The organism is Erysipelothrix anatis (assembly GCF_009828745.1).
In the GTDB taxonomy this organism is placed as follows: domain Bacteria; phylum Bacillota_I; class Bacilli_A; order Erysipelotrichales; family Erysipelotrichaceae; genus Erysipelothrix; species Erysipelothrix anatis.
On the sequence record NZ_WTSX01000004.1, the window covers coordinates 1 to 174,200 of the forward strand.

Annotated in this window: 200 protein-coding genes, 17 tRNA genes and 1 riboswitch; of the genes, 36 read left to right on the forward strand and 181 right to left on the reverse strand. The window is 38.3% G+C overall.

Annotated features, from left to right (window positions below; all coding sequences use genetic code 11):
- The first annotated feature begins 241 nt into the window (after nt 1-241).
- A complete protein-coding gene (locus tag GVV19_RS03580) occupies nt 242-991 on the forward strand; it encodes a hypothetical protein (RefSeq protein ID WP_159645631.1) in 750 nt (249 codons plus the stop codon).
- Nucleotides 992-1,072: 81 nt separating this feature from the next.
- On the opposite strand, the gene GVV19_RS03585 is transcribed toward GVV19_RS03580, so the two are convergent.
- The 6 genes from GVV19_RS03585 to GVV19_RS03610 are packed head-to-tail and all read right to left on the reverse strand — an operon-like array spanning nt 1,073 to nt 4,598.
- Nucleotides 1,073-2,455: a PcfJ domain-containing protein gene (locus GVV19_RS03585; RefSeq protein ID WP_159645634.1), complete on the reverse strand. Its 1,383-nt coding sequence runs from the start codon at nt 2,453-2,455 to the stop codon at nt 1,073-1,075.
- Complete coding sequence (locus tag GVV19_RS03590; protein WP_159645637.1) at nt 2,448-2,978, reverse strand: hypothetical protein; 531 nt, start codon at nt 2,976-2,978, stop codon at nt 2,448-2,450. The genes GVV19_RS03585 and GVV19_RS03590 overlap by 8 nt, the downstream gene beginning before the upstream one ends.
- Entirely contained in the window at nt 2,959-3,201 is a 243-nt protein-coding gene (locus GVV19_RS03595) for a hypothetical protein (protein WP_159638280.1), read from the reverse strand. Before GVV19_RS03595 ends, GVV19_RS03590 begins: the two co-directional genes overlap by 20 nt.
- Complete coding sequence (locus tag GVV19_RS03600; RefSeq protein WP_159645640.1) at nt 3,192-3,707, reverse strand: hypothetical protein; 516 nt, start codon at nt 3,705-3,707, stop codon at nt 3,192-3,194. The genes GVV19_RS03595 and GVV19_RS03600 overlap by 10 nt, the downstream gene beginning before the upstream one ends.
- On the reverse strand, nt 3,704-4,429 hold the full coding sequence (locus GVV19_RS03605; RefSeq protein WP_159638276.1) for a conserved phage C-terminal domain-containing protein: 726 nt from the start codon (nt 4,427-4,429) through the stop codon (nt 3,704-3,706). Before GVV19_RS03605 ends, GVV19_RS03600 begins: the two co-directional genes overlap by 4 nt.
- On the reverse strand, nt 4,413-4,598 hold the full coding sequence (locus GVV19_RS03610) for a hypothetical protein (RefSeq protein ID WP_159638274.1): 186 nt from the start codon (nt 4,596-4,598) through the stop codon (nt 4,413-4,415). Before GVV19_RS03610 ends, GVV19_RS03605 begins: the two co-directional genes overlap by 17 nt.
- A gap of 237 nt (nt 4,599-4,835) precedes the next feature.
- On the opposite strand from GVV19_RS03610, the gene GVV19_RS03615 reads away from it, so the two are divergent.
- Entirely contained in the window at nt 4,836-5,723 is an 888-nt protein-coding gene (locus GVV19_RS03615; protein WP_159645643.1) for an Abi family protein, read from the forward strand.
- Here GVV19_RS03615 and GVV19_RS03620 read toward each other — a convergent pair.
- Genes GVV19_RS03620 through GVV19_RS03630 form a run of 4 tightly spaced genes read right to left on the reverse strand, consistent with a single transcriptional unit; the run spans nt 5,716 to nt 8,019 of the window.
- Nucleotides 5,716-6,636, reverse strand: coding sequence for a tyrosine-type recombinase/integrase (locus tag GVV19_RS03620; RefSeq protein WP_159645645.1), 921 nt, complete (start codon nt 6,634-6,636; stop codon nt 5,716-5,718). The two genes, GVV19_RS03615 and GVV19_RS03620, sit on opposite strands and share 8 nt — an antisense overlap.
- 16 nt (nt 6,637-6,652) lie before the next feature.
- Nucleotides 6,653-7,162: a glucosaminidase domain-containing protein gene (locus tag GVV19_RS03625; RefSeq protein WP_159645648.1), complete on the reverse strand. Its 510-nt coding sequence runs from the start codon at nt 7,160-7,162 to the stop codon at nt 6,653-6,655.
- Nucleotides 7,152-7,274: a hypothetical protein gene (locus GVV19_RS10850; RefSeq protein WP_268891703.1), complete on the reverse strand. Its 123-nt coding sequence runs from the start codon at nt 7,272-7,274 to the stop codon at nt 7,152-7,154. Before GVV19_RS10850 ends, GVV19_RS03625 begins: the two co-directional genes overlap by 11 nt.
- Entirely contained in the window at nt 7,267-8,019 is a 753-nt protein-coding gene (locus GVV19_RS03630; RefSeq protein WP_159645651.1) for a phage antirepressor KilAC domain-containing protein, read from the reverse strand. The genes GVV19_RS10850 and GVV19_RS03630 overlap by 8 nt, the downstream gene beginning before the upstream one ends.
- A gap of 73 nt (nt 8,020-8,092) precedes the next feature.
- Here GVV19_RS03630 and GVV19_RS03635 point away from each other — a divergent pair, with 73 nt between their 5' ends.
- Nucleotides 8,093-8,320, forward strand: coding sequence for a hypothetical protein (locus GVV19_RS03635; RefSeq protein ID WP_159645654.1), 228 nt, complete (start codon nt 8,093-8,095; stop codon nt 8,318-8,320).
- On the opposite strand, the gene GVV19_RS03640 is transcribed toward GVV19_RS03635, so the two are convergent.
- The 3 genes from GVV19_RS03640 to GVV19_RS03650 are packed head-to-tail and all read right to left on the reverse strand — an operon-like array spanning nt 8,317 to nt 9,017.
- Nucleotides 8,317-8,505: a hypothetical protein gene (locus GVV19_RS03640; RefSeq protein ID WP_159645657.1), complete on the reverse strand. Its 189-nt coding sequence runs from the start codon at nt 8,503-8,505 to the stop codon at nt 8,317-8,319. The genes GVV19_RS03635 and GVV19_RS03640 overlap by 4 nt on opposite strands.
- Nucleotides 8,498-8,782 (reverse strand): hypothetical protein, encoded by a 285-nt coding sequence (locus tag GVV19_RS03645; RefSeq protein WP_159645660.1) that lies wholly within the window; start codon nt 8,780-8,782, stop codon nt 8,498-8,500. Before GVV19_RS03645 ends, GVV19_RS03640 begins: the two co-directional genes overlap by 8 nt.
- A complete protein-coding gene (locus GVV19_RS03650) occupies nt 8,772-9,017 on the reverse strand; it encodes a helix-turn-helix domain-containing protein (RefSeq protein ID WP_159645663.1) in 246 nt (81 codons plus the stop codon). The genes GVV19_RS03645 and GVV19_RS03650 overlap by 11 nt, the downstream gene beginning before the upstream one ends.
- A gap of 149 nt (nt 9,018-9,166) precedes the next feature.
- Between GVV19_RS03650 and GVV19_RS03655 the strand changes: the two genes are divergently transcribed.
- From GVV19_RS03655 to GVV19_RS03665, 3 genes are all read left to right on the forward strand, one after another.
- Nucleotides 9,167-9,619 carry a helix-turn-helix domain-containing protein gene (locus GVV19_RS03655; protein ID WP_159645666.1) on the forward strand — a complete coding sequence of 151 codons (453 nt, stop codon included), beginning with the start codon at nt 9,167-9,169 and terminating at the stop codon, nt 9,617-9,619.
- 302 nt (nt 9,620-9,921) lie between these two features.
- The gene (locus GVV19_RS03660) at nt 9,922-11,196 is read left to right on the forward strand and encodes an MFS transporter (RefSeq protein WP_159645669.1); all 1,275 of its coding nucleotides are present in this window, start codon (nt 9,922-9,924) and stop codon (nt 11,194-11,196) included.
- Nucleotides 11,197-11,294: 98 nt separating this feature from the next.
- Complete coding sequence (locus tag GVV19_RS03665) at nt 11,295-12,314, forward strand: tyrosine-type recombinase/integrase (protein ID WP_159645672.1); 1,020 nt, start codon at nt 11,295-11,297, stop codon at nt 12,312-12,314.
- A gap of 75 nt (nt 12,315-12,389) precedes the next feature.
- Here the strand turns inward: GVV19_RS03665 and GVV19_RS03670 are convergent.
- From GVV19_RS03670 to GVV19_RS03695, 6 genes are all read right to left on the reverse strand, one after another.
- Nucleotides 12,390-12,465 (reverse strand) — tRNA-Arg (locus GVV19_RS03670).
- 47 nt (nt 12,466-12,512) lie between these two features.
- Nucleotides 12,513-12,983 (reverse strand): metallophosphoesterase family protein, encoded by a 471-nt coding sequence (locus GVV19_RS03675; protein ID WP_159645675.1) that lies wholly within the window; start codon nt 12,981-12,983, stop codon nt 12,513-12,515.
- Nucleotides 12,980-13,720, reverse strand: coding sequence for a glutamate racemase (locus GVV19_RS03680; protein ID WP_159645678.1), 741 nt, complete (start codon nt 13,718-13,720; stop codon nt 12,980-12,982). Before GVV19_RS03680 ends, GVV19_RS03675 begins: the two co-directional genes overlap by 4 nt.
- A complete protein-coding gene (uvrC, locus tag GVV19_RS03685; RefSeq protein ID WP_159641031.1) occupies nt 13,707-15,476 on the reverse strand; it encodes an excinuclease ABC subunit UvrC in 1,770 nt (589 codons plus the stop codon). Before uvrC ends, GVV19_RS03680 begins: the two co-directional genes overlap by 14 nt.
- A complete protein-coding gene (locus GVV19_RS03690) occupies nt 15,473-17,761 on the reverse strand; it encodes an endonuclease MutS2 (RefSeq protein ID WP_159641034.1) in 2,289 nt (762 codons plus the stop codon). The genes uvrC and GVV19_RS03690 overlap by 4 nt, the downstream gene beginning before the upstream one ends.
- Nucleotides 17,754-18,419, reverse strand: a complete 666-nt coding sequence (locus tag GVV19_RS03695) for a CvpA family protein (RefSeq protein WP_159645681.1) — start codon at nt 18,417-18,419, stop codon at nt 17,754-17,756. Before GVV19_RS03695 ends, GVV19_RS03690 begins: the two co-directional genes overlap by 8 nt.
- A 72-nt stretch (nt 18,420-18,491) precedes the next feature.
- Here GVV19_RS03695 and rnhC point away from each other — a divergent pair, with 72 nt between their 5' ends.
- Nucleotides 18,492-19,394 (forward strand): ribonuclease HIII, encoded by a 903-nt coding sequence (gene rnhC, locus GVV19_RS03700; RefSeq protein WP_159645684.1) that lies wholly within the window; start codon nt 18,492-18,494, stop codon nt 19,392-19,394.
- On the opposite strand, the gene GVV19_RS03705 is transcribed toward rnhC, so the two are convergent.
- From GVV19_RS03705 to GVV19_RS03730, 6 genes are all read right to left on the reverse strand, one after another.
- Entirely contained in the window at nt 19,384-19,863 is a 480-nt protein-coding gene (locus GVV19_RS03705; protein ID WP_159645687.1) for a deoxycytidylate deaminase, read from the reverse strand. The genes rnhC and GVV19_RS03705 overlap by 11 nt on opposite strands.
- 8 nt (nt 19,864-19,871) lie before the next feature.
- Nucleotides 19,872-21,062 (reverse strand): rhomboid family intramembrane serine protease, encoded by a 1,191-nt coding sequence (locus tag GVV19_RS03710; protein ID WP_159641043.1) that lies wholly within the window; start codon nt 21,060-21,062, stop codon nt 19,872-19,874.
- Nucleotides 21,059-21,970: an RluA family pseudouridine synthase gene (locus tag GVV19_RS03715; protein WP_159645690.1), complete on the reverse strand. Its 912-nt coding sequence runs from the start codon at nt 21,968-21,970 to the stop codon at nt 21,059-21,061. Before GVV19_RS03715 ends, GVV19_RS03710 begins: the two co-directional genes overlap by 4 nt.
- On the reverse strand, nt 21,951-22,424 hold the full coding sequence (lspA, locus tag GVV19_RS03720) for a signal peptidase II (protein ID WP_159638228.1): 474 nt from the start codon (nt 22,422-22,424) through the stop codon (nt 21,951-21,953). The genes GVV19_RS03715 and lspA overlap by 20 nt, the downstream gene beginning before the upstream one ends.
- Before the next feature lie 63 nt (nt 22,425-22,487).
- Entirely contained in the window at nt 22,488-23,495 is a 1,008-nt protein-coding gene (locus tag GVV19_RS03725) for an alpha/beta hydrolase (protein ID WP_159645693.1), read from the reverse strand.
- Nucleotides 23,492-24,025, reverse strand: a complete 534-nt coding sequence (locus GVV19_RS03730) for a cysteine hydrolase family protein (protein WP_159645696.1) — start codon at nt 24,023-24,025, stop codon at nt 23,492-23,494. Before GVV19_RS03730 ends, GVV19_RS03725 begins: the two co-directional genes overlap by 4 nt.
- 138 nt (nt 24,026-24,163) lie before the next feature.
- Here GVV19_RS03730 and GVV19_RS03735 point away from each other — a divergent pair.
- Nucleotides 24,164-24,247, forward strand: a tRNA-Leu gene (locus GVV19_RS03735).
- 89 nt (nt 24,248-24,336) lie between these two features.
- On the opposite strand, the gene GVV19_RS03740 is transcribed toward GVV19_RS03735, so the two are convergent.
- From GVV19_RS03740 to GVV19_RS03825, 18 genes are all read right to left on the reverse strand, one after another.
- Nucleotides 24,337-25,164: a MurR/RpiR family transcriptional regulator gene (locus tag GVV19_RS03740; protein WP_159638222.1), complete on the reverse strand. Its 828-nt coding sequence runs from the start codon at nt 25,162-25,164 to the stop codon at nt 24,337-24,339.
- A gap of 515 nt (nt 25,165-25,679) precedes the next feature.
- Nucleotides 25,680-25,756 (reverse strand) — tRNA-Arg (locus GVV19_RS03745).
- A 23-nt stretch (nt 25,757-25,779) separates the two neighbouring features.
- Entirely contained in the window at nt 25,780-26,262 is a 483-nt protein-coding gene (gene coaD / locus GVV19_RS03750; RefSeq protein WP_159641052.1) for a pantetheine-phosphate adenylyltransferase, read from the reverse strand.
- 269 nt (nt 26,263-26,531) lie between these two features.
- Entirely contained in the window at nt 26,532-26,954 is a 423-nt protein-coding gene (locus tag GVV19_RS03755) for a flavodoxin domain-containing protein (protein ID WP_159641055.1), read from the reverse strand.
- Nucleotides 26,955-27,014: 60 nt separating this feature from the next.
- Nucleotides 27,015-27,317, reverse strand: coding sequence for a PTS sugar transporter subunit IIB (locus tag GVV19_RS03760; protein WP_159635155.1), 303 nt, complete (start codon nt 27,315-27,317; stop codon nt 27,015-27,017).
- Between the two features lie 90 nt (nt 27,318-27,407).
- Nucleotides 27,408-27,860: a hypothetical protein gene (locus GVV19_RS03765; RefSeq protein WP_159635158.1), complete on the reverse strand. Its 453-nt coding sequence runs from the start codon at nt 27,858-27,860 to the stop codon at nt 27,408-27,410.
- An 87-nt stretch (nt 27,861-27,947) separates the two neighbouring features.
- Nucleotides 27,948-28,256 (reverse strand): PTS lactose/cellobiose transporter subunit IIA, encoded by a 309-nt coding sequence (locus tag GVV19_RS03770; protein ID WP_159635161.1) that lies wholly within the window; start codon nt 28,254-28,256, stop codon nt 27,948-27,950.
- Nucleotides 28,257-28,391: 135 nt separating this feature from the next.
- Nucleotides 28,392-28,467 (reverse strand) — tRNA-Thr (locus tag GVV19_RS03775).
- Nucleotides 28,468-28,600: 133 nt separating this feature from the next.
- The gene (gene speD / locus GVV19_RS03780; RefSeq protein ID WP_159645699.1) at nt 28,601-29,911 is read right to left on the reverse strand and encodes an adenosylmethionine decarboxylase; all 1,311 of its coding nucleotides are present in this window, start codon (nt 29,909-29,911) and stop codon (nt 28,601-28,603) included.
- 16 nt (nt 29,912-29,927) lie between these two features.
- Nucleotides 29,928-30,416: a TetR/AcrR family transcriptional regulator gene (locus tag GVV19_RS03785; protein WP_159645702.1), complete on the reverse strand. Its 489-nt coding sequence runs from the start codon at nt 30,414-30,416 to the stop codon at nt 29,928-29,930.
- A 79-nt stretch (nt 30,417-30,495) separates the two neighbouring features.
- Nucleotides 30,496-30,987 carry a P-loop NTPase family protein gene (locus GVV19_RS03790; protein ID WP_159635165.1) on the reverse strand — a complete coding sequence of 164 codons (492 nt, stop codon included), beginning with the start codon at nt 30,985-30,987 and terminating at the stop codon, nt 30,496-30,498.
- 102 nt (nt 30,988-31,089) lie between these two features.
- Nucleotides 31,090-31,506, reverse strand: a complete 417-nt coding sequence (locus GVV19_RS03795; RefSeq protein ID WP_159635168.1) for a PPC domain-containing DNA-binding protein — start codon at nt 31,504-31,506, stop codon at nt 31,090-31,092.
- A gap of 23 nt (nt 31,507-31,529) precedes the next feature.
- Complete coding sequence (locus tag GVV19_RS03800) at nt 31,530-32,006, reverse strand: nucleoside 2-deoxyribosyltransferase (RefSeq protein ID WP_159635171.1); 477 nt, start codon at nt 32,004-32,006, stop codon at nt 31,530-31,532.
- A 59-nt stretch (nt 32,007-32,065) separates the two neighbouring features.
- On the reverse strand, nt 32,066-33,751 hold the full coding sequence (locus tag GVV19_RS03805; RefSeq protein ID WP_159645705.1) for a Na/Pi cotransporter family protein: 1,686 nt from the start codon (nt 33,749-33,751) through the stop codon (nt 32,066-32,068).
- Between the two features lie 110 nt (nt 33,752-33,861).
- Nucleotides 33,862-35,547 (reverse strand): Na/Pi cotransporter family protein, encoded by a 1,686-nt coding sequence (locus GVV19_RS03810; protein ID WP_159645708.1) that lies wholly within the window; start codon nt 35,545-35,547, stop codon nt 33,862-33,864.
- 77 nt (nt 35,548-35,624) lie between these two features.
- Nucleotides 35,625-36,065, reverse strand: a complete 441-nt coding sequence (locus GVV19_RS03815) for a GNAT family N-acetyltransferase (RefSeq protein ID WP_159641073.1) — start codon at nt 36,063-36,065, stop codon at nt 35,625-35,627.
- Nucleotides 36,066-36,171: 106 nt separating this feature from the next.
- A tRNA-Ala gene (locus GVV19_RS03820) sits at nt 36,172-36,247 on the reverse strand.
- A gap of 26 nt (nt 36,248-36,273) precedes the next feature.
- A tRNA-Ile gene (locus GVV19_RS03825) sits at nt 36,274-36,350 on the reverse strand.
- Nucleotides 36,351-36,656: 306 nt separating this feature from the next.
- Here GVV19_RS03825 and nox point away from each other — a divergent pair.
- The gene (gene nox, locus GVV19_RS03830) at nt 36,657-37,991 is read left to right on the forward strand and encodes a H2O-forming NADH oxidase (protein ID WP_159645711.1); all 1,335 of its coding nucleotides are present in this window, start codon (nt 36,657-36,659) and stop codon (nt 37,989-37,991) included.
- Nucleotides 37,992-38,141: 150 nt separating this feature from the next.
- Here nox and GVV19_RS03835 read toward each other — a convergent pair whose 3' ends face one another.
- The 12 genes from GVV19_RS03835 to GVV19_RS03890 form a co-directional block, all read right to left on the reverse strand.
- Nucleotides 38,142-39,053: a LysR family transcriptional regulator gene (locus tag GVV19_RS03835; RefSeq protein WP_159641079.1), complete on the reverse strand. Its 912-nt coding sequence runs from the start codon at nt 39,051-39,053 to the stop codon at nt 38,142-38,144.
- Nucleotides 39,054-39,061: 8 nt separating this feature from the next.
- Nucleotides 39,062-40,129 (reverse strand): butyrate kinase, encoded by a 1,068-nt coding sequence (gene buk / locus GVV19_RS03840; RefSeq protein WP_159645714.1) that lies wholly within the window; start codon nt 40,127-40,129, stop codon nt 39,062-39,064.
- A 1-nt stretch (nt 40,130) separates the two neighbouring features.
- On the reverse strand, nt 40,131-41,030 hold the full coding sequence (locus GVV19_RS03845; protein ID WP_236262320.1) for a phosphate acyltransferase: 900 nt from the start codon (nt 41,028-41,030) through the stop codon (nt 40,131-40,133).
- 1 nt (nt 41,031) lies between these two features.
- Nucleotides 41,032-42,087, reverse strand: a complete 1,056-nt coding sequence (locus tag GVV19_RS03850) for a PTS transporter subunit IIC (RefSeq protein WP_159635192.1) — start codon at nt 42,085-42,087, stop codon at nt 41,032-41,034.
- A gap of 9 nt (nt 42,088-42,096) precedes the next feature.
- The gene (gene lpdA / locus GVV19_RS03855) at nt 42,097-43,503 is read right to left on the reverse strand and encodes a dihydrolipoyl dehydrogenase (RefSeq protein ID WP_159645717.1); all 1,407 of its coding nucleotides are present in this window, start codon (nt 43,501-43,503) and stop codon (nt 42,097-42,099) included.
- A 6-nt stretch (nt 43,504-43,509) separates the two neighbouring features.
- Entirely contained in the window at nt 43,510-44,787 is a 1,278-nt protein-coding gene (locus tag GVV19_RS03860; protein WP_159645720.1) for a dihydrolipoamide acetyltransferase family protein, read from the reverse strand.
- A gap of 8 nt (nt 44,788-44,795) precedes the next feature.
- Nucleotides 44,796-45,776, reverse strand: coding sequence for an alpha-ketoacid dehydrogenase subunit beta (locus GVV19_RS03865; RefSeq protein ID WP_159641091.1), 981 nt, complete (start codon nt 45,774-45,776; stop codon nt 44,796-44,798).
- Nucleotides 45,776-46,885 (reverse strand): thiamine pyrophosphate-dependent dehydrogenase E1 component subunit alpha, encoded by a 1,110-nt coding sequence (locus GVV19_RS03870; protein WP_159645723.1) that lies wholly within the window; start codon nt 46,883-46,885, stop codon nt 45,776-45,778. The genes GVV19_RS03865 and GVV19_RS03870 overlap by 1 nt, the downstream gene beginning before the upstream one ends.
- Before the next feature lie 202 nt (nt 46,886-47,087).
- Complete coding sequence (locus GVV19_RS03875; RefSeq protein WP_159645726.1) at nt 47,088-47,924, reverse strand: alpha/beta fold hydrolase; 837 nt, start codon at nt 47,922-47,924, stop codon at nt 47,088-47,090.
- Nucleotides 47,925-48,149: 225 nt separating this feature from the next.
- Nucleotides 48,150-48,225, reverse strand: a tRNA-Ala gene (locus GVV19_RS03880).
- A gap of 41 nt (nt 48,226-48,266) precedes the next feature.
- A tRNA-Ala gene (locus GVV19_RS03885) sits at nt 48,267-48,342 on the reverse strand.
- Between the two features lie 23 nt (nt 48,343-48,365).
- Nucleotides 48,366-48,442: transfer RNA gene (locus tag GVV19_RS03890), tRNA-Ile, on the reverse strand.
- 295 nt (nt 48,443-48,737) lie between these two features.
- Here GVV19_RS03890 and GVV19_RS03895 point away from each other — a divergent pair.
- Nucleotides 48,738-49,007, forward strand: coding sequence for a rhodanese-like domain-containing protein (locus tag GVV19_RS03895; RefSeq protein ID WP_159635209.1), 270 nt, complete (start codon nt 48,738-48,740; stop codon nt 49,005-49,007).
- A gap of 9 nt (nt 49,008-49,016) precedes the next feature.
- Complete coding sequence (locus tag GVV19_RS03900) at nt 49,017-49,298, forward strand: rhodanese-like domain-containing protein (RefSeq protein WP_159641097.1); 282 nt, start codon at nt 49,017-49,019, stop codon at nt 49,296-49,298.
- 139 nt (nt 49,299-49,437) lie between these two features.
- On the opposite strand, the gene GVV19_RS03905 is transcribed toward GVV19_RS03900, so the two are convergent.
- The 54 genes from GVV19_RS03905 to ytvI form a co-directional block, all read right to left on the reverse strand.
- Nucleotides 49,438-49,513: transfer RNA gene (locus tag GVV19_RS03905), tRNA-Ala, on the reverse strand.
- 26 nt (nt 49,514-49,539) lie between these two features.
- Nucleotides 49,540-49,616, reverse strand: a tRNA-Ile gene (locus GVV19_RS03910).
- Between the two features lie 166 nt (nt 49,617-49,782).
- The gene (locus GVV19_RS10890) at nt 49,783-50,436 is read right to left on the reverse strand and encodes a CatB-related O-acetyltransferase (RefSeq protein WP_159635215.1); all 654 of its coding nucleotides are present in this window, start codon (nt 50,434-50,436) and stop codon (nt 49,783-49,785) included.
- Nucleotides 50,437-50,622: 186 nt separating this feature from the next.
- Entirely contained in the window at nt 50,623-51,024 is a 402-nt protein-coding gene (rpsI, locus tag GVV19_RS03920) for a 30S ribosomal protein S9 (RefSeq protein WP_159635218.1), read from the reverse strand.
- A 9-nt stretch (nt 51,025-51,033) separates the two neighbouring features.
- Nucleotides 51,034-51,471, reverse strand: coding sequence for a 50S ribosomal protein L13 (rplM, locus tag GVV19_RS03925; protein WP_159635221.1), 438 nt, complete (start codon nt 51,469-51,471; stop codon nt 51,034-51,036).
- A gap of 100 nt (nt 51,472-51,571) precedes the next feature.
- Nucleotides 51,572-52,309: a tRNA pseudouridine(38-40) synthase TruA gene (truA, locus tag GVV19_RS03930; protein WP_159645729.1), complete on the reverse strand. Its 738-nt coding sequence runs from the start codon at nt 52,307-52,309 to the stop codon at nt 51,572-51,574.
- A complete protein-coding gene (locus GVV19_RS03935) occupies nt 52,309-53,106 on the reverse strand; it encodes an energy-coupling factor transporter transmembrane component T family protein (protein WP_159645732.1) in 798 nt (265 codons plus the stop codon). Before GVV19_RS03935 ends, truA begins: the two co-directional genes overlap by 1 nt.
- Complete coding sequence (locus GVV19_RS03940; protein WP_159641106.1) at nt 53,099-53,950, reverse strand: energy-coupling factor transporter ATPase; 852 nt, start codon at nt 53,948-53,950, stop codon at nt 53,099-53,101. Before GVV19_RS03940 ends, GVV19_RS03935 begins: the two co-directional genes overlap by 8 nt.
- Nucleotides 53,941-54,753, reverse strand: coding sequence for an energy-coupling factor transporter ATPase (locus tag GVV19_RS03945; RefSeq protein ID WP_159635233.1), 813 nt, complete (start codon nt 54,751-54,753; stop codon nt 53,941-53,943). Before GVV19_RS03945 ends, GVV19_RS03940 begins: the two co-directional genes overlap by 10 nt.
- A 15-nt stretch (nt 54,754-54,768) precedes the next feature.
- Nucleotides 54,769-55,995 carry a peptidase T gene (gene pepT, locus GVV19_RS03950; RefSeq protein WP_159645735.1) on the reverse strand — a complete coding sequence of 409 codons (1,227 nt, stop codon included), beginning with the start codon at nt 55,993-55,995 and terminating at the stop codon, nt 54,769-54,771.
- A 114-nt stretch (nt 55,996-56,109) separates the two neighbouring features.
- Entirely contained in the window at nt 56,110-56,292 is a 183-nt protein-coding gene (locus tag GVV19_RS03955; RefSeq protein ID WP_159635239.1) for a hypothetical protein, read from the reverse strand.
- 82 nt (nt 56,293-56,374) lie between these two features.
- Complete coding sequence (locus tag GVV19_RS03960; RefSeq protein ID WP_159645738.1) at nt 56,375-57,193, reverse strand: Cof-type HAD-IIB family hydrolase; 819 nt, start codon at nt 57,191-57,193, stop codon at nt 56,375-56,377.
- A 54-nt stretch (nt 57,194-57,247) separates the two neighbouring features.
- Nucleotides 57,248-58,114, reverse strand: a complete 867-nt coding sequence (locus tag GVV19_RS03965; protein WP_159645741.1) for an N-acetylglucosamine kinase — start codon at nt 58,112-58,114, stop codon at nt 57,248-57,250.
- Nucleotides 58,111-59,199, reverse strand: a complete 1,089-nt coding sequence (locus GVV19_RS03970; protein ID WP_159645744.1) for a DUF871 domain-containing protein — start codon at nt 59,197-59,199, stop codon at nt 58,111-58,113. Before GVV19_RS03970 ends, GVV19_RS03965 begins: the two co-directional genes overlap by 4 nt.
- 91 nt (nt 59,200-59,290) lie before the next feature.
- Entirely contained in the window at nt 59,291-59,605 is a 315-nt protein-coding gene (locus GVV19_RS03975; protein WP_159635248.1) for a hypothetical protein, read from the reverse strand.
- Nucleotides 59,606-59,669: 64 nt separating this feature from the next.
- Nucleotides 59,670-60,950, reverse strand: coding sequence for a PTS sugar transporter subunit IIC (locus GVV19_RS03980; RefSeq protein ID WP_159645747.1), 1,281 nt, complete (start codon nt 60,948-60,950; stop codon nt 59,670-59,672).
- Nucleotides 60,951-61,146: 196 nt separating this feature from the next.
- Nucleotides 61,147-61,509, reverse strand: a complete 363-nt coding sequence (gene rplQ, locus GVV19_RS03985; RefSeq protein WP_159635254.1) for a 50S ribosomal protein L17 — start codon at nt 61,507-61,509, stop codon at nt 61,147-61,149.
- Nucleotides 61,510-61,520: 11 nt separating this feature from the next.
- Complete coding sequence (locus GVV19_RS03990; protein ID WP_159635257.1) at nt 61,521-62,480, reverse strand: DNA-directed RNA polymerase subunit alpha; 960 nt, start codon at nt 62,478-62,480, stop codon at nt 61,521-61,523.
- Between the two features lie 40 nt (nt 62,481-62,520).
- Nucleotides 62,521-62,910, reverse strand: coding sequence for a 30S ribosomal protein S11 (gene rpsK, locus GVV19_RS03995; protein WP_159635260.1), 390 nt, complete (start codon nt 62,908-62,910; stop codon nt 62,521-62,523).
- 20 nt (nt 62,911-62,930) lie between these two features.
- On the reverse strand, nt 62,931-63,296 hold the full coding sequence (rpsM, locus tag GVV19_RS04000; RefSeq protein WP_159635263.1) for a 30S ribosomal protein S13: 366 nt from the start codon (nt 63,294-63,296) through the stop codon (nt 62,931-62,933).
- A 15-nt stretch (nt 63,297-63,311) separates the two neighbouring features.
- Nucleotides 63,312-63,425, reverse strand: coding sequence for a 50S ribosomal protein L36 (rpmJ, locus tag GVV19_RS04005; RefSeq protein WP_016357297.1), 114 nt, complete (start codon nt 63,423-63,425; stop codon nt 63,312-63,314).
- 21 nt (nt 63,426-63,446) lie between these two features.
- Nucleotides 63,447-63,665 (reverse strand): translation initiation factor IF-1, encoded by a 219-nt coding sequence (gene infA / locus GVV19_RS04010; protein WP_003775226.1) that lies wholly within the window; start codon nt 63,663-63,665, stop codon nt 63,447-63,449.
- Nucleotides 63,662-64,432, reverse strand: a complete 771-nt coding sequence (gene map / locus GVV19_RS04015; protein WP_159635266.1) for a type I methionyl aminopeptidase — start codon at nt 64,430-64,432, stop codon at nt 63,662-63,664. Before map ends, infA begins: the two co-directional genes overlap by 4 nt.
- Nucleotides 64,429-65,079 (reverse strand): adenylate kinase, encoded by a 651-nt coding sequence (locus GVV19_RS04020; protein ID WP_159635269.1) that lies wholly within the window; start codon nt 65,077-65,079, stop codon nt 64,429-64,431. The genes map and GVV19_RS04020 overlap by 4 nt, the downstream gene beginning before the upstream one ends.
- Nucleotides 65,080-65,087: 8 nt before the next feature.
- A complete protein-coding gene (secY, locus tag GVV19_RS04025; protein ID WP_159635272.1) occupies nt 65,088-66,380 on the reverse strand; it encodes a preprotein translocase subunit SecY in 1,293 nt (430 codons plus the stop codon).
- A complete protein-coding gene (gene rplO, locus GVV19_RS04030) occupies nt 66,380-66,820 on the reverse strand; it encodes a 50S ribosomal protein L15 (protein WP_159635275.1) in 441 nt (146 codons plus the stop codon). Before rplO ends, secY begins: the two co-directional genes overlap by 1 nt.
- Before the next feature lie 13 nt (nt 66,821-66,833).
- Nucleotides 66,834-67,340, reverse strand: coding sequence for a 30S ribosomal protein S5 (gene rpsE, locus GVV19_RS04035; protein ID WP_159635278.1), 507 nt, complete (start codon nt 67,338-67,340; stop codon nt 66,834-66,836).
- Between the two features lie 14 nt (nt 67,341-67,354).
- A complete protein-coding gene (gene rplR / locus GVV19_RS04040; protein WP_159635281.1) occupies nt 67,355-67,711 on the reverse strand; it encodes a 50S ribosomal protein L18 in 357 nt (118 codons plus the stop codon).
- Between the two features lie 21 nt (nt 67,712-67,732).
- Complete coding sequence (gene rplF / locus GVV19_RS04045) at nt 67,733-68,278, reverse strand: 50S ribosomal protein L6 (RefSeq protein WP_159635284.1); 546 nt, start codon at nt 68,276-68,278, stop codon at nt 67,733-67,735.
- Between the two features lie 15 nt (nt 68,279-68,293).
- Nucleotides 68,294-68,692, reverse strand: coding sequence for a 30S ribosomal protein S8 (rpsH, locus tag GVV19_RS04050; protein WP_159635287.1), 399 nt, complete (start codon nt 68,690-68,692; stop codon nt 68,294-68,296).
- Nucleotides 68,693-68,708: 16 nt separating this feature from the next.
- Complete coding sequence (gene rpsN, locus GVV19_RS04055) at nt 68,709-68,978, reverse strand: 30S ribosomal protein S14 (RefSeq protein ID WP_159635290.1); 270 nt, start codon at nt 68,976-68,978, stop codon at nt 68,709-68,711.
- On the reverse strand, nt 68,978-69,523 hold the full coding sequence (rplE, locus tag GVV19_RS04060) for a 50S ribosomal protein L5 (RefSeq protein ID WP_159641124.1): 546 nt from the start codon (nt 69,521-69,523) through the stop codon (nt 68,978-68,980). The genes rpsN and rplE overlap by 1 nt, the downstream gene beginning before the upstream one ends.
- Before the next feature lie 14 nt (nt 69,524-69,537).
- On the reverse strand, nt 69,538-69,846 hold the full coding sequence (rplX, locus tag GVV19_RS04065) for a 50S ribosomal protein L24 (protein ID WP_159635296.1): 309 nt from the start codon (nt 69,844-69,846) through the stop codon (nt 69,538-69,540).
- Nucleotides 69,847-69,856: 10 nt separating this feature from the next.
- Entirely contained in the window at nt 69,857-70,225 is a 369-nt protein-coding gene (rplN, locus tag GVV19_RS04070) for a 50S ribosomal protein L14 (protein WP_159635299.1), read from the reverse strand.
- 12 nt (nt 70,226-70,237) lie between these two features.
- Nucleotides 70,238-70,498 (reverse strand): 30S ribosomal protein S17, encoded by a 261-nt coding sequence (gene rpsQ, locus GVV19_RS04075; protein WP_159635302.1) that lies wholly within the window; start codon nt 70,496-70,498, stop codon nt 70,238-70,240.
- Between the two features lie 14 nt (nt 70,499-70,512).
- On the reverse strand, nt 70,513-70,716 hold the full coding sequence (rpmC, locus tag GVV19_RS04080) for a 50S ribosomal protein L29 (protein WP_159635305.1): 204 nt from the start codon (nt 70,714-70,716) through the stop codon (nt 70,513-70,515).
- A complete protein-coding gene (gene rplP, locus GVV19_RS04085) occupies nt 70,713-71,135 on the reverse strand; it encodes a 50S ribosomal protein L16 (protein WP_159635308.1) in 423 nt (140 codons plus the stop codon). The genes rpmC and rplP overlap by 4 nt, the downstream gene beginning before the upstream one ends.
- A gap of 2 nt (nt 71,136-71,137) precedes the next feature.
- The gene (gene rpsC / locus GVV19_RS04090) at nt 71,138-71,917 is read right to left on the reverse strand and encodes a 30S ribosomal protein S3 (RefSeq protein ID WP_159635311.1); all 780 of its coding nucleotides are present in this window, start codon (nt 71,915-71,917) and stop codon (nt 71,138-71,140) included.
- A gap of 13 nt (nt 71,918-71,930) precedes the next feature.
- Nucleotides 71,931-72,266: a 50S ribosomal protein L22 gene (gene rplV / locus GVV19_RS04095; protein ID WP_159635314.1), complete on the reverse strand. Its 336-nt coding sequence runs from the start codon at nt 72,264-72,266 to the stop codon at nt 71,931-71,933.
- A complete protein-coding gene (rpsS, locus tag GVV19_RS04100) occupies nt 72,266-72,544 on the reverse strand; it encodes a 30S ribosomal protein S19 (protein WP_159635317.1) in 279 nt (92 codons plus the stop codon). Before rpsS ends, rplV begins: the two co-directional genes overlap by 1 nt.
- A 20-nt stretch (nt 72,545-72,564) precedes the next feature.
- Entirely contained in the window at nt 72,565-73,401 is an 837-nt protein-coding gene (gene rplB / locus GVV19_RS04105; RefSeq protein WP_159635320.1) for a 50S ribosomal protein L2, read from the reverse strand.
- A gap of 72 nt (nt 73,402-73,473) precedes the next feature.
- Nucleotides 73,474-73,758: a 50S ribosomal protein L23 gene (gene rplW, locus GVV19_RS04110; protein ID WP_159635323.1), complete on the reverse strand. Its 285-nt coding sequence runs from the start codon at nt 73,756-73,758 to the stop codon at nt 73,474-73,476.
- Nucleotides 73,758-74,387: a 50S ribosomal protein L4 gene (rplD, locus tag GVV19_RS04115; RefSeq protein ID WP_159635326.1), complete on the reverse strand. Its 630-nt coding sequence runs from the start codon at nt 74,385-74,387 to the stop codon at nt 73,758-73,760. Before rplD ends, rplW begins: the two co-directional genes overlap by 1 nt.
- Entirely contained in the window at nt 74,380-75,066 is a 687-nt protein-coding gene (gene rplC, locus GVV19_RS04120) for a 50S ribosomal protein L3 (protein WP_159635329.1), read from the reverse strand. Before rplC ends, rplD begins: the two co-directional genes overlap by 8 nt.
- A 15-nt stretch (nt 75,067-75,081) precedes the next feature.
- Nucleotides 75,082-75,393, reverse strand: a complete 312-nt coding sequence (gene rpsJ, locus GVV19_RS04125; protein ID WP_159635332.1) for a 30S ribosomal protein S10 — start codon at nt 75,391-75,393, stop codon at nt 75,082-75,084.
- A gap of 252 nt (nt 75,394-75,645) precedes the next feature.
- Nucleotides 75,646-76,527, reverse strand: coding sequence for a sugar phosphate nucleotidyltransferase (locus tag GVV19_RS04130; protein WP_159645750.1), 882 nt, complete (start codon nt 76,525-76,527; stop codon nt 75,646-75,648).
- Between the two features lie 2 nt (nt 76,528-76,529).
- Entirely contained in the window at nt 76,530-78,113 is a 1,584-nt protein-coding gene (locus GVV19_RS04135; protein WP_159645753.1) for an ABC transporter permease subunit, read from the reverse strand.
- The gene (locus GVV19_RS04140; RefSeq protein WP_236262321.1) at nt 78,106-78,819 is read right to left on the reverse strand and encodes an ABC transporter ATP-binding protein; all 714 of its coding nucleotides are present in this window, start codon (nt 78,817-78,819) and stop codon (nt 78,106-78,108) included. Before GVV19_RS04140 ends, GVV19_RS04135 begins: the two co-directional genes overlap by 8 nt.
- 59 nt (nt 78,820-78,878) lie before the next feature.
- Complete coding sequence (locus GVV19_RS04145; protein WP_159645756.1) at nt 78,879-79,859, reverse strand: extracellular solute-binding protein; 981 nt, start codon at nt 79,857-79,859, stop codon at nt 78,879-78,881.
- A gap of 157 nt (nt 79,860-80,016) precedes the next feature.
- Nucleotides 80,017-81,201 carry an elongation factor Tu gene (tuf, locus tag GVV19_RS04150; RefSeq protein WP_159635347.1) on the reverse strand — a complete coding sequence of 395 codons (1,185 nt, stop codon included), beginning with the start codon at nt 81,199-81,201 and terminating at the stop codon, nt 80,017-80,019.
- Nucleotides 81,202-81,306: 105 nt separating this feature from the next.
- Nucleotides 81,307-83,370 carry an elongation factor G gene (gene fusA / locus GVV19_RS04155; protein WP_159645759.1) on the reverse strand — a complete coding sequence of 688 codons (2,064 nt, stop codon included), beginning with the start codon at nt 83,368-83,370 and terminating at the stop codon, nt 81,307-81,309.
- A gap of 33 nt (nt 83,371-83,403) precedes the next feature.
- Nucleotides 83,404-83,874 (reverse strand): 30S ribosomal protein S7, encoded by a 471-nt coding sequence (rpsG, locus tag GVV19_RS04160; RefSeq protein WP_159635353.1) that lies wholly within the window; start codon nt 83,872-83,874, stop codon nt 83,404-83,406.
- A gap of 28 nt (nt 83,875-83,902) precedes the next feature.
- Nucleotides 83,903-84,322: a 30S ribosomal protein S12 gene (rpsL, locus tag GVV19_RS04165; protein ID WP_159641142.1), complete on the reverse strand. Its 420-nt coding sequence runs from the start codon at nt 84,320-84,322 to the stop codon at nt 83,903-83,905.
- Nucleotides 84,323-84,537: 215 nt separating this feature from the next.
- Nucleotides 84,538-85,647: a sporulation integral membrane protein YtvI gene (ytvI, locus tag GVV19_RS04170; RefSeq protein WP_159641145.1), complete on the reverse strand. Its 1,110-nt coding sequence runs from the start codon at nt 85,645-85,647 to the stop codon at nt 84,538-84,540.
- Between the two features lie 392 nt (nt 85,648-86,039).
- Here ytvI and GVV19_RS04175 point away from each other — a divergent pair.
- The 8 genes from GVV19_RS04175 (at nt 86,040) to GVV19_RS04210 (ending at nt 88,088) form a co-directional block, all read left to right on the forward strand.
- Nucleotides 86,040-86,130: transfer RNA gene (locus GVV19_RS04175), tRNA-Ser, on the forward strand.
- A gap of 5 nt (nt 86,131-86,135) precedes the next feature.
- Nucleotides 86,136-86,211: transfer RNA gene (locus GVV19_RS04180), tRNA-Asp, on the forward strand.
- Between the two features lie 8 nt (nt 86,212-86,219).
- A tRNA-Gly gene (locus GVV19_RS04185) sits at nt 86,220-86,293 on the forward strand.
- 132 nt (nt 86,294-86,425) lie between these two features.
- On the forward strand, nt 86,426-86,794 hold the full coding sequence (locus GVV19_RS04190; protein ID WP_159635362.1) for a hypothetical protein: 369 nt from the start codon (nt 86,426-86,428) through the stop codon (nt 86,792-86,794).
- An 84-nt stretch (nt 86,795-86,878) separates the two neighbouring features.
- Nucleotides 86,879-86,954, forward strand: a tRNA-Asp gene (locus tag GVV19_RS04195).
- Between the two features lie 176 nt (nt 86,955-87,130).
- A tRNA-Asp gene (locus GVV19_RS04200) sits at nt 87,131-87,206 on the forward strand.
- 7 nt (nt 87,207-87,213) lie between these two features.
- Nucleotides 87,214-87,287 (forward strand) — tRNA-Gly (locus GVV19_RS04205).
- A gap of 108 nt (nt 87,288-87,395) precedes the next feature.
- Complete coding sequence (locus GVV19_RS04210) at nt 87,396-88,088, forward strand: hypothetical protein (protein ID WP_159640673.1); 693 nt, start codon at nt 87,396-87,398, stop codon at nt 88,086-88,088.
- A 14-nt stretch (nt 88,089-88,102) separates the two neighbouring features.
- Here the strand turns inward: GVV19_RS04210 and GVV19_RS04215 are convergent, their stop codons facing one another.
- The 6 genes from GVV19_RS04215 to GVV19_RS04240 all read right to left on the reverse strand — a co-directional run bounded on the left by GVV19_RS04215 (nt 88,103) and on the right by GVV19_RS04240 (nt 95,075).
- Nucleotides 88,103-88,501, reverse strand: a complete 399-nt coding sequence (locus tag GVV19_RS04215) for a hypothetical protein (RefSeq protein ID WP_407926008.1) — start codon at nt 88,499-88,501, stop codon at nt 88,103-88,105.
- 49 nt (nt 88,502-88,550) lie between these two features.
- Nucleotides 88,551-90,593, reverse strand: a complete 2,043-nt coding sequence (locus GVV19_RS04220) for an ABC transporter permease (protein WP_159645765.1) — start codon at nt 90,591-90,593, stop codon at nt 88,551-88,553.
- Nucleotides 90,583-91,350: an ABC transporter ATP-binding protein gene (locus GVV19_RS04225; RefSeq protein WP_159635374.1), complete on the reverse strand. Its 768-nt coding sequence runs from the start codon at nt 91,348-91,350 to the stop codon at nt 90,583-90,585. The genes GVV19_RS04220 and GVV19_RS04225 overlap by 11 nt, the downstream gene beginning before the upstream one ends.
- Before the next feature lie 89 nt (nt 91,351-91,439).
- Nucleotides 91,440-93,395, reverse strand: coding sequence for an FtsX-like permease family protein (locus tag GVV19_RS04230; RefSeq protein ID WP_159645768.1), 1,956 nt, complete (start codon nt 93,393-93,395; stop codon nt 91,440-91,442).
- An 11-nt stretch (nt 93,396-93,406) separates the two neighbouring features.
- Nucleotides 93,407-94,411, reverse strand: coding sequence for a sensor histidine kinase (locus GVV19_RS04235; RefSeq protein WP_159640685.1), 1,005 nt, complete (start codon nt 94,409-94,411; stop codon nt 93,407-93,409).
- A complete protein-coding gene (locus GVV19_RS04240) occupies nt 94,401-95,075 on the reverse strand; it encodes a response regulator transcription factor (RefSeq protein WP_159635383.1) in 675 nt (224 codons plus the stop codon). The genes GVV19_RS04235 and GVV19_RS04240 overlap by 11 nt, the downstream gene beginning before the upstream one ends.
- An 81-nt stretch (nt 95,076-95,156) precedes the next feature.
- On the opposite strand from GVV19_RS04240, the gene GVV19_RS04245 reads away from it, so the two are divergent.
- Nucleotides 95,157-95,948 carry a CorA family divalent cation transporter gene (locus tag GVV19_RS04245; protein ID WP_159635386.1) on the forward strand — a complete coding sequence of 264 codons (792 nt, stop codon included), beginning with the start codon at nt 95,157-95,159 and terminating at the stop codon, nt 95,946-95,948.
- Nucleotides 95,949-95,977: 29 nt separating this feature from the next.
- Here GVV19_RS04245 and cysE read toward each other — a convergent pair whose 3' ends face one another.
- From cysE to GVV19_RS04305, 12 genes are all read right to left on the reverse strand, one after another.
- Nucleotides 95,978-96,508: a serine O-acetyltransferase gene (cysE, locus tag GVV19_RS04250; RefSeq protein WP_159640688.1), complete on the reverse strand. Its 531-nt coding sequence runs from the start codon at nt 96,506-96,508 to the stop codon at nt 95,978-95,980.
- 11 nt (nt 96,509-96,519) lie between these two features.
- Nucleotides 96,520-97,176, reverse strand: coding sequence for a deoxynucleoside kinase (locus tag GVV19_RS04255; RefSeq protein WP_159640691.1), 657 nt, complete (start codon nt 97,174-97,176; stop codon nt 96,520-96,522).
- 69 nt (nt 97,177-97,245) lie between these two features.
- Complete coding sequence (locus GVV19_RS04260) at nt 97,246-98,172, reverse strand: helix-turn-helix transcriptional regulator (protein ID WP_159640694.1); 927 nt, start codon at nt 98,170-98,172, stop codon at nt 97,246-97,248.
- The gene (locus GVV19_RS04265) at nt 98,172-98,717 is read right to left on the reverse strand and encodes a hypothetical protein (protein WP_159640697.1); all 546 of its coding nucleotides are present in this window, start codon (nt 98,715-98,717) and stop codon (nt 98,172-98,174) included. Before GVV19_RS04265 ends, GVV19_RS04260 begins: the two co-directional genes overlap by 1 nt.
- Nucleotides 98,718-98,810: 93 nt before the next feature.
- On the reverse strand, nt 98,811-99,734 hold the full coding sequence (locus tag GVV19_RS04270) for a polysaccharide deacetylase family protein (RefSeq protein WP_159645771.1): 924 nt from the start codon (nt 99,732-99,734) through the stop codon (nt 98,811-98,813).
- Nucleotides 99,735-99,924: 190 nt separating this feature from the next.
- Nucleotides 99,925-101,196, reverse strand: coding sequence for an extracellular solute-binding protein (locus GVV19_RS04275; protein WP_159635404.1), 1,272 nt, complete (start codon nt 101,194-101,196; stop codon nt 99,925-99,927).
- Nucleotides 101,197-101,207: 11 nt separating this feature from the next.
- Nucleotides 101,208-102,467 carry an MBL fold metallo-hydrolase gene (locus tag GVV19_RS04280; RefSeq protein ID WP_159645774.1) on the reverse strand — a complete coding sequence of 420 codons (1,260 nt, stop codon included), beginning with the start codon at nt 102,465-102,467 and terminating at the stop codon, nt 101,208-101,210.
- Complete coding sequence (locus tag GVV19_RS04285; RefSeq protein WP_159640706.1) at nt 102,451-103,269, reverse strand: carbohydrate ABC transporter permease; 819 nt, start codon at nt 103,267-103,269, stop codon at nt 102,451-102,453. Before GVV19_RS04285 ends, GVV19_RS04280 begins: the two co-directional genes overlap by 17 nt.
- A gap of 2 nt (nt 103,270-103,271) precedes the next feature.
- Nucleotides 103,272-104,156, reverse strand: coding sequence for a carbohydrate ABC transporter permease (locus tag GVV19_RS04290; RefSeq protein ID WP_159635412.1), 885 nt, complete (start codon nt 104,154-104,156; stop codon nt 103,272-103,274).
- Nucleotides 104,156-105,229 (reverse strand): ABC transporter ATP-binding protein, encoded by a 1,074-nt coding sequence (locus tag GVV19_RS04295; RefSeq protein WP_159640709.1) that lies wholly within the window; start codon nt 105,227-105,229, stop codon nt 104,156-104,158. The genes GVV19_RS04290 and GVV19_RS04295 overlap by 1 nt, the downstream gene beginning before the upstream one ends.
- A 362-nt stretch (nt 105,230-105,591) precedes the next feature.
- Complete coding sequence (locus GVV19_RS04300) at nt 105,592-106,914, reverse strand: sensor histidine kinase (protein ID WP_159640712.1); 1,323 nt, start codon at nt 106,912-106,914, stop codon at nt 105,592-105,594.
- Nucleotides 106,914-107,645, reverse strand: coding sequence for a LytR/AlgR family response regulator transcription factor (locus GVV19_RS04305; protein ID WP_159640715.1), 732 nt, complete (start codon nt 107,643-107,645; stop codon nt 106,914-106,916). The genes GVV19_RS04300 and GVV19_RS04305 overlap by 1 nt, the downstream gene beginning before the upstream one ends.
- A gap of 174 nt (nt 107,646-107,819) precedes the next feature.
- Here GVV19_RS04305 and GVV19_RS04310 point away from each other — a divergent pair, with 174 nt between their 5' ends.
- A complete protein-coding gene (locus GVV19_RS04310) occupies nt 107,820-108,134 on the forward strand; it encodes a hypothetical protein (RefSeq protein ID WP_159640718.1) in 315 nt (104 codons plus the stop codon).
- On the opposite strand, the gene GVV19_RS04315 is transcribed toward GVV19_RS04310, so the two are convergent.
- Nucleotides 108,124-109,173 carry an NAD(P)/FAD-dependent oxidoreductase gene (locus tag GVV19_RS04315; RefSeq protein ID WP_159645778.1) on the reverse strand — a complete coding sequence of 350 codons (1,050 nt, stop codon included), beginning with the start codon at nt 109,171-109,173 and terminating at the stop codon, nt 108,124-108,126. The two genes, GVV19_RS04310 and GVV19_RS04315, sit on opposite strands and share 11 nt — an antisense overlap.
- A gap of 62 nt (nt 109,174-109,235) precedes the next feature.
- Here GVV19_RS04315 and GVV19_RS04320 point away from each other — a divergent pair, with 62 nt between their 5' ends.
- Nucleotides 109,236-111,554, forward strand: coding sequence for an HAD-IC family P-type ATPase (locus tag GVV19_RS04320; RefSeq protein ID WP_159645781.1), 2,319 nt, complete (start codon nt 109,236-109,238; stop codon nt 111,552-111,554).
- 54 nt (nt 111,555-111,608) lie between these two features.
- Here GVV19_RS04320 and GVV19_RS04325 read toward each other — a convergent pair whose 3' ends face one another.
- On the reverse strand, nt 111,609-112,028 hold the full coding sequence (locus GVV19_RS04325; RefSeq protein ID WP_159645784.1) for a GNAT family N-acetyltransferase: 420 nt from the start codon (nt 112,026-112,028) through the stop codon (nt 111,609-111,611).
- Nucleotides 112,029-112,125: 97 nt separating this feature from the next.
- Nucleotides 112,126-113,280: an N-acetylglucosamine-6-phosphate deacetylase gene (gene nagA / locus GVV19_RS04330; RefSeq protein WP_159645787.1), complete on the reverse strand. Its 1,155-nt coding sequence runs from the start codon at nt 113,278-113,280 to the stop codon at nt 112,126-112,128.
- A gap of 240 nt (nt 113,281-113,520) precedes the next feature.
- On the opposite strand from nagA, the gene GVV19_RS04335 reads away from it, so the two are divergent.
- Nucleotides 113,521-114,243, forward strand: coding sequence for a glucosamine-6-phosphate deaminase (locus tag GVV19_RS04335; RefSeq protein ID WP_159635440.1), 723 nt, complete (start codon nt 113,521-113,523; stop codon nt 114,241-114,243).
- 26 nt (nt 114,244-114,269) lie between these two features.
- On the opposite strand, the gene GVV19_RS04340 is transcribed toward GVV19_RS04335, so the two are convergent.
- Nucleotides 114,270-114,596: a zinc ribbon domain-containing protein YjdM gene (locus tag GVV19_RS04340; RefSeq protein WP_159635443.1), complete on the reverse strand. Its 327-nt coding sequence runs from the start codon at nt 114,594-114,596 to the stop codon at nt 114,270-114,272.
- Between the two features lie 97 nt (nt 114,597-114,693).
- On the opposite strand from GVV19_RS04340, the gene GVV19_RS04345 reads away from it, so the two are divergent.
- Together GVV19_RS04345 and GVV19_RS04350 are read left to right on the forward strand one after the other, a co-directional pair.
- Nucleotides 114,694-115,257: a TetR/AcrR family transcriptional regulator gene (locus GVV19_RS04345; RefSeq protein ID WP_159640734.1), complete on the forward strand. Its 564-nt coding sequence runs from the start codon at nt 114,694-114,696 to the stop codon at nt 115,255-115,257.
- 99 nt (nt 115,258-115,356) lie between these two features.
- Nucleotides 115,357-117,228, forward strand: a complete 1,872-nt coding sequence (locus tag GVV19_RS04350; RefSeq protein ID WP_159645790.1) for an FtsX-like permease family protein — start codon at nt 115,357-115,359, stop codon at nt 117,226-117,228.
- Between the two features lie 17 nt (nt 117,229-117,245).
- Here GVV19_RS04350 and GVV19_RS04355 read toward each other — a convergent pair whose 3' ends face one another.
- On the reverse strand, nt 117,246-119,021 hold the full coding sequence (locus GVV19_RS04355) for a DUF885 domain-containing protein (protein ID WP_159645793.1): 1,776 nt from the start codon (nt 119,019-119,021) through the stop codon (nt 117,246-117,248).
- Nucleotides 119,022-119,177: 156 nt separating this feature from the next.
- Between GVV19_RS04355 and GVV19_RS04360 the strand changes: the two genes are divergently transcribed.
- Entirely contained in the window at nt 119,178-119,459 is a 282-nt protein-coding gene (locus tag GVV19_RS04360) for a hypothetical protein (protein ID WP_159635455.1), read from the forward strand.
- 30 nt (nt 119,460-119,489) lie between these two features.
- Here the strand turns inward: GVV19_RS04360 and GVV19_RS04365 are convergent, their stop codons facing one another.
- A complete protein-coding gene (locus GVV19_RS04365; RefSeq protein WP_159645796.1) occupies nt 119,490-120,059 on the reverse strand; it encodes a VanZ family protein in 570 nt (189 codons plus the stop codon).
- 70 nt (nt 120,060-120,129) lie between these two features.
- Nucleotides 120,130-121,308, reverse strand: coding sequence for a BaiN/RdsA family NAD(P)/FAD-dependent oxidoreductase (locus GVV19_RS04370; RefSeq protein ID WP_159645799.1), 1,179 nt, complete (start codon nt 121,306-121,308; stop codon nt 120,130-120,132).
- 295 nt (nt 121,309-121,603) lie between these two features.
- Here GVV19_RS04370 and GVV19_RS04375 point away from each other — a divergent pair, with 295 nt between their 5' ends.
- Nucleotides 121,604-122,902 carry a dicarboxylate/amino acid:cation symporter gene (locus tag GVV19_RS04375; protein ID WP_159645802.1) on the forward strand — a complete coding sequence of 433 codons (1,299 nt, stop codon included), beginning with the start codon at nt 121,604-121,606 and terminating at the stop codon, nt 122,900-122,902.
- A gap of 34 nt (nt 122,903-122,936) precedes the next feature.
- On the opposite strand, the gene GVV19_RS04380 is transcribed toward GVV19_RS04375, so the two are convergent.
- On the reverse strand, nt 122,937-123,992 hold the full coding sequence (locus GVV19_RS04380; RefSeq protein WP_159645805.1) for a zinc metalloprotease: 1,056 nt from the start codon (nt 123,990-123,992) through the stop codon (nt 122,937-122,939).
- A gap of 83 nt (nt 123,993-124,075) precedes the next feature.
- Nucleotides 124,076-125,302: a DUF349 domain-containing protein gene (locus GVV19_RS04385; RefSeq protein ID WP_159645808.1), complete on the reverse strand. Its 1,227-nt coding sequence runs from the start codon at nt 125,300-125,302 to the stop codon at nt 124,076-124,078.
- A gap of 289 nt (nt 125,303-125,591) precedes the next feature.
- Between GVV19_RS04385 and GVV19_RS04390 the strand changes: the two genes are divergently transcribed.
- From GVV19_RS04390 to GVV19_RS04410, 5 genes are all read left to right on the forward strand, one after another.
- Nucleotides 125,592-126,281 (forward strand): DUF969 domain-containing protein, encoded by a 690-nt coding sequence (locus GVV19_RS04390; protein ID WP_159635473.1) that lies wholly within the window; start codon nt 125,592-125,594, stop codon nt 126,279-126,281.
- Complete coding sequence (locus GVV19_RS04395) at nt 126,281-127,231, forward strand: DUF979 domain-containing protein (RefSeq protein WP_159645811.1); 951 nt, start codon at nt 126,281-126,283, stop codon at nt 127,229-127,231. The genes GVV19_RS04390 and GVV19_RS04395 overlap by 1 nt, the downstream gene beginning before the upstream one ends.
- Before the next feature lie 13 nt (nt 127,232-127,244).
- The gene (gene pcp / locus GVV19_RS04400) at nt 127,245-127,886 is read left to right on the forward strand and encodes a pyroglutamyl-peptidase I (protein ID WP_159635479.1); all 642 of its coding nucleotides are present in this window, start codon (nt 127,245-127,247) and stop codon (nt 127,884-127,886) included.
- Nucleotides 127,886-128,299 (forward strand): gamma-glutamylcyclotransferase family protein, encoded by a 414-nt coding sequence (locus GVV19_RS04405; protein WP_159635482.1) that lies wholly within the window; start codon nt 127,886-127,888, stop codon nt 128,297-128,299. Before pcp ends, GVV19_RS04405 begins: the two co-directional genes overlap by 1 nt.
- A 62-nt stretch (nt 128,300-128,361) precedes the next feature.
- Nucleotides 128,362-129,036: a hypothetical protein gene (locus GVV19_RS04410; protein ID WP_159635485.1), complete on the forward strand. Its 675-nt coding sequence runs from the start codon at nt 128,362-128,364 to the stop codon at nt 129,034-129,036.
- A gap of 35 nt (nt 129,037-129,071) precedes the next feature.
- Here GVV19_RS04410 and GVV19_RS04415 read toward each other — a convergent pair whose 3' ends face one another.
- From GVV19_RS04415 to GVV19_RS04520, 22 genes are all read right to left on the reverse strand, one after another.
- Entirely contained in the window at nt 129,072-129,311 is a 240-nt protein-coding gene (locus GVV19_RS04415) for a metal-sensing transcriptional repressor (RefSeq protein WP_159645814.1), read from the reverse strand.
- A gap of 5 nt (nt 129,312-129,316) precedes the next feature.
- Nucleotides 129,317-130,972 carry an FAD-dependent oxidoreductase gene (locus GVV19_RS04420; protein WP_159645817.1) on the reverse strand — a complete coding sequence of 552 codons (1,656 nt, stop codon included), beginning with the start codon at nt 130,970-130,972 and terminating at the stop codon, nt 129,317-129,319.
- A 2-nt stretch (nt 130,973-130,974) separates the two neighbouring features.
- On the reverse strand, nt 130,975-131,286 hold the full coding sequence (gene trxA / locus GVV19_RS04425) for a thioredoxin (RefSeq protein ID WP_159635494.1): 312 nt from the start codon (nt 131,284-131,286) through the stop codon (nt 130,975-130,977).
- Nucleotides 131,287-131,444: 158 nt separating this feature from the next.
- On the reverse strand, nt 131,445-131,918 hold the full coding sequence (locus GVV19_RS04430; protein WP_159645820.1) for a hypothetical protein: 474 nt from the start codon (nt 131,916-131,918) through the stop codon (nt 131,445-131,447).
- Between the two features lie 132 nt (nt 131,919-132,050).
- The gene (locus GVV19_RS04435) at nt 132,051-132,722 is read right to left on the reverse strand and encodes a potassium channel family protein (protein WP_159640764.1); all 672 of its coding nucleotides are present in this window, start codon (nt 132,720-132,722) and stop codon (nt 132,051-132,053) included.
- Between the two features lie 9 nt (nt 132,723-132,731).
- Nucleotides 132,732-134,084 (reverse strand): TrkH family potassium uptake protein, encoded by a 1,353-nt coding sequence (locus GVV19_RS04440; RefSeq protein ID WP_236262322.1) that lies wholly within the window; start codon nt 134,082-134,084, stop codon nt 132,732-132,734.
- Nucleotides 134,081-134,473, reverse strand: a complete 393-nt coding sequence (atpC, locus tag GVV19_RS04445) for an ATP synthase F1 subunit epsilon (RefSeq protein ID WP_159640767.1) — start codon at nt 134,471-134,473, stop codon at nt 134,081-134,083. Before atpC ends, GVV19_RS04440 begins: the two co-directional genes overlap by 4 nt.
- Nucleotides 134,474-134,477: 4 nt before the next feature.
- Nucleotides 134,478-135,866, reverse strand: coding sequence for a F0F1 ATP synthase subunit beta (gene atpD, locus GVV19_RS04450; RefSeq protein ID WP_159645823.1), 1,389 nt, complete (start codon nt 135,864-135,866; stop codon nt 134,478-134,480).
- 2 nt (nt 135,867-135,868) lie between these two features.
- Nucleotides 135,869-136,645 carry a F0F1 ATP synthase subunit gamma gene (locus GVV19_RS04455; RefSeq protein ID WP_159645826.1) on the reverse strand — a complete coding sequence of 259 codons (777 nt, stop codon included), beginning with the start codon at nt 136,643-136,645 and terminating at the stop codon, nt 135,869-135,871.
- Complete coding sequence (gene atpA / locus GVV19_RS04460; protein ID WP_159635512.1) at nt 136,638-138,158, reverse strand: F0F1 ATP synthase subunit alpha; 1,521 nt, start codon at nt 138,156-138,158, stop codon at nt 136,638-136,640. The genes GVV19_RS04455 and atpA overlap by 8 nt, the downstream gene beginning before the upstream one ends.
- Nucleotides 138,155-138,685 (reverse strand): ATP synthase F1 subunit delta, encoded by a 531-nt coding sequence (atpH, locus tag GVV19_RS04465; RefSeq protein ID WP_159645829.1) that lies wholly within the window; start codon nt 138,683-138,685, stop codon nt 138,155-138,157. The genes atpA and atpH overlap by 4 nt, the downstream gene beginning before the upstream one ends.
- Nucleotides 138,669-139,181, reverse strand: a complete 513-nt coding sequence (locus tag GVV19_RS04470) for a F0F1 ATP synthase subunit B family protein (RefSeq protein ID WP_159635518.1) — start codon at nt 139,179-139,181, stop codon at nt 138,669-138,671. The genes atpH and GVV19_RS04470 overlap by 17 nt, the downstream gene beginning before the upstream one ends.
- Before the next feature lie 18 nt (nt 139,182-139,199).
- On the reverse strand, nt 139,200-139,439 hold the full coding sequence (gene atpE / locus GVV19_RS04475) for an ATP synthase F0 subunit C (RefSeq protein ID WP_159635521.1): 240 nt from the start codon (nt 139,437-139,439) through the stop codon (nt 139,200-139,202).
- A 19-nt stretch (nt 139,440-139,458) separates the two neighbouring features.
- Complete coding sequence (locus GVV19_RS04480; RefSeq protein WP_159635524.1) at nt 139,459-140,133, reverse strand: F0F1 ATP synthase subunit A; 675 nt, start codon at nt 140,131-140,133, stop codon at nt 139,459-139,461.
- Nucleotides 140,120-140,470 carry a hypothetical protein gene (locus tag GVV19_RS04485; protein WP_159640779.1) on the reverse strand — a complete coding sequence of 117 codons (351 nt, stop codon included), beginning with the start codon at nt 140,468-140,470 and terminating at the stop codon, nt 140,120-140,122. Before GVV19_RS04485 ends, GVV19_RS04480 begins: the two co-directional genes overlap by 14 nt.
- Before the next feature lie 307 nt (nt 140,471-140,777).
- On the reverse strand, nt 140,778-141,701 hold the full coding sequence (locus GVV19_RS04490) for an ABC transporter substrate-binding protein (protein ID WP_159640782.1): 924 nt from the start codon (nt 141,699-141,701) through the stop codon (nt 140,778-140,780).
- A 1-nt stretch (nt 141,702) separates the two neighbouring features.
- Entirely contained in the window at nt 141,703-142,449 is a 747-nt protein-coding gene (locus tag GVV19_RS04495) for a polysaccharide deacetylase family protein (protein WP_159645832.1), read from the reverse strand.
- 87 nt (nt 142,450-142,536) lie between these two features.
- Entirely contained in the window at nt 142,537-143,085 is a 549-nt protein-coding gene (locus GVV19_RS04500) for a hypothetical protein (protein ID WP_159640787.1), read from the reverse strand.
- Nucleotides 143,082-143,645 carry a hypothetical protein gene (locus GVV19_RS04505; RefSeq protein ID WP_159645834.1) on the reverse strand — a complete coding sequence of 188 codons (564 nt, stop codon included), beginning with the start codon at nt 143,643-143,645 and terminating at the stop codon, nt 143,082-143,084. Before GVV19_RS04505 ends, GVV19_RS04500 begins: the two co-directional genes overlap by 4 nt.
- A gap of 36 nt (nt 143,646-143,681) precedes the next feature.
- Nucleotides 143,682-145,853 (reverse strand): Tex family protein, encoded by a 2,172-nt coding sequence (locus GVV19_RS04510; RefSeq protein ID WP_159645837.1) that lies wholly within the window; start codon nt 145,851-145,853, stop codon nt 143,682-143,684.
- Between the two features lie 101 nt (nt 145,854-145,954).
- Nucleotides 145,955-147,595: a formate--tetrahydrofolate ligase gene (locus tag GVV19_RS04515; RefSeq protein ID WP_159645840.1), complete on the reverse strand. Its 1,641-nt coding sequence runs from the start codon at nt 147,593-147,595 to the stop codon at nt 145,955-145,957.
- A gap of 49 nt (nt 147,596-147,644) precedes the next feature.
- A complete protein-coding gene (locus tag GVV19_RS04520) occupies nt 147,645-148,154 on the reverse strand; it encodes a folate family ECF transporter S component (protein WP_159635551.1) in 510 nt (169 codons plus the stop codon).
- Nucleotides 148,155-148,196: 42 nt separating this feature from the next.
- Nucleotides 148,197-148,287, reverse strand: a riboswitch (THF riboswitch).
- 172 nt (nt 148,288-148,459) lie between these two features.
- On the opposite strand from GVV19_RS04520, the gene ybaK reads away from it, so the two are divergent.
- Nucleotides 148,460-148,972, forward strand: a complete 513-nt coding sequence (ybaK, locus tag GVV19_RS04525) for a Cys-tRNA(Pro) deacylase (RefSeq protein ID WP_207948919.1) — start codon at nt 148,460-148,462, stop codon at nt 148,970-148,972.
- A 13-nt stretch (nt 148,973-148,985) separates the two neighbouring features.
- On the opposite strand, the gene GVV19_RS04530 is transcribed toward ybaK, so the two are convergent.
- The 12 genes from GVV19_RS04530 to accB form a co-directional block, all read right to left on the reverse strand.
- Nucleotides 148,986-149,657, reverse strand: a complete 672-nt coding sequence (locus GVV19_RS04530) for a lysophospholipid acyltransferase family protein (RefSeq protein WP_159640799.1) — start codon at nt 149,655-149,657, stop codon at nt 148,986-148,988.
- Nucleotides 149,650-150,003: a holo-ACP synthase gene (gene acpS, locus GVV19_RS04535; RefSeq protein ID WP_201288189.1), complete on the reverse strand. Its 354-nt coding sequence runs from the start codon at nt 150,001-150,003 to the stop codon at nt 149,650-149,652. Before acpS ends, GVV19_RS04530 begins: the two co-directional genes overlap by 8 nt.
- Nucleotides 149,972-150,397 carry a 3-hydroxyacyl-ACP dehydratase FabZ gene (fabZ, locus tag GVV19_RS04540; protein ID WP_159640805.1) on the reverse strand — a complete coding sequence of 142 codons (426 nt, stop codon included), beginning with the start codon at nt 150,395-150,397 and terminating at the stop codon, nt 149,972-149,974. Before fabZ ends, acpS begins: the two co-directional genes overlap by 32 nt.
- 4 nt (nt 150,398-150,401) lie before the next feature.
- On the reverse strand, nt 150,402-151,631 hold the full coding sequence (fabF, locus tag GVV19_RS04545; protein WP_159645843.1) for a beta-ketoacyl-ACP synthase II: 1,230 nt from the start codon (nt 151,629-151,631) through the stop codon (nt 150,402-150,404).
- An 8-nt stretch (nt 151,632-151,639) separates the two neighbouring features.
- Nucleotides 151,640-152,365, reverse strand: a complete 726-nt coding sequence (gene fabG, locus GVV19_RS04550; protein WP_159645846.1) for a 3-oxoacyl-[acyl-carrier-protein] reductase — start codon at nt 152,363-152,365, stop codon at nt 151,640-151,642.
- A complete protein-coding gene (locus GVV19_RS04555; protein ID WP_159640814.1) occupies nt 152,355-153,254 on the reverse strand; it encodes an ACP S-malonyltransferase in 900 nt (299 codons plus the stop codon). Before GVV19_RS04555 ends, fabG begins: the two co-directional genes overlap by 11 nt.
- Nucleotides 153,254-153,478 (reverse strand): acyl carrier protein, encoded by a 225-nt coding sequence (locus GVV19_RS04560; protein ID WP_159635569.1) that lies wholly within the window; start codon nt 153,476-153,478, stop codon nt 153,254-153,256. Before GVV19_RS04560 ends, GVV19_RS04555 begins: the two co-directional genes overlap by 1 nt.
- Nucleotides 153,479-153,545: 67 nt before the next feature.
- A complete protein-coding gene (locus tag GVV19_RS04565; RefSeq protein ID WP_159645849.1) occupies nt 153,546-154,511 on the reverse strand; it encodes a beta-ketoacyl-ACP synthase III in 966 nt (321 codons plus the stop codon).
- Complete coding sequence (locus tag GVV19_RS04570) at nt 154,498-155,289, reverse strand: acetyl-CoA carboxylase carboxyltransferase subunit alpha (protein WP_159635575.1); 792 nt, start codon at nt 155,287-155,289, stop codon at nt 154,498-154,500. Before GVV19_RS04570 ends, GVV19_RS04565 begins: the two co-directional genes overlap by 14 nt.
- Nucleotide 155,290: 1 nt before the next feature.
- Nucleotides 155,291-156,139 (reverse strand): acetyl-CoA carboxylase, carboxyltransferase subunit beta, encoded by an 849-nt coding sequence (accD, locus tag GVV19_RS04575; protein WP_159640820.1) that lies wholly within the window; start codon nt 156,137-156,139, stop codon nt 155,291-155,293.
- Entirely contained in the window at nt 156,132-157,487 is a 1,356-nt protein-coding gene (gene accC / locus GVV19_RS04580) for an acetyl-CoA carboxylase biotin carboxylase subunit (RefSeq protein ID WP_159645852.1), read from the reverse strand. The genes accD and accC overlap by 8 nt, the downstream gene beginning before the upstream one ends.
- Nucleotides 157,488-157,489: 2 nt before the next feature.
- Nucleotides 157,490-157,903, reverse strand: coding sequence for an acetyl-CoA carboxylase biotin carboxyl carrier protein (accB, locus tag GVV19_RS04585; RefSeq protein WP_159645855.1), 414 nt, complete (start codon nt 157,901-157,903; stop codon nt 157,490-157,492).
- Nucleotides 157,904-157,988: 85 nt separating this feature from the next.
- On the opposite strand from accB, the gene fabV reads away from it, so the two are divergent.
- On the forward strand, nt 157,989-159,146 hold the full coding sequence (gene fabV, locus GVV19_RS04590; protein ID WP_159645858.1) for an enoyl-ACP reductase FabV: 1,158 nt from the start codon (nt 157,989-157,991) through the stop codon (nt 159,144-159,146).
- A gap of 22 nt (nt 159,147-159,168) precedes the next feature.
- Here the strand turns inward: fabV and GVV19_RS04595 are convergent, their stop codons facing one another.
- From GVV19_RS04595 to GVV19_RS04640, 10 genes are all read right to left on the reverse strand, one after another.
- The gene (locus GVV19_RS04595; RefSeq protein WP_159645861.1) at nt 159,169-160,002 is read right to left on the reverse strand and encodes a mechanosensitive ion channel family protein; all 834 of its coding nucleotides are present in this window, start codon (nt 160,000-160,002) and stop codon (nt 159,169-159,171) included.
- A 9-nt stretch (nt 160,003-160,011) separates the two neighbouring features.
- Nucleotides 160,012-160,800 carry a YihY/virulence factor BrkB family protein gene (locus GVV19_RS04600; RefSeq protein ID WP_159635593.1) on the reverse strand — a complete coding sequence of 263 codons (789 nt, stop codon included), beginning with the start codon at nt 160,798-160,800 and terminating at the stop codon, nt 160,012-160,014.
- A gap of 147 nt (nt 160,801-160,947) precedes the next feature.
- Nucleotides 160,948-163,185, reverse strand: a complete 2,238-nt coding sequence (locus GVV19_RS04605; protein WP_159645864.1) for a Cna B-type domain-containing protein — start codon at nt 163,183-163,185, stop codon at nt 160,948-160,950.
- Nucleotides 163,186-163,291: 106 nt separating this feature from the next.
- Nucleotides 163,292-164,299 (reverse strand): RNA polymerase sigma factor, encoded by a 1,008-nt coding sequence (locus tag GVV19_RS04610; RefSeq protein ID WP_159645867.1) that lies wholly within the window; start codon nt 164,297-164,299, stop codon nt 163,292-163,294.
- A gap of 121 nt (nt 164,300-164,420) precedes the next feature.
- Nucleotides 164,421-165,797 (reverse strand): dicarboxylate/amino acid:cation symporter, encoded by a 1,377-nt coding sequence (locus GVV19_RS04615; protein WP_159645870.1) that lies wholly within the window; start codon nt 165,795-165,797, stop codon nt 164,421-164,423.
- A gap of 208 nt (nt 165,798-166,005) precedes the next feature.
- Entirely contained in the window at nt 166,006-168,084 is a 2,079-nt protein-coding gene (locus tag GVV19_RS04620; protein WP_159645873.1) for a glutamine synthetase III, read from the reverse strand.
- A gap of 121 nt (nt 168,085-168,205) precedes the next feature.
- Nucleotides 168,206-168,463 carry a thioredoxin domain-containing protein gene (locus GVV19_RS04625; protein WP_159635608.1) on the reverse strand — a complete coding sequence of 86 codons (258 nt, stop codon included), beginning with the start codon at nt 168,461-168,463 and terminating at the stop codon, nt 168,206-168,208.
- Nucleotides 168,460-169,536: a class 1b ribonucleoside-diphosphate reductase subunit beta gene (gene nrdF / locus GVV19_RS04630; RefSeq protein ID WP_159640850.1), complete on the reverse strand. Its 1,077-nt coding sequence runs from the start codon at nt 169,534-169,536 to the stop codon at nt 168,460-168,462. Before nrdF ends, GVV19_RS04625 begins: the two co-directional genes overlap by 4 nt.
- 21 nt (nt 169,537-169,557) lie before the next feature.
- Nucleotides 169,558-171,672 carry a class 1b ribonucleoside-diphosphate reductase subunit alpha gene (gene nrdE, locus GVV19_RS04635; RefSeq protein ID WP_159635611.1) on the reverse strand — a complete coding sequence of 705 codons (2,115 nt, stop codon included), beginning with the start codon at nt 171,670-171,672 and terminating at the stop codon, nt 169,558-169,560.
- Nucleotides 171,669-172,034: a ribonucleotide reductase stimulatory protein gene (locus GVV19_RS04640; protein WP_159635614.1), complete on the reverse strand. Its 366-nt coding sequence runs from the start codon at nt 172,032-172,034 to the stop codon at nt 171,669-171,671. The genes nrdE and GVV19_RS04640 overlap by 4 nt, the downstream gene beginning before the upstream one ends.
- 293 nt (nt 172,035-172,327) lie before the next feature.
- Here GVV19_RS04640 and GVV19_RS04645 point away from each other — a divergent pair, with 293 nt between their 5' ends.
- Complete coding sequence (locus GVV19_RS04645; protein WP_159645876.1) at nt 172,328-173,293, forward strand: ring-cleaving dioxygenase; 966 nt, start codon at nt 172,328-172,330, stop codon at nt 173,291-173,293.
- Between the two features lie 72 nt (nt 173,294-173,365).
- Nucleotides 173,366-173,761 carry a CoA-binding protein gene (locus GVV19_RS04650; protein WP_159635620.1) on the forward strand — a complete coding sequence of 132 codons (396 nt, stop codon included), beginning with the start codon at nt 173,366-173,368 and terminating at the stop codon, nt 173,759-173,761.
- A gap of 41 nt (nt 173,762-173,802) precedes the next feature.
- On the opposite strand, the gene GVV19_RS04655 is transcribed toward GVV19_RS04650, so the two are convergent.
- The coding region (locus GVV19_RS04655; protein WP_159645879.1) for an IS30 family transposase at nt 173,803-174,200 on the reverse strand (398 nt) is incomplete at its 5' end.

Consider the following 174,200-nt stretch of genomic DNA (forward strand, 5'->3'; position numbering starts at 1 on the left):
ACATGATAAAGCTAAGTACGAACATGTAGATTCTATTAAGTACAATTCATAATGAATTGACTCTATTTGCATACACTACTCTGCCTTATTCGTTAACTTATCCCATCAGATAACCTACATGTTATTTGAATTTTGTGAACTCCACTCAAAGCCTTTATAGAGTTGCTTAGAGTTATGTTTTTGATTTTGATAGTTTTTGTTATTAAATATGCTAATATACTTAGAGATAGGAGGATTATTTATGTATCGTATTTTCTCTTTATTCTTAACGTTAGACCTTTTAAATATCTTCGGATTTGTTTCATCCATAATTGTTCCAATTATTACGACTTTACTAACTATTTCGGCTTTTTACTTTTCACGTAGAAAACTTAAAATTACTTCAGCACTAGATGATGATAAGACATATCATAGCTTCTACGAAAATGATCTTTCCGTATTTAAATTTGGTGGCGATGATAGTCCCAAATTGAAAACACCTAAAGATTGGCCAAACTACTATAGGATACTCACAGTAATTATTACTAATGAATCTCCTAAACCAATTCGTATTCAAAATCTACTCATTCATGATCGGAATAAAATGATTCCAATTGTCGATCGCTTTAATTTTAATTTTGCAAACAACAGGACATTTACCAATGACGAAGTAACACTTATTTCTTCGGGTATACTCTCTGGTGAGAATAATATTTGGTTCCAAAAAGTCAACCTATTCAACCCTACTAATATTTTGGTTGAACCTTACGAATCTATGATCCTAAATTATGCAATTGATGCTAACGTAAACACACTAACCGTTGATGCATATACCACACTAGTTCAAAATTGGATATTTAAGTCGTTCTTTATAGTCCGAGAGCGTTGCAAATCTGATTTAAATAGATTATTCAAAGCTATCAAGATTAATTTCTTAATAAATCAGAAAACCACTGAGCACGACTATAAAACCTTTTCTTCGAAGGCGAAAGGAAGTAAAATTCCAATTTAAAAGTAACATTTAGATATACTTGCTTCTCCATCTTTTACAATCGTCATTTTATTTCCATTTACTGAACACTCTTTACAACCTTTATATGCTGGCTGCGAGAGTGTTTTTATTATTTGATAGTTTTTTGCGTTTCTTACCCTGTTTGCTATTTTTAATAACCCAAGGTAACCACTCATTATTTAAGAATTCTTTAACTGATTCATAATGTTCATTTGATGAATCTCTGTTTCCATACCCATGAACTGCACTAATTTTATGATTGTAGTGGTATGTGAATGTATAGAGCGAAGTTTCTTTACGATTTTTCAATCTAACAAACATAATTGCAATTTCTTTATTAGAGTGGCGCTTTAGATAGGATTCACCACCTACACAATGTGATAAGTTTTTACCTTCCTGAACAATGTCTGCCAATCCTGATGGAGCAACCACTGAATACAGATCACCATCATACTCTAGTGTTTTTAGTTTCTTGGTAACGTCTTTAACCTTAGAGTTTTCTTTCGCAACTTTAACAAGGTTCAACGCAGCAACTGCTTTATCGTGCGCAACTTCTAAGTCTTTCGGGTAATTGATTAAATCAATATCGTCATAAGCATTTAGTTCATTCATAGTGCCGATGTAATCGTCGTAGTAAGATAGGTTTTTATTTTGCTTGATAAGATAGTTTTGCACTTTAACCCAATTGGTACTCTTGCTACGTGTTTTAACTGCACTAATCGGTATAAGCTTTCTCGCTTCCTTTACTACATCTACTCCGGTTTCTACTTTTAATAAATGGAATCTGTAGTCCAGAAACGACATATCTTCAGTTGCAATAGTTTTCCAATCGCGAGTTATTCGCTTCTTGGTTAGTATTCGATAATCAATTCTATTGTTTAAAATATCGTCAAACATGTTAATCGAACCATTCTTGTATGTTAGAGCAAGATTTTTACGATGCTCATATACGTGCTCGTACGATTTACCATTAATCAAATCATGCGGGATCCGATACAGTGGTGAGTTTTCAACCAACTGCTTGTGATTGTGTTCGTAATGATAAAACATCGTATACATCCAACCACCTATCCCTGATGTTGCATTTGTACCTGATGCATACCATCCGTAATTCGTATGATGAATTTTTAAAATCTCGTCATTTTGCATAACGGTCATATTCCAAAGTGTATATTCAAAGCATTCTTTTAGTGTTTTTCGATTGATACGCTTTTCAACTCGCCACGTTTGATATTCAATCTTCGAACGATTACTCACATAAACTCCAAAATATCCATAGGCTTCTAATTTTATGAAGTTAGTGTTAGAACGTAGATGAAGTACTCGTTCGCGATCTGTTCTGCTTGTTGTAGCAATCAATTCCCCCTTACGTTTGAAGATTATCGATTCAAAGTGTGATTCAGCCCAACTTTTAAAATCTTCTGGAAGTGGTAATCGATTATCAAATAGTTCTTTTTCATTCATCAAACAGTGACTCCTGATGTTCTTTTTCCATCATTTTGGTAATTTTACGAGTTTTCTTCGTGCGTTCCAGTTTCTGTTCCGCAGTTTCGTTAGCGATGTATTCGCCGATTTGTTCCATTGTAGGAGTTACATACACTTCTTTGACGACCTCTTTGATTACTTCTTTAACGACTTCTTTAGTTTCAACTTTAAATTTTTCTTTTGGTGCAGTAGGCCACTCCATCAATTCTTTCGGATCAATAGTTTCGGACGTAAAGTACTTGGTTGCCATTTCATGTTCCCATTCCGGTGTTGCATCAAAAACACCATGACTACCAAATCTTTGCGCTTCCTTAGCACCCTGGGCGTAGCAATATTCAGTAGCACCTTTTATTGTTCTATCATCTTTCAAAATACCATTAATCAATAATTCATCATCTTGATTGCATAACCAGACATGTAATCGCTCCCCAACTGGTCCTAAATCATTCTTCATTTCTTCTAGCATTTTCTCATGTGCAAATTCAATTTTGCTTTTTTCCATGTAATGGTACCTCCTTGAACTTCTTCGCAAAGTCATTCGCTTTAAGTGTTATTAATTGAGAATTGTGAATGAACCCAATAATGTCGTTACCATCTTCATCCATCAACAATTGACGAACCTTTATTTCTGTGCCTTTTTCAAACCATGTTCCTTGAATATAGTCAGATTTTCGAGCCGTCCAGTATATATTTTTCTCTTCAATAAGTGCTGCCACTAATTCCATTCTCCTCTCATGTATGATTCAATACTTTCGTTTTTAATATCCGTATCACCATAAGCATTAATTAAGTCACTCATGATTAATGCGTAAATCATTTCAAACTCATTTAAATCTCCTGTGCCGTTGATTACATGTTCTTGAACTCGTTTATCGAACAAACTTCTTTCGTTGCTTGTGAGCGAAATTAGATATGATTCCAAACGTTTTACGCTAGCTAATGAATCATGGCCAATACTCACATTCTCGGATTGTTTGCTTGATTCTTCTAATCGCTCTAGAATGTCTGCAAGTTTTGGTATGTATTTAGATGATGCTGCAATTTCCAAAGTAGCTCTCTTCACATCATGTGCACTAAATTGTTTAAGACTGTAGTGCCATGCCTTAGCGAGACGTGCTTCATCACTAACATTCCAGTTAGGATGAAGGTCTTTTATCACGGCCAAGCACTCGACAATATCTCTTAATTGGACAAGATTATTTTGTTCTTGCAGGTTTTTTGAGATTGTCATTCCATTTCTCTCAACATGTCGGCAAATCCGTTCGAAGATTTTTGTTTATTCTTGGTAACTTCTTGATTCAAGTAATTTTGAAACTTTGTACCGAACAAAGTTGATGGTTGCAAGTATTTACTCATTTTTGAGTCATTGATCCACTCAAGGCATTTTTTATCGATAACATCTTTAAAGTCCTGGAGTGTAAAACCTTCATTGAATCTTGCATTTACATGAGATTTGACATCTGCAGTTACCTTAAATCTTTTTCCAGCTCTAAGATTCAAGTAATTTACAATTTCTTCGAAAGGCACATTATCTTTAATATCTTTATTATTTAGTAGTTGTTCTTCAGTAGTTATTAAATCAGTAGTTATTTGTGTCTGATTTCCCGACATCGGTTTAACCGTCGACGGTTCTTCCGTGTCGGTAAACCGGACACGGTGAGGTGTTTCGTAGAGAAAGTAATCATATCCACCAAATTTGCCATCCGTACGAGATTTTTTATCTCGAACTAAGTAGCCATAATCTTCCAATTCTTTTAATCCAGTGCGAATGCTTTCTCTACCTTCTTTTAGCACAGATACCAAGCCCATTTCTGTATAATCCCATGTATCTGGAAGTGACAACATAAATGACATTAGTCCTTTTGCTTTTAGTGTCAGATTTTTGTTTCTCAAATGATGATTAGACATCATCGTGTAGCCTTTATTTTTTTCAATTTTAAACTTCGTTGACATGATTCCCTCCATCACTTTTCAATACCTTGAATTGGCCATCAATTATTTTTTCATTCATTGCATATGACCAGTGCAATCGAGTTCTTGAAATTTTAGTTTCTTTTTCAATATGTGGAATTGATCCAGATGCTATGACTTTTCCAGTCGTAACATCGACTAATAGATACATATTTATCACTCCTTTTCTCTATTTATTTCGGTAGATAACCTGTATATTATTTGTAATTTCAAAAACTAGATAATTGGCACTCACCAAGCCTTCTAATAACCTTTTTAAAAATCTATACTTTTTTATATTTAAGTCATTGATTTTCATGCGTCCCCATGTTAAGATTCATATGTGAACGGGGTACCTTAGTACCAGCAAAGGGAGCTACAGCTTCCTTTGTTTTTTTTAGGAGAAAATATGGCTGACATTTTTTTGACTCATAATACTCAACTAAAGAAGTTGAGAAACAAAAATTTAGAAGTTCCTGCAAGAGCAAAACGAATACTAGAATCCGAAGGATACCATGCCGTAATAAATGGATATAGAGATCCCTTTAAGGCAACTACCAGTCCTGAGTTTATTTTTTTACCAGGAACACATTTTGATGAAATATATGCACTTTATGAGATGGATAGAGATTTAAGAAATGTATTCTTAAAAAAAATACTGAAGATTGAACAAGCACTGAGGTCCTCCATCGCATACCATTTTTCTAGTAATAATAAATCTAATAATCGAGCATACTTAGACTTTAGAAATTTTGATTATACTAGAACTCAAAAGAATATTATGAAGCACGGAAAACTAAGGACAAAATATATTGGCACCGATGTACACAATGTAATCGCTACTCTATCAAAAAAAATGTCAAGCTCTCATAATGAAGTAATTAAGCATTATATTACTGAGCATCAATCTGTTCCGCTATGGATACTTGTTAACACTCTAACGATGGGCGAATTGCTTTATCTATATACTTTTCTTATGCCAAATCAAAGAGCTGCTGTAGCCAAAGATTTTAACGTCACTGATGATGAGTTGCATTGGTTTATCGAACAGTTGAAAATTTATAGAAATAAATGTGCTCATGAAGAGAGATTCTATTGTTATAAGCAAAGTTGGGGAATGACAGATGTCTATCATTTACACAACCGTATGAAGTTCTTTTTCACAAAATCTGATGCAAATAAATTGGATAGAAATGTAATAAATACGTTTACAAAGTATTCATCAAGTTTTAAGACAATACCGTTCTCCAATCTTTTGACAGAAATGGGTTATCCTGCCAATTATCTAACTACCTAATATCCTCCATAGATTTTAAATAGTCTTCTAGTGTACCTCTTGTATATACTCTCGTTGTTTCAACGCTCGAGTGGCCAAGGATATCACTTAATTGTGCGAGCTTCAGCTCGCCTTTTTTATTTACAAAGTTGAAACCAAAGTAATGACGGAATGCGTGTGGTTTGACTTTCTTTTTATTGATTTTGCACATACCGGCAACTACTTTTAAACCATCATAGATTTGCCTGTATTCAAGATTAACAACCTTATCGACATCTTTATCCAATGCCTTGGTGAATGTTCTTATTTCACGCCCTAGAGGTCCTGGTAATGGAACTCTACGCACTTTACCCTTGTTATCAACCGATACAAAGTTATTCTTAACTGCAGCAACTGTAAAACTTGGAAGTTCATTGACACGTACTCCAGTTTCGCCCATTATCCGAATGGCAAAGTATAAGTTCATATTTTCTAATGCTTTTGCTTTCATCCACATTCTTTTGTATTCGTGTTCATAGATACGATGCGGAAGCGTGTTGTCGTTTTGACTTTTGACCTTAGAGATTTTCAAATCACCCAGATCACAATAAAATAGGAAACGATTAACCGAAGTTATGTATGAATTAATTGTTGATACTGCTTCATATTCTTCGAGCAAATCTTGCTTCAGTTGAATTAAGTCATCTTTACTCATAAAATCATCAAAACTCGAATATTCGTTGATTAGCTTCTTAGCGCCTCGCATGTAGACTTTTATGGTGCTATCTGCAAACTCGCTTTCATGCAATGATTTAGGATAACTCTCTAAGTATTCCAATAAATCTTCTTTAGTTAGTTCAGGCACTTCATCTAGTTCCTTTTGGATTGCTTCAAGTTGAGCCTGCAAGAACGCTCGTTTAGAGTTCTTGTTTAAGTTTTTGTTTTTCTTAGCCATTAAGGTTCCTCCATTCTCATGTCAAAGCCTCCAATTCTTTGTAATAAAGTTCAGTGAAAGTATTTAAATCACTCTCTCCGCAGTTCTCGCAATAACGATTTCGTATTGCTTTTAAGTCATATCCATAGGTATTGACATAATCTGTTAATAATTCTCGCAGCGCTAAGATGCTTTCATATTTCGCATCAAATATTCGGTAGTTATCCAGGGTACATTGCTCGTTTGGGGATCCGTTGCATTTATAACCACCTGCATTATTGTTGTAGACCCATAGGTCACTTGTTCCATATCCTGTCTCTAGGTTGAATGTAGCGTTCACTAGGGCTTCAAATTGATAATCAACAGTTGATACTTCTACTTCTTCTAATTCTTGTTGTGGCTGGATTAAAGTGGGGATTTTAGCGATTGAACTTGTGATTACCTGTTCTTCATGAGATAATTTAGAAGAACTACTAACACAAGCAGTAGATTCTAAGAACACTACCAGGACAGCAATCGTGATAAGTGTTCTTTTTTTATGCTTCATCGTCAGTCCACACCTCTTTGAGCCATTTGCTGACTGCGTATGTTAGTAAAATCGTTGCACCAGCTTGACTTGTTACCATTACAGTAGATACTGTTATCATTGCGTTAATCATGACCGTTCTCCTGTTCTATTGTTGGCAGTACATTGTTATCTTTTAATAAGTCATATAGGAATAAACGTCCTTTTTGTGTCCACTTAGTATTCATAACTGTTTTTTCTAAACCGATAGCATCTTCAATTACAACGGTTTCGGAGTGTGTATATCCTTTTGCCTGGTGTTTTTGATATAAGAGCCACTGATCAGATTGTTTAAACTGAACACCTAATTTATGCAATAACTTATTCAATGCTTGTCCACTCATTCCATAGTCTTTAGCAATCTGTGTTATGGTAACTAATGACTTTGATTTTAAAATACGGTCCATGTAGTCGACTTTAGGTTTGTATTCTCCAATTAATTGGTTTTGCATATCGATTAGTTTTTGTTGATTCGCTGCAAGCATTAACGCATCCGAATATGTTTGAGGAACCTCATATTTTCCGTATAGCCTAATATCTTTAAGTATTTTCTTAATCTGCTTTTTAAACTGTTTTGCAATAGGTTTTCGAGATTGCATCAATACTTCGTAGAGACCATCCTCAGTTAAGAACCACATTTCTCGATTTTGACCTGAGGTAAAGATTGTTTCCTTCAGCTTTTCGTCGTCATCGACAGTTTCTAACATCACACTTGCTTTAGAGTGTTCAATCCATTCCGCGACATCCTGCGCTAAAAATAGTGGGTTGTCTGTATTTCCATAAATCTTGAAATTTTTATTCAATACTTCAGTTTCTTTAATTATTTGTAAATCATTCATTAAATTTCCTCTCTTTCGTTTAGTGTATTAGCTTCACCTCGTGCTATCATTGATATGAAAGGAGGCTATGACTATGTATAATGCAGTTGTTAGGTACTCTAACGGTTTCACTCAAGAACTTATAAATGTTAGTAAAGTGATTACATTTGTTCAATACGAAGCAAAGATCACACACGATATTAAGACCTTTATTGCTGATGATGTAACCGATGCCGTTTACGCGATACTGTCCGAGGACGGTAAATATGTAATTTTCGATAAAAGTTTACTTTTAGATATTCAATTCTATAAGAGTAATTAACGTTCAATTGTAGTTAATGAAATAAAAATGCTAACTGCTTGTGCGAGATTCAGTACATCTTGCGACGTTCTGCAGTTTGTTGCTTCTATTTCTGACAAAAGTTTTGAGACTGTTCTTTCGTACAGAGCAGTTTCTTTTTTTATATAAATAGCACCATCAATTACGATTTCTTTTTCTTTATCCATTGCTAGTCTCCTTTCGTTCTTTTTCTGATAGGTATTGTTTAAGTGCAAAATTAAAATCAATACCTGTAACTTTAAACACTAATTTCTTCTGAACCTTAGTAGGCCTTGCATCAAACTCTTTCGGAGTTTTTAAACGTTCAATACGCTTACATTCATTAAAGATGTTGTCAATTACATCTTCTTTAGAAGATCCAATAAAATGCTTAATTGTCGTCTTAGACACAAAAGGAGTTGGATCCTCTAGCATGATTCTGTATGCTCGTTCTTTACTTGTCATAACACCCCGTTGTAGATTTAAAATCTACTTTCTTTCCAAAAAAAATCGCATCACTTTCTTCCCGAGATAAATCTAACATTTCCACTATTCTTGTTATCTCACTCCCCTTCCACTCATTTATACCATTTACTTTCCTGTAAACAGATTGTGGGGTAATGCTTAGAGTCTCAGCTATTTGTTTTTGCTTGATCCCTTTTTTTAACATTAAAATCTTAAGAAGTTGTGTATTAGTCATATAACTCCTTTCTAGTAGATTTTAAATCTACAAACAGATAATACCATTCAGTTGATTTTCAGTCAACTATTTTATTGATAACTAAACAAAAATGTTGATTTTAAATATACAAAGTGTTAGATTAAGTATGTAATACTTAGGAGGTGAATATGTCAAAACTAGGAGAACGAATAAAAAAACAAAGGCTAACCGTTCATTTAACTCAAGAAGAACTCGCAAATAAGCTTGGCTACAAATCTAAGTCATCCATTAATAAGATTGAGAATGGGGAAAATGATTTACCTCAATCAAAAATTAGTTCTTTTGCAGATGCACTCAATACTACGCCCGCTTATTTGATGGGTTGGACTGATAATAATTCAGTCGAACTATCATCGGATCCTTCAATTAGTGATGCCAATGACAATGACTATTATGGTGATCACCACGCTAATTTGAAACATTTATCTGATAAGCCTGACTTGTTACACCTTTATAACGAAATATATAACAATCATACTTTGCAGTTATTGTTTGATAAAACACAGGATTTAACACCAGAGGATTTAGAAATAGTGTTAAACCTGATTGATGGTTACAGAAAAGGCAAAGGGTTAGAATAAATTTATTGGAGGATGTGTGTGTGAGTTTTGAAGATTTTTGTAGTTTCAATAATATTGTTGTATGTTTAGATAAAAATATCGGGACACATGTAAGAGGATTTTGCTATCATGACGGGATCAATTACGTTATTTTTTTAAATAATAGGTTTGATAGACATCAGTTAGGCGATACTATGATTCATGAAATTATTCACATTATGGAAAATCATTTCGTCATAGATCGTTCAAATTACCTAGATGCAGAACAAGAAGTTGACTTATTAATAAACACAATGAAGATTTCATTCACATAGGAGAAAAAAATGACTTTTATAACAATTTTAATGGCTGCAGCCTCAATAGTTTTTGCCGTTTTAGGAATTAATCAAATTTATTCCGGAGAAATACTATTATCATTTATATCAATTTTAGGTTCTATTATCTGTCTCTTTAATATTTATTTAATTATGACTACAGATTCTGAACCAATTAAGAAAAGAAATACATCACAAAAAGGAGAATATTTGAATTCAAGAATAAATGAATACAAAGATAACAATGGAACAACCTTAAACGACCAAATTCTCGAACCCTTGTATGAATCCGGTAGGTCAACTAATGTTAAAAATACCACTAAATCAAATATTCTATTTATTAGCAGCTCAATTGGATTAATCTATTTTTTATATTTAATTACTTATATACTCACATCAATGTTTACAATTAGTGGTGACTCATTTTATGATTTAGGCACAGCAATTGGAGTTACTTTATTGATACCACATGCAATAGCAGTTCTTTCAGCTCTAATATTTTCATTTGTAGGATGGTACTTTAATAAAAAATGGGCTGCGCTAACAAGTGGTATTCTATACATTGTATCAATTCTTTTTATGCCTCTATATTTTCTATTTGTCGTTGTGCAAGCAGTTTTATCGTTCGTTGGAGCATTCAAAGTAGATTCAAGAAACTTAAATAGTGATCCTGAAATTTTAAACCATAGAAAAAATTCAATAGCCAATAATAAAATTGTAAAAGTTGTATTTGGAATCGTGCTTATTACTGCACCGATATTAGTTGGTATACAAGCAGCAAATTCTAATAAACAAAACATAGCACCAATAACAGATACACCGGATAAATCAAAAACTACGACATCTTATAACAAGCCAGTGGTGCAAGAAGAGAATGAACAAGAAAAATCATATGGAATTGGAGAGCCTATAATTATTTCTGAAAAAGGAAAAGATCTTTACTCATTCACTGTGAACTCCATAAAAACAACAGATGAACGCAATCAATTTTCCGAAAAAGAAGTAGAACAGGTCATCGTTATTAACTACTCCTACGAGAATATCGCAAATCCTGAAGATGTGTATATATTCTCAAGTCACTTTAGTGTGATTGACGAATCAGGAAATGTGTCCGAAACCTATCCAGCGGGTAGTAACGTTTTCCCACAAAAAGCACCAATCGGTGCAAAAAGCCATGGTGAAGAGAGCTTTGGATTATTATCATCAAGCAGTAAAGTAACAATGTACTTTAAGCCTGAAATGTTTGGTGACTTAAAAATAAAACTAGAATTACCAGTCGAATAAAAAAAACACCGGCGGTCACCGGTGCTAAGTACAACTAAGAATCGCGCAGATTCCCTTTTGTTGTACCTTAATTTTACAAAAAATGGAGGTTAATAGCAATGGCAGTGACAAAAACAAACTCTGGTAGATGGAAAGCTAAAATTAATTATAGAGATGATGAAGGTTCTGTACGAACAAAAGAAAAGCTTTTCGACACAAAAAGTGAAGCGAGGAATTTTGAAGTTGATTTTAGACGACAAGTCAAAAGCGATACCCATGAGAGAGATTCTATAACTTATCAAGAAGTATTTGATTCTTATTTACTCTCAGTAAAAATGAGAATATCCAATAAAACCTATAATGAAAAATTATACTATGTTAATACATTCTGGAAGAACATGCTTCCAAAACGTTACACGAGTATCTCGAAAAAAGATTGGATGAACGTCTATAACAATATTTTAAGTTTAGATTATTCGATAGGTTACAAAAATAAAATTATAATAAACCTTAAAGCAGTAGCCCATCACGCATACCTTTATTATGATTTGCCGGACAACACTAAACTATTAGAAACAATTCCAGAACGGAAGAAGATTGACCACCCTTTTTGGGATGCTGAGGAAATGACAAAAGTCTTGGATTCCATTTCTAATAGAACAACTCGACTTTTGGTGAAATCACTCTTCTATACAGGTGCAAGGCGAGAAGAATTGAGGATGATAACTAAAAGTGACTTTGATGTTAAGAATAATTCATTTATGATCCGAGATAACAAATATAGAACATTAAAAACCGCAGGCAGCAGTCGCATCGTAAAGATTCATGAAGAGTTGGCCCTAGAGATAAAAGAAGTGCTCAAATTCGAAGGAGAGTTCATTTTCGGTGGCATTGAACCTATTTCCAAAACAACGCTCACAAGGCACTTTAAACAAGCAATTAAAGATAGTGGTGTAAAAGAAATCAGATTACATGATTTAAGGCACTCACACGCTACAATATTAATTAACCAGGGAGCCAATATTATTGCCGTTTCTAGACGACTTGGGCACTCAACAACCTCACAAACTCTCAAAACGTACGCACATTTAATGCAAAAAAGTGACGATGAATTACTGGATATAATTGAAAGAATCTAAGATTGTAGGGGTTTTGTAGGGGTTTTCTACATAATGGTACAAAAAAACCCACTATTAAGTGGGTATTATTTCAATTGGCGTCCTCGGAGGGATTTGAACCCCCGACCACACGCTTAGAAGGCGCGTGCTCTATCCACTGAGCTACGAAGACACTGCGACTATTATAATAACAAATAGTACAGCCATTTACAACGCCTTTTATAAATCTTTCGAAAATAATTTTTCAGCGGAGATAATGTCATTTTCTATCGTAATTCTGGCATAACTTGGATCACTTCCGTCACGATTATAATAGAGTGATCCTGGGTTAATAACAGTTACTCCATCAATCGTTCTAAAATCAAATTTATGGGTATGTCCATAGCAAGCAATTTCACAGTCTTGTGCTTTTGCACGTGCTACTAAAGTCTCAATTGCTTTACCATACGGAAGCGTATGACTGTGCGTAACGTAGATACGTTTTCCGCCAAGCGTCACTATCATATATTCTGGAAATTTAAAGTAATAGTCGTTGTTACCCGCTACGACAGTAAAATTCTTTAAATCACGAGGATCCATCTCACTGTCGCCACAATGGACAAATCCTTCTGCATTAGGGTGTTTTTCCAAAATTTGTTGGAGCACCTTTGCATTACCATGATTATCACTTACAACGATAAACTCTTTCATACACCTTCAACCTCGACATCTTCTAGAAATAACGCTTTGATTTGTTCTCGCATAATAGCAGGATTTCCACTCGTTACAACGCGGATGAATCCATCCTGATTGCTTTCATAATGTTTTAAAACCTTATAAATCGGTTCTCTTGAATCTACAATTTCCCCATCAAAGAAGCGTTCGAATGTATCTAATATCAAAGGGTAGTGTGTACAACCTAGAATTAGCGTTGTTGCCTCTTGAATCGGTTCAAGTGCTTTTTGAAGATACTCTGACGGATCTTCCATGTTTTCTATATAGTTCACGAGGTCACCCAACGGCAGGCTTACAACATTATAGATACCACGAGCATGTAAAGATTTGGTATATGCCTTGGATCGATGTGTTGCCAATGTTGATACAACCGCCACCGTATCGTTAGTACCTGTCATTTGCGACGTCGTGAGATCAATAATCCCCATAATATTTAAAGCCGGATAGACCTTTGAAATTGCTGCCATCGCAATTGAAGATACGGTGTTACATGCAATCACGATGTCGGTAATTCCTTGAGCCTCAAACCAAGCCATTGCATGAATTGTATGCTCAATAATCGCTTGGTCACTTTGGTTGCCATATGGCGCATTTTTTTGATCCGCATAGAGCACGAGATTTAACGATGGTAGATGGGTTTTTAAATATTGAAAAACGCTATATCCACCCAACCCAGAATCAAAAAGTCCTATTGTCTTATTATTTCTCATCATTATGTTCCGTCCAATCTATATGAATTATATCATAGAGTTCGCGTGCAACATCTTCTGGAATAATCGTTTCTAATTCTTCGATGCTTGCGCCACGGATTCCACGAAGCGATCCAAAGGTCTTAAAGAGTTGTTTCTGTCGTACCGGTCCTAAGCCCGGAACCTCGTCTAAGATTGATTTGGTCATCGCTTTTTTACGTAAATTTCGATGGTACCCAATAACGTAACGGTGGACCTCATCTTGCATATGCGTCATTAATGCATACAAGGATGATGTTTTATCGACATTGAGAATCTCACCACTTGCATTTAGTAGCGCATGAGTACGGTGACGATCATCTTTCACAAGTCCTGCAACGGTTATGTTTAAGTCTAACATTTCCATAATTTCGAGTGCAGCATTGACTTGCGGCTTCCCACCATCTACTAAAATTAAATCTGGAAAGATACCATCTTCTTTCAGAATTCTAAAATAACGACGGTATAGAACCTCTTTCATTGATGCTACATCATCATTGCCTTGGTGTAGACGGTATCTACGATACAACGATTTGTTCGGTTCTCCATCATCAAAAACAACACATGCCGAAACGGCGAAGGTTCCCGAAATATGCGAGTTATCAAAAACCTCAATCCTATGAATTGTCTCGGAAAAGGATAGTAATTGCGATAAGTGCAAGAGTGCTTCTTCTTTGAAATTTTGACGATTTTTGAGGAGTTGAAATTGATCATCTAATTGTTGTTGTGCATTTTTTTCAGCGATATCCATTAATGCTCGCTTTTTCCCACGTTGGGCATGCAAAACTTCAGTTTGAATCATCGCCTGTATCGAATCTTTATCTAGCAATTCTGGTACATATACGTATTTAGGAGTAGGTTGGTTTTGGTAGAACTGCGCGATAAATGATGTCAGTGCATCTTCTGGTTCTTCGAGGCTTGCTTCAACCGCCATGGTTCGCTCAAGCAAACGACCCGCACGGACAAACAAACCGGTAATCGCAATGTATCCTTGATAGTATGCAAAGTTGAACACATCAAAGTTTTCAGTTCGACTGAATTGGACTTGTTGGCGGTCTCCTACATACTCGATTGCCTGAAGCTTTTCTTTATAGCGTTGTGCTAATTCAAAATTCATATCTTGACTGGCTTCAAGCATCTTCGCTTCTAGAGCATCAATGAACGATTTCGAATTACCATTAAGGATGCTGACAACGTTTTGTCGCCACAACGCTAACTCTTCTTTCGAGTATTTTTTTTCGGTACGGTTAAAGCTATTGTAGATTGCTTGTGTATTCGGAAGCAAATCATCTCCTGTTGGAATAGAATCATTCAGAACACTTGCCATAGCTCGAGCAGCAGTAGCATCTGGATATGGACCAAAGTAGGTGTAATTCGGTGAATGTTTTTTATCACGGGATACAATAACTTCTGGTTTGCCAGTACGACTCACCTTCAGGTAAGGATATGATTTATCGTCCATAAATAGGATATTGAAGCGCGGACGGTGTTCTTTAATGAGGTTAATCTCGAGAATCAACGATTCCTTCTCTGTTGACGTTATAATTGTGTCAAAATCTCGCACTTGACTCACCATCTTGGTTGTCTTGTGATCATGCGCACCATGAAAATAGGAACTTACACGGTTCTTAAGTTTTTTTGCTTTCCCAACGTAGATAATTTCTCCGTTTTTATCTTTCATGAGATAACAACCGGGCTCTGTTGGAAGTAATGCTAGTTTCTCTTCAATGGTATGCTTCATGACTGTTTTAGTTTAACGACGGTAGCTCCCGAGCCACCTTCACCAATACTTCCAAGCTCGAATGAACCGACATGTTTATTCTTTCGAAGTCTATCGTGAACAGCGTTACGGAGTTGTCCGGTACCGTGCCCGTGTACTATTCGGAATTGAACGACATTGTTGACAAGGGCATCATCAATAAATTTATCTACCATTGGAATTGCTTCCGCAACACGTTTACCGATTATATTTAACTCTGTATTGAATGATGAACGAGCACTGATAGAATGTGATTTCCGTTGTTTTGATTTCACTTTTGGTGCTGGTCCAGCAATCTTAGTCAATTTTGATAAATCGACTTTAACTTTTAGACCAGAGATTGATACGTGTGCGGTATTCTTTTCAATACTTTCTACCACACCAACCTGGCTGGTTGATTTTAGTTTAACCCGATCACCAATCGCAATATCATCTACTACAATTTCACGTTGCATTGATTCAATCTTTTTGACGGCTTGTTTTCTAAAATCAGGACGGCTTGATTGATTAATCACATCAAGTTGTTTCTGAGCTTCTGAAAGCATCTCTTCGAGATAGGATTCATTTTCTTCAACTAATTTTTCTTTTTCTTTTTCAAATGCACGTTGCATTGCTTCACGATCTAACAGAAGCTGCGCTTTGTCTTTTTCTAACTCATTTTCTTTCTCATTCAGCTCAACAATTTTTTGTTCTTGCTCTTGAATTTTGGCCTCAAGAATTTCCATCATATGTTCTGTTTCATATTGACTTGCTTCTTTATACTCCTGAGCCTGATTGATAATCGCTTCGTTTAAGCCAAGGCGTTTAGCAATCGCAAACGCATTCGATTCGCCCATGATGTTTTCACGGTAGCGATACGTTGGCATCAAATTTTGAAGGTCAAATTCAACGCTAGCAATTAGAATATCCTCAAATTGCGTACCATATTGTTTTAATCTTGAGAAGTGCGTTGTTGCGACAACCCAACATCCAACATCTCGGAAATGGTCAAGAATCGCCATGGAAAGACTCTCTCCTTCGAGAGGATCCGTTTGCGAACCGAGCTCGTCAAGCAGTACAATCGAATTGCGTGTTGCATCTTCACTGACCGTTGTCATCGTTTGCATATGTGCTGAAAACGACGATAACGACTTCTCAATAGACTGTTGATCCCCAATATCCACAAAAATTTTGTCAACCAACATAACTTCTGCTTCTTCAGCGCACACTGGGAAGCCCGCTAAGGTCATCATAATACTCAAACCTATTGTTTTGAGCGACACTGATTTACCACCAGTGTTCGGCCCTGAAATGAGTATCATTCGGTGAGGCGGAATCATTTGATATGTATTTGAAACGACTGTTTTAGGGTCAATTAGTGGATGACGTGCGTTCTTCAACTTTAAAGAATCTTTGGTCAATGTTGCGACGACCGCGTCATTTTTATGGCCCCATTCTGCTTTCGCAAAGAGCGCATCAAGAATTCCTGCAGTATCAACATCAGCTTCTAATTGTAGGGCTTCCCCAGCAATTAGACCCGATGTTTCGCGACAAATTCGCTCAATTTCATCGGCTTCTTGATGATGTAAACCTTGAAGTTCATTTTGCATGCGTGATAAAAACGCAGGCTCAAAATATACAGATTGTCCACTTGCGGATTCACCATATATTGTTCCATCGAGTTTGTTTTTCTCGGATGGCTTGATTAAGAATGTTTTACGACCATGTTGTAATGAAACAACCGCTTCGCTCAACATGGAACGATTTTTCGTCAAAAACTCTTGCGTTTGTTTATCGATATTTCCTTCAAGCTGCGTAATACTTCTTCGAATCGAAGAAAGTGTTGTGCTTGCTCGATCAAGAACATTCCCTTGTTCTCCAAATGCATGATTGATATGATCAAGCACTTTTTCATTCACAACTAAACTTTCAAACAAGTCATCCAAAGCAGGATAACTGCCTTCAACTTTCTCGTATTGATTTTTTAAGCGTTGAATCCCTTGCATAAAGCGACCGACATCGATGATTTCATCAATTGCGAGTGTTCCACCTTTTGCTGCGAACCCTAGTGCAAAATTTACATCGGTAATACCACCAAAAGATAATGATCCGTTGGTTATAACTAGTTGCAGTGCATCTTTTGCACGTGCTAAATCTCGACGAACGATTAAAGCAGAAAAAGAAGGCTCACTTTGTAGCACCTTCTCTTTCCCTAGTGAGAACGATGCGTAAAATGATACTCGTTCTAGTACTTTATCGAACTCGAGACGAGACGATATATTATTCATATTTATTTAAAAACTCCTTAATTTCTTGATCTGTAAAATTATTATCCGTTAGCCATTTTACCATTGCCTGTTCTTGTTCGTCGGGTAGTTTTTGTTCCATGATAATCGATTGAATTGCATCATTTCGAATGATAAAGTCATCGACAAATACGAGTACAGGCTGTCCGACTTCATTGACTTGTTTTAACCACGTATTATTAACAACATCTTGGCCATTGATAATTAATGGTGTTGAGAGTAGTAAAATCGCAATCATTAATTTAACTCCGAACATCACGACAGCAAACACACCGCCAATTGCTGAATTAACTTGTTTAATTAGTGGCATCTTGGATATGAATGATGCAAGTGGTGTTACAAGTAACAAGAGGATACGTATTACTACAAATAGAATTACGAACCAAATCAGGCGGTTAACCTGATTGCCTACGAATTGATTAATCGTAACAAGTCCATTACCATCTAACTTGACGAATGTGATGACTTTGGAAAATGCAGGAGAAAGAAGCCATGCTGCAAAAAGTGCAACAAAAGTTCCTACTACGTCTACGATTTGCAAGAGCATTCCCCGCTTGTAACCTCTATATAGGTCAATGAGGAACCATATGATAATCACACCGTTTAAGTAGATCATCCAATCTGATGGAAATGTAATCATTGTATCACTCCTTTATTTAATCATAATCTAAAAATATTTGTGATTCAACTTCAAATAGTCTATATTATTGTTATGAAACCAATCACATTAAAACTTACAAACGATCAAATATTTGATCTTAAAAAGCGTTATTACGCTTACAAAATACGGACTGACTTACCGTACACACATTTCCAGATTCGTGGTGACGATTTTACAATTACCGCATACACAAGTGGAAAAGTAGTATTTCAAGGTCATTCTGCTGTTTTTCATGCTTCACTTTATGGATACGTCGAATCAGAAGAAACGCAATCGACTAAGAAAGTATCTACTCAAAGTAACGCAACACCAACTCGCTATCCTATGGCAGGATCTGATGAGGTTGGTACCGGAGACTACTTTGGTCCAATTACCGTGTGTGCTGCTTATCTTACTGATGCAGACCTAAATGTCCTTCCCGTCAGCAAAATCGTAGATTCTAAACAGATTAATGACGACACGATTCGACAACTCGCACCCGTTATCATGGAGACCATCACATATAGTCTGCTCGTATTAGAAAATGCTAAATACAACAGTGTCCATAAAACAATGAATATGAACGTTATCAAAGCAAAGCTTCATAATAAGGCTTTCCTGAATTTATCGAATAAAATAACAATGCCCACTTTATCCGTAATTGATCAATTCATGCCTAAGGATGCTTATTTCAAAGCCCTTGCTCAAGAACCCGAAGTCTATAAAGACTTAACGTTTGAAACAAAGGCCGAGAATAAATATTTAGCTGTAGCATGCGCTGCAATCATTGCACGCTTTGCATTTCTTGAAGCGCTCGACCAATTAGGAACACTTTATGATTTCGAATTCCCTAAAGGTGCTGGAGCTCATGTAGATATTGCAGGTAAAGTATTTATCGAACGCTATGGGCAGGATGCCTTACATAAAGTCGCAAAAACCCATTTTGCAAATACTCAAAAAATAATTAATCTTTAACCAGTTCAATACGGACTGGTTTTTCTAACCGTCGTAACGAAACACCTGCACTCATAAGCATTCTTTTTGAAGCGATGACAGAGTCCGTTGCCGCATACTTATCGTCTTCATAGACAACCTCGGTAATTCCACTCTGAACTATCGCTTTCGTACACTCATGACATGGAAATAGCGAAACATAAATCGAACATCCTCTTAAAGATGTCGTAGCATTCAGAATTGCATTGAGTTCAGCATGTACAACATAAGGATATTTTGTTGCTAACATTTCACCGTCACGCTCCCACGGAAATTCATCATCACTTACTCCGATTGGAAATCCGTTGTACCCGATTCCAACAATTTTTTTGTGCGGGTCAATGATTGCTGCTCCGACCTGGGTTGAGGGATCCTTTGAACGTTTAGCAGATAAATGTGCTAAACCCATAAAATATTCATCCCAAGAAATTGCATTTTGACGTTTCGACATAAAGCCTCCTATGAAAGTATATTTTTTAAGTGTTCAGAATAGCCAGTAAATCCAAAGCTATCCCATGATTTGATTAAATTCTCTGCAATCGTTGCATTACTAATTGCATCTTTTTGCATCACCATGATCGCAATAAGAAGAATATAGAAGATAGGCATTAAGACTTTTAATCCTGTGCGAATGCTTTCCCAATCTCGGCGCTTGGAGAACAAGAAGCCAAGAAGAAGACCAGCAAACAGACCACCACCCATCGCTGTATAGCTAGAGCCTGGTAGCATCATAATCAAAATGTTCATGAATACAATCGAAGAAATTTGACTAAGTACACGAGGCACTTTATAAATTTGAGTTTCATACACATAGATTAGAAGTGCACCCAGTGTTGCCGCAAGTCCTGCAGCCATACCATATCCGATAGCAGTATCTTGCATGATAAAGAGGAACATATTTCCTGATATCGTTCCAACAAAGAATATGATAAGGAAACGTTTCCATCCAACAACGGGTTCTAACAACGTTGCAATGTTTCTTAGTATCATCAGATTTAGCAGAAGATGAAAGAAATCAATATGCACGAATGCTGATGTGACAAAACGCCACACTTCGTAACCATAGCCGACTAAGGGTTTATAGAATCCACCTGCCATGATCATAACACTATCAAAGTCGAAGCCTTGCATTGCCAAGAACAGTGCAAGTCCATACCCTATCATCGCCATAATCATAATAGCATTGGTAGCTGGGAACATTTTGCGTTGAACTTGTTTTTGTGCTTTAAACATTGTTTTTCGAAGATCCATCACTGCTTTTGATAATGATTTTTCTGGATTGCTACTCATTGAAATTGAGTTTTCAATGTTTGGAAATTGTTCCATGAATTTTGAATGCGATGTATACCCTGGCAACACAACGACATTTTCGTCATTACGTACCGTTGTATTGTCATCAACAGAAATATTAAGGCCTTTAGCCTCCGTTTTAAAAACGACGGCAAGCGATTCTCGATGCGCTTGAATTGCAAGTGGATCAATCGCCTGCAGCGGTTTGCTCGTAATCATAATAATCGGCAATGACGCATGCGTTGCATTGGTTAACCAAATCTCATCATTTGCTTTTGTCATTGTAATCATTTGATAACCATGTTCTTTGATTAAATAATTTGAAAGTTCGATAAGCCATGCACCATAGAGCTTATTCACGAATCGAGGCGTCTCACTTCATTGATTGTATCTTGCATAATTTGTGGCATTTGACTTTCAAATTCTAGGGCTTCATGTGTAATTGGGTGCGTAAATTTTAGACGGAATGCATGAAGACATTGTCCTTGTGTATCCAGTGTATTCTTGTAGCTGTAGGTTGCATCGCCTACAATTGGATGTTGGATGTAACTGCAGTGAACACGAATTTGGTGTGTACGACCGGTTTCCAATTTACATCTGAGTAAGCTATGATCTTTAAACTTTTCAACCAAGAAAAGGTGTGTAACTGCTTCTTTACTATTTTTATCTGTGACAGTCATTCGTTGGCGATTACGGGTATCGCGACCAATTGGTGCATCTACAGTTGCACTTTGGTGTGGGAATGCATGGTGTACCAGTGCATAATACTCACGAGAAATCTCACGATTCTTGAGGGCCTCTACCAAAAGTTCATGTGCTTCATTTGTTTTAGCAACAATTAATAGACCCGATGTATCTTTATCGAGACGATGGACAATACCTGGGCGCAATTCACCATTTAAATCACTCAAATGGTTTGTGTGTGCAAGCAGTCCATGTACCAAAGTTGCTTGGTTTAGTGTCGACGGTGACGGGTGAACAATTAATCCTTTGGGTTTGTTCACAACCATAAGATGCTCATCTTCATACACGATATCCAAGTCCATTTTTATCGGTTGAATTGTTGTATCTTTTTCTGTGATTTCATAACTCACAACATCAGACTCTTTCAAGCGATAATTTCGCTTCGTTGTTTTATCATTAACAAGAATTTTCCCATCTTCAATCCATGCTTGAATAACACTACGGGAGTAATCTCCAAGCAGTAGTGCCATATACTGGTCAATGCGTATTCCTTCTAATTGTTCATCAATCATTATTTTGTTCATGTTTTAACCTCATCTCCTCACGAAGAATAATCAATATTACTAAAAAAACTCCAAATACCACTGCCATGTCCGCAACATTGAAAACTGGGAAGGCATAGCCAAATATATTAAAACTAAACATATCTCTTACATATCCAAATACGACACGATCTACAAAATTCCCAACTGCACCAGCAAGTATAAAAGCAATTGCTGTTAAGTGGAGGGGTTCAGACTGTTTTACGTAGTAATAGACCAATGCTCCAATAATAATTGGTGTCACAAATAAGAACACAAATTGCTTACCTGATAATAGACTCCATGCAGCACCATAATTACGGACATATGTTAATTCGAAAAAATTAGGGATAATTGTTATAGATTGACCTAAGCGTAATGTCGTTTCAATCCAATATTTTACGAATAAATCAAGTGCTAAGATTCCTGCACTTAATACCAATAATAGTTTTTTCATAAATTCCTCGCTTTATGATTTATTATAACACGCTATGCGTATCGTTGCATTAAAAAAGGACCGCTAACCAGCGACCCTCACTAAAAATTCAACAAAGCGTTCAAATGTTATTTGTGACTGTTCGAGTGTCATGATAAATTGATATTCATGAACCAACTCCGCTTCAGATTCATCATAAAATGCTGCAGTCACATCAACGCCCAGATTTTGAAGCGCATCAACCAGTTTCAAGCCATCCTGGGTGAATGTCATTGTATTGCCATCAGTAACGAAGGCAGGTGGAAAATCTTCATTTACATAATCGATGATGGTCAGTTCATCAATGTAGTCCCCTTGACGCCAATTTTTTTCACCAAAATATGCCCAACCAATTCGCTCAAAGAAGAAGTCCAATGCACCTTTGCCAAAATCTGCAAACGAGAGAATTTCATTCAAGTCATACGGACCACTGAATAATCCAACTCCCGTTATTGTATTTGGAGCCATCACAGGCTTGATCCCTACTTTTTCTGAGTATGCAGCATCATTTTGAATGAGGACAAATTGAGACACAATGTGAGCACCGGCAGAATCTCCCGCATAAAACACTTTATCCATGTTCAGGTTGTACGAATCACGATTGGATAACAAGTGCGAGTAGAGCTCCCCAACTTGTATAATTTGACTTGGATAGTTAGCCTCAGGAGCACGTTGATAATTCATATTTGCCACAACAAAACCACGTTGTGCTAATAATACTGAATACTCTGTGATATCCACTTTATCACCACCTACAAATGCACCACCATGTACCCAAATAATGACCGGCTCCATTCCAGTTGCATTTTTTGGTTTATAGAGATCAAAGATGTTATCTGTTTCAACTGATGGATAGACCAGATTTTCTTGGACATCAACTTGTGCTCGAATTTCATCATAATTTTCAGGCGGTTTCGCAATTCCCACATCAAAAGCACGACGAACCACCGTCGCGGATACATACGGATTAAAATAGATATAACCAAACAGCCCCGAAAAAACGATTGTGAGTGTTAGAAATATGCCAATAATGTTGCGTTGGTATTGTTTCACGCTTCAGTACCAACAATATCAATTTGGAATCCTGCCATAACTTCCAATGCTTTTAAATCTAAGGATTCATCAAAACTCGATGTTAAATTTCGATTCACAACAATCCGAGCTTCTGGAAGTGCAGCTTTCGCAATCGCAGCATTTGTGATGACGCAAATATTCGAGACTAAACCCATGATTTCAATTTCATCAAAATCCTGTGTTTTTAAATAATTTCCCAGTTCGAGTGACCCGAATGTTGGTTTATCAAATATCTGCGTCGAAGTTTTGATCCATGGCGATAATGCTTCAACGATTTCCCAACCATAGGTTCCATGGATGCAATGAGGAATTGGTAATCGTTTCCCTTCTTGCGTTTCTAAGTAGTTTTCATAATGGGTGTCTCGCGTAAATACAACGACATCTTCAGGCTCAAGCTTTGTTTCTAATGTCTCCACGATTTGTTTCACAACATCATCGGCTTTTTCAAATCCTAACGCACCGTCAACAAAATCATTTTGTACATCAACTATCATGTATAATTTTTTCATACAACCACCTCCCTTTAATCATATCACAGCTCGTTTTTTACTGCCTTTTTTACACTTTAATTTCTTGTATTATTTTTATTTCTTTTAGTATTGTATAATGTGAAATCTAATGTTATAATACATTAGCATTAAGGCAATGCACCAGTGGCGGAACGGTAGACGCGCACGCTTGAGGGGCGTGTAGAGCAATCTGTGGAAGTTCAAATCTTCTCTGGTGCACCAATAAATAATTTAGCTGAGATTCACTCTCAGTTTTTTTATGCCTACAAACAAAAGGATGGTAATCGTCTACGGATTACCATCCTTTTTTATTATTTGAAATAATCTGAAACGACAATAGCTTTTTGTAAGCCATATCGGGTCACGTATGCACTGTACAAGATATCGATTGCAATAAATTGTGCATAAATAGAATTTGTAAGCGCAGTTGGTTCGGTGCTTACCGGTGCAGTATAGAGATTATAATCACTATTGTGTTCAATACGACTGTCTGCACGACGACTAATTGCTAGTGTCTTAAATCCGATACTCTTCGCAAACAACATCAGTTCTAAGACTTTTGATGAGTTCCCTGAATTTGAAATTGCTACATAAACAGAGTCTTCCTTTTGCGAATACATGGTCACACGATCTGACCCCTGATCGTTTACCACAAACACCGCTTTACCAACACGTAACCATTTTTGTCTAAAGTTTTCAACAGCCAACACAGAAAATCCATCCCCATATAGGAATATGTTCTTCGCATGATAGAGTAATTCGACAATGGGATTGATCTCTTCCATTGTCAAATCTTCTGTTGTTTGATTCATTGCTTCAAATGCTGATTTCAAAATATCATGCTTGGCTTCTTGCGGTTTCGAATAGTGCAAGATTTCATTCGCTGACTTATAGCTGTGGCGCGCAAGTTCACTCGAAAGCATAACTTTGAACGTTTGAAAACTTTCGACTCCAATTTTACGACATAAGCGACTAACCGCTGATGCACTCGTCTCTGTTTCAACCGCAAGGGTTTGAATTGACATACCGACAACGCGTTGGGGTTTCTCTAAGATAAAGTCTGCAAGTCTTTGCTCGGTTTGTGTTAAGTCTGCGCGATGGAATTCTAGGGCATCGAGAACGCGGAGTTGATTTCCCATTTATTCTTCCTTTCTACAGTCTTGGTTGATAGACATACATATAGGCTATCTTATCACTTTTTCCCCCATTTCTACAATCAATCCTTTTGATTATATGCAAATTATGTACTTTCAATTAGGTATCTTACCTAATTTTTATGAATTAAGTGCTCTCCGTTTACAAAAACTAATAGATTAGATAAAGAATAAGAGGTACAAGTAACAACAGTAATAAAAGTACCTTGAGTTTATGATTACCTAGAGCTTCGTCGATTTGTCGTCGAAAAACTATACCAATTATCAATAAAATAATAACCACAATATCCTGAATCTCCATGACATTCTCCTTATTTAACCATGCCTTTTCACTTGATATCCACTATATCATACCATCGTGCTACCCATACAAGGTGATGTTTATACAGTCATCTTTGACGGCTAAATCGTTGTATATGCACCTGATAAAATTTTAAAAGCTCCCTTGTGTTTCTACCACAACACTAAAAAACCCACGTTTAGGTGGGTTGACTTGATATTGGTGCGAACAACAGGAATCGAACCTGTGGCCTAGCGCTTAGGAGGCGCTCGCTCTATCCTACTGAGCTATGTCCGCAAAAAAGAAATAGCAAGTTTCAGCTATTTCTCTTGAGCATAACGCTCGATGAGTCGATCCGCTACATTGCACGGAACGAGTGATTTTAAATCGCCACCAAAGCGTGCAATTTCTCGCGCAACTGACGACGAAATATATGAATAATGGGGATCTGCCACCAAAAATAATGTTTCAATTTTAGGATTCAAGACTCGGTTCGTTGCAGCGTGTTGTAACTCATACTCGTAATCCATAACCGCACGGATACCACGAATTAACAATGTACAGTTTTCTTTAACTGCATAGTCTACGGTCAGACCATCACCAATTTTAACTTCTACATTGGGTAGATGTTTAACACTTTCTTGCGCTAGCTCTAAACGTTCCGCCATCGAAAATGTTCCTTGTTTGCTATCATTACCCATGATTGCGACAACTACTTCTTCAAACATTCGAGAACAACGTTCGATTAAGTCAATGTGACCTAAAGTGATTGGATCAAAAGATCCTGGATACATAACTCTCATATGAATACCTCTCGTTAACATTATACGCTATGACAAACAAAAAACACACCCTACCGTGTGTTTTTATAAAGGAGACGATTCGTTGTTACTGATGGAGGAAATATAAATGTATTTCATTAGTTGAGGAAATAGTGTCAACGAATCTTCTTGAGGACAAGTATTATATAAGATAGTTTGGCTATCTATGTTTACATTATACATTGAAAAATGTAAAAGTCAACGGACTTTCACTATTTTTTACACTATTTTTACATTAACCATGAAACAAGTTACATTTTGAAGTAAGACGTTACTTTTTCCTTCACATTTGCGAGTTGCTCATCATTAGGTTCCCATTGGATTTGATAGCGATCGAGTACCTCTGCACCTGAATCAATCATCTCCTGATTCCAGCTGACCATCCATTCGCCATCACCCCAGTCGTAGGAACCAAAAAGAACAACTTTTTTTCCAGCAACATGTGGGAGTAAATCGTCTAAGAATGGCCTAAATTCATATTCTTCAACAGCTTCTCCGGACATCGAAGGACATCCCAAAAAGAATATATCCGAATCCTTTACGTCATCTGCAGTGACATCACTGACGTAATTACTTTCACATTGCATTCCTAAGTCTTCGATTGCTTCTTGTATCGCTTCAGCGATAATTTGTGTGTTACCAGACCCCGTCCAGTATACGATTGATGGTTTCATATTTAGCTCCTTGCTTTGACAATAAAAAATGTTAGTTTCCTAACATTTTTAGTGATTTAATTAGTCACCCAATACTTTTTTAACTTCAGCAATAACTGCTTCACCGTTCATTGTTCCGTATGCGCGCATATCGATAACTTCGATTGGTTTTTCAGGAAGTTGTTTTTGAACTGTACTTAAGTTAAAACGAACTTGTGGTCCTAAAAGAACGATATCTGCATCCGCTCCAACACGTGCAGCTTCACTTACTGAGTGAGCTGAGATTTCAACTTCATAACCTTGTGAGTCTGCTGACTCTTTCATTTTGTTCACTAAGATGCTTGTTGACATACCAGCTGAACATAGTAGAATAATTTTTCTCATAATACCCTCCTTGATACAAGAACATTATAACAATTTACGTTTCAATAGTCTATAAGAAAGCGTTGACATTGCACTAACTAGTGCAAATCCTTAACGGAAATTTTTTCCAGCAAATTTTTGTTCAAGGGCCTTCATGTCTGTAAGTGGCATTCGCAGTTTGAATGGTTGTCCCTTTAATAAGAAAGATAGGCGTCCTTTTTCATACTTAACACGTGTAATATCCTTAACGTAAAATGAGTGTTCGAGTATAAAAATAACCTTTTTACCCCATGCCACAATACGACGTGTATGATAAAACGTCACAATGAGCATAATAAAACCATAAAAGGTCAAGAATGAAACATTAGCTTTCAAGTCTGGATAAATAATAAAGCCAATATTCAGCACACCCACAACGACGATTTCGATCCAACTTCTTACGTCAAACTTCAATTTCAACGTATCATCAATACGTTTTCCGCGATTGTATCGCATCATTTCAAATCCGTAGAGCGCTATGATTACAAAGCGACAAATCATAACGACAATTTCACTCATGTTCATTTTCTTTCCTCACTTTTGTACATTGTATCATGTAGTCCTATATTTTAGGGACTTTCTTAACAAAAAACCACCCTAGGGTGGTTTTTATTATTGAATTCGTTTGTGAATGTCAATAAGTTCAGCTGCAATAATTTTTAATACTTCTGCACTCATCATTTGATCTTCCGCATGGATTAACAATAAGTTGATTGCTGTATTACCTTCTTGAGCTTCTTGTTGAATTAATTGAGCATGTACACGGTGTCCTTCAACGAATTGTTCTTCACCTTCTGCCATCAATTGTTCTGCACGATCGAAATCGCCTTCTTTTGCAGCTGCGATTGCTTCGATGAAGCATGAGCGTGCTGATCCGTTGAATGAGATCATTTGAAAACTTAGTAGTTCAATACCTTCCATAGTTAATTACTCTCCTTTTATTACAAAATCATTATAACAAATTTCATTTTGCTTTCCTAGTCAAATAGCCTTGGATTGCGTTTTCTTCCCATTCCATAAAAAAACTGTATGATTACATACAGTGTACCTAGTAAATGGTGCCGACTAGAGGACTTGAACCCCCAACCTACTGATTACGATTCAGTTGCTCTACCAATTGAGCTAAGTCGGCGTAAGATTATTGTATTCCTTTTTGATGCAGGTTTCAATCTTTTTCGAATGATTTTGGATTTACTGGCATTTGTTAATTATTTATACACTGTATCGCAAAAGCGACAATTGTGTCACTTTTGCGATAAAAAAATTTAATATGACCGTTCTAATTTTCGGACTGTTGCCTGCCGCGACTCAAAAAGAACTTTTAACTGTTGAAGAATCTCGTATTCATGAATATCTTCATGGCATACAAATAAGTCCAGACCCGCATAACCATGCTCAGGCCACGTGTGAATTGTAAAGTGAGATTCACTCAGAATAATTGCTCCGCTGACGCCATATGGATCAAACTGATGAAACTCATCAGTTACAGCAGTGAGCTTGAATGTGTCGACAATTCTATACATCGCTTCCTTAACATACGCGATATTTTTGAGGAGCGAAGCATTACTATCCCGTAATTCATACAAGCTATGATACCCCAATACTTGCGTTTGCCCCTTACGTTTTGAATCATAGGTGTACATACTCGTTTCAAAAGACGACGCTGTAGCACGTTCAAGGATGTATAAATTGCTCTGATTACCAATAATTCCACCGCCCTGATATTTATTAAAGTTTTCGATGATTTCTGAATAGTACCACCCTGTTGCTGTAATATGTTTTTGTAGTTCGTGTTGATGTGCGCGTTGCTTATCGCTAAAAGACAAATAGACGGTTCCGGTTTCACTAATTAGATTTTGAGCGAATTCCAAGAAGCTTGCCACACCCGCAACTGTATATGGTGGATCCATAAATATAAGATCAGCAATTTTATTTGTATTTAGAGATTGTCGAAAATCTGCTTGAATACACCTAATGCTTCTATCCGCTTTTTGAATATGGTTCAAAACCCTTTGGTCAATATCATATACAGTTATTTGAGTTTGCTTTAGTCCCAATGACTTCAATACTTGTGCAAGGAGAATGGAAACTAAATCATCATCACCTAAGAATACAATTTGTTTTTTGAAAATCAGTGGATCGAGGATATAGCGACTGACACGAGCTATGACCGTTTGCAATGTCGCATGTGCTTGATCTAATGTCACATCTGCATCGGGTCTTGTTTCATAGTATAAATTTAGCGCATCCAGCTGTGACTGGATATACTTCAATCGTGCTGTTTCGTCTTTGATGAGTTGCATATAAAATTCTTTATTGATTCCTCGGTAGCCTAAGTCCGACTCAACATAATCAATCCCCATGGGTGTTAGCATATAGAAACTCTCACGCTTCAAGTATCCTGCTTTTACAAGTTCCTTTTTAAGTGCTGTCGCAAGCGGTGTTGGAACTTTCATAATTCGTGCCAACTCTTTCGTGGCAATCGTCTTGTTTAAGTATAATGTGACCATACCAATCTCGATTTGGTACATCGTATCAAGCCCAATATGCTTTTGTATTATCTTTAAATCTTTCATTTCTTAACCTCTTAATTTATCTGTATTTATTTTTAAATGTGTCAATAACTGCATCATTTAGAATACCTGACAATGCCATGACCGTCATGCCTTCGACCTGCGTAAAAATCATCGTCGCTTCGGACTCATTACAATGACTGTATGTCATAATTTGTTTGATGTTTACGTCGTAAATCCGTTGTGCCAAAGTAGACGTTTGAGCATATTTCATCATGTATTCGTATCCCGCAAATCGTAATGTACCTCGAATATTGCGTAATTCTAGAATTTCTTCATTTAAGTAGTCTGCAAAGCTTCCGTACTCACGATTTTTGTTTATCGAGAGCTCTGTTTCCATTAGTGCTTCAAATACCTCTTTGACACTTTGAAAATAGCGGTAGACACCACCGCGACTTAATCCGCTTGCATCTACAATATCGGTCATTGTAACGCCATTTAGCCCATTCTCTATAAATAAAGAACGGGAAGATACCACAATCTGATTACGTGTTTGTGCTGCTTTCATAAGTCCCTCCAAGTAAAAAGCGACATCGTTGTCGCTTTTTACTATACTGTATTTTTTTGGGTATTGCAAGACCCATACACTACTTAGTTTTTAGGGCACTTATAATGAGTTGGGTTATCTCTAGTGCATCTTGTTGTTCGTTAAGTAAGGTTTCATCAATATCACTGAGCAAATCACCCTTGACCCACCAGCGTTTTAAGGCATCCAACCCAAACTCTGCTGTATCTTTCATAAGGTGTCGTGTATAGCTTGCCTCAAACGATAGATCGAAGTAGTAGAAATAGGTAGGGAGTGCTAAAGCCGTAACTTCTCGGAACATTTCCTGGTATTTCCAACTGTTAAAAATCCCTTCAATCACAATTAAGTCATATTTCCCTAGACCAAATTTAAGCATATTAACAATTAGTGATGCTGAGAGGTTGCCTTCAGTATCTTTTACATTGAGAATTTCTCGACGAATCAGATCTTGCGACAAGATCATTGTGGATCCAGGATAGTGCTCCCGAAGCATATGCGCAATCGTTGTTTTCCCACTACCACTATTTCCTCGTATTACAACAATTTGTGTCATTTCAACTGTCCTCGACTTTCCTTTCTATGGTAACACGAGATTCTATCACGTATCCTTACAATAAAGTAAGGACCGTGTATCAATCGTTACACGGTCCTTGTTTTAGCCTTTTTGGCATTGATTGCTGATTTCGCGAATGCGTAATTCTTTAAAATCTGTTAGTTCGCCTTTCGTACGCGACAATTCGTGATTTTCTAATTCTATGAGGACTATTTCTGCTGTCGATTTTACCTGACTCCCTTGAACGATGTGTCCACCAAAGACTTTAAACTCAGAATCACTCACAGATGCATGAATGTGCATCCCTTGCATGGACAATGTCCCAACACACGATACGATTTCAAATGGACCATCCATCACAAACATGGTCTGATTGTATCCTTTGCGGAATACAACTTTTTCAAGACTTCCGACGACAGTACCAATGTATGCTGCTTTAATTTCATATTTTTTACAGTATTGGTCCAACGCCACAATGATATCTTCACCAGGCATTAATTTAATAACATGTTCTTTCATATCTACACTTCCTTAATTAGTGATTAAATATAGTTTCCAATGAGTTCAATCATACTTGCCTCATCATTAACAACAACACCATTTAATTTGATGAGACCGATCGTATAGAGGTTAACATATGAAAATTGAGACTCGCCAATTTCAGCTAAAGCTGCAATTTTTTTCGGGTTTTCAAAACCTTGCTGACGGGAGTCTGTATACAATCCAATCACCGGAATATTTGCGTGATACGCAACACCAATTTCTGAAGCTACACCTGCATCAATGCTGATGCCATCCAATACAGCTACTACAACATCAGATGCCAGCAATGCTTCTGTATCAAATTTAGCAATCATCGTCGAATCTGCATAACTTGATTTATCATTAATATCCCCTTGTTCTTGGGGCAAGTAAACTTCTAATTCGGGGTATGCTTTACGAATTTCAGCAACAACGCTTGCGTTGTAACGAAACTCCATATTTGAGAATAGCGGACTTGCAAAATACATTTTTTTCATGAATGACGCCTCCTTGTGTTTCTTCTATTCTATCCAATCTTAATGAAATTGTCACGATATCATTGTGTTACTTCTAATGTCACATCTTTCAAAAGACCACCGTACACATACTCAGAAATATTAACAGCATGACCACCAATTCGTACAAGTGTTGTTAATATGTCGATGAATAGCGAACTTGCATAGTTCGAGTCACAGGTTCCCTGTGCCATCCGTTTAAAGTGACGTTCTCGGTATTTCATGTCCATTTGGTGTAATGCACGATTATTCTCAGCAAGAACAATAAAGTCTTGCATATCATCAGTCTCAAACATCTTTAATGCCTGATCCAACATAATTTTGACATGGTCGTACATCGTGTTTAAATCTTGGCGTGCTGCATCACTCATTGATTCACGGTTATTAAAAATTGTTTGATAAATGCCTACAAGACTCGTCGATAAATCCGCAACACGTTCTAAGTTTTTTACTGTGTCCAAACTAATTGCATACTCTTCAGCAAAATGATCGGTTGTCGATACCTTTTTCGCAATTTCAAGAAGGTATCGTGTCAATTGCTTATCGAGATCATTAATCATCTCTTCAAGTTGCATGACAATATCAAACTCTTCTTCATCTCTTGAGTTTAGATAACTCTTGGAAGTCTCAAAAGACTCTATAACAAGATCAGACATACTTGCGATTCCTTGCTTTGCAAGTTGCTTCGCGCCTTCTGGATAACTTTCGATTAGATTGTAATCAAGTGGTTTAATTTTCTCACGCTCTTTGATTCGATCCTCACCTGGAATAACTTTCTCCAAAATACGGATACAGAGCGGAATGAATGGAATAATTCCTACAACCCAAATTAAATTAAACACAAAATGATTGAGTCCAACCGCCATTTCTGGAGAACCACCCATAGACGCATTCAACGATATAATAAAGTCCGAATAGACTCCGATGAAAGGCATCATAACCAGCGCACCTAGAATATTATAGAGAGCATGGAACCAACCAGCACGGCGTGTTGATACGGAACCTCCGACTGAAGCAAGCACTGCAGTCAGTGTCGTTCCGACATTTGACCCAAAGACAAAAGCAGATGCAGCCACCATGGTCATCCCACCTGCTCCATAAATAGTTTGTACCAAAACGATAACGGCCATAGAAGAGTTGATTAAAGCTGTAGCTAGAGTACCCGCAAGCAATGCAAGCCATGGATTTTGAGACATGTATACCGTGAATGATTCAAATTCAGGTAACGTTGACAGAATAATCAATTCATTACTCATCAATTGGAGTCCCACAAAGGTAATTCCAAATCCAAAGATAATTTGTGCGTAGGCTTTTATTTGATTTCGTTTTACAAACATTAGCATAAAGGCACCCACAAAAACGAAATAGTATCCAAAGGCTTCTATATTTAATCCAACCATTAGCGCAGTCACAGTTGTACCAAGGTTTGCTCCTACTGAAATACCAATTGCTTGTTCAAGTCGCATTAAGCCCGCTCTAACAAGACTTATTGAAATTACGGTCGCTGCGGTACTTGACTGCATCAAAGCAGTTAAAATTGTTCCAACTAGTATTGCCGAAAAGATATTCCCGGTGTATTTCTCGATATAATCACGTATCCGAGGTCCAGCGGCATCCTTAAAACCATCACCAAGTAATTTGATTCCCAATAGAAACAAACCAAATCCACCAAGGATTACATTAAATTGAATATCTGATAAACTTCCTAGACTTGACGTTACATCCATCGTCATTTCCTCCACCCATATGTGTTCTATTATACATCGTTTCCGATGTATCTTGAAAGCGATAAATACATGCTATATAGAGAAAAAGCAGCCGGGACGACTGCTATATTCTAAAGTTCATTATCACTGTCGTGACGTTTTACTGTTGAAACCATATAACGTGAGACATTGACACCATGATCGCCAATTCGTTCTAAGATTCCAAGAATATCAATAAAGATGCTACTTGCAACTTTTGTTTCGCAGATTCCTTCTGCAAGACGTTGGAAGTGTTTCTCGCGGTATTTTTCTTCAATTAGATCAAGATATTCTTCATCTTTAGAAAGTTTCTCAAAGCGCGAGATATCTTCTGTCTTAAAGATTTTCAACGAACGACGCAACATGTCATCGAGGAGTTGATACATTGTATCTAAATCTCGAATTGCTTCACTCGAAAAATCCTCACGATTATCAAATGCTAATTGATAGAGTTCAACTAAATTTGTCGATAAATCACTCATACGCTCATAGTTTTTAATAATCTCTAGCTGACGTGTGTATGCTTCTGCAATATTTGGTTGATTGCCTGCAGACTTCATAACTTTTAGAAGATAAGCAGTTAGGTTGGTATCAATTTTATTTACCATTTCCTCCAACTGCATTACGACATCGTAATCTTCTTTATCTTTAGTACGCAAATAACTTTGAGATGCTTCTAGAGATTCATGGACTAAATCAGCCATAACGATCGTACGGTCCTTCACAAGGCGTAGTGCACCTTCTGGGAAACGTGAAATAATTTCCTCATCCAACGGTTCGAGTTTATCTCGGTTCTTAATTTTATCTTCCCCTGGAATAATAACTTTCAAGAGTTTGATAAATGATGGAACAAACGGTATTACAAGAATACAGAAGATTAAGTTAAAGAAGAAATGCGCAACACCGATAGCCATCGCATTCGACCCACCCATCATTCCATTTACGTAGAGAATAAAGTTTGAATAAGGAACAATAAAGAACATCATAATCACTGCACCAAACACGTTAAAGAGTGTATGGAACAAGGATGCACGGCGTGCGGATGCCGATCCTCCGATGGATGCAAAAAATGCTGTAATCGTCGTTCCAATGTTTGATCCAAAAACAAAGGCAACAGCTGCAATAATTGACATTCCACCATTTTCATAAATTTTTTGCACAACCGCAATCGTTGCCGACGACGAGTTAACAATCGCAGTTAATCCCGCACCACCCAACATCGACCACCATGGATGTTCTGAAAGTTGAAGCATCATTGCTTCAAACCAAGGCATTTGTTGTACTAAAAGTAGTTTATCACTCATAATTTGTAATCCGACAAATGTCATCCCAAATGCCAAGACAACTTTGCCATAGTTTTTAATTGATTGTTTTCCTGAAAAGAGTAACATCATAGCACCTAAGAATAGGAAGAAATAACCCATTTCATCAACATTGAGACCAATAATAATTGCGGTCATTGTTGTTCCAATGTTTGCACCTAAAGAAATTCCAATTGCTTGATCCAATCGCATTAATCCTGCACGGACAAGACTAATTGAAATTACGGTTGCTGCTGAACTTGACTGCATAATTCCAGTCATGATTGCTCCTACTAAAATTGCTGATAATAAGTTGCTTGTATATTTGTCGATATAGTCACGCATGCGGTCACCCGCAACTGCCTTGAAACCATCTCCTAAAAGGGTGATTCCCAGCATAAACAAGCCAAATCCCCCTAAAATAATATGTATTCCCAAATCCATCCAGGTTTGAGTAAATGCATTAATAAGCTCCATGAGCATCCTCCATCAATATAGACCATGCTCATAATATCATGAAATTTTCACAATAGTGTGAAAAGAAATTAACAATTCTATTGTGACTGATACTTCATGTGAAGCATCGGATTACGATTTCCAGCTTGATCGATTGGATTAACCCGATCCAGTTTAAATCCTAAATTTTGATAAAACAGTTTTTCATGTAAATTTGTCTCTGGAATATCCACTGTTATTGCTTGATTGAGCTGTAAAACTTCTCGAACCAGTGAACCTGCAATATCTTTGTTACGAAACTCCGGGCTCACGTACAACATCTCGATTGCGCCATTTAGAACTCCAATAAATCCTTGCATGAAACGGTTGCTTTCGAAAACGTAGACAGCATCCATCGACGCGAGTCCAGTAAGTATTGTTGGGCGCATTGATTCAATCATAGATTCATTGATTGTCGTATGCGTCGCTTTTACAGATTGTTCCCAAACATCAAGTAACCGATTCAAATCATCTTCTAAAACATTAATTTTTGTAATCATTGTGCCACCCCTTTGTATCTTTATTATAACGCGTCTTGATGCAGATGTATAATGGACGTTGTAGGAACAAAAAAAACATCCGTTATGGATGTCATTATTTAAAATATGGTGGAGCTTAGCGGGATCGAACCGCTGACCTCCTGCGTGCAAGGCAGGCGCTCTCCCAGCTGAGCTAAAGCCCCATATATTTTGTCATTACTTAAAGAAATGGTGGGCCTGAATGGATTCGAACCAGCGACCTCACCCTTATCAGGGGTGCGCTCTAACCAACTGAGCTACAGGCCCATTCCTTATTGCTAAGATAATATATCATTCTGAATTAGGAGTGTCAACACGTTTTCATAATTATTCCCAATTAATCCTATTTCCGTCCAAAATCATCCCAACATTACATTCTTTTATCTGTTTTTACAGGAATTTCATCGTATAATTCGTGAATAGTGAAATAATAATCACTATCATACCCTTTCATGGATTTTGTATGCTATTTATTAAGAATATTTTTATAATTCTCTATTTTCAAACACATTCATCAAATATTCCCAGTGCTATACTAACTATAGTGAACGATTCACTACAGGAGGAAGTAAAATGAGTAAAGTAGTTTTAATTGGAGCAAACCATGCTGGAATTGCAGCTGCAAATACGATCTTGGACAACTATCCAGATCACACATTAACAATACTTGACCGTAACACAAACCTTAGTTATTTAGGTTGTGGTACAGCTCTATGGGTGGGGCAACAAATTGATTCTTCTGACCAATTGTTCTATACGAACAAAGATGCATTTATCGCTAAAGGCGCAGATGTGCATATGCAAACAAACGTTGATCACGTTGATTTTGCGGCAAAGAAGGTTCACTATGTTGACTCCGAAAATCGTGAAACAGTCATCGATTATGACCAATTAATTTTGGCAACTGGATCATTACCAATTACACCAAAATTACCAGGAATGGATTTAGGCGGAGTTCACTTTGTCAAACTTTTCCAAGATTCACAAAAAGTTGACGCACTATTAAGTCAAGAACATGTTAAAAATGTTGTTGTCGTTGGTGCTGGATATATTGGTGTTGAAATGGCCGAAGCTGCGCGCCGTCGCGGTAAAAACGTTCGAATCGTCGAATCTGCATCGACATGCTTAAGTAGCTACTATGATGAATGGTTCTCAAAAGACATGGACAAAGTTATGAGCGATAAAGGTATCGATCTGAACTACGGCGAAATGGTTACTGCCTTCGAAGGTGATGGTAATGTTTCAAAAGTTGTTACAGATAAAGGTTCTTATGATGCTGAACTTGTCATCATGGCTATCGGCTTTAGACCCAATAATGAATTAGGCAAGAACGATCTTGAATTATTTAATAATGGCGCTTACCTCGTTGATTTACAACAACGAACAAGCTTACCAGATGTATATGCTGTCGGGGACTGTGCTACTTTATATTCAAATGCCTTACAAGAAACAACATATATTGCGCTTGCTACGAACGCAGTACGTTCAGGAATTGTTGCTGGACATAATGTTGGAGGAACACCGCTTAAATCATTAGGGGTTCAAGGTTCAAATGGTATTTCCATTTACGGGTATAACATGGTTTCAACAGGTCTTAATATCGAAGCAGCTAAAAAAGCTGGAATTGATGTTGTCTACACTGACTTTGAAGACCTCCAAAAACCAGGCTTCATGAGCGAAAATAATAAAGTTAAGATTCGAATTCTATACGAACGTGCAAGTCGCCGCGTAATCGGAGCACAACTTGCATCATACACGGATATTTCGATGACCATCCATATGTTCTCATTAGCAATCATGAAAGAAGTCACAATTGAAGAAATCCAACTCTTAGATATCTTCTTCTTGCCTCACTTCAATCAACCATACAACTACATTACGATGGCTGCACTTTCAGCTAAAGAGTAAATTTTTAATAGGAGTCTTTAAGACTCCTTTTTTTATGCGCCGGGTTATATTATAGTTGTCCAACGCTACTATTCAGATTTAATCATCTTTTTAACTAATAAGAATTATTATAAAATAAAATAAAAAACGAATCCTGGCATTGGATTCGTTTTATTTCGATGTTGACTCAGTACTGAGAAGTGTCTGTTGGAAACTATTATAGAAAATTCGGTTATCGTAGTCTTTTAAATCCAGACTTGTGATCAAAACTACATTGAATCGAGCAACTTCCGCATCTTCCAAGGGAATCCATACAATATCATCCCGTTGTAAGACATCTTGGATTGCGAATGGAAGGAATGTTACTGATTTATATGTCGCAACATGTTCAACGATAACTTCCCAATTTTCATTCACAAAGACAATGTCAGGATAGTAGCCAAGATTTATGCAACGTTTCTCGATTTCGTTTCCCATTGCAAACGCATCTGTCATCATACTGAATCGTTCATTTTTAAGCTGTTCAAGCGATAAGGAGGTTGCTTGACACAGACGATGCCCCTTTGGCAAAACAACGGCAACGTCATAATAGTAGTCATCAAGAATTACTTTAGATTCATTGAGGATTGGAAAATAAATCGGCGTTGAGACCATCCCAATATCCAACTGCCCGTTTGCGACGAGTTGCTGAATTTCTTTTGAACCGCGTTGCGTATAGTCAAGGCGATAGTCGGGATAGAACTCTGTAAATTTTTGAAAGATACTCATGTATTCAATTGAAGAGAGTATTGTTAATCCAAAACGGATCCGCCGTTTTTGAAGTTGACCCGCATAACGAACTGAACGCATTAGGTTATCTGCATCCATTAGTAAAGTTTTCGCACCTGTATAGAGCGCATTTCCTGCCTCAGTTATTTCAATACCGGTTGTTGATCTCTTAACCAACTGGGTCCCCATCATTTCCTCAAGTTCTTTAACATTCCAACTAAGTGCTGGTTGTGTTATATATAGTGCTTTCGCAGCACGAGAGAAATTACCTTCTTCAACTAATGTTACAAAATACCCTAATTTTTTTAGGTCCATGCTGCCCCCTACGTGTTTCTTTTGAAACGCTGTACAGGCTCCTCTTGTTTATAGGCACGATAGCCACCCATTGATAATGCTTCAAGTTCATACTCACCTGGGTAGATGACTACCTCGGCAAGGAAAGAAACACGCTCTGTTACCCAGTTCATGACGCGGGCAGAACGAGAGAAACCCCCACTTATTACGATTGCATCAATGTCTCCTGATAAAACTGGAGCAAGTGTTCCAACACTCTTCGCAATTTGATATGCCATTGCTTCGAGAATGAGTGCTGCTTCGGTATTACCAGCATCAATTAATGCTTCAACATCACGAACGTCGTTAGTGTCAAAATATGATACTAACCCCCCACGATGGCGAATGTCTTTCGTAACCGATTCTTTAGGTATATTATAGCATAAATCCATAAATGGTCGTAGTGGCAATCCTCCAGACCGCTCTGGTGAAAATGCGCCTTCATCATCACCGACAAGATCAATCATACGACCTTTTTGGTGTGCTGTCACTGTAATACCAGTTCCAGCATGTACAACAATCAAATTTAATGAATTGTAAGGTTTATTTGAGTCTTTTGCATATTTATGAGCAACGGCCCGAGAATTAAGCATATGACCCACACTTTTTCGCTCTATACCGTTAAGCCCTGAAACACGGGCAATATCATTTAACTGATCTACGGATATAGGGTCATAGACATACGCCTTACCCTTTCCGTTTGTATCAACAATGCGTTTCGCCATTGCGGCTGCTAGATTTGCTGGATGTGATACGCTAGATTCATTCAAAAGATATGATACAAGTGCATCATCAATTTCGATGGCGCCCGCATCAACAGGTGGGAGGATCCCCCCTCGAGCAACAACCACATCAATATCTGAGACAGAATATCCATGCTTACGAATTGCTTCTAGAATGGATTCATAGCGCATCTCCAACTGATCAATGAGGCGATCGTAGGCTTCAATTTGTTTGATATCATAACGTACTTCATCCGTAAATACTTCAGTTGTATCTTTATATAATGCACATTTTGTTGATGTCGCACCAGGATTAATACTTAGAATGTATGTCATGTTAAGATTCCTCATTTCCAATAAAGCATGAGAGTAAAATGGAGTTTATTTTTTCATCTAATGTTGAACCCCTTGAGGTAAGAACAATTGGTACTTTCGCACCTTGAACGATGCCTGCCATTTTCCCTTCTGTAAAAAGCGTCCCCACCTTTCCAAGTATATTTCCACTAATAATATCTGGAACAACGAGAATATTTGCATCACCTTGAATTTTACCCGCGTATTTCTTTGTGGTAGCGATGGTAGAAGATACTGCCAAATCGATCGAAATTGGCCCTTCGACAGTTGCATCCTTCCAGGTCTTTTGTGAAATTTTCTCTGAGTCAAGCGAGGCTTGTATGTGTGGATTGGTGTGCTCAGCCGCATCAACGAGTGCAACTTTCGGGACTGCAACCCCTAGAGCATGTGCAACGTGTACTGCATTTTCAATAATACCTATTTTTTGTTCAAAATTTGGATAAGGTATCATTCCACCATCAGTAATCATAAACATACGCTCCAAATACGGAATTTCAACCAAAGCAACATGTGATAAAACTGGCTGATTACGAATACCTGTATCGCGATTCACCACTTCACGCAAGAGATCACTCGTCTGAATAAAACCTTTCATTAAGATATCTGCATCCCCGTCACGAACACATTCAACGGCTTTAAAAGCTGCTTCTTTATCTGAATCTGCATGTATAATTTTGAGAACATCGCGTATTTTATGAGCTTCAAGTATTGCTAATATTTGAGGTTCATTACCAATTAACGTTGGCTCAATATACCCACGTTTCATAATTTCAACAACTGATAATAGTGAAGCTTCTTCATGAGCATTCACAAGCACAAGTTTGCGCGGTTTTATTTTATTTCGAATTAGCAACGTTTCGAGTTCAACAAAGTTTTTAATCATATTATTGCACCTCGATTTTGTAATCCTCTGGCGAAACAATTGGTTTCATTGTTGTAAAAACATAACGGAAAATGAAGGCAAGCGCGACCGGAACAACAATGAATGCAATGATTGCTTGAAGAATATTGATGAATGTCCAACCACCTGCAAGATTAATAGCATTGATTGGTCCGATGAATCCACTAATTCCAAAACCTGCTGACATCGGCGTTCCTTGTTGACCAAGAATTGCTCCAATCATCCCTGCAATTGCAGCATTACAGACAATTGGCAACATAATTTTCGGTTTTTTGATAACGTTGGCCATTGCCATCTTTGGCGAACCGGCCATGAGCGCAATACTGATACCTGTTGAGTTTGCTTTCCAACCTGTGATTGCTAGTCCAAAAGCAGTTGCGCAGATTCCAATATTAGCAGCTGCCGACCCAATTCCCGTTAAGTTGATAGCAAGTGCTATACCAACCGTTGAAATTGGCGAAACGATCATCACTGCGAAGATTGATGCCATGAGTAAAGACATAATAATTGGTTGGAAATCCATTAATGATCCGATCATCGATGCCAAACCACCGGTGAACATTTTGACATAAGGTAATGTCAAGACACCAATGCCACCCGCTATAATCAACACGAGTGTTGGTGTTAAAAGTAGCGTATATGCTTTAAACCGACCATTTATGTATAAAATCATGATGGTCGCAATCGTTGCAGTAATGGAGATGTTGATAATATCTCCACTTCCTGCAAAGAGGAAGCCGCCCCCTTCCGCAAATTTCCATGCTCCTGACCCCAGGCCTGCTGCCATAGCAACAGAAGCTGTTTCAATCGGTGTAAATTTAAATTGCATAGATATTGCATATCCAATAACCACCGCCATCATCGTCATCGCTAAAGATGTTGCGTCTAAGACAAATTGTCCTTGTGGAAAGATTGGCAGAAGTGCTTTGAATAGCTCATTGAGTAACGCTCCAGGTATTAATACAACAACAGACCCGACAGCGATACCATTCAATATTTTCATCCCAAATCCTTTTTCAAAAATTGGTTTTTTTGTCATATTTTTCTCCTATATGTGTATTGGAAGTCCTTTCGCAAGTTCACTCGCATCCATAATTGATTCGGATAATGAAGGGTGAACATGAATGATAAGGCTAATATCATCAAGAGTCAGTTGTGTTTCAATTGCCATTGTTAACTCAGCAATTAACTCACTCGCTTGTTCCCCAACAAGCTCGGCACCAAGAATTGATGATGTTTCAGTATCCACAATAATACGAACAAATCCTTGTGTTTTTCCCATTGAAAGTGCACGACCATTCGCCTGAAGTGGGAATGTAAATCCTTTTGCTTTAAATCCTGATTTTTTTGCTGAATCGACAGTATGGCCTACGACCGCGATTTCCGGATCTGTAAAACTCACTGCTGGAATCACAGTATAGTCAAATCCTGACGCTTGTCCGGCAATTACTTCAGCAACAACTTTTCCTTCATAACTTGCTTTATGCGCAAGCTGAGGACCCGGAATTACGTCACCGATAGCATAGATATGATCGACAGATGTCCTACCTTGTGTATCAACTTCAATAATTCCGCGTTGATCTTTTTTAACATCTGTATATTCCAAACCGATTGCATCGGTGTTAACGCTTCGGCCAACTGTTACCAAGACATAATCAGCAGATATCGATTCTTGTTTGCCATTTGCTTCGTATGACACCGTTACATGATCAGGTTCAGATAGAGCTTTTGTAGCTTTGACATCTGTCAGAATTTCAACACCTTTGTGCTCAAAATTTCGAATGACCTCTTTGACAAGGTCTTTACTAAATGTCGGCAGAATCGTTGACGTTCCTTCTAGTATTGTAACTTTCGTTCCTAGATTCGCGTACACACCTGCGAGCTCACTACCAATGTATCCGCCACCAACGATAACCATTGATTTTGGCACTTCGTTGAGGTTAAGCGCTCCGGTTGAATCTAAAATGCGATCACCAAATTTAAATCCAGGTATTTCAATTGGTCGACTTCCAGTGGCAATAATTGCATTGTCGAAAGAGAATGTTTGACCCTCACTACCACCAACCACGCGTACTTTTTCGTTGCCAATGAACATCGCTTCACCATATACAACAGAAATTTTATTTTTTTTCATGAGTGCAGCAATTCCACCAGTTAGTGCATCCACAACTTGAGTCTTTTTCCATTGTTGTGTCTGAACCATATCTAAAGTTGATGGACCATAACTTAATCCATACTCATTTTTTTCTTGTGTAGCTCGGAATTCCTTACTCACATGAATCATGGCTTTTGATGGAATACACCCCACATTGAGACAAACGCCACCTAAAGTATCCTTTTCAATTAAAGTAACCTTTTGCCCCAGCTGGGCTGCGCGTATCGCAGCCACATACCCACCAGGACCTCCTCCGATAACAAGAGTTTGAGCGTGTTTACTAAAATCTCCTACTACCATATAACCCTACCCTTCTAAGACGATTTTATTAGGATCAGCTAAGAGTGATTTTAATTCGTCTAGTGCTTTCTGTGCTTCGACACCGTCAATAACACGATGATCAAAAGTAAATGAAAGTTTCATAACTGGTGCTACTTCAAGTTCACGATCCGCATTTACAACGGGTTCATACGTAATACGTGATGTCCCCAAGATTGCAACCTCTGGGTAATTAATAATTGGTGTTGAGTAGACTGAATCTTTTGAAACTCCGCCGACATTTGTAATTGTAAATGAGCCATCACGCATACTTGATCCTGGTAATTTTCCTTCAGTAGCAAGTTCTGCATTCTTTTGGATTTCCTCGGAAATTTCGAATAGGTTTTTCGAATCTGCATGTTTGATGTTTGGTACATATAAACCACCATCTGTATTGGTTGCTACACCAATGTTGATTGCATTTCGATATACAATTTCAAAGTTTTTCTCATCTACAAAAGCATTGAATATTGGATATTTTTTTAACATCGCTGTCGCCGCTTTTACAAAATAAGCTGTATAGGTTAAATTAACACCCTTTTCTTTGGCATATGCTTTGTAGCTCTCGCGATGTTCCACTAATTTTGTTGCATTCAAATCTGCAAAGACTGTAACACGTGGAATTTCAGTTGCTGAACGAACCATCGCTTGCATCGTTGCTTTACGCATTGGTGACATAGTTTCGCGACGGTAACCACCACTATCCACAGTGATTTCAGGTTCAAATACAGGTGCAATAGGTGCCGCAGATTCAACGACCGAAGCCACTACAGATGCACCATTTAGGAATAAATCAATATCCTCACGCGTCACAGTATTATTTCTACCTGTAGCAGGGATTCCGTTAATATCTACACCCTTTTCACGCGCATATTTTCTAACCGATGGAATTGCTTTCGCCTTAGCTAAGACTACACCTTCTTTTGGTGCAACAACTGCCGCCGGCACCTCAACCATTGAAGCTTCTGGTTCATCTTCTATATGCGCTTCACCTTCAATTTTGAAACCTGTTTTTGCTGCCCATGCATCGTCAACATCAATTTCTACTAATATTTGACCGACTGTCGCAATATTTCCATCGTCAATAAAAATGGATTTAACCAAACCGGTTACTGGCGATGGTACTTCTATCGTTGTTTTATCATTCGCAACTTCAAGCAATAGATCATCTTGCTTGATTGTATCGCCATTTTTAACACCCCAGCTTACAATTTCACTTTCTGTAATTCCTTCTCCAAGATCGGGAAGTCTATATTGAAATTTCATACAATCACCTAGTATCCTTCCTTAACAGTTTTTACTGCATCCATGATATCCTTAGCATTTGGAAGCCAGATTGTTTCGGCTGCAGGTAATGGATATGTTGTATCCGGTGCAGAAACACGTGTAACAGGTGCAAGTAGATCCAAGAAGAATCGCTCATTAATTTCTGATACGACATTCGCTGAAATACCCGCTTGACGTTGTGCCTCTTGAACTACGACAACTCGTCCTGTTTTACCAACTGAAGCTCCGATTGTTTCATAATCTGGATGTGACACAGTTCGCAAGTCGATGACTTCAACACTAATGCCTTCATCAACAAGTGCTTCTGCAGCTTTGAGTGCTTCAATAACCATCGCACCGTAAGCAATAACAGTTACATCTGTTCCCTCTTTCGTAACAGCAGCTTTATCTAATGGCACTTCATAGAGTCCTTCTGGAACCTCCATTTTCGCACCACGGTAGAGTTTTAAATGTTCTAAGAAAACAACGGGATCATTACTACGAATTGAAGATACAAGTAACCCTTTTGCATCATAGGCGTTCGTTGGTACGACAACACGAATTCCCGGCATTTGAGCCACGATACCCTCATAACTATCAGAGTGAATTTCAGGAGTTGCAACACCACCTCCGAAGGGACTACGGATCGTAATTGGAGCCGTGATGTTTCCTTCTGTTCTAAAACGCATACGCGCCATTTGATTTGTAAGTGAATCGATTGCTTCTGTTACAAACCCAAAGAATTGAATTTCAGGAATTGGACGAAAACCCTCTGCAGCCAATCCAATAGCAAGACCTAAAATTGCAGATTCCGCAAGTGGTGTATCAAAGACACGGCTATCTGTATGAATTTGTTGTAATCCATTAGTAGCACGGAAAACGCCACCATTTAATCCAACATCTTCACCAAATATAAGTGTTTTCTCATCTTCTTTTAAAATTTCATCCAATGCATTTGTGATTGCTTCAACCATATTGAGTTGTGCCATTATTCTTGCTCCTCCTTAATTTTGAATGCTTCGTATTGTTCTTTTACAGAAGGTGGCATGACTTCAAACATATTTTTCAGATAACCTGAGACTGTTTGTTTCTCTGCTTTACGTGCAATTTCAAGTGCTTCCTTAACTTCTGCTTGCGTTTTTTCTAGAACAGCTTCCTCTTTTTCTTCATTCCAAAGGCCGCGTTCCGTTAAGAAATTACGCATTCTGATAAGTTGATCTTTTGGTAACCAGCGCTCAACCATTTCATTTTCACGATAACGACGTGGATCATCACTTAAAGTATGCGGTCCATATCGGAATGTTAAGAACTCGAGCAGTACTGGACCATGACCATTCACTGCATGATCACGAGCTGCTTTTGTTGCAGTATATACTGCAAGAGGATCCATACCATCCACAAACAAGTGCGCAATTCCAACACCATGACCTTTTTGTGATAATGTTGCGGAGCGTGTTTGGAAACTACGTGGAACCGAAATTCCAAATCCATTATTCTGTGCTACGAAGATGACCGGAGCATCATAAACACCAGCAAAGTTCAGACCTTCATAAAAGTCACCTTGAGATGTACCTCCATCACCAATATAGGTTAGGGCTACATTTTTCTTATTATTTTTTTTCAACCCTAAACCAACACCTGTTGCTTGGATAATTTGAGCCCCAATTATAACTTGTGGTGGGAACGATTTAATGTCTTTGTCATATGAGAATCCATTAGTATGACCAATATACCAGTTCATTGCTTGAGACATTGGAACACCGTGGCGGATCATCGGTGGAACATCCCGGTAACTTGGTAACAACCAATCACCTTTTTCTAAGACATATTGACTGATCAACTGACTTGCTTCCTGGCCTTCTGTTGGCGGAAGATTTCCAATAATTCCTTGACGGCTAAGAATACTGACTCGATTATTGTATTCTCGACCCCACACCATAATTTCCATCATTTCAACAAGTTGATCATCAGTGAGTTCTGGCATATAAGCCTCATTCACAATTTTTCCAGTTTCGTCCATGATTTGAAATAAATCTGGAAGTTTGTTCGATTCTTCTAGAATCTCTTTAAAATCTAATACTTTACTTTTTTTAGACATACGATTTCCTCTCTTTTTCGCATTTAAAAATGACAGCAATAAACTTCTGACTTCCTGAAACTTAGAATTGTAAGCGCTAACAACTTCTACCCAAATTATAGTTTGTATGCCCTTTCATGACCAATAGAAAATATTTTAACCTATAAAAAAAATTTATAGGTTAATAAAAAAGCTGAAGAACGAATGTTCCTCAGCTTCATGATTACATAATTAAATCTAGATATTTTTTATATTGTATTGGTTCTTCTAGCATTGGGTTATGGCCACTGGCTTGAAACTGACCATAAGTTATGTTTGCATTGTCAAAGACAATGTCTTTCCATAAACTTGTCGGTGCAACTAAATAGTCATATGGTGACAAGAGAAGCAAGACCGGTTTTTGATACCTCTCAAAAAATGATACCGTATCGAACGTAGCAAATGCTTCGCCCCACAAATGATCTAAAGCAGGCATGTTATTGACAACATCATCCCACAAGTATGCACCATCAAATGTATAATTATAAAAACTGTGCGCTTGCATCGCTATATTCATCAATGAGAAACGCTCAGATTCATAATCTTGAACCGACGCTTGGAAGGTTTCCCATGCTTGATAAAACGTTGCTTTACGTTCTACTGATGCCGTGTCTTCAAAGTATTGAATGCTTCCTTGTTGTCTTTTGGCTGTATTAGTTGGCGCTAGGTTTGATAGTATTAGTGTCGCCACATGATCAGGATATGCTCTCGCATAGGCCATAGCCATGAATCCGTGTCCAGAGTGACCCAACACGTGCATCTTGTCGATTCCAAGTATAATACGCATTGCCTCAATGTCTTCAACAATTACATCAAGACTATAGGGCGCTCCATCATCTACAGATTTTGAAAAACCTCTGTGGTCTGCAAAGACAAAGTTAGTCGAATCATAAATTGAGTCAGCAAAGAGTTTGGGATAATATACCGAACTACCGATTACAAATATCGGAGTATCTGTATCCTTTCTCATATCATTAATATTTAGTGTGTAACCATCTCGGTTAATTGATAATTTATTCATTGTTTTTCTCCTTTTATTTTTAAATGAATTGTGTCGTTTAAAATTGAAAGAAGTAAATTATTTATGCTACTTCAATCAATTATCAAAAATTGAGTAGCTATACGCTTTTACACGCTTATCTATACCGAAATACATAGTATCAACTCCTTAAGGAAATATTATAACCAATAATTTATATAAGGTCAAAAAAAGACCATCTTACGATGGTCTGTGATTTACAATTTATGGTGGAGCTTAGCGGGATCGAACCGCTGACCTCCTGCGTGCAAGGCAGGCGCTCTCCCAGCTGAGCTAAAGCCCCATAATTTGGTTACAGATACTGTAACCATTCAATTGTAAATTTGGTGGAGCTTAGCGGGATCGAACCGCTGACCTCCTGCGTGCAAGGCAGGCGCTCTCCCAGCTGAGCTAAAGCCCCAAATATTTAGCAATCATTAGAAATGGTGGGCCTGAATGGATTCGAACCAGCGACCTCACCCTTATCAGGGGTGCGCTCTAACCAACTGAGCTACAGGCCCATATCTTGACTGCTTAATTAATATACCATTATGACCTCTAAGTGTCAACAAATTTTGAACAATATCAGTCAAAAAAAGAGAACTTTATTTTCCATTTGAATTCCTATCTGAAAAACCTACAAACTTAGCACACTTTAGCCGATTATTAAGTACCACCATCCATAGTGTACGCCGCTTTTTAAACGCGCTACTAAATCCATAAAATTGTTGAAATCGAACCCTTCTTATGAGCATATTACTTTACCAAATATACCCCTTAGGGTATATTGTATTCATGAAATCAAGGAGGCAATCAATGTTTTTCAATAAAGTTCCATCAGTTGCTTATCACGAATTACCTGCAAATGCAGTCATTATAGACGTTCGCGAACGGCATGAGTACCAACAACGTAAACTACCCCGGACAAAAAATGTACCTTTGAGTCAGCTTGACGGGTTTCAAAGTTCAAAAACAGTCTATGTAATCTGTGCAAGCGGCTCGAGGAGTAAACGTGCTGTAAAATCATTACGCAAGCGCAATATTGACGCCATTAACATTCGCGGCGGCATGATGCACATACGTTAGGAGATAATTATGTTTCAAACTATACTCATCAATGAGTTCAAATACAATCAACAGGAACATCATGTTATTGATGTTCGCGAACCTATTGAGTTTGCTATGGGTTCAATCCCAAATGCACTCAATATCCCTTTACAGACGATCCCTTACAATTTAGGATTACTGGATAAGAGTAAAACTTATCACATTGTTTGCCAAAGTGGGTCCCGTTCTTATACTGCGGCACAATTTTTAGCGCAACAAGGGTATAAAGTCGTCAATATGTTAGGTGGCATGTCTGCATATCGCGGATAAAAAAACATCCATTTAGGATGTTTTTTTATGGGTTTGTCCTGTGTCTAACGATAAACACACCACCTAATCAATTTTTGACTATGTTATTTAATTGAATAAAAAAAAACTTTCTTCATCAGAAAGTTGATTTCACAATTTATGGTGGAGCTTAGCGGGATCGAACCGCTGACCTCCTGCGTGCAAGGCAGGCGCTCTCCCAGCTGAGCTAAAGCCCCATATATTTTGTTATTACTTAAAGAAATGGTGGGCCTGAATGGATTCGAACCAGCGACCTCACCCTTATCAGGGGTGCGCTCTAACCAACTGAGCTACAGGCCCATTTCTGACTGCCTTAATAATATACCACTCGCATTTAGGGGTGTCAACCGGAATTGAACTTTATTTCTTAATATCTCAAATATTTGAGAAATCACATCAAACACCGCTTAAAATTACACTATTATAACTGTAAGAAAGGCGCCATCATCAGATGAACGCCTTTTATTTATGTTAAATTATGACGCAGTGCAAATTGATACAATGCGTTTACATCTCCACTTGAAATGTAAGGCAATGCTAAGACAATAATATCATGAGGCCACGTATACCAAGCAATCTCATTTAACATCAAAATCTCTGACTCACTGAAGCGCATTTTAAGGCGTTTCGCAGGATTGCCGCCTACAACTTCATAATCCGCTACATCACGCGTTACAACCGCTCCAGACGCGATAATAGCACCATTCCCGATTGTTACGCCAGGCATAATTGTTGCTCCCATCCCGATCCATGAGTCGTGCCCAATTATTGTATTACCTTTCGGTGAATACGATGCCTGAATCGTTTCCGCGAATGGATAGAGCGAAATCCATTCTGTATTATGGTTATTGTTTCCTCCCATAAGAATTACGACTCCACTAGCAATGCAGACATAGTTTCCAATTATTAATCGATCCAGTTCCCATTGATTGGATTCAATTGGATTAAACAACGTCCTTGAAAATGCATCTCCCCATAAAAAGCGGACACATCCATCTTCAAAATCATTAGACCCATAATAGCCAGAATAATACGAATATTCTCCGACCTCAATTAGGGGATTAGTAATTATATCTTTTAAGTATCTTGGCTCTGACCAATGTCGATAATCAATTTTCATGTTTATACCTCTCTTCTATCGATTTTTACTTAGAAGAGAGCACGACCACTGCGACATTTCGGAGCTGTTTTAATTTTCGAATCAACTCATCACCTCATTTGTTTAATCATTATGCCATAATTTTACGTCATGTCAAATAAAAAGACTTCCCAAAGGAAGTCTTGATAGTCTCTAAAGTTAATAGTATTAACGTTTTGAGAATTGTGGTGCACGACGAGCGCCGCGAAGACCTGGTTTTTTACGTTCTTTAGCACGTGGGTCACGTGTAACGAATCCAGCTGCTTTGAGGGCAGGACGGTAATCTGCTGATGCTTCGATTAAAGCACGAGTAATTCCGTGACGGATTGCTCCGGCTTGACCTGTAAGTCCTCCACCTTTAACGTTAACATTAACGTCAAATTGGTCAACAGTTGATGTCACTTCAAAAGGTGAACGAACTGTCATTTGTAATAATTCTGAAGGCAAATGCGCTTCAATAGGTTTGTGGTTAATTGTAATAACACCAGTTCCTGGAGTCAAATAGACACGAGCAACGGATGTCTTACGACGACCTGTACCTAAGTAAGTTACTTTATTTTTTGTTGTCATACTCTTCTCCTATCCCTTGATTACCATTTCCACTGGTTGTTGAGCTGCATGTGGATGGTTTTCACCTTTGTAAACAAATAAATGTTTACGTTGAACATCGCCCAAGCTTGTGTGTGGTAACATACCGTGAATAGCTCTTTCGACCCATTCTACTGTGTATGCTTCACGCATTACACGTGTTGAACGTGTACGCATTCCACCAGGGTAGTGTGAGTGATTGTAGTAGAATTTTTTGAATTCTTGATCTCCGCTGACTTTAATTTTGTCTGCATTGATAACGATTACGTAATCTCCACCGTCTACGTTAGGTGTGTAAGTTGGTTTGTGCTTTCCACGTAATACTGTTGCAACTTCACTTGCAAGACGTCCTAGAGTCTTGTCAGTTCCATCAACAACATACCATTGGCGCACAACATCTGCTGGTTTCGTCATAGTTGTTTGACGCATAAAATTTCCTCCTAAACCAAAAGTAGTTTCCGGGGCTACTATTGGCATAAAGTGCCGATATAAATTATATGTTCTTTGGCAATAAAAGTCAAGAAACTAATTAGGAATTGTACGTGACTTTTTCTAAATAAAGACCACACCCGGGCACATTGTGTTTTGCAATATCTTTGTCCTTAGCATCTCGGTACATTTTGACCGTATCAGGACTTATTTTTTCAGATCCGACCATGACCATCGATGCGACGATCATTCGTACCATATATCTTAAAAATCCAGTTCCAGTAATCCGAAATTCAAGAATATCGTCCGAAACTGTCATTTCAAAACTGTGAACTGTACGAACTTGATTGGGAAACAAATCAAGTGGTGAACTATTAAAACTTGTAAAATCATGTTCGCCCACAATATATTCCATAGCTTCTTCAATTTTTGAAAGATTAAGCGGATGATTGACCTGATATACATAGTTTCGTTCAAAGACATTGTACGGCCCGACATTAATTCGGTAAACATACGTCTTTGCAATTGCATCGTGGCGAGCATGAAAAGTATCATCAACACGTTCCACTTTGAGAATATTAATTGCATCTGAGGTTTGCGTGTTGAGTGCCTTAATCCAATTTGCAATTGGCATGTTTATATCAGAATCAAAATGAAAGACTTGAGCCAATGCATGAACCTGTGTATCAGTTCGACCCGATCCATGAATTGGTACAGGTTTACGGTGGAGCCTTTTTAGTGCTCCTTCAATGTCGTCTTGAACACTGTCTTTCGATGGCTGTTTTTGCCAACCTGAGAAGGCGGATCCATCGTAAGCAACCGTCACTTTGTAGCGCATTAGATACGTCCAATCATGATTGTTGCTATGAGGATAGCAATTGACAGAACAATGAACATCCAATCACTTGGTTTTACTTCAAGTTGTTTGTAACGTGTTCGTGTTTTTCCTGGGTAATATCCACGGGCTTCCATCGCATCTGCTAAATCTTCCGCACGCATATAACTCATCATGAATAAAGGGCTGATCATCGAAACGATTCCGGTTATTTTTTCTTTTAACGACCCTTCGTCTAAATCTACACCACGGCTTGCTTGCGCATTCATAATCCGTTGTGTATCTTCGATTAAAGTTGGTATATAGCGCAGCACAATTGATATCATCATTGCTATCTCGTGCGCGGGAACTTTAATGCGACGTAAAGGACTTAGTAAATCCTCTATTCCAAGTGTCAATTCTAGTGGTTGAGTTGTTGCTGTCAAAAGTGTTGTTACCATGATCATCTGAATTAAACGGCTAACAATGAACAATGTTGAAAAAATAGCACCACTGTAAATATTCCATCCAAAAATCGAAACAAGAACATAACCTTCTCGGATTGCGAACATATTTAGAATGAATAAGAAAATCAACATAAACATCATCGGTTTCATCGATTTTAGAATAAATTTGAATGTGAGTTTCGACGCAAGAATAGCTGCACCTAAAATAACAAACATAAAGATACTTCCAGCAGCATTATTGACATTAAAGATAGCAATCATCAAGATAATCATTGCCACCATTTTAAAACGCGGATCCATTTTATGGATTTTTGAATCGAGCGGAACGTAACGTCCTAAAGCAATATTATTCATGACGTCCCTCCTTAACCATTTGTGCAATGTTATCAAGGTCAAGTTCTGTTCCTGTATCAATACCACGTTGTTTCAAAGATGCTTTCAGTTGTAAAACTTTCGGGACAACAAATTCTAAACTATCCAAACGACTGGTATCTTCAAAGAAATTCTGAGTTGTTCCACTAAAGAACACCTGACCATCTTTTAGCACAAGGACTTCGTCTGCGTAGTTTAGTACATGATCCATATCATGAGTTACCATGATAACTGTCTTATTATAGTCTTTATTGAGCGTCATGAACAATTGCATCATATCACGACTTCCTTGCGGATCAAGACCAGCAGTAGGTTCGTCTAGCACGATAATTTCTGGGTCTGTTGCCAAAACTCCTGCAATAGCAACACGTCGTTTTTGACCGCCAGAAAGGTCAAAGGGAGATTGTTGCCATAACGCTTCATCAATTCCGACTAAACGGAGCGCTCGTTCTACATTTGTTTTAATTGTTTCGTCACTGAACCCAAAGTTCTTAGGACCAAATGCAACATCTTGATAAATTGTTTCTTCGAATAATTGCATTTCTGGGAACTGGAAGACCAACCCGACTTTAGAACGCAATGCTTTCAATTTAGAGGGCTTTTCATTCGCGACATGTGTATGGTCAAGAATCTGAACTTCGCCTGCTGTAGGGCGTAACAAACCGTTTAGGTGTTGGACAAGGGTTGATTTCCCACTACCAGTAGCACCAATAATTGCAGTGACTACACCTGCGTTAATTGTGGCATTGATATCACGCAATGCAACATATGCAAAAGGCGATTTCGGAGCATACTCAAAACCAACATTTTTAAATGTTATTGCCATAATTCCTCAATCATCCTTTCTACATCATACATCTCATCCAGTTCAATTCCCTGAGCCTTCAGTGCATTATGAAACTTAACACTAAACGGAATATCTAATTGTAACTTTACAAGCGTCTCGGCTTGGTTCAAGATACTCTCTGGTGTTCCTTGCATTGCAATTGACCCACCGCTCATAACAATGACATAATCAGACATCAACACTTCTTCAATATCATGCGTGATGGATAAGATTGTCATTTTATTTTTATGGTGTAATTCATGCACCAAATCATTTACTTCTTTACGGCCTTTGGGGTCTAGCATACTCGTTGCCTCATCCAAAACCAAAAGTTCTGGACTCATCGCAAGAGCACCTGCAATTGCTACTCGTTGTTTTTGTCCACCTGACAGTTTAGTCGGTTCATGACCTAAATAATCGAGCATTCCGACGCGACCTGCAAATGTTTCGATAATACCATCCATTAGCGCAGGTTCCACAGTACGATTTTCTAGCCCAAATGCGATATCATCACGGACCGTGGATCCGATAAATTGATTATCTGGGTTTTGAAATACAATTGCGATTTTTTCGCGTACGTCATAAACATTGTCATGTGTAAGGATCATGTCATCGATTTGAATCTTCCCTTCATCAGCTTCAAGTAAGCCGATGATGAGTTTCGCAACAGTAGATTTTCCACTTCCATTATGGCCAATAATTGTTACGTAATCTCCTTTGTTAACCTCAAAATCAATGCCATCGACAGCATTGACTTTTTTGTTATAGGAGAATTTTAAATTACTTACTGTTAATTGTTTCAAATTACTCACTCCAAACTATTGAATTGCATTTAATTTTGATATTGCAATAATAACCTCTGTTGCTTTTTCCATCGTTTCAACAACGGCAAATTCATGTTTTCCGTGGAAATTCTCTCCACCTGTAAAGATATTTGGTGTCGGTAACCCCATGTAAGAAAGTCTTGAACCGTCAGTTCCGCCACGTACAGGTGCAATGATGGGTTCAATATCACATACAAGCATTGCTTCTTTTGCTAGTTCAACAATACTCATATCTTTTTCAATGATATTACGCATATTATAGTATGTTTCTTCAGTTTCTACCATTACTGTACCCGCACCATATTTGGCATTAAGATTCGCTGCGATGGTGTCCATAAGGTCCATACGTGCTTCAAATTTACTATCATCATGATCACGAATAATAAATATCATCTTCGCATCTTCAACAGTCGATTCCATATCTGACATCATAAAGAAACCTTCATAATCTTCAGTATGCTCTGGACGTTCGAGTGGAGGGAGTTGATTAAAGAATTCCATTGCTACAACACCCGCATTAATCATGGTATCTTTGGCAGATCCAGGATGAACACTGACTCCCTTAATGGTTACAAGTGATTCCGCAGCATTAAAGGTTTCATATTCCATTTCACCCAATCCGCCACCATCTACGGTATATGCAAAATCTGCGTCAAATCCTTCAACATCGAAAGAATCAGCACCAGTTCCAATTTCCTCATCGATCGTAAATGCGATTCGGACATCACCGTGCTCTACTTCTGGATGTTGTACTAAGTATTCCATGGCCGTCATAATTTCTGCAATGCCTGCTTTATTGTCTGCACCAAGAAGTGTCGTCCCGTCAGTAACAACCAGTGTCTTTCCAACATGGTTTTTTAAATTCGGGAACACATCAACTTTCGTTACAATATTTAATGCTTCATTCAATATAATATCCCGACCATCGTAATTTTCGATGATTCGTGGTTGTACACTTTCTGAGTTAAAATCAGCTGTATCCATATGAGAAATGAAACCTACAGTACGAACATCTCTATCCACATTTGAAGGCAACAATGCAGTCACAATAGCATTATCATCGATTTTAACTTTTTCTAAACCAATCGCAATACATTCTTGATAAAGCATTTTCGCCAAATCAAATTGTATTTGAGTTGAAGGGGTTGTCATTGATCCACTATCTGATCGTGTGTTTATTTTAGTATAACGTACTAAGCGTTCAATTAAAGTATCTTTCATTGTCTCTACCTCGCTAGTCTGTTGTTATTTTACCATATTTGATAACGGAAATGTTACAGAGTGATAGGCTAACCTCATAAAAAAATCCACTATTCAGTGGATTAATTGATAATGCTATTCTGTTGGTTCTTCTACAACTTCATTGGCAAGATCTAAGACTGCGTTTTCTGCCTCTTGACTGATTGCATCTAAAGCATCAATTGTCTTCTCGACATGCTTTTTATTATTTGCGTTTAGATAGTATGCTGCAGCACCAACTGCACTACCGATTATTACGAGTGGTAAGAATTTTTTCATTGAATCTCCTGCCTTTCTTCTACTATTAGTGTATCATACTCATACTTGTTTAGAAAGTGAAGATATCACGAACTCTTTGTATCTAACTGTCTTCTGATATGACATATTTATAGATTGCATGTGCGAATCCCTGCTCCGTATTTTTTTCTGTTTGAAATTGAGCAGCATCACGAACCGCTTGGTGTGCATTTCCCATCGCAACGGAAATGCCTGCAATTTTTAACATCGCGATATCATTTGAGTCATCACCTATTGCGAATACATCATCCATGCTCAGACCTAGGTGTTCGCATAGGATTTGGAGCGAGCGTCCTTTGTTTGCTCCTTCTTGTGTTATTTCATAATAACGATTAGCGGACATTGGATAAGATATGCATTTGAGCGGCTCTAATTCTGATAAGACCCGTTCCAATTTTCGGTGTGACAATGTAAATATTTGAATTTTTTCGACTTCGTAATTATTGTCCTTGATGAAGGATGATAAATCACGAACTGTTGGATGTGATTTGAAGTCGTTATGAAAAAGTATTCTACGCCCCATTTTTTGTAACCAAGATTGATCATAACATTCACCATTAATATGTAACGATGTCCACACACGATAAGGTTTTACAATTTCCACAATTCTGATTGCAAGTTCAGTGGACATTAAATCCGAATCAATATCTTCCATTGTACGCAAATTTGTAATCCGAGCACCGTTTGAACTTATCGCATAATCGCAAATATTTAAATCACGAATCGGTTTCGGAATCCCATCCAAAGAGCGTCCAGTAGTGGGCACAAGAATGTAACCTCGCTTTGAAAGATCAATCAGGGCATTCAATGTTGATTGATCTACTTTTCGATAGTTATTGATGGTTGTACCATCGATGTCAAACGCAATAATTTTTGGTTTCATTGAGTACCTCGTATACTACTAACTATATAAAAAAACTTGCCTTATGACAAGTTTTTACTGGAATAATAAATACGCTGCATATTCCACTGGATGATCACTGGTAACAACTTCAAAATCAGAGGATAAGTTCTTCACAACTGCATTGTAGACGTGTTTATTGTTTAATAAAACGCCGCCGCCGAATGCAATTTTTGTTTTACCATTTAATTCGAAGTTATTTGCGAGATCGGCAAGTTCTTGGCCTGCACGTTCGTAAACATTATCCGCATGAACACTTTGAACATTTCCTGCAATCTTACTGAATTGAGCAACCCATGTTCTATAATCACTTTGATGATTGTTTGCGATGCTGATGAGGTCATACGCTTCCGTCAATTCAAAATGATGCATAATTGCTGTATATAAATCCGTTCGTGGTAAACGTCCATCAGCTTCTTTTGTAAATACTTCAAGGATGCGCTTACCAATCCAGAAAGCACTTCCTTCATCAGCCAATAGATATCCGAACCCTCCGCGACGGTCATAGTTACAATCCTGTTTGCGGAATGCAATTGAACCGGTTCCCGAAATCAGATATACACCATCATTCATGGATAGTGCAGATGCCATCGCAAATTTTGCATCGTTCATGATAACTGCTTTAGGGAATACACCCCATATTGCATCTTCAATTCCTTTACGTACTTGCTGATCCTCTCCATAACCAGCAGTACCAATGGCTACACCCATCGATTCAAAATCATAACCACGTTGCTCAAACTCGAGACGAACTTCTCCAAGTACCTTTTTAATACCATCAAAGCCCACACGCATAAAGTGGATACTATCGCGATCGATTCGGTCAATGTTTACACCTTTATCATCAAAGATGAGGAAACGCGTATGCGTTCCCCCTGCATCAATACCGAGGTATTGTTTCATAGTGTAAACTCGAATTTTTGCCATGGTTTAATCTTGTCGAGTAAGAATACTTCTTCTTCAACAACATGACCGACAACATTTGAACGACCTGTATTAACCATATCACGTTTCGCAATATTCAATTCACCTGCATAGTGTCCAAAATTATCACTCTCGATTACGATGTCTCCACGTTTAATCATCTCAGGAGCATTGAAGACTGGGAAGCCTTGCCCTTTGTATTTAACACGTGACATTGTTGAACGGAGTAGATAGTCATTGACATCCCCACGGTTGAAATGTGGTTCTTCAAGGACGATTTTTTTCATGAGCTCAGGAATATCATCAACAAGTTTAACTTGTAAGTTTAATTTTGTAAGGTTTACTTTTTTTACTTCCGCCATTTCAGCATCTGAAGGAACAAAGTTCGAAATAATAATGTCATCTAAAACATTACGTGCAACATAGTCTTTCATTTGGACGTGAAGTGGTAAATTACGATGTGACTCGAGTGTCACCAAACCGTAATCTACAGGCCATGGTCCGTAAGCTTCAGGACTTTGACTTGCAACGAATGCAGCCGTACGTAAGCCATATTTTGTAAAACGTTTTGTTGTGTTTACAAATTGTTCCTCATTCAATCCTGAGTATGGGTGTGGATAGAAGTTATGGCATGCAATCAAGTTATATTGATTTGGTTGATAATCCATAATTGTATCGATGTAATGCGTATCGTTACTCATATTGATTTCAATTTTGAGATCGAACTCATTGAATGTCATCATTGATTCTTGATGGCCACCAAATCCTGCATCAAGACGAACGCCATCAGCACCAATTTCATGGAAGAATGTTAAATCATCATAGCTAATTCCTAAGTCAGCGAAAACTTTAGGACTAACGTCAACAATGATTTCAAAACCATGATCACGTGCAAAATTATTGATTTCAATAAATTCTGCTTTGATTTCTTCTTGTGGCTTTTCGACAGAAAGTAAGCATGAAAAGATACGTGAGAACCCTGCATCTGCTGCTTTAACAATATAGTCTTTCATTTCTTCAACTGTTGATTTATCTGGATAAATCGATATTCCTAATTTTCTCATATAAACTCCTTTTATTTGTACCTACAACCTTAGTTTAACCAAACATTATAATGTTGTCAAATCTACAGACTTGCTACATTCCTGCGGTTGACTAGATTGGGTAAATATTGAATATCCAATAGTAGGATATAAACATTGATAGTATTGCAATAAGTCCAAAAACAATCCAAAATCCTTTTTGCATTCCTTTGTTGGAATCAACAAAATACAAGCAGTATGCGATCACACCACCTGAAGTAACTCCAATTACGATAACGCGAAGAAAGTTTAGTTGCAATCCGAATGCATCGAGCAACAAGGGAAACCCTAATGTTGATGCTAAGATTCCAAACATCACTATAAATGAACTTTTGAATGAAAAACGTGTTATGGAACTTGTCTTCTTTTCTGCTTTTCTTCTTGCCATATTGACTCCTTCTAATTAAAAGGTCTTGCTCAATGCAAGACCTTTTAAGCATTTATTGTATTTATTATTTACCTTGTTCTTCAGCAACCAATGAGTTGTCATAGATTTTGTAGAATGGTAAGTACATTAGAGTAGCAATGATAATTAGAACGATGCTAAGTACGGCTGCTCTCCAATCAAATCCTGTAGCCATGTAAGCACCGATTGGTCCAGGCAATGTCCATGGCGCAATTTGTGTTACTTGGTTTACGAATCCCCATTTTGTTGCAAACCATGCAATTGTACCAAGTACAAGTGGTGTTACGACAAATGGAATCATTAAGACAGGGTTCATAACAACAGGTGTACCGAACATTAATGGTTCGTTGATGTTGAATAAAGCAGGAACGAATACTGTTTTACCTAATGATTTTGAGAATGCTGATTTACCAACAATAAGCATTGATAATGCAAGTCCGATTGTTGCTCCTGATCCACCGATGTAGATGAACCATTGGAAGAAAGGCTCAGCAGCAATAGCTGGTAATGCTTGCCCTGCTTCTAAAGCGATTTGGTTGTTTTCTAATAATACAACCCAGATTGGACGTGCGATGTTTCCGACGATTGATGCACCGTGGATACCAAATACCCAGAAGAATGAGTTCAAGAATGTTTGAATCATTACTGAAGCGTAGCTGTCAGCTGCTGAGATAAGTGGTGATACTAATTGAGCAATAAATGTATGCCAGTTAAAGCCTAACCAGTAAGTAATTGATCCGAAAAGGATTAATACGATTGTTGTTGGGAATAAAGCTTCAAATGAACGTGCAACTGATGGGGGCACTTGTTCTGGCATTGAAATTTTAATTCCTGAACGGTCTGTAAATCTGAAGATTTCAACTGCTAACATTGATGTAAGGATTGCTACGAACATTCCTCCACCACCAAGGTTTGCCATTGGTAATACCCAGCCAGCGATTCCAGCATTTAAAGTTGCAGGAACGTTTACAGGTGTGAAAGTTAGTAAGAATGCAAGTGTACCTAAGATACCACCTGACAATCCGTCTAAGTCATATGACTCAGCTAAGCTGAAGCCAATACCAAATGTTGCATATAATGCCATGATTCCCATTGATAAACGGTAAGGCAATACGATGTTTGCAGCATTTTCTTTCAAGAAAATTTGAATTCCCCAGTCTGCAGGGAAAGGTAAGTTTCCTCCAATAATTAAGAAGAACGAACCGACGATGATGATTGGCAATGTAGCAACCATTCCGTCACGAATTGCTCGCAAATGTCTCTGGTTTGCAAGTTTCGTCATTGGACCACCAAGTTTTTGGTCCATGAAATTTGTTAAAGCTTCCATATTCTCTCCTCTCGATACATGCATGTATCAACAGTATTAGTTTACTCATTTATGTAAGCGATGTCAACGATATTTCACTCATTCACACATTCGGATGAAATATTATTACCCCTAAGCCATTTCTTGTCATTTTTAATCGAAAATAATCAACTCGAGTAAAGAAAAAGCTATCCGAAGATAGCTTTTGAATCGAATATTAAACGAATTCGATGATTGCCATTGGAGCAGCATCACCACGACGCATTTCAGTTTTGATTACGCGTGTGTATCCACCTTGACGATCAGCATATTTTGGTCCGATTTCATCAAAGAGTTTTTGTAAAGCTGTTTGGCCTGTTTTCTCGTCAGCTACAACGTTAAATACGATACGAGCTGCTTGACGACGTGCGTGAAGATCACCACGTTTTGCAAGTGTTACGAGTTTGTCAGCTACTGAACGAAGTTCTTTAGCTTTCATTTCTGTTGTTTCAATACGTCCTGAGACGATTAAACTTGTTGAAAGGTTACGAAGTAACGCTTTACGATGAGCGGCGTCACGACCTAATTTACGGTTTCTCATTCTATATCCTCCTATTCAAATGATTTAAAGCCTAGTCCAAGATCATGGAGTTTGTCTTTAACTTCTTTTAATGACTTTTTACCCAGGTTACGGATACGCATCATTTCATCCTCTGATTTGAGTGTTAACTCTTCAACAGTTTGGATTCCTGCACGTTTGAGGCAGTTATATGAACGTACTGATAGATCGAGATCTTCGATCATCATTGTGGACATAGGATTTTCAACACCTGATACATCAGGGCGAATTACTGACTCACTTTCGTAAACTGAATCTTTGATTGCTACGATTTGTTCCAAGTGATCCATTAAGATTTTTGAACCTAATGATAGTGCAACTTGAGGTTGTACTGCTCCATTTGTCCAAATTTCCATAATTAAACGATCATACTTTGAATCTTGACCAACGCGTGTTGGCTCGACAAGATATTTAACTCTTTCGATTGGAGTATAAATAGAATCTGTGAAAATCGTGCCAATCCCTTGGGATGCGTTTTGATAGATTAGTTTGTTCTCATCGGAACTAACATAACCACGACCATTACGAGCTTTCAGTTCCATTTCTAAAACAGCACCTTCAGCTAATGTAGCGATAATGTGATCTTTATTCAAGATTTCCACATTTGTTGGGCATTCAATGTCAGCTGCGGTTACAACCTTTGGACCTTTTTGTGATATACGAAGTGTATATACTTCATCATCTGCAATATTAATTACAAGGTCTTTTACATTTAAAACAATACCAGTTACATCTTCTCCGACTCCAGCAATTGATGTGAACTCATGGTAAACACCTTCAATTTTAATTGAATAAACTGCTGCGCCTGGTAGTGATGAAAGAAGTACGCGTCTTAAGGCATTTCCGATTGTATTTCCGAACCCTCTTTCGAGAGGCTCGATTACAAACTTACCGTAATTTGCTGTTTCATCGAATTCTTTAACTTCAAATTTCGCACGTTCAAACTTGTTCATCTATGAATACCTCCTGGTTTTTTTTACTAGTTTAAAAATTTTATCCACGTGGACGTTTTGGTGGACGGCATCCGTTATGTGGAACTGGAGTAACGTCGTTAATTACGCTAATCTCAAGACCAGCAACTTGTAATGCACGAACTGCTGACTCACGTCCAGGACCAGGTCCTTTAACACTTACTTCTACAGTTTTCATTCCATGATCAACTGCCGCTCTTGCTGCTGCTTCTGAAGCCATTTGAGCTGCATATGGTGTTGACTTACGTGAACCCTTAAATCCAAGAGCCCCAGCACTTGACCAAGCGAGAACATTTCCTTGTTCATCCGAAATTGTAACGATTGTGTTGTTAAATGTCGAATGGATATGTGCAACTCCGCGAGCTATATTCTTGCGGACACGGCGTTTACGTGTAACTTTTTGCTTTGCCATTATGATTTCCTCCTACTTAATTATTTTTTCTTGTTCGCAACTGTACGACGAGGTCCTTTACGTGTACGTGCATTTGTTTTTGTACGTTGTCCACGAACTGGTAATCCACGACGGTGGCGGATTCCACGGAAGCTTCCGATTTCCATGAGACGTTTGATGTTAAGGTTTACTTCACGACGAAGATCCCCTTCAACTTTGATTTGTTCTACTTCACGACGAATTGCGTTAACTTGATCTTCAGTTAGATCTTTAACACGGATGTTCTCATCAATGTTTGTTTTCGCTAAGATTTCTTGTGATGTTGGTAAACCAACTCCGTAGATATATGTTAATGAGACAACTACACGTTTGTTACGTGGAATGTCAATTCCTGCTATACGAGCCATTAATATGACGTCCTCCTATCCTTGTCTTTGTTTGTGTTTTGGATTTTCACAAATTATCATTACTCTACCATTGCGTCGAATAACTCTACATTTTTCACACATTGGTTTTACAGATGGTCTTACTTTCATAGTATATCCTCCTAAAACTATCTATTTATGTCTAAATGTAATGCGCCCACGTGATAAATCGTAAGGCGAAATCTCAACAGTCACGCGGTCTCCCGGTAAAATGCGAATGTAGTGCATACGGATTTTACCAGATACGTGAGCTAAAATTTCATGACCATTACTGAGTTCCACCTTAAACATTGCACCTGGCAATGTATCAAGTACTACTCCATCTACTTCAATTACGTTTTCTTTGCTCATGAGTGTTTATATGCCTCCTTTGTTCGAGTGAGAATTTCAAATTCATTCTCTAGAATTAGTACAGTATGTTCAAAATGAGCTGTCAACGATCGATCTGCGGAAACCACATTCCAACCATCTTCAAGTACTTCTGTTTTACTTGTACCAACTTGAACCATTGGTTCAATAGCGATAACCATATTTTTTCTAAGTAATGCACCTTTTCCAGGTACCCCTACATTAGGGACATAAGGAGCTTCATGCATTGATGTTCCTAAGCCATGTCCTGAATATTCAACAGGTAAACCATAACCATGTGGTGTAACAACGCTCATAACTGCATGACCGATATCACCAACACGATTTCCCGCAATTGCAGCTTCAATGCCTGCAAAAAGAGATGCTTCCGAAACTTCCAATAGATGTTTGGCTTCATCACTAATTTGTCCGACTGGATATGTCCACGCATGATCACTATAGTATCCTTTGTAAACAGCTCCAACGTCAATCGTAATGATATCTCCATCTTTGAGAATTACATCCGAACTAGGGATTCCATGAACTAATACTTCGTTCACTGAAGCACATATGGATCCGGTAAATCCTTCGTAACCAAGAAACGCTGGTGTTGCACCCTGACTTATTATATACGCGTGTGCCAAATCGTCAAGATGTTTTGTCGAAACGCCTGGCTTAATAGCCTGACGAACAACCTCTTGTGCTTCGAAAGCGATACGACCTGCCTCACGCATTAAGTCTAATTCACGTTCAGACTTGGTTGTAATCATTTAACCGCCTCCAAAATGTTTCTAATTTCATTCATAACTGCTTCCGCATTTTGAGATGCGTCAATGTCACGAACTAAGCCTTTTTCTCTAAAATACTCGATTGAAGGCTCTGTTTGTTTTGTATATTCTTCAAAGCGTACTGCTAGTTTCTCTTCTGTATCATCTGATCGTTGATACAGTTCTCCACCATCAATGTCGCATACATTTTCGACTTTAGATGGTTTGTAGTGAATATTGTATATTGCACCACATGTTTTGCAGAGACGACGTCCTGTAATTCGTTTTACAAGTGTATCGTAATTAACTTGTAGATTGATAACGAGATCGATTGGTTTTCCAATTTCACGAGCCATTTCTTCTACAGCGTTTGCTTGATGTAAGTTACGTGGATAACCATCTAAGAGATATCCATTTACTGTATCATCTTGCATAATACGCTCTTTAACCATACGATCAGTAACATCATCAGGTACTAAGTTACCATTATCCAAGTAAGTTTTTGCCTCTAAACCTACAGGTGTTCCGTTCGCAATTGCAGAACGGAACATATCACCTGTAGAGATATGAGCAATGCCAAACTCTTCAACGATTTTCGCTGACATTGTTCCTTTACCGCTACCAGCAGGACCCATAATTAATAAATTCATAGTTCCTCCTATCGGCTGAATAAACCTTTATATGAACGTTCAGTTAAACGTCCTTTTAATTCTTTAACAGTTTCAAGTGCTACCCCAACAACGATGATGATACCAGTTCCACCAATAGCTGTTGATGCAGGAATTCTGCCATCAGTAATCATTGGTAAGATATGTGGTAATACAGCGATAAATGTTAAGAATAATGCACCTAGCACAGTAATTCGATTTAATATTGTACTAATGTAATTCTTAGTATCTTTCCCTGGGCGAACCCCTGGAATGTAAGAATTATTTTTCGCAAAGTCTTCTGAAATTTTCTCAGGATCAACTTGCAAGTGAGTGTAGAAGAATGTGAATGCGATTGTAAGTACAGCATAGATTGCAAGACCCACTGGGTGTGATGTTACAAAGTATGTTGACAAGAATTGATATACACTTCCTTGATTTACCCAACTTAATGCGATAATCGGTGCTTGCATGATTGCTCCTGCAAAGATAACCGGGATAACACTCGCTGAGTTAATCATTAATGGTAAGTGATTCATTCCTTTTCCACGCATCGTTCCGCCAGCACTCGAAGTGTATTGGATCGATATTTTACGAACGGCACCGCTCATAAAAGTTACCAAGATGATAATTGCAATAAATGATATAACGTAAAGTGTAAACCATAACCATCCTAAGCTTCCGCCATTTGTAACCATTGCGTTAAACGCACTGACAAATGAATTTGGCATTGCAGATACAATACCAGCAAAGATAATTAATGAAGTACCATTACCAACACCTTTGGTAGTGATTTGATCAGCTATCCAAAGTAAGAACATAGTTCCCGCTGTCATGACTGTTCCCATGAAGAAATAGTCAGCAGGAGTTGTACTCAATAAGATTCCATATTGAGAATTAAATACGTATAAAATACCAATTGCTTGCACATATGCCAATACCACACCTAAATAACGCGTAATACGATCAAGTTGTTGTTTTCCACTTTGACCGGATTTTGTTAATTCAGTGAGGTAAGGTATAACGTCCATTGCTAATAATTGAACGATAATTGATGCTGTGATGTATGGTCCCACTCCAAGCGAGAAAATTGATAACGACTGAAGCAGTCCACCACCAAGAATATTCATCATTCCAACTAAGTTGTTAGACTCTAATGCAGATACCATCCCTGAAAGCTTAACGCTATCAACGTTAGGAACAGGTACAACTGTTCCTAAACGATAAAGTAATAGCATCGCAAGTGTGAAAATGATTCTTATTCTGATTTCTTTGTTTTTGAATAAATCAGTGATAAATCTCATTAGATCACCTCTGCTTTTCCACCCATTTTTTCGATAATTTCAACTGCTGATTTTGAGAATACATTAGCTTTAACAACTAATTTTTTCTCTAATTCACCTTGGCCTAAGATTTTTACGCCGTCAAGTGTTTTGTTGATAATACGTTTTTCTAATAACATTTCAATTGTAACTTCTGTACCATCTTCAAATACGTTTAATGATGATACGTTAACAATTGCGTGCTCTACACGGTTAACGTTTTTAAATCCACGTTTTGGAATACGTTTGAATAATGGTGTTTGTCCACCTTCGAACCCTAAAGCAACTCCACCGCCACTACGTGCGTTTTGTCCTTTGTGTCCTTTACCCGCTGTTTTTCCATTTCCTGATCCGTGTCCACGACCGATACGTTTACGATCTTGGCGTGCACCTTCATTGTATTTTAATTCATGTAGTTTCATAAAGGTCCCCTTCCTATCGTACGTCTTGGACTTTAATTTCGCGTAATTTCGCTACTTCGTCTACAGTTGTCATTGATTCTAAAGCATCAAATGTTGCACGAACCATGTTGATTGGTGTGCGTGACCCGATACATTTTGTAAGAACGTCAGTAACTCCTGCTAACTCCATAACGTCACGGATTGCTCCACCAGCGATAACACCAGTACCTTCGATAGCTGGACGTACAAAGACTTCTCCTGCTCCGAATTTACCTGTGTTTGTATGTGGTAAACTTCCGTTTACAAGTTTAACATTGATTAAGTTTTTCTTAGCTGCTTCAACACCCTTACGGATTGCATCTGGAACTTCGTTTGCTTTACCTGTTCCAAATCCTACGCGGCCTTTTTTATCACCAACTACGACTAGAGCTGCAAAGCGGAAACGACGACCACCTTTAACAACCTTAGTAACACGATTGATGACAACAACACGTTCTTCGAATTCTTGTTCGCGTGCTTCTCTTCTAGGTTTACGATTCATCATGCGCCTCCTTATTAAAATTCTAGTCCGGCTTCACGAGCTGCTTCTGCAACTGCCTGAACACGTCCATGATAGATGTATCCACCACGGTCAAATACTACAGTAGTAATGCCTTTGTCTTTAGCGAGTTTTGCAACTTCTGCACCGACTTTTTTAGCTGCTTCGATGTTTCCACCGTTTTCAAGTTTAAGAGCTACTGATCCTGTAGCAACAAGAGTTGTCTTAGCTACATCGTCAATAATTTGTACCGCAATGTGTGTATTTGAACGATACACGCTAAGACGTGGGCGTTCTTGCGTTCCACTGACTTTACGACGAACGCGTGCATGACGACGAACACGTTCCTGATTTCTAGATAATTTTTTTGCCATAATTCAATTTCTCCTTTCCCACTATTTCTTAGCTGCAGTTTTACCCTCTTTACGACGGATAACTTCATTTTTGTATTTAATACCTTTACCGAGGTAAGGTTCTGGTTTACGAGTTGCGCGAACGTTTGCTGCGAATTCTCCTACCATTTGTTTGTCAATTCCACTAACAACGATTGATGTTGCTGATGGTACTTCAACTTCTAGTCCTTCTGTTACATCGAACTCGATTGGATGTGAGTATCCAACATTCAAGACTAATGTATTCCCTGACTTAGATGCACGATACCCGATACCAACAAGGTCAAGTTCTTTTTTAAAGCCTTCGTGAACACCTTCGATCATGTTGTTTAACAATGAACGTGTAGTTCCGTGAATCTGTTTTACTAATTTTGTATCATTCGGACGAATAACGTTGATTTCGCCTTCAGCGATTTCGATTGTGTAAAGTTCATTGAACTGACGTGTTAAAGTTCCTTTAGGACCTTTAACTGTCACCTCATTACCAGCCTTTACTTCGACTTCAACGCCAGCCGGAATGGTAATCGTTTTATTTCCGATACGTGACATAGTGTGTCTCCTCTCTTACCAAACGTAAGCTAACACTTCTCCACCAACATGTTTTTGGCGAGCTTGTTTATCTGTTAGCAATCCGTCTGATGTTGTGATGATTGCGATTCCGAGTCCATTAAGAACACGTGGCACTTCATTCACTTTTGCATAAACGCGTTTTCCAGGTTTTGAGATACGTTTTAATCCGCTGATTACTCGTTCTCCATTTGCACCATATTTTAGTACAACTGTGATTGATTGTTTGTATCCCTCACCATTGATGAGGAAGTCACGAATAAAACCTTCTTCTTTTAAAATTCTTACGATTTCTACTTTTTCTTTACTTGCAGGAATTTCAACAATATCGTGTTTCGCTTGAACAGCGTTACGAATACGTGTTAATAAATCCGCAATTGGATCTGTTACATACATGAAAAGTTCCTCCTTGCTACCAGCTAGCCTTACGTACGCCCGGAATTTGCCCTTTATGAGCTAATTCACGGAAACGAATACGTGACATACCATATTTACGTAAATATCCACGAGGACGGCCATCGACTTTATCGCGATTATGTAAACGAACTGGTGAAGCATCACGTGGTAATTTTTGTAACCCGATGTAATCACCTTCAGCTTTTAATGCTGCACGTTTTTCGGCATAGCGAGCAACAACTTCTTGACGTTGCATTTCACGAGCAATCTTTGATTTTTTAGCCATTAGTTACCCTCCTTCTTAAAAGGCATTCCTAACTCTTTTAATAGAGCGTATCCTTCTTCATCTGTTTGAGCTGTGGTGACAATAGTGATATCCATACCACGAACTTTATTAATTTTATCATAATCAATTTCTGGGAAGATTAATTGTTCTTTAACACCCATTGTGTAGTTTCCACGTCCATCGAATGATCCACCGTTAATTCCACGGAAGTCACGTACACGAGGAAGTGCAACTTTGATTAATTTTTCTAAGAAATCATGCATTTTTTCGCCACGTAAAGTAACTTTAACACCGATTGGCATTCCTTCACGTAACTTAAAGTTAGCGATTGATTTTTTAGCTTTTGTAACTACAGGTTTTTGTCCTGTAATCATTTCCAAGTCAGCAACTGCATCGTCGATTGCTTTCGCATTGTTGATAGCTTCTCCGACACCCATGTTGACAACGATTTTTTCAAGTTTTGGAACTTGCATTACTGAAGTATAGTTAAATTGTTTAACTAAAGTTCCAACTACTTCTGTTTTGTATTGTTCTTTTAATTTCATCTAGCTATACCTCCTTATTTAACTACGCTGCCTGATTTTTTGTAGACGCGTACTTTCTTACCTTTTTCTTCTTTGAATCCTACACGGCTAGCTGCTTTAGCTTTAGCATCGTATAGCATTACGTTTGAAACATGAATCCATGCTTCTTGTTCAATGATTCCACCATCTGGATTCATTTGAGTTGGTTTCATATGTTTCTTAACTAAGTTAACACCTTCGATTTTGACTTTGTCAGTTTTAGGACTTGCTTCAATGACATCGCCGATGGTTCCTTTATATGATCCAGTGATAACTTGAACTTTATCGCCACGTTTGATTTTCATAAAAGCCTCCTTATAACACTTCAGGAGCTAATGAGACGATCTTCATGAAGTTTTTTTCACGAAGCTCACGAGCTACTGGTCCAAAGATACGTGTTCCTTTTGGTGTCATATCATCTTTTAAGATAACAACTGCGTTGTCATCAAATTTAATGTATGAACCATTTCCACGACGAACACCGTATTTTGTGCGCACGACAACTGCTTTAACAACGTCACCTTTTTTAACACTTCCACCTGGGATTGCTTCTTTAACTGTACCAACAACGATATCACCGATGTTTGATGTACGGCGGAAGCTTCCACCTAGTGAACGGATAACTAAGATTTCTTTTGCACCAGTGTTGTCTGCAACTTTACATCTTGATTCATTTTGTATCATCTTGACAACCTCCTACAATACAACAGCTTTTTCGAGTAAACGAATTACGCGGAAATGTTTTGTAGCTGATAATGGACGTGTTTCCATAATTTCTACGATATCTCCGACTTTAATTTCATTTTTCTCGTCATGAGCTTTGAATTTTTTTGAATAGTTTACACGTTTTCCATAGAGTGGATGACGTTTTGATGTTTTAACTTCAACGACTACCGTTTTGTCCATTGCATCAGATACAACAGTACCACGGTAAACTTTACGTTTATTTCTTTCCATCGCTTTGTGACCTCCTACTTATTGTCACTAAGCTGACGCTCAGTGATTACTGTTTTGATGCGTGCAATCGTTTTACGGATTTCACGTAAACGAGCAGGGTTCTCAAGTTGACCAATAGCTTGTTGGAAACGTAAGTCAAATAATTCTTCTTTTAATGTATCGATTTGAACTAATAAATCTGTATTATTAGCTTCACGGATTTCTTTCAATGATGTCATACTTGTTCCTCCTCTCCCTTACGGACGAATCGAGTTTTAACTGCTAACTTGTGTGATGCAAGACGGAACGCTTCACGCGCAACTTCTTCTGGTACACCAGCAACTTCGAACATTACTCGACCTGGTTTAACTACTGCTACCCATCCTTCAGGTGCCCCTTTACCGGAACCCATTCGGACTTCAAGTGGTTTTCTTGTAATTGCTAAGTGAGGGAAAATTTTGATCCAAACTTTTCCGCCACGTTTCATATAACGTGTCATTGCAATACGAGCAGCTTCGATTTGTCTGTTGCTTACGTAGTTTCCTGATTCAGCAACTAAACCATATTCTCCAAAAGCAACTGTACGTCCTGCTTTTGAACGTCCTTCGTATGAAAGACGGTGTGGTTTTCTATATTTAGTACGTTTAGGCATCAACATAACTAATTACCTCCTTGCTCGTCTTTTGATGCTGCTTGAGCATCGTTGCGTTGTGGACGGTTATTTGGACGACGGTCGTTACGGTCATTGCGACGACGACGTGGTCGATCAAATTTTCCACCTTTTGGTGCTTCTGGTTCTTGTACTAATTGTCCTGGCAATACTTCACCACGGCAGATCCAAACTTTAACACCTAAGATACCGAATTGTGTATTTGCTTCATAGTGAGCATAGTCGATATCAGCACGTAATGTATGAAGTGGTACGATTCCTTCTGAGTATCCCTCAGTACGAGCCATATCAGCTCCACCTAAACGTCCGGAAACAGCAGTTTTAATTCCTTTTGCTCCTGAACGCATTGTACGTTGGATTGTACGTTTTTGTGCAGTTCTGAATGAAGCACGTTGTTCTAATTGCTCAGCAATGTTACGAGCAACAAGATGTGCATCTAAATCAGGGTTTCCAACTTCTAATACTTTAACATTTACTGTGTTTCCTTCTGAAATCTTAGCGATTGCAGCTTTTGTTTTTTCAATGTTTGCTCCGTTAACACCGATTACAACACCTGGGCGGGCTGTACGGATGATAACATCAACGCGGTTTTTTGAACGTTCGATTTCTACGCGTGAAACGTATGCATCTTTAAGATTTTTAAAGATGTATTCACGGATAAGTGTGTCTTCGTGGAGAAGGTCTGCGAAATTATTTTCTGCATACCAACGTGATTCCCAATCACGAATAACACCAACGCGCATACCGATCGGATTTACTTTTTGTCCCATTGTGTTTCCTCCCTTACACGCGTTCCGAAACCACGATAGTAATGTGGCTTGTACGCTTCATAATTGGCGCTGCATTCCCCTTGGCACGAGGTCTGAAACGTTTCATTGTCATTCCTTCGTCAGCATAGCATGCTGAGATGAATAATTTTTCTTCTTCTAATTGATGATTGTTTGTAGCGTTAGCAACTGCTGACTTTAAAACTTTCTCAATGATTTTTGATGCGTTATTTGGTGAGTATTTTAGAATTGCTGCTGCATGATCAACATCAAGGCCGCGAATTTCGTCTAATACTAAACGCGCTTTACGTGATGTAACACGTACTGTTTTTGCTACTGCTTTAACTTCCATTATTTACGACCCGCCTTTTTATCTGCTGCGTGACCTGTATAACGACGTGTTGGAACAAATTCACCTAATTTGTGTCCTACCATGTCTTCTGATACAAACACTGGAACGTGTTCTTTACCATTGTGCACCGCAAACGTATGTTCTACGAATTGAGGGAAAATAGTTGAACGACGTGACCATGTTTTGATAACTTCTTTTTTACCTGATTCATTTAGTTTTTCTACTTTATTCATCAAGTGTAAATCACAAAATGGACCTTTTTTTAAACTACGACTCATTTCTCTTTCCTTCCTTTCGTTTATTTCTCATTACGACGACGAACGATTAGTTTTGTCGAAGATTTCTTAGTGCGACGAGTTTTAACACCCATAGCTTTTTTACCCCATGGAGTCATTGGTGATTTACGTCCAATTGGTGTACGTCCTTCACCACCACCGTGAGGGTGATCAACTGGGTTCATTACAGAACCACGAACTGTTGGGCGAATACCCATGTGACGGCTACGTCCAGCTTTACCAATGTTTACAAGTGAGTGCTCTGAGTTACCAACTTCACCGATTGTTGCACGGCATGTTGATAAAATCTTACGTACTTCACCTGAAGCAAGTTGAACTGTAACATATTTGTCTTCAACACCAAGAACTTGTGCTGATGTTCCAGCTGAACGCACTAATTGTGCTCCACGTCCTGGTTTTAATTCGATATTGTGAACTGTAGTACCTTCTGGCATTTGTCCAAGTTCTTTAGCGTTACCAACAATGATGTCAGCTTCTGATCCACTAACAACTTTGTCACCAACTTTTAGCCCTTTAGGAGCTAAGATATAACGTTTTTCACCATCAGCATAATTTAATAAAGCAATGTTTGCTGAACGGTTTGGATCGTATTCGATTGTTGCAACAGTTGCAGGAATTGCATCTTTGTTACGTTTGAAATCGATAATACGGTACTGACGTTTGTGTCCTCCACCAATATGACGAGTTGTGATACGACCTAAGTTGTTACGACCACCAGTCTTGATTAATGGAGCTACTAATGAACGCTCAGGGTTGTTTCCTTTAGTTAATGTTTCATTAGCTAAAGTAGTCATCCCACGACGTCCAGGAGTAGTTGGCTTATATTTTTTGATTGCCATTTTAATAATTCCTCCTACGCAAATTGTCCGGAAATAGCGTTATTCTTCCGATAAGTGTTATTGTTCTTCTTATTAAAGAACGTCGATGTTAGAACCTTCAGCAAGTTTAACAATAGCTTTACGTACTGATTTTGTAGTTCCTTCATATTTACCTACGCGTTTTGTGCGAGGTTTTTGGTTGATCATATTTACTGATTCAACTTTTACATTGAAGATTTCTTCAATTGCTTGACGAACTTCAATTTTGTTTGAGCCTTTAGCAACTTCAAATGTAACTTTGTTATCATTTTGTTGCATCATTACTGTTTTTTCAGTGATGATTGGGCGCAAGATAATATCTCTAGGGTTACGTTTCATTATGCTAGTACCTCTCCAGCTACTTCCGCAGCTTTTGCTGTGAATACTAAAGTATCAGCGTTAACGATGTCATATGTGTTCAAGTCTTGAACAGTTAATAACATTGTGTTTGGTAAGTTACGCATTGATAAGTAAGCGTTAATTACATCTTCTTCGTCTGCGACGATGAATAATGTTTTACGGTTAAGTTCTAATGTGCTCATAACTTTTGCAAATTCTTTTGTTTTCACGTTTTCGAATGTTAAGTCAGCAACAACTTTCATTGTTGAATCAATAACGTGTTGTGATAATGCTGAACGAACAGCTAAACGACGAACCTTACGGTTGAGGTTGTATTTGTAACTTCTTGGTTTAGGTCCAAATACAATTCCACCACCACGCCATTGAGGAGAACGGATTGACCCTTGACGAGCACGTCCTGTTCCTTTTTGACGCCATGGTTTACGTCCACCACCGCGAACTTCTGTACGGTTTTTTGTTGAATGAGTTCCTTGACGAACTGATGCACGTTGCATGACAACAGCTTCAAAGATTGTTTGGTTATTTGGTTCAATTCCAAATACTGCTTCGCTTAATTCAATTGCGCTAACAGTTTTACCTTCTAAGTTTAGAACATCTAGCTTAGGCATTGTTTGAATCCTCCTTAGCGTAGTCAACTAGTTCAACTGGATCTTTTGATTTCACGCGTTTTACTGTTGATTTAATTTCAACAAATCCACGACGTGGTCCAGGAATGTTTCCTTTAATTAAGATGTAGTTGTTTTCTTCATCAATTTTGACAATTTCAAGGTGTTGGTTTGTTGTAGTAAATCCACCATGTTGTCCTGGCATTACTCCACCTTTTTTGATTGTTGGGATAATACCTTGTGATGCTAATGAACCGATTCCACGGTGGTATCCTGAACCGTGAGCTTTAGGTCCAGTTTTTTGGTTTCCACGGACGATTGCCCCGTTGTAACCTTTTCCACGTGATGTTCCTGAGACATCAACAAATTCCCCAGCAGCAAATACTCCTGCTGTTAATACTGCTCCTACCTCGTGTTCCATCATTTCTGATCCACGAATTTCGCGAACGAATTTCTTTGGAGCTGTGTTTGCTTTAGCAGCGTGAGCAATCTCAGATTTGTTTGCACGTTGTTCTTTCACATCGGCAACACCTAATTGAACTGCTTCATAGTTATCTGATTCCATTGTTTTCTTTTGAAGAACAACGTTTGGTAATACTTCAACTACGCTAACAGGAATTAGAGTTCCATCTGCTGTAAAGACTTGAGTCATTCCTAATTTACGTCCTAATAATCCTTTCATGATTTCTCCCTTCTACTAAAGTTTTATCTCGATATCGACACCACTTGGGAGATCAAGACGACTTAATGCGTCGATTGTCTCTGCTGTAGGTCCAACAATTTCAATCAATCTCTTATGAGTTCTTGATTCAAATTGTTCACGAGAATCCTTGTTTACGTGTACCGATCGTAAAACTGTTACGACTTGTTTTTCAGTTGGTAATGGTACTGGTCCAACTACTTTCTTTGCACCGTGATCGTTTGCTGCTTGAACAATTTTTTGTGCCGCACTATCAATTGTACGGTGTTCATAAGCTTTTAGACGAATACGAATAAAATTCTTTGCCATGGAAATCCTCCTTCTTCCGCCTATTAAATAGGCCTGCTCCATGCGAATTCCCCGACTTCTCACTGACCATGACAACGCTCTTCAGTGTGCCGGCAACCTCGCACTTCTATGCAGTCGCTTAAGTATTATACACTAAATACATATAGAATCAAGGGATTTTCTAATATTTATTCGACTTTTTTTACATTCGCAAAAATCAATCAAAATCCGCAGTGTTCAGCGGGTATTTTAAGAAAAAGGAGCTTGAATAAATCAAGCTCCTTTGTATCGTTCATCAATTTCGCATAGCTCAGCAAATGTATCAATTTCAACAACATCTTTGAGTGTAACTTTGCGCAAATATATTTTGTATTTTTCGCGATTATAACGTAACGCAACTTCATCCCAGTATAATTGCTTTCCACTTTCAGATTCGAAGGTATGTTTGAGATCTTCTGATAACGTTTTGGCATCATCTTGATCCCAGTAAGATATTCCTACCATCTGATTTGTATTCGTTCCAGTGATGCCAATGTCAACAATTAGGTCGCCTTCAGTTTCAAGGATCCAATCATCGCTTTCCGCCATAGGAATTCCCATATACATGCTTCTGTACTCGTACTTGCGAATTATTTTAGAATTATACAAGAGTAAATCCGATTCAAGTACAAGTGCATTATCCAATATATCACGAACCAAATACGCACTTGAAATATTATTAGCTTTATTATATCCATCATTATCAATGAAGCGAATTTGCGGATACTTAACACGTAATGCCTCAAAGGAATCTTTTAGATACCCCCGAACAATTACGATTTCTTCAATTCCCGCATCTATCACTGCATCAATAAGACGATCAATTAAACGATTGCCATTGACTTGGATTAACGGTTTCGGTGTACTCAACGTCACAGGCACCAACCTTGACCCAAATCCAGCAGCCAAGAAAATCGCACGTTTTACTCGGTATGGCTCAAGTGCCTCAATTCCTTTTTGAGTTATTTGCACCATCTCTTCATTCACAAGAAGTCCCATTGACAGTAATTCGTTGAAAGCGTTCTCCGAAAAATAGGGATTTTCTTTTACGGTCGCATACGCTACTGCACCATCGTGAACTGAACATAAAATTTCAAACTGATTCAAATCGATCATTTTTAGACCTCCGCTTCTTTTTCATGTTTCTTCACTAACGATACCACTACCTTCGCAATTACATTTACAAATAGAATTAAAATGGAAATAAATGCCGTTGATTCAATCATTGATTGAGAGTCTAGCTGAGGTATCAGAAGTGATAAAGGTTGGTTTCGCATATTCGCTAGGAATGAAACCGCAGAAATCGTAATCATAGCATTGATAAAGAAGTAGAGAAACATCTCCAAAACTGTTTCTTTTGTACTTGGGATATACACATCAAACAGTAGACGCATTTTTGATATACCCAAGGTATTAGCAGTGTCTTCCAAATTTTGATTAAACTTCTGTAGTGAATTATACGCCATTAAGTACGGTGATGCAAAGAAATGGATGATATTGACAAGAACAAGAATTGCTATCGTGCCATAGATAATGGAACCATTAAAGAGCATAACATAACTCAGACCTAAGACTACACCAGGTATAGCGAGTGTTGTTAGTGAAATAAAATGAATTGCTAGAGTGCTTAGTTTCTTATCACTTCGCGCAGTAATATATGCCGTCAAATAGGTTATGACAACTCCAATTAGTCCTGTGAACAACGCCACAGCCAATGAGTTTAACAAATACATTCCCACTCCTATATCAAATGCTTTTTCGATATTGACCAACGAGAACGTTAAATCAACAGGATATTTTGTTACCAGTGACAATATTAAGAAGCTTATCAGTGGTGTAACAACTACAATCCCCAAGACCGTGCAAAAGAGAATTGCAATGCGATCTCTTTTCTTGTTTTTTTCGACTATATATTCTTTCGTTATTGTGGAAGCACTCGTCGTTTTTTCACTCTTTAAATCAATAATAAAAGCAATAATAGCAGGTATTAGTAAGAATGCACCAATTACTGCCCCTTTTGAGAAATTTAAAAGGCCAATTACTTCACGATACATGTACGTCGACAATGTCATGGTTTTGCCGCCAACTGCTAGTGGAACACCATAATCTGTAAAAATCATCGTGAAGACTGCGAAGAAAGCTGCAATTAACGGAACTTTTAAATTCGGTAGTGTTATTGTTACAAACTGTTGTCGTTTTGAGAGACCTAGTACTGTCGCCGCTTCATAAACTGTATAGTCTTCATATTTGTAGATATCTGTGAGCATCAAAAATGCAACAGGAAATGAATAGAGAATGGATCCCAAGATGATTCCCGGATATCCATATAGCCCAATATTAATACCAAGTAAATTAGTAATAATACCATTATCACCTAGCAGTAACACGAGTCCAGTACCGTGTGATATAGATGGAATCAACATCGGTAGCGTAAACAATACCGCAAATGCACTCTTATATTTAATATTGGTTCGATTAATCGCCCATGCACAGCATAATGCGATTAAAACAGATAGAATTGTAGCAATTGATGCTGTTATCAAAGAATTCATCATGTACTTTGGAAATTGCTCACTACCAACGACCGCTGTAATATCTGTTAACGATACACTACTCACAAGTTTGAGTACTGGTAATATGACGGCAATAACTAAGACGACGCCAATAACAATTATTGACGTTCTCATCGATCGTTTATTCATAGGTTGATTTACCTGTCGTTCGTTTCAAAGACTCCAACTTAGCATCCAAGTGATCTACAACAAAACGTTTAATGTATGGATTTGCTGGGTTATTATAGATTGCTTGCGGTGAATCAAGTTGTTCAATTTTCCCTTCAGACATGACCATTACGCGGTCTGATAGAAAAAAGGCTTCTTCTTGTTCATGTGTAATAAAAATCATGGTTACATTAAATGTCTTTTGAATTTGTTTTAATTCTTTTTTCATAATTTCTCGATTTGATACATCTAGAGCGGATATTGGTTCGTCGAGAAGTAAAATCGAAGGGTTAAGCGCAAGGGTACGTGCAATCGCAACCCGTTGTTGTTGCCCTCCTGACAGTTTTCGTGGCTTTTTATCAATCTGATCAAGCATACCTATCATTTCCAGTGTCTTAAGTGCAATTTCTTTAGACTTTTCTTTGGTTTCCTTGTTCAATTTCAATGCGTACTCAACATTTTCTAAAACCGTCATATTTGGGAATAGTGCATAGTTTTGAAATACAATTCCCATATTTCTTTCAGATGGGTGTTGTTTCGAGATATCGATACCTTCATTCAATATAGCACCACTATTTGCGTGTTCCAATCCCATTAAAATACGAACTAGTGTTGTTTTTCCGCACCCAGATGGTCCAAGAATACTCAAAAATTCTCCCTCATAGACATCGAAGTTTATATCGTTCAATACGACTTTTCCCTCATATTCTTTATGTAGATTCGTCACCTTTAGTTTAATTTTATTATCTAATATTTCCATTGTTCTAATAACCGGTCCTTTTCATCGATGCTATGAATTCCTTCCATATTCGCATATGGAATATGCTCAGGGTACTTCTCAATTTTATTTACTTGATCTTTATAGACTTGCTCTGGTGAGTACAAGTCTTTATCAATTAAAAATGCTTCATTAATGATATAAGTATAAACGTGCACAACATCCGGATCATTCTCACGTCCTTTTAACATAGAAGTAGCAGAAGTGTTGTAAGGCGACCCCAGCTCTGGAAAAACTAATTCAAACGGCATCCCTTTATTGATTTCATTTACTGCTTGGAACGTCATCCCCATTGCTATCGCAATTTCTCCTTGATTAAGAAGTTTTATTGGGCCTGAACCAGACTCCGTAAATTGCTTAATGTTAGGATGAAGTGCATCAAAGTAGTCTAACGCTCCCTCTACTCCAAACTCGTTCACTAAACTTTTGTAGAAGAAGTATCCGGTACCACTAGATTTAGGGTCAGGCATTGCAATCTTATCTTTATAGATCGGATCAAGAAGATCTTGATAGGTCTTTGGTAGTGGAAGATCATATTTTTCCAATACATCTGTATTAATAATTAAGCTTCCTCCATAACGTTCCCAAATAACTGCTTGGTTATCAAAAATGCTTGGATTAAACTCGTCAATATAGTTTATTTCACTTAAATGACTCATCGGTGCCATTATATCGATTACCCGCGTCATGTAGCCAGTCTCTAACCCCACGATGATATCAGCATCCGTTTTCTCGCCTTCCACAGATAGTTTTGCTGCACTTTTACCTGTAGATGCGTATACAACCTTAACATGAAGGTCCGGAAATTCTTCATTAAGTTGTTCCTGGAGCGCTTCTCCTCGAAATTGTTCCATACTGGAATAAATAATAATTGTTGAGCTGTTTTGTTGTGACACAGCCCACAAACATATAAGGGCGAGCACTGTAACCGCAATAAAGAACTTTTTCATAAAATACCTCACTATCGTTTATTATACACTATTAATACTGTGTTGTGTTCAATTTGAGGCAATTTATCACTGTATTGAACACAGTGTTTTTGTTCAGACATAAAAAAAGAGAACTCTTACGAGTTCCCTTAGATTGATTAACTAGTTTGTTGAGAAATTATTTGATAATTTCTGTAACGTTTCCAGCACCAACAGTACGTCCACCCTCACGGATTGAGAATGTTGTACCTTGCTCAACAGCGATTGGAGCGATTAATTCAACTTCCATTTCGATGTTGTCTCCAGGCATAACCATATCTGTTCCTTCAGGAAGTAAGATTGTACCTGTAACGTCTGTTGTACGGAAGTAGAATTGTGGACGGTATTTGTTAACAAATGGTGTATGACGTCCACCTTCTTCTTTGCTTAAGATATAAACTTGAGCTTTGAATTTTACGTGAGGTGTAACTGATCCTGGTTTAGCAAGAACTTGTCCACGCTCGATTTCTTCGCGGTTAACACCACGTAGAAGTGCTCCAACGTTATCTCCAGCCATAGCTGAGTCTAACATTTTGTGGAACATTTCGATTCCTGTAACAACAGTTTTAGCTGTTGGACGGATACCAACGATTTCAACTTCTTCGTTGATTTTGATTTCTCCACGGTCTACACGTCCTGTAGCAACAGTACCACGACCTGAGATTGTGAATACGTCTTCTACTGACATTAAGAATGGTTTGTCTGTATCACGGACTGGATCTGCAACGTATGAGTCAACAGCGTCCATTAATTCAACGATTCTTTCTTCCCATGCAGCATCTCCTTCAAGAGCTTTAAGAGCTGATCCACGGATAACTGGAGCGTTGTCTCCATCGTAACCTTGTTCTGAAAGTGCTTCACGTACTTCCATTTCAACTAAGTCGATTAACTCTTCGTCATCAACCATGTCGCATTTGTTCAAGAATACTACGAATGAAGGAACACCTAATTGTTTAGCTAAGAGGATGTGCTCACGTGTTTGTGGCATTGGTCCGTCTGTTGCTGAAACTACTAAGATAGCTCCGTCCATTTGAGCAGCACCTGTGATCATGTTTTTAACGTAGTCCGCGTGACCTGGGCAGTCAACGTGAGCATAGTGACGTGCTTCTGTTTCGTATTCTACGTGTGATGTAGAGATTGTGATTCCACGCTCTTTTTCTTCTGGCGCGTTATCGATTTGGTCATATCCACGAGCTTCTCCACCCATTTTTTTAGCTAATACAGTTGTAATAGCAGCTGTTAGAGTAGTTTTACCGTGGTCAACGTGTCCCAATGTACCAACGTTTACGTGTGGTTTGGAACGATCAAATTTTTGTTTTGACATTTGAATTGTCCTCCTGTTTTAAATTTAACTCATTGTTTTACAAATATATATTAAGACAAACAATGATGAAAAGCAATATTAATGTTTAACTAAGTGTTTTAAGTTTTATTTTTTCTTAGCTACTGTTTCAGCAATGCTCTTTGGAACAGCTTCATAGTGATCAAATTGCATTGATGAGTTACCACGACCTTGTGTAAATGAACGAAGATCTGTAGTATATCCTGACATTTCTGAAAGAGGTACGAATGCTTTAACGATAACAGCATTGTTACGTTCTTCTTGGTCACGGATTTGTCCACGGCGTGATGAGATATCTCCCATAACTGCACCGAGGTATTCAGCTGGAGCTGTAATTTCAACATCCATAACTGGTTCTAGTAATACTGGATCACAAAGTTTTGCAGCTTCACGTAATGCAAGGCTAGCAGCAACTTTATAAGCCATTTCTGAGGAGTCAACATCATGGGATGATCCATCGAATAAAGTAGCTTTAATATCGATTGCTGGATATCCATATGCTAAACCGCCATCAAGAGCAGCCTTTAATCCATCGTGTGCTGGTTTAATAAATTCACGAGGAACCGTTCCACCAACAACAGCGTCAACCCATTCAAATCCTTTTCCTGGGTTTGGTTCGAACTTAATCCAAACGTGTCCATATTGTCCACGTCCACCTGATTGACGAACGAATTTACCTTCAGCATCAGCAGCTTTACGGATTGTTTCGCGGTAAGCAACTTGTGGTGCACCAACGTTTGCTTCAACTTTAAATTCACGTTTCATACGGTCAACGATGATATCTAAGTGAAGCTCACCCATACCAGCGATGATTGTTTGTCCTGTTTCTTCATCAGTGTAAGTTTTGAAAGTTGGATCCTCTTCAGCAAGTTTTGCAAGAGCAAGACCCATCTTATCTTGGTCACCTTTAGTTTTTGGTTCAACAGCAACGTTAATAACTGGCTCAGGGAAGATCATTGATTCAAGGATAATTTCGTGTTTTTCATCACAAAGAGTATCACCTGTACCTGTAACTTTTAAACCGATTGCGGCTGCAATTTCACCTGCGTAAACTGATTCGATTTCTTCACGGTGGTTGGCATGCATTTGCATGATACGTCCGAAACGCTCACGTTTTTGTTTTACTGAGTTATAAACTGGTGATCCTGATGTAGCAACACCTGAGTATACTCGGAAATAAGTTAGACGACCTACGAATGGGTCTGTCGCAACTTTAAATGCTAACGCTGAGAATGGTGCTTCGTCACTTGCTTCACGAACAGCTTCTTGGCCATTTGGTAATGTACCTGCAACAGCTGGGATGTCTAATGGTGAAGGTAAGTAATCGATAACTGCATCAAGCATTGCGATAACACCTTTGTTTTTATAAGCAGCTCCACAAAGAACTGGGAAGAATTCACCGCTAATAACCGCTTTACGGATAGTAGCTTTGATTTGTTCAACTGTAGGTTCTACACCTTCAAGAATCATCATCATGAAATCTTCATCGAAATCAGAAATTTGATCAAATAGTTTCTCACGAGCTTCAGCTACTTGAGCTTTAAACTCTTCAGGAACATCAATGATGTCATCTGTTTTTTGTGAAACATCGGCAAACATGTGAGCTTTTTGCTCAACAATGTCGATAAGGCCGTCGAAGTGATCTTCGACACCGATTGGTAATTGGATAGGTGCTGATTTAGCTCCTAAACGATCAACAATTGTTCCGGCTGCCATGTAGAAGTCAGCACCTGTTGCATCCATTTTATTAACAAATACAATACGAGGAACGTTATATTTTGTAGCTTGACGCCAAACTGTTTCAGTTTGTGGCTCAACTCCTGATTTAGCATCAAGAACTGTAACCGCACCGTCAAGAACACGCAATGAACGTTCAACTTCAACTGTAAAGTCTACGTGGCCTGGTGTATCGATAATGTTAATACGGTGACCATTCCATGCAGCTGTTGTCGCAGCAGAAGTGATAGTGATACCACGTTCTTGTTCTTGCGCCATCCAGTCCATAGTTGCGGCACCATCGTGAGTTTCCCCAATTTTATGTGTTCGACCTGTATAGTAAAGAATACGCTCAGTTGTTGTAGTCTTACCAGCGTCAATATGGGCCATAATACCAATATTACGCATATTGTCTAATGTAAATTCACGTGACATAAGTTTTCAAATCTCCTTTCGCTATATTGTTTATTAGAAACGGTAATGTGCGAAAGCTTTGTTAGCTTCTGCCATTTTGTGTACGTCATCGCGTTTCTTAACGGATGCGCCTGTACCATTTGAAGCGTCGATAATTTCAGCAGCTAAACGCTCTTCCATTGTCTTTTCTCCACGTGTACGTGAGTATTGAACGATCCAACGTAGTCCGAGTGTCAAACGACGCTCTTGTGTTACTTCAATTGGAACTTGGATGTTTGATCCACCAATACGACGAGCTTTAAGTTCTAACACTGGCAATACATTGTCAAGTGCTTGTTCAAAAACCTCCATTGGTTGACGTCCTGTTTTTTCTTCGATAATTGCAAACGCATTATATAGAATTGATTGAGCTAAACCTTTTTTACCATCAATCATGATTCTGTTAATTAAACGTGTTACTAATTTTGAATTGTAAATTGGATCAGCAACTACGTCGCGCTTTGGAACATGTCCTTTTCTTGGCATTTAATTCACTCCTCTCATTTTTGATGTATTATTCTGATGCTTTTGGTTTTTTAGTACCGTATAATGAACGGCTTTGACGGCGATCTGTAACTCCAGCGCAGTCTAATGTTCCACGAACGATGTGGTAACGAACCCCAGGTAAGTCTTTAACACGACCTCCACGGATTAAAACGACACTATGTTCCTGTAAATTGTGACCAATTCCAGGGATGTAAGCCGTAACTTCCATACCATTACTCAAACGAACACGCGCATATTTACGTAAAGCTGAGTTAGGTTTCTTAGGTGTCATTGTACCAACACGTGTACATACTCCACGTTTTTGTGGGCTGTTTACTTGAGTTGTTTGACGTTTAATCGTATTCAAACTACGACCTAGTGCCGGTGATTTTGATTTGTATACACGACTTGTTCGGCCATGTGTAATCAATTGATTAATTGTAGGCATTAATTGTCTCCTTCCTGACTATTGCACACAGTACCAAGTGTGCCGTGGGCTCCATATTAATTAGGTCTCTTCGCAGAAACCCTAGATTAATCATAAGCCTTTACATTCTATCATATAGCGATTCATTGTCAATAGGTTTTCCACACTTTTTCCACGTAATTATTGCGTGGAGTACGTGACACTATCTCACTGTACTCCACCCACTTCTAATGTGTTTATTTTTCGATAGATTGAGGAAGTTCCCTTTTTTCAAATTTTTTGAAGAATTGGATTTTCCCTTCATCGTGAAGCGTCTTAAGAATTGTTACAAGGATTGGCAAGCCAAACAGACCAATAATCCCAGCAAGTCTCATCCCTACAAAAATACAAATTAACGTTACCAAAGGATGGAGCCCAATTTGATCTCCAACTACTTTCGGTTCCAAAATATTACGGATCACCGTGATAACGACATAAATAACGAATAGGCCAATAGCGCGTTCGAAATTCCCCATAACGAGTTCGATGATTGTCCACGGAATCATGACTGTACCTGTACCGAGTACCGGTAGGATATCAACAATCGAAATCATAAAAGCTAAGCCAATTGGATTCCCAACTCCAATGAGCGCAAACCCTATCGATAACTCAATAAATGTGAGTGTCATTAATTTGGCATAGGCTTTCATATATTTCCCAACAGTATCAAAGAATCCGCCTTTAACGTCATACATAAACTGGACCCACCGTTGTGGCAAGTATGCGAGCACTGTATCCACCACATTCTTATAGTCTAACGTGAAGAAGAATGAAGAGATAATCGCTATTAGAATCGAGATGAATAAATTTGGCAAGCTACTGACGAATCGTGTCAAGAATGAAATTGCACTGGTAGATACAGTTCCAGCCAATTGCTGAATCTGTTTCGATATTGCATTAGTAACTTCTGACAGATTGCTCAGTATTTCCGGATTAATGTGTTCAAATAATGACTCAACATAATTGAAGATCGAAGTCAACGCTGGAATTAGAGTTGATTCCACATATGTAGGTGCGTGCTTCACAACACCTTGAATTCCCGAAATTGCTGCGAGTGTTAATCCGAAAATTATGATTCCCACTACTATATAGAAAACAACGATGACTCCAATTCGGAGATATTTGTTCTCGCCAAACATTTTTACAAGCTTTTGAATAATTGGTTTTAAGAGTGATGCAATCACAAATCCAACAATAAACGGTGTTAAATACTTTACCGAAAACTTAAAGACTAAAAATGCGAGCCCTGCAATTAATGTATAAAAAACAAAATTTATTATAAACCGCTTTTTTTCTTCTAATGTCATAAGTACCCTTTCTTAACGAATTTCTCTACGTTTTACTATTATACTTTCTATTTCCAGGAAAGCATCTTCAAACCTAGTATATAATATGATTTTAGTATATCAAAGATTGTCATCAAATACTGTCCACTAACGACATTACCATGATTGATGTGTATTTTTTTACAAAAGTGGCCATTTCTGTTTAACAAACCAGATGCTCTTTCTATATATAATAACAAAATCAACTTTAATTCATGTGTATTTTATGTAAAATAGACGCACTTAAAATTCATCGCTCTGGGTTCAAAAAACCACTGTTTTAAAAGGTGTTAATTTTTCAAAAAGAGTATTGCCATGATATGTTTCTTGTGATAGTATGTATAAGCAATCACGAAATGGCGAATATACTCACTGGGGATGTACTCAAGTGGCTGAAGAGGTGCCCCTGCTAAGGGTATAGGTCGGGTAACTGGCGCGAGAGTTCAAATCTCTCCATCCCCGCCATTAATGGTCCAGTGGTGTAGCGGTTAACATGCCTGCCTGTCACGCAGGAGATCGCGGGTTCGATTCCCGTCTGGACCGCCATTCGTATTGCAGGTGTAGTTCAATGGTAGAACACGACCTTGCCAAGGTTGAGGCGGGGGTTCAATTCCCCTCACCTGCTCCAAATTGCATAGCACAGAGCGACATAGTCGCTCTTTTTTTATTTACATGAATAATACTCGATGTTTTTACCTTGACCTTAACAACATCTCACTATAAAATTCAAGTACAGATACCGATCGTAGAAGGAGCTATAATGAACATAAATAATAAACTCAAACAATATGAATTAGATTTTCTTGATTTCGAATTTATAAGTTGCAAGGCAAATGTCGAACAACGCATTGATCCGACATTCTTTGAACTAAAATCTGACGGTACACGACAAAATCGCGAAAGCGTTGTTAATTCGCTTTGCTCAACGGAACGTGATCGAAACATTGACATTACCAATTTTATGATACAAGAAATTGGACCGAGTACATTTCTCATAAACTATGAATCTCGAAATCAAGAAGACCAAGAACATCTTGCACGAACTTCAATATGGCGTGAGCAAGATAATGATTTGAAATTACTCTTCCATCAAGCCACGATAATACAACCAGCGGTTGAGTTAGAGTAATATTTTAGACTATTTTCAAGAATAGTATTGCCAAGATTAAAATCCTGTGTTAATCTATAATCCGCTAAGGGTTGCAAATCAACTGGTCCAGTGGTGTAGCGGTTAACATGCCTGCCTGTCACGCAGGAGATCGCGGGTTCGATTCCCGTCTGGACCGCCATTCTTAGTCAATTGTGAGCGAATTCAATTCGCTCTTTTTTTTATATTCATTTAATGAAGTTACTCTTTTCACACGTGTTTAATTGTATTTGCAAATAATTGCATTTTCTTGTTGCACTATGTATGTTCTTATGGTATTCTAAATGAGCACTAAGAAGTGCAGTCAATACAATGAATGGTCCAGTGGTGTAGCGGTTAACATGCCTGCCTGTCACGCAGGAGATCGCGGGTTCGATTCCCGTCTGGACCGCCATTCTATTGCAGGTGTAGTTCAATGGTAGAACACGACCTTGCCAAGGTTGAGGCGGGGGTTCAATTCCCCTCACCTGCTCCAATTTATAAATCTAAAGAATGACATTTGTCATTCTTTTTTTATCATTACACAATGAACCGAATTTAATCTATGATAAACTGTAACTATATCAAAAAGGGAGGAGCGCAAATGCCCGCTACAACACAAAACGAAATCTGGAGTCCGCAAGTCATCGCCGCCTTTATCAGTGTCGGAGGTGTACTTCTAAGTTCGATCTTTGGATATATTAGCTCATACTACGGAAATCAACAATCTCAAAAGAACGAGCTTCGCAAAATTGAAAAAAACCAACAAAAATATATTGAGCAACAAAACAAGCTTGAAAAAGACAAATCCTTACGAAGCGCGCTTCAAAAGCTCACATACCTCTTTTATCAAACAGACTTCGATTCCCAAGTTTTTCATACATATTTCAATACACCTGAAGGGCTTGATTCCTTTAATGATGTCATGTCCTATGTCACTGCGTATGGTAATCAACTTTCAACACAGACTGCGATTTACCTTCAAAAAGCCATGTTTGAAAGTAACCTATTGTCAAAACATTACGTAACGCTAGAAATTTTAGCGTCCGATGCTCTTAACTACCAAATCGATTGGACCCGTTATGAAACAAACGCCATCGCATGCCTTCTCATTGCACAGATACGCTATGACATTAGTAAAGAACTTATCAACCCTAAGGATTTACTCGCTGCCAAATATAATAATGTGAATCCGAACCTGAAGCGTTTCTTTGAGACAGGTGTTGATCACTTTATTGATATCCTAAGCCTTAATCATTTTACTCAATACAAACAGACAAAAGACGACTTCCAATAAGTCGTCTTTTGTTACTACTGAATCGCTATATAGATTTTTACACTACCATCCGTGCCATAACGTTCATAATCAATCGTGTAGGCACGATTCAACAATCCGCCATCTTCCAATTCCCAAATTTGTTTCCACGTTCCTGCAACGTCTCTGTCGACGACATCGAAGACGCGGTAATCAATATTTGGTGTGATAGGTATCATCATTTCTGTACGAGGTTCTTGTGTCGCTAAAGCGAATCCATAATCACCACGATAGTCACTGTGATAATCTGTATAGATAGCATAGATGTCTCCTTCCAAAGCAGGCTCTAGTTTTGATATATTCACCCATGCTCCCTGGATTTTATTCAACATCGCTTCATCAGTAAAATTATTAGTTCTAAACGATTCCAATAGGTATAAATTCATTTTCTTCACTTCCTTTATTTGATTGTAACACAAAGACCGTCTACCGACGGTCTCTAGTTTATTTTGTCATTTTATTTTTTATGATCGCCTTACTTCCTTGATATGTAATTATAAAGTAAATCGCATATACAATGAGGACGAATCCGAGTGTAATTAATGCTGGCATCATTGAACTTGCCGACAAGCTAATCAACTTTAGGTTCACGTTTACTGCACTTACACCAATATACGTATGTAATAGCGCAACAATTAGCGGAATAAAGAAGTAGATTGCATTTTGCATAAAGATTGAGCGATCAATCATTCGATCTTCGACACCTAGCTTAGCAAGTATTTGATAACGTTTTTGATTATCATTGGCTTCAGAAAGTTGTTGGAGCGCAAGAATAACAAAACTTGTCACAAGGAATACGACCCCAAGATAGAAGGAAAGATATGTCAGAAGTAAACCCATCGCCATTGATGATTCAATCATCTCTTGCGCAGGAGTTACAAAATACATGTAGTCAAACATGTCATCTCCAACTTCTTTGTTATCGTAATGTGTTGCAATTGAGGTTCTTAACGCTTTCGCGAATTCTTTATTATCCGTACCAGCTTGCGTATTCATCATATGTATGGTCACCGCAGAGGTAAGGGCCTCATTCGAATCCACAACATTTTGTAATGCGTTGTCATTCATAATAACTAACACATCATCATTACCATTATTGTCAATTTTAGTTTTTTCAATGTCTTTAACTTCTTTATAAGACAAGTTTTGGTTTGCAAAATCGTAGGTGTTTCCGTCTTTAAAGATAGCACTTGGAGACATGGTTTCTGGCCCCATTTGTTGAATTGGCGCAATAACTGCAAATTGACCCTGACCAACTGAAATTGGCTCTAGATTTTGCATTGTACGTGCTTTATTAAAGTTTTCCACACTCACAAACCCAACGTCTGTGATTTCATACATAAAACTATTAGCATCATTTTGATCAATGTACTTCTCAAAGACAACATTGAATCGCATATTTACTGAAGAATAGTAGGTCATGGTTTCCGCATTTTTGATACGAGAATCGTTTAAATCAATAAGGTTTGGTCCTATCGTACTGCTGCCGATTGGATAAGAGTATTTTACAGAAATGTCATTCGCAATCATTCCCGATATTTGTTCATTCATAACTGAGTTTAAGTTAAATCCTGTTATGAGAGTACCCATTCCAAAAAGTAGCATAATACTAATCACAGACATCATTTTATAGGTCGAGTTAATTTTTGCACTTACCTGACGCCATACAAAAACATTAAGTCCTTTGTAATAGCTCTTCTTGCTTGTTTGCATAAACTTGAGTAAGAAACCTGAGAATGATTTAAAAATTAAGAATGTTGCAAATGAACCCAAAGCGATAATTGGCAGTAACTGCATGAAGAGTTCCATAGGTTGCAGCGCCCAATTGTAGGCATAAATGAGTAACCCTGTACCAATAACAAATATCACAACAGACATCCACGCACGTTTCACAAAGTTCTCTTCGTTGATTCGATCGGCTCTTAAAAGTTCTATGAGTTCATATTTTTCAAGAAGTATACGATTAAAGAGCACAACTACTAGGAAGACTCCTAAGAAAATAGCAATCGTTTTGAGTGTCGCTTCGAGCGAGAAAACAAAACCATAATTCATGTCTGCAGCCATCATTTTCCCTGTTAAGACCGCAGTCCCTTGAGACGCGATGAAGCCAAAGACGAGTCCTGCTAGTAATGAGAAGAATCCAATGTACATCGTTTCTAAAATTAGAATCGTCGAAATCTTACGTTTTGGCATTCCCAAAAGGGTATAGAGACCCAATTCTTTTTTACGACGTTTAATAAGAAAGTTGTTTGCATAAAGAATTAAAAAACCAAATACTGCAGCAACAATAACAGACATAACATTCATAACATTGACCAATAGTTTAACCATTGACCCTTGCATTTCATTCATTTTAAGGATTGTTGATTGTTGTTCGAATGAGTTGAAAACATAAAAAAGCGCTACTGAAAACATCAATGTAATAAAGTATATAGAATAGTCTCGGTAACTCTTTTTCACATTTCGGAAAGCGAGTTTAGAGTACATTAGATGTGTCGCCTCCCAATACAGTTACTACTTCGATAATTTGATCAAAGAATTCTTTTCTTGATTGGTTGCCTCGAATAAGCTCATTAAAGACTTTACCATCTTTGATAAACAAAATTCGTTTTGCATAGCTCGCACTAAAAGCATCATGAGTAACCATCATGATTGTCGCATGTTGTGTTTCGTTGAGATCTTGCATTTTTTCAAGAAGCATACGACTTGATTTTGAATCGAGAGCACCTGTCGGCTCGTCAGCAAGAATCAAACTCGGATTTGTTATTAATGCTCGTGCACTCGCTACACGTTGTTGTTGTCCACCAGACATTTGATATGGAAACTTTTGAAGGTGTTCTTCAATATTTAGAAGTTTCGCAACCTCGCCCACGCGTTTTTCAATTTCTTTGTGACCGACCTTTTGGATGGTCAACGCAAGCGCAATATTTTCGTATGCTGTTAGAGTATCCAATAGATTAAAGTCTTGGAAAATAAATCCTAATTCAGTTCTACGAAATGCTTGAAGCGCTTCTTTTTTTAATTTCGTCGTTTCTTTTCCATTAACTGTAATGACTCCACTAGTAACTGAGTCGATCGTTGAGATACAGTTTAACAATGTTGTTTTACCAGAACCACTAGGTCCCATCACACCAACAAACTCACCTTTCTCAATTTCAAATGAAACTCCATCGAGAGCTTTTGTTACATTACCTTTTTTCCCGTAATATTTTTCGATATTACTTACTTTTAGAATCGTTGTCATAATTCCCTCCGTGTCTATATTAAGTATACTTTGTTGCGTTTTTAGTACAATTTATCTCACTTACAGTGGACTTACATTTTTGTCATAATTTACAATTTTTTGTTTCGCTCTTTGAAGAGACCGACAATATACCGATAAAGGACATAAAAGTAAAGTAAGTAGCACACAAAAATAACGAGTGCAACGGCAACGCCACGATAGTTTAGGTAGGTAGTAGCATCGGCCCCAAATAGACCAGCACTGGCCGCAACCGCGCGGTTTCCAACGAGCGTATGGCAAAGTGCAAGTACTAAAGGCATCGTTACATAGATAAGTGTTTGTTTACGAATTATTTTAGTAAACTCTTGATCATCAACCCCCAGTTTATCGAGAACGCGATAATTCTTTCGTGTATCCATTGCATCGCTCATAACATGCAAGGACTGAACGACCATAGCACTTATGAGAAATACGACGCCTAAATATAGTGTGGTGTAAGATATAGCGACGCGGATTTCATTTACGGTTCGGACTGCGTTTTCTTGAGTTGAAAGAAATATTTGGTTATCTTGATTCAATGGAATCAATTGTTCAATAATCTCATTATTGGTCGTATCGATGTTCACTACAGACTGGTTATAATTGATGTACTCGTTTGTCTGCCACATCTCCAAAACTGAATCTTCCACAATCAAATAGGATGCCATTCCGGCTCCATTACTCAGGATTACTGTTTCTGCGGTTGGTAGCTGGTGCACTGTTTTGGGCGAATCAAAAAGATTGATTTCGGTCACAAGCTTGCTAGAATCAAACTGATTGAACGGATTCGTGGAAACAATGTCACTTGCTAGGAGCACATCTTCAGTATTCATATATAGTGGGGGCAAGTTGAAGTGCGCTCGAACTGCATCGTAGTCTTGCTTGGATACGATAGAAATCGTTCCAGAATAAAATTTATCATCGTTGATAAAGTCTGAAATTGTGTATTCACTCTCATAGAGTTCAAGCGATTCTGAATATTGTAGTGGTACTTCATTCGTTGAAAGATAGTTTTGAAAATCAATCGTTTCTTTGTCATACATAACCGATAGAGTATAGGGAGAAGTACGGTAAGCACTTTTCAAAAGATACGCATTGGTATTGATTCCGGTCGTCAAAAAGACCAATGAAAAAAGCATAATAACACTAATAAATGTCATCATTCGATAGGTGGATCGGATACGGGTTCCAAGTTGACGAAACACAAACATGTTCGTGCCTCGATAATAAACAGGCTTGATTCGCGTAATGAGATTCATAAAGATATGTGCAATTGAGTAAAAGATAATAAGTGTTGCGAGTGTTCCTAAGAACACAATTGGAATGAATCCGATTATAAGCTGGTACGGTTGAAGTGCCCATCGATAGGCATAAAAAAGAATATAAATTCCCGCCAATAGGCTGACATATCCAAACCAAGGTTTTATGTTCAAAATTACGTCGTTTTGGCGTACTGCATTAAGCAGATTAACAAGTTTAAATTTACGGATTTTTTTAATATTACCGAAACTCACAAGAATAAAAATGATGCTAAAACTGATTATGGTATTTTTAAATGCAGCTTGTGAATATATGAAAGAAAACTCAATATCGCTTTCAAGTACAAAGGCTGTAAACACACTCGTAACTTGCGAAAGGGCAACTCCCATGATAAGTCCCACAATTAGTGATACGACCCCAATTACGAGCGTTTCAATAACTAATATTACGGCCATAGTTCGATTGCGCATCCCAAGTAGAATATAGGTAGCAAATTCTTGATTGCGGCGTTTGACCAAGAAGTTATTGGCATAACGCACCAAGAAATAGAAAATGATAAAAACGAGAATTGAAAAGCCTAAAATGAACGAATCAAAGTTAGCGACAATCCCGTCAGATGACTGGAGTATTTTAATTAACGACAATTGTTGGTCAACAGATCCAAAGATATAGAAAAGCGCCACTGAGAAGGTCAGTGTTATAAAGTACATTAAGTAGTCTTTAAAGCTTTTTCTAACATTGGCAAACGCCAATTTAATACTCATCATAAATTACCTCTTTATTGAAACATCATATCGGATTTGGGGAATGTAATGGTAACATGTGTACCTTGTTCTGATTTAATGCTTATGTCTAAGTAAAGTTTGTCACCAAGTATCTTGACAAGATACAACCCCATGCCGGTTGCTTGTTGATGGAACCGACCAGTTTGACCGGTGAATCCGCGTTCAAATACGCGCCGAATGTCACTGTCAGCAATACCTGGTCCATTGTCTTTAATATGGAGTGACACACTTTGGTTATGGGTTTCTGCTGTGATAGTAATCATACCTTCACCTGCTGTCACATACTTCAAAGCATTATCGATAATTTGCTTCAAAATGTACTCAAGCCATTTTGCGTCACTGAACACATCAACATCCAAATTCTCCAACTGTAGCTGAACTCGCTTCTGAATAAATGTTGCTGACAGATTCTTAATGACTTTACGCACAGAATCTTCCAGTGTCACCTTTTGAATGATATAGTCTTTTTCTAGCGATGAAGAACGCGCATAGTACAGCACTTGTTCGAGATAGTTCTCAACTTTAGTTGTTTCTTCAAGAATTTCTTTCATCTCACGTGTGTTGGTGTTTGAAGCGATTAAGTCAATTGCTGCAAGTGGTGTTTTTACTTCATGGATCCATAAATCAAGATAATTCATGTAATCATCTTGACTATGCCGGTACGCACTCACGTAATCACTCATCGATTTATTGGATATTTGAAGCGTTTCAATTAGGATATCCCCATCCAAAAAACCTGAGTTCGGCAATAATTCTGTAATGAGATATTTTTGATCCAGTGCGGCAAGATTCATAGCGACTTCATTGTAGAATTGATAGCGGCGGCTAAATTCGACCACCATCATTATAAAGAATAGAAGCAGCACCGAAACAATGACCACCACAATTATTTCCCATTGAATTTTAAGGACAATTAAAAAGAAAGCTAAAAACACTGTTACTAACAGTGTTGATAGAATAATATAGCGCTTGTCTTCGAAGAATGCTTTAATTGTCATAAATGGTATACCCCATACCACGTTTGGTTTCAATAAAGTCCTCAATCCCGATTTCTTCAAGTTTTTTACGAAGGCGATTGATGTTTACCGTTAATGTATTATCGTCAACAAACCAATCTGTATTCCATAAATATTGCATCAGATCTTGTCTTGAGACGATTGTATTTTTGTTTTGAATGAGAAATGATAGAATACGCAACTCATTCTTTGTAAGTTCTTGTTGGGCATCACGATACTTAACACTACCTCGTGGTAAATCAAGTTCGACACCACGAATTGTAACGACTTGGCTATCTGATTTTTCATAGCTTCGTCGGAGTATTGATTGGAGTCGGGCCAACAGTATCTGTAAGTTATAAGGTTTGGTGATGTAATCATCGGCTCCTAAATTCATAAGCATCAGCTCATCCATCGTACTATCACGACTTGTAACCACTACAATTGGAACCTCACTAATCTTACGGATTTCCTTGGCAAGGTAATGGCCATCAACAACAGGCAATGATAAGTCCAACAAAATACAATGGACATCCTGTGCTTTAAACGTTTCGATAACATTTCCAAAATCTGTGATAACAAGGGTTTCGTACCCATTTTTTTGTAAAAATGTACTGAGTTCATTTCTAATTTTTTCATTATCTTCAACAATCATAATTCGATACATAGTTGTGCCTCCATTTCTTTTATTATACACTAAAACAGTTCTATGCATAACCATGATATAATATCTAAAATGGAGGTCCCTATGAAAATAATCACTTACACCGACGCAACAACCTTAACCTTACCCGCTTATGTCATTCAATCACTTCGTGATAAAGCTGAGTTGGCTCATATTCGGCATCTCGATAATAAAACATTTATCATTCTCAATTACCCAAGTAGCCCTAAAAATTTACACCCCATTTGTGTAGAGGCCGATGGATCCGATTATACATTGTATGCGCACGACACTGTCATTCTCGATGACAACGTTGCTGATTTTACCTTTACGGATCTTATCATTAAAACGTTACGAAATTACGAGACACTGGTTAAGTATGTGAATGCTAAGCTGAATCACTTTGAGAATGTCATGGACCGTGGAATTACGAAAGAAAACATACGGCAATTATTTAGTATCAACCGGCAACTCATTTGGTATCAAACTGCCATCAACGCGATCGGTGATGTCACCCAATACATCAATGACCAGAAACCTGAGCAATTATGGTCACCGGCCAATGCTTCTGAATATGCTAACATTCGAATTGAAATCAATCAACTTGATCAAAACATCATTATGTACCAACAGATTATTGATGCCATTATGAATGTATCGGATTCCTTATTTTCAAATAAGTTAAACATAACAATGAAACGATTATCAGCTATTACACTTGTTCTGTCCATTCCAACACTTATTACCAGTTTTTATGGAATGAACATTGACCTACCGTTTCAGGGACACCCCTACTCTTTAGTTATTGTTTTTACAATTAGTACGGTATTAACGATTGCGACTGTTGCATACCTTTACAAAAAAGATTTCTTCTAACAAAAAAGTTTGGCTTTTCAGCCAAACTTTTATATTTTACCACTATCTGAGCATCGACTGCGTATAGTACGTGCAGGAACACCTGCAACAATATCGCCGGGAGCAACATTGTGTGTTACGACACTTCCCGCTCCCACCACGGCGTTATCACCAATTGTAATATCACCGATAATTTGAGCAGCGGCTCCTATATGAACACGATTCCCCAAAGTTGGATGTCTCTTCCCTTTTTGACGTGTCTTACCCCCTAAAGTAACACCGTGATGTATCAGGCAGTCATCACCAATTATTGATGTTTCACCAATCACAACACCATTACCATGATCTATCACGAAGCGGCGCCCAATTTGCGCGCCAGGATGAATTTCAATTTGAGTCATAAAACGACCCATTTGAGAAATCAAACGTGCTAAGAAAAAGCAATGATACTTGTAAAGCTGATGCGCAATTCGATAATATCCCATTGCATGATAACCCGGATAAAGTAAAAGCACTTCCGCAATAGTTCGAACGGCTGGATCATGTTTTTTATACGCCTTCGCTGTATCGAGCCACTTCACAACTGGCCCGCTTATAATGTATTAAGTTTTTCTTGAATTTGTGCAAGAACAACTTTTCGATCTTCAGGATTATTTTCAAAATCTAAATTATCAACATTAATTTTAAGAATCGGGGATAAGTCATAGTTATCGAAATAGGCACGATACTCATCGTTGAGTTTCTGCCAGTACTCGCGTTCAACCACCAATTCGTAATCACGGCCTCGTTTTTTAATACGACGCATTGCTTCGTCAACGCTAATTTCAAGATAGACCATTAGTTTTGGAACATGCACATGTTCCAACATATTTGCCAGTAATTCCGTGTAGGTCTGGAATTCCTCATCACTCATTTCCTTACTTAGATTTAACATCCTTGCAAAGATTGCATCACCATAAATGCTTCGGTCCATAACCGCTTTGGATACATCCTTAGCTTGTTTGATATGCTCAAATCGTTTATTCAAAAAGAATACTTGCAGCGGAAACGCATAGCGTTCACGATCATAGTAGAATTTATCTAAAATTGGATTATCTACTACGGGTTCTTCAAAAGCTTCATAATCATTTTCTGCAATAATACGCATTAAGGAGCTTTTCCCAACCCCTACAACACCTTCAATAACAATCATGTCATAGACCTCTTTCTTTGATACATAACTCAATATTTCTTTATATGAAAAGTTCATAGTCGTCACCATTTCCAAATTTCATGTACTATAAGTGTAGTCGGTGATTGCGTAAATTGCAAGTGATTGTCAATCATATTTCGCAATGATTTTTTGTGCCTCATCCTGAATCCACATTCTAAGTTCTAGAGGCGCTAACACTTCCAAATTTGCACCACCTTTGCGAATAAAATCCTTTGCTGCGGCTTCATTAGGAAACTCCAATTCCATATGAAAACGATGATCATCCAACCACGTTATCACCTGATTTTTACCCCAAATGTACTCACTTAGAAAATCGAGATTACGAATAATTAATGTCGCTTGGACTGGCTTAATCTTATAGCCAAATTCCGTGATGGCCCCCTTGCTATTACTCGGTGCTTCATAACGGAATGTTTCATCTAGCATCGTCAGGGTTTCTATGCGATTAACTTTCAAACTTAGATAACGATTGCGTTCATCATAACCCATCATATACCAGAATTGATTTACAAGAATGAGTTCATACGGTTCAAATGTATACGTGTTTCGATCTTTATGAGTTTTCTTATAACTCAGTTTGAGTCGTTGGTGCGTTTCAATTGCAACCTCAATTAATTCAAGATGCTCTTGATACTGCTTCACATCGACATTTAATTTAACGGATTGGAAGGCCATTGTGTTACTGACATCTTGATAATTGAGTTGCTGCGACAGTTTGGAGACTGCACGCACAAAATCTCCGCCCATAGCAGAGTTATTGTGCTGAATGACCATTGCGAGTGCCTGTTTCAAAATTTTACGTTCTTTCATATCAAATGCAACCGGCGGGATTTGACTTCGACTATGGAGTTGATACCCACCACCTGGACCCATGACGGTTTCGATGACATATCCTGCATCTTCTAATTCTTCTTTTAATCTTTGAACACTACGGGCACTAATTTCTAATGCTTGTGCCAGCTCATCAATTGGCACGATTGCACGTGCGGACAATATATCAAGCATTGCTAATGCATTCGTTAATTTACTCATTAGAGTGACATGCCTTTCACGATATAGCAACGGGTTAGTAAATCTTCAAACTCGCGCTCACTACGACCAATTTGAACTAAACCACCTAGTGTTAACTCTGGTAGCACTTCACTGACTTCGATTAAGCATTGACGGCTTAAGAGCTCACCATGGTTAACAGAGCCTGTAAATGTTGTCTTCGAATAACTTTGGACAAATTCAATCTCAAAGCGTAGATCTAAATCTCGGCTGATTGTTAGAAGATTTGGCTCACGGCTTCCAAAATAATCGTATAAAGTTGCTTGACCTGTGACACATAGACTTAATTCATGGAATGGATGTGATGTAACTGTGTACTCCTGCGCATAGGTAGGATTCATTCGAATTTCATTATAAAAGTCATGAGCATCTTGTTGCGATTCAAATCTGAGTGTTACCATGACTGGTTCATCGTAATTGAGCCCAAAGCGTTCTGTAAATTGGTAGTGTTGGTCACGAATAAACGTTGTAATATCGTGTCCTTTCATTGAATGTACTAAGTTTGCAATTGTTAATCCTTTTGTCATATTGATCACCTCTTGAACCTAGTATATAACTAGTATACGACAATATCTGTCATATATTATTATTTCATTGGAAATTTTGTAAAAAAAACACCTTTATGAAGGTGTTTCTGTTTTCGGAGTGATTAATGATATGAGTTCTTCGGCAGAGTTGCTCGTATAAACCGGCAATCTTCGTACCGTCCACTGCCCATCCTGAGGCCGAGCATTAACATGACCCGCTACAGGTGCAGAAAATGTAAATGCTAAGCGATAGTTATTCTTAATTAATGCATCGATGACCGACGCATTAAACGATCCGAATGGATATGCAAAGTATTGGTGTGGTTTTAGCGCATACTGATTTGCGAGTTCAAAATCTTTCATTAAATCATCATCATTCATAACAGTAATTCGGGCGTAACCCCCTTGATTCAATTGAACAATACGGTGAAAATCAAAGGAATGATTACCATGTTCAAACGTATCAAGGCTTGCTTCCATATCTTCCAAACTAATAAATGCACTTTCGCCTGTTTTAACCCACGATCCAATGTTGAACGAAACGGCGGTATAATTATATTTTTTTAGAACTGGTCCAGCGTATGTGATGACATCTTTCATGCCATCATCAAATGTAATCAGTACCGATTTAGGATTAATAGGTTGACCATTCACATACCATTCATAAAATTGATCCAACGTTACGGATACATACCCAGCATCATGGAGTGCTTTCATATGTGAATCAAACTGTACATCATCAATCCAAAGTTCAGAATTGCTATAACGACCTGCCTTTGTCTCGACGCTTGTAACGCCATGATACGCCAAAACAGGAATCCCATCTTGATTAATTTGCTTCAATAGCGCGTCTTTCGTTGCCTTTTCTTCAATTTCTAATTGTAAGCTTGTATAGGCTGTATCCTTGCGCTCAAATGCATGGGATACCGCATAATAACTTGTCATCAATAAAACCATTGCTAAAATTACACTAACTGCTATCTTCACTTGAAAACGCAGTTGACGCTTCTTGTTCATTGTCCCCCACCTCACATCATTTATTAATCTCATTATACGCAACTTTATACTAACTTAACAAACAATCGTCTCAAAAATTTGTTTTCGCTGTTGCCAAAAAATAAGGTCTTCATGCCTTTTGGCAACTTCGTTAAATTTATCGATTCTTTCACACAAAAAAAACCAAACCGAAGTTTGGTTTTAAATTAAATTATTGATTCCACTCAGCTTCAACTTTGACTTTGTAATCGTTTAAGATTGCTTGAGCGTCTGATGAAGGGTCTGAAAGGATAAGTTCCATCATTTCACGTGTTTTGTTATATGCTGGATCTGAGTTTTCAATAACTGGAATTGCGAAGAGGTCTTTCGTTGCGTCTGATAAAATCTTAGCAATTAATGAACCTGAGTTTTTGTAATCGTCTGATGCTTGTACTTTTGCGCTTACAGGCATGTATCCTGTTTTTGTAGCCCAGTGTAATTGTGCTTCAGGTGAAACTAAGTATGACATGTATAAGAATGCTGCTGTTTGTTGTTCAGGTGTTGCACTGTTGAACATGTAGATGTCTGTACCTTGTTGGATGTTTTTAACATCTGGACGCACAGCTGCTCCATATTCGTAACGACCGTCGACAGCTTTCTTAACGTGTGATTCTCCAGCCATTGAACCTACGTTCATAGCAAGTAGTCCTGCTCCGAATGGTGTTGATAGGTATTCCCCTTTGTCAGCGATTCGGAAGTATCCTTCTTTAACACCGTCTTGGTAGAATTTCGCAACTTTCAAGCTTTCTGGGCCTGCGATATCTAAGTCTTTTGTAAATTCTTTACCTTCGTTAGCCATACCGATTGCATAGTAGTTATTGAGTGAGTCAAAACCTGCACCGATAACTTGTCCATTTGATTTTTCGAAAATTTCTTTAGATGCTGATGCGAGTTCTTCCATTGTTGTAGGAACTTGAACACCATATTGATCTAATAGTGTTTTGTTATAGTAAAGGACTTCAGTTGATTTGTTGAATGGGATTCCATATTGAACACCATCAATTTTAGCACCGTTCATTAATACTGGTAAGATATCAGCTTTGTCTTTTAATCCGATTGTTTCGTGATTGATAAATGGATCTAAGTCTACAAGAACTTTATCCTGTGTTGCTGCATTCCATAACCAGTTAGGGTATGCTTGTGTAATTGTTGGTAAATCTTTTGGTGATGCGATTGTTTGGTTAATTTTTGATTGTAAATCTGGGTATTTTGATTGGTTTTGTAATGTAACTTTGATATTTGGGTTTGCTGCCATAAAATCTTCAGTGATTTTAACAAGCGCATCTTGTTGTCCACCATTCATAGCGTGCCAGAATGTAATTTCTGTACCTGCAGGAACCTCGGTAACGATATCTGTGTTACCTTTGCTTCCCGAGCCACTTGAACATCCAACTAATACTAATACTGCAAGTAATACTACGAAATACTTTTTGATATTTTTCATATATGTCTCCTTCAAATAGTTTCTCCTCGTGTAGGCAAATGTCTCAAACCATGTTTGTTTTCCAGTCTTTCTGGACGTAATGTATGGATTGGGACTAATAATTTAGGGGCAATTCGATCAACAATTTCCTCTAAGTCTTCGGGGAATGCATGTCCTGAACATGCCAATCTCTCAAATACTATATCGTTCGCTGCCAACGCATCTAAGAATGGTTGGTAAGCTGGATCGAAATCTCCTAACGGTGCTGCATCGCTATGAATATAGACACCACCTCCTTTAAGATCAGCGTGATCCGCAACAACTTGCCATAGATACTCCCCCGAATCCACAAGAAGCATGTCATAATCCACACGCAAATCGGGATTTAAACCGAACGTCTCAGTTCGTACATAATAGGGTGTTTCTATATTCAAGCATTGTTTTAAGATATGAGCATACGATGCTTCCAGAACAACAGGTCGGGGACTTTGTTCAACAATTGCGGCAAGACGTTTTACGTTTGCAGGGTATGTGTTGAATGTCACTTGATTCCCGTCGTTGTCTTTAACGACTTGTACCAAGCGATCAAGAAGCTCTTGTTCGCTATTAATTCTGTTTACATGTCTTTCATCATCAAAGCTGATTGAAACACCTTCGATAATTAAGACGTCATATCCGTGAGCACGTTGTGCATAATCTAGAGAGGCTTCTCTATCAAAACCATGAAGTCTTAAGTCTCCTGTATAGGCGATTGTTAAGTCTGGTGTGCGAATGAGTAATCCACAGGCACCATAAGCGTCATGGTCAACGCGGCGAAGTTCAACTTCAATAGCACCGATATTTAAGACTGTACCGTCCGCAAGACCTGTGATCTCGCGTGTATATGTCGTGTCAACTCCTGGTAAGAGGAAGTCGTTCGTACTATTCAAGCTTTCGAGTAAAATCTTTGTTTCATTTAAAGCATACAGTGGAATCTTTGGATCCAAATAATTAATCATTCGAGAATGATCCAAATGACAATGGCTTAAGAATACCGCTGTATTGTCAAATGTATTGGTTTCAGTTTCTTCATAACCCAAACGTGGATCATAAACATGATTCAAGTCAGGAATGAGACGATGTTTTAACAATGTATGGATGGATTCGTCTTTGAGGTTTAATTCAGGAACGAATTCAGTCCCAAAATCAAAATAGATACGATCATTGCCATATGCAACTTCAATCACTGTACCTCCAATGGTTAAAATACCACTGTGGAACGTAATAGTTGTTTTTTTATCCTTTAATTCCATTTTTTGCAACCCCGCGAATAATTTCTTTTCTAAAAATGAAGTAAACAATCAAAATTGGAATAATTGTGAGTGTAGCAGCTGCCATTTGTAAATGGACATCACTACCACTTTCTGTCGTAAAGGCAGAAAGACCATTGTTAAGAAGACGCATATTCGAGTCGTTTGTAACCAGCAATGGCCATAGGAATGAGTTCCAGCCTGAGATAAAGCTTAGAATTCCTACAGTTACCAACGCAGGTTTTGCAAGAGGAATCATAATTTTCCAAATAAACTCAAGGTCTCCACAGCCATCAATTTTAGCTGCTTTGTAGTATGAGCTTGGAATTCCTTTAAGATATCCTTGTAAATAATAGATGTAGAAGACACTTGCAAGTGATGGAATGATCAACGCACTATATGTGTTAAGTAATCCCAATTGTGCAATTGTTTGATAGTTTGTAAAGACAATTGATTCGTAAGGTACCATGAGTAATGAAATCATGACAATTAATACGAGATTTTTGTGTTTGAATTCCAGTTTTACCAATGCAAAGCCAGCTAAGACTGACGTTACAAGAATTCCAAATGTAGTTGTTAATGAAACAAACACAGTATTGAAGAAGTAACGTAAGAATGGCGCATGCTCGAACACTAACCTAAAGTTAATGAATTGTGGTGATGACGGGAAAAATGTAGGCGGAATACTTGTTGCCTCTTGATAGGTCATAACACTTGCTAGAAGCATGTATATGAATGGGAACAATGTAATTAACGCCATAAATATAATGAATACTACTGATATTACCTGAACTACTTTTTTCATAATTAACGTTCCACCCTTTTCACGATCTTATTCTGCAACGCAGTAAATAAGAGAATGAGTGCAAAGAGAATCATCGTTGCAGCCATAGCAATCCCTGGTCGTCCAGCGACGTGGAATTTATCATAAATATAGAATACGGCGGTCTGAGCACTGTTGGCAACACCAGCAGTTCCTCCGAAAAGCGCGTAGACTTGCGAGTAAATTTTAAATGCTCCGATAAAGTTTACGGTAAGTAAGAATGTAATCGTTGGGATTAATTGCGGCATGGTAATACGTGCAAATTTTTCCCAGTTCGATGCACCAAACATATCGGCTACTTTGTAGTATTCTTCGCTAATATTTCTAAATCCTGCTAGCAAGATAATAATATTAAACGCGAGTCCTGTCCAAACACCAAAGATAATAAGCGTTGGAACCGACATATTTACACTGTTAAGCCAGTTAATGGGTGCGATACCAACCCATCCCAAGACATGATTAACAATTCCATAATTACCATTGAAAAGGTAACGGAAGACAATCCCAATAGCTATGGTACTGGTTACGTAAGGAATAAAGAAGATTGTTTCAAAGAATCCTTTATTCTTGATTTTTTCAAAGATTAACCATGAAATGAGTAATGAGATTACCAAACAAATTGGAACCACAAAGAACGCATAAATTGCAGTGTTCTTCATCGCTGTATGAAATACTGGATCTTTTAAGACTGTGACATAGTTATCTATGCCCGTGAAGCGTGGATTAAGGAGTGTTCCTTTTTGAAACGACATCCATAAGGATTTAAACATCGGATAGATATTGAACACGCCAATAATAGCTAACGCAGGAAAAAGAAATAGCCACGCTTTGGGTTGATTCTCTGCGCTATATTTTTTGAATCCCTTCATTAGTAAACTCGCTCTCCACTCTCTTTGAATACGAATACACGTGGGTAGTTGAAGTCACATGAGATTGCATCACCTTCAAGAACTTGCTCATCAATACTTACGATTGATTTTCCGTGAATACCGCCCATATCAAAGTTTAGGATGCGTTCACGACCAATGAGTTCCACAGTTTCGACATTCGCACTAAAGATTGGATTGTCGTTTGTTAGGGTAACGTCTTCAGGACGTACACCTAAGAGGTATTTGCCATCAGTCATTGTTTCTTTAAAGCGATCTGCCACAAAGTTTGCTTGGGCAAATTCGAAATTCTCACCGATAACTTTTCCATCTTTAACTTCAATTGGTAAAATATTGATTACTGGATTACCAATGAATTTTGCAACGAAAAGGTTATTTGGTTCTAGGTATAGATTTTGTGGATCGTCATGTTGTTGGATAACACCTTCGTCCATGAGTACGATTTTATCACTAATGGATAAAGCTTCTTCTTGGTCATGGGTAACAAAGATAGTTGTGATTCCAACTTCTTTAACAAGACGACGGATTTCTTCACGAATACGTAAACGTAAACGTGCGTCTAAGTTTGAGAGCGGTTCGTCCAATAATAAAATACTTGGATTTTGTACTAAGGCACGGGTAATCGCAACACGTTGTTGTTGTCCCCCTGACATCGTTCCAGGTTTTTTATTTTCAAGTTCTTCAATGCTTGTAAGTTTCATAAACTTGCGAGCGATTGCTTCTGCTTCTTCTTTAGGCATTTTCTTCTCACCAACACGTAGTGGGAACATAACGTTTTCTAAAACTGTCATATGTGGATACAATGCATAGTTTTGGAAAACAAATCCGATATCACGATCTTTAGGGTGTTTATCGACCATTGTCACACCTTCATTTAAGATATCGCCTTCAGTTGGATCTAAAAGACCAGCTATTAAGTTTAGGATTGTAGTTTTACCACAACCTGAAGGTCCGAGCAAACAAATGAGATCTCCATTCTCAATTGTGAAATTAACTTTCTTAAGTGCTTCAAACCCATTATCAAACACTTTTCTCAAGTCCTTGACTTCAATCATTCCATTTCCTCCTAAGTTGAAAGCTTGTGCTTCCATTTATTACTCTAAACTATTTACTCATTTTTATAGGGTTATAAAAATGTCTATAACTTAAAAGTCTACTCAACATTATAACAAGGCACGTTCCATGTTGTGTAAATTTTCGTTAATATTCATGGTTTTCGATCGATTTCTTGCGAAATTTCCGTAAATCCCATGAACACTTCATTTTACCATCAATATATGCACCTTGTGTTAAGTTGTCGTAAATATTTCTGTAACAATTTAAGTATAGCATAAAAGAGCGTAAAATCTAACGCTTGCAACGCTTGAAATTGAAAAAAGCACACGATAATCATGTGCGCCTTTTTTATGTTAGTTTTTTATGCTTTTCGTGGGAAGTGCAAACGCACTTTAAAGACATCTTCTTCAGGTAGCCACGAGACCATCCCACCCTGGTTTTGCATCACTTCTTCGACAATTTTGGTTCCGATCCCGTGAAATTGCGTTTCTTCTGTTTTTGTTGTTTCGAGATTGTCTTTGACGGTGCCTGAGAAACTGTTCGCAACTTCAATATCGAGCCAATAATCGCGCAAATTACTGCGTATTTTAATGAAACGCTGTTCGTGGTCTAGGTTGAGATTCGCTTCATAGGCATTTTCTAGGACATTGTTGAAGATGCGGGCTAAATCCAAATCATCAATGATGACATTAGGATCCCAGTAAACTTTAGCTTCAAATTGAATCATCGCTTCTGCACAATAGTTTGCATATGCTTGTAAGATTGCATCAATAAATACATTGTTTGAGTATTCAACGTGAGCATCGACGCCCTTAGCCATCTGAACACCCATGTCATCCAATAGTTTGACCGCTTTTTCAGTTTCATTGTTTCGAAGCAGCATATTAACTGTGGAAAGGACTTTTTTATAGTCATGGCGAAACTTTCTAAACGTCTCCGTATACTTTTGATACGATTTATAATGACTTACTTGCGTATTAAGTTGTTGTTGAAGTACTGCTGTTTGTTTCTCATACTCTAGCATTTCCGAAATACGAACCGAGTGATTCAATGTCAACCGTGCCATCCAGACGACCATCATTGATCCTACACAATACGCCAGTGTATTCCAGCTTTCTTTTGCAGAAAAGCGTGTTCCATATGTAATAAACATAAGGTAAGATGCCAGCGAAAACTTAACGATAGTCACAAAGTTCAGTTGTGTGTGATTGTTGATTAGTTGGCGCATTCGTTTTCCACTACGATAATATTTCGACTCAAACAACAGTAATGTAATCGACATGACTGTTGAGATTAAAAATACGAGTAGATAGAAGTTGTCAGAGGCATTGATTCGATAGAGCGGAACTTGTGTAACTATTGATAAAACAGTTACTGCAAATGCCCGCATGGTAAAAAGATAAAATACGTGACTGACTGTCGCAAAGGATACCACATAAATCGGAAGGTCAACTGTAAAATAGAACGTTAACCACATCACCGCCAGGATCAGCCAAAAGGTTTCAAACATTTCCAATCCGTAGCTATGTGAGAAAATAAAAATAATTGATTGTGTCACCATCGAAATAGCTAAAAAAACATATGCATGTTTACGAAATTTACCATATTGACTGATGTCAGCTACCGACATATAGATATAGCAATAGAGTGCAATCGTAAACAATCCCAAGATTGTCAAATACATTATGCGTCCCAACTATCTGAAACGAACGCGTTGAAGGCGTCCTTAACGCTAACTTGATATGCTTTTCCGAGCGGCAATTCTTCCTCATTTGAGAGGCGAATTGTTTGGTTCTTAAACATTACAATATGTTTGAGATTTACAAGATAGGATCGATGAACCCGAACAAAGCCTTTTCCAGCTAATTTTTCGGTCAAAGAATCCATTGTTTCATAAAAGTCAAACGTTTCGTTGGTATTGTAATGGACCCGCATGACACGACGGTAAATTTCAAAATGAGAAATATCTTTAAGTGCAATTCGACGTGACTCAGATCCAAAGGAACAATCAAAAAAATCCGTAGCTTTCTTCTCAACTAAACTAATCGCGTTGTTGAATACTTCCTCAAATCGAGCATCACTCGTATCTTGTTTTACAAGATAATTAAAAGAACGCACATCAAACGCATCGAATACAAACTCAGACGATGTCGTTAAGAAGATAATTTGTGCATCAACATTGCGTTCGCGAATTCGCTTCGCAGTTTCTATACCGTTTAAGGCATCCATGTAAATATCGAGCAAGATAATATCCGGAGCATCGGTAAAACCATCCAGATGAAAAAGCAAATCTTCTCCACGGTGAAAAGTCTCTAGCTTGAGTTCAAGCATGCGTGCTTTACTGTAGCGTTTAATAAGTGCGCTATATGATTCGATAATTTCGATATCATCATCGCATAAATAGACTGTTATCATAATCCCACCTCATTTTGTTTATTATACCACGAGTTTTTACTCACAGGTACTGACAACACTCTTCTTTAAGTAAATATATTTGACATAAATTTCATCATAAATTCAAGCTGTTGTAACGGAATTTTCGACATTGCGTGATATCGTTAGACTACGTTCAGTATTTAAGGAGGACTTATGAAAAAATTATCTGTTATTTTACTCGCTTTTTTTCTTGTAAGTTGTTCGATCAATACGATCGCCCAAGATCTTCCTTCAAACCAAGAACACTTCATTGAAAACTATGCACGCCAAAAATTTTATGAATATGGTTGTAATCCGCCAGAGTATTCGAAATGGACAATTATGAAACAACAATCCACATGGGATGTAAGTTTCGATGATGCATTTTCAGGCGCACGCCAAACCATTCGCTTTGTTTGGGATGGTGAATCGGAATATGCCGAAACGACATTTGTTCAAATCGATAACCAGATTCGCTTTACACGATAGATTTAATATATTTTGTAGGACTCATTTCACTAAAATCAAATGTCGAACCCAAAATATCAGATGCTATACGATATCCAATAATCGGTCCGGTTGTCAGCCCCGATGAACCAAGTCCACTTGCTACATATACTTTTTTAGTAGTATCAATTGGGCCATAGAATGGTGCAAAGTCTGAAGTATATGCACGGGTTCCAATTCGAAAACCGGTTATATCCGCACTGGTAATCTTTGGGATATACATTTGAGCATCATGAATCAGACGCGCTTCAACATTGAGATCACGATGCGTATCAAAACCGGCTTCATTGTCATGTGATGCACCAATCACCAGCATTGTTTGGTCAAACAAGATATCAATTTCACCTTGTGGCATGATGACTGGATATGCCTTATCAATATCAAAGGCATTTTGGAGTGTTACAAGCTGTCCTTTTTGTGGTTTTACATCAAATATGTATTTTTTTTGTGCGTCGTTAATCCACGGTCCAGCAGCAACAATGATATGGTCAAATCGACCACATGTTTCAAGACGTTCAACAGTCATCTGTTCTTTAATAACAGGTATGTTTTGATCCTTCTGAAGAATTTCGATGAGACGAGCGCCGTCGATTTGTGCGCCACCTTCAATCAACAATGCATCCTCAAGCGTCACATAGTCTGGAATATAGTCTGCGAGAGCTGGTTTCTGCAATCGTTGGACATTGCCCATCGTTGGTGTTGTTTTAGCCCGCTCAAACGCAAGCTCACTCAATGCGTCCAAACGAGTCGTATGTGCAATCAATGTGCCTGTTTGTCGATAAAATGATGGATCTGACACATCACGAACAAGCGTCTTATAAAATGCCGCACCATCAGATGCTAAAGCATACCATGCTTGATGACGGCGCTGGCTCACCCATGGACAAATTATCCCCACGGCTGCTCGTGTCCCTTGTGCATAATCAGCATCATATACAACGACATCCATGCCGTTTTTCTTTAAATAGTAGGCGGCAGTCATACCGACAATACCCCCGCCAATAATTGCAATTTGTTTCATGTTATCACCCAGTGTTATTATAGTAAGTATTAAGGAACATTCCAAGTATCTAAGGAGCACCTATGACGAAATTAAAAGGACTATCAAACGAAGCCGTTCAAATGCGCATTCAGAATCACCAAGTCAATACACAACCTAAACCTGAACTGAAGACAAACAAAGATATTATCATAGGGAACATTTTCACCCTTTTCAATTTATTTAATATTGTAATCGCTATTGCATTGATAGCTGTCGGCGCTTATACCAGTATTTTCTTCATGGGCGTTATCGTCTCTAATTCTTCTATGTTCATTATCCAAGAAATACGAGCTCGAAATCTTGTTCAAAACCTTAACATCTTGGTAGCACCGCATGTCAAAGTTTTACGAGATGGTGTAATTCAAACAATTACGCCTGACGAAATTGTTTTGGATGATATCGTTTACTATGAACCCGGCAATCAAATTGCTGCAGACAGCGTCGTCTTAGAAGGTTCTGTGGAAGCCAATGAATCTCTTTTAACTGGTGAAGTCGACCCTATCGATAAATACACCGACGATACACTTTTATCCGGATCTTTCATTGTTAGCGCAACTTGCTATGCTCAGGTTGTCCATGTTGGAAGTGACAACTATGCAACCAAAGTAACGCAACAGGTATCTACGCAACGTCGCATCGCTAGCGATCTTTTAAATACCTTTACAAGTGTCACAAAACTTACTAGTTTCTTTATCATTCCCATCGGTGCACTTTTATTCATTCAAGGATTTGTCTTCCGACACGAGTCGTTATATCAAGTTGTTGTAAATACTGCATCGGCACTCCTTGGTATGCTTCCTCAAGGTTTAGTCTTATTAACAACCGTTACCTTGATGACAGCAGTTCTTAAACTCGGAAAGTCCAAAACATTAGTTCAAGATTTGTATGCAATTGAAGCTCTATCTCAAATTGACGTCTTGTGTGTCGATAAAACCGGAACCCTCACCAAAGGTGAAATGCAAGTCATTGATACATTAAATCTTGATGTTAAGTTTCAGTTTCTCATGAACCATTATGTCAACTACACTCATGATAATAATGCGACCATGCTAGCCATCAAACATTATTTTGAACCTGTTGAAACGATGCAATGTATTGATACAATTCCATTTGCTTCAGCACGCAAGTGGGCCTCGATGACGTTTGACAATCAGGAAACCCTCTTCATCGGTGCACCTGAAATATTAATGCCAAACCTAGCTTTACCCGACGTCATTCTAAATCATCGTAAACTGGGGGCACGCATTATTCTTGCAGCATCTAGCTATGAGGCACCAACCGACAAAACGCTCCCTCAATCGTTACATGCACTGGGATGGATTGTAATTGAAGATCCACTCCGGGAGGACGCACATCAAGCTATTGATTTTTTTGTAAACAATGGCGTCAATATTAAGGTAATATCCGGCGATAACATCGACACAGTTCTTGCTATCGCACAAAAAGCGGGTGTTAATACAATCCAAGGTGCTGTCGATGCATCAACCTTGACAACACCAGAGGCGTTGCACGAAGCAATATTCAAATATAATGTCATTGGACGGGCAACACCAACTCAAAAACTTGAGTTTGTAAAGATTTTACAAGAGGGGAAAAACCGTGTTGCGATGACCGGTGATGGTCTAAATGATGTACTTGCACTAAAGCAAGCAGACGTATCGATTGCTTTAGGTGAAGGTAGCGACGCAGCTCTAAACATTAGTCAAATCGTTATAATCGATGGCATGTTGTCCACCTTGGTGGACGTTGTTCGAGAAGGACGACAAACCATCAATAACATTACGCGATCTGCATCCCTTTTTTACTTACGAACAATCTTAACCATTAGTGTTGCGATTCTTGCAATCCTCATCAATGTTCGTTTCCCTTTCATTCCGTTCCAAGTAACCCTTACCAATATATTTGTTGGCGGACTCCCTTCCTTGCTGATCATGTTCGAATTGCACGATTATAAGCCAAAATATACGGTCTTAGAACATGTCGTGCTCTATGCACTTCCCAGCGCCCTTGGGATAGTCACTATGTGGTTTATTCTTGTTCTCTTTAACAAACCTTTAGGACTGGACCTTAAAGCCATCCAATCCATCATTTTCTTTGTAAATGGAATTCTCTCGATCCACCTTATTTATCGGATTTTGACACCCTTGAATCGTTTCAGAGCATTCATTCTTGCCCTGGACATTGCAGGTTTTTTAATAACGAGCATCGTAATGCATCCCTTATTAGAACTCGTGTCATTTACGCAACATCATCTTATTATTTTAGTTGTTGTCGTGCTTATTAGTATTCCCATCGTGAAACTCTACGCTCGCATCAGCAAGTTCTTCGTAACACGACACCGACTTCACCAAAGTGCATAAAAAGGGTTAGCCTGCGGCTAACCCTTTTCTTTTTATGATCAATCTTCTAAAGTCTTAGTAGGATAACTCTTTGACAAAGAAATGATCTGTTCCTGTCAATGGATAATCTTGCTTTACATAGACTTCTTTAAATCCAAATTTCGGATAAAAATCTTTACCCTGGAAACCAAATGTATTCAGAAAGAGATAACGGCACCGATGCTCGATTGCCATGCTTTCAACTTTCTCTAACAATGCTTTACCCAGTCCTTGTCCTCGTAAATTTTCGTGAATTACTAAGTATTCGATATCTACCCAATTGCCAAATATTTCGCCTGAAATGCCTCCAACAATATTCTCATCTTCATCTCTAATATAGATAGCAAATTTAGAATGTTCTAAAGTTTCAAAGTTTTGTCGATTGTATTTCCTCAGAAGATCTCTAAGTTTAATAATATCTGTCTCTTCTGGAGTGAGTGTTTTTTCAAATTTCATCAAGTATCTCCTAATTTTGGATGCTTCGCAATTAGCCCAATTTGAAATTAAAAAGTTAACCGAACGGCTAACTTTTTAATTATAGTCTGATTGGAGGCTATTTTTGGTATCCTACAACACCACGGCAAATTGTTGTTTCAACATTAATGTCGTTATCAACAATAACAATATCAGCATCTTTACCGATTGCGATACTTCCTTTACGTCCAAAGATTTCAAGGTGTTTTGCGGCATTTTCCGAAGAAATTTTCACCAAGTCACGCATACTTGCGCCGGTAAAATGTTTAAAGTTACGAACAACGAAGTCCATTTCAGCAACTGAACCTGCGAGCGATCCTGTAGCGATACGGCATTCTTTTCCAACTTTAATAACTTCTTGACCACCAAGATCATAATTACCATCTGGAAGTCCCTTAGCACGCATCGCATCCGTAATTGCAATAACATTGTCTACACCTTTAATTTCATATGTTGCCTTAACAACATCTGGGTGTAAGTGAATACCATCCACAATTAATTCTGCTTTTAATTCTGGTCGTAAGAATCCAGCAGTTACTGCTCCTGGTTCACGGTGATGGTGTGGTTTCATCGCATTGTGGAAGTGTGTTAAGTTTGAAAGTCCATTAGGAATTTCATCAATTATTTGTTGATAATTTGAATCTGTATGTCCAGCCGAAGGAACAACCCCTTTTGAACGTAGGTAATCTGTAAAACCTGGCGCTGCTTCTTCAGGTGCATAGGTAATTAACTTGATGCGTCCTTTTGCGACATTCCAGAATGTATCAAAATACTCTGTCGTTGGTTTTAAAACAAAGGCAGGGTTTTGTGCCCCAACATGTTTTTTCGAAATAAAGGGTCCTTCGAGGTGAATCCCTACGATTTCAGCTTGTCCTGGTTTGTTGGTATTATCCATAAACTCTACAATTGCACCCAATGCTGTCGATACAGCTTCAATTGATTGCGTCATTGTTGTAGCAAGATATGACGTTGTTCCTTCTTTTGGAAGGAATGTTGCGATATTTAGTAAACCTGCTTGATCAGCGTCCATATGGTCAGCACCATTTGCACCATGAATGTGTTGGTCAATAAATCCTGGCAAGACATTGAGTCCCTTCGCATCGATGACATCACCGTCTAATTTCGGTGCATTTTCCATCATACCAAGTTCGACGATACGGTCCTCTTCAGTACGAATAAAACCGTTCTCGATAACACGGTCTTCTAAATAAATTTTCCCATTAATGATTAACATAAATTGCCTCCTTATGTATACATGTATAATTATAGCACTTTTTTTATCACGCGTTCGTATAAACACAGGCACATTCTAGGGATATTCTTATGTTTTTCAACAATTTAGAGTATCTTAAATATTTTTTTCATACATTCAAATTTAATTAAAAAAGACTATCCGATGTTTCCGAGAAAACAAGTTTGATTTTAATGTGGAGTAGTCTATAATAATACTGAATGAAAGTGAGAGGGAATTACAATGAAATTATTTGTTGTTAAAGATAACCAAGAAGGAGCAGAACTTGGTTACAACATCATTCGTGAAGCGTTAGTTAGCGGAAACTTAAACGTCTTTGGATTGGCTACTGGAAGTACACCAATTTCTTTATACGATCGCATTACTGCAAGTGACTTAGATTTCACAAATGTGGTATCCATTAACTTGGATGAATACATCGGTATTGGTGCTGATCATATCCAAAGCTATAACTACTTCATGAATAAACATTTATTTGGTAAAAAACCATTTAAAGCTAATTATTTGCCAAATGGCTTGGAAGAAGATGCAGCTAAAGAATGCGCACGTTACGACCAAATCATCGCTGAAAATCCAATTGATATCCAAATCTTAGGAATTGGCGAAAATGGTCATATCGGTTTCAATGAGCCAGGAGCATCATTTGATTCATTGACAGAAAAAGTTGCATTAACTGAAAGTACAATTATTGCAAATTCACGTATGTTTGATTCAATTGACGAAGTACCTAAATTTGCATACTCAATGGGTATCAAATCCATCATGACTGCAAAAACAATTATCTTGTTTGCATATGGTGAAAAGAAAGCTGATGCTATCTATAAAATGATGGAGGAAGCACCAACAGAAGCGCTTCCAGCAAGTGCTTTACAAAATCATGATAACGTAATCGTCATCGTTGATGAACAAGCAGCTTCAAAACTTGACGTTACAAAACATCAATAAAAAAAGTTCCGCAAGGAACCTTTTTTTTATGCTTTCTTTACAAATTCAGATTTGAGACTCATCGCACCAAAACCTTCGATTCGGCAATCAATATTATGGTCACCTTCTACAAGCTTGATGTTTTTCACTTTTGTCCCTTGTTTTAAAGGAGCAGACGCGCCTTTAACTTTTAAATCTTTGATGATTATTATTGAATCACCGTCATTAAGAATGGATCCATGAGCATCACGGATAACATCTTCAGCCACTGCTTCATTCTCAGACCACTCGTGAGCACACATTGGGCAAACAAACATGCCACGATCCTCATACGTATAGTTTTCATTACACTGTGGGCAACTTGGATATGTCATTGATAATCTCCTTTACGCTTTAAGTATACAGTAACCGTTTTATTTGACAAGTTTTCGAATGAGTTCTATAATGAACAAAGTTCAGGATGGTGATTTTATGAAGAAAAGTACAATTAGTAAACAAGCCCTTATCGATGTCGCGCGTCACATTGTTTTTACCGATGGTTTGGATGCATTAAGTATCCGTCGCGTTGCTAAAGACGCTGATGTTTCAGTTGGTTCTGTTTACAATTACTTTGAATCTAAAAATGATCTAACGATCGAAGTTATCAATGAATTTTGGGATAAGGTTATGATTGGTGATCTCAAAAACATTAGTGCACATGATCGTTATACGACGATGCTTAAAGAATCGTTCAAAAAAGCTTCTTATCATGCCCGTATCTACCATTCTATTTTCATCGGCTATTATCGTACGATTTCTGAAGACGATCGAAAACGTACGATTGAAACACACCACCGTAACCTGAAAGCAATCGAAGATGTATTCAAGCAATCTCTCGATTCTGATGCATACCAAAATCCAGCAATTTGGAATGAGAACTTTACTAAAGAAAAGTTTAATGCTTTTGTCGTTCGTAATTTCTTAGAATCCCTGCGTCATGGTGACGAAGATATTGACTTCTTAATTGAACTTATAAGCCACACTCTTTACAAATAACCTGAATGGTTCATCTTACAATAGTGTAAGCAAGTTGTACGATAGTTCGCTCATTGATTCAACGATATTCTCGTATCATAGGATACAGGAGGACATCTCATGACATCTTATCTAAAACTTGCTTTTCGTAATGTCAAAAAGAGCTATAAAGACTATAGCCTTTATTTCTTAACACTCACTTTTTCCGTGGTTTTGCTTTACTTACTGCGGTCGTTTGAAATGCAATCGAGCATTCTTGAACTCGACCCATCGCAAGGAACTGCGATTGCTTCTTTGATCATGGTTTTGAACACAATGTCTGTGATTATTAGTGTTGTTTTTGCGCTGTTAATCATCTATGCCAATCAGTTTCTAATTCGACGACGAAAACAAGAATTGGGTTTATACACTTTGATGGGCATGCCTTTTCGAAAAATACGTATCATTCTGTTCTTTGAAACATTAATCGCGGCACTTGCCTCTTTGGTCGTTGGATTTACGATTGGTATCGTCTTATCACAAGTGATGGCCATGTTTAGTGCTTCCATTCTGAGCGTTAATGCAGCTTACACATTTATTGTTTCAGTGCCCGCACTTTTATCTACAACTCTAATCTTCAGTGCAATTTACACTGTTGTTATTGGTTTTAATACACTGATCCTCGGTCGTTTTACTTTACTCGATATGTTGACAGCACATCGCCAAAATGAATCAATCAAAGCACCACGCACTCGCACAACAGTGCTCTTGCTAATCCTTGGTGTATCATGTATTGCTTACGCATACACCGTCTCGTTACAACCTTATGGTATCTTAAATCAGATGGTGTCAGTAATCGTTGTCGGGGCGATTGGTACCTTATTGCTCTTCAAAGCCTTGTCCGGCTTCCTTCTACAGAGTGTGCAGCGTTTCGAAAATCACTACTACTCAGGTTTAAATGCCTTCAATTTTCGACAACTTTCATCAAAAATTAGTACAACATATCGTTCGATGAGTGTCATATGTCTTATGCTTCTAACTGCAATAACCGCATTGGTCACCGCATTCAATTTGAATAATGTACTCGCACAATTCAAGGATTCAATGATTGTCTACGATATCGCAGCAACACATACACAGCCCTTCGATCTCAACGGTATTGAAACCTCCCAAATAAAAGAAAGCTATCAGTTTTATGTTCTTAATGGTAATGCATCAGACGCCGTAATTTATCCTGTAATATTTATTGCTCAACATGACGCAAACCAAAGTTTAAGACGTGATCACCAGCAACCTATTCAACTCCTAGATAATCAGTTTGCATTCTACAAACACCCCAATTTACCAATAGAAACACCTGACTTCAGTGAATATGGATTAACAGACTCCGTCACAACTACCGTTTCAGATTTAAGATTAACGAACAGTGCTTTGATGAACTCACTTAAAATTGTTGTGAGTGATGCAACATTCAAGCAACTCGAATCCCACCTCAAACCTACATACTACACCAACATCAATACCCACGATTCACAATCAATTGCTCCCCTGCAAGATAATCTATCTACACACGTTCCCGCTGGAACGCAACTTGTTTCAGCACGTGATGTCGAACTAGAAATGGCCGGTACCGAACTTCTATTTACCTACCTTGGTTTCTACATTGGTGCAGTCTTCTTAATCTGTAGTTGCGTGTTATTGGCACTCCAACAACTTTCTGAGGCAAGTGATAATATTCATCGTTACAGCATACTTAGCAAAATCGGTGTTGAAGAGTCTTTAAAACTACAGTCAATTACCACTCAACTCAGTCTTTATTTTGCCTTACCTTTGATTATTGCGATGATGCATGCTGTTGTTGGCATCAAAGCCGCCAATCTTACCCTATCTCTTGGTGGTTTAGCGCCTTCTAGTCCTTTAATTGCTATCATCGTTACCCTTGGCTTTATTGTCGCATATGGTTTATATGGATTCACAACGCTAAAATCTGTTCAACGCATTGTCTTACAATAAAAAAAGTGAGTATTATCTCACTTTTTCTTTGTTTTAATATATGCTTGCATTTGTTGTTCCATGATATCCATGGAAGCAGCACCACTATCAAGCAACACTTTGTGGAATTCAACTTCGGAATACTGTGAACCTAAGGCATCTTTCGTTGTCTTCTTAAGATCTCTAATATAAAGATTGCTTAAATAATATGTTGGGTAAACTGCAGGTGTTTGGATTATTTGGTAATAGAATGACTCTAACCCTGCTTCATCTAACGTGAAGAAATCAGACATGTATGTACCAAATTGTTCCATAGTCCAACCTTCGTAATGAACGCCAATGTCTGCTCGAATATGTATTGTTTCAATTAGTGTCATGTAGGCATTGTAAAACTCTTCGAATTTTTCATCATGTACATATTTTACTGCGAGTTTTTCAGCATAATTAGCCCAACCCTCAGCGCTATTTGATGGCGAAATTAGTGATCGAATTGGATGCATGTCTTTCAATGTCTTGAAGTAACTGAATTGATACATGTGTCCTGGAATCCCTTCATGAGCATATGTTGTGTAGAGACTGTTATCAAACTCTCCGTTAATATAGATAACCTGTGCCTCTTCTCCAGTGTAGTCAACTGGTGGTGAGAAGTAAAACGCAGGGGCTGACGATTCAGAAATCGAAGGATGCACCTTACGCAGTTCATAGAATGGCATTGGGATCATAGGGAAATCTTCCCCAAACGATGCATGAATATCTTCTAAAAGGGCTTCACCATTTTCATAATTTCCAAACGATTCAGCCATCATGAGTTCCATATAACGATCACGTTCTTCAGTTGTATACTCATTTGATAAATATAAGGTTTCAACAGCTGCTTGTTGCGATTTTTCGGTAAAACGTAAAATTTCTTTAACGGTCGATCGTTTTCCAGTCTCTTGTTGTAGGAGTTCTTCGTAGAATGCCTTACCATTGGGACGCGTGCTCATTCCCGCTAAAGTTGTATCTGTAACTTGGATGGCCCCTAGTTCCGTTGCCATCATTTGGTAACTTTCATAAAGTTGCTTGGAAATTAAAGCCTGACTTCTTGCCTTTGCAGTTTCTTTTTGCGACGCATCTAAGAATGTAGCACCATCAATTTTCTCATTCATATATGCAATTAAGTAGTAGTCTGGTTGTGCAATTTGCTGAGCCGTCACATCACTTACTCGAGCCATTTCAGTTAATTCATACTGAGTAAATCCTGTTGAACGTGTTTGTCGGTCTCTTTCCAACTGAATAAATTTTGAAATCGTTTCTGGCAACGATTCCAACAATGTAAAGTATCCTTTTAAATCTTGTTCTGTTCTAAATTCGTAAATTTCAAGATATGCCGGGAATGAACCCATCAAGTTACGACTGTAGCCAAGGACAGACGATCCGACACTGAAATCGTAATAGTCTTGTAACGCAACAATATCTTCAAGATGTTGAACAATTACTTTTTTATCAAGTTGTTGCTGTGGTGATAGCGTTGCATCATCAAAGCCCTTCACTTCGTCCAATACGTCTTTGGATGTTTTTGCTGCTTCCTTATAGTCTTCTTCACTTACAAAATCCATTTTGTAATCTTTACTTTCGATGCCGTATGTTGCTGGATTTTCAAACATTAGATTGATTGAAAAGTCCTCTGGATCTATAAACTCCGGCAAGAGTTCATCTAGGTATGTTGTGAATTCTGCATTGGGCGTATCCGTACCGTCAACATTCTTAGGTTTTGTCGTACAGCCCGTTAAAACTAAGAGTGCAATTAATGCACTGATCAATATTTTTTTCATAGTCCCTCCCACTATTTTCTAATACTATCCTACCATGTTTGGACCAGCCTTGAGAAGTTTTCCACAGTTTTTATTTCGTCGCGGACATTTTTAAATTATTTGTATGGAAAGTGCTTTCCGACTTCGCTATAATGTCCTTAATAGGAGGGGCTTATTATGGAATTTTTCCAAGTGAATTTGATTATGCTTGTTGTCGCAATTTTATTCTTTGTGGGGGCGTATTACTTAGATGCGAAAACAAAATTTATCGAAAAAGTATTTAAAACAACACCCAAGCAGTTTTATATTATTACAGGAGTTCTTGCACTTGTAATCTTGATTATGAACTATATTGCAATTAGCGTATTTGGTTCATGGCAATCATTGATTATCACATCTGCTGCGATTGCGATTGCAATCTTAATTGTTATTAAACTTTACCAATCACGCAAAGCATAAAAAATGTTGGATTTAATCTCCAACATTTTTTTATTTTTCTTTGGTCAACTTTCGGCTACGCACCACAAGAATCCATAGACCATAACCTATTAGTCCACCAAGCGTATTCATGATGAGATCATCAACATCGAAGATGCGAACATTAAAGCCATAATACATTCCCGCTAATTGAAGTAGCTCAATCGTTAACGTAAATGCGATGACAAATCCCATCGTTTTTATGAAAGGTTTATTTTGATCTTTAAGATAACGTCCCATGAGAAAGCCAATGGGCACAAAAATAGCAACGTTCAAAAAATTTTCGAGAAGGTATCGTGGTTGAAAATCAACCCACAAGTTCCAATACAAATTGTTCAAAGGCTTCACATTGTAGCGGAAACGATGCGCTTCAAGTACATGGAGTTGTGCTTCTTTACCCCATGGAAATGGAAACTGCGTAACATCAAACACAAGTAAGACATAAAGCAGTAGTATCGAACCAGTTATTTTTTGAGACGTATTTTTGCGACGTAAAATCGTAAAATACACGATAAGGTAAAGTGGTATATAGATGAGGATTCCGGTTGGAATCCAACCTGGACCACTGTGTCGTCCAAACATAATGCTCTCCTTTTTTCAGTGTTAAAACTATACCATAACCCAATGCAGTCCTTGCGAAAAGTTCGTGAAACTATGCTTCGATGTTTAATGCATATTTACCTGCGGTAAATCCTGTAGCAAAGGCAGACGTAATATTGAATCCACCAGTGAACGCATTATAATCTAGCAACTCACCAATACATGAGATATGCGGATCTAGTTTTGATTTTAGTGTTTTTGGATTGATTTCTTTTAATGATATGCCGCCGTTTGTTACGAATGCATGAGAGAAACCTCGAGTTTCGTACGTAGTCATTGGGAAACGTTTAAGATAGTCAATTATCATATTTTTGTTACTTGCTTGCTCTTTGATAAACGCTAACAGTCGTTTGGGTACGCCCGATTCAAGCGCATACGCTTCAATATCTTCTGCTTGCATTAGTGTATCGATACTCACATCTTTCAAAAAATCAATCGTCAGCCGTACAGGTGTCTCTTTTTCAAGGACTTGCTGTACATAAAAACTTCCCCGAAGGGCTGCTGGCCCTGATAAACCAAAATGTGTAAAGAGTAAATCATGAGTAATTGCTTTCTTAATCTTTTTGCCTTGATGAACGTTTAAAACAACATCATGAAAGGATAAGCCTTGAAGTGCTTTTTCTTGGATGAAGACATCATTTGAAACGAGCGGTACCTCTGCCGGCAACAATTCTGTAATCGTATGACCAAATGAGGATGCAAGGACATAGCCATTTCCATCTGAACCTGTACCAGATAAAGAACGACTTCCCGTTGCTAAGATGAGAGCATCATAGGGGACATCTTTACCATTCACAGTTACAATACGTGCATGAGAGTCAAGGCTTTCTACATAACTGTGCAGTCGAATATCTACCCCCAATGCTTCTAATCGTGATTGTAAAGCATCAACGATTGAGTGTGATTTGTTCGATGCAGGAAACATCCGTTCGTGATCTTCCTTTTTTAATGGGCACCCGTTCGCTTCAAAAAAAGCTTGAATGTCTTGGGGATTAAAGTTGGTGAGTGCACTATTTAAGAATTTTCCATTTTTCGGGACATATTTTATTACTTCTTGAATATCGACATCTGCCGTAACGTTGCATCGGCCGCCGCCTGTCAACCGTAATTTTTTTCCCAAACGTTCATTACGCTCAAGTAAAATTACATTTGCTTCTGGCCAATGTTCTTTAGATGATATTGCTGCCATCATTCCTGATGGACCGCCTCCAATTACAATAATTTGTTTCATACAAGTTCTCCTTATTGTGGCTATTATAGCAAACTTCGTTTTGAAGAGTAAATGTGTTGACAACTTTCGATACATTCTATATGATTACATCGAAACATGTATCACATATATGTTTAATATGTTTTACGCATAAAGGGGATCAAAATGGAAATTCTATGCTGCTGTACATTTTCAAACTATAACGGGAACACGAAAGTGTAATTTTTTGCATGGCACATTTAATCTCTTGCACAGATAAGAGAATTCTTGAGATGTCATACGACATCTTTTTTTATAAGGAGGAGAGAATTTTATTATGTCTACATACTTACCATGGATTGCATTCGCGACGACGCTCGTGGTGTTTGCATTTCTTCAACATTTGCGTAAGAAACGTGTGAATTTCGGGCTTCGCACGATTATTGCGATGGGCTTTGGATTGGTGATTGGATTTGTATTTCAAGGGAATACACAATACGTCACACCCTTTGGAACAATCTTTACACAATTAATTTATGCAATTGTGGCGCCATTACTATTCTTCAGCATTATTTCAAGTATCGCGTCACTTAACAGTATTACCCGTCTTAAAACACTCGGTTTCCGATCAGTATTTTGGTTACTGCTTAATACATTGATTGCAAGTACAATTACATTAATTGTTGCTACGAGCCTCAAACTTGGTTCTGGGTTTACCATTTCATTGCCAACAGATTATGTTGCCCGTGAAGTTCCAACCTTTATAGATACAATTGTTGGATTTTTCCCAAGTAACTTGGTCAATCATGTTGCAAAGAATCAAATCATTCCGATTATTATTTTCTCGGTAATGGTCGGTGTGGCTTTGGTCAAATTTAATACCAAAGATCATGAGGGCGCAAGTCCAATGATTCAATTCTTTGAATCTGCTAACAAACTTACATATCGCGTTGTTAAATCAATTATCGCACTAACACCATTCGCTGTTGTTGCTTATATTGCGAACGTTCCCACACGTGATGGTGGAAAAGACCTTGCATCATTTGCAATGATTATTGTGATTGCCTATGCGATTAGTTTCTTCCAAGCCTTTGTTGTTCACGGTACATTAATTAGTGTATTCGCAAAAATGAATCCAATTCGTTTCTTTAAAGCAATTTGGCCTGCTCAAGTGGTTGCCTTTACATCACAAAGCAGTATTGGAACGGTTCCAGTCGTCATCGAACAAGTCACAACGAAACTTGGTGTCAAAGATGATATCGCAGGATTTGTTGCCGGACTGGGAGCCAATGTCGGTATGCCAGCATGTACTGGAATGTGGCCAGTTTTACTCGCCGTATTTAGTATTAACGCCTTAGGCATTCCATTCACTACACAACAATACTTATTATTAATTGTTTATACAGTTGTTGTTGGTTTGGGAACAGCCGGAGTTCCTGGAACTGCAACAATCGCAGCAACTGCCGTACTAACAGCTGCTGGACTACCTATTGAGATTATCTTTGTCTTGTCACCTATTTCGGCTATTGTCGATATGGCACGTACAATGGCAAACGTTACAGGATCAGCAACAGCAACCGTAATCGTGGCAACACGAGAAGGCGCAATCGAAGAACCTGTTCAAGCCGCTTCATAAAAAGAACCCCAGTTGCAAAGCAACTTGGGGTTTTTTAATAATTTTGAATCAGTATTTCCGCTTCCGTTACATTTCCAACATAAGGATATGTCTTACGCATCCTTTTTAAGGTCGCAAGTGCCTGTGTTCGCGCCGCTTCAGTACCTTTTACTTTTAGATACTGATAGACAATGACTTCAGGTGTATGCTTCATCCCTTTTAAGATAATTTCCAATTCTCGACTTGCGGTTGGTATCGTATCCGTAGCGAGCATTTGTTGTGTGTGATACTCCAAGTCAATTGCACCTTTGAGTACAGGTATATACGGAAGATCATCAGTTACCAAATCATCATAATACGCTAACTTTTGAAGTGGCGTTAGACTGCGTGCCGATGCAAACACTGCATTCACATATGCATTCATCGTTAAGCCATCTTTCACATCTTGTTTATCAAACAAAGGCACGAATCGTTTGTCAATTGTATTGAGTGTTTCACCTGCAACAAATAGCTCATTTTGCTTGAGCACGTACCACAATGCCTCGCGCGCTTTGGGATTCGCTTTTATGGCTGCCAAATTGCTACCATCAGATGTACCATTCTTCATTGGAACACTATTCATAATCGCTAGAAATAGTCCCATAATGATAAATATAGTTGCGACATACTTCACCATTAGACTTGAGAAACTAAGGAAAATAAGTAGGGCGATAAAGCTCGCAAAACCATTAAAGATAACACCACCCCAGTTATACATTGCATACGGATATGTTTCTGGAAGTCCAGATGGACTCATTAAACACTGACCACCAGTTCCCGGAATTTGATAGCGTTTGTAGCTGTAAACGCCCTTTGACTTTTGGAGCATATGGCTTCCGACACGATACGACACGAAGTCATAGCCACTGAGCTTACCAAACACTAGATGACCCAACTCATGAATGAGAATATGAATCAAGACGCTGATTATCACAGTAATAACGCCAACGCCTAATAAAAGCCAAATTGAAAAATTGGCTTCAGCGGCAAGATAACCAATCATTAAGCCACCATACAAACCAAGCCCAATAAGTACAAGATATAGTAAAACCATTTTAAGAATTTTCTTCATAGGTCACCTCTGCAATTATTAAACCACACTTTCATACTAAAAGGGTATATTTCCGCGGAAATATACCCTTTATGTTTTTAAGATTAGAAGCGGTTAAGTTGGCTGTCTAACTTATTGTATTCTTGTGTGTACTCGTCGAGTTTTTGATTGTTATCGGCAAGTGTTTGTTTTAATGCAACAACTTCTTCACGAATTGCATCGGAGTCATTACTTGCAAGTTGACCTTCAAGACTTGAAAGTTTTGCTTCAATTTTGTCATTGATACTTTCAAGTGCCGAGATACGTGCATCTAGATCTTCGATTTGATTTTCTGCATCCGCTATTGTTGCTTCACGACGGTTTTGTTCACGGTTTTTGAAGCGATCGTAGAAATCATCTTGAATTGCGCGGAATTCGTTCCACAACTTCTCTTCAAATTCACGACCACTGTGACCTGCTTGTTTCCACTCTTCAAACATTGCTTCCATTTCGGAACGTTGTGTTGCATCATGGAACGACTGTACCAATGCTTCTGCACGTGTAATGATAGCTTCTTTGGCTTTGCGAGCTTCACCTTGTGTTTCACGCATTTCGTCAAAGAAGACGCGTTGTTGTTGGTAGAAATACTGACGAGCAGTATTGAAACGTTCCCAGAGTTCATCTTCGAATTCACGTCCAGCAAATCCTGCTTGTTTCCAACGTGTCATCAAGTTACGCATATCTGTGGATGTTTTCTTCCAGTCTGTTGAATCTTTTAATGCTTCTGCTTCAACGATTAATTGTTCTTTCAATGCACGGGTATCTTTACGATCTTCTGTAAGTTGATCGTAATGTTTACTGCGCTTATCGAAGAAATGGTCATTGATAGCACGGAATTTCTCCCATAAATCCTGATCAATATCTTGCCCCGCAAATCCAGCTTCTTTCCATTCGTTTTGCAACTCCTGTAAATAAGTGGAAGTCTTGTTCCAGTCTGTTGAATCTTTGACCTTATCAGCTTTTTCAATCAGTTCATGTTTGATAGATTGAGCTTCTTCAAGACGCTCTTGGCGCGTTTCGTAACGATGAATTGCTTGGGTGAAGCGCGTTTCAAGGGCAGCATCAATGCCTTCCTCTGATAGCGAATCCCATTCACGCTTAATGAATTCCAGTTTCTCATCGTCACCTGTATTCATAATACTGTAAACTTCGGAAATCAATTGGTTTTGGCGTGACTCTTCTACAGAAGCAAGACTTTCCCAACCAAAATCATTGCGTGAGTAACTTGGTTGTTTTGTTTCTTCTTCTTTGTCTTCGACCTGAGTCAATTTTTCTTCGTTAATAATAAACACCTCTTTCTCTAATCACTACTTCTTATTTTAGCATAATTCAGCCGATATGTAATGTTTGATGTATTTTTGGTCAAGTTTTTCTTTGAAAGTCTCTTCACATTCCCTCGTATATGAATTCTATATAATAATGTTAAGGAATATATAGGAACCGTTATTCTTTTAGTATTTGTTTCAGACTTTTTCATAAATTATTTCATAGAATAACATAATCTTACATAATCCGGTTGTAAGAAACCCAAATACTAGATATAATTAACCAATGATAAATAGAATATAAAGGAGAAAAAGCATGGCAGATGTTAATTTATGGCTCCTTGTTGGAATCGGTATTATTATTGTCGGTTTCGCAATGAAGCTTGATTCAATTGCAGTCGTTCTTGTCGCTGCAGTCGTAACTGCATTAATTGGTGGCATGAATTTTATGGAAATTCTCGAGACGCTTGGTTCTCAATTTGTGAGAAACCGCGGTATGAGTATTTTCATTCTCACCTTACCTGTTGTCGGTATGAGTGAGCGATACGGATTACGTGAGCAAGCAGTTGCTCTAATCCAACGCATGAGCGCACTAACCGCTGGACGTGTTATTTGGTTATACCAAGTTATTCGTCAAACAGCCGCAGCCTTATCGTTACGTTTAGGAGGGCATCCACAGTTCATTCGTCCATTAATTCATCCAATGGCTGAAGGGGCAGCAATCGCCGATCGGGGTGGCGTACCGCTCAATGATGTGGAAGCAGACACCGTTAAAGGTGCAGCAGCCGCAGCAGAAAACTATGGTAACTTCTTCGGGCAAAACTTATTCCCTGCAAGTAGTGGTGTTAACTTAATTGTTTCGACCCTTACAGATGCAGGTATTCACGGCGTATCCAATGCTGGAATTTCAGCATGGTCCATGCCAGTCTTCATAAGCGCAATTTTACTTGGTGGTGTTCAAATGGCGCTCCTTGATCGTAAAATTAAATCAGGAGGTAAGAAATAATGGATTTTTGGGCACTCTTTTTAGAAATGTGGTATATCCTTATTGGGTTTATACTCTTCGCTACAGCAATTAACGTATACCGTTCAACAGATGATGTTCGTCGTTACGGTGCATTTAGTTTCTGGACTATCTTAGCTGTTCTCTTTATTTTTGGACCTAAAATTCCAAATGCAATCAATGGAATTCTTGTCTTATCACTTGGTGTCTTCTCAATTACAAAATCTGTAAATGTTGGAGATATCGAACAAATTGCTCAATCATTTCGTGATGAACAATCTGGACGTATTGGTACTTTAATTTTCTTACCATCCGTAATGATTGCTGTTGGCGCCTTTGCACTGTCAACATTATTACCGATGATTGCACCAAGTACAGTATCCGCTGGTAACCTCGGCTATATCGCGATTGGTCTTTCAGCAGCCATCGGGTTGGCAACAGTCTTCATTATAACAAAAGCACCAATTAAGACTGCCGCAGCTGATGGAACACGCTTAATGCGTACCATGGGTTCGACAGCAATCCTTCCTCAACTCTTAGGTGCCCTTGGTGTTGTCTTTACATCAGCAGGTGTTGGGGATTTAATCGGAACACTTCTTGGTGGTGTCATTCCACAAGGAAATGCATTTTTAGGCGTCATTGCATATTGTGTTGGGATGGCCCTCTTCACAATGATTATGGGAAATGCTTTCGCAGCATTTACAGTTATTACTGCTGGAATTGGAATTCCTTTCGTCTTTGCAGCTGGTGGTGATCCAATCATCGCAAGTGCAATTGCCATGACTGCTGGGTTCTGTGGAACACTCCTAACTCCAATGGCAGCAAACTTTAATATTCTTTCCGCAACACTGTTAGAAACAAAAAATGAGTATTCTGTTATCAAGTTCCAAGCACCATTTGCTATAATACTATTGGTAGTACATATTTTCCTTATGTATTTCTTAGCATTCTAGAGGAGGTAAACCAATGAAAGTACTTATTACTGGATTTGATCCATTTGGCGGAGAAGCCATGAACCCTGCATATGAAGCAGTTAAATTATTACCCGATACAATTGAAGGTGCCGAGGTTATTAAACTGGAAGTACCTACAGTTTTTGGGAAATCAATTGATGTTTTAGAAGCAGCAATTACAGAACACCAACCTGATTATGTTATTACAGTTGGACAAGCTGGTGGTCGCTTCGGCATTACACCAGAACGCGTCGCAATAAACGAAGATGATGCGCGAATTAAAGATAATGAAGGAAACCAACCTATTGACGAAGCAATTCGTGAAGATGGTGCACCGGCATACTTCGCATCGTTACCAATTAAAGCAATTGTTGACAACATTAAAAAGGCAGGATTGCCTGCAAGTGTTTCAAATACAGCAGGAACCTTTGTATGTAACCACTTAATGTATGGTCTTTTATATTTAATTCAAACGAAATTCCCAAATGTGCGCGGAGGATTTATTCATGTTCCATTCGCAACACAACAAGTTGTTGATAAACCAACAGCACCAGCTCTTTCAATCGAACAAATCTCTAAAGGATTGGAGATTGCAATTGCAACAACCGTTACAACTGCAGAAGACATTAAAGTCCAAGGTGGCGCAATTTCATAATGTCTGATGTCATGTTTGTTTATGGATCACTCATGAAGAACTTCCATAACTACGAAAAGTATTTACGTGGTCATGTGTTGGACATTCAACCTGCTACAGTTCAAGGAAAACTTTACGATATGCCTTATAAAGGCTATCCAGCAATCTTAGATGGTGACGATACCGTTCATGGTGAAGTTATTCATGTCAAAGACTTAGCTGCGATTCTTCCAGCCATTGATAAGATGGAGGGCTATAATCATCAAGCAGATGATGAGTATTCACGGATTCCTAAAACCATTACATTGGCAGATGGATCCACAACCGTCCTGGATGTTTACGTCTATACAAGTAAGCATTTGGACACACAGTTTGAAAAAGAGGCAATCTACCTTCCAGAAGGAAGTTGGCGTGCATTTAAGGAATCATTATAAAGAGCTTCGGCTCTTTTTTTGTGGTTCTCTGTGTTATAATTAAATTAATATTGGAGGTCGTTATGGATACTACACCTGAACACATCGCTCAAAACTTTATCAAAACAATTAAGAAACGGTTACTCATATCACTTGTTGTGATTATTCTTGGATTCTTATATTTAATCTATAATGTCGGACAACCTGGTTCTGTCTCAATTATTACCGTAATTTTTGCTTTTTTCTTAGCTGCAGCCACAATCGTTTTTAACTTACTCGCAGCCGAAATGGATCGGGAAAAACTATACCATGTCCTGTTTGAAGAAAAGGATGCTGACAAGGCACGTGAAGTCTTTCAGTATGTCATCGCTAATTTTCCAAGTGCTTTAAGACAATCATTTATTTCTACAGATTTCTATTATGCAACAGCTCTATCAATGTTGCTGACCGGTTCAAATAATCATGATATTCAGAATTATCTTGAAGGCGTCATGGGTGGAAGACTGCACGATAATGGACGTTTTAAGTTATTGTACCTTGCACACTTAAGTGCGTTGACGCATGACAAACAGTTTGTCGATGCAATTACACCTCTTGGTAAGGTCAATGGCCTCAATAAACAAATCATTGATTATGTAGATGCAGTTAACGCAGCACTAAATCACAACGATAAAGCACTTCAAAACGCTGTATCTCTCATTGAAGAAATGAACGTTTACCCGCTCATTACTGACTTTGCTCAAACACTCAAAGCATAAACAAAAGACATCCACGTGGATGTCTTTTTTACGTATTAAACTTTAGTAAGAAGATTGACCGCAGATTCAACTTTTGTTTGATCCGTCACATCCACATGTTCCATGAGATTTTGAATCGCAACTAAGCGCATCAAACGATCAATACTAGAACGAACGGCTGTAAGCTGTGTTAAGACATCTTCACAAGGACGTCCTTCTTCCATCATCTTCGCAATACCCCTTAGTTGCCCTTCTGCGCGACTAAGACGATTTAATAGGTTCTTATCACATTTCATCGTTATCACTCCTTAGAAACGGATTCTGGGTGCATCAGCGCCTGATACTTAAACGCTCCATCAAGATTCTTCGCCTTATACCCCGCTTGTTTTAAAACACGCATTGCTGAATAACTACGTTGACCACTATGGCATGCAACGATAACCTCAGCATCTTCAGGAATTTCATGCAAGCGGCAGCGAAGATAGTTTAACGGAATATTATGAAACCCGTCAAGTGCCCCCGCCTCTTTCACTTCCATAGCATCTCGAACATCTAGAAGGTATGCTCCTTGATTACGATACTGATCGACTTCATCCCATTGAATCGCTTCTGAATATCCTTCAACAATGTTTAGAGCTGCATAACCAGCAATGTTTACAACATCTTTTGCAGTACCAAATGGCGGTGCATATGTTAACTCTAATTCTGGAAGATCTTCAACGGTCATACCACCTTTAATCGCAGTAGCAATGACATCAATTCGTTTATCAACTCCGTCTTCACCTATAGCCTGTGCGCCATAGATTGCACCGGTCTGTGGGTTAAAGATTAATTTAAGGTTAATCGCAGTTGCATTGGGGAAGTATCCTGCATGGTTTTTCCCTGTAATATGAACAGATTCATATGGATACCCTAACGTTTGAAGTTGGCGTTCATTGAGACCCGTACTTCCAGCACCAATCGAGAAAGCACGAAGAATCGAAGTACCTAACGAACCACGATGTTTACGTGGAAGCCCCGACATCGTATCCGCAGCTTGTCGCCCTTGACGATTTGCCGGTGACGCAAGTGAAATAAGCGTCTCTTCTTGAGTAATCATATGTTTAACTAATACTGCATCACCTACAGCGTAGATATCCTGAACATTTGTTCTGAAGAACTCATCAATTCGAATGCCTCCTTTAAAACCAGTTTCAATACCTGCTTCTTGAGCAATCGCTGTATCTGGCATAACACCAATTGACAAAATCGTTAAATCAGACTCAATTTCGTCACCATCTGATAAAATAATCGTTTGGCCTTTATTCTTGAATTCCTGAGCACCCTTACCGACAAGTACTTGAATCCCATTGGATTCGAGTTCATCGCGCACAAATTGAGCCATTTCTGTATCTAAAGGCGCAAGAATTTGCGGCGCCATTTCGACAATTGTGACATCCAATCCACGATGTTTTAGTACTTCAGCCATCTCTAAACCAATAAACCCAGCACCAATTACAACTGCTTTTTGAGGCGCATTGTTGTCAATGTGACGCACAATTTTATCCATGTCAGGAAGATTACGAAGCGAAAAAACATTGTTAGACTCGGTCAACCCTGGAATTGGTGGAACAATCGGCTTCGCTCCTGGTGACAAAAGTAATTTATCATAACTTAGTTCAAACGTTTCTTCATCATTCACAACCGTTACTGTTTTAGTGTCTGGATGGATTGCCACAACTTCATGATTAGGACGAATATCTAGCTGAAATCGTGCTTTTAGTGTTTCTGGTGACACGACGATGAGATCATCACGATCCTCAATTTCACCACCAATATGATATGGTAGCCCACAGTTTGCAAATGAAACATAGGGTCCTTTATCTAAAACAATAATTTCTGCATTTTCGTTTAGTCTTCGAAAACGGGTTGCGAAGGACATTCCTCCGGCAACTCCTCCAACTACAACAACTCTCATTTTTAGACCTTACTTTCTAAGTACTCTTGTAATGCTTTTTTAGGTTGGAATCCTTGGATTTGTTCGACTGGTTTTCCATTTTCAAAAAGAATCATTGTTGGAATCGACATGATGCCAAACTCTTGTGCTATTTCCGGGTTTTCATCAATATTAACTTTTGCTACTTTAATTTTACCTTCGAATTCTGTTGATAGTTCATCAATTACAGGACCTAGCATACGGCATGGTCCGCACCATTCTGCCCAAAAATCAATAAATGTCAGTCCTTCTGCAATTTGTGTTTCAAAATCTTTGTTTGTAATGTGTATTGTCATACCATGACCTCCTGTATCTATTTTCATTATACCCCTATAGGTATATGTTGCAAGATATTTGCTTATAAAAAGAACCCGGTCGTTACCAGGTTTTACTTTGTCTTTATGCATCGGTACATGCTTGTGAAGGTTTATTTTAGCTTCACGAATATCTTAATTTAAACACTTTCAAGAATAGCGCGCAATTTTTGCACATCATAGGTCGTATATAGACGTAAACGAATTACAGTTGATAGCTTCTTATCTTTTACTTTAACGTATAAGCGTGTACCAAGGTCAGCAGCACTCACAGTTAACCGAACATGGTCAATCGCGGCATACGCAATATCATAGTTACTGTAAATCGTGTTTATGCGTACGTGTTCGTGGTCACATTGAACGGATGCTTTTCGAGCATATACGATTCCATATACCCACTGTAAAAGATACACAATCGTAACGGGAACAATAATCCATTGGAGTATCTTCTCACTGACTAAAAAATGTACGACATCAGACCAACCAATTTTCATTCCACCCATTATTAAAAAACTAAATCCAAGAATCACGAGTCCATGAAACGCGATACTAAGAATTCCAAATGGTATCAGACAACTTTTGGCAACGCTTGGTCGAAATGTTTTTTGTTCCATCATCACCACTCCCTTACTTTGAACTTATGTGTTTCTATTTTACGAAATCCTGTAACTTTCGTCCAGTTCACAAACCTTTACAGATATAAAAAAGTAATGATAGGCTAACTATCATTACTTGAATTATTATTTTTAGTTATTATCTTCCATGTCATTGAAGCGATCTAAATCTTTTTCTTCAACAAGTACGAAAAGTAGGTCACCATCTCGAATAATATAGTCTGGTGAAACATTAATAATAAATTCATTGTTCACGCAGCATTTGAGAGCAACGATGTTAAAGCCATACTCTTGACGTAAATTTAATGCCTGAATTGATTTATTCTCCCATTCTTTAAGGGGATGAATTTCGACTAAGTTGTATCGATCATCAATGCGCAAGGCATCAATTACAGAGTGACGTGCAAGTTCATTCCCAAGTCGTTTACCCATTTCAACTTCAGGTAATAAGACACGGTCTGCACCAACTTTTTTTAGAACATCGTGATAATCTCTATTTTTTGTTTTACAGATAACTTGAGGAACACCAATTTTTTTTAGGTTTAGAACACAAAGAATGGCTTCTTCCAATCGTTCACCAGAGGCAACTACCGCAATATCAGCTTGACCAATATCTGCTGCTTCTAGATGCTCTAGTTTTGTAAAATCACCTTGAATTGTATGTTCAACATGCATCGCAACTTCATCTACACGTTCCATTTTTTTATCCATTGCAATAACTTCCACATCATGACGTGCAAGTGTTTTTGCAACAGAGGCTCCAAACAACCCTAGTCCAAGGACTGCTACTGTTTTATTTGTCATAGTTTTCTCCTAACCCACTAATATATTTGCTTCTGGGTATTTTAAAGTTGGTTCTTTCATATCCGAATGGTTTCCGAATGATAAGAAGAATGTTAACAACCCGATACGGCCTGCGAACATTACAATAATTAATACGATTTTTCCAATACTTGTTAAGTTTGGTGTTAACCCCATGGTGAGTCCAACAGTTCCAAAGCATGAGAAGACTTCCATCAGGATATATTCAATACCAAATTCTGGCGGAATGGTTTCAGTGATGAATAGAATGAGTGATGCACTGACTACAATCGCAATCCCAATAAAGAGAATCATCAACGCTTTAATAACGCGATCCATTGGAATAGCTCTCGATTGAAAACGCGGTTGAGTATCACTGAAGACACCACGCATAAAGAGGAATAATGTTGCGAATGTTGTAACTTTGGCTCCACCACCTGTTGAACCGGATGAAGCACCGATAAACATCAGAATAATGGTTAAGAATATTCCCATTGGAGAAATAAACGCGTAGTTAACATTGGCATACCCTGCTGTACGAGGCGTAATCGCCATAAAGAGTGTATTTACAAGTTGATCCCACAGTGGCAATCCAGCAAATGTCCCATGTCTTGATTCACTTACCCAGAAAAGAACAAAACTGATAATTAAAATACCAATTGTCGTAATTAACGTAATTTTCGTATGTATAAGTAAACGTTTTTTTCGTTTAAACGTCAACAAATCGCGCCACACGATAAATCCAAGACCTCCAAAGAATATGAGACCTCCGATTGTGAGTAGTACTAGAGGTGTTTGTGTAAACCCTTCGAGACTGTTTCCAAACAAATCAAATCCAGCATTATTAAATGCGGAAATGGAGTGGAACATTGAGAAGTAGATTCCTTTTAGAAATCCAAATTTAGGAATAAAATCGATTGCTAATACCGCTGCCCCAAGTGCCTGTACTGACAATGAGAATTTAACGATATAGCGGATTAATTTTTGTGCGTCGGCAGCATTTTCAGCACCAACAGATTCTTGGAGTAAATGGCGTTGTCGTAATGTCATTTTCTTACCCATAAATAGGAAGAAATAAACAAAAACTGACATGAATCCAAGCCCACCAATTTCAATTAGGGAAATGATGACTGTGCTTCCAAAATAGTTCCAATGTGCAGCTGTATTTACTGTAGTTTGACCAGTAACACAAACCGCGGATGTTGCGACAAAGAGCGCATCCAGAAAATTGGTCCACGTCCCATCACGAGATGCGATAGGTAAAGAAAGCAAACAAGCACCAACAAAAATTGTTGATGCGAAGCCCATTGCGATATATTGAGGAATAGTGCGTTTCTTCAAGAATGATTTAATTGAACGTATCATTTTCTAAGTTTTAACCTCGTTAACGATCGTTTTAGCGCGAGTTCAGCACGCTTCATATCGTATAGTTGTTGATTGTTACTTTCTATGCGTTCCTCAGCACGTGCTTTTGCTTTAGCTGCACGTTCAAAATCAATATCTGATTCTGATTCAACTGAAGATACTAATAGTGTAGCAACGTTGTTTTCAAATGTAAAGAGTCCCTCTGAAACCACAAAATTTTCGATTTCAGAGTTTGTCTTTGTATACATAACACCAATATCAATTGGCATTACTGTTGCCATATGGTTAGCGAGCATGGTTCGCTGGCCATCCGTGGTTGGCAAAGTTACGGAATCTATCTCTAATGTTTTATAGAGCCCATTGGGTGTAAGCAGTTTAAAGGTAAACATGACGTTACATCATCCCTTCTGCTTTCTTGTACACTTCTTCAATTGTCGAGACAAAGAGGAATGCTTGTTCTGGTAAATGATCGACTTCACCGTCAAGGATTACTTTGAAACTTCGAACAGTATCAGCAATGGATACATAGGATCCTGATATTCCTGAGAACGTTTCTGCAACAAAGAATGGTTGTGACAAGAAATTACGAATTTTACGTGCACGGTTTACAATTTGCTTATCCGATTCACTCAGTTCGTCCATTCCAAGAATCGCAATAATATCTTGGAGTTCTTTATATCGTTGAAGTATTTTTTGAACTTCTGTTGCAACATAGACATGTTCTTCACCAACAACATCTTCGGACAACAGATTACTACTTGACTCTAATGGGTCAACCGCTGGGTAAATTCCAAGCGCCGCAATGTTTCGATCCAATACTGTTTTCGCATCCAAGTGCGTAAATGTAATCGCTGCAGCAGGGTCAGTTAGATCATCCGCTGGAACGTAAATCGCTTGAATGGATGTAATTGATCCATCTGTTGTAGATGTAATACGTTCTTGAAGTTGTCCCATTTCTGTAGCAAGTGTTGGTTGGTATCCAACAGCCGAAGGCATACGCCCTAACAATGCGGATACTTCAGATCCCGCTTGCGTGAAACGGAAAATATTATCGATGAATAAAAGAACATCCTGCTTATTGTTGTCACGGAAGTTTTCCGCCATAGTTAGCCCTGATAATGCAACACGCATACGGGCCCCTGGAGATTCGTTCATTTGTCCATAGACAAGAACTGTATTATTAAGAACATTTGCATCTTTCATTTCGTGATACAAATCATTTCCTTCACGTGTTCGCTCTCCAACACCAGCAACTACTGATAGTCCACTATGCTCAATTGCAATATTGTGAATAAGTTCTTGCATTAACACGGTTTTACCAACACCAGCCCCTCCAAAGAGACCAATTTTTCCACCTTGTGGATAAGGACAAAGTAAATCAATGACCTTAATCCCGGTTTCTAATACTGTATTGGTTGTTTTTTGATCTTTAAATAACGGTGCAGAACGGTGGATTTCATGGAATTCCACGCCTTCACTGTCAAATGGTTTTTCATCAATTGGTTCACCCAAGACATTAAACATACGTCCAAGAATAGCTTGGCCGACAGGAACTTTAATAGCTGCTCCTGTATCAACGACTTCAAGATTACGAGATAATCCATCAGTAGTTCCCATTGCAATACAACGGGCTAAATCATTACCAATATGTTGTGATACTTCAAGTGTTACTTTGAGTTCACCGTGTTCAACTACAAGCGCATTGTAGAGTTTCGGCATATGTTCACTATCAAAACGAACATCAACAACTGGTCCTACTATTTGTACAATTCTACCTTTCATCGTTAACCCTCCATTCCTGAAACAATTTCAGATATCTCTTGTGTAATCGCCTCTTGACGAATACGGTTATATTTTCGACCTAAATCTTCAATCATGTCTTCTGCACTGTCTGTTGCTTTTTCCATCGCAATACGGCGTGTCGTATGCTCACTTACTTTTGATGTCAGATATGTGTGACGCAACAACGCCATGAGTGCTTGTTGAATCATGATTGAGGCAACATCTTCAAAATTCGGTTCGTAAATTACTTGATCACGTGCTCCCGACACCACTGTAGGTAACGTATGGAGTTCGAATTCAAGATTCAGTGCATTAGCATAATCAGGGACAATCGTAACAATTTGGTGCGTTGCAAGATACGGCTTTAATAGTTTTACAGCATCAAGCAACTCAAAATGTTCACTCGATTGCATCGGGTTAACGATTGTAACTGACTTGTTTTTTAGTGATTCATAACTTTGTGTCCCAATAACAACTGCACTATCTTCAGGTTTATATACAGAAAGTAACTTTCGCATATTACCTTGAATATAAGCTGAGCACAATCCCAAATCAGGCATCACAACAAAATACAATTTTGGTTTATCATCCGTCGCCACTTCAAAATCTATAAACTGTATTGTCGCATGACTCACAGCATCGTAATAGGCTTCGAAGTGTCCTTTTCGATCACGATACCGTTGAAGTTTGCTCAACGAAACAAGCTTCATTGCTTTCGTGATTTTTTGTGTCGATTTGATGGACCGGATTCTTTTTTTTATGGCTTGTGTATTAGGCATTATTTCTTATCTTAAAGCGCTCTAATTCTTCGTTGATTACTGTTTTGAGCGTCTCAATTAGGGCATCATCAAGTGTAAAGTTCGCTTTTATTTGATCTAAAAGATCTTGATGTGATGAAACAAAGCGTTCATGTAAGAACTTTTCGAATGGTAAAACTTCTTTTACACTTAGCATATCGAGGAACCCGTATTTATTTAAGAACATACTTACAATCATCAATTCGTGAGGTGTCTTTGAAAGTGCTCCTTGTTTGAGCAATTCAGTAAGACGGTTCCCATGGTCAATAATTTTTTGGGTTGCTGGATCAATGTCAGTACTAAACTGAGCAAATGATAACAGCTCATGATATGTCGCTAATTCAAGTTTCAATGATGAGGCAACTTGTTTCATCGCTTTTGTTTGTGCGGCTGATCCAACCCGTGAAACTGACATTCCGCTATCGACAGCTGGTCTAAAACCACTATTGAATGAATCTGAGTTCAAGAATAATTGGCCATCTGTAATTGAAATAACGTTTGTTGGTATATATGCGGATATATCACCAGCTTGTGTTTCAATGATAGGTAACGCAGTCATTGATCCACCACCGTAGTTTTCGTTTAGTTTTGCACTTCGCTCAAGCAAACGTGAGTGAAGGTAGAAAACATCTCCGGGATAGGCTTCACGACCTGCAGGACGACGTAATAGTAATGAGATTGTTCGATATGCTACCGCATGTTTTGATAAGTCATCATAAACAATTAATACATCTTTACCATTATCCATCCAGTGTTCACCAATCGCTGCCCCTGTATACGGCGCGAGATACTGAAGTGGTGCAAGTTCACTGGCTGTACTTGATACGACAACGGTATAATCCATTGCACCATGTTCCTTTAGTTTCTCAACAACCATTGCAACGGTTGAAGCTTTTTGTCCGATAGCAACATAAATACAGTTAACATCTTGACCTTTTTGGTTGATGATTGCATTCAATGCAATACTTGTTTTACCTGTTTGACGATCACCGATAATTAATTCACGTTGACCTTTACCAATTGGAATCATAGAGTCGATGACTTTAAGTCCCGTATGTAAAGGTTGGTGTACTGACTGGCGTGTCATAACACCTGGAGCAACACGTTCAACAGGACGGTGTCCTTCATAGTTGATTTCTCCAAGACCATCAATAGGATGTCCTAATGCGTCAACGACACGTCCTAAAAGACCGTCACCAACACCCACTTCGATTATATGTTGGGTTCGATAGACGACGTCACCTTCTTTAACTAATGAGTCATCACCAAGTAGAACAACCCCGACTTGGTTCTCTTCAAGGTTTAGTGCGAGTCCATAAACCTCATCACTAAAACGTAGCATTTCCCCCGAGAGGACTTGGTCTAAACCACGAACAAACGCAATACCGTCACCTACTTTAAATACGCGACCAATATCCTCGCTCTTCGTGTCAAATTCAATTCCAGCAATTTGCTCTTTTAACATTTCGAGAATGTTTGCTGATTGATTGCTCATTGTTGTAATCCTCCTTGGTTAATAATACGATCCAGTTTACTTTTTACTGAGGTATCATAGATATCACTACGAACATGAACAATCATGCCTTGAAGCAAGTTTGCATCAATCTCATAGTGCATTTCTAAGTCGCCTTTATATTTTTCTTTCAACGTTTTTTGTAATGATATTTTTTCTTGATCACTCAATGCTATCGCGCTAACTACATCCACACGACTTAAGTATTCATGAATTTCTAATAAATCACGAAATGCTGCCATTACGCGCTCATAACTCTTCATCATGTTTGCTTGATAAAGAAGTTCTAAGAAATTGACAACTTGCTTTGAAAAGTGCGATCGCAACGTTTTCCACAACGGATCAAGAATTGTTTCGTCTTGATATGTTCGGGTAAAAATACGATTGATTTTTTCATCTTCAAGTATCAGCGAGACGGCTTGTAACTCCGCATAGACATCCATAACTACGTTTTGTTCCTGAGACACTTCAAATAGAGCTTGAGCGTATTGCTTAGTGCTTATGATCATAAGCTTCCATTTCCTTCTCTAGGTCTTGGAGCATTGAAGAGTGATCTAATTCACGCTCCGACAATACTTTGCGGTTTACCGCTACGGCTGTATCCAACATGTATGTAGATACTTCGCGGTAAAGTGCAGCTTTTTCATTTTTTAAGGCTTCTGCCATTTTGATTTTTTCATTTTCAATTTCTTCTTGAGCAGAATCAATAATTGCTTGTTTTTTATTTTCAGCATCGCGTAACATATCCGCTTCAACGATTTTTAGTTTATCCATTGATTCAGAATATGCTTCCTGTGCTTGAGCACTCATTGTTTTTGCTTCCAATCGGTACGCTTCTGCTTCTTTCATTTCTTCAGCCATACGTTCAGCACGCGCGTCCAAATATTTTTGTACAGGCTCGTGAAGGTACTTGCGATACATAATGTAGATTACAAAAGTGGCCGCAAGTTGTGCAGCCATCGTCCAAGGATCTGGCATTAGCTTTGCAGCAATATCTAAATTCATAATACCCTCCTTTGATTATTAGAATACAAAAATTAATAAGAATGCGATAAGCATACCGTAAATCGCAGCTGTTTCAGCAATACCCGCTCCAAGAATTAACATTGAACGAATTTTACTTTCTGCTTCTGGGTTTTTACCTACGGCTTCTACAGCTTTAGCGGCTGCATAACCTTGTCCTACTGTTGAGAAAATACCTGTCATAACTGCTAGTGCGGCAGCGATCGCTACCAATCCTTTTCCAATACTTACTGCTTCCATTAATAATATCCTCCTTAGTTTAGTCTTGATATTCAACAGCGATTAAGATCGATGTTAATGATATAAATATGAACGCCTGCAAAAATGCAGAGAACATATCGAAATATAAATGTAATACTGGAGCAACAATCACTCCGAAGAAGTTAAATCCACCGATACCGGGGATAAAACTGCTAATCCAACCCGTAAACGTATAGAGCAATGTCATAATAACCGTTCCTGAGAGTACATTTCCGAATAAACGGAGTGACAAACTGATCAGTGGTGCTACCGTTCCGAAAAAGTTCGGAATGACAAAGGGGAAAAACGGTTCAAAGAATCCTTTGACGTATCCCTTTACGCCATTTGCATCTATTTTTGCATGTTGAATTAAAAGGAATGTAATAATTGCAAGTACAAGTGTTACTGAATAATTACTTGTAGGTGCAGCTAATCCTGTTAGTCCGAACATGTTTGCAACTAGAATGTAAATAAATACACTTCCAATATACGCTGCCATTCGTCGCCCGTGTTTTTCACCCATGTTTTGAATTGTGAAATCAGAAATCGTCTTAACATAAAGTATTGCTTTTAAGACGCCTCCGCGAGGCTTTTCAGTAAGCGGCAAATTCTTAAGCCGCTTGCCTCCGACATAAAACGCGATGGAGAGACCAATTGTAATGATCAAAATCGAATAAACTTCAACTTGCAACATTTGCCTTCTCCTTTGTAAAAATTCCTGTCATAAAAAGTAGCAAACGGTCTAGCAAGTATGTTGCCGCTATCGCATAAGGATTAATCCATGCCGGGAACATAAATGCCAAGAGCAAGGGTAACCATAAAATCACAAATACAAAGATGATGTATCCAACGTACTTTTTGACTGTAAACTGTTGTTCATCGAGTATGATGTTATAGAACAAATTTCTGAAATGTTCGAGTGTCAGTAAACTAGTCCAACCAATCAACCAACCTAAGCCCAATCTCCAATCGATTATCGATAGAATGATTGCTCCAACAACGCAAATTGCAATTTTTATTTTCCGTGTCATCGTTGCCTCCTTTTCATGTCTGCATTGCTTCGTCTTTTCACTTGTTTTAGTTCGAGCATGCTAGGTAAATCGTACCACAAACATGCGTCTCAATCAAACAAGCTTCCTTACTATATTACGCTATTTAAGCCGAATATCAATAACTTACCAAAAATTAATTTTGGGATAACCACAAATTGTCCCCCACATTATTCACTATATAAATAGGAAGAGAAAAAACTATAAAAACAGACCAATATATTTTGATGAATCATCCACCATGAGACCACCTACTACTCACACACATACAAAAAAGAATAGGACTGGCCTATTCTTCGATAAAACTAAAATTAACGGTATTTTTGATGGTCGGTAACTGTTCTACTAATCCCTTATTGAGAGACCATGTCGCAATCGATTCGAGTTGATCATTTGAAACTGGTTTTGCTTTCTCAAATGGGGTCGTTTTTTGATCAATGTAGGCTCCCATTTGAGGTGGGAATGCATATTGTGTCAACACGGCTGCATAAGCTTCTGATTGATTCTTGTTAAGGTACTCAACCCCTTGATTATACGCACGGTAGAAGCGAGCAATAATTTCGGGATCTTTCTCAATCCGATCTTTCTTCGTTAGTAAACTTCCGCCCTTGATGCCATACTCACTGGAGCTTCCGAGTAAATGTGCACCTTGAGCAACTAGCATACCTGCTTGTGGTTCTGTAAACACTACTGCTTCGAATTGGTCTTGAAGTAGTCCCTCAAAACGCCCAGGAAAAGATGCCATCGCTAAAACTTGATAATCAAATGCGTCTTTTGCAGCAATCTCATCCATAACATACTCTAATAACAGACCTGGAATCAGTGCAACACGTTGATCTTGCAGATCTTTCATCGTTGTGATACCGGAATTAGGTGATGCAATAATTTTAAAATCTTCGTTAATATCTGAGGTTATAATATATGGAAATCCTTGTTCTTGAAACGCAAATGCTGTCATTGCGTCAGCAATCATCATGTCAATAGCACCACTTTGTGCTGCTGCATTTCGTTCTTGAGGATTGGCAAACGGAACAATTTCAACATTTATTCCTTCACTCTTAAAGAATCCTTCCTCATGTGCAATAATAATTGGCAATGCGGATTCAGCTGCAAGTGTTCCTACTTTTAAAGGTGTTTCTAAATCTGGTTTGGGTGTGTTTGAACATCCAGCAAGGACGAATAAACAGAGTAATAGTGTAATTATTTTCTTCATTTTATCTCTTTTCTAACAGTTCAACAAATGCCGAAAGCGGCATTTTATAAGGAATGATATTGCGTTTAAGCTCGAACCGTGGGGTACTTAAGGTGTTGACACCTGGCTTTGTTGTAAATGCGAATTCTATGTTAGCATTTTCCAAAGACGCAAATACCGAAGGATCATAAAATCCAAATGGATATGCAAATATTTTAGGTGCATCGACATATGTTGCACACTTTAGAATATCATCTACCACAGCTTGCTTGGGTTCTGTCTGAATAGAACCTTGAAGATGAGTACGTTGATGCATCCAATGGGTATGATTTGCGGTTGTAAGACAATCTGACATTGTCTCGAGATCTGTCCAAGACATTGTTTGAGCAACTGTAGCATCCCATGCTTTGCTCTTTTCATGCATCCAACCACTAACTACAAACATAGTAGCCGGAATTTTGTTTGCTTTAAGCAGCGGATAAGCAAGTTTTTTCATCGACTGATAAGCGTCATCAAATGTCAATAATATCGCTTTAGACGGCAACATCTTTCGATCTTTATAAAAAACTTCAACATCCTCTAGAGTTATGAAATTAAAGCCATTATTAATACAATACTGCATTTGTTCTTTAAAGTCTTGAATGTCCGTATACAACGCGATGGGTAAATTATCCTGGTATCCGTTCGCAACTTCAACGGGGATAGACTGTATTTCTGTATTTATTGGGGTATCTCGAAATTCGTGATAGCAAAGCGTAATAAAGTCCATGTGGTACCTCTTTCTTAGGTTATTTTAGACAGTTTTAGGTCGAAAGACAATATTGTGAAATCAAGTGCCTTTTAAACAAAAAAGAGGTTAGGCCTCTTTTTTTGAATGATAGACTTCTAGAATCAATGCTAGAATAAAACCTATTCTGAATACAAACTCCAATACTGAGACAAGCACCAGAATAATTGTGAATCCTTCAAGGAAGGTTCCGATGGAACCTACTAAAATCATCACTGTAAACGAAATGGCAAGAAATTGATAGAATCGCTTATAGAAATCATTATGCGCATTCTCTGACGCGTAAACCATTAGAAGGACATCTGCCATCCGAATTAGAACATACGTAATTAGCAAGAAATTGGATAAAATTGCGATCATTGTGAACATATCAGTTGTCATCATCGGAACAAATGTACCGCTCAAGAAGACAATCGCAAAACTTAGCATTAAGGACGCTAGACTCCAAATTAAATACTTGTTTTTGGTAATTGTGAATAACTTAAATGTTGCAAATATTTGAATCCCTAATCCAATTACCATGACAATAGGATATTGTTTCAATACTGTCGCAAGCATCGAGATGATCAATCCACTGATGAGGATCATTGTTTGCGTTATTTGGTCTTTCGTTTTCATATTTCCTCCGTCTTTAAAGATTTAGTGTTGAGATAAAGTTCTGTTAAAAGGGTTGCTACAAATCCCGCATAACCTGTAACTTCGAACACCGATACCATGACATCCAATATTGTAGGAATCGGAAAAGCAAATCCGAGTGTTCCAACGCTTACGAACATAACCATAACAAAGGATAATACTTGATAAATACGTGTCAAGAACGGATTACGCGAAAGTTTAGATACGTAAAGAATAACGAGTGCATCAGCAATTCCCATCAAAATGTAAGCTATTTGTAGTGCGAACGACTGGTTTCCAACTGTTCGAGCTATTTCTCCAGACTGAGCAAGAAGAAACGTTCCACTAATAAACGATACGCCAAAGCTTGCAATTTGCGCAATTAAACTTGCTAACAGCAACTTTGATCGCGATGGAATTAAAAGTTTCACCGTCACAAATAACTTCAAAATCAGTGATAGTGTCATGATGATTTCATTTCGCTGCATCACTAATGAGGTGATTGAGAGAACGTGACTGAGTGCTAAAACCACGTAAATTAGAACTAGTTTTTGATTTTTCATGAATGCTCCTACATTCTAGGTATCCGACATGATTTATTATGACGCATCCAAAGGTAGCATTGAAAGTTGAATTCGCTGTTTCTTGAGATCAACTTCAAGTACCCAGACTTGAACAATATCGCCAACTGAAACAACATCAGTTGGGTGTTTTACAAATTGTTTACTTAATTTAGAAATATGAACCAGACCATCTTGTTTAACTCCGACGTCAACAAAGGCACCGAAATCCACGACATTTCGAACAGTTCCTTGAAGTTCCATACCTGGTTTTAAATCTTCCATACTCAAGACATCTTTACGTAATAATGGCCCTGCCATTGATTCGCGCATGTCACGTCCTGGTTGTTTTAATGCAGCAAAAATATCTTCTAAAGTAACCTTCCCAATATCGTATAACGAAGCAAGCTCATTAATTGACATGCCTTCAATTTTGCCTTTCGTTGCTTCTGTTCCCAATTCCTCAGGTTTAATATTTGAGTGCTTTAAGATTTTTTCAGTAGTAGCATATGCTTCAGGGTGAATTGCTGTGTTATCGAGGATATACTCCCCGTTTGGAATTCGTAAGAATCCGATTGCTTGTTCATATGATTTAGGACCTAAACGCGGTACATCTTTAATCGCCTTACGATTCTTAAAAATGCCATGTTCTTCACGATAAGTCACAATGTTTTGTGCTGTTGTTTTTGTCAGCCCAGCAACGTATTCTAAGAGCTGTGGTGATGCTGTATTCACATCAACCCCAACCTGGTTAACTGCTGTTTCAACGACAAAATCAAGTGCAGTCGTTAACTCTTTTTGGGAAACATCATGTTGGTATTGACCGACACCAACAGATTTCGGATCGATTTTCACGAGTTCTGCCAGTGGATCTTGAAGGCGACGTCCAATACTTACAGCCGAACGTTGTTCAACTTGTAAATCTGGAAATTCTTTACGTGCAACATCAGAAGCAGAATATACAGATGCTCCTGCCTCATTCACAATAACGAAGGCAGTTTTACCACCAAGTTCACTTAAAGCTTTTGCAACGAAAGCTTCCGATTCACGAGACGCTGTCCCATTACCAATGGCAACGGTATCTACATCAAATTTTGTAATAAGATTTTTGAAAATTGTCGCAGCTTGAGCGCGCTTATGCTCAGGGGCCGGTTCATGTGGATAGATAACATCAATAGAACCTACTTTCCCCGTTGCGTCAACGATTGCTAACTTACAACCGGTACGATACGCTGGGTCAAATCCCATAACCGTTTGTCCTTTTAAAGGTGCTTGGAGCAGTAAATTTCTAAGATTTTCACCAAAAATATGAATTGCTTGTTTATCTGCTTTTTCTGTCATCATATTTCGAATTTCACGTTCAATGGCCGGCTTAATGAACCGTTTGTAACTATCTGTGTAACCATTTTGAACATATTCAACAGTTGCGGAGTTACTCTTGTTCCCAATTATGCGACGACGGAAGTACTCAAGAATACGAGCTTCATCAATCTCAATATCAACTTTTAAAACACCTTCTGTTTCTGCTCTGTTTAGTGCTAAAATTCGATGCGATGCAATTTTATCAACAGGCTGTGAAAACTCGTAATACATCTCATAGACTTCACGCTCATCTTTATCTGCATCTTTAACTTTACTGACTACAACCCCATGTTTTGAGGTCATATCACGAATCCATTCGCGATAACTTGGCTCATCCGAAACAACCTCCGCGATAATTTCGTGAACGCCCGCTAAAACATCCTCTCGGGTATTGAGTTCGAACTCTTCGTTTAGGTATGCGTCCAGCCCTTCCAGATTGAACGAATCTGGTAATGCCATAAACTCGATCGCTAACGGCTCTAAACCGCGCTCACGGGCGATTGTCGCTTTTGTGCGGCGTTTTTGTTTATACGGACGGTATAAATCCTCGACTTTTTGAAGAACCGACGCGTTTTGAATGTCTGCAAGTAACGTTTCCGTCAATTTCCCTTGCTCATCAATGAGACGAATAACTTCTTCTTTTCGTTTTTCAAGATTTGTAAGATACTCAAAACGGTCTGCAATTTCACGGATTTGTACCTCATCAAGACTTCCCGTAACTTCCTTACGATAACGTGCAATAAACGGAACAGTATTGCCATCTGCCATTAAATCCAAAACAGCATCAATTTGGTGTGCTTTGAATTGGTTTAATTCATTTTTTAGTAATTCATTGACATTAGTTTCCATATCTTTTCTGACCTCATTTACTACAGATAGTTTATCACAATTTATGAGTCTGTGTTGTATGCGATTTCATTTGAAGAAAAAAGAAAAGACGCATATGCGTCTTATGTTAATCCAATGACCGTACCATCATAGTCCATGTTTACAGCATTTGGTATTTTTGGTAATCCAGGCATTGTCATGATTGCTCCCAATAATACTACCAAAAATCCAGCACCCTTGGCTAAACGCACATCGCGAACATTGACGACAAAATCACGCGGGGCATTCAGTGCTTTAGGGTCATCACTAAAGGAATATTGTGTTTTAGCGATACACACTGGCAGTCCTTGCGGATAGGTTTCCAAAATCTTATCAATTTTCGCTTTCGCTATATCAGAATATTCTACCCGATTCGCACGGTATATTTCTGAAGTAACTGTCTCAATCGCTTTGTAAACATCGACAGATGCGTCATAAAGGTAATTGAAACGGTTATTTTTTTCGCACAAGGCAACAACGTGATCAGCAAGTTCGAGCGCACCCGAACCCCCTTGGCCATAAACATCGGTTAGAATGATTGAAACATTGAGCGTCGACGCTAATGTTTGAAGGTACTCAATTTCTGCTTTCGTATCACTTGGGAATCGGTTAATAGCGATCACGATGTTGTCACTATACTTCCGCATGTTCTCAAGATGCTGCTTAAGGTTAGCACTTCCAAGTGCCAACGCTTCAAGATTTTCTTCATTCAAGTCATGAACCGAAACGCCTCCGTTATACTTCAAGGCACGTATTGTCGCTACCAAAACTGTTGCATCTGGTTTAAATCCTCCAATACGACATTTGATATCGTAAAATTTTTCTGCACCCAAATCTGCACCGAATCCCGCTTCAGTTACAACGTAATCACCAAGCTTCATTGCCATCTCAGTCGCAAGAATTGAGTTGCAACCATGGGCAATATTTGCAAATGGTCCACCATGGATAATTGCCGGTGTATTTTCTAGTGTTTGCACAAGGTTAGGACGCATCGCATCTTTTAATAAGAGTAACATCGCCCCCACTGCTTCGAGGTCTTTCGCAAGGATTTCGTGACCTTCGATATCATAAGCAATGATAATATTTGACAGACGGTTTCGTAAATCATCCATATTTTTTGCTAAGCAGAAAATCGCCATAATTTCCGACGCTGCTGTAATATCAAAAAATGTTTGATGTGGTGTTTTTTTGCTTTCAATTTGAAGACGTCGTAAGGCACGATCATTCGTATCTAATGCACGTACCCAAACAATATTATTAAGATCGATTTTGAGTTCATTACCATGATAAATATGATTATCAATCATAGCTGCTAGTAAGTTATGTGCAGCCGTAATTGCATGAAAGTCACCATTGAAATGGAGGTTAATATCATCCATTGGAATAACCTGTGAATATCCTCCACCGGTTGCGCCACCTTTCATGCCAAACACTGGCCCCAAAGATGGTTCTCGAAGTGCTGTCACCGTCTTATAACCGCGTTGGTTCATCGCCATCGACAATCCAATATTAACCGTTGTTTTTCCCTCACCCGCTGGTGTTGGATTAATAGCTGTCACCAGAATTAGTTTTGCTTTTCGTGGGCGGTCTAACAGTGATAAATCAAGTTTTGCTTTGTAGTTACCATACACTTCATACTCGGTTTCTTCGAGACCAAGTTGGTCCGCAACGACACTAATTTTTTCATACTTTGCTTCTTGTGAAATTAATGCATCATTTTTCATACTATCACCCTTTCAATTACACCTAGTGTACCATAATAAAAATGGTCTATTATAGACCATTTATCAGTTTCTCACCAAATTTTTGGCGTTGTAACGCTGTGATGAGCGAACCGTTAATAATTATTTCTAGTGGGAGCATAATCGCTGACTTTAAAACACGAGGGCCAATGATTGCGGAAAAGGCTTTTCCACCCATCATATAGATCCAGGTCGAATTCAGCAACAAGCTTACAAACGCAAAATGAAAGAAAGAAATCCCAATGACCCAAAGCCACGGTTTATCCTTACCTTTCAACATTCCCCATGCTGCACCAGTTACTGCTGCAGAGACGGTAAACCCTGGAAAATAGGGCCCCGAAGGCAATAGTGTAGCTCCAATTAGATCGGCAATTATCGCGATAAGCATCGATTTTTTAACACCCATTAAATACCCAGTTACTGCTAAGGGTATAAACGTAAAGCTGATCTTTGTGATCGGAGTCGTCACACTCAATAAACGTGATACAACAATTTGTATTGCAACAAACATTGCCATCACTGCTATTTGTTTTGTTTTCATTTCAAATCCTCTTTTCTTTTCAAGCAAGTTAAAGAAAAGTTATGCAACGGAGGCAATAACACACTGCACTTTCGTTTCGTCCAGAGGCGACTTCCCATCCTTCTGGCACTTAACACATGTTATTTACTTTGCTTGATGTAACAAGAATACCAATAGCAAGGCACATATTCAAGCATTTACCCCTTTGAATTAACATTCCACATAATTCCTGATGTTTACGTTAATCCGAAGCGACAGGTACATGATTCCACACGATTTACTATATCTCGTTCAAACTCTGTGTTAGACTATTTGTAGGTGATTACATGAAAATTAAGAAAACAAACGCAATGCGTATTCTTGATCAAAAAAAATATGCATATAATATGTACGAATATAGCAAAGATGAGATAGAAAAAGGAATCGATGTGCCCACTCAAATCAATCAGCCAGCCCAAAAGGTATTTAAGACGATTGTCCTTGAAAGTGGTAACGATCATTTTGTAGCGGTTATTCCAATTTTTGATCATATCGATATGAAAAAAGCAGCCAAGGCACTTGGTGTAAAACGGGTCGAGCTTTTGCATTTAAATAAATTGTTTGATTTGACCGGATATGTACGGGGAGGATGCTCACCACTTGGCATGAAGAAACAGTTTCCAACAGTCATCGCTGACTCTGCGCAGTCGATGGATGAAATCATTGTATCAGCAGGTAAAATAGGCCAGCAGATGGGCCTTAATCCTCTTCAGCTCAAAGAAGTAACACGGGGATCATTTGCTGCCATTACAGTCGATGAAACACACACTTCAGACAGCGATATGAAAAGCGACTTTTAATAAGTCGCTTTTTTTATTGATAAGCTTGTTGCATCAACATCTCCATACGACGTTTGACTTCAAGACTTAATTCTGTTCCCTTCAATTTATTAAAAGTTTCCGGGAGCATGGGTTCGCCAAAGAACACCTCATAATTACGTGTGTTTTTCTTATAGCTATTTTTGATGTACATTGGGACAATTGGAACCGTACTCTTTCGAAGCACGGAAAACATGCCCGCTTTAAATTCAACCATTTCTTTCTGATGGGACCGAGTTCCTTCTGGAAATGCCAGTAAAGAATGCCCTTCAGTAGTATCTTCAAGTGCTTGTTTAAGTAGGGTCAATGATTGGCGTGGGTCTTCCCTATCTAACGGATACGAACGGGACATTTTCATAAATGACCCTGTTATAAAACTTGTAAACAATTCTTTTTTGGCAACAAAGCGGAATGGTGTTTCAACAATTCCTAGGGTAACGAAAATATCATTATGGGATTGATGGTTCGATAAGTAGATACAGGTACCTGGATCCACCGGTCGATTTACCGGAGTAATCGTTTTACCTCTGATACCAAAATAATGACGTGAATACATCTTCAACTCACGGTCAATTTGGTCATCTGAGCCATAACGGCGCAACCATTGCGAACGAATCCAATAATACGGCAACGCAATAAACGTTACTAACATATAAAAATTATCCATAAATAATCACCATTCCAATCGCATACGCTCCATCATGGCTGATTGAGACTGCGCCTTTATCGCTAATTGGAGCTCCTAAATCATTTTTCAAGACTTCAAAATCATGAAAATCAGTCACACCAATGCCAGTTCCCATAGCCTTTGAATATGCTTCTTTACACGCATATCGACCACAAAGAAACTCTAATCTTCGACGGGGTGTGGTAAGTTCTTCAAACAATACTATTTCCCGCTCTGTTAAGATACGTTGCAAAAAACGCGGATCAGTGACATGTTTCTCGAAACGAGGCATATGCACTAAATCGATTCCTGTTTTAATCGCCAATGGCGAATTTGATTGTTCCAAGGGCACAAACCTCCCCATTAACATACGCTTTTGCTTCTGCAATACCCATAATACTCTTGAGTTTTACGAGTTCAACATGAAGTTCTATTTGATCTCCAGGAATAACCTGTTTCTTAAATTTAAAGTTATCGATTCCAACAAAATAGGCTATTTTCCCTTTGAATTGCGGTTGCGACAACAATACAATCGCTCCAGCTTGTGCTAAAGCTTCTGTAATCAAGACGCCAGGCATCACATGTTTTTGAGGGAAATGACCCATGAATTGCATCTCATTTGCCGATACATTCTTAATCGCGACAATAGATGTTTCCGTCATCGTTTTCACCGCATCAACAAGTAAAAATGGGTATCGATGTGGAATAATCGCTTGAATATCATTTGAGTTCATTAACATAAGACTACACATCCTTTCTGAAGACAATCACAGCATTATGCCCACCAAATCCTAGGGAATTCGACATCACTGCATTAACTTCCATCTTGCGAGCGACATTGGGGACATAGTCTAAAGGACAGTCTTCGTCTGGTGTTTCATAATTTATAGTTGGTGGGACAATGCTTCGTTCCATTGCTTTAATAGACAAAACAGCTTCAATACCACCAGTTCCACCTAAAGCATGGCCATGCATAGATTTTGTTGAGGAGATTGCGACCTTAGATGCTTGATCTCCAAAAACTTCCATGATTGCTTGGGATTCAAATTTATCATTTAAAGGGGTGCTGGTTCCGTGCGCATTAATATATGAAATATCTTCTGGAACCATATTTGCATCACTTAAGGCCTGACGCATCGCATCCACAGCACCTTCTCCATTTGGAGCAGTAATATGAAAGGCATCACACGTTGAACCATATCCAACCATTTCTCCATAAATCTTTGCTCCGCGAGCCATTGCATGGTCATATGATTCTAAGACAAGGACACCTGATCCTTCACCTAAAACAAACCCGTTACGGTTTTTATCAAACGGGCGTGACGCACGTGACGGATCCTCTTCAGCACTTAATGCGGTTAAAGCATTAAATCCTGCAAGTGTATACGGTGAAACACCAGCTTCTGTTCCCCCAGCTAGCATAATGTCAGCATCGCCATATTGAATCATACGAAATGCGTCACCAATTGCATGTGTTGCGGCAGCGCAGGCTGTTGTAATACATGAAACATGACCCTTTGTATTCAGCGAAATCGCGACATTACCAGCTGCCATGTTGGGAATAATCATTGGAATAAACATTGGTGGAATTTTACCATACCCGCCTTCAAAGGCACGATTTAAGTCATTTGCAAAGGTCTGCATGCCACCCATGCCGGTTCCCATAATCACTCCAGTTCGCTTTGGATCGTGATTTTCATCATTGAGTCCAGCATCGCGATATGCTTCGTTTGCAGCATAGACCGCAAACTGACTAAAAAGATCTTGACGACGCGCATCTCGCTTGGTCAAATACTTTAGCCCATCAAAATCCTTAACCGGAGCTCCAATTTTTACTTTTAAATCTGTTGTATCAAAATGAGTTATGCGTTCAATACCACTGATACCATCAATAGCATTTTGAAACGCGGTTTCGACATCATTACCTAAAGGACTCACAATTCCGAGTCCCGTAATCACTACACGTTTTTTCATAGTTACCTCTAAATCACCATACCACCACACACATTGAGTGTTTGCCCAGTTATGTATTTTGCCTGGTCGCTCACTAAAAAGCTTACAGCGTGTGCAATGTCTTCGGGTTCCCCAAATTGTTTTAGTGCAATTGCATCCAAGATTGGTTTTCGGATGGCTTCGTCAAGAGACGCTGTCATCTCCGTTTCAATAAATCCTGGAGCAACACAGTTAACGCGAATACCGCGCGTCGCAAATTCTTTAGCAATGCTCTTAGAAAAGCCAATGAGACCTGCTTTACTTGCAGCATAGTTTGCTTGTCCAATATTGCCAACCACACCAATTACAGACGTAATATTGACGATTGCACCACTTTTTTGGCGCATCATTGGTTTCGTAATTGCTTTAACCATATTGAAAGGTCCGACCAAATTAACATCTATAACATCTGTAAAGTCAGTGGCTTGCATGCGCATCATTAAGTTGTCTTTAACGATGCCTGCATTATTGACAAGAACATCAATACGACCTTGTTCGGTCTGCACTTTTTTAATAAAAGCATCACAAGCTTCAAGGTTGCGTGCATCTACTTGATGTAATTTAAAAGTCGGTGTTTCAAGACGTGCAACATAGTCCGGTTCATAATCTCGAACATATGTTCCATATACAAGATAGCCGTCACTTTCTAACTGGCGGGCAATAGCCAGGCCAATCCCTTTTGTTGCGCCAGTTACGATTGCTATTTTATTGGTCATCAATAAGTCCTCCCAATGTTTCAGCAGAATAGACGTTATACGTTTTTACTGTATCGCCACATATCTCTTTTACAAATTTAGAAATTGACCCTTTAGGACCAATCTCTATTATTGTATCCACACCCATATCCACCATTTTTTGGATTGATGCCGCTAGTTCCGTTGGTTCGGAAATATGACGTGCTAATGTATCCACAAAATTATCTGATTGGACTTGCGCATGAATATTGTTGATGAATGAAATCTTAGGTGTTCTGAAGGGAACTGACTCAAGTACACCGCGTAACAATGCACTTGCGGGCTTGAGCAATGCCATATGGGATACCGTTGATACTTTCAAAGGTATCACCATTCGAACACCAGCTTCTTTGAGCGCTGGAATAACAGCTTCGAGCGCTTCTACATTTCCACCGATTACAATTTGTGACGGTGTATTAACATTACAAATCGCGACGTCATGTCCTTGAAGTACCGCTTCTACCGTATGACGATCAGTTTTGAGACATGCTGCCATGCCACTTGTGTACGGAGTGAGGGCATTATGCATAATTTCTGCTCGTTTTTGGATAAGCGCGAGTCCCGTTTCAAAGTCGATGACTCCTGCTTCGGTAATGGCATTGTATTCCCCTAATGACAAGCCACAAACGACATTTGCTGAAATGTTATTTGTTTCTAGTAATTGGGCAATAACTGTATGCAGTACATAGAGTGCAGGTTGGGTAAATCGTGTTTCACTAAGTTGTGATTCATCTAATTTTAAGACATCATATCCTAGTATTTGTGATGCTTGAGCGTATGTACGTGCCGCACTGGGGTACAACGCTACAAGATCTTCACCCATGGATACAAACTGCTGGCCCTGGCCTGCAAAAATATAACCAACTGTCATTACTGTTTCGATTCGATATATGCGACAATATCATTTACTGTTTTTAATGTCAGAATATCTTCAGTTGGGACTTCTACACCATATTCGCCTTCAAGTTCCATGACAATTTCCATCACAGCAATTGAATCTGCTCCTAAATCATCTAAGATTGATGCATCTTCCGCAATTGTTGCTACCTCAACATCTAAAATTTCTGCTACTATTTCTTTAATTTTTTCGTTCATAATTTTGCTCCTTTAATTTACTTTGATATTCAAACTATATAGATTTATCGTATATCTGTCAACTGAATTAGATGTCCAGCAGCGCAGTCCCGTAGGTCAGCCCACCGCCAAACGCTATCATAATTATTTTCATTCCGGGTTGAATTCGACCGTCTTTAACTGCTTCATCCAGTAATATAGGCACACTTCCCGCAGAGGTATTACCAATCCCTTTTACATTACTCAAAAATTTATCTGTGGGTACTTTGAGTGCACGTGCTGCACTATCAAGAATACGTTGATTGGCTTGGTGTGATACCACATAATCAATATCATCCATACTCAACTTATGTTTTTGAAGTATGGCATTAATTTCTGTTTCCATCGTTTTCACCGCAAATTTAAAGACATCCGAACCTTTCATTTTGAAATGTTCATGCGCAATTAAATCGCGAGGCAACAAAGGGTTGGGATGATCGGTTAAATTGGGTGCCGTAATACTTGCCAAAACATCTGTTTCGCCGCCAATGACACAATCAATCGTTCCTGAAGATGCCGCTTCCATCACAATCGCACCTGCACCATCACCAAATAAAATTGCAGTTGATCGGTCCGTAAAGTCTAGATAACGCGAGTTAAAATCAGCACCAATCACAAGCACTCGCTTGTATACTTCGGCCTTTATGAATGCATGAGCGTTTTGAAACGCATAGAGGAATCCCGAACATGCTGCATTGATATCGAACGAAGGAATGGATCGTTTAATCCCAAGGTTTGAGCGAACTTGGTTCGCAACCGTTGGAATGAAAGTATCTGGGGTATAGGTTGCCACAATAATACAATCAATGGTCTCAACATCCAAAGATGCGAGAGCTTCAAAAGCTGCTTCTGTTGCCATATAGGTTGTACTCTTATCACTAAAACGGCGGGCTTCAATTCCAGTTCTTTTTTGAATCCATTCATCGTTGGTATCCATGATTTTACTTAAGTCAGTATTGGTCACTTTAAAATCAGGCACATGTCTTCCTGTAGCAATAATTTTACTTGTTACCATGTTCTACCTCACCCATATTTCTAAATCGTTCATAACGGTGCTTTACAAGACTTGAACCACGCTTCTTCTTATACTTTGAAAGCGATTGATAAAGTTTATCACCGATTTGTTGTGCTAATTCTTGGTTATCATCATGTTCCACAATGATATCGTCAATGATTCCCAGGGTTAGAAGGGCATCACTCGTGATTTTCATATCATCAACAATTTCCTTTGCCTTCGATGCATCTTTATATAAAATCGAGGCGAAGCCTTCTGGCGAGAGTATGCTATAAATTGAATTTTCAAGCATCCATACTTCATTCGCAACAGCAAGTGCTAGTGCACCACCACTCCCTGCCTCACCAATAATAACCGCAATAATAGGAACTTCAAAGGTCATCATTTGCATCAGATTTTGAGCAATTGCTTCCCCTTGTCCGCGTTCTTCTGCACCAATACCAGGATACGCTCCTGGTGTATCAATAAACGTTATAATTGGTCGTTTAAACTTTTCAGCTTGTTTCATAAGACGAAGTGCTTTACGATACCCTTCCGGATGTACCATTCCAAAATTTGCTTTCAGGTTTTCCTCGGTATCACGCCCTTTAACAACACCAATCACAGTGACTGGCATATCTTTGAGCATGCCAATACCGCCTTTAATGGCTGAGTCATCACCAAAGTAGCGATCACCATGAAATTCCATAAAATCTGTAAGAATGGTATCGAAAATTGTTTGTGTGTTAATTCTATTCTTTGAACGCGCGCGTTCAACTTTTTCCCATGCAGTCGTCATGTTACTTACCGTGAATGCTTAGTATTTTTACGAGTTCTTGTTTCATATCATGACGTGATACGATTGCATCCACAAATCCCTTCTCTAATAAAAACTCAGATTTTTGAAACCCTTCTGGTAATGGTTGTTTCAATGTTTGTTCAATCACCCGCGGTCCTGCAAAACCAATAAGTGCTTTAGGTTCTGCAAGAATGATATCTGCAAGCATGGCAAAACTAGCAGTAACACCACCCGTAGTCGGGTCTGTTAAGACATTAATAAATAAGCCGCCATTATCTTGAAAACGGCCGACAGCTCCACTTGTTTTTGCCATTTGCATCAGACTGAGCATCCCTTCTTGCATCCGTGCGCCACCAGAGGCACTAAATACAATGACAGGTTTCTTTTGTTGCATACCGCGTTCAAAGGCACGTGTCACTTTTTCTCCAACAACAGTTCCCATTGATCCCATGAGAAAATTTGAATCCATAATGACTGCAATTACTTCATGATTGCCAAGGGTTGCTTCTCCGCAGACAACCGCATCATAGACTCCTTGTTTTGAATTTAAGTCGTCCAACTTAGAAGCGTATCCTGGAAAATTCAGAGGATCTTTTGATTTAACCCGATGGTTAAATACTCGAAAACTATCAAAGGTCATTTGCACGCGTGACGCTGCATGCATACGATAATGATGGTCGCACGCAGGACATACCCAACGATTATTCTGAATTACTTCTAGTAACTGAGTTTTTTCGCATTTAGGACATTTGTCATACATGCCATCCGGAACCTCGATTGACGCAGATAAATATTCAGGATTTTTTATTGCGTCTACTTTTGATTTTTTATCTTTTAAGTTTTTAAACATGTTTATCTCCCTTCAATAGTGTCTGAACTAATGTCGTATCATACACATTGTCTTGGAATTTTTGATTGAGAAGGATTTCGAGTTGGAAGTCCACATTAGTTTTAATGCCATCCAAGTCAATTTCCTCTAGGCAACGAATTGCTTTCTCCATTGCTTCATCACGATTGCTTCCGTGTACAATTACTTTCGCAATCATTGAATCGTAGAATGGAAGAATTTTATACCCTTGGTACACAAACGAGTCAATACGAACACCATTTCCACCTGGGAAATGAAGCCCATTCAACGTTCCTGCCATAGGTCTAAAGCCTTGATCAGGATCTTCTGCATTGACACGAATCTCAATAGCATGGCCGTTTGTCTTCAGGTCTGATTGCTTAAATGAGAGCGGCTTTCCTTCAGCAATTCGAATTTGTTCTTTTACAATATCCACGCCGGTTATTAATTCGGTAACTGGATGTTCCACTTGAATCCGGGTATTCATCTCAATAAAGTAAAAATTTTCGTCTTTATCCATAATAAATTCCAACGTTCCTGCAGAGACGTATTGAACTTGTTTCGCAGCCTTTGTAGCGACATCATACAGTTTTTTCCGGGTCTTAGATGATAGGTTTTGAACCGGTGCTTCTTCAATCATTTTTTGGTTGTTGCGTTGAACCGAACATTCACGTTCAAAAAGATGCACACTATTGCCATGCTTATCTCCTAGAATTTGAATTTCAATATGCCGGGGACCTTCTACAAATTTTTCGATATAGACGTCTGCATTATTGAATGCATTAAAAGCTTCTTGACGTGCTTGGTTAAAAGCATCTTCCAATAAAGAAGCATCATAACAAACACGCATGCCTTTACCACCACCACCAGCCGTTGCCTTGATTAACACTGGATAACCGATTTCTTGTGCAACCTGATAAGCCTGCGCTAAATCATGAATCAACCCTTTTGATCCAGGCACAATTGGTACTCCAGCAGCAATCATCGTTTCTCGGGCAGTTTGTTTATCGCCCATTTTGTCAATTAAGTCTGCACTGGGTCCGATAAAGGTAATTCCAACACGTTCACATGCACGGACAAAATCTGCATTTTCACTCAAAAAACCAAATCCAGGATGTATCGCCTGGACTTGAGTATTCACAGCAGCTTGTAGAATTGCGTTGTGATTTAAATATGAATTTTCAAGACGATGATCGCCAATACATATTGCCTCATCGGCTAACTTTACATGTAACGAATCACGGTCAACTGTTGCATAAACTGCCACTGTCTTGATGTTCAATTCGCGGCATGCACGAATAATTCGAACAGCAATTTCACCACGATTTGCGATTAAAACTTTTTGAATCATTGTCATTCAATTACAAATAACGGTTGATCAAAGTCTACCGTAGCGCCTTCTGATACATAAATTTCTTTTACGACACCTGCTTGTGTCGCTTTGATTTCATTCATTACTTTCATCGCTTCAATAATGCAAAGGATATCGCCAACCTTGACAGTTTGTCCTACTTTTACAAATTCAGGTGCATCTGGTGATGGTTTACTATAGTAAACACCGACTAACGGAGATGTCATCGCGTTGGTTGCAGATGTTGGTTCTGGATTAACTGGTGCAATCACTGCCGGAGCTGATGGCGATGGTATAAATGTATTTGTTACTGGTTTTTGTAATGCGATTTCAAAATCTTGATTTTTATAGGTTAAGGACTCAAGTCCTGATGTTTCTAAAATGTCTATTAATTGCTTGATATCATCAATGTTCATAATTTACCTCCAAACAAATAGTTTGATATTCAAACTAAATGATAATATAATGATTTTTGTAAGTCAACAAAGGAGAATCGTGTTTATGATGACAATCAAATCGTTAATTCGCGATAATATCGCACTCAACGCCCACCCAGAAGGGTGTTTCCAAAACATTAAAAATCAAATTAAAGAAGTTCAAAATCTTCCAAATATCACAGAAAAATCACTCAATGTTCTGATAATCGGTGGAAGTTCGGGCTATGGGTTAGCAACCCGTATAGCCTTAACATTCAATGCTCATGCCTATACTTACAACGTCAGTTTTGAGCGTGGCCCTAAAGGTCGTAGCACTGGAAGTGCTGGTTACTACAACAATACTGCTTTCGCTACATTGGCACAGGAAAATGGGTATGCGTCCGATGATTTGAACGCTGATGCGTTTAGCCATGAAACGAAACAAAAAGTTATTGCTGATTTTGTAGAAGCTGGTCGCAAAATTGATTTAGTCGTCTATTCAGTTGCTAGTGGTATTCGCATTCATCCCGATACCCAAGAGAAATTTGTATCAACATTAAAACCCATTGGTACGCCTTTTGAAGGATATTCAATCGATATTGCGAAAGAGACACTGTTCCAAGAATCATTACAGCCAGCAACATCTGAAGAGATCGAGAATACACGAGTTGTTATGGGTGGTGATGACTACGAACTTTGGATTGATGCGCTCCTAGAAGCCAATCTTCTAAACGACAACGCTAAAGTTGTAACCTACACATACGTCGGTTCTGAAGTCACGTATCCTATTTACAAGGATGGTACTATCGGAAACGCCAAACGAGACTTAGAACGCGCTAATGCTGCAATTAATAAAAAGCTTCAACCGATCCATGGTGAAGCTATTATTTCTGCATCGAAAACTGTTGTAACCAAGGCGTCTGTATTCATTCCAACTGTTGCCTTGTATGCAAGTGCATTGTTTAAAGTCATGAAAACAAAGCAAACACATGAGTCGATCACAATGCATAAATACCGTTTGTACAAAGATATGATTTATGGAAATCAAGCGATTGTTGATGCGGATGGGCTCTATCGTTTAGACGCGTATGAGCTAGACGCTGCAACCCAACTAGATGTACAGGCCATTTTAAATGACGTTACAGCAGAAAACTTTAAATCCATCACGGATTTCGAACAATTTAAGCATGATTTTTTAGCACTTAATGGCTTCGACCTTTCTGATGTTGACTACCAAAAATAAAAGGCTCCTTGCGGAGCCCTTTTTACTGTTTAAGATGAACTGTTTGTGTATTATATGGCATTGCGATGCCTTTTTCATCCAGCGCATTTTTTATATCTTTGCGCATACGGCGTTCAATCTCATAATTCTTGCCTGCTTCGGTTTTAACACTAACACGAACTTTAATAGCACTTTGAGCGAAGTCAACGATACCAATAACCTCAACCGGCGTAAGTGCACCCTCATAATTCATTGGAACTACAATGTCCTGTAAAGTTGAAATGATGGAATCTGTACTCATTTCATAAGGCATCGGAATATCAACATAAGCATTCATATACTCTTTTGAGTAATTAACGATAACTTTAATTTCACCGTTGGGAATGGTAATAACTTCACCTGTTAAACCATTACGCAAAATCGTCGACAATAGTGTTACTTCAACGACTTCTCCAACAGAATCTTCGATTTTTACTACATCGCCGATTACGTATTGATTTTCTGTAAGAATTAAGAATCCAGATATCGTATCACGTACAACCTCTTGTGCACCCAAACCAACTGCAACACCGACTGCAGAACCAATTGCGAGTAACGGAGCAATTGAGATGTTGAAAATTTCCAGCATGAATGTAAATGCAATGACATAGAGAATGTAGCGGATAATTTTCGCGATTAATTGGTAAATTGTGCGCTTGTTTATATCAATTCGACGTTCATTGGCAATGCGATCAATCGCACTTTCAATCGCCCGATTAATGACCCACACCCCAAAGAATAAGATTGCGGTCGCAATAACACGTTGTGCAAATGGCGACGAGATATATCCCCATAACGATGTAACATTATCAACTTCAGTTTTGAATTCTGGTGACATAACTACCTCCTAAAACTTAGTTAAGAATCGGATAAGGCGATTCTTTTCTGGCAATTCTGATTCATTGTCTCTAAAGACATAATTGATGCTATAACCAAAGAAAATAATCCAAGCAATAAACCATCCTGAGATTAATAAAATCATTATAGATGCTAGCGGACCATAAATGGTTTGATAATTCGTAAAGCGATTAATATAAACGAAGAATAGTTGCCCTAAAAGCAATAATATTAATGCTGCTATAATAGCGCCTGGAAGTACCTCCCGCCACTTTGTGTAGCGAAAAGACATCAGACGGTAAAAAACCATAAAGAAGCCAATGACCAATGGAATGACAAAAAGTTTGTATGAGAAGTCAAAGAATCCCATAACCAACCCCACACTTGCAACTCCAACTAAAATCAGCAAGAAATAAGCAACCGATAGCCCACGAAGTAACCATCCATTAACCGATACTTGATCTTGCTCACTGCTCAGAATTAGAAATGAGTAGATACTTTTGGACCCAACCCATACACTCGCCGCAAACAATGTAATTAAGAGTCCCAAATTATCAAAGTTAGAAGCTGAGATATAAAGTACAAACGGCTCAATTAAGTCTTTCGGTATATAACGTTGTAGAAATGAAATAAGTTGTTCTACTGGGACAACATATTTCCCAATAAAAACAACCGCTAAAATTAAAATGGGAGCGATCCCAACGATTAGTGAATAAGCAAATGCATATGTGAAGAGTGTTCCTTCATTTGATGACATCATTGTAAACAATGCCTTTAGATTTTTTCGATATTTTTTCATAAGAGTCCCTCATTCTTATCATAACAAAAAACGTGGCAATGTTTCCACTATGTGAGGGGATGATTCGTTACAGTTTTCTATAGACCCTATTATAAGTAAAAAAACCGCAATTATTTGAAGTTGCGGTTTTCTATTTATTTGTGACTATTAATGTTTTGGACGACGTTTCATCCGTGATGTGAGCATCATGGCAAAACCACCCACTATCAAGATCCATCCATAATTATTATCCGCCAATCCTGTTTCTGGTAACACCGGTTTAGGATTTAATGTATTTGTGATGTTGAAGCCTTCGATCCGTGTTATATAGCCTGCAACAGCATCCTCACGAACTGAATACTCAATACTTCGTTCTCCTGAAAATTTTGGTAAATTCGCAAATTCATAGTACCAAACATCACCGGCTTTAGACCACACAGGTTTAACATTTTGAACCTCTTTACCATCAGCATATAGGCGTACTGTAATAGCATGAGGACGTTGTCCTGATTGATTGGATTGATCAACCCATGTTTTCGTTCCTTGAATTGAAATCAATTCAAGCGGCGGTTTCACGAGCGTATTCGTAATATTGAAGTCTGTGATATTTGTTTCATAACCCGGTACCGTATCCTCGCTTACAGTATAGATAATTGTTTGAGTGCCATTCATTTTCGGAAGACCCTTAAACGTATAGCTCCACACATCACCTACTTTAACCCATGTCGGTGTAACATTTGTTACCTCAGTACCATCTGCATACAAGCGTACAGTAATTGCTTCAGGGCGTAGTGAACTTTGACCATCAACCCATGTTTTGGTTCCATTGATTGATACAAGTTCTATCGGTGGTTCAATTTTCGTGTTTGTAATATCGAGTCCTGTTTGTGTTGTTTGATAACCCGGTACCGCATCTTCTGTAACGGTATAGGTAATATTTTCACCTTCATGGGTTTTCGGAACATCCTTAAATGTATAAGTCCATACATCACCTGCTTTGGTCCAGATTGGTGTAACATTCGTTACCTCAGTTCCATCTGCAAACAAGCGTACAGTAATTGCTTCAGGGCGTAGCGGGCTTTCACCATCAACCCATGTCTTGGTACCACTAATTGAAATAAGCTCTACCGGTGGTACGATTTTCTCGTTCTCCACCGTCAATTCGAAGACACCATTAGCAATCAGTAAATCATTAGGTATCGCAATTGGGCTTTCCAGCAGTAGATAGCCATCTGGTGCAACGGTTTCTTCTAACGTATAATCATCCTTCAATAAGTCAGCAAACGATACGACACCATTCACATCCGATGTACTCGTTGCCATGATTTGATTGGTTCGGTTTCGTGTCAGTGTAAACGTTGCACCTTCAAGCGGGTTGCCTTGTGCATCAACTTTCAGTAGTTTGATTCCGTGGTTGTACCCATTTGCTCCACCACCTGCGGAATAATAAACAGTATTTCGAACCACTTCTTTAATGATGACATCTGTATCCTCAAGTTTGGCATAGTTTTCGAATTTTTCATCAGTCACAGGTTGATAAGAAATCGACGTAATATATTGAACCATGTATTCATCAGAATTCAATATTTTCCCAAAATCAATACTAAAGGAGCGGTTGTCATCGCCAAATTTGATCTCGAAATCTGCCGTCACATCAACACCATTATCCATACGCCATACACCTTGAGCATCGAGGATCCAATCACCTTTTAAGATCTTAAACGATGACAACTCATAGTCTAAGCCAGCTGTTCGTAATTCATCATAAACAACAGCAGCATTGAAAGTTCCACCTGATGGATTAATACGCAGAATGTTTTGGATTTGAGTACCTTCTTCGTTTAAGAACCAGTTATACTTCGAGAATTTTTCGTTTGGATCATCGCTATTATGTTCAATTTCGATTGTCCCTCCGGAAATAACCTCACCATTAATATCAATATCAATTTGAACTGTCTCCCCAACCTGAGTTGTGGTTGTATCAATCCGTGTGAAGAATTCCAATGATCCTGAGATGTTCGAATTTTTTTCGATGTAATCTGTATATACGAGCTCTGCTGTTTTTGTTAGTGGATTGACGGTAGCATACGCAACAATGTTCCCCAGGCTATCTTTCATTTCGAATTTATTATTTCCTTCAAACTTAAGAGCATCGGGTAGTTTAATGTTTGTATAGTCTCCTTTTTTTCCGATGTTATTAGGAATTTTAAAGTCCAACGCAAACTTAATAACTGTATACTGATTTGCTGAACCAATGGCTTCCCCTTTTTCATTGGTTACTTTTGCATTCAATATTTCTAACGCAATTTCTTTACGATCAACCGCCTCAATCGGTTGAATCACTGGTGCAAGTGACAGCATAATACTGACAACAATCACCATTACAATACTTAATTTTCGTTTCATGTTTTCAAGCTCCCCTCTGATTGATTATCCGTTTTACGGTAAACGGAAGACTCTCTCACTTAATACAACGAATCAGCCCTCCAAAAGTTTTAAAACTTTCAAAATATTATTCTAATCCATTCACCAGATATTTCCGTGTTGCACTCACAGATTCATTGACTTCATTTTGATAGGTTATGGTAATTTCGATAAACGAATTGTTACTCAGTTGTGTATTAGGATCAATACGCACTTGTGTTTCACTGCGTTCCTGATTAAAACAAGTACCTGTTTTAGCATATGCATGCCCATTTCCAGAGTGTCCAACAAACGAAACATCCAAACACGAGAAGAGTTCATCAGCTGAATTACCCGCTACTTCAGAAATAGGTGGATTGCTTGCAGTGCTTGTCGATTTAGGAAATGAATAAACCATACCCATGACAACCATTCCGACTCCTATCCCCCCTACAACGCGTCGTTGAATATGTTGTGATGAACCTTCTCGGTGCAACATTCGAATGAGAAGATATGAAGAGAAAATCGGAAAGACACTGAGAAGGCGCTTGCCGTCTTGAGTCTTTTCATGAAGGACTTGTGCTAATTTCTTCTTGCCGTAACGAAGATTACTCTTTACGGTATTCCGATTCAAATTCAATTCTTCGCCTATTTCCTTAATCGAAAGATCTTCAAAGTAGAATAGAACGATGCAAAGTTGCTGATCTTTTGGTAATTCTTGAATTGCACCATACAATAGATCGTTCCGTTCTTGTAACATCGCTAGTTTGTCAGGATGTTCAAACCGGCTTTGATTCGCGGTATCTTGACTTAACGATTGCAACACTTCAATCGATTCCACAGATATATCTCGCTGTTTCTTTAGCGAATCAATAGCACGATTCCGCGCAATGGTCGCCACCCATGGACGGAAATTTTCAAGTGTTGGTGCTTCAAGTGTGTCGATGCGAGCAAATGCACTCGAATACACATCCTGCACAATGTCATCCACATCATTTTGATTATTGGTAATTTTATAGACGATATTGTATACCAAATTTACCGTTTCATCATACATTTCTGCGAAAAATCCATCGTATTCTGTTTGCTTTAAATCATTGGTTCTCGTGTTTTCCATAACCTTAATCCCTTACTGAGCATACTATTACCATAACATCAATTGATTTGAAAGGTGTGAGAAATTTATGTGTGCTTCTTAAGATATCGCAAATAAAACAAAAAAAAGCGCCTAAGCGCTTTTAAGATTCTATTGATGGAGTTGCAACTGTTTGAGTCTCCCACCCTTTATGAAAGAGCGTTTCATCAACCATATCTAGTTCATGAGCGACACATAATGCACTCACGCCATCATCCATAACATTTGCCGCAGTAACAAGCATTTCGACCGGACGGTTGATTGCGAAAATAAAGCTATATGCTGCAAGTGCCTCTGGATTAACATAACCCATCCCACTAATAATTGTGAAGAGTAAGACTGCACCTGCGCCAGGTGCTGCTGGGGTACTTATCGACCCAATTACAACGAGTGCAATAATGGAAATCATTTGAACTACGCCAACTTCATAACCGCCTACTGACGCTATGAACAAGGTTGCAACAATTTGCATAATGGCCGTTCCAGTCATATTGATGGCAGATGCAAGTGGCACGATGAACGAAGCAATCGCTTCATCAACACCTAAATCATGCATTACCGTTTCTTGCGTTAAAGGTAAGGTTGCTGCAGACGAAGATGTGGAGAAACCAAACGCAATTACCTTATACATTTTCTTTAGGAAAATAACTGGAGATAACCCTGTACGTACCAACACTATTAATGGGAAGACTACAAACATCAAGACCAGTAAGGTTAAGGATGTCAATACCATGTAAACCATTGCTGGTTGCAGATAGTTTGTTCCATAAGATGCAAGCGTTCTAACCAATAAGGCAAAGATTGCGAATGGTCCAAACTTAACAATGACGATTTCAAGAAGTTTCATCGTAATAATGTAGACTTCGTTGATGAATTTACGTAGGATATCGATTTGATCGCGTACACTTTGCATGACAACACCAACGATAAGCGCAAAGACAACTACCGCAATGATGTTTCCGTTATTTGAAAGCATCGATACAAAGTTATTATTGAAGGCATTTAAGACAATCATCAAAGGATTAGTGTCGTTAACCGTTGTTTGAGCAAGCTCAATCGATTCAAGATTCGATAATTGGAACCAACCCATACTGTAACCAAAATAACCAACTGTTGTTCCAAGGATAACTGCAACAGTGAGGAGCAAAATAAAGTTCTTAATACCTTTGGTTGCCAGCTTGTTGAGTAAACTTGACTCACGAATATGATCAATTGCTTTAATAATTGAAGTAAAGATTAGAGGAACTAAAACAATTTGCAAGAGTCTCATAAAAATTTGACTTACTATGTAGAAGATTCCAACTGCATTTTTATTACCTGGTGCACTGATATCGGCAAACAACAATTTGTCTATTGATGTCCAAAGTGCTTGATGATTAGTTGATATTAAATACTCACGCAGAAAAATGAACCCAATTCCAACAATTAGGCCCAATGCGAGGGTGATGAGTATCTTACGTGTAAAATGATTCTTAGCCATGAAATGTACCTCCGTATGTATGATCTGACTTTTCGAATCAAATAAGAACGTGAAAAGATATACGGAAAACATGACTAGTTTCTTAGTGTGTATGTTTCCTTATAAACATCTCTGTGCTTACTTAAAGGATTCGTATGTATCTTACCAAAGTATCCTCTTTTATGCAATGATAATCCTCTAAAAAAAACACATCACGTGTGATGTGTTTTTATACATGAAACAATAAATCGCTATATGTTGGGAAAGGATACAATGAAGCATCCATATATGTCTCTAATTGATCCGCATCAACACGAATCGATGCCAACAGTTTAACAACTTCTCGATCAAGTACAAGGCATTGTGCATCAAGATCTTTATTAACCACACCTTGAACCAATCGTTCCATTGCTTGGATTTTTTCCACAATACGGTCACTAAGATTTATAATTTGAGCGTGACGCGTTGCTGCATAGTGCCCTGGTAGTATTGTACCGTTCGGTAACATGAATGCCTGAACTTGTTTCATCGCAGCCGGCAGTAATTGACGATTTATCATCTGAATCAAGGTTAATGCTTCTGTTCGCACGTCTTCCACATAGCGATGACGTGCAATTTCATAGCGCGCCTCCAATTCACGACGATTTAGGACGCGTGTTTTCTCAAACATATTTTGTGACTTGTCCAAGAGTAATGAGTGGGTCGACTCAAGATAGGTTGTAAGATTTGCAAGCCCTCTGTGGGACGCTTCTTCAATCCACGATTCATGATAACCGTCACCACTAAATAAGATCCGATGATGGGCTTGCACAATTTGTTGGCAAACTTCAAGCGCACGTTCGCGGCTTTCCTGAACATATTTGTATTGTTCCAATTCATCTGCAATTGATTCAAGTGACTCTGCCAGAATGGCACACAATACAGTATTTACGAAAGCACTACAGATTGCAGAACCCGGCATACGGAACTCAAATTTGTTACCAGTGAACGCAAATGGTGATGTTCGGTTGCGATCGGCACTATCTTTACGCGTAGCCGACAAAGATGCTAAAGGACTAAAGTACTGATCATCTTTATTAAGCGTTAATTCTTTCGTCTGCATCAATTGATTGAGAATCGACTCTAATGTCTGACCCACAAACATTGATATAATTGCAGGAGGCGCTTCACTTGCACCCAAGCGATAATCATTACCCGGAGTAGAGGCAGCAAATCGGAGTAATTCTGCGTGTGTATCTACAGCACGAATCATGGCACTTACAAAAATCAAGAAGCGAACATTTTCGTGAGGACGATCACCAGGATCGAAGAGATTGAGTCCAGTATCTGTGACAAGTGAAAAATTATTATGCTTTCCTGATCCATTAACCTTAGCGAATGGTTTTTCATGCAATAATGCATTCATATTATGTTTTAACGCTACACGCTCTAAGGTTTCCATTACGAGCATATTCTGATCAATCGCTATGTTCGCCTCAGCATAGATTACAACAATTTCAAACTGCGCAGGGGATACTTCATTATGCTCTACCTTTGCATGAATTCCTAATTTCCATAACTCCTCATTGACCGCTTCCATGTAATCAATAACTTTCGCTGGAATAGCTCCAAAGTAATGACCTACATGTTCTTGATCTTTCGGTATTTCATGACCGAGAAGGGTTCGTCCCGTAAATTTTAAATCGTCTCGTGCTTGAAACGTTTCACTATTTACGAGAAAGTACTCTTGTTCTAAACCGACCATTGCGCGGACCGAAGTGACGGACTTATCACCCAACGCATGAACGACTCGAGTTGCTTGTTCACTTAATGCATCCATCGCCTTAATTAATGGTGCTTTTTCATCCAGTGATTCTCCATGGTAAGCAATAAAAATTGAGGGAATGAAGAGAACATGGCCACGCAAGAATGCCGGTGAGGTCACATCCCAGTATGTATAACCACGAGCCTCGAATGTTTGCCGAAGGCCACCATTGGGAAAACTAGAACCATCAGTTTCACCTTTGATTAGATTTTTTCCTGAAAAGCGGGTAATTGTTTCACCACTTGGAGTGACTTCAATAAATGCATCATGTTTTTCTGCGCTAGAACCCGTCATTGGATGAAACCAGTGTGAGTAGTGAGTAGCACCATTTTCCATCGCCCAAACCTTCATCGCGTGCGCAATCGCGTCAGCAGTTTCCCGATCCATCGGTTCCTCTTGACTTACCGACCGTTCCCATTTCAAAAAGACTGGCCTTGGCATATATTTACGCATTTTTTCTGACGAAAATAGTTTTATTCCAAAATTATCCATGATATTTGTCATATTTTTCTCCTTGATTGCATTATTTTAAAAAAATATTGGAAATATGTAAATATTTTTGGAGTAATTACTGAAAAGTGCAAACATTCGTAAAAAAGTGGACCTTTTTCAGGTCCACTTAATTTTATTGAATATGTTTTTCGAGGAAAGCCGTTACTTTTGAAGGTGCAACATCGAGAAGTACATCGCCATCCGCAATTAACGCTGGTGTAGCCATAATATCATTATCTAATGCCAGCTTCATAAATGCCTCTGGATTGTTTTCTTTTTTTACAATTTCAATATCGTCCGCATACTTGTTGCGAAGACCGAGTTCTAGAAATTGTTTTAAAGTAACACATTTAGCACAGTTGTCCTGTGTCAACATTTTAATTTTGCTCATCGTTTAATTCTTGGAGCATCAAATGAGAAATCATCATCTTGAAGTGATTCTGATTTCATTTTTTGATACCCATTTCCTTTCATTGAGAAGTTATCCATTGTTTTTGTCTCGGTATTTAATCCATTCAAGACAACCGGGTTTACCTCTTCGTAGTCAAAATATGGATCAAACCCTAAGTTCATCATCGCTTTATTTGCATTATAGCGCACAAAAATCTTAACATCATGAGACAAGTCTACTGCATCGTAGATGGATTCAATTAATTCTACTTCTTCACCGTAGATTTCGTCAAGATAGGTTGTGAGCCATTGGTACAATTCAGCCTGCAGTGATTTATCAAACTTGTTGTAAATTTCCATTGCCAAGTTTCCAACATAGAGACCATGAATACTTTCATCACGAAGGATCAAGTTAATGATTTCCCCAGCTTGCATAAGTTTTCCTTGTCCATAGAAATAAAGTGGGTAATAGAAACCACTGTAGAATAAGCACGATTCTAAGAAGACGGATGCAACCATCGCTTTCCATTGTGCGACATCAAATTCTAACGAATCAACAGGCGTCCCTAAATCATCGTAGCGACGTTTATAAGTAAGACGGTCCAAATCTTCATAATAACCAACGATCAGCGCAAGAAGTCGCTGCATGTTCTTATTATTTTCTGTCCATGCAAACATTTCATCAATCTCATCATTTTGCAGGTATGTCATGAAAATATTTGAGTATGACTTCGCGTGAACCGCATTTTCCATGGCTGCCATAAAGTTTAAGACTGCTTTACGTTGGTGGAAACGATCATCAATTGAGCGTGACACAACAGGCATCCCAATATCTCCTTGATAGGTATCCAGGAATGTTAAAACAGCAAGGTTTTGTGAGTACGCTTTACGAACATCTTGAGGCAATGTTGCCCACAAGTTCAAATCTGGCTGAAGACTGATGTCTTCAGGTCTCCAGAATTGACTTAAATTTTGTTCATAAAACGTTTGTGTAAAGTTATCTTCATTTTCGTTCCAGTTTGCACCATCGTAATGGCGAACTGCACTTTTTGCTTCAATTTCTTTTAGTAACATATCAATCATTTCCCTCCCAAATTAAACTGCACATGCGATACATTCTTCGATGCTCAATTTATGTGTTCGTGTATAGTATAGTGTTTTAATTCCTTGGTAATGTGCATATAAGTAGTATTTTTGCAAACTACGTGTCGTTTCATCTGACGTAATGCATAGTTCAAATGAAATTCCTTGGTCCACGTGTTTTTGTGCCGTTGCAATAACATCAATAACTTTATATTTGTCCATTGTATATGCTGATTCATACATAAATCCCGCTACATCAGATGCTGGCATTGGGAAATATGTTTTTGAGTTTCCATAAGTACGCTCTTCTACAATTTGTTTAATCGGTGTTAATGATGGCGTTGCACTCATAACATATGCAATTGAACCATTTGGCGCAACTGCTAGTCGGTTAGAGTTATAGAGACCAAATGTCATTACATCATCTTTTAATTGTGTCCATTCTTCTTCTGTTGGAATATAAATATCCTTCATAATGTCTTTAACGACATCCGTTTGTGCATGAACAGGTCCACGATCATTGAAGTATGACCCATCAGCATATTTTGAACGCTCGAAACCATAGAAACGAAGTCCTGTTTCACGGGCTTTCGTCATTGAATGTTTTAAACTATAGAAGTTAACAAGACTGAAGAATACATCAATTAAATCGATATCTTCATCACTACCATAAGCAATATAGTTTTCCGCAATATAGCCATGGTGCCCCATAATTCCAAAACCAACAGAACGCATAATATTATTAGCACGAGCAACTGCTGGTACATGGGCGATATTCGTCTTTTCAGATACAGAGTTCATAATATCCATGGCAGCATATACTGTTTCTTCAATTGTATTGTTTTTAATCATATTTCCCATGTGTCCACTTGCAAGATTACATGAAATATCTAAACCAATTTGGTCTTTATCACGATTGTTGTAATCTGCATATGTTGAGACAACAGAAGGTTGCAGAATTTCTGTACATAAGTTTGAGAACTTAATTGGATCCGCGAGAGGGTTTTCCTTATTAACGTTATCAGCATACATGATATATGGGTATCCGGATTCCCCTTGTAATTGCGCAATCATATCGAAAAGCTTACGAGGGTTTATTTTACGCTTACGAACATTTGGATTTTCTACAAGTTTCTCATACCAGTTATCCATATCAATTGCGATATCTGAGAACGGAATTCCATATTCTTTATAAACAGTATGCGGATAGAAGACATACATATCTTTGTCTTCGCGTGCTAATTCAATCATCTTGTCAGGCATAACCACACCCATTGATAATGTCTTAACACGAACATCGTCATCAGCATTCAATTTTTTAGTTGAGAGGAAATCTTCAATGTCACTGTGGAATACGTTTAAGTAAACAGCACCTGCACCTTGACGTTGACCCATTTGATCAGCATAGCGGAACGCATTATCAAGAAGTTTCGCTACCCCTACGACACCTTTAGCGACTCCAGGAATGTCTTTAATGGTTTCACCTTTCGCACGAAGGTTGGTCAAGTTAATCGACACGCCACCACCCAGTTTTGAAAGTTGCATTGCAAACTCTTGAACACGTGCAATGTCATTTAAAGAATCATCTACTTCCAACAAGAAACATGAGACAAATTCACCACGTTTTTTCTTCCCAGTATTGAGTAGTGTTGGTGTTGCTGGCGTAAAGTCTTGAGCAATAAGTGATTTAATAAGACGACGCGCTGTCTTTACATCACCATCCGCATGGTAGAGCGCAATAATGGAAAGTCGATCTTCATAACGCTCCAAGAATACACGGCGTTCATCATTTGATTTCATTGCATAATCGTTATAGAACTTAAATGCACCCATGTATGTTGGGAATCTAAACTTCGCATTATAAGCAATATCATAGACAGATTCAATTTCTTCAAATGTATACTTATCCAAAAATTCTTTCTCATAATACTCATTTTCAATCATGTAATCGAGTTTTTCACGTAAAGAATGGAAAAACTGTGTATGTTTATTCACATAATTTAAAAAATAAGAACGAACCGCTTCTTTATCTTTATTGAGATCTTTAATATTTCCATCTCCATCAAGGATCTGATTATTAAGAATGACCCACTCAGGAATTTGATTTGTTTTTGTTTGCGCTGTCATAGACGTGCCTCCTTATATTCTTGAATCCATGTTTTTACATATTCAACATCTTTACTAAAGCCTGAACCTTCAAATTTCAATACGAGTTCAATGTTGTATTGATCACTAATTTTCTGTCCTGCTGCTCCAAAGTTTGTACCCCAATTACGATTGCCGCTTACTGCTAGGCCTACCACTTTATCTGCATATGTTTCAAGAAACTCTGCAGCTTCATCGGTAACTTTCCCAAAGTCCCATGAACGTGTTATCAAGAATAATTCACTACCCTCACCGTCATAGTCTAAGATATCTATAGTATTTTGTTCGAGTTTTGATGCAAATCTTGCACCTTGACCCGTCAAACTATCAAAAACGACTAACATACATTCACCACCCTTCAAATCTAATAGTATTAAAACACAGATTTTTTTTACATGTGAGTCCTTGACACAGATTTTCGTCTGTTTTTAAGAAATGAAAATCTGAAACATAAAATATTTAATGATTGTCGTTGTGTCGGAGTGTGTGAACGCCTTAACAACATAAATTTTCTTCATAAATTACATCCATAATATTAAACATAGTAGATTGCTAGGTCATTATTCTTGCACTCCTTTTTTTGATTCGTTATGATTGCATTATCAACAAGGCAGTACATGCCAGAAGGAGCACATTTATGAAAACTATATCAGGATGGCATCATATCACCAATATCGCAAGTGATGCACAGAAAAACTACGAATTCTATACAGAGGTTCTCGGAATGCGTTTATTAAAGAAAACCGTTAACCAAGATGATATTTCTGCATACCATACATTCTTTGGAGATGAGAACGCGTCTGCCGGAAATGATTTAACTTTCTTTGATTTCCCTGGAATCAGTAAAGCTGTCCGTGGGACCAACGCAGTAACCTCTGTTGGACTGCGTGTCCCAAGTGATGCAGCACTTGAATACTGGATGCAGCGTTTTGACGAAAAAGGCGTTAAACACGATGCTATTGATGAACTCTTTGGTGTTAAAGGGCTTCGTTTTGAAGATATTGACGGCCTCCGTTTACGTCTTGTCTCAGACCAAACTGGTGGTGGTTTCCCAGCTGGAAAACCAAACCAATGGAGTGATGTACCTAACGAATTCGCAATTGTTGGACTCGGAACTATTGAAATCACAGTCCGCCATATTGATACACAAGAACAATTCTTAGTTGATGCTCTAGGCTTCACAAAAGTTGGTATTGAGGATGGTGTAACACGATTTGAAACGGGCCCAGGTGGAAACTCATCATCCATTCATGTTCGCGTCGATCAATCTTCAGCAGACGAGTACCAAGGTTATGGTGCAGTTCACCACATTGCGCTTCGTGTTGAAACAACCGAAGACCTCAAAGAGCGTATTGACCAAATGACCCGTAACATGTATCCAAACTCTGGTTTCGTAAACCGTCACTACTTTGAATCTCTCTACACACGAGTTGGACGTATTCTTTATGAATTTGCTACCGATACCCCTGGATTCACAGTTGACGAACCAATTGAAACATTAGGAGAAAAACTAAGCCTTCCACCATTCCTCGAGCCACAACGTGACCGTATTGAAGCTGAAGTCCGTCCATTTGATACGAAACGAGTTAACTACCGAAAATAAGGGATTCTGTGTTAATACACACAGTCTTCAAAAACAGTGTGCTATACTTAACTTATGAAAAGGAGTATATTTATGGACAAATCATATGAGATTTTATCAACAAACAGCAATTATGCAGTAATTGGCATGACCGATGATCAGAAAAAATTTTCCTATAGAATTTACACTTTACTGAAAAACAAAGGCAAAATTACACGAGGCATTCACCACCGTCTTACCGAAGTTGAAGGCGAACGTATTTATAACTCAATTGAAGCGATTGAAGATCCAATTGATGTCGCAGTCTTTGTTGTTAATCCAACGATTGGGATCAACTATCTTGAACCCATCAAAGCAAAAGGCATTTCGACCATTTGGCTCCAACCTGGAACTGTTAGCGATGAACTCGTTGCCAAAGCACATGATTTAGGACTGAACGTTGTTGAAGATTGTGTTCTTGCAACCTATGCCCGAAACGAATCGAAATAATCATAAAAAAAAGCCAGTTCATCGAACTGGCTTTTCTTTTATCAAATCTCAACCGCACCACTATTCATTTTTAAAAATTCTATCTCATAAGCAGTTTTAAAGTCAAATATTTTACGCGGCATTGAGTTGATTTTAAAGGCAATGTCATCAAGATATTGTTGTCCAATGCTGTAAAGTGACTTTCCTTTCGGTATAAATCTTCTAACTATCGCATTGGCTCGTTCATTAGAACCACGCTGAAAAGAACAGTAAGGATCGCATTTATATAGTTTGACACCGAGTCGTTTTGCAGTAATTCCCATTGTATTAAACTCTAATCCATTATCAACGGTTATTGATTTCGTCACTATTTTGTTTTCTTCTATAAATTTTCTAATTAATGAGGATGTGTAATAGTCCAATCGATACTCAGCCTTGATCAGCCAATTCATTCTGGAAC

Excerpts from the sequence above, each read along its gene's own strand:
- GVV19_RS03580 (WP_159645631.1), top strand. The coding sequence starts at position 242 with ATGTATCGTATTTTCTCTTTATTCTTAACGTTAGACCTTTTAAATATC.
- GVV19_RS03585 (WP_159645634.1), bottom strand. The coding sequence starts at position 2,455 with ATGAATGAAAAAGAACTATTTGATAATCGATTACCACTTCCAGAAGAT.
- GVV19_RS03590 (WP_159645637.1), bottom strand. The coding sequence starts at position 2,978 with ATGGAAAAAAGCAAAATTGAATTTGCACATGAGAAAATGCTAGAAGAA.
- GVV19_RS03595 (WP_159638280.1), bottom strand. The coding sequence starts at position 3,201 with ATGGAATTAGTGGCAGCACTTATTGAAGAGAAAAATATATACTGGACG.
- GVV19_RS03600 (WP_159645640.1), bottom strand. The coding sequence starts at position 3,707 with ATGACAATCTCAAAAAACCTGCAAGAACAAAATAATCTTGTCCAATTA.
- GVV19_RS03605 (WP_159638276.1), bottom strand. The coding sequence starts at position 4,429 with ATGTCAACGAAGTTTAAAATTGAAAAAAATAAAGGCTACACGATGATG.
- GVV19_RS03610 (WP_159638274.1), bottom strand. The coding sequence starts at position 4,598 with ATGTATCTATTAGTCGATGTTACGACTGGAAAAGTCATAGCATCTGGA.
- GVV19_RS03615 (WP_159645643.1), top strand. The coding sequence starts at position 4,836 with ATGGCTGACATTTTTTTGACTCATAATACTCAACTAAAGAAGTTGAGA.
- GVV19_RS03620 (WP_159645645.1), bottom strand. The coding sequence starts at position 6,636 with ATGGCTAAGAAAAACAAAAACTTAAACAAGAACTCTAAACGAGCGTTC.
- GVV19_RS03625 (WP_159645648.1), bottom strand. The coding sequence starts at position 7,162 with ATGAAGCATAAAAAAAGAACACTTATCACGATTGCTGTCCTGGTAGTG.
- GVV19_RS10850 (WP_268891703.1), bottom strand. The coding sequence starts at position 7,274 with ATGATTAACGCAATGATAACAGTATCTACTGTAATGGTAACAAGTCAA.
- GVV19_RS03630 (WP_159645651.1), bottom strand. The coding sequence starts at position 8,019 with ATGAATGATTTACAAATAATTAAAGAAACTGAAGTATTGAATAAAAAT.
- GVV19_RS03635 (WP_159645654.1), top strand. The coding sequence starts at position 8,093 with ATGTATAATGCAGTTGTTAGGTACTCTAACGGTTTCACTCAAGAACTT.
- GVV19_RS03640 (WP_159645657.1), bottom strand. The coding sequence starts at position 8,505 with ATGGATAAAGAAAAAGAAATCGTAATTGATGGTGCTATTTATATAAAA.
- GVV19_RS03645 (WP_159645660.1), bottom strand. The coding sequence starts at position 8,782 with ATGACAAGTAAAGAACGAGCATACAGAATCATGCTAGAGGATCCAACT.
- GVV19_RS03650 (WP_159645663.1), bottom strand. The coding sequence starts at position 9,017 with ATGACTAATACACAACTTCTTAAGATTTTAATGTTAAAAAAAGGGATC.
- GVV19_RS03655 (WP_159645666.1), top strand. The coding sequence starts at position 9,167 with ATGTCAAAACTAGGAGAACGAATAAAAAAACAAAGGCTAACCGTTCAT.
- GVV19_RS03660 (WP_159645669.1), top strand. The coding sequence starts at position 9,922 with ATGACTTTTATAACAATTTTAATGGCTGCAGCCTCAATAGTTTTTGCC.
- GVV19_RS03665 (WP_159645672.1), top strand. The coding sequence starts at position 11,295 with ATGGCAGTGACAAAAACAAACTCTGGTAGATGGAAAGCTAAAATTAAT.
- GVV19_RS03675 (WP_159645675.1), bottom strand. The coding sequence starts at position 12,983 with ATGAAAGAGTTTATCGTTGTAAGTGATAATCATGGTAATGCAAAGGTG.
- GVV19_RS03680 (WP_159645678.1), bottom strand. The coding sequence starts at position 13,720 with ATGATGAGAAATAATAAGACAATAGGACTTTTTGATTCTGGGTTGGGT.
- uvrC (WP_159641031.1), bottom strand. The coding sequence starts at position 15,476 with ATGAAGCATACCATTGAAGAGAAACTAGCATTACTTCCAACAGAGCCC.
- GVV19_RS03690 (WP_159641034.1), bottom strand. The coding sequence starts at position 17,761 with ATGAATAATATATCGTCTCGTCTCGAGTTCGATAAAGTACTAGAACGA.
- GVV19_RS03695 (WP_159645681.1), bottom strand. The coding sequence starts at position 18,419 with ATGATTACATTTCCATCAGATTGGATGATCTACTTAAACGGTGTGATT.
- rnhC (WP_159645684.1), top strand. The coding sequence starts at position 18,492 with ATGAAACCAATCACATTAAAACTTACAAACGATCAAATATTTGATCTT.
- GVV19_RS03705 (WP_159645687.1), bottom strand. The coding sequence starts at position 19,863 with ATGTCGAAACGTCAAAATGCAATTTCTTGGGATGAATATTTTATGGGT.
- GVV19_RS03715 (WP_159645690.1), bottom strand. The coding sequence starts at position 21,970 with ATGAACAAAATAATGATTGATGAACAATTAGAAGGAATACGCATTGAC.
- lspA (WP_159638228.1), bottom strand. The coding sequence starts at position 22,424 with ATGAAAAAACTATTATTGGTATTAAGTGCAGGAATCTTAGCACTTGAT.
- GVV19_RS03730 (WP_159645696.1), bottom strand. The coding sequence starts at position 24,025 with ATGAAAAAATTATACATGATAGTTGATGTACAAAATGATTTTGTTGAC.
- GVV19_RS03740 (WP_159638222.1), bottom strand. The coding sequence starts at position 25,164 with ATGGGAAATCAACTCCGCGTTCTCGATGCCCTAGAATTCCATCGCGCA.
- coaD (WP_159641052.1), bottom strand. The coding sequence starts at position 26,262 with ATGAGAGTTATGTATCCAGGATCTTTTGATCCAATCACTTTAGGTCAC.
- GVV19_RS03755 (WP_159641055.1), bottom strand. The coding sequence starts at position 26,954 with ATGAAACCATCAATCGTATACTGGACGGGGTCTGGTAACACACAAATT.
- GVV19_RS03760 (WP_159635155.1), bottom strand. The coding sequence starts at position 27,317 with ATGAGAAAAATTATTCTACTATGTTCAGCTGGTATGTCAACAAGCATC.
- GVV19_RS03765 (WP_159635158.1), bottom strand. The coding sequence starts at position 27,860 with ATGAACATGAGTGAAATTGTCGTTATGATTTGTCGCTTTGTAATCATA.
- GVV19_RS03770 (WP_159635161.1), bottom strand. The coding sequence starts at position 28,256 with ATGGAAGGTATTGAACTACTAAGTTTTCAAATGATCTCATTCAACGGA.
- speD (WP_159645699.1), bottom strand. The coding sequence starts at position 29,911 with ATGAAAGATTTAAAGATAATACAAAAGCATATTGGGCTTGATACGATG.
- GVV19_RS03785 (WP_159645702.1), bottom strand. The coding sequence starts at position 30,416 with ATGAAAGCAGCACAAACACGTAATCAGATTGTGGTATCTTCCCGTTCT.
- GVV19_RS03790 (WP_159635165.1), bottom strand. The coding sequence starts at position 30,987 with ATGACACAAATTGTTGTAATACGAGGAAATAGTGGTAGTGGGAAAACA.
- GVV19_RS03795 (WP_159635168.1), bottom strand. The coding sequence starts at position 31,506 with ATGAAAGAACATGTTATTAAATTAATGCCTGGTGAAGATATCATTGTG.
- GVV19_RS03800 (WP_159635171.1), bottom strand. The coding sequence starts at position 32,006 with ATGAAAAAAATGTATTTTGCAAGTCCGCTATTCTCAAATATGGAGTTT.
- GVV19_RS03805 (WP_159645705.1), bottom strand. The coding sequence starts at position 33,751 with ATGGATGTAACGTCAAGTCTAGGAAGTTTATCAGATATTCAATTTAAT.
- GVV19_RS03810 (WP_159645708.1), bottom strand. The coding sequence starts at position 35,547 with ATGGAGCTTATTAATGCATTTACTCAAACCTGGATGGATTTGGGAATA.
- GVV19_RS03815 (WP_159641073.1), bottom strand. The coding sequence starts at position 36,065 with ATGATTACAAAAATTAATGTTTTAGAAGATGATTTGAATCGGTTACTT.
- nox (WP_159645711.1), top strand. The coding sequence starts at position 36,657 with ATGAGTAAAGTAGTTTTAATTGGAGCAAACCATGCTGGAATTGCAGCT.
- GVV19_RS03835 (WP_159641079.1), bottom strand. The coding sequence starts at position 39,053 with ATGGACCTAAAAAAATTAGGGTATTTTGTAACATTAGTTGAAGAAGGT.
- buk (WP_159645714.1), bottom strand. The coding sequence starts at position 40,129 with ATGACATACATTCTAAGTATTAATCCTGGTGCGACATCAACAAAATGT.
- GVV19_RS03845 (WP_236262320.1), bottom strand. The coding sequence starts at position 41,030 with ATGATTAAAAACTTTGTTGAACTCGAAACGTTGCTAATTCGAAATAAA.
- GVV19_RS03850 (WP_159635192.1), bottom strand. The coding sequence starts at position 42,087 with ATGACAAAAAAACCAATTTTTGAAAAAGGATTTGGGATGAAAATATTG.
- lpdA (WP_159645717.1), bottom strand. The coding sequence starts at position 43,503 with ATGGTAGTAGGAGATTTTAGTAAACACGCTCAAACTCTTGTTATCGGA.
- GVV19_RS03860 (WP_159645720.1), bottom strand. The coding sequence starts at position 44,787 with ATGAAATTTCAATATAGACTTCCCGATCTTGGAGAAGGAATTACAGAA.
- GVV19_RS03865 (WP_159641091.1), bottom strand. The coding sequence starts at position 45,776 with ATGGCACAACTCAATATGGTTGAAGCAATCACAAATGCATTGGATGAA.
- GVV19_RS03870 (WP_159645723.1), bottom strand. The coding sequence starts at position 46,885 with ATGTCTAAAAAAAGTAAAGTATTAGATTTTAAAGAGATTCTAGAAGAA.
- GVV19_RS03875 (WP_159645726.1), bottom strand. The coding sequence starts at position 47,924 with ATGAATAAATTATCAATTAACCGAGATGGTTACACACTAAATATTAAT.
- GVV19_RS03895 (WP_159635209.1), top strand. The coding sequence starts at position 48,738 with ATGTTTTTCAATAAAGTTCCATCAGTTGCTTATCACGAATTACCTGCA.
- GVV19_RS03900 (WP_159641097.1), top strand. The coding sequence starts at position 49,017 with ATGTTTCAAACTATACTCATCAATGAGTTCAAATACAATCAACAGGAA.
- GVV19_RS10890 (WP_159635215.1), bottom strand. The coding sequence starts at position 50,436 with ATGAAAATTGATTATCGACATTGGTCAGAGCCAAGATACTTAAAAGAT.
- rpsI (WP_159635218.1), bottom strand. The coding sequence starts at position 51,024 with ATGACAACAAAAAATAAAGTAACTTACTTAGGTACAGGTCGTCGTAAG.
- rplM (WP_159635221.1), bottom strand. The coding sequence starts at position 51,471 with ATGCGTCAAACAACTATGACGAAACCAGCAGATGTTGTGCGCCAATGG.
- truA (WP_159645729.1), bottom strand. The coding sequence starts at position 52,309 with ATGCGCTACAAAGTGACGGTTGCTTACGATGGATCCGCCTTCTCAGGT.
- GVV19_RS03935 (WP_159645732.1), bottom strand. The coding sequence starts at position 53,106 with ATGAATAATATTGCTTTAGGACGTTACGTTCCGCTCGATTCAAAAATC.
- GVV19_RS03940 (WP_159641106.1), bottom strand. The coding sequence starts at position 53,950 with ATGGCAATAACATTTAAAAATGTTGGTTTTGAGTATGCTCCGAAATCG.
- pepT (WP_159645735.1), bottom strand. The coding sequence starts at position 55,995 with ATGAAAGATACTTTAATTGAACGCTTAGTACGTTATACTAAAATAAAC.
- GVV19_RS03955 (WP_159635239.1), bottom strand. The coding sequence starts at position 56,292 with ATGAAAAAATTCTTACCACTCGTAATAATCGGTAGTGCAGTTGGTGCT.
- GVV19_RS03960 (WP_159645738.1), bottom strand. The coding sequence starts at position 57,193 with ATGAAACCAAAAATTATTGCGTTTGACATCGATGGTACAACCATCAAT.
- GVV19_RS03965 (WP_159645741.1), bottom strand. The coding sequence starts at position 58,114 with ATGAAACAATACCTCGGTATTGATGCAGGGGGAACGCATACGCGTTTC.
- GVV19_RS03970 (WP_159645744.1), bottom strand. The coding sequence starts at position 59,199 with ATGAGAAAATTAGGAATATCGATTTATCCAGATAAATCAACAGTTGAA.
- GVV19_RS03975 (WP_159635248.1), bottom strand. The coding sequence starts at position 59,605 with ATGGCAAGAAGAAAAGCAGAAAAGAAGACAAGTTCCATAACACGTTTT.
- GVV19_RS03980 (WP_159645747.1), bottom strand. The coding sequence starts at position 60,950 with ATGGAAGCTTTAACAAATTTCATGGACCAAAAACTTGGTGGTCCAATG.
- rplQ (WP_159635254.1), bottom strand. The coding sequence starts at position 61,509 with ATGAGAAACCGTAAATTAGGTCGTGACGCCGCTCATCGTAAAGCGTTA.
- GVV19_RS03990 (WP_159635257.1), bottom strand. The coding sequence starts at position 62,480 with ATGAACAAGTTTGAACGTGCGAAATTTGAAGTTAAAGAATTCGATGAA.
- rpsK (WP_159635260.1), bottom strand. The coding sequence starts at position 62,910 with ATGGCAAAGCAAAAAGTTACACGTAAACGCCGTGTCCGCAAGAATATA.
- rpsM (WP_159635263.1), bottom strand. The coding sequence starts at position 63,296 with ATGGCTCGTATAGCAGGAATTGACATTCCACGTAACAAACGTGTAGTT.
- rpmJ (WP_016357297.1), bottom strand. The coding sequence starts at position 63,425 with ATGAAAGTAAGACCATCTGTAAAACCAATGTGTGAAAAATGTAGAGTT.
- infA (WP_003775226.1), bottom strand. The coding sequence starts at position 63,665 with ATGAGCAAAGAAAACGTAATTGAAGTAGATGGAGTAGTACTTGATACA.
- map (WP_159635266.1), bottom strand. The coding sequence starts at position 64,432 with ATGATTACAACCAAGTCTGAACGTGAATTAGACTTAATGCGTGAGGCA.
- GVV19_RS04020 (WP_159635269.1), bottom strand. The coding sequence starts at position 65,079 with ATGAATTTATTAATTATGGGTCCTGCTGGTAGCGGTAAAGGAACAATG.
- secY (WP_159635272.1), bottom strand. The coding sequence starts at position 66,380 with ATGAGATTTATCACTGATTTATTCAAAAACAAAGAAATCAGAATAAGA.
- rplO (WP_159635275.1), bottom strand. The coding sequence starts at position 66,820 with ATGAAACTACATGAATTAAAATACAATGAAGGTGCACGCCAAGATCGT.
- rpsE (WP_159635278.1), bottom strand. The coding sequence starts at position 67,340 with ATGAATCGTAAACCTAGAAGAGAAGCACGCGAACAAGAATTCGAAGAA.
- rplR (WP_159635281.1), bottom strand. The coding sequence starts at position 67,711 with ATGGCAAAAAAATTATCTAGAAATCAGGAACGTGTTCGTCGTCATGCA.
- rplF (WP_159635284.1), bottom strand. The coding sequence starts at position 68,278 with ATGTCACGTATCGGAAATAAAACGATTACCATTCCGGCTGGCGTTGAA.
- rpsH (WP_159635287.1), bottom strand. The coding sequence starts at position 68,692 with ATGTATGTAACAGATCCAATTGCGGATTTATTAACACGTATTCGTAAC.
- rpsN (WP_159635290.1), bottom strand. The coding sequence starts at position 68,978 with ATGGCTAAAAAATCAAAGATTGCTCGTGAAATGCAACGTCAAGAAGTT.
- rplE (WP_159641124.1), bottom strand. The coding sequence starts at position 69,523 with ATGAAATTAAAAGAACAATACAAAACAGAAGTAGTTGGAACTTTAGTT.
- rplX (WP_159635296.1), bottom strand. The coding sequence starts at position 69,846 with ATGAAAATCAAACGTGGCGATAAAGTTCAAGTTATCACTGGATCATAT.
- rplN (WP_159635299.1), bottom strand. The coding sequence starts at position 70,225 with ATGATACAAAATGAATCAAGATGTAAAGTTGCAGACAACACTGGTGCA.
- rpsQ (WP_159635302.1), bottom strand. The coding sequence starts at position 70,498 with ATGGAAAGAAATAAACGTAAAGTTTACCGTGGTACTGTTGTATCTGAT.
- rpmC (WP_159635305.1), bottom strand. The coding sequence starts at position 70,716 with ATGACATCATTGAAAGAAATCCGTGAAGCTAATAATACAGATTTATTA.
- rplP (WP_159635308.1), bottom strand. The coding sequence starts at position 71,135 with ATGTTGATGCCTAAACGTACTAAATATAGAAAACCACACCGTCTTTCA.
- rpsC (WP_159635311.1), bottom strand. The coding sequence starts at position 71,917 with ATGGGACAAAAAGTAAATCCGATCGGTATGCGCGTTGGTGTTATTCGT.
- rplV (WP_159635314.1), bottom strand. The coding sequence starts at position 72,266 with ATGGAAGTTAAAGCAGTAGCAAAAACAGTACGTGTTACATCACGTAAA.
- rpsS (WP_159635317.1), bottom strand. The coding sequence starts at position 72,544 with ATGAGTCGTAGTTTAAAAAAAGGTCCATTTTGTGATTTACACTTGATG.
- rplB (WP_159635320.1), bottom strand. The coding sequence starts at position 73,401 with ATGGCAATCAAAAAATATAAGCCAACTACTCCTGGACGTCGTGGGATG.
- rplW (WP_159635323.1), bottom strand. The coding sequence starts at position 73,758 with ATGAAACGTAACCCTAGAGATATTATCTTGCGCCCAATCATCACTGAA.
- rplD (WP_159635326.1), bottom strand. The coding sequence starts at position 74,387 with ATGCCTAAGCTAGATGTTCTAAACTTAGAAGGTAAAACTGTTAGCGCA.
- rplC (WP_159635329.1), bottom strand. The coding sequence starts at position 75,066 with ATGAAAGGATTATTAGGACGTAAATTAGGAATGACTCAAGTCTTTACA.
- rpsJ (WP_159635332.1), bottom strand. The coding sequence starts at position 75,393 with ATGGCAAAGAATTTTATTCGTATTCGTCTAAAAGCTTATGAACACCGT.
- GVV19_RS04130 (WP_159645750.1), bottom strand. The coding sequence starts at position 76,527 with ATGATCGATTTGAATCAGTTTGAAATTTTATGTTCAGTTCACGATGGT.
- GVV19_RS04135 (WP_159645753.1), bottom strand. The coding sequence starts at position 78,113 with ATGAATAAACGATCGATGAGAACGTCAATAATTGTTATTGGCGTCGTC.
- GVV19_RS04145 (WP_159645756.1), bottom strand. The coding sequence starts at position 79,859 with ATGAAAAAGTTCTTTATTGCGGTTACAGTGCTCGCCCTTATATGTTTG.
- tuf (WP_159635347.1), bottom strand. The coding sequence starts at position 81,201 with ATGTCAAAACAAAAATTTGATCGTTCCAAACCACACGTAAACGTTGGT.
- fusA (WP_159645759.1), bottom strand. The coding sequence starts at position 83,370 with ATGTCACGTGAATTTACATTAGACAATATGCGTAATATTGGTATTATG.
- rpsG (WP_159635353.1), bottom strand. The coding sequence starts at position 83,874 with ATGCCAAGAAAAGGACATGTTCCAAAGCGCGACGTAGTTGCTGATCCA.
- rpsL (WP_159641142.1), bottom strand. The coding sequence starts at position 84,322 with ATGCCTACAATTAATCAATTGATTACACATGGCCGAACAAGTCGTGTA.
- ytvI (WP_159641145.1), bottom strand. The coding sequence starts at position 85,647 with ATGACATTAGAAGAAAAAAAGCGGTTTATAATAAATTTTGTTTTTTAT.
- GVV19_RS04190 (WP_159635362.1), top strand. The coding sequence starts at position 86,426 with ATGAACATAAATAATAAACTCAAACAATATGAATTAGATTTTCTTGAT.
- GVV19_RS04210 (WP_159640673.1), top strand. The coding sequence starts at position 87,396 with ATGCCCGCTACAACACAAAACGAAATCTGGAGTCCGCAAGTCATCGCC.
- GVV19_RS04220 (WP_159645765.1), bottom strand. The coding sequence starts at position 90,593 with ATGTACTCTAAACTCGCTTTCCGAAATGTGAAAAAGAGTTACCGAGAC.
- GVV19_RS04225 (WP_159635374.1), bottom strand. The coding sequence starts at position 91,350 with ATGACAACGATTCTAAAAGTAAGTAATATCGAAAAATATTACGGGAAA.
- GVV19_RS04230 (WP_159645768.1), bottom strand. The coding sequence starts at position 93,395 with ATGATGAGTATTAAATTGGCGTTTGCCAATGTTAGAAAAAGCTTTAAA.
- GVV19_RS04235 (WP_159640685.1), bottom strand. The coding sequence starts at position 94,411 with ATGACAATTAAAGCATTCTTCGAAGACAAGCGCTATATTATTCTATCA.
- GVV19_RS04240 (WP_159635383.1), bottom strand. The coding sequence starts at position 95,075 with ATGTATCGAATTATGATTGTTGAAGATAATGAAAAAATTAGAAATGAA.
- GVV19_RS04245 (WP_159635386.1), top strand. The coding sequence starts at position 95,157 with ATGAAAATAATCACTTACACCGACGCAACAACCTTAACCTTACCCGCT.
- GVV19_RS04255 (WP_159640691.1), bottom strand. The coding sequence starts at position 97,176 with ATGAACTTTTCATATAAAGAAATATTGAGTTATGTATCAAAGAAAGAG.
- GVV19_RS04260 (WP_159640694.1), bottom strand. The coding sequence starts at position 98,172 with ATGAGTAAATTAACGAATGCATTAGCAATGCTTGATATATTGTCCGCA.
- GVV19_RS04265 (WP_159640697.1), bottom strand. The coding sequence starts at position 98,717 with ATGACAAAAGGATTAACAATTGCAAACTTAGTACATTCAATGAAAGGA.
- GVV19_RS04270 (WP_159645771.1), bottom strand. The coding sequence starts at position 99,734 with ATGAACAAGAAGCGTCAACTGCGTTTTCAAGTGAAGATAGCAGTTAGT.
- GVV19_RS04275 (WP_159635404.1), bottom strand. The coding sequence starts at position 101,196 with ATGAAAAATATCAAAAAGTATTTCGTAGTATTACTTGCAGTATTAGTA.
- GVV19_RS04280 (WP_159645774.1), bottom strand. The coding sequence starts at position 102,467 with ATGGAATTAAAGGATAAAAAAACAACTATTACGTTCCACAGTGGTATT.
- GVV19_RS04285 (WP_159640706.1), bottom strand. The coding sequence starts at position 103,269 with ATGAAAAAAGTAGTTCAGGTAATATCAGTAGTATTCATTATATTTATG.
- GVV19_RS04290 (WP_159635412.1), bottom strand. The coding sequence starts at position 104,156 with ATGAAGGGATTCAAAAAATATAGCGCAGAGAATCAACCCAAAGCGTGG.
- GVV19_RS04295 (WP_159640709.1), bottom strand. The coding sequence starts at position 105,229 with ATGATTGAAGTCAAGGACTTGAGAAAAGTGTTTGATAATGGGTTTGAA.
- GVV19_RS04300 (WP_159640712.1), bottom strand. The coding sequence starts at position 106,914 with ATGTATTTGACAATCTTGGGATTGTTTACGATTGCACTCTATTGCTAT.
- GVV19_RS04305 (WP_159640715.1), bottom strand. The coding sequence starts at position 107,645 with ATGATAACAGTCTATTTATGCGATGATGATATCGAAATTATCGAATCA.
- GVV19_RS04310 (WP_159640718.1), top strand. The coding sequence starts at position 107,820 with ATGAAAAAATTATCTGTTATTTTACTCGCTTTTTTTCTTGTAAGTTGT.
- GVV19_RS04315 (WP_159645778.1), bottom strand. The coding sequence starts at position 109,173 with ATGAAACAAATTGCAATTATTGGCGGGGGTATTGTCGGTATGACTGCC.
- GVV19_RS04320 (WP_159645781.1), top strand. The coding sequence starts at position 109,236 with ATGACGAAATTAAAAGGACTATCAAACGAAGCCGTTCAAATGCGCATT.
- GVV19_RS04325 (WP_159645784.1), bottom strand. The coding sequence starts at position 112,028 with ATGAAATTTGAAAAAACACTCACTCCAGAAGAGACAGATATTATTAAA.
- nagA (WP_159645787.1), bottom strand. The coding sequence starts at position 113,280 with ATGTTAATCATTAATGGGAAAATTTATTTAGAAGACCGTGTTATCGAG.
- GVV19_RS04335 (WP_159635440.1), top strand. The coding sequence starts at position 113,521 with ATGAAATTATTTGTTGTTAAAGATAACCAAGAAGGAGCAGAACTTGGT.
- GVV19_RS04340 (WP_159635443.1), bottom strand. The coding sequence starts at position 114,596 with ATGACATATCCAAGTTGCCCACAGTGTAATGAAAACTATACGTATGAG.
- GVV19_RS04345 (WP_159640734.1), top strand. The coding sequence starts at position 114,694 with ATGAAGAAAAGTACAATTAGTAAACAAGCCCTTATCGATGTCGCGCGT.
- GVV19_RS04350 (WP_159645790.1), top strand. The coding sequence starts at position 115,357 with ATGACATCTTATCTAAAACTTGCTTTTCGTAATGTCAAAAAGAGCTAT.
- GVV19_RS04355 (WP_159645793.1), bottom strand. The coding sequence starts at position 119,021 with ATGAAAAAAATATTGATCAGTGCATTAATTGCACTCTTAGTTTTAACG.
- GVV19_RS04360 (WP_159635455.1), top strand. The coding sequence starts at position 119,178 with ATGGAATTTTTCCAAGTGAATTTGATTATGCTTGTTGTCGCAATTTTA.
- GVV19_RS04365 (WP_159645796.1), bottom strand. The coding sequence starts at position 120,059 with ATGTTTGGACGACACAGTGGTCCAGGTTGGATTCCAACCGGAATCCTC.
- GVV19_RS04370 (WP_159645799.1), bottom strand. The coding sequence starts at position 121,308 with ATGAAACAAATTATTGTAATTGGAGGCGGTCCATCAGGAATGATGGCA.
- GVV19_RS04375 (WP_159645802.1), top strand. The coding sequence starts at position 121,604 with ATGTCTACATACTTACCATGGATTGCATTCGCGACGACGCTCGTGGTG.
- GVV19_RS04380 (WP_159645805.1), bottom strand. The coding sequence starts at position 123,992 with ATGAAGAAAATTCTTAAAATGGTTTTACTATATCTTGTACTTATTGGG.
- GVV19_RS04390 (WP_159635473.1), top strand. The coding sequence starts at position 125,592 with ATGGCAGATGTTAATTTATGGCTCCTTGTTGGAATCGGTATTATTATT.
- GVV19_RS04395 (WP_159645811.1), top strand. The coding sequence starts at position 126,281 with ATGGATTTTTGGGCACTCTTTTTAGAAATGTGGTATATCCTTATTGGG.
- pcp (WP_159635479.1), top strand. The coding sequence starts at position 127,245 with ATGAAAGTACTTATTACTGGATTTGATCCATTTGGCGGAGAAGCCATG.
- GVV19_RS04405 (WP_159635482.1), top strand. The coding sequence starts at position 127,886 with ATGTCTGATGTCATGTTTGTTTATGGATCACTCATGAAGAACTTCCAT.
- GVV19_RS04410 (WP_159635485.1), top strand. The coding sequence starts at position 128,362 with ATGGATACTACACCTGAACACATCGCTCAAAACTTTATCAAAACAATT.
- GVV19_RS04415 (WP_159645814.1), bottom strand. The coding sequence starts at position 129,311 with ATGAAATGTGATAAGAACCTATTAAATCGTCTTAGTCGCGCAGAAGGG.
- GVV19_RS04420 (WP_159645817.1), bottom strand. The coding sequence starts at position 130,972 with ATGAGAGTTGTTGTAGTTGGAGGAGTTGCCGGAGGAATGTCCTTCGCA.
- trxA (WP_159635494.1), bottom strand. The coding sequence starts at position 131,286 with ATGACAATACACATTACAAACAAAGATTTTGAAACACAAATTGCAGAA.
- GVV19_RS04430 (WP_159645820.1), bottom strand. The coding sequence starts at position 131,918 with ATGGAACAAAAAACATTTCGACCAAGCGTTGCCAAAAGTTGTCTGATA.
- GVV19_RS04435 (WP_159640764.1), bottom strand. The coding sequence starts at position 132,722 with ATGACAAATAAAACAGTAGCAGTCCTTGGACTAGGGTTGTTTGGAGCC.
- GVV19_RS04440 (WP_236262322.1), bottom strand. The coding sequence starts at position 134,084 with ATGATACGTTCAATTAAATCATTCTTGAAGAAACGCACTATTCCTCAA.
- atpC (WP_159640767.1), bottom strand. The coding sequence starts at position 134,473 with ATGTTTACCTTTAAACTGCTTACACCCAATGGGCTCTATAAAACATTA.
- atpD (WP_159645823.1), bottom strand. The coding sequence starts at position 135,866 with ATGAAAGGTAGAATTGTACAAATAGTAGGACCAGTTGTTGATGTTCGT.
- GVV19_RS04455 (WP_159645826.1), bottom strand. The coding sequence starts at position 136,645 with ATGCCTAATACACAAGCCATAAAAAAAAGAATCCGGTCCATCAAATCG.
- atpA (WP_159635512.1), bottom strand. The coding sequence starts at position 138,158 with ATGAGCAATCAATCAGCAAACATTCTCGAAATGTTAAAAGAGCAAATT.
- atpH (WP_159645829.1), bottom strand. The coding sequence starts at position 138,685 with ATGATCATAAGCACTAAGCAATACGCTCAAGCTCTATTTGAAGTGTCT.
- GVV19_RS04470 (WP_159635518.1), bottom strand. The coding sequence starts at position 139,181 with ATGAATTTAGATATTGCTGCAAAGCTAATGCCAGATCCTTGGACGATG.
- atpE (WP_159635521.1), bottom strand. The coding sequence starts at position 139,439 with ATGGAAGCAGTAAGTATTGGAAAAGGATTGGTAGCGATCGCTGCCGCA.
- GVV19_RS04480 (WP_159635524.1), bottom strand. The coding sequence starts at position 140,133 with ATGTTGCAAGTTGAAGTTTATTCGATTTTGATCATTACAATTGGTCTC.
- GVV19_RS04485 (WP_159640779.1), bottom strand. The coding sequence starts at position 140,470 with ATGACACGGAAAATAAAAATTGCAATTTGCGTTGTTGGAGCAATCATT.
- GVV19_RS04490 (WP_159640782.1), bottom strand. The coding sequence starts at position 141,701 with ATGAAGAAAATAATTACACTATTACTCTGTTTATTCGTCCTTGCTGGA.
- GVV19_RS04495 (WP_159645832.1), bottom strand. The coding sequence starts at position 142,449 with ATGGACTTTATTACGCTTTGCTATCACGAATTTCGAGATACCCCAATA.
- GVV19_RS04500 (WP_159640787.1), bottom strand. The coding sequence starts at position 143,085 with ATGAAAACGAAAGACCAAATAACGCAAACAATGATCCTCATCAGTGGA.
- GVV19_RS04505 (WP_159645834.1), bottom strand. The coding sequence starts at position 143,645 with ATGAAAAATCAAAAACTAGTTCTAATTTACGTGGTTTTAGCACTCAGT.
- GVV19_RS04510 (WP_159645837.1), bottom strand. The coding sequence starts at position 145,853 with ATGGAAACTAATGTCAATGAATTACTAAAAAATGAATTAAACCAATTC.
- GVV19_RS04515 (WP_159645840.1), bottom strand. The coding sequence starts at position 147,595 with ATGAAAAATGATGCATTAATTTCACAAGAAGCAAAGTATGAAAAAATT.
- GVV19_RS04520 (WP_159635551.1), bottom strand. The coding sequence starts at position 148,154 with ATGAAAACAAAACAAATAGCAGTGATGGCAATGTTTGTTGCAATACAA.
- ybaK (WP_207948919.1), top strand. The coding sequence starts at position 148,460 with ATGAAAATTAAGAAAACAAACGCAATGCGTATTCTTGATCAAAAAAAA.
- GVV19_RS04530 (WP_159640799.1), bottom strand. The coding sequence starts at position 149,657 with ATGGATAATTTTTATATGTTAGTAACGTTTATTGCGTTGCCGTATTAT.
- fabZ (WP_159640805.1), bottom strand. The coding sequence starts at position 150,397 with ATGTTAATGAACTCAAATGATATTCAAGCGATTATTCCACATCGATAC.
- fabF (WP_159645843.1), bottom strand. The coding sequence starts at position 151,631 with ATGAAAAAACGTGTAGTGATTACGGGACTCGGAATTGTGAGTCCTTTA.
- fabG (WP_159645846.1), bottom strand. The coding sequence starts at position 152,365 with ATGACCAATAAAATAGCAATCGTAACTGGCGCAACAAAAGGGATTGGC.
- GVV19_RS04555 (WP_159640814.1), bottom strand. The coding sequence starts at position 153,254 with ATGACAGTTGGTTATATTTTTGCAGGCCAGGGCCAGCAGTTTGTATCC.
- GVV19_RS04560 (WP_159635569.1), bottom strand. The coding sequence starts at position 153,478 with ATGAACGAAAAAATTAAAGAAATAGTAGCAGAAATTTTAGATGTTGAG.
- GVV19_RS04565 (WP_159645849.1), bottom strand. The coding sequence starts at position 154,511 with ATGGTAACAAGTAAAATTATTGCTACAGGAAGACATGTGCCTGATTTT.
- GVV19_RS04570 (WP_159635575.1), bottom strand. The coding sequence starts at position 155,289 with ATGACGACTGCATGGGAAAAAGTTGAACGCGCGCGTTCAAAGAATAGA.
- accD (WP_159640820.1), bottom strand. The coding sequence starts at position 156,139 with ATGTTTAAAAACTTAAAAGATAAAAAATCAAAAGTAGACGCAATAAAA.
- accC (WP_159645852.1), bottom strand. The coding sequence starts at position 157,487 with ATGATTCAAAAAGTTTTAATCGCAAATCGTGGTGAAATTGCTGTTCGA.
- accB (WP_159645855.1), bottom strand. The coding sequence starts at position 157,903 with ATGAACATTGATGATATCAAGCAATTAATAGACATTTTAGAAACATCA.
- fabV (WP_159645858.1), top strand. The coding sequence starts at position 157,989 with ATGATGACAATCAAATCGTTAATTCGCGATAATATCGCACTCAACGCC.
- GVV19_RS04595 (WP_159645861.1), bottom strand. The coding sequence starts at position 160,002 with ATGTCACCAGAATTCAAAACTGAAGTTGATAATGTTACATCGTTATGG.
- GVV19_RS04600 (WP_159635593.1), bottom strand. The coding sequence starts at position 160,800 with ATGAAAAAATATCGAAAAAATCTAAAGGCATTGTTTACAATGATGTCA.
- GVV19_RS04605 (WP_159645864.1), bottom strand. The coding sequence starts at position 163,185 with ATGAAACGAAAATTAAGTATTGTAATGGTGATTGTTGTCAGTATTATG.
- GVV19_RS04610 (WP_159645867.1), bottom strand. The coding sequence starts at position 164,299 with ATGGAAAACACGAGAACCAATGATTTAAAGCAAACAGAATACGATGGA.
- GVV19_RS04615 (WP_159645870.1), bottom strand. The coding sequence starts at position 165,797 with ATGGCTAAGAATCATTTTACACGTAAGATACTCATCACCCTCGCATTG.
- GVV19_RS04620 (WP_159645873.1), bottom strand. The coding sequence starts at position 168,084 with ATGACAAATATCATGGATAATTTTGGAATAAAACTATTTTCGTCAGAA.
- GVV19_RS04625 (WP_159635608.1), bottom strand. The coding sequence starts at position 168,463 with ATGAGCAAAATTAAAATGTTGACACAGGACAACTGTGCTAAATGTGTT.
- nrdF (WP_159640850.1), bottom strand. The coding sequence starts at position 169,536 with ATGTTACTAAAAGAAATTGAAGCAAAAAGTGCAGTTCGCCATTACGAT.
- nrdE (WP_159635611.1), bottom strand. The coding sequence starts at position 171,672 with ATGACAGCGCAAACAAAAACAAATCAAATTCCTGAGTGGGTCATTCTT.
- GVV19_RS04640 (WP_159635614.1), bottom strand. The coding sequence starts at position 172,034 with ATGTTAGTCGTTTTTGATAGTTTGACGGGTCAAGGTGCAAGATTTGCA.
- GVV19_RS04645 (WP_159645876.1), top strand. The coding sequence starts at position 172,328 with ATGAAAACTATATCAGGATGGCATCATATCACCAATATCGCAAGTGAT.
- GVV19_RS04650 (WP_159635620.1), top strand. The coding sequence starts at position 173,366 with ATGGACAAATCATATGAGATTTTATCAACAAACAGCAATTATGCAGTA.